Raw genomic sequence first — 230,686 nt, 5'->3', positions numbered from 1 at the left:
CGCAGCGAAGATTGCGAGTAAAGTAGCCAAGAAGGTCGGCAAGGCCGTGCTGAAGCAGGGCGGTGAGAAGGCACTGGTGCTGGCGAAGAGCCAAATGGACAAGGTGCTGACCGCTGCGAAGAGGGTCAAGGGACAAGCGGACAATCTTCAAAAGCAGGTCGAGGGCAAAATCGCAAAAATGCAGGAGCAGCTTGCGGACCGGACAAAGTCGCTGCTTGCGGCAGCCGCGAAAAATACGATGGTGAATAAAGGGCTGACCGCCTTGAATCATAAAGTATTGTCCAAGTTCGGTGGGACGAAGGGGCTGAAGGACAAGTTCTGCAAATGGGGCTTTGAGCCCGTCGATCTGATTACAGGACGGATGATGAGCGAAGCGGAGGATTTTGCTTTTCCAGGACCGCTGCCTCTAAGCTGGGAACGGCGCTGGATCAGCGACAGCCGTCATAACGGCTGGCTCGGGCATGGTGCGCATCACGCTCTGGATATGCGCCTAAGTGTGATGGGGGACGGAATCGGCGTCCTGTTGGGAGATGGGCGCGTCGCTTCGTTCGAGCTGCTGCATCGCGGCAAGATCGAGATGTTTAACCGGTTGGAGCGTCTGACGCTGCGCCGTCTGGGGAAGAATTATACGCTGTACGACCATGAGAGTCGGTTGACGTATTATTTTGAGCCAGCTGTGATCGCTGAAACCATGAGGGATAAGGAACAGGCGCAGCCTAAACGTGGGCTTGGCTCCGCTTCGGGGCTTACGCAACGGACGATAACGGAGCCTGAACAGGAGATTATTGCGGGGAAAGGCTACCGACTGACGAGACCTGTGCCAGCGAAGCCGCCAGTAGGGTTTATGGGCACAACAGCTAAAACACTTGCCGCTGAGGAGCAGAGAGATGGGCAAGAATCGTTGTATCGACTGCACCGTGTGGAAAATGAATTTAGCCATCGTATTGCCCTATATTATGACGAACGTGGATTTATACGACAGGTGATAGACAGCGTAGGGCGGGAGTTGGAAGTGGGGACGGATCAAGCGGGGCGTATGACAGCTGTGACTCATGTATATGGAAAAGGATACAGTCGCAAGTGGGATTTGCTGGTTCGCTACGCGTATAACGAAGCAGGCGATTTGATCGCGATCACGGATGCGCTCGGTCAAACCACGCATATCCGTTATGATCAGCACCTGATGGTGCGCAAGACGGATCGCAACGGCTACAGCTTCCACTGGCATTATGACGGCCCAACGACGGGGGCAAGATGCGTCCATACGTATGGCGATGATGGTTTGCTGGAAGGAAAAATCCGTTATGACAACGGATTTAATGAGGTAGAGAATAGCCAAGGGCACCGGACGGTGTTTGAGTATGATGAGCGTTATTTTTGTACACGGATGGTGAATCCGCTTGGCGGTATCTATTGCTATTCGTACAATGACCAGGCCGATTTATTAAGTGAAACGGATGAAGATGGCATTCAGACTGCTTATGAATACGATGAGCAAGGTCAATTGACGAAGCAGATGGAGATGGATGGCAGTGAATGGCGCTTCGCTTATACGGAGAATGGGCAACTGCTGAAAGTGATCGACCCAGAAGGCGGAATGCAAAGCTGGAAGTATGATGCTGATGGGCATGTGAGGGGAATTTGCGGAGCGGATGGGGCAACAACCACCTTTCAATACGATGAGCAGCATCGCTTAATCGAAGTTAAAAGTCCATTCGGGACGACTGCAAAGTTCGGTTATGACGAGCAACACAATTTAATTGAAGCCACTTCTGCGAATGGAGCGATCAGCCGCTGGACGTATGATCACCGCGGGGTATGTCTGGAAGAAAGCAATGCTGCGGGAGCTAAGCAGATTTTTGCGTATGATGCCTTGGGACGAGTTACGCAGATCAGTTTACCTGATGGCGATGTAATGAACCTGCAATACAATGCCTATGATGATGTCATTCTGGCAGAAAATAACCAGCAGCGCGTGCGATTCGGGTATACACCGCTAGGCAAGCTGCGCTGGCGGGAGGAAAAGAACAGACGCGTCGATCTTCTTTATAATCAGGAAGAGGAACTGGTCGGCGTTGTAAATGAGCGTGAAGAGCGCTATGAGCTAGAGCGTGATGCGAACGGACAGATTGTAAGGGAGATTGGTTTTGACGGACTGGCCAGAAGTTACGCGCACAGCACAGGCGGATTGTTGAAACGGATTACGCGTCCGGGCAACCGCTGGACAGCCTTCCGCCATAATCCGCAAGGTCAGATTACACAAACGGAATATAGCGATGGTTGGATGGAGACGTACGCCTACAACCGGATTGGTCATTTGTTCAAAACGACGAATCCGCATACGACTGTGAAATTCGAGTATAACCAAGCCGGACAGCTGATGAAAGAATGGCGAGACGACTATTGGGTAGCGAGCGAATACGATGAGCAGGGTAACCGGATAGCCATGAGCAGCAGCTTTGGTGCGCAGCTCACGATTGACCGGGATGAGATAGGTCAGGTTAAGCGGATGGAAGCGAGTCAAACGCTTCAGGAGCAGCGAGGGAGTCATTCTTCTGCGAAAGAAAATAGTTCATGGCAAGCCCGAATGAAATATAATGCGTTGGGGCAAGAAATCGAGCGTTTGCTGCCAGGAGGTATGATAAGTAGCTGGCAATATGATGCTGCTGGACACCCCGAGCGCCACAAGGTGAAGGCAGGAGGGAGCGAAAGCCGGAAGAGAACATATGAATGGGGCATCAACAATCGGTTAAAGTCGATTAAGGATGATCTGTTCGGCAAGCGAGCGACGTATAGCTACAATGATTTTGGTGACCTGGTCGCATCGGATAGCAGCGAGAACTTCAGTAGGCTTTTTCGGCATACGGATGAGGTTGGGAATTTGTACGGAGACCGATATGAGCCCGATCGGGAATATGGGTCAGGCGGTCGCTTGCTAAGCATGAAGGGGACGCGCTATCGCTACGACGAAGAAGGGCAATTAGTCGAAAAGATCGACGCGGGAGGAAAGCGTTGGCAATATGATTATTACGGCAATGGGATGATGAGCAGGGTCGTACGCCCGGACGGGCAAGAAGTAACATTTAAGTACGATCCGTTAGGAAGACGGATAGAAAAGCATTTTGGAGGTATGGTAAACTGTTATGTGTGGGATGGGAATAATATCCTGCATGAATGGAAAAAGGAAAAAGTCGAGGAAGCAGAAGTTGCGGACACGATTTCTGATCAATTGATTACGTGGATTTTTGATGAGGGGACGTTCCATCCAGCTGCGAAGATCACGTCTGAGGGCACGTATAGTATTATAACGAATCATCTAGGAACGCCCGTGGAGATGTATGATGAGAGCGGGACGAAAATGTGGTCCTGTGAGCTGGATATCTATGGACAAATTCCTTGGTATAATCTGCAAGGAAAAAGAAAGGATTGTCCATTCCGATACCCGGGACAATATGAGGATGAGGAGACGGGATTGTATTACAACCGCTTCCGTTATTATTCGCCGCAAGAAGGAATGTACACGCAGCAAGACCCGATAAGACTAGCAGGCGGGTTTAGGTTGTATGGGTATGTGTTGGATCCGAATGTTTGGATGGATCCGTTTGGGTTAAGTAGCACGAAGCTTGATAAACAACTGCAAGGCAGGGTTGGAGATAAAATGCAGGCTCATCATGTAATACCTGAGGAGATTTGGAAGAAATATATATTGTTTTTCAATGATGTAGGATTAGGGGGCAGAATGGATGAAGCATTTAATGGTATCCATCTTCCTGATAGTTCAAAAACAGCTAAAGTAAAGGGAATGAAAGTGTTCCATAATGGATCACACCCACTATATAGTGCTATTGTAGAAGGAAGAATTGAAGTTATTCTAAGCTTATTTGAAGAAGAAGATGGTATAAATAAACAAGAGGCAAGAAAGATGGTAAGGAAATTGCAAATGGAAATGAAAAATAAAATTTGGAACGGGGATGTTCCGATTAATCCTAATAATCCAATAATAAAGAGGTGTAAAAAGTTATCATGATCACCAAAAAACTTTATGTAATAGAACAGAAAAGCGATAAAGGTATTCCCATTCTCTTAAATGGAGTATTGGCAGAAGGATTCAATGTAAAGAATCCAATGCCTGAGATGGATTATGATTGGTGTAGAAAAGCTGTTAAAGAGGCTGAAATTGATTTTCCGGAGAAATTATTTTTAATATGCAAAGAAAAATGGCTAATTTTTGATTATATTGTTTTTTTTCGAGGATTTATCATTTCTGAAGAGTTTTTAAAACTGTTTCGTACGTATTCTTCTATGGAAGGTTTTCAACTAGTCCCACTAGAGACAAAGTCGTGGAAAGGTGAGAAAAATACAGACAAGCAGTACTATTATTTGTTTCCTTATAAGAAAGAAAAATGGGTAGATTATGAAGAATCTAAATATCTCGTAATGCATGGAAAAACAAAAGAAGATGTGATAAGCAAAAATGGGTTATTTGTTCAAAAATTTGAGACCATTATATTAAAAGATAGTGAAGTGAACAAAGAAGTTTTCACATTAAAAGGATCGCGACTGGAACGTTGCTTATTCTGTAGCGATGATTTTAAAGAAGGGGTTGAAAAAGAGAATTTAGTAGGTATTGAGTTCATATCAATAGAGGATTTTCCTGCACATTATAATAAAAAGAACTTATTATAAAAATTGTCTCTAGGCCCTTGAATGACATGAAGTCATTCAAGGGTCTATTTTCAAAGAAGGAACTGACTGATTACCTTGGAACGCTCGTGGAGATGTATGATGAAAACGAGACGAAAACGTGGTCGTGTGAGTTGGATATCTATGGGGAAATTGCTTGGTATAATCTGCAAGGAAAAAGAAACGCTTATCCATTCCGTTACCCAGGGCAATATGAGGATGAGGAAACGGGATTGTATTACAACCGCTTCCGTTATTACTCGCCGCAAGAGGGAATTTATACGCAGCAAGATCCGATAGGACTAGCTGGCGGCATAAGGTTGTATGGGTATGTGTTGAACTCCAATACCTATGTAGATGTATTTGGGTTGGACAGTGAAAGTATACAGAAAGTAATTAAAATTATTAAAGGAATAAATCCTAGCTATAAAAAAGTATTTAAGTGTATGGAATTTGCGGATGAATTAAAAGCTAAGCTTATTGAAAATAAGATCAAAGGAGAGTTGCTTGTATTAACTACAGAAATAAATGGTAACATATGGAGCGATAAGGCTAATCAACTTATTTCTGAGAATGGTAAACATCATGCAGTTAGAGTTGATGATACAGTTTTTGATAATATGACAACAAAAGGGTTGAAATACGCAGAATGGAGAGAGGATCTATTTACTCCTGGGAAGTTTAAACCTGAAAAGAAATGCCCATTTTAACTAAAGTGAGCGTGGAAAAATGAAAACTTTAGAAGACTTAGTTCATAACATTGAGTATGAAACTTCTTTATTTTTAGATAAGCGATCGATCCATTGTTTAAAAGCGTTTATAGATGGGTGGTCTGTCACATTTGAAGATAGTTACAAGCTTGTACATTTTCAAAAGTATATCGAAAAATTGTACAAGTTAGAGCGAAGCCATTCATGGGCTGCAATTCTTAGTTTCATTGCTCGTGATGAATGTGAAGCACTCCAATTATTTTTTATTGAGTTTAAAAAAATCCAATCATATAGCTTGGAGCATATTGAGGTTGAAAATGTATATAATGATTCGTTCATAGAAATGTTGCAAAAAATAAAAAAAAGACCTGCTATGTATATCAGCAAAAATTCAATTTATTGCTTGAAAGCTTTTTTAGATGGTTTTATGCTATCACGTCCTAATGATATAGAAAGCAAAATATTAATGAAAGAATTCGAAATATATATAGGAAAGTCGAATAACCTGCTAGCATATTCTAAATCGTGGGCGAAAATGATTGACTTTTATTCTGGTGATGAATTTCTAGCCTTGGAGCATTTTTTTAAGTGGTTTAGTGAATTTCAAGAACAGAGATGTGTGTAAATAAGGATGATCTAAGTTGAGAAAACTTGAAGAAAAGCTATGGTATGGTGTATTTGTACACAATTCATATAATGTTATAGCACAAGAATTAGAGAGCTGTGAAAACAATTATAGGAGATTTGCTGCAGTTTATATAATGGAGAAAAATTTAGAAAGAGAAGATTTATTAGAATTAATTAAGGACGGAGTGGGAAGTAAATATCTAGTGATGATAATTGATATATCAAATGAGTATATAGAAGTCTTTAATAACTCTTGGGATTCTGATCTATATGAAAGAGATATAAAGATAGTCTTCTCAAGACCGATAGAGAATGAACTATCTTTATATGAAAGCTGTGAAGAAATGAATGTGGATCCGGGAGAATTTGTAACACCATGGAAATGTGATTATATTTTTGATTAGTACCAGTATTTGTTTCATAAAAAAATTATGAACATGAGTGATTTTAATGAAAATGGCAGATGCAGTGAATACTTATAATTATGCTTTAAACATAATCAAAGAATTAGGTTTTTCAATTTCTATTTTAGATCATGAAGAATCGTTTGATTGGGAAGCGAAAAAAGAGAGTAATACATTTATAGCTTCTGATCCATTGAGATTGCTGGGTTTAATTTTGATTGGAACAGAATACGGAGAAGAATGGAATGGTATGAACATTCCTAATCATTATGATTTGATCTTGAAGGAGCACTACAATGATAATACTTAAATCGACAAGGTTTTTAGTTTCGAATCTACAGGTATCAAATTTAATCAATGAGGTCAGAATAATGTTGCCTATTTTGTATTGAGGTTTTCAAAAAAGAGGTTGAAAAAGAGAATTTAGTAGGTATTGAGTTCATATCATTAGAGGATTTTCCTGCACATTATAATAATAAAAACTTATTATCAGAATAGTCTGTAGGCCCTTGAATGGCATGAAGTCATTCAAGGGCCTATTTTCAAAGAAGGAACATACAGCGTACTAACTGATTACCTTGGAACGTTCATGAAGATGTATGATGAGAACGGGACGAAAACGTGGTCGTGTGAGCTGGATATCTACGGGCAAATCCCTTGGTATAATCTGCAAGGAAAAAGAAATGATTAATTCCGTTCCCCAGGGCAATATGAGGATGAGAAAACGGGGAAGTGAGCGAAAATGCAAATGGACTACTTCACGAGTTTTTCCCAAAGGGTTATGACTTCACCGAGGCGCTGGAGGGGATTATGAATGCGCTGTATCTGATTCATAATCGCCCTCGCAAATGTCTCGATTGGAAAACGGCACATGAAGCTTTCATGGAGTCACTTGAAAAACAGGAAGCTCGTTGGCAGCTTGCGGAGCTGGCGATCGGAAGGACTATTAATGACGCTGCCGTTCCAGATCAGCGACGAGGAACCGCCGCCATCGAGATTAAAGCCATTAATGGCGCCGTAGCGCTTAAGTAAAATTTGCAATTCCTCCAGCGTTGCGCCGGAGCTGCCATTCTCGTTATAGCCATCTGCGACCAGAAGGAGCAGCTGATTGTCCTTGTAGCTCGCGATGACGGTGCGCGGTGCGCGCTTCGGGCTATTTTGCCACTTGTCGGGAATCGGCATGGCGGCACCATTTTGCAGCAGGACAGGCACGAAAGAAGCGCCAAACTTCATATGCTGGCTGTCGAGCTGCGCCTTGCTTGTGAACTTTCCGCCGACCAGCTCGTTATCCTCATTCAATCCGACAAAAAATAAATCGGCAAACGACGGCTCAAAGCCATTCACATATTCGCCGTCAATCATCGTCGTGCTTAGCGGATAGCGAACGCCCTGAGCGTCTGCGAAGCCTCCGGCATTGATGCCGATATAGGCGCCGAGGCGTTTCACCGCTGCGAGCGTCGTCTCAGCGCCGCCATATTTGTCTCCGCCGAGCGACATTTTCATCGCATCGTCTGATTTCAGCTCGATTTTCACCGCGTAGCTTTGAAAGTTTTGCGTCTTGATTCGGAAGAGCTGGGCGCGCAGCTTGTCCGTATTAACGGTAGCCGACGGCGCTCCAAGCTTGCTCGTAATGAGCTGGTCGTAAATTTCAAGCGGTATGCGGGCTTGGGCAGCTGCGGTGCTGGCGATTTGCTTCATCTCCGCATTTGTCCGATTATACAGCGTAATTTCCTTCTTAATCAATTTTCCCGTCTGCTCGGCTGTTGTACGGGCCTGCTCCAGTCCCGCCGCTGTCTTCGAGGTGAAGGCTGCGGGCTCTTGCCGCTGCGCTTCGGCCTCGTGAACGGGAAAAGCGGAGGTTGATAGCTCAACGGCAACCTCCGACAGCAGCAGCCAAAGCAGCATGCCGAGAAAAGGGGTACAAGCGAGCAGCATCGTCCTGTTTAGTGCTTTTACGGATACATTCATTTCAACACATCCAGATTTTTTTGCAGTTCGTTCAGCTTCTTCTTCACTTCATTAAGCTGGGTATACAGCTTGTTGCTGTTGTCGGTCTTGGAATCGGCATTGTCCTTCGTAAAGGTCAGCAGCTCATTCAAGGCATCCACCTTCGCATCGAGCTGAGCCAGCTCTTCCTTATAGGCGGCTTCCAGCTTGTCCATCCGCTGTGTGTAGTCCTGCTGCATCGCTGCGATTTGCGCGGATGTCTGGCGCTCCAGATCAGCAGCGACGTCGCGCTGGATCTTGTCGCTGTACCACTTGGCACCCATGACGCCGCCGGAAATCAGAATGATCCAGATGATGACGAATACGAAAAAAGCGCGATTGCTCCGTTTGCGCCGCCGCAGCGGCTCATGATGGCTGGAAAGCTCAGCTTCTTGCAAGTTGCTCATATTTTAACGTTCACCTCATTTTGAAAGTCATATTGTGTGCTGCAACGAGGCTGAACGAACTGCGATCGTAACCTGACTTATAAGTTGAACAAAATGATATGTTTTCTTATTTCATCCTCCAAGATGAATAACGATCCAAGAAATAAGAACACAACAGCGACCGGAAGTCCAATCTTTCTCCCAGTAGCGACCATTGCTCCGATGCCACTCGTTTGTTCAACTTATATTGCTATAACATTGGACGGGAAAAAAGCCATTTTGTTGCGCGTGTCACTACATTGTAACAAAGAATAGGGCGCAGGTCTTGTTGTCCTTTTGCGGAGGCTGGCAGTTGAGGTATAATAAGGGTCAGGTGATTGTATAGCAGCAGCGGCTGCGGCAAGCCTGTAAAGGAGGCTGTATAGACATGTCAGTTGAGTTGAACGAAACCCAGAATGAGTCACCATCATATGAAAAGGCGATATTCGCCGGAGGCTGTTTCTGGTGCATGGTTTCTCCATTCGAGGAGATGCCCGGCATTATCGAGGTAGTATCGGGCTATACAGGCGGCCATGTGCCGAATCCGACCTATGAACAAGTCTGCTCGGAGACGACAGGCCATACCGAAGCGGTGCAAATTACTTTTGATCCGGCGATATTCCCTTATGAGAAGCTGCTTGATATTTTTTGGCAGCAGATCGACCCGACTGATCTGGCTGGCCAGTTCGCGGATCGCGGCAACTCGTACCGTCCCGGCATCTTTTATTATAGCGAGGATCAACGGGAGAAGGCGGAAGCATCGAAGAAGGCGCTTGATGCAAGCGGCCGGTTCGATAAGCCCGTCGTAACGCCGATTGAACCGGCGCAGCCTTTTTACTTGGCGGAAGAATACCACCAGGGCTTCTACCGTTCAAATCCGCAGCGCTACAAATCTTATCGCAAAGGCTCTGGACGCGAAGATTTTCTCGCAAACCATTGGCAATATAAGAAGAGTCTGGGAGAGCTGAAGTCGCGACTGACGCCGATTCAGTTTGAAGTGACGCAAAACAGCGGAACGGAGCGGGCATTTACCGGCGAATATTGGGATCATAAGGAAGAAGGCATCTACGTGGATATCGTATCGGGCGAGCCGCTGTTCAGTTCGCGTGACAAGTTCGATTCAAGCTGCGGCTGGCCCAGCTTTACCAAGCCGATTCAGGAATCGAAGGTCACGGAGCATCGCGATATTAGCCATTTTATGATCCGCACGGAAGTTCGCAGCAAGTCGGCTGATTCGCATCTGGGGCATGTTTTTAATGATGGCCCTGGACCAAACGGTCTGCGCTACTGCATTAACTCCGCAGCTCTGCGCTTTATTCCAAAGGATCAACTTGAAGCAGAGGGCTACGGCGAGTACGCGGCCTGGTTGAAAGCTTAATTTGAGGAATGGGGGAATGAACATGCAAGTGGAAGAGGCTATACGGGGAAGACGTACAATCGGAAGGGTCAAGCAGGACCCGATTGATCGCCGTCTCATCGAAAAGCTGCTGGAGGCGGCCACTTGGGCGCCCAGTCATCATAATACACAGCCATGGAAATTTATCGTCATGACAGGAGAGGGCCGTGCCAAGCTGGGCGAAGGTTATGCGCGTGTTGCACTCGCTTCGCTTGAGACCGGCATAGGTACCGCTCTTGAGGATCGTTTGGCGAAGGAGCGCTCTAAAGCCTACCGTGCGCCTGTCGTCATTGGCGTCGTATGTTCGCCGTCAGAGGACCCGCGTGCTGTGCATGCGGAAGAGCTGGCGGCGGCGCAAGCCGCTGTGCAAAACCTGCTGCTCGCTGCCCATGCGAATGGACTGGGAGCCATCTGGCGCTCAGGCGAGCCGATGTACCATCCGCTCATGAAGGATACGTTTGGCCTTGATGCGGAGGAGCAGTTTGTTGCCCTTATTTATGTTGGATATCCGGATATGCAGCCATTGGAAGCGAAACGGACCTCCGTTTCTGACAAAACGGTATGGCTGGAAGGCTGAGTGCCAGGCTTGCCTGATTGCCTAAGGTAAAAGCTTTCAGCTTGAAAAGAATAGTTATTCGTTAGGCCAATAACAAAAGTCTTCCTGAACCGCATGTCATGCGGGGAGGGGAGGCTTTTTTTTGTGGAAAATAGCGGCTTGCCAGCTTCCTCCCATGAAAAAAGTCGTTAAACTGCTAGCATAAGGTCAAGCAAGCGGTGGCTGAAATTAGGAATACGCTATTACAATGGTGAAAAAGCATGCGAAGTGTGGGGAAGAGGGTTATTCAGTGATTTTAACGATACTTCTAGAGGAGGAAATGATATGCGTTTTACTAACCCTGTTTTAAGCGGATTTTATCCCGATCCGAGTGTGTGCCGTGTAGGTGGCGATTTTTATTTGGTGACCAGCTCGTTTGAATATTTTCCGGGCGTCCCGATTTTTCATAGCACGGACATGGTCAACTGGCGGCAGCTTGGACACTGCCTGACCAGGGAAAATCAGCTGCCGCTGCATGGCAGCCCAAGCTCCAGAGGGATTTTTGCGCCGACCATTAGATATAACAATGGGCGCTTCTATATGATCACAACTAATGTAACCGTATTCAAAAATTTTTATGTTTGGGCGGACAGCCCAGAGGGGCCTTGGTCTGATCCGGTATGGCTGGACGAATGGCCGGGCATTGACCCGTCGCTCATGTTCGACGAAGATGGAAAAGTTTACATTACCGGAACAAGCGTCCCTTTCAGCAGCGAGCCGCTCGGCATTTATCAGTCGGAGCTGGATATCGAGTCGGGGCGTTTAATCGGCAAACGGAAATTCATCTGGCAAGGGACAGGCGGCTCTTTCCCCGAAGGACCGCATCTTTACCGCATCGGTGACTGGTATTACCTCATCATAGCTGAGGGCGGCACCGAATATGGGCATATGGTGACGGCTGCAAGGAGCAAAGCTCCTTTTGGCCCGTTTGAGAGCTGTCCGCACAATCCGATCTTGACGCAGCGCAGCACGGACAGCCCGATTCAAGCGACGGGACATGCCGAGCTTGTCCAAATTTCCGAGAGGGAATGGTGGGCTGTATTTCTCGGCATTCGTCCTGTTGGCTATCCGGCAGCCCATCACCTGGGACGCGAAACGTTTGGTGCGCCGGTAACGTGGACGGAGGACGGCTGGCCGATCATCGGGCATAACGGGCGCGCAGCTGTGGAGCTGGATGCCCCGGCACTCCCGCCAAGCGGGCAGATAGAGTGGCGGGAGCAGGATGATTTTAATGAGCCGGAGCTGGCGCTTTATTGGAATTTTTTACGCAATCCCGGTGCGGAGAGCTGGTCGCTGGCGGAGCGTCCGGGCTGGCTGACGCTGCATGGCAGCGCCCATGCGCTGGATGATACGCAGTCGCCCGCTTTTGTCGGGCGGAGGCAGCAGCATTTTCAGGCTAAATGGTCGACACTATTGGAGTTTCAGCCGCAGCACGATGGGGAGGAAGCGGGACTGACGGTGCTCATGAATGAGCGCTATCATTATGAAATTGCGCTGACGAGGCTGGAGGGCACCAAGCAGGTGATTTTGCGCCGCCGAATCGGAAGCCTGTGGAAAATAGAACAGGCAGCAGCATATAACGACGCTCAGATTGAGCTAAGCATTGAAGCCGATGCTGCGCAATATACGTTTGCTTTTTCGGCTCCGGGCGGACAGCCGCATGTATTGGGAACGGGAGAATGTGCCATGTTATCCAAAGAGGTGGCCGGCGGTTTTACGGGTGTGTATACCGGGCTTTATGCGACGGGAAATGGGAAAAATAGTACGGTACCAGCGTATTTCGACTGGTTCAAATATGAGGTTAAAGCTTAGCAGTCTAGGCAGCGTACGGTAGCCGAGGCGATTTTTGTAAGAAATTTCGACAAATTTCTCGTGAATGATTGATCTTTCTTCTCCGCCCGTGCTAAGTTTCATTGTAATGGCGGTATACCCTTGCATTTATTAGCCGCGGGGAACGGGGGGCATGTTCAGATGTACAAACGATTGCAAATTTTATCGTGGAGCTCGATTCGAACGAGACTGCTCACCAGCGTTCTGCTGTTTACACTGCCGCTCATTGTATTGCTGCTGTATAACAGCTTTTATTCGATTGATGTCGTACGCAATCAGGTGGCAAACTCGAACCGGAATATGATGACCTTGTATATGGATCAGATCGACCAGAGCTTGGAGGATGTTGATCAATATGTGAATAGTATCGCCGCTGTAGATCCGGATTTGCTAGTAATGGGCACCACAAGCCAGCCGGACGAATATTATATGGCGAAAATCAGCTTGTCCAACAAGCTTTCGCAGGGGCTGTCGATTTATAAAAGTATGGATGGTTTTTTCACCTACTCCGATCAGCAGAAGGAATTAATGCTTATTCCACAAATGGGAAGGCCGTTTGTCGAGCGGGAGAAGATGCGGATTTTTTTATCCAGGCTCGTGGTGGACAAGGATAATAACGGGGCATTGCTCCATTCCGCCGATTGGAAAATTACGGAGCTCGACAAGCAATATTATATTTACCATATTGTTCAATCGGGCGGCAGCTACATTGGCGCTTGGGTCAATGCCAATCGTCTAATTGGCGCACTCGGTCTCATTGATTTGGGTGAAAAAGGGCAGTCGCTGCTGACGACAAGCGGCGGTATTCCGCTCACGGGGTCGACGCTGCAGCAGGATTATGGCATTGATCTTAATCAAAGCCTGGAGCATTATTACATGACCGGAGACAAAACCCGGTTTCTTGTCGTAGGTTCGCCGTCAACCCGGGGAGATTTTAATCTCGTTGCCGTCATACCGGATGAGAAAATATTGGAAAATCTCCCTTACCTGAGGAGATTGGTCACATTTGTTGCGCTTGGCTCGCTCATTATTGTGCCGCTAGGGCTGTTCATGCTGCGTCGGGAAATTTTGCTGCCGCTCAACCGCATCCTGGCAGCGATGAAGCGCATTCGCGAAGGCAATCTAGATGTTCGAATCAAGGCAGCACCAAGCGCCGAGGAATTTCAGCTGGTGACGGAAACGTTCAATACGATGATGGCAGATATTCAGCAGCTGCGCATTGATGTGTATGAGGAGCAGCTTAGCAAGCAAAAGGCGGAATTGCAGCATTTGCAGCTGCAAATTAATCCCCATTTTTTCATGAATTCCTTAAATATGATGTACAGCTTGGCGCAGGTGAAAAATTATGAGCTGATTCAAGAGCTGACGATGTGTTTGGTCGGTTATTTCCGCTATATGTTCCGCAGCAACCTCAGCTTTGTTTCACTGAAGCAGGAGCTGGATCATGTGAGCAATTATATCCGCATTCAGGAGCTTCGTTATCCAAGCAGCCTGACGAGCAGCATAGAAGTGCCAGATTATATGCTGCAGGCCAGCTTGCCGCCGCTAGTCATTCAATCCTTCGTTGAAAATGCGGTGAAATACGCGGTTACGCTGGATGAAGCTGTACACATCCAAATTCGCATCGAGCTGCTCGATACGACGGATGAGCCTAAAATGCGCATTGTCGTGCAGGACACCGGGAAAGGCTTTGATGAAGAGGTGCTGTTGGAGCTTCAGGAAGGCAGGAATTTAGTCAGGGAGCAGGGAGGACAGGTCGGCATATGGAACGTACGCGAACGGCTGCGGCTGCTTTATGAAGGGCGGGCGCAGCTTTCATTCGCCAACGCGCATGGCGGAGGAGCCTTCGTCGAAATCATCCTGCCCATGAATACGGGAACGGAACATAGCTAGCATGCAAAGGAGGATTTTATATGTATTCTGTGCTCATTGTAGATGATGAAGTACATGCGGTGAAGGCGATTGAATCGGCGATCGATTGGGACAAGCTGCAGGTAAGTGTTGTGTACACCGCCTATAATATCCGCCAAGCGAAGGAAATATTCGACCAGCAGGCCGTAGACCTGATGCTGTGCGACATCGAAATGCCGCAGGGCAGCGGGCTGGAGCTGCTGGAGTGGGTACGCGAGAAATATCCGAAAACCGAATCGGTGTTTCTGACCTGCCACGCGGATTTTGAATTTGCGAAGCAGGCGATGAAGCTCGGCAGCCTCGATTATATTTTGAAGCCTATTCCGTATGCGGAGCTGGAGAAGGTCATTGTCAAAGCGACCGACAAAATCAACAAGGACAGCGAGCTCGCCCAGTTCAGCGAATACGGGCAATATTGGTTTAAGCAGCAGCCGATTATGACGGAGCGGTTTTGGCTGGATATTTTGAACCAGACGATTCCAGCTTATGAAAGCTCGATTAAAGAGGCGGCGGCGGAACGGTATTTGCCTTATATGGAGCATTTGCGCCATATGCCGATTCTTATTTCTATCCAGCGCTGGCGCAAGAAGCTGTCCGTGCGCGATGAGAAAATTATGGAGATTGCCCTGCGCAATGCGGCGGAGGAGACGATTTTGAACCACGGCTCCTATGGGCATCTGGTGCAGTGGGACAAAGATAAGCTTGTAGCGCTGCTGCCTTTGGAGCAAAATGACGAGCCTGGGCTCGCAGCTCTGCGAGAACGCTGCTCCTTGTTTATCGCGGCCTGCAATGCATATTTTTATTGCGACCTTTCCTGCTACATTGGCGAGCCTGTGCCAAGCAATCAGCTGTCGGCTATGACAAGGCGGCTCGCGAGCCTTGATCAGGACAATGTAACGCTCAGCAACATCGTGCTGCACACAAGCGGCAAGTCCAGCCTGACGCCGGAGATGAAGCTGCCGGATTTAAGCCTGTGGGCGGTGCTGCTGAAGGAAGGCTCCAAGGACAAGCTGCTCGCGGCAATCGATGCCCATCTCAAGGAGTGCACGAAGCTGGGAACGCTTGATGCGAAGCGGCTGCATACGTTTCATCAGGATTTTCTGCAAATGATGTATTATATGCTTCAGCTCAAGGGCATCCAGGCGAATCAGCTGTTTGGCGATGACGAATCGATTGAGCTATCCAGTCGGGCCAGCCGCTCGGTAACCGATATTTATGCATGGATCGAGCATATTGTCACCAAAGCCGCCGATTATGCCAAGTCCGTAGAAGAGACACAGACGGTCGTGGAGCGAATTATTGCCTATATTAAGCTGCATCAAAACAAGGAAATTACGCGTGAGGAGCTGGCGAATCATGTGTTCCTGAATCCAGACTATTTAACCCGTATTTTCAAAAAGAAGACCGGGCTGTCGATTTCGGATTATTTGCTCCAGGAACGGCTTCAAGTAGCCAAGGAGCTGCTCATGAAGACGGATATGCCGGTAAGCGCGATTGCGGTGCATGTCGGCTATGCGAATTTCTCGCATTTTTCGAGGATGTTCAAGAAGTATGCGGGACTTAATCCGCTTGAGTTTAGGCAAAATTATGAGCTGGAGCAGCAGAGGAAATGAAATGGTCGGAAAACGCTTACCGAAAAGTCGTTTGCGGGGCAGTAGCGGGCATAGAGATTCTCTACAATGAGTATAGATTCACTCGCTACAGACGAGCAGAATCTCGATACTAAAGAGCATCGGGGGAATTACGAATGAGAAGGATAACAACGATGATTAGCTTGGTCCTCATCCTTGGCTTGGTGCTGAGCGCATGCGGCGGCAGCAACACGGGCAGCAATGGAGAGGCGGGCACGGCAGGTGCTACCAATTCCGGAGGCAAAACAGATGCGGCGGCAGAGCTTACCGTTGCGTATGTGACGTTTGGCAACACGCCTACTGACCTGCAAGCGGTACAGGATGAACTGAACAAGCTGACTAAAGAGAAAATTAATGCAACAGTGAAGCTTCTCCCAATCGGAATCGGCGCTTGGAATCAGCAAATGAACCTCATGCTTACGAGCAATGAGAAGCTGGATCTGATTGTAACGGGCAGCAGCGCAACGTTTGGATATGCACCGCAAGTGGCGAAGGGCCAGTTGCTTCCGCTCGATGATCTGCTTGAGCAGCATGGACAAGGCATTAAATCGGCAGTAGGCGAAGATTTTATTAAAGCAAGCAGCATTGGCGGCAAAATATATGCCGTGCCTTCGATTCGCGATTTGGCGGTCAATTATGGCGTGCTGATCCGTAAGGATCTGGCTGATAAATACGGCATCGACGCTGCCAAAATCAACTCGCTTGACGCTTTGGAAGGCATGATGAAAACGCTGAAGGAGAAAGAGCCGAACATGGCGGCTATCTCTCCGGGAGCGGCTGGGCAATCGATTGCTGACTACCTGCTTAAGCTTGATAAATTAGGTGACGGCTTCGGCGTGCTGATTAACAATGGGCAGGATGATTTAAAAGTAGTCAACTACTTTGAAACGCCAGAATATGCGGAGCTGCTCAAGCGTATTCGCGGCTGGTACCAAGCGGGTTATATTTTGAAGGATGCAGCGACGAACAAAGAAGGCATCGCGGATTTGATTAAAGCGGGCCGTACAGCTGCTTATGTAGCGAACCTTAAACCGGGCATCGAGATGCAGGAATCGCGTATTGTAGGTACGCCAATTGTGAAAGGTGAAATTACGGCCCCAGTTTCCAAAACAGAAACGGTAACCAACATTATGTGGGGTATTCCGCGCAATGCGACGAATCCTGAAGCATCCATGAAGTTTCTGAACCTGATGTACAGCGACAAAGATGTAATCAACATGATGGACTGGGGCATTGAAGGCAAGCATTATGTAAAAACCGATCAAGAAAACGTCATTAAATACGCAGATGGCGTAGATGCCAACAATAGTGGCTACAACCCGAATACAGGCTGGTTGTTCGGCAACCAGTTCATGTCCTACTCTTTTGAAGGGGACAACCCGAATATTTGGAAAGAAACAGATGAATTTAACAAAAACGCAACAAAATCCAAAGCACTAGGCTTTACTTTCGATTCCGCGTCAGTGAAGACCGAGTTTGCTTCGGTAACGAATGTACTGAATCAATACAAGCTTGGCTTGGAAACGGGTACGCTTGATCCTGAAAAAGCACTGCCAGACTTTATCTCCAAGCTGAAAGCAGCAGGCATCGATAAAATCATTGCTGAGAAACAGAAGCAGCTTGATGCATGGGCGGCAGCGAAATAAAATAGGCAAAGCAGGCTGACGTTAACGCAGCAACCGCCGATCCTCCTCGTGAGGGTCGGCGGTTGCTTGTATTTACCCGATTAATTTCCGATTTCCAGTCCAATTCCGAGCTCCCTTGCCTTCCGCACCCAGTAGCTGGCTGTTGCAATATCAAAGACGGCCATTCCCATGGGGCAAAATAGAACAGGCTCAGCCGGATCGTATCCGGCAAGCACGCCGCGACATACGACATCGGCAAGCGAGCGGGTATCGGCTTTCGTCAGCCCCCGCTCCTTATGCAGCAGCTCGATATCGGTATTTTCTCGGCACACCTCATCCCAGTCATCGACGATGATGGCGGATATGCTGCTCAACGCGGAGGAGGTATAGTCGCGCAGCGAAACGTCCAGCAGCAGGCTGCCTGGAAGCGGCGGAAGATCGATGTAGCGCCTGTCGCTCACCGTACAAGTAATAATCACGTTGCAGCGGCTGTATAGCTGCTGCCAGCTGTCTGCCACCTTGGTTCGTTGCCGTAGACCGCGTTCCCTTCCATCGACGGCAGCAGTAGCGGCGGGGGTGATATCATCCAGCTCCGCCCCGCGAATGTCATAAACATAAGCTTCATCGATGCAATCGCCGAACAGCTTCCCGCACATGTCGTAATGCAGCTGGCCGACTGGGCCGAAGCCAATAATACCAAGCTTTATGCGATGCGGTTCGCTGGGATGCTGCTTGCTGCGCGCATGCAAATAATGGCGAAGCAGCAAGGCGCTAACGGCTGCTGTCCGTGCTGCGCTCGGCAGCGATGCATTTAAAATCGCATACGGCTTGCCCGTATTTGCATCATTCAGCACCAGCAGGCTGTGCGCTCTCGGCATTCCGGTATTCAGATTGCCAGGGAAGCTGGCAATCCATTTAATTCCAGCTGCATGGATGCTGCCGCCTACATAGGCGGGCATGGCAATGATTCGGTTTGCAGCATTGCCGCCGTAGCGCAAATAAGGCTTTACTGGCTGGGCATAATCGCCGTTATCCATCACATGCACAGCATCTTCAATGCTATTCGCGAGCTCATGCCAATGGAGTCCAACGGCACGGATTTGTTCATCTCCAAGATAAATCACACTCGTTCTCCTTCCCCATGATTGAATTGCTGTGCAACCCAATCATCATTGTAAACTGTATCCATGTAACGTTCGCCGCGGTCATGCAAAATAACGGCGCAAACGGCGCTATCCGGCAGTTCATGCATCATCGATTGAAGGGCATAAATAACGGCGCCGGAGGATGGCCCGGCCAAAATCGCCTCCTGCTTCACCAGCATTCGGCAGCCAGTGACCATATCGGCATCGTTAACCTTTATCGCATAATCCATAAACCGGCTTTGCCCGAACGGAGGAACGATGCCAGCCCCGAGGCCCGGAAACAGCCTGCTTCCGCTGACACCGCCAAAAATAACGCTTCCCGCCGCATCGACCGCCACGATTTTCGTATCCAGCTTATGGTCGCGGGCATATTGCGCGCAACCGAGCATCGTGCCGCAGGTGCTGACGCCGCCAACGACGTAATCGACGCTGCCCAGCGCCTTCACGATTTCCTGCATGGTACCTTCGTAATGCGACATATAATTATGCTCATTGTTGTATTGATTCGGCCAATAGCTGCCCGGAATCTCGACAAGTAGCTGCTGAACCCGGTTCAACCGGGCAGGGAGGAACTCGCCCGTGCTTGGATCTGGCTCCTCAACGAGCTCAATGTCGGCACCGTAAGCGCGCATAATGCGAATGTTTTGCTGCGTCGTTCTAGGGTCTACGACGCTAATAAACCGCATGCCGAGATAGGAGCAGATCGCGGCGAGGCTGATCGCCATATTGCCGGAGCTGGATTCGATGATGACAGAGCCGGGCCCGATGCGTCCCTGCTCCAAGGCCGCAGAGATGATGCGAACGGCGGAGCGGTCCTTCGCGCTGCCATTCGGGTTAAGCATTTCCAGCTTGGCATGCACGGTAATGCCGCGATCATTCGTGAACAGCTTTGACAGCTGTATGAGCGGCGTCTGACCGATACAAGAAAGCCAATCTTTTCTCATGTGCGATAATCGCCTCCTAATAATAAAGTTTTTTCGACTTGACCGTTCCCCGCTCCAGCGTCTCATCTTCCGCTGCCCGCGTCACCACGATGCCGGACAGCATGCGACCCCGAATCATTTGACCAATCGCTTCAATTTTTTGCTCAATAGCCTGCTGTATAACGACAAGCATGCCATCGTCCAGCGTTTTGCTGCGAATATGGACTGACAGCTTATTGTCGCGCAGCCGGACGCGCAGCTCTGCATCCTTGACGAATTGCTGGACGACGCTTTCGATGTCGTAGAGGCTTATTTTTTCCCCGTGCTTCAGGTCGGTTCCGATCCGTTTCGAGATACAGCTGAACGTTTGCCTTAAATGTCCATCGATTGTGACAGTGCCGAAATCCCTAACCACATCGTAGGTGACATAACGGACGGCGGGAAACAAGGTACGCTTGTATGACGTAAGCACAAGCACCGCTTCATTGTCCTCCAGCGTTTCAAAGCGCGGATCTACTTCATCAGCACGGAGTGCTTCAGCATGGATGCCAGCATCTAATACATAAACTCCATGCTCATGGGAGTAGGAAGCAATGGCGCCGATCTCGATGGAGCCGTAGGTGTCGAGAATATCGTGAGCGCCGATGCCGAACCGCGCAGCCATATTGGCCTGCCAGGCTGGCGGCGCAATTTCGCCGACAATAATTATTTTCTGTATGCCGAAGGCTTGCGGATCTGGCGCGGCGGCAGCAATGGCATCGAGAATGGAAGGCATCGTATACAGCAGCTCCGGGCGAAAATCCTCTAGACGCTTAATATGCTCTTCTATTGGAAGGGCGAAGGAAAGCGAGTCCGCTTGGAAGCCAAGCTGCTGAAAGATCGTAATGGCGGTGCTAGCGGCATGCCCGGTTCCCATATCGGCCAGCGCTCTTGTGACAACAGCTGGACTCCTTGCCAGCCACTCCCGGAAGCAGGCTGCTTTGCTGGCGTTGTATTGCTCGTCATCCTCCGGAGAATAGTAAATCGCTTTGCGTATGCCCGAGGACGTTCCCGACGTTCGGTATACGGAAAGTCCTGCTTCCGACCGCTGCTCCTGCGTGAAATAATGCATCTCCAACCTTTCCGCTGTCATGAGCGGCAGTTCTGACAATGCGGCTGCATTCGAATCAATGCCGCGCTCTTCAAGCAGCTCCCTATACCAAGGATGAAAATGGCAAATATGAGCAAGATGCTGCTGAAGCTTCTGTATGGGCTCCATCTTTGCATAAGCCTCCTAACTAATGTAAAGGTAACGTATTGGGGATTGGAAAAGCATCCTGAGAGGTCGCCTCTGACAGGTCCCCTAAATAAGCATATGATGCCTCTGCTTGATGGTTCGTTCTATGCCGACAGCGGCCTACAACCATTTTCGAAAAGGTTCGTATGCTAATAAGGGAATAGAATGGAGGGGTAAAGTGAAGAAGAACAGGAAGACATCGACGGGCTTGCGTGCAAGGAGCAGCAGCAAAGGAAGCAGTAGCAAAGGAAGCAAAAGCGTAAGTATCAAAAGCCGGACTATTGCGGATAAGTGGAGCAAAACGATTGTGATGCGGAAGGATTTTACGCTGAAGAGGCATATCCCGCGGACGAAGCTGGCGACGAAGGACGGCTTGCGCAGCATGCTGACGCAATACGGAATGGTCTATGTGAAGCCGACACGGGGCTCACAGGGGCGCGGGGTCATGAAGATGGAGAAGCTGGGGGCGAAGTATACGTATCAATTAGGTTCGAAAAAATCGACCTTCACCACTTACGCAGCAGCTTACCGTTCGATTCACAAGGAAATGAAGGGGGAGCGATATTTGGTGCAGAAGGGCATTCGCCTGCTAAAGCATAAAGGACGCCGCTTCGATATTCGGCTTATGGTGCAGCGCGCACCGCAGGGCGGCTGGGCAGCGACCGGGTCGTTTAGCAGAGCGGCCCACCCGGGCAAAATTGTAACAAATGGCAGTCAAGGCGGATCGATCTATTCGACCGTGCATGTTCTGAAACGACATGCTGGGCCAGCAGGACGCAGGAAATTGCTGAAAAGCATGGATCGGCTTGGCCTTCGTACAGCGAGGCTGCTGCGCGTCGGTTCTCCCGGCATCAAGGAACTGGGCCTCGATTTTGCAATCGATGCGAGGCTTAAACCATGGATTCTTGAGGTGAATACCGCGCCGGCCGTTTGTCCGTTCTCGCTGCTTGCCGATCAGTCCATGCTGCGCCGTATCGTCCGGTATGGCAAAGCATACGGAAAAACCTACCAGCTGAAATGCACCAAGGCGAAGCGCGGAAGATAAGCGGCAAGCGCTGCCTATGAAGCGAAGCTAAGGCCTTGTGCCCGGCAAGAGAAGGCACAAGGCCAGCTTTTGAGTTGTTTTTCGCATGTATAAAAGCGATCTACTTGAACGTATATTCGTGCTCAAAACGGTTGATAAAATAATCCATTACCGGAGCATTTGGACGGTTTTTCGCACGAACCCAGCCAAAGTGGACATGCCTACCATCATATTTTCCCTGAAGTCATCGCAATGGTTGCTTCGGGCCGCCTTGATGTTAAAAAGGTCATCACGAAAAAAATCCAGCTGGACAACATGGTTGAAGAAGGTCTGGAGCTGCTCATCAAAGACAAAGCGCAGGCTAAAATTCTTATTCAAACGCAGTCATAGTTCTATCATTGAAAATAAATAGGCTGTTCCAAAGGTCATGAAAATAGACCTTGGAACAGCCTATTTGTATTTTCAGCTAGTATGAGGCTTTCAATGGTGGAGCAGGAGCGTCGTAATAGTGCAAATGAGAAGTCGTCTGAGCGGTAGAGGGCGCAAGGGCGCATGCACTATCATCAAAGTATAAGAGAGCGACAAGCTCATGCTGAAGAAAGAAGGGGTTCACCTATGGAACAAACGACGGGAAATAAAGGGAAAGTGGCAGCGGCAGCTCCCCAGCAGGCAAAGCAGGTTGCCAAATCAAACGTGAAAAAGAAACAGTTCAAGCGCTATTTGCCTTTGTTTCTGATGATGCTTCCGGGGCTGGCGTATTTGATCATTAACAATTATGCACCGATGTTTGGCCTCATTATTGCCTTCAAAAACATCAATTTTGCACAAGGAATTTGGGGCAGTGAATGGATCGGGCTGCAAAACTTTGAATATTTGTTCAAAACGACAGATGCCTACATCATTACGCGGAACACGATATTGTATAACGGCGGCTTTATTATTTTGAATTTGGTCATTGCGGTAGGAATAGCCATTTTGCTCAATGAGATTCGCAGTAAAATTATGGCCCGCTTTTATCAAAGCGTCGTGCTGCTGCCTTTTCTCATTTCCATGGTTATTGTCAGCTATTTGGTATACGCGGTGCTTAGCATTGAAACGGGCTTTATGAATAAGACGGTGCTTCCACTTCTGGGACTCGACGCTATTTCCTGGTACAGCGAGGCGCAATACTGGCCGTATATATTGACAATCGTGCATGTGTGGAAAAGCGTTGGCTTCTACTGCGTCGTTTATTTGGCAGCTATTATCGGAATCGATCAGGAATATTATGAAGCGGCAACGCTAGATGGGGCATCCAAATGGCAGCAAATTAAATCGATTACGCTGCCGCTCATTTCGCCGGTCATTACGATGATGACGCTGCTTGCGATCGGCCGGATTTTTTACTCCGACTTCGGCTTGTTTTATCAGGTTCCGATGGACGCAGGTGCGCTCAGTGATACGACAAACGTTATTGACACTTACGTGTATCGCGGCTTGATGCAGCTCGGTGATATCGGGATGTCCTCTGCGGCAGGCTTGTATCAATCCTTGGTCGGATTCATTCTGGTTCTGCTAGCTAATTATATTGTACGCAAAATCAACAAAGACAACGCATTATTCTAAGGAGTGAATGACATGACGCATGAAAATAAATTATGGCAGTGGGCGGCAAATGTATTTATGATGGCCGTTTCGCTTGCTTGCCTGCTGCCCTTCGCCCTGCTGGTTATATCCTCTTTCACCGATGAACAGGCGATTATCAGCAATGGCTATTCCTTTTTTCCAAAACAGTTCAGCTTGACGGCCTACGGTTATTTGCTTGATCAATCGCAGGAATTGCTGCGGGCTTATGGCATTACGATATTGGTTACCGTTCTTGGAACGTCGGTCAGCTTGGTGATTACGTCCATGCTTGCTTATCCGCTGTCGAGAAGAGATATTCCGCTGCGCAACCCACTGGCGTTTTTCGTCTTTTTCACGATGCTGTTCAACGGTGGGCTTGTGCCAACCTACTTAATTTACACCCAATATCTCGATATTAAAAATACGATCTGGGCGCTCATTATTCCGGGCCTCCTGATGAACGGCTTTAACGTTATGCTCATGCGCACGTTCTTCATTACATCCATTCCTGTCCCGATTTTGGAATCGGCTTACATCGACGGGGCGACTGAATTCAAAACGTTCCGTTCGATCGTGCTGCCGCTGTCGCTGCCGATTTTGGCAACGATTGGCTTGTTCCAGACGATTGGCTATTGGAATGACTGGTTTAACGGGCTCGTTTATTTAACAGATCCGAAGCTGTTCAGCATCCAGAACATTTTGAACCGGATACTGACAGACATTCAATTTCTGTCGAACAGCGGCCTTGGCTCCAATGCGGGCCAAAGCATGGCCAAAATGCCGAGTGGTACCGTTCGGATGGCGATTGCAGTAGTCGGCGTCATTCCCATTCTTATCGCCTATCCATTTTTCCAAAAATATTTTGTTAAAGGCATTACAATTGGCGCGGTAAAAGGATAGGAGGACAGCGATAATGGCTGAACGCTTACGTCATGTTCTGGCAGGCGAAGAAGAAAATTATATTATGCCGCTGCTGTGGCAGCGTGGCGAGGAAGAAGGACAGATCCGCGAGGAGATGGAGCGAATTGCTGCGTCAGGCATCAAGGCGGTCATTGTGGAATCGCGTCCCCATCCGGATATGCTTGGTCCCGGCTGGTGGCGGGATATCGATATCATTATGGACGAGGCGCGCAGCCGCGGCATGAAGGTGTGGTTTTTCGATGACGACCATTTTCCGACGGGACATGCGGCGGGCAAGCTGAAGGAAGCTCCGGCTGAGCTGCGCAGAACGTATTTGGCGGAGCGGCATATCGATGCTGTTGGTCCAGCACCGCAAGCCTCCTTCCTGCTGAATACGCTGCTCCAGCCAGGCGATAAGCTCGTCACGGTTGTAGCGGTCAAGCGTGAAGGGAAGCCGGGCGTTACAGCTGCTGAGCAGCTTAGCGGATTTATCGAGCTGACGTCCAGCGTGCAAAATAACGTGCTTTACTGGGATATTCCTGAGGGCTTCTGGCGCATTTTCGTTCTGATTGAGACAGCGGAAGGCGCAGAGGAAGCGAAACGGAACTATATTAATCCGATTGTGCCGGAGTCTACGCAGGTGTTAATCGATGCGATTTATGAGGGCTACTACGAGCGGTATCGGGATGATTTTGGCAAGACGCTGGCCGGGTTTTTCTCCGATGAGCCGGGCTTCTACAACGATAAAACGACGTTTGACTTCAACTCCCGATTAGGCAAAAAGGGCATCGTCCTGCCTTGGTGTCATGACATGCTGGAGCTGCTGTCCGCCGAGTTCGGACAGCCTGTTGCGGCAATGCTGCCGCTGCTGTGGTACGAGGGCGGCGAGCAGACGGAAGCGCTGCGCTATACGTTCATGAATACGGTCAGCAAGCTGTATGCCGAGCATTTCAGCGGCAAGCTGGGCGACTGGTGCCGCGAGCGCGGCGTCGAATATATCGGACATATTATTGAAGACAACAATGTGCATGCGCGGCTCGGCTGCGGGCCGGGACATTTCTTCCGCTCGATGTGGGGCCAGGATATGGCAGGCATTGATGTTGTGCTGCATCAAATTATGCCGGGCTTTGACGAGGTGCCGTTCACGTGGATTGCCGGGGAAACGGACAGCGAGTTTTTCCATTATGCCCTCGCCAAGCTTGGCTCGTCACTGGCGCATATCGATCCGAAGAAAAAGGGCCGGGCGATGTGCGAAGTATTCGGTGCCTACGGCTGGAGCGAAGGCCTCAAGCTGATGAAATGGCTGACCGACCATATGCTCGTTCGCGGCATTAACTATTTCGTGCCCCATGCCTTTTCTCAAAAAGAGTTCCCCGATGCCGACTGCCCGCCGCATCTATATGCACACGGCGAAAATCCGCAATATCGGTATTATCGCCAGCTGAATGATTATACGAACCGCATCAGCCATCTGCTGAACGGGGGACGCCATTATGCGACGGCGGCGGTATTATACCATGCGGATGCGGAGTGGTCGGGCGCTGAGGCCATGCTGATCCAGAAGCCGATCAAGGCGCTGATGCAGGCACAAATCGATTGCGATGTTATTCCGTTTGATCTTCTGGCAGCTGGGGCTGCCACGGTGAGCAGCGGCGAGCTGCTTGTGGCCAATGAGGAGTATCAATGCCTCATCGTGCCTTATGCTGAAGCGCTGCCGGCAGTGGTCGTAGAGGAATTGGCCAAGCTTGCGGAAGCAGGGCTGAAGGTGCTGTTTGTAGATGGGCTGCCTGCCCGGACGATTGAGGGCGGTAGAGAAGCAGCGGAGCTTAAGCGCCTGAAAGCGCTGGCTCACGCAGCGATTGTTCCGCTTGCTGAGCTTGCGGCGAAGCTCCGCCATGAAGGCATGTATGATATCGAGACGGCGAATGCCGCGCCGTACTTGCGCTATTATCATTATGGGCATCAGGACTGCGATGTATATTTCTTTTTCAATGAGCATCCTTATGAGACGGTGGATACGGTCGTCAGCTTTAAGGCCTCCGCTCGGATGATGATTTATAACGCCTTTGACAATCAGCTGAGCGAAGCAAACGTAGAGCAAGCTGATGGCGTGAGCCGACTGAGAGTAAGGCTGAGCGCTTATGAGACTTTGATCGTGCTGTCTGGCGAAGAGCTGCCGCACGCGACGGCGCAGACGCTGCCCGATTGTACAGCATGCGTGCCGGTAGAGCTGTCTGGAGAATGGAAGGTTTCGACCTCCGGTTCGCTGCAATATCCGGTATTTGAAAGCTACGGCAAGCTGAGCGAGCTGGAAAATATCAACGCTCCGCACCTTCTGCCGGATTTCACCGGAACGATTCGTTATGAGCTTGCCTTCGATTGGGATGGCGAGGGCCAGCCGCTGTATGTTGATTTGGGTGCCGCGTTTGAGACGGCGGTGGCAACGGTGAATGGCGTGAAGCTGGGTACGGCGATTGCTCCGCCTTATCGCTTTGCAGCGGGCACGGCCATTCAGCCGGGAACGAACCAGCTTGTCATTGAAGTGACCAATACGCTGGGCAAGCAGCAAAAGGATTTCTTCTCGCGTTTTATGCAGCAGGAGCCAGGTGGTCTAATTGGGCCCGTGCAGCTGCTTGTAAAGCCGAAGGCTTAAGGACTGAGAACTAAAGCAGCAGTTGAATTTGTAAAGCCTTTAAATGGAAGCGTGGTGAAAACGATGGAGTACAGCTCCTTTTTCACCGCGCTTCTATACGTAGACTATTGGAACGGAAGGGGTTAGACACAATGAAGCATATCCCTCATTTGGTGAGCGGGAATGGAACATCCACCTTGTACGTAAATGGCGAGCCTTACCTTGCGCTTGGCGGGGAAATTCACAATTCGAGCGCTTCAAATCTTGCATACATGCAGGAGAAAGTGTGGCCGGAAGTCCGCAAGCTGAATTTAAATACGATTATTGCCCCGGTTTATTGGGAATTAATAGAGCCAGAGCAGGGAACGTTTGATTTTTCACTGGTTGAAGGCTTAATTGAGCAGGCTCGTGCGGAAAATATTCGCTTAGTGCTGCTTTGGTTCGGCTTATGGAAAAACGGCAAGTCCAGCTATGTGCCAAGCTGGGTGAAGCGGGATTATGTGACGTATTTCCGTGCCTGCTATGCCGATGGCTCGCCCTCGGATACGATTTCTCCGCTGTGCGAAGCGGCGGTAACGGCTGATGCGGCAGCCTTCAAGCGTCTGATGGCGTTTCTTAAAGCGTTTGATGAGGGAACCCACACCGTTATTATGCTGCAGGTGGAAAACGAAATCGGCTTTTTAGGCAGTGAGCGAGATCATTCGGCAACAGCGAATGCCGTGTTTGAAGCGGAGGTTCCGAAGCAGGCAGCTGAGGCATATGGCGTGCAGGGAAGCTGGCAGCAAGCTTTTGGAACGAATGCAGGCGAATGGTTTATGGCGTACCATTATGCGCATGCGGTTGAACGCATCGCGAGTGCGGGCAGTGAGCAATATCCGCTGCCGATGTTCGTCAATGCATGGCTGGAGCAATATCCATGGCGCCCAGGCACGTATCCGAGCGGCGGGCCAGTCGCCAAGGTGATGAAAATGTGGAAGCTTGCGGCACCAACCCTTTGCCTGTACGCGCCGGATATTTATTTGTCCAGCTTCGCGGACGTATGTCAGGAATACACGCAGGATGGCAACCCGCTGTTCATCCCTGAGGCGCGGCGTGACGTTTCATCGGCGGCCAATGTGTTTTACGCGATCGGCAAGCATGATGCACTAGGCTTTGCGCCGTTCGGCATAGAAGGCTTTTTTCCCGAGGAAGCTGCAAGCGGCGGGCCAGATTTCAGCATAATGATGGCGCTGAATATTGATTTTTCCGGGTTTATCGTGAATGGAACAGGCCCGTACCTTGCGGCAAGCTATAAGCTGCTGGGAGGAATGCTTGGGCTGATCCAGCAAAATAGAGGCACGGGAAAAATGACCGGTTTTATCCAGCAAAACGATAGCGGCTGTATACTATCCTTTTCCCGCTACGATGTAAAGCTGTCCTACAAACGGGCAGTAGAAGGAACACCTCCGGCGGGCGGGCTCGTCATTGAGCTGTCCGACGAGCGGTTTATTTTCGCCGGGATCGGCTTTTCGGTGGAGCTGCTGCCCAAACAGGGCGACCGCGCGAAGGTCGGCTTGATCCGCGTGGATGAAGGAACGTTCGAGCAAGATGAGTGGGTGCGGGGCAGAGTGCTGAACGGCGACGAGTCTGCGTATCGCATTGCGGTAGGCGATTACGCTTCGGCTCTTTATATTGAGGCATATTCGTACAAATAAAAGGCGCAGCTGTGCCTAGGGCGTGTATGCAAACGTAAGCGAGCCAGATGCTGATCGAATTTAGCGTCAAACATAATCCCGCTACTACCGGGAATGTCACCCCTCATTAAGGTGAGCATACGTAGCGAAAGGCAGCTCCGTGCTCTTCGTTTAAGGGGTTAACCCGTTACACCCTGAACAAGGATAGACATGGTGGACACAGAAGCCGCTATTTCAACGGGATCACGGGTTATGGCACAGCTTGCGGACTCAGGAGCCGCTAATGCGCTGCAAATGGCCATTTTGCCGGGATGAGGAGGGCGATAACAGATTTCCTGTCCGCTTAAGGCTTGAATTCGGATCAAAAGCCAGAATAGCGGAACCTCAGTCCTTCAAAAAAAGAAGTGAGCGTCCCGAGCAGCGTGGCCTCAGCAACAATCGCAGGCTGCGGTTCCCCGGCCTTGAAGCGTCAGATGAGATTGGCCTCAGTAAGCGCTAAGCAAGGAGCAGTAGGTCGACTCAGTTTTGCATACACACCCTAGTTGATCTAAACAAGCTGCTTAATCATGCAAATGCAAAATAGGTTGAAAAAATAGCCCTCCTGGCTCTCGCTCTACGCGTTCCTGGAAGGGCTATTCGTCATAGATCGACATAGATAGGCTGCTGAACCGGCACTGTTTTGTGAAAGCTTACATGGTTGGTTTGGACAAAACCGCAGCAGTGGATGGCGCGCTGGACGAGTGGCGTACGATAAACTGCGTGTCGACGGCAATTTTGGTTTTGACCGCATGGTCCTGTTCAATGGCTTCAATCGCCAAATCGACGGCCAAATGGGCCATGCGCTCTTTTTCAACATGAACGGTCGTGAGCTCCGGCGAAACAATTCGCGCCTCGGAAATGTTGTCGAAGCCAACGACAGATGTGTCCTCTGGAACGCGGAATCCAAGGTCGGTCAGCGTCTTAATGGCGCTGATCGCGATATAGTCGCACTCGCAGAAAAATGCGGTCGGGAGCAGGCGGCCGGCAGCTTGATAGGCGGCGAGCTGATTTTTCAGCTCCTCCTGAAATGAGGTTATCGTCGGGGCAACGGAGAAAATATCGTTCTCGTCGATCGACAATCCCCGCTCCTCTAAAGCGGACAAAAACCCTTTGCGCCGATCATCAAAATTGCTAATCCGCACATTGGAAGCCAAATAGCCGATATGCTCGTGGCCAAGCTGGCATAGATGCTCACCCGCCTGGTAACCGCCCATCACATTGTTAATCGCAATGAAATGGACGGGAAGCGTTTCAAAGCAGGTATCAAGCACAACCAGCTGCGCGGGCAAGCGGTCAGCCAAGCTTGCAATTTGCCCCCTATCGAGGTTCGTGCCGAGCAAAATGACGCCTTCGCTGCGGATATCCTCCGCCAAGGCATGGCTGTCACTGGAAAAAGCGTTGACGTCAATCGACGTAAACAGCAGCGAATAGCCCTTGGCACGGCACCGCACCTCTATGTAGTGAATGAGCTCGCGGAAAAAAGGCTGCTGATAATATTGCTCCAGTACAATGCCGGAGTTGGCTAAAACGAGAAAGGTCAGCGATTTGCTGGAGGCTTCCGGCTGCGCGGCTCGCGTTTTAGGCAAGTAGCCATTTTCCTTGGCAACCTGCAAAATACGCTCGCGGGTTTCCTGTCCGATTCCCGGCTTGCCGCTGAAAGCAAGCGAAACTGCTGATTTCGATACGCCTGCAAGGGCGGCGATGTCTTCCATTTTCACAATAGGTTAATCTCCCTTCAAGCCTCAAGCCGTTAGTTTAGTAAGTTTAGTGTATATCCAGCGCGCATTAATTGCAATGCGCAATCGTGGTTTAGCTAAATTATTTAGTTAATATACTAAATTAAAGCGTTTTATTTATATAAACTTATTGACTGGACGTCGTTTTGCTGCTAAATTGGGGATATGAATGCAGGAAAAGTCCATCAATCGTTTAGCGTTTAGTTTAGTTTCTTTAACTAAACTTATAATAGGCTAAAAGCAGCAGCCAATAGGAGGATGCGATGATGATTTTTAGTGAGGAAACCAAGATCGGATATATTTGGGCGAGCCCGGAGGGGCGGAAGGTTTTGCTGAAGCATGCTCCTGAATTGGAGCATTCACCTTATCTTTCTTTTATCAAAATGCGCACTTTGCCAATCTTTGCAACCTCAAACCAAGCCTTAATGCGCTCACCGGAATGGGTGGCGAAGGTGCTGGGTGAGCTTGCAGGCGTTGAATACGTAACCGAGGATGATGCAGCACAGGAGGCTGCCTCTGCTTTAGGCAATGAAAGCCAGGAAGCATTAGCAGCACAGTCCGCGGCGGGGGCACCGTTAGAGGCTGAGGGATCGGCAAAGCTGCTTGCGCCTGATGAAGCGGCGCGCTGGAGCGTATATGAGCTGGAGCTTCATGGCCCGGCCCATGGCAATCCTTTCACGGACGCGGCGATCAGCGCCGTGTTCAGCCAAGGCGATAGAAGCCTGACTGCCCAAGGCTTCTATGACGGCGACGGCATCTATCGCGTGCGCTTTATGCCAGATGCCGAGGGCGAGTGGCGCTACCGCACAAGCAGCAGCATCCGCGCCATGAACGGCATAGCCGGCAGCTTTGTCTGCGGCAGCGCCGAAGCGGGGAACCACGGTCCGGTGCGGGTAGCGGACACATATCATTTTGCCTACGAGGATGGCAGCCGTTATTTGCCTGTAGGAACAACCTGTTATGCGTGGACGCATCAGGGGCAGGAGCTGGAGGAGCAGACGCTCGCTACGCTCGCGCAGACGCCTTTCAACAAGCTGCGGATGTGCGTATTTCCCAAAGCTTACCTCTTTAATGATAATGAACCCCCGCTTTATCCGTTTGAGCGCTTGGCAGATGGACAATGGGACTTCACGCGCTTTAATCCGGCGTATTTCCGCCATTTGGAGCAGCGGATTGCGGATTTAGGCAAGCTGGGCATTGAAGCGGATTTGATTTTATTCCATGCGTATGACCGTTGGGGCTTTTCAGAAATGCCGAAGGCGGCGGATGACCGCTACTTGCGCTATATTACGGCGCGTCTGGCGGCTTACCGCAACGTCTGGTGGTCGCTCGCGAATGAATACGACCTGATGTGGGCGAAGGAGGAGTCGGATTGGGAGCGTTTTGCCCAGATCGTGACCGGCGATGACCCATATGGGCACCTCATCTCGATTCACAACTGCTTTGGCTTTTATGACTATACCCGTCCTTGGGTGACGCATTGCAGCGTCCAGCGGGTGGATGTTTACCGGACAGCGGAAAACACCGACCAGTGGCGCAAGGAATGGAACAAGCCGATCGTCATTGACGAATGTGGTTATGAAGGCGACATCGATATGGGCTGGGGCAATATTTCGGGCGAGGAGATGGTGCGCCGTTTCTGGGAAGGTGCGGTTCGCGGCGGCTATGTCGGTCATGGGGAGACGTATTTGCACCCGGAGGACATTTTGTGGTGGTCGAAGGGCGGCAAGCTGCATGGCACGAGTCCGGAGCGGATTGCTTTTCTGAAAAAGGTGCTGGAGGAAGGGCCGGAGCAGGGCTTGAATCCGCTGCTGTCGGAGTGGGATGCCCCATCGGCGGGCATTGCCGACACTTATTATTTGTTTTATTACGGCTTTAATCAGCCGCGCTACCGGAATTTTACGATGAAGCCGGGCATCGCGTATGAGGTAGAGGTGCTGGATACGTGGAGCATGACGGTGACCAAGCAGGCTGGTACCTATGAAGGAACGTTCCGCATTGAGCTGCCGGGCAAGCCTTACATGGCGATCCAAATGCGGCGCGCAGATATGAACGGAGAATAGCTTGGCCTAATCGAACATTACGAGTCAACAAGGGGGAGTCAGCAGTGAAAAAGTTGAAGCTTGGCTACGCGCCAACAAGACGGTTTGTGTTTAGTGCAGAGGATGCGTTTCGGTATAAGGTGCTCATTAAGGAAAAAATCGAAAGCTTCGGCATGGATATAGACATTGTCGACCTGGAGGGTCTCAACAGCGAGGGGCTGCTCTATGATGATCATATTAACGCAGATGAGATTGCGGAGCATTTCCGGCGTGAAAATGTCGATGCGGTGTTTTTCCCGCATTGCAACTTCGGCACCGAAGATACCGTTGCCCGTGTAGGCAAGGCGCTTGGCAAGCCGGTGCTGCTGTGGGGCCCTCGCGATGAGTCGCCGCTTGAGGACGGCATGCGGCTGCGCGACACCCAGTGCGGGCTGTTCGCTTCCGGCAAGGTGCTGCGCCGCTTCAATGTTCCGTTCACCTATGTGACGAACACCCGAGTCGATGATCCGGTGTTTGAGCGCGGCTTCACAAACTTTATTGCGGCGGCGAATGTCGTTCGCAAATTTCGCTCCTTAAGAATTTTGCAAATCGGGCCGCGCCCATCCTCCTTTTGGACGATGATGTGCAATGAAGGCGAGCTGCTGGAACGGTTCGGCATCGAGATTCATCCGATTACGCTCGTCGACATTCAGCGCGCCTCGCAGCGCATTGAGAAGGGCAGCAGCTCGGAGCTTGCGGAAGCGATAGACTACATTAAAGCAAAGCTTGACTGGTCGGAGGTTACGGAGGCTGATGTGCGCCGTATTGCGGCGCTGAAGGTTGCGATGAAGCAATATGCGCTGCAAACCGGCAGCACGGCAATCGCGATCCAATGCTGGTCCTCCTTGCAGGATGCAATGGGCATCATGCCTTGCCTTGCGAATGCGATCCTCACCGATGAGCAAATTCCAGTGACCTGCGAAACGGACATTCATGGCGCTATTACGTCGGTCATGGTACAGGCGGCAACGATGAATCAGCATCCGACCTTCTTTGCAGATTTGACCGTACGCCATCCGGAAAATGCAAACGGCGAGCTGCTGTTTCATTGCGGCAACTTCCCGGTTTCCTTGTCTGTCGAGAACAAGCCAAAGCTGCGCAAGCACTTTCTGTTTGACGATCATTCGCCGGGAACGCATGAGGGCGAAATTAAAGGCGGCGGCATGACGCTGGCCCGCTTCGATGGCGACCATGGCGAATACCAGCTGTTTTTGGGCAAAGCCCGTGGCATTCAAGGACCTTATACGCGCGGCTCGTATGTATGGGTTGAGGTCAATGATTGGCCGCTATGGGAAGAAAAATTGGTCAAAGGCCCTTATGTACACCACTCCGTCGGCATTCATGCCAATGCGATTCCAGCGCTGTATGAAGCGTGTCAATATATTCCTGGCTTGAAGCCAGATGCCGTTGATCCGACAGAGCGGGAAATTCAGGCATGGCTGCGCGGCGCGGGCTTGTAACGGCAACGAGAGCGGGAACAAGGTAGAGGACAAGGACGAGGAGGGGCTTTCAATGGGGAGCAACAAAGCGATCAGCATAAATGAGCTCAAAGGCAAGGCAGCACAAATCCGGATGGATTTGCTGCGCATGATTCACGGTGCAAAAACGGGGCATACAGGCGGCTCATTGAGCAATACGGATATTTTGACGGCCTTATATTATAAAATTATGAACATTGATCCAGCCCGGCCAAAATGGCAGGAGCGCGACCGCTTTATTGCAAGCAAAGGCCATTCCGTTGAATCATTGTGGTGCATTTTGGCCGACCGCGGCTTTTTCCCGAAGGAGGAGCTTGCGACGTTTAGTCAGTTTGGAACGAGGCTCATCGGCCACCCGAACAACAAGGTGCCGGGCATTGAGATGAACACGGGTGCGCTAGGGCACGGACTGGCGATATCGGTAGGCATGGCGCTTGCGGCGAAGAAGGATGCGAGAGCGAGCCGTGTATTTTGCTTAATGGGCGACGGCGAGCAGGCGGAGGGCTCCGTCTGGGAAGCAGCGATGGCTGGCGCACATTATAAGCTCGACAATTTGGTTGGCATTATCGACCGCAATCGGCTGCAAATTAGCGGTACAACGGAAGAGGTCATGGGACTGGAGCCGCTAGAGGAAAAATGGGCCGCTTTCGGCTGGCATGTCGTCTCGATCGATGGCAATGACATGGGTGCGCTTGTAGAGGCATTCGAGGCTGCTCCAGCTGCGGCGGGCAAACCGACGCTTGTCATGGCGAATACGGTGAAGGGCAAAGGAGTTTCTTTTGCTGAAAATGTGCCGCATTGGCATCATCATGTACCTAATGATGCGGAGCTGGCGCAGGCGCTTGCCGAGCTTGAAGCCGTCATCAGCAGCTACACACAGGAAGGGCAGGTGCAATAAGCGATGGCGAATAAAATACCGAATCGGCAAGTCATTTGCGAGACGCTGTTAACGCTGGCGCAGGAGGATAAAGATATTATGGTGCTGGCGAGCGATTCGCGCGGCTCGGCGGCAATGGCACCTTTCGCGAATGCTTATCCCGAGCAGTTTGTAGAGGTCGGCATCGCGGAGCAAAATATTGTCGGCATCTCAGCAGGTCTTGCCCACAGCGGCAAAAAGCCCTTCGTGACGTCACCGGCCTGCTTCCTGAGCATGCGCAGCATTGAACAAATAAAAGTCGATGTCGCTTATTCCGGCACGAATGTGAAGCTGGTTGGCATTAGTGGCGGCGTTAGCTACGGCGCACTCGGCATGTCGCACCATTCGGTGCAGGATATTGCCGTAGCGCGGGCGATTCCAGGGCTGGCGATTATTTTGCCGGCGGATCGCCATGAGACGAAGCGGATGACCGAAGCGCTTGCCGTGCATGAAGGCGGCGTGTACGTCCGTATTGGGCGTAATCCTGTCGAAGACAGCTACGAGTCGGATGACTATGAGTTTGTCATCGGCAAGGCAGTGACGATGCGTGAAGGCACGGATATTACGATTATCGCGACGGGAGAAACGGTAAGAATCGCTCTGGACGCGCAGGCGGAGCTGGCGGAAGCGGGCGTGTCGGCACGCGTGCTGAATATGCATACGATCAAGCCGCTTGACGAGGAAGCGATTGTGCGGGCTGCACGGGAAACGGGCGGCATCATTACCGTTGAGGAGCACAGCATCCATGGCGGTCTCGGCGCGGCGGTCGCTGAGGTGGTTGTGCAGCAGCATCCGGTGCCAATGCGGATTTTGGGCATTCCCGATGAGCCGGCGATTGCGGGCAAAACGTCCGAGGTGTTTGAGCATTATGGCATCAGCAGCAGCAATATAAAGGCGATTGCGCTAGGCATGCTGGGAAAGTAGAGGGCAGCGGCCATGGACAAAAGCTATCTGCTGACGATTGATCAAAGCACCTCCGGCACGAAGGCGCTCGTCATTAATCGTGCGGGCGAGGTTGTGTCCCGCAGCGCTGCGGAGCATAAGCAGTATTATCCGCAAGCAGGCTGGGTGGAGCATGATCCGCTGGAAATTTATGAGCAGGTGAAGCGGACAGCGAAGGAAGCACTGCGAGCGGCAGGCATAGTGGCGAGCGAGCTTGCGGCACTTACCATTACGAATCAGCGGGAGACCGCTGTGATGTGGGATAAGGAAACGGGGCAGCCCGTTTATCGCGCCATCGTCTGGCAGTGTCAGCGTACTGCGGAGCGCTGCGATGCACTGAAGGCGGATGGCTTTGAGCCGTTAGTGCAGGCAAAGACAGGCTTGCTGCTTGATCCTTATTTCTCAGCGGCAAAATGGGGCTGGCTGCTGGAGCATGCCGCTGGCGCCAAGGAGCTGCTCGCAGCAGGGAGGCTGCTCGTCGGTACGATCGACAGCTGGCTGCTGTGGAAGCTGACGGACGGGGAAGTGCATGCGACCGACTATACGAATGCGAGTAGGACTTCACTATTTAATATCCACACGCTGCAATGGGATGTGGAATTATGCGAGCTGTTCGGGATTCCGCCTGCTGTGCTGCCCGAGGTGAAATGCTCGGATGAGCGGTTCGGTTATACGAACGACTCGGATTTATTCGCTGAGCGCATCCCGATTGCGGGCGTCGTAGGTGATTCACAGGCTGCGCTTTACGGGCAGCTGTGCCTGGAGCCCGGCATGGCGAAAGCGACCTATGGCACCGGAACGTCGGTGCTGATGAACGTGGGCAGCAAGCCAGTCGCTTCAAGCAATGGGCTGGTGCTCGCCATTGCTTGGGGGCTCAGCGGCAAAATCACCTATGCGCTGGAAGCAGTCATTCGCACCTCCGGCGACAGCATGCGCTGGGTGCGGGATAATCTGGGGCTGTTCAGCTCGTTTAGCGAGCTGGAGCAGCTGCTTGAGGAGACGCCAAGCAATGACGGCGTCTATCTTGTTCCAGCCTTCGTCGGGCTGGGAGCGCCCTATTGGAAGCCGCATGCCCGGGCGGCGATTACCGGCATGAGCCGGGGAACGGGCAAGGCGCATATTGTGCGCGCCGCCCTGGAAAGCATCGCGTATCAGGTGCGCGATGCTGCCGAACTGATGCAGGCGGAGACCGGCATCGCCCTGAAAGGGCTGCGGGCCGATGGCGGAGCATCGGACAATGCCGTGCTCATGCAGTTCCAGGCGGATATGCTCGGACAAACCGTCGCTAAATCCAGCGTAGCAGAGCTTTCCGCTATGGGCTCCGCCTATATGGGCGGCGTAGGCACAGGCTTCTGGGAGAGCGAGCTGCAACTGCTTGAGCAATTAAGCAGCGCAGCTAGTGCAAGTCGCAGAGCTTACTCGCCTGTGATGGAGCAAGCCCAGAGCGATCGCCTGTACAAAGGCTGGAGGCAAGCGGTTGCTTCCGTATTGCATGAAAGCTAACGGTGTAATAAACACTTTAGATTGCTTTATAAATGATTCTGTATGACATCTGTCGACGGTGCGTGTTATAATGAACGTAGATTATGCGTACAATGCAAAGAGAGCCGTGCTGGTAACACGACTCTCTGCGCAATAGCCGCTTTTAAGGGCGGTAGGCTCCGCAATGAATGAGATTACAAATAGACCGCATTCCTTTGCGAGGGTGGCGGTCTATTTGCGTTTATGGGACAGTAGCATCACGATAAGCGTACCGAAGGTAAGCATTAGCATTATTGCTTCGAAAACTGTCACAGGGCATCCCTCCCTTCGTAGAGAGGTAGCCGACCGACCCTTTTAGACTATTCTATTGCTTTGTGATTATATCATGGCAAAGGCTTGAATGGATAGATATGTATATTTAGAATAAGCTTTAGCAGCGCAAAATATCGAACATTGACGCTGGCGCAAGCTTTAAGGTATAAAAAGAATGTAAACGTTTTTATGCTCACATCGAGAGGGGAATTACTTTTATGTCATTGGAAATAGGATTGCAGTTGTTTTCTGCTAAAACCGAATTTGCGCGTGATCGCGCAGGCACTTTGAATAAAATTGCGGAAATTGGCTACAAAAATATCGAAATTCCACTCGATTTTACAGGTCAGGACCTGTTCAAGCTGGGCGATTTAAAGGCTTCCGATTTGAAGCAGCTGGTAGATCAAGCGGGCTTGAACGTGATCGCCACGCATATTTTCGTCTCGGACGATGCGCAAATCGCTGATGTCATTGCCTTCAATAAAGAGCTGGGCTGTACGAAAACGATTATTCCGATTTCTTTTTTCACCAATTACGAGGACGTCCTTGCATTCAGCGAGAAGCTGAACCGCTACGGAAGCCAAATGCGCGAGCAGGGCATCAGCCTGCTTTATCATAACCATTTCCATGAGTTCCAGAAGTTCAATGGAAGCTATGCGCTCGATATTATTTTGGAGCATACTTCTCCTGAAAATGTCGGCTTCGAGCTTGATACCTATTGGGCGCTGCGCGGCGGTGTTGATGTTATAAGCTATATCGAGAAGCTGGGCAGCCGCTGCGAATTTATTCATCAGAAGGATTTGCCGGCGAGCGTTAATCCCGTTAACCTTTTTGAAACGCTTGATGAGAACGAGCCAGTGACGATGGGAACGTTTATGTCGATTGGAAGCCCGGATGTGTTCACCGAAATAGGAGAAGGCTCGATTGATATTGCGGGCATTTTGCAGGCGACCCAAAAGCACACAAGCACTAAATACATTATTGTAGAGCAGGATGCAACAAACAAAGGCGAGCTGGAAAGCATTGAGATCAGCTATAAAGCTTTGACTAAACTGTTGGCTGAGCTTTAGAACGCACCCATCATAAACGACAATTATTATAGTTAGAATAGTAAGAGCCGAGATCTGTTTTTGCAGATTTCGGCTCTTTCTGATTTTGCAGGAGTGATGCTCCAGCTGTCCCAAAATCAAATAGGCTAAAGCATTGACTAATTTCACGAAAAGATTTATAGTGATAAATAGTTTAGTAATGAAATATTTATTAATTGCGCTTTATTGGGAAGCGCTGGGATGATTGTACGATGAAAACAAACAAGGAAGGAGTGAATACATGCCAAGCAAGGAAGACGTTGTCGAGCTCTCCACCATGTTTAAATCGATCATGAGAAATGCGAATACAGAGTGGAACAAGCGGATGCAAGGGAATATGTCGTTGTCCCAATTCAAGCTGCTTTATTGGCTCAAGCAGGGGGGACAGCAAAGAGTGTCCGATCTGGCAGAGAAGATGTGCATTTCCGCTGCTGCTATAACGGGATTGGCTGATAAGCTTTCTGCAGAGGGCAATATTGATCGGGTTAGGGATGAGGAAGACCGCCGCGTCGTATACATCGATATTACTGATAAAGGGAAAGCTACACTGGACCAAATATCGGATGATCAAAAAGAGACGCTGAGCATGATGTTGGACTGTTTGGCTCCAGAGGACATCGCACATTTAAAACGGATTTTCAGAAAGCTAAACGATCATATTCATACTTAATTCATACCGGATGAGGGGAAGAGATTTAACTTATGGAACATTTATCACAAAAAAGAAAGCTGACCATTATGGTTGCGATTATGTTCGCCATGTTTTTTGCAGCGATCAACCAAACCATCGTCAGTACGGCGATGCCAAGAATTATTGCGGAGCTGCACGGGATGGAGCTGTATACATGGTCGATTTCGATCTACATGCTGACTTCAACCATCGCAACCGTTCTTGTCGGCAAGCTGTCGGATATTTACGGACGTAAGCCATTTATATTAGCCGGTATTTTATTTTTCATTATCGGCGCCTTTCTTGCAGGAACGTCGACTGACGTTTACCAAATGATTTTCTACCGTGCGATTCAAGGTGTGGGCGCAGGTATTATAATGGCAACGGCTTTTACCGCAGTAGGCGACTTATTCCCGCCAAGGGAACGCGGCAAATGGACTGGAATTATGACAGCCGTTTTTGGTTTTTCCAGCGTTCTTGGCCCAACCTTCGGCGGTTATATCGTTGACCACATGGCGTGGCACTGGGTGTTCTGGATTTTCCTGCCGATCGGCATTATCGCCTTCATTATGATTTTGATGCTGTTTCCGAAGACGGAGCGCAAGCAATCCGAGTCGATTGACTACTTGGGCTCGCTGTTTCTGACAACAACGCTCGTGCCATTGCTGCTTGCTTTTACATGGGCAGGTACGAAATATGCTTGGGGCTCTGCCCAAACCATTGGTTTATTCGCGGTAACGATCGTATCAGCGATCATTTTTGTAGCTGTTGAAGCAAAGGCGAAAAGCCCAGTGCTGCCGCTTCATTTTTTCAAAAATGGTATCGTTACACTATCTAATGTGATTGGCTTCCTGATGAACTTTGGGATGATGGGCGCATTGATTTACCTCAGCTTCTTCGTGCAAGGCGTGCTGGCGATTTCACCAACCTATGCCGGATATGTAACGATGCCTATGTCGATTGGTATGGTCATTACGAGCGCTATTGGCGGTCAAATGATCAGCAAATCGGGCAAATATAAACGCTTCGCCTTAATCGGCATGCCGCTTATGGTGGCGGGTATGGTGATGATGGTGTTCATGAACAGCGTATGGATGGCGGTTCTGGCGATGACTGTTTTTGGCCTTGGTCTTGGCCTTGGGATGCCGGTATTCTCGCTCGCGATTCAAAATGCGGTTCCATTCAAGGAGCTTGGCGCCGTTACCGCTGCGATGCAGCTGTTCCGTAATATGGGCGGCACGATCGGGATTGCCGTAATGGGCACCGTGCTTTCAACCAGCTTGAAAAACAACCTGACGGAGCTTGCCCAGTCTGGGGAAGCGGTTGATCTAAGCAAGCTTGATCCGAAAGTAGCTCAAGAATTCGCCGTATTTGCCAACCCGCAAATGCTGACGAATCAGCCTGAGCTGGAGAAGCTGCATCAGAGCTTGCCAGCCGACCTTCAACCGTTATTTACAAAAATGGTTGAAATGCTTCGCGAGGCGCTTGCTTCGTCGCTTTCTACCGTATTTCTTGCAGGTACGCTCATTTTGGTTGGCGCGGTTATTCTGACTTTCTTCCTGAAAGAAATTCCGCTTCGCACCACGAATGCAGCGCCGCAGCCGGCATCCCCGGAAGTGGCGCCTGAAACGGATGCAAGCACCAAGCTGCGCGGCAAGCTTGTCGGTCAGCCGACTGAATAAGCAAATTTAAATCTGTACGCTTCTACATCAAAATGAATGCCATTAATTAAAAAGCTCTCCTGCATGAGGTCCGGCTTCACGAATGCCGACTACAAGCAGGAGAGCTTTTTTTTTATAGCGGAAAAGCAGAAGTGGTTGATGCAAAATCAGGCATCTCTTGCGCAGCGGAATCCCATATTGCCGGAAGCGCTGTCGGGCGTATTGGAGCTGCGGGCGGCAACCCGATAACGATTGCAGTAGGAGCGATGGCACAGGTAGGAGCCGCCCTTCATCACCTTGCTTTGTCCTCCCGGAGGTCCTTGGGGGTTTAGAGGCGAAGCTGATTGATGATAATCAACACTAAACCAGTCCGCACAGAATTCCCATACATTCCCGACGACATTGTACAAGCCATATCCATTCGGCAAATAGGCATCTACAGGCGCAGTCCCTGCATACCCATCCATGTTAGTATTCATTGTCGGAAATTTTCCCTGCCAGATGTTGCATCGATATTGTCCGTCGGGCTTCAATTCATCTCCCCAAGGATAACGCTTTTGATCCAGTCCACCACGAGCAGCATACTCCCACTCAGCCTCTGTTGGGAGCCGATTCCCTGACCATTTGCAATAGGCTAAGGCATCGTTAAAGGAAACCTGTACGACAGGATGATCCATCCGGTCTTCAATGCTGGAATCCGGCCCATCCGGATGCTTCCAGTCGGCGCCATCCACGACCCACCACCATGGTGTGCGTTGAACAGATCGGGTAACCGTCCGCGCACATGCCTCTGAAACAAAAAGATGGAATACGTAGGACCAGCCATATTGCTCGGATTCGGTTACGTAGCCAGTATCATCAACAAATTGTTTGAATGCTTGGTTGCTGACCGCATGGGCATCTATATAAAACGGAGATAGCTCAACCTCGCGAACCGGTCCTTCCCCGTCGCTGGGAAACCCTTCTAAATCGTCGGTTCCCATCCGAAAAGTGCCGCCCGATAATAATATCATATGGGTTTGTGGCGGATTTTCGGAAGGCTTGCCTTCTTTCATCGTTTTATGGAAGGTCATAGATGAAGATAGGGGAACTATGCTGTTGTCTTGGCGTCTTGCTGCACAACAAGACTTGTCAGGCTGACGATCCATTTCATCACTCATCAATTGATATCCCTCTTTTTATATGATTTTATATCCACAGATACACAAGCTTACTCATGCTTGATCCCTTGCAGCAGACGGCGTCTATACGCCATCGGCGACATGCCCTCTGATTGCTGAAAGGCCCGGGAGAAATGGTGCTGATCTTCAAAGCCTATTTGACTTGCAATATCTTTAATCGGATAGGAGGTCAGCATAAGCAAATCTCTGGCCCGCTGGAGACGGGCATGTCGAACATATTTCATGGGGGACAACCCGTAAGTCGTTTGAAACAGCGTTCGCAGCTGCTCCTTGCTGAGTGATACATAGGCGGCAAGATCGTCAAGTGATGGCGGCTTATCCAAGCGTTTTTCTACATAATCACAAATCTCGAATACACGGTCATCATAAGGGACGGGTTGATCAGGAAGCCGGTAACGGATCGTTTGAAACAGCTGCTGTACCCACAACATGCCCTTTGCGCGAATTTTTAAATGCTGAATCGTTTGGTCTGTACTTAATTTAAATAAAGGAAATTCTTTGTCGTAGCCCTTCTCGCTCGATTTAATGTCCTTTTCGTCAAATGGCTGCAGAAAAGCGTTATAATCGTCTGCCAGCCTTCTCCATTCTTCAATTAAAGCGTGTACTTCTTCGGAAGGGGCATCAGAGACGACGTGGGGAAAACGGTAGGAATGAATAAAATCCATCGCTCCAACTTTGGCTTCGCAAGCCAATGATAAATAATGAAAAGGCTGGTCGGTACTTAGTCCTTTCCAAGATTGAGTCGTTTTGGGAGCGATGGAAACAATGTCTCCTTTCTTAAGGGAATAGCGGATGTGATTGAGCTCAATGACAGCTGTCCCGGACAAGACAATCCAGAAGGTCGTGTAGGGAAAAATAAACAAATGCTCATGCGCCTTCGTTATTTTCCACTCCTTTAACCAGCGGATATTAATGTTCAAGTGATCCAATGAGCTTTGATTGCTAAACTCAATAAGATTTTTCATGGGGAACGACCTTTCCTAGCAGCAGTCTGCATTTTTGAAACATATTAGCTTACTTGTGATAAATACGAGCGATAGGCATGATGCTATAATTGTAAGCATTAACGAGCTTTAATACAAGTAAGTTAATAGGAATAATGAGTTTGTGTTTCAGACCAGATAACTGGATGACATACTGCTTGTATACTCGATCTGAAAGAATCCAGGGGGAAATGGTATGAAGAAGATTACGGCTCTATCACTCGCAATTGTGCTGACATTAACAGCCCTTTTAACCGCATGCTCGTCGGGCCAGCCCCATAAAGAGGGGGCGTCCGCAGCTGGCTCTTCTAATGAAGAGGTGACATTGAAATTATGGTATCCGGGAACGGATGAGACCGTAACGGAAACGGTTGAAGCGATTATCCAAAAATTTGAGACGAAAAATCCTGGCATTAAGGTAGAGGCTACCTTTATTCCATGGGCTGAATATTTTCAAAAGCTGACGGTTGCTTATTCCGGGGGAATGCAGCCGGACGTGCAGGGCCTGGGATTCGGGCAGTTGATTTCTACGGTAAGCCAAGGAAAATATTTGAATCTGACACCATTTATTGAAGCCGATAAGTGGGAAGGCCAGAAGGATTTTTTTCCTGACATTTTAACAGCCGGTCAATATGAGGGCGGTCAATATGGGCTGCTGCTGCCAGAAATCCGCCCGCTGGCATGGCGCAAGGACTACTTCAAGGAAGCGGGCTTGGATGCAGACAGTCCGCCGAAGACGTTTGATGAAATATTTGAATATGCAGACAAGCTCAAAGTCGTCGAGGGAGGCAAAACGGTTCGCGGCGGTATCGACATCCAGACAAGCAATGGGGAGCAATCTTATTTATCGCTGCTTCTGCTGCTCGGCGAAGATTTTTATGATGCGGAGGGGGACCCGACGTTTGACTCCCCCGTTTCCGTGCAACCTGTGCAGAAGCAGGTTGATTTGTACAAGGCGGGAGCGATTATTCCGTCCAATCAGCAGCAAGCCTCGGGAACGCCGTTTCAAAACAGTCAGGCAGCGATGGCATTTACTTCAACGCAAGCCGCGGCGTCGCTGCAAAAGTCGATCGGCTCTGACAAAATTGGCTGGGTGCTGCCGCCAGCAGGCCCGGACGGCAGGCAGACTGCTCTAATGTTAGGCACGTTTCTGTCCGCTGCAGGGCAGACGAAGCATCCGAAGGAAGCTTGGGCCTTTATAAAGTATTGGTTTGAGAAGGACAATGTGCTGGAGTTTACTTCCAAGTCGGGGGCGATTCCGCCGCTTCAATCGCTTCGAGATGAATATGTGAAGCTCGGAGAGGGTAACGAGATTGCTTTCGAGGCGCTTAAAGATGCTAAGGGATACGGTGCCTCCGGCAGCTGGTCGATTAACGTTAAGTATTTGCGTATTGCGCTCGAAGAAGCTTTTAACGGAATTAGACCTGTCGAGGAAGCTTTAAAGGAAAATGCCAAAATGGCTAGGGAGGAAATTGCAAACGCCAAATAAATTTGCAATTGAGGACAGGGACGGATCACAGTCCGTCCCAGCGATCTCAGGAGGGTATTATGCAAAAAGGCTGGAACCGGTTTATTCCCTATTTTTTAATTTTACCGAATGTCTTGTTGTTTACAGTGTTTATTTTGGTGCCGCTTCTCTGGATATTTTATTTAAGCTTAAACGACTATACGATGCTAAATGCACCGAAATGGGTCGGCTTGAAAAATTATTCCCTTTTGCTGAACGATAGCATTTTTCATCAAGCCGTTAAAAATACAGCCTTGTATTGGATTGGCACTGTCGTCCCTAGCATGCTGCTTGGCTTGGTGCTTGCTAACTTGCTTTCGATGCGGCTGAAGGCTTTAGCCGCATTCCGTGCACTCATCTATTTGCCGGGAGTTATTTCATCGGTAGCGGTTGCGATGACATGGCTCTGGATGCTCGACCCGCTGCAGGGACCTGTTAATAGCCTACTTGGGCTTATCGGAATCGATGGCCGGAACTGGTTGCAAGATCCCGCTACCTCGCTGCCGACTGTCATCGTCATTGGTATTTGGACCGGAATAGGCTACGCCATGATTATTTTTTTGGCAGGCATTCAAAGTATTTCTGAAAGTCTTTATGAGGCGGCCAGCTTGGATGGAGCTTCTGTACTGAAAAAATTCTGGTACATTACTGTACCGCTGCTAAAGCCGATGACGTTATTTCTTTTCGTTACTTCAACGATTCGATCATTTCAGGTGTTTGATTTGGTATTTGTATTAACGGGCGGCGGCCCTGCGAATTCAAGCACTACGATCGTTACGCAAATCGTGGGTGCCAGTTTCCAGGAGTATCGGATGGGGTATGCCTCTGCAATGGCCGTATTCCTTCTTGCATTAACGCTGTTTATCACCTTGATTCAGTATGCCATAGGCAGCCGGAATCAGGCAGGCGAGTAGAGGTGAACGATGAGATTATCTAAAGTAGAACAAGGATTGGCTTACGCGGCATTACTTTTATTTTCGCTCGTAACGATATTGCCATTATTGCTGGCTTTCTTTACCTCCATGAAAGGAGACGATGAATTTTCACTTCAAGCGATACGGCTGCTGCCATTAGAGTGGCATCCCGGCAATTATGTGAGAGCGCTTGAAATGGGGGATTGGCTAACCTATCTGAAAAATTCCGTGTGGGTAACGTCGATTGCGCTGACGGGGAGCCTCTTGTTTAACTCCATTGCCGGATTTGCTTTTGCGCGTATAGCATTTAGAGGCAATTTGCCGATCTTTCTGACGCTGCTTGCCGGAATGATGGTGCCTGCCCAGGTCATTATTATTCCGCAATTTCTGATTATGAAGTCGATCCCTTTATTTGGGGGAAATGATTGGCTTGGAGCGGGTGGAAGCGGATGGCTGGACAGTTATTATGCTTTAATCGTTCCGGAGCTTGCAGGAGCGTTTGGCGTATTTATGGCACGTCAATTTTATTTGCAATTTCCTAAGGCGCTGGATGAGGCTGCTTATATCGATGGAGCCGGATATCTTCGCTTATTCCTTGGTATTTATGTGCCGCTGAGCGGCCCGTTGTTTGCGACGCTCGGCATTTTTAAATTCGTAGGCGTATGGAACGATTTTTTCCATCCGCTCATTTATACGAATAGTGCTTCTATGCGCACGCTCCAGCTGGGTCTGCAAACTTTTCGCGGCGAGCACCAGGTTCAATACAATTTATTGATGGCAGCATCACTTCTTATATCTGTGCCCATTATTGCAATGTTTTTCATATTCCAAAAGCAATTTATTCGCAGTATGGTCGCATCAAGCGTGAAAGGTTGATTAATATTGAAAGCTATTATGATTATGTTCGATACGCTGAATCGTCATATGCTCTCCGCCTATGGGGGGCCTGATTGGATTAAAACGCCTAATTTCAAACGGCTTGCCGAGCGGACAGCTGTGTTCGACAACAGCTATGTTGGAAGCATGCCCTGCATGCCTGCCCGAAGAGAGCTGCATACCGGCAGATACAACTTCTTGCACCGAAGCTGGGGACCATTGGAACCATTCGATGATTCTGCAATCGAGAGGCTTGGAGAAGCTGGCATATACACGCATCTTATTACCGATCATCAGCATTATTGGGAGGATGGCGGGGGGACGTATCATACCCGCTATCAATCCTTTGAATTGATTCGCGGACAGGAAGGCGATCCTTGGAAGGCGGAAGTGAATAGCGCTGATATTAATCTTAGCGAGGACCTTCATCCTCAGGTAAGAAGAATGCTGCTGCAGGATCGCACGAACAGAAAGTATATTAAGGAGCAGGAGCAATTTCCGCAGGCGCAAACGTTTGCGAGCGGGCTTGAGTTTATCGAACGAAATCATGAGGAGAGCCATTGGTTTTTGCAAATTGAAACGTTTGATCCGCATGAGCCTTTTTATAGTCCTGAGCAATTCAAGCAAATGTACGCCCATGAGTACGAAGGCGGACTTGGCGATTGGCCAACGTACGGACCGGTGACCGAAGCGCCGGAGGACGTTCAGCATATGAGGTACGAATATGCCGCATTATTAACGATGTGCGACCACTACTTGGGGAAAGTGCTTGATATGATGGACAAGCACGGCTTATGGGAAAGCACGCTGCTGATCGTCAACACCGATCACGGCTTCCTGCTGGGCGAGCATGACCAGTGGGCAAAATGTGTGCAGCCTTTTTATAACGAGGTCGCGCATACGCCGCTTTTTATTTGGGATCCTCGAACGGGTGTGCAGGGGGAGCGCAGGCAAAGCCTTGTACAATCCATTGATATACCGGCCACGCTTTTGGAATTTTTCCAAGTGCAGCAGCCGCCTGACATGCAGGGGGTTCCGCTGCGACAGACGGTTGAGTCAGATAAGCCAGTCCGCAAAGCGGCATTGTTTGGCATTCATGGCGGGCATGTGAATGTCACCGATGGACAGTATGTATATATGAGGGCATCATTCTCTGAGGATAACCAACCTCTGTATAACTATACGTTAATGCCAACGCATATGCGCAGCCGGTTTCATCCTTCTGAATTGCAAAAGCTGGAGCTTGCCGAGCCATTTTCTTTTACGAAAAATGTTAAGACGCTTCGCATTCCAGCGGAGACGAGAGGCAACCTCCATGCATTCGGAACGCTATTGTATGATGTAACGGCAGACCCTGAGCAGGCCCATCCGTTAAAGGATCCAGAGGTAGAGTCAAAAATGGTCGAGCTGATGACGAAGCTGATGCGGGATAACGATGCTCCTCCAGAGCAATTTGAACGAATGGGGCTGAACAGCCCGCCGGTTGACCGATGAGAGCGCGTGGATGCTTCTTTATGGTAAAATAGCTGTATTTCCTGCCTATTTATAAAGGGTTGAATGGAGGACAGCTCATGGAACAGAAAAGAGAGGCGGAGGTCGTAGCATTGCCGCTTTTTCATGTCGTAGGTTATAAAGTGGAAGCGAGCGTTCAAGAGTTTGAGTCGGGACTTGGGAAGAAGACCTATCTTTCTTTAATTGAAAGAAAAGCAGAAATTCAGCACAGGAAAAACGACCATATTCTTTTAATTCAAATTTATCCGATGGCTGCTGATTTTAATCCCCAGACAGATCGGTTCACAAATATCGTTTGCTGCGAAGTAAGCGAGCTGGGCAATGTGCCCTTGCATATGGCAAGCCATACGGTTGCTGAAAGCAAGTATGCCGCCTACACACATATTGGGCCCGAATCGGAGCTTAGCCAGTCGTATAACTATCTTTATGGCGAGTGGATGGAAGAAACGGGACATGTGCCGCAGCATTATGATTTCGAAGTTTGGGATGAACGATATAAACCCGAAAGCACAGAAAATGAGATTGATATATTTGTCGCGCTGAAGGGATAGCCAAGGTATAAAGAACGAATGTTATAACGAACGATGGACATAACAAAAAGCGAAAGCCCTCCCGCAGCGGAGGGCTTTTTTGGCAAGGCAGCCATAGTGCTGCTACACCAGCTTGCGGACGGTAAAATTTTGCTGCAAAACGTACCAGTTTTGGGGAAAAGGCACGCCGAGCACCCAATAGCTGACTCCTCTGAGCTTATAGGCTTTTACAATATTGAATTTGGCTTGTACGCTGCGGGCGTCCTCATACCAGACCGCATGCTGCGCGCCTTGTTCATCATAATAAGTATAATGAGGCGATTCGGCTATCGGATCATATTGAATCGTTGCGCCATATTTGGCGGCACGAGCGACGGCTTGCGGCGGATTAACCGTCGGCGCCCATTTGCCGCCCTTCACGTAGGGCAGCGTCCAGTCATAGCCGTAGAGCGGCATGCCCATGACGATTTTGGAGGAGGGGATGACGGATAGCGCATAATTTAGCACCTTAACGACTTCGTTGAGTGGAGCGACAGCGAGCGGAGGTCCGCCAGACCAGCCCCATTCATACGTCATCAAAATAACAAAATCGACAATCCGTCCATGGGCAGCATAATCATGCCCCTCGTATAACGTGCCTTTCTGCTCCGCACTTTGTTTTGGGGCAAGACAAGTAGATACGAGCAGGTGATAGGGATGCAGCGTATCAACCAGCTTTTGCAAAAAAGCATTATAAGCTTCACGATCCGCTGGCCGCACATATTCAAAATCCACATTCAGCGCCATGTAGCGCTTCTGCTGCATCACGGATAAGACGCTTGCAATGACCGCGCTTTGAATTGCAGCATCGGTCAGCACAGCATGCGCAATATCGCTGCTGAAGGTGCCGTTCTCGAAGTTGGTCAGCACCATCATGGATGCTGCTTTCTCTTGAAAGGCTGCTTCAATAATAGCGCTGTCGTCGAGTGGCACAAGTGTACCGTCCAGCTGGACACGATAACTGAATGGGCTGAGATAAGTAAGGTTGGCGCCAATTTCATGTACGAGCGCTACGCCGTTTGCGCCGAATTTTTCCGTATAACCGTTCACTTCAATAATAGGCTTCTCCTTCTGCGGAATAACGAGCACCTGACCTGCCTTAATGAGGGCGGGGTTTTTGAGTTCATTGGCGCGCATGAGCTGCTCAATCGTTACGCCGTATTTTAGGCCAATCGACCATAGGCTTTCTCCGGGAAGCACCTTATGATTGCCGGCCTCAGTAGGAATAATGATCGCTTGGCCTATGACGAGCGGAACATCAGCGGATATGCCATTTGCCGAAGCGATCGCATCCGTGCTGACGCTAAAGCGCTGTCCGAGCTGCCACAGCGTATCGCCTTTTTTAACCGTATGGATATGCATGTCGTGTCCAACCTCCCTCAAGCATAAGTTCTTTATCTACTTATATTCGAGCCTTCTATGAAAAAGGACTTCGCTTTCGCCTTTCCCTCTTGTTGGGTAGAGGGTTGCTGTTCTTCGCCTGTAAATAAAAAAGGCCCCCAAAATAAAAATGGGGGCCTTAACTGAGGCATTGTAGCTTTTATGATTAGGTTTGTTTTAAAAGCGTGGTGAAGAGGGCGCAGCGGAATGAAAAGCTTGAACTGGAGAAGCGTAGCGTTCGCTTTTACCCTTGAATTTCCCCATATAGTGGGTTAGTTATAGAAATTCAAGGGTAATGGCGATCGGAAGTCAAGCTTTTCATGCAGCGCAGCCAATTTTCACCACTCTTTTACGACGATAACCGAATCGAAAAGCGGAAATCGATAGGAGCCACAGGATTGACGATGACGCTTTGACAGCCAGCTGGGTGGCTATCGTCGCGAACGGAAGGCATCCAGTGCTCGAATGCGCCGGAGGTCAGCTCAATAGCTGAGCCATCAGCGGTTTCATAGCGGCAGGAGCCCTGCTTCAAGAAGTAGTTGCTGCTGGGCCAGCGCCTCAACCGTCTCGCTGCTTTCAAGCAGCTGCGTGCACACATGGGTCAGTCTAACCTGTTCTACGTAGCTGCTGAACGTTTGAGACGAATGCGTTTTGAAAATGCGCTGCAGCTGGCGCGCTAATCTGAATGCGGTCCACGACAAGCTCCAGCGTGAACGGGGAGGCACGGTTGACGAAACCGGCCTCGACAAGGCCAAGCGCCCACAAGCGCTAATTCGCCAAGCGAGCCATCGCCAACCAACTGCTGCGCTGCTTGGATGAAGGACATATTCAGACGGGGCAGCGATACGGTCAGCGCAACATCGGCTTGCCGTATGCTTTCCCAAATGTCGTCACATTCAGCAAGCGTCAAGGAGATGACATTTTCAGTGAAAATATGCCCGCCAGCCATCGCCGCCGCCTTCATGATTTCCGGATGCATATGCCAAAAGCTTATACGGCTGTGCGAATGCATTTCTTGAATATGCTGAATGCATCCTAACAAAACAGGGCTTTCTCCCGCTTGTCAAAGACTAATGGGAGAAAGCCCTGCGTTTTTAATGGAAATTATTTTAGTAAACCGAAATATCGACGAGGCTTCCGTTATTAAATAGTGTTTGCAACGATTCATTATTGAGGGTCGCAAGCGTTAGAAGCTCTGATGGAGTCGAAGCAGATTGAAGAGGGACGCTTTCTCCCAATTTCGTTAAGTACCATGAACCTTGGTTTTGTGTAATATAATATTTAACATTCACAAAGGTAAAGGATACTTCATGCCCCGTATTCAAATCCTCTACTAATTGGCTATAACTATAATGTAAGTCTGTTTCTACAATGTACCAAGGACCTCTCTGCGGCTTGTTGTTATAATTCCAGTCATGCCTGTGTGGAACATTTGGATTAATTTGCGCATTACCGTGGTTGGTATAGTCAATATCCAGCTCGGCCTTGCCATCGGAGCCGTAATATCTTCTTTGTTCCAGTTGCCCTTGTTTAATATTGTCCTTTGAGCTATATGGTATTCCGGTAGCAGGTAGGCTTCGTACATCTTCTACTATAGAATGATATGGAGCGGGGCTGCCGTTGCGCTTCGCATTGTCGTAAGAGAGAATAGTATAATTACTGGCATTTGCATTTGTTAAAGCAGCGAAATTGCCCGTCACACTCGGAAAGCCGATGACGATTTGTCCGGTTATTACGCCACCCGCGCGTCCAATTGTTGGTGTTTTATACTGTTTAACGGTGTAATCGGCATTCAAGACACCCTGTGGAGCTGGCATAACTACCTTCGTACCCGGTAGTTGTTCCCCGATCGGTTATTATAGTCGCTCCTCCAGCTATATCAACATTAAAAATCCGTTTTAGCGGTTCCTCGCTAGGATGATGAATCATTTGATAAATGATGGCTTGAATTTGCGGGGAAATAGAACGATTAATGATGTGGTAGTCACTATTCCCAACAATTGCATCAAAACGAAGGGACTTGCCGCTAACTGCATCCTGCATATAGCCATGATGGGGCTAGTTTGAGACAGCAAGAGCCACGTCCATCTCTGAACGTGGCCTGTAAGGTTAATGTGAGCTAAAGCTCAAACTGCCCGTCATACTCCATAGCTCTAGCTGTATTTCTTGCTGCCTGAATGCCTAAAATCCGTCCAACCATATGAAGCGACATCTCGATGCCTGCGGAGATACCAGCGGAGGTGACGATATCCCCTTCATCCACAAACTTCACATTTTCGACGACCGTCGTCTGCGGGAACTGCGTCCGCATGCGTTCGATGCTTGCCCAGTGCGTCGTAGCCCGCTTGCCATCCAGTAAACCGATTTCTGCAAGCAGAAACGCTCCCGTACAGACGGAGGTCATCCACTTCACCTGTCCGCTTTGCTGTTTAATCCACGCAAGCAGTGCCTTATTATGAATCTCGTGCCGTGTGCCCATGCCGCCAGGAATAACGAGTACATCAAATACAGGAGCATCAGCGAAGCTGTAATCCGGAGTCACCTTAAGGCCATTTCTCGCCGTAATGAGCGCTCCATTTTCAGAAATCGTCGATACTTGGAACGGGTGATAGGCATTCTCCTGCCCCCAGTTCAGCGCAGTTACTGCAAAAACCTCGAAAGGACCGGCAAAATCAAGCACCTCTACATCATTAAATAAAAGAATGCCTACTTTGTAATTTTCCATAGCTGTGTTTCCTCCGCTTCTTCCTATATTATTGCAGCAGCTCATCTGGAGCATCAATTACTCTAATTTCATTTCCGTTTGGCTGTGCGACAGTCGAGTAGACGATTTGATTTTGCATAGGCGACCATGACATATCAGAAGCGTTGCCTGGCAATGGCATGACGGGATCGGCGTTGCTATCTATTTTATAAATGTACAGATTAGGAAGCTGCTCAGGATATTGTGCGGCAAATGCAAGAATTATAGGATAGGACTGTTTCATTTGCTGGCACATCTGCGATTTCGCTCACTTCCTTTTTCGTAAATTAACAAAATTTACATTCATATATGTGTTATTCTGCGAACTCTATGAAAACCCTCTCGACAAGAAAGCTGGGGCACTGCGAATATTCCTCCCATAAATCCCCTTCCCTTATAGCTGTCTGTGCATAATCCCGAGTAAATTCCTGTCATATTATGATATTTTACCTGCCAAAAACGAACTTTAATAAAAGCTCCTCTTTTCAACGTTCGTATTTTGTTGACAGTCCCGTGGGGATTAGATAAACTGGAAGAGGTCAGAAACGGAGCAATCCGTTCATTATAGTGTTGGTCTCGTATAATCTCGGGGATTGGCCCGAAAGTTTCTACCCGAAAACCACAATTTTCGGACTACGAGCAAGCTTGAAGCTGGTTACGCTTGAGCTGCCTTTTTTGAACCAGAAGCAAGTATAAGTTTTACACTTATATTCGGCTTCTAGTTCTCCGAGAAACGAAGCTTTGCCGTTCAAGGACGGCGTCAGCCGTTTACGCTTGAAATATAGGAAAGTATAGGATGATTCCATCCCTTCTCTATATTTCTCGGACTGAAACGCGCCGCGCCGCCATAGGACGGCGACAGCCGTTTCACCTTAGGGCGGCCTTGTGCTGTTTTGTGCCTTTTATTTTGCAAGGGTGCGGAAGGGGCAGCTTACTTCAGGCATAAAGAGCGCCATGCGGCTCCCGGAAGACGGGGCGCCATGCTGTGCGTTCGGCTCGGGTCCCGCAGCATACGTATGATTAATACTCTTACGGTAGCTGTCGGGATTTTTCTGTTGGAATCGGGCAGTTTAGAGGATAAGGAAAGCAACAAGTTACGGTTTTATATGGTTTTCATATTATATAGATGAAAGAAGGTTTGAACGCATGTCTGCGAAGGTAGGCGTCATCATGGGCAGCAAGTCGGATTGGGACACAATGAAACTGGCTTGCGATGTGCTGGAAGAGCTTCAAATTCCTTATGAGAAAAAGGTTGTATCGGCGCACAGAACGCCCGATTTAATGTTTGAATATGCGGAAACGGCGGCGGAGCGCGGACTTAAGGTCATTATCGCGGGGGCTGGCGGAGCTGCACATCTTCCCGGCATGGTCGCCGCCAAAACGGTGCTGCCGGTTATTGGCGTTCCTGTTAAATCGTCGAATCTCAGCGGTCTCGACTCGCTGCTCTCCATCGTGCAAATGCCAGGCGGCATTCCAGTTGCGACTGTTGCGATCGGCAATGCAGGCGGCACGAATGCTGGACTGCTGGCGGCACAGATGCTTGGCGCTTTCGATCCGGACATTCAGGCACGCGTGATCGCAAGACGTGAACGGGTCAAGCAGGAAGTGCTGGAAAGCAGTGAGACGCTATGATGGCTGAGGCGGACAAGCGGCGGCCGGATAACATCCGCACGCTGCTGCCAGGAAGCACAATCGGCGTACTCGGCGGCGGGCAATTGGGCCGGATGATGGCGCTCGCAGGCAGCGCAATGGGCTACAAATTCGTCGCCCTTGATCCTGCGGTGGATTCGCCTTGCGGACAAGTCGCAGATCAAGTGGTCGGCGCTTATGACAATCATGAGGCAGCGCGCGAGCTGGCGCAGCGTTCGGATGTCATTACGTATGAATTTGAAAATGTGAATGCGGAAGTTGCCGCGATGCTGATGAAGGAATCTTACGTGCCGCAAGGCAGTGAGCTGCTTTATACGACGCAGCATCGGCTGCGGGAGAAGCTGGCGATTGAGGCAGCAGGCGTGAAGGTTGCCCCTTACAGTGAAATTCGCAGCAGCGCGGAGCTTCATATAGAAGCTGAACGTTTAGGCCTGCCATGCGTATTAAAAACAGCGACTGGCGGCTATGATGGCAAAGGGCAATGGGTCATCCGCAGCACGGAGGAGATCGACGAGGCATACGAAACGCTGAGCCGGGCTGGAACCGAGCTGGTACTGGAGAAATTCATAGCCTTTGAAAAAGAGCTGTCGGTTATTGCGGCGCGCAGCCCGCAGGGCGAGGTCAAAGCATTCCCGGCGGCGGAAAATATACACATCGACAATATTCTGCATTTGTCGATTGTACCTGCCCGGATCGATGAGGGCATTCAGCGCAGAGCGGAGCAGCTGGCGATGCAAATCGCCGAAGGGCTGGGCGCTGTCGGATTGATCGCCGTTGAGCTGTTTTTGACGGCTGACGGTGAGCTGTATGTGAATGAGCTGGCGCCAAGGCCGCATAACAGCGGGCATTACACGATGGAAGCGGCGCATACGTCGCAGTTCGAGCAGCATGTGCGGGCGGTATGCAATTTGCCGCTTGGCCGTACGGAGCTGTTGACACCAGTCGTGATGGTGAATGTGCTCGGTCAGCATGTAGAGCCGGTCATTCAGCGTTTTGGCGCCCAGGATGAAGCGGCAGAGCGCCTCGGTGTAACACCGAAGCTGCATCTGTACGGCAAGAAGGACGCCGTTCACAAGAGAAAAATGGGCCATATTAACGTGCTTGCTCCAGATGTGGAAGCAGCGCTGCAATGGATAGATGAAACAACAATTTGGAAGGTGGAATAGCTAAATGTTAGAGCGTTACAGCAGACCGGAAATGAGAGCGATTTGGACCGAGGAGAACAAGTTCCAAGCATGGCTGGAGGTTGAGCTTTGCGCATGCGAGGCTTGGTCGGAGCTGGGTATTATTCCGAAGGAAGACGTTGAAGAGCTTCGTAAAAACGCCAGCTTCAACATCGACCGTATTTATGAAATCGAGCAGGATACCCGCCATGACGTCATCGCCTTTACGCGCGCTGTATCCGAAACGGTTGGTCCTGAGCGCAAATGGGTGCACTACGGCCTGACATCGACGGATGTCGTGGATACGGCAATGGGCTACCTGTTGCTGCAAGCCAATGCGATTTTGCAAAAGGATATTGAGCGTTTTATCTCGATTTTGCGCGAGAAAGCGATCCAGTACAAAGATACGCCGATGATGGGACGTACGCATGGCGTTCATGCTGAGCCAACTACCTTCGGCCTCAAAATGGCATTGTGGCACGAAGAGATGAAGCGCAACCTGGAGCGTTTCCTGCATGCAGCTGATGGCGTGCAATACGGCAAAATTTCCGGTGCTGTCGGCACTTACGCGAACATCGATCCATTCGTTGAAGAATTCGTCTGCAACAAGCTCGGCACGAAAGCTGCTCCTATCTCAACGCAAACGCTGCAGCGTGATCGCCATGCTGAGTACATGGGCACACTGGCACTCGTTGCTTCGTCGCTGGACAAGTTTGCTACGGAAATCCGCGCTTTGCAGAAGAGCGAATTCCGCGAGGTGGAAGAGCCTTTCGCTAAAGGTCAAAAAGGTTCATCAGCTATGCCGCACAAACGCAACCCAATCGGCTGCGAGAACATTTCCGGCTTGTCCAGAGTCATTCGTGGACATATGCTGACTGCTTACGAGAACATTCCGCTGTGGCATGAGCGCGATATTAGCCACTCGTCCGCAGAGCGCGTCATTTTGCCAGATGCAACGATGCTGCTGAACTACATGCTGAACCGTCTGGGCAACATTATCAACAACCTGCAGGTGTTCCCTGAAAATATGAAGCGCAATATGCAGCGTACGTTCGGCGTGCCGTTCTCCGGCCGTGTCATGACGAAGCTGATCGACAAAGGCTTCAGCCGCGAGCAGGCTTATGATACTGTTCAGCCGCGCGCGATGCAGGCATGGGAAGAGCAGCGCCAATTCCGCGACATTATTGAATCGACGAAGGAAATTACCGAGCTTCTGTCAACGGAAGACATTGACGATTGCTTTAACCCAACATGGCATTTGAAGCATGTGGATACGATTTTCACCCGTCTTGGATTGAACTAAGGAGGCTTACTGGCGAATGACTGCATTATCTCAAAGCTTGTCTACTGCTGCTCCATATGTAAAAGCGCCCCTTCTGTACAAGGGGAAGGTTAGAGAGCTTTATGATCTGGGCGAGCATTTTCTGATCGTTGTAACGGATCGCATCTCGGCGTTCGATTATGTGCTTGATCCGGCTGTGCCGGAGAAGGGCAATGTGCTCAACCGTCTGTCGGCGTTCTGGTTTGAGCAGACGGCTTCGATCCAGACAAACCATGTCGTGCATACCGATGTGGACAAGCTGGGCGAGCTCATTACCGAGCCTGAGCTGCTGCGCAACCGGATTATGGTGACTCTTAAAGCAGAGCGTATCGACATTGAATGCGTCGTGCGCGGCTATATCACAGGCGGCGGTTGGAGACAATATCAGCAAACGTCTGCGATCAATGGCATTGAGCTTCCGGCCGGCATGCGCAAAAATGAACGTTTCCCGCAGCCGATCTTTACGCCAGCGGCGAAAAACGATGTCGGCCATGACGAGGATATCCCGTTCGAGCGGATGCAGGAGCTGGTTGGCGCCGAGCTTTCCGAAGAGCTGCGCGACCGCAGCATCAAGCTTTATGAGTTCGCTCATGCTTATTGCGCCGAGCGCGGCATCATTCTCGCCGATTGCAAATTCGAATTTGGTCTGATTGACGGAAAAGTTATTCTCATTGACGAGATTTTCACGCCGGATTCCTCGCGTTTCTGGGCAGAGGGCAATTTCGCCTATGACATTGAGATCGACAGCATGGACAAGGAGCCGGTGCGCACCTATTTGCTCGGCTCGGATTGGGACAAGAACAGCAAGCCAGATCCGCTGCCGGAAGCAGTAGTCGAAGAGACGACGAAGCGGTATCAGGATATTTACCGCCGCTTGACAGGTGCGGAAAGCTACTAGCTTTTCCGCGCAGGCAGCAGCGTTGAAGCCAGCAAGAGCAAGCTAAAGAGATTGATCAACAGCGATACAAGCAAAACGATAAAAGCAAAGCGATTTTGCTGGAGGGAGCCTGTGGGGTGCTCGCCTAAAGCAGAAGAAAAGCGGAGCAGCGTTAGCGTTACATTATTATTTTCATTATCAGGAGGCCAACAATGAAAGCAACCGTCTACGTAACAATCAAGGAAAATGTACTTGATCCGCAAGGAACAGCTGTACAAGGAGCATTGCACTCGATGGGCTTTGCCGAAGTGGAAAAGGTTCGGATCGGCAAATATTTGGAGCTTGAGCTGGGCGATATTGACCGCAGCGAGGCAGAGAAGCGCATCAAGGAAATGTGCGAGAAGCTGCTAGCGAACACGGTCGTAGAAGATTACCGTTTTGAGCTGGAGGGATAAGGCGATGAAGTTTGCGGTTCTGGTTTTTCCAGGTTCCAACTGTGATATTGATTGTTACAAGGCGGTAGAGGAAGCGATTGGCCAAAAGGTAGAGTATGTATGGCATACATCGACGGATCTCTCCGGCTATGACGCGATTTTGGTGCCAGGGGGCTTCTCCTACGGCGATTACCTGCGCTGCGGCGCGATTTCCCGTTTCGCTCCTGTTATGAACGAAGTGAAGAAAGCGGCGGAGGAAGGCAAGTTCATCCTCGGCATCTGTAACGGGTTCCAAATCCTTACGGAAGCAGGCCTGCTGCCAGGCGCTTTAATTCGCAACAGCGGCCTCAAATTCCGCTGCCATCAGACGCCGCTGGAAGTCGTGAACAACGGCAACCCGTTCACGAACCAGTATGCGGAAGGCGACATCATCAACATTCCAATCGCTCACGGCGAAGGAAACTACTATTGCGACGACGCGACGCTGGCACAGCTTGAAGCGAACAAGCAAATTATTTTCCGCTATGCAGGCGACACCAATCCGAACGGATCGGTATCGAACATTGCGGGCGTGAGCAACGAGCGCGGCAACGTAGTCGGCATGATGCCGCATCCAGAGCGGGCAATCAACCAATTGTTCGGCTCAGAGGACGGCAAAAAAATGTTTACATCGATTTTGAATGCATGGAGGGAACAGCATGGCGCAGCAGTTAACAGCTAAGGAACCGACAGCGGAGCAAATCGCGGATCAGCGGATTTATACGCAGTTCGGCGTAACGGATTATGAATATGAGCTGATTTGCGGATTTCTTGGCCGTCAGCCAAACTACACGGAGATTGGCGTATTCAGCGTCATGTGGTCGGAGCATTGCTCTTACAAAAACTCCAAGCCGATTTTGAAAAAATTCCCGATTACAGGCCCTCGCGTCCTGATGGGACCAGGCGAAGGCGCGGGTATCGTTGATATTGGCGATAATCAAGCGGTCGTATTCAAAATCGAATCGCATAACCATCCATCCGCGGTTGAGCCTTACCAAGGCGCAGCTACGGGCGTAGGCGGCATTATCCGCGACATTTTCTCGATGGGCGCACGTCCTGTTGCTTTGATGAACAGCTTGCGTTTTGGCCGTCTTGAAAATGAGCGCGTTAAATATTTGTTCGAAAATGTCGTTAGCGGTATCGCTGGCTACGGCAACTGTATCGGCATCCCGACTGTCGGCGGTGAAGTGATGTTCGACGAGAGCTACGAGGGCAATCCGCTCGTTAACGCTATGTGCGTGGGCCTCATCGATCATGATAAAATCCAACGCGGCGTCGCTAAAGGTGTAGGCAATCCGGTATTTTACGTCGGTCCGGCAACTGGCCGCGACGGCATCCACGGCGCAACCTTCGCTTCGGTCGAGCTGTCCGAGGAATCGGAAGAGAAGCGTACGGCGGTTCAAGTCGGCGATCCATTCATGGAGAAGCTGGTTATGGAAGCGACGCTTGAGCTGATCGATTCCGGCATCGTGCTTGGCATTCAAGATATGGGCGCAGCTGGCCTAACTTGCTCCAGCGCCGAGATGGCATCCAAAGCAGGAAACGGTCTTGAGCTGTACCTCGATGAAGTGCCGCAGCGCGAAACAGGCATGACGCCTTACGAAATGATGCTGTCTGAATCGCAAGAGCGCATGCTCTTCGTTGTAGAGCCGCAGCATGAAGCGCAGGCGAAAGAAATTTTCGAGCGTTGGGGCATCATTTGCGCCAAAGTCGGCAAAGTAACCGATGACGGCCGTCTCCGCTTGTTCCACCAAGGCGAGCAAGTGGCCGATATGCCGGTAACAGCACTCGTTGACGAGTGTCCGGTTTATGACAAGCCTTCGCAGGAGCCTGCTTATTACAGCGCGAATGCGGCAATCGACACAACGGCTTATCCGGAAGTGACGGATTTGACGGCTGCGCTTGAGAAAGTGCTCGCTTCGCCAACAGTGGCAAGCAAAGAGTGGGTTTACAATCAATATGACTATATGGTGCGTACGTCGACAGCGGTGGAGCCGGGTTCGGACGCAGCAGTCGTTACTATTAACGGTACTCGCAAGGCACTCGCGATGACAACGGACTGCAACAGCCGTTATGTCTATCTGGATCCAGAAGTGGGCGGACGCATTGCTGTAGCGGAAGCTGCGCGCAACATCGTTTGCTCCGGCGCAGAGCCGCTGGCGATTACGGACAACCTGAACTTCGGCAGCCCAGAGAAGCCGGATGTATTCTGGCAAATCGAGAAATCGGCAGACGGCATGTCCGAAGCTTGCCGCGTCCTTGATACGCCAGTTATCGGCGGCAACGTCAGCTTGTACAATGAAAATGCAAAAGGCGCGATTTACCCGACGCCGGTTATCGGCATGGTAGGTCTCGTTCATGATATCGATCATATTACGACTCAAGGCTTCAAAAACGAAGGCGACGTTATCATTCTCGTCGGCGAGACGAAGGCCGAAATGGGCGGAAGCGAGCTTCAATACGTGCTGCAAGGCGTGAACGAAGGCCGTCCTCCGGTTATTGATCTGGCTGTTGAGAAAAAGATGCTCGGCGCTGTGCTGAGCGCGATTCAAGGCGGTTTGGTCGCTTCGGCGCATGACTTGTCCGAAGGCGGAATTGCGACTGCACTGGCAGAATCCTGCATAAGCGGCAAGCTTGGTGCAGAAGTTAATGTTCATACAGAGCTGCGCGCTGATCATGCGCTGTTCAGCGAATCGCAATCGCGTATTTTGCTGTCGGCGAAGCCGGAGCAGGCAGCAGCGCTGCAAGCATTGCTGGCGGAGCAAGGCGTTGCCCATGCGGCAATCGGTTCGGTTAAAGGAGCTGCTCTTTCGATCAGCATCAATGGCAAATCCGGCATTCTGGCGCCGGTACAACAACTGGAGAAGGTCTGGAAGGATGCGATTCCATGTCTGATGAAATAAAGCAGCCTAAGCTTTGGTCAGGCGATTATTATAATCAAGGCGGCGGTCGGGAAGATTTCTTCGACAAGCTGCGCGAGGAATGCGGCGTCTTCGGCGTCTTTAACCATTCTGACGCAGCCTCGCTGTCCTACTATGGGCTTCATGCTTTGCAGCATCGCGGCGAGGAGTCGGCAGGCATTTGCACCGTCGATACGACGGACCGCAATCGTTTCAGCTATCACCGCGGCATGGGACTCGTCAAGGAAGTATTCGACAAGGAGCGCCTAGCGGGGCTCCCTGGCGATCGCTCTATCGGCCACGTGCGCTATTCGACGGCGGGAGAGAGCAAGCTCGCGAATGCGCAGCCGCTGATCTTCCGCTATCGCGATGGCGATCTTGCAGTAGCGACGAACGGCAATATCGTAAATGCGCCGGAAATCCGCAAGGAGCTGGAGAACCTGGGTTCTATTTTCCAGACGACGAGCGATACCGAGGTTATTGCGCATTTGATCGCCCGTTCGCCGAAGGATTTTGTGACGGCAGCGAAAGAAGCGCTTCAGCGTATCGTTGGAGGCTTCGCTTTCCTGATTATGACAAACGACAAGCTGCTGGTCGCTTCTGATCCGAATGGACTTCGTCCGCTCGTGGTGGGCCGCATCGGCGAGGGCTATGTGTTTTCTTCCGAGTCGTGCGCGTTTGAATCGATTGGTGCCGAATATTTGCGTGACGTTCAGCCAGGCGAGCTGCTTATTTTTGATCAGGATGGCATGAAAGAGGATCGTTATGCGGAAGTGACGCGCAGAGCGACCTGCGCGATGGAATATATTTATTTTGCCCGTCCCGACAGCGACATTCATGAAATCAATATTCATTCCGCACGCAAGCGGATGGGCAAGCAGCTCGCGATGGAATCGTTCGTCGATGCTGATATCGTAACGGGTGTGCCGGACTCCAGTATTTCTGCAGCAATCGGTTATGCGGAGCAGACGGGCATTCCTTATGAGCTTGGACTTATCAAAAATAAATACACCGGCCGTACGTTCATCCAGCCTTCGCAGGAGCTGCGCGAGCAGGGCGTGAAGATGAAGCTGTCCGCCGTTCGCAAAGTCGTAGAAGGCAAACGCGTCGTCATGATTGACGACTCGATCGTTCGCGGCACAACGTCGCGCCGGATCGTCAATATGCTGCGTGAAGCGGGAGCAACGGAAGTGCACGTGCGGATTACATCGCCGCCTTTCAAAAATCCTTGCTACTACGGCATTGATACACCGAGCCGCGATGAGCTTATTGCATCTTCCCGCACCGTGCAGGAAATTTGCGAGCTGATCAATGCGGATTCACTGTCCTTCCTTAGCGACAGCGGCTTTATTGATTCGGTTGGCGGCAATGATGGCGCTTATAACCGCGGCATGTGCCTCGGCTGCTTTGATAATGATTACCCGACGCCTGTTGATGAGGAATCGGACAAAAGCTGCAGCTGCTAGACTTAAGGCAGTCTGGCTGCAGCATGAAGCTTTGCTTGTGCAATTAGGAATAATAGTGCTGCCTGTCATTTGTGCGCGCCTGATTCAGGCGTGCCGATCTGGCAGCTACGATAAAGGGGTTGAACGGTGTGGCAGAAGCGTATAAAAAAGCTGGCGTCGATATAGCGGCTGGCAACGAAGCGGTCGAAAGAATGAAGAAGCATGTCAAGAAGACGTTCCGTCCTGAGGTGCTGACGGATCTTGGCGGCTTTGGCGGCCTGTTCGGCCTAAACAAGGATAAATATGATGAGCCGGTGCTCGTATCGGGGACAGATGGCGTTGGCACAAAGCTGAAGCTGGCTTTTGCAATGGACAAGCATGACACGATCGGTATCGATGCGGTTGCCATGTGCGTCAACGACATCATTGTACAAGGCGCTGAGCCGTTGTTCTTCCTCGATTACCTCGCTTGCGGCAAAGTCGTGCCTGAGAAAATCGAAGCGGTAGTCAAAGGCATCGCAGACGGCTGCGTACAGGCAGGCTGCGCGCTGATTGGCGGCGAGACTGCGGAAATGCCGGGCATGTACCAAGGCGACGAATACGATATCGCGGGCTTTACGGTCGGCGTTGTCGATAAGAAAAAAATCATCGACGGCACGACCATTGCGCCCGGAGACGCAGTGATTGGTCTTGCGTCAAGCGGCATTCACAGCAATGGCTATTCGCTCGTTCGCAGATTGCTTCTGGAAGAGAGCGGTTATGCGCTTGATCAGGAGCTGGCAGAGCTTGATGGCGCGAAGCTTGGCGATGTATTGATCGAGCCAACGCGTATTTATGTGAAATCGGCGCTTAAGCTGATTGAGCAAGTGAAGGTGAAAGGCATGGCGCATATTACGGGCGGCGGCTTCATCGAGAACATTCCGCGCGTATTGCCGGAAGGCGTGAACGTGAATGTGGAATACGGCTCTTGGCCAATCCACAACATTTTTGGCTTAATGCAGGAAAAAGGTTCGATTACGAATCGTGACATGTTCACGACGTTTAATATGGGTATTGGCCTCGTAGTTGTTGTACCGGCTGATGAAGCGGAAGAAGCGCTTCGAGTAGCAAATGAGCTTGGCGAGAAAGCTTACCGCATTGGAACAGTAACGGAAGGCAGCCGCATCGTCACGTTTACAGGAGCGACGGTGTAATGGCAGCGAAGCGTATAGCCGTATTTGCATCAGGTCAAGGCACAAATTTTCAAGCCTTGGCCGATGCGGCATGGCAGGGGGAGCTCGATGCAACTATCGAGCTTCTTGTTTGTGATAAGCCGTCTGCTCCGGTTATCGAGCGGGCGCGCAAGGCGGGCGTAGAAACGTTTATTTTTAAGCCGAAGGACTATCCGTCCCGCGAAGCGCATGACAGCGTTATTTTGGCGGAGCTTGAGCGCCGTGGCATTGAGCTGATTGTGCTGGCGGGCTATATGCGCATCATAACGCCGGTGCTGGTGGAGCCTTTCTATGGGCGGATGATCAATATCCATCCTTCACTGCTGCCAGCTTTTCCCGGCATTAATGCGATTCGCCAAGCGCTTGCTTACGGCGTGAAGCTGACGGGCGTCACCGTGCATTATGTGGACGGCGGCCTCGATAGCGGCCCGATTATTGCCCAGCAGGCTGTCGGGATTGCGAACGGCGAGACGGAGGACGAGCTTGCAGCACGCATCCATGCGGCGGAGCAGCAGCTGCTTCCGCAGGTTGTGCGGCAAATTGCTGGCGGACGGGTGCAACTGGATGGACGTCTGGTACGGATTGATGTGAACAAACAAGCTGAGTGATTGAGTGGTAATAACGATAAAGCGGTTAGTGCGCAACAGGGTTAAGATAAAAAGGAGGGCTTTGTGGAATGGCTATTCGTAGAGCATTAATCAGCGTATCCGACAAGACGGGTATTGTGGAGTTTTCGCGTGAGCTGGCAAGCCAAGGCGTAGAAATTATTTCGACAGGCGGAACATTCAGCTTATTGGAAAAAGAGGGCATTCCGGTCATCGGCATTTCCGATGTGACGGGCTTCCCGGAAATTTTGGATGGACGCGTCAAAACGCTGCACCCTGCTGTACATAGCGGCCTGCTCGCTGTGCGCGACGATGCGGAGCACCAGAAGGTGATGGAAGAGCTGGGTCTCAGCTACATCGACCTCGTTGTCGTAAATCTGTATCCGTTCAAGCAGACGATTGCGAAGCCGGATGTCGAATATGCGGATGCGATTGAAAACATCGATATCGGCGGTCCGACTATGCTGCGCTCTGCTGCGAAAAACCATGCATTCGTGACCGTTGTTGTAGACGCTGCGGATTACGCGGCTGTGCTGGAAGAAGTAAAAGCAGGCGGCGACACGACGCTTGAAACGCGCAAACGCTTGACGGCGAAAGTATTCCGCCATACGGCTGCTTACGATACGCTGATTGCTGAATATTTGTCCAAGCAGACAGGCGAAGAGCTTCCAGAAAGCTATACCGTTACTTACGAAAAAGTACAGGATCTTCGCTACGGCGAGAACCCGCATCAGAAGGCTGCTTTCTACAGCAAGCCGCTCGCTTCGGCAGGCAACATTACGACAGCTGAGCAATTGCACGGCAAAGAGCTGTCCTATAATAACATCAATGATGCAAACGCAGCACTTGCGATTGTTAAGGAATTTGATGAGCCGGCCGTTGTTGCCGTTAAGCATATGAATCCTTGCGGCGTAGGCACTGGCGCTGACATTCATGAAGCGTATCAAAAAGCGTATGCGGCTGATCCGACTTCAATTTTCGGCGGCATCGTTGCGGCGAACCGCGTAATCGGCGCAGACACAGCTGAGCTGCTGGGCCAAATTTTCCTTGAAATCATTATTGCGCCGGACTTTACGCCGGAAGCTCTTGATATTTTGACGAAAAAGAAAAACATTCGCCTCATGAAGCTCGGCGAGCTTTCCGTTGCTGCGGCTGACCGCAAGCCTGAGCTGCTCGTGACGACGGTTGACGGCGGCATGCTCGTACAGGAAAGCGATGTACGCAGCCTGACGGAAGCAGACCTGCAATTCGTAACCGACCGCAAACCGACTGAGGAAGAGCTGAAGCAATTGCTGTTCGGCTGGAAAGTCGTGAAGCATGTGAAATCGAATGCGATTTTGCTGGCGAAAAATAATATGACGATTGGCGTAGGCGCAGGCCAAATGAACCGCGTAGGCGCTGCTCGCATCGCAATCGAGCAGGCTGGTGCAGAATCCGCTGGCGCTGTACTTGCATCGGATGCCTTTTTCCCAATGGGCGATACGGTTGAGCTGGCAGCAAAAGCTGGCATTACGGCGATTATCCAAACGGGCGGCTCCATTAAAGATGCCGAATCGATTGCCGCAGCAAATGCCAACAACATTGCCATGGTATTGACTGGCGTTCGTCATTTCAAGCATTAAGAGGGAGCTGACAAGATGCGAATTTTAGTAGTAGGCGGCGGCGGCCGCGAGCATGCGATCGTATGGGCGCTGAAAAAAAGCGAGAAGGTCCGGAACATCTATTGTGCGCCGGGCAATGCAGGCATCGCGCAGCTGGCAGAATGCGTGCCGCTGGCTGTCAATCAATTTGACGAGCTGGTGGAGTTTGCGAAAGATGCGGCCATCGATCTCGTATTCATCGGCCCGGATGATCCGCTGGCGGACGGCATCGTAGATGCGTTCGAAGCGCATCAAATTCCGGTATATGGACCGAATAAAGCGGCAGCGGAAATTGAAGGCAGCAAAATTTTCATGAAAAATTTGCTCAAGAAATACAATATTCCGACGGCTAAATATGAGACGTTTACCGATTATGAGGCGGCTTCCGCTTATTTGCAGGAACAGCAGACGCCAATCGTCATTAAGGCGGATGGACTTGCGGCAGGCAAGGGCGTAACAGTGGCATTTACGATGGAAGAAGCGCAGCAGGCGCTGAAAGAAGCGATGCTGGATAAAGTGTTTGGCGATGCGGGCAACCAAATCGTGATTGAGGAATTTTTGGAAGGACAGGAAATGTCCATCCTTGCTTTCGTAGATGGCGAGACGGTGCGGGCGATGGTGCCGGCACAGGATCACAAGCCGATTTTCGACGGCGATAAAGGTCCGAACACGGGCGGAATGGGCACGTATACGCCGCTGCCACATATTGATCAGTCGATTATCGACGAGTCGATTGCAAACATTATCATTCCAACGGCGAAAGCGATGGTCAGCGAAGGCCGTCCGTTCCGCGGCGTATTGTTTGCCGGGCTGATGATTACGAAGGAGGGCCCGAAAACGATTGAGTTTAATGCACGTATGGGCGATCCGGAAACGCAGGTTGTGCTTCCGCGTCTGGAAACCGATCTTGTCGACATCGTATTGGCTTCGCTGAACGGCAGGCTGGAGCAGCTGGATATTACTTGGAGCGATGAAGCAGCGGTATGCGTCATTATGGCATCCGAAGGTTATCCGGCTTCGTATCCGAAGGGCCGCGTCATTGAAGGGCTGGCGAAAGCCGAAGCGCAAGGCGCGCTTGTGTTCCATGCTGGAACAGCTGAGAAGGACGGCCAATTCGTAACAAGTGGCGGACGTGTGCTAGGCGTTGTCGGCCGTGGCCGTGACATCGCGGAAGCGCGTGCGCGTGCTTATGATGCGGTAGGCGTTATCCATTTCGATGGCATGCAGAGCCGTTCGGATATTGCAGCGAAGGCACTGGTTTAATGATCGTTTTCAAATGAAGTCATTCATATATGAGTAAAGTCTACAAAGCTTGAAGCCGCCTACGTGCGGCTTTTTTTTATTCAATCATGGTTCTATTTGTAACACGAGAGCCGAAGGCGTTTCATTTTCTACTTGTATGGTGCTGCTTGTTGTTAGTTCTAGCGTTCCAAAAGGTCTGAAGGCAAATTCTCTAATATTATAAATGTAATCAAATACAAACTCCCCTTGATGGACAAAAACAATTCTGCGTTTCATTTCCGTTTCGATCCTGTTCAAATGAGTAGTTGCCCCAACAATCTCATCTATCGTTTCCCCGTTATAGTAAGGGTCCTCAAGTATAAAGGCTTTATCCCAAATAAACGGAGTAATAGCAGAAAATGCTGTAGGATGCGTTTCATTTTTTAACTTGATTATATTCTGATTCATAATGTCTGTGGTGTTCGGAGCTTGATTGATCGCAACAAGCAAGAACATTAAAACTACGATAGCAACGGGGACCGCTAATATAAGCTTGTTTGATAGTCTTATTTTCATAGGAGCATCCTATCCATATTCTAGTAGTTTATTATAGCATGCCATGGAGAGGTTTTTTCGCTGTCAAATGCAGGCGAATGGTGTAACTAATTTGTAACGCACTCCGTCTATGAATGCTATAAGATAAATCTATCAGCAGGAAATAGAAGGGTGAATCGGATGAAGTACAACACACGAACTAGAGTTAGCAGCATGAAGACGCGCAAAAAAACAAAACGAAAACTAGCAGTAGCAGGCTTTCTACTTGTAGCACTAGCCTTATGGCTTGGTGGCTGCGGGACTAAGGCTTCATCGAGCCTGGAGGTGCTTTTGCCAGGCCAAGAGGGAAGCGCAAACATACAGCAGGGAGCTTCATCCGAGGACACTATCCATATTAACCATCCGACGTTGTCGGAAGGGACAAACAGCGGTACGGACACGGCAAGTCATCCAGCGAGCACCGACGATTCCCATTCCCCTCAGAAAGGAACTAATGCAGCATCCGGTGCTGCGAGTGGTTCTGGTGCAACCGTCGGATCTGGCGGAAAAACGCAAAGCGGGGGTTCCAAATCGGGAACGAGCGTAACGTCCAGTACATATACAATTAAGCCTTCAAGCACACCTGCAAGCTCGCCTACGCCATCGAGCAAGCCGGCTCCCACAGCAACGCCAACGGCTTCGGCGTCTCCGCAAGGAGAGAAGGGATCGAGCAAGCCGGATAAGGAGCAGAAGCTTGTCGCCTTAACATTTGATGATGGACCGGATAACCGTTATACACCAGCGATTTTGGATATCCTGAAAAAGAAGGGCATTAAAGCGACATTCTTCGTAGTCGGCGTTCAAGTGAAGAAGGATCCAGATGTGCTTCAGCGCATAGTGGACGAAGGCCATGAGATTGGCAATCATACGACTCATCATAAAGATTTGACGAAGCTGACCAAGAACCAGATATGGGACGAAATCAGCACAACGGATAAGCTGATCAAAGATGTAGTCGGCTTTACTCCAAACCTGGTGCGCGCACCGTATGGAGCTGTGAATAGTACAGTTAAGCAGCTAATGAAGGAAAAAGGAAGAGAATTGGTAAGCTGGAATGTAGATACCCGTGACTGGGCGGGAACGTCTGTATCTGTAATGAAGAAGAACATTAGCGAGCATACGAAGCCGGGTGGTATAATATTAATGCATTCTTTTGGAGGCAAAGGTATTAAAAACACGGTAGACATGCTGCCAGACGTCATTGATAGCTTGCAGAAGAAGGGTTATACGTTCGTCACCATTGACGAAATGCCTTGATTCCGGTCTGCTTTCGAACCGTAAGTTTAAGGGGGCTTAAGCGATTGTTTATATCCAAAATAAGCGGGGCGCTGCTTGCAGCCGCCTTGCTTTGTTTATTAGCAACCGGCTGCCGATATACGGCGGCTCCTGCGGATTTACTTGAAAAACCTACTATCGCCTCGGACAAGCAGGCGCTCGTTCAGGCTGTGCAGAAAGCTTTGCCGCCTCATGCACAGCTAGCGCTTCCGATGCGCGATGACAAGCTTGGCGCCGTGCGCCTGCTCGATGTAGATGGCGATGGCGTAGACGAGGCGCTCGTTTCTTTTAACAATGAATACAGCTCTCCTGAGCTGATGCTGCTCCGGTATCGGGGCAACACCTGGAAGCCCTATTATACGATTCAGCAGCCTTTATCGATGCGAATGGACTGGATGAAAGTCAGCGATTATGACAAAGATGGCAAGCTCGATCTGGCAGTCGGCTGGATTGGCTCCTATGATGGCTCCAATATGGTCGAGCTGTATTCGCTTAGCAAAACGCCAGTGCGCAATGAGGAAGGCAAGCTTGTGCTTGAGTCGGAGGATTCCCTGCCTTATTTGTATGCGGAAGCAGGCGATCTGAATGGGGATGGCAAGCTGGAGCTGGCAGTCGTCACGGGGGATTGGCCGAACCAGGAGGTTCAGCTGCCAAACTATAAGCTGACGGTATATGAATGGACAAAGGGCAAGTTTCATGCGCTGCAGCAGCTCGATCTTAGCAATGATGTCATCAACTATGACCGACTATTAATTGGCAAAATATCGGAGCGGCATACAGGTGTCGTCTTGGAGGCTGCGGTAGGCGCCCATTCGATGTATACGTTTATGTATGTGTGGGAGAAAGGCAAGCTGCGGCCAGTTGCGTTATCCGAGCAGGGCGAATTTGGACATGCGCTTATTTCGGGAACGCCGACGCAAAATGAGGATATTAACGGCGATGGCATAATCGAGCTATCCCGTCCAAAAGAGCCGGCAGGGTATCCAGATCTCCCTTATGCCGGGATGCTATGGGTGAATGAGTGGCTGCAATGGGATGGCGATAAGACGTTTAAGTCGATCAAGGAAGAGTTTACGAATAAGAGCTACCAGATCAGCTTTACGATTCCGAATCAGTGGAAGGGCCACTATACGCTAAGAAGCCCAGGCGTCCATCCGGAATATGGCATCGTCACCTTTGAATATTGGAATGAAGAAACCGGCTACAAGTCCGAGCTTGGCACGTTATATGCTGTTCCATTAACCAAGTGGAGCAGCATTCAGGAAGAGTGGAATGAAACAGACCGCGCTTACAATGTCGTGTCCAATTATGCGGGCTTGGTATACATTTATGCACAGCAGCTTGGTCCTCCAGGAACGATGGATATCAGTGATCGCCAGCCGTTTTATGCGATGCAGCTGAATAAGGATCAACTGCCGGAATTGCTGGTACCGAGGCCGGACTAAAGGAAAAAGTGGGTGGACCTATGCGTATTTTGCTGCTGGAAGATGAAGAAGCGATTCGCGGCTTTGTCCGCATTAATCTAAAACGCAACGAGATGGAAGTGACGGAAGCAGGCGACGGAGAAACGGCGCTCGCTTTGGCTGATTCGGAGGGGCCGTTCGATATTGCGCTGCTTGATGTGATGCTGCCGACAATTAGCGGCTTTGAAGTATGCGAGCAGCTGCGCAGCAAATTTCCGAGTATGGGCATTATTATGCTGACTGCGAAATCGCAGGAAGAGGATAAAATTCACGGGCTGGAGCTTGGTGCCGACGATTATGTGCAGAAGCCGTTCAGCCCAGGCGAGCTGATTGCCCGAATCAAGTCGCTCTATCGGAGAATGCAGCCGAGTGCTGCGCTGCTTCAGGCGGCGGCAGCCCAAGAGGTAACGGCTGGCCTTATGACGCAGGCAGCACAAGTGGATGATGAGCTAAAAATTGGGCCGTTCCGCCTGTCGGTATCTGCACGCAAGCTATGGAAAAACGATGAGGAAATTATTTTGACCCCAACCGAATGGACGCTGGTGCGGCTATTAATGGAGCGGGAAGGCAAAAGCGTCAGCCGCGATGATATTTTGAGCGAGGTTTGGGGCCGTTATTATGTGGGCGACCTTAAGGTCGTTGACGTAAACATTAGGCGGGTGCGCCAAAAAATCGAAGAAAATTCCTCTGAGCCTGCTTTCATTGAAACGGTGTGGGGCTTCGGCTACCGCTGGAGAAGGGGCAGCAGCGGATGAACAGTCTCAAGACGAGAATCGTGTGGAGCTATTTGCTGCTGATTGCGCTCGTTGTCGTCGTGCTCGGTGGACTTTTTGCCACGCTGATTACCAATTATTATTATGGCAGTGCGCAAAGCTCGGTTAAACAGCGGGCTGTATCTGCTCTTGCCACGCATAACCGGACGATGGCTTCCCTGAAAATGCATGATCAAGCCGATTACATGCTGCAATATATGGTGGAAGGCGATACGCGGCTCCAACTGCTTGATGTGTACGGAAAGGTTCGCATGGACTCAGATGGGCTGGTGGAAAATATACAGTACACCACGCTGGACGTACAGGCAGCAATGAACGGACAGACCGATATTTGGCAGGGCAATGATCCTTATTACAAGGAGCGGGTCACGTCGATTACGATACCGGTCTGGAATGATACGCATGTTGTATCCCTGCTGCGTTATTCGGCCTCCATCAGCGCCGTGGACGATATGGTGAGCCAACTGCTGCGCATGACGGCATTTGTCGGGCTGGCGGTTATTTTGCTGTTCCTTGGGTTAAGCCTATGGCTGGCGCAGCGTATTGTACGTCCTATTCGCGAGCTGACGCGTGCAGCGAGGTATATGGCTGATGGTGATTGGACGAGGCGGGCGACGAAACGAAGCAATGATGAAATTGGACAGCTGGCGGAAACGTTCAATACGATGGTCGTAGAGCTGAATCATCGCGAGAAGCTCAAAAATGATTTTATCTCCTCCATTTCCCATGAGCTGCGAACGCCGCTTACGTCCATAAGAGGCTGGAGCGAGACGCTGAAGGAAGGCGATCCGGCCGACAATGAGGAAATGAAGCTGGGGCTGCAAATTATTAGCCATGAAACGCTGCGCTTGTCGGGGCTTGTTGAGGATTTGCTCGATTTCTCCAAGCTGTCGGCAGGAAGCATGGAGCTTCATGCCGAGCTGCTGGATCTCAACAGCCCGGTGAAAGAGACGGTCGCCCAGCTAGGTGTCCGGCAGGATCAGACAGGCGTGAAGCTGCTCGTATCCCTTGGCAAATCGCCGGTGATGGTATATGCGGATGCGAACCGCTTGAAGCAGGTCATCATTAATTTAATTGACAATGCGTTCAAGTTCACGCCAGCAGGCGGCACCATTCGAGTGTCGATCTCCATTACGCTTGACGAAGACTATGCGCTGCTGACGGTTGCCGATACCGGCTGCGGAATCGAAGCCGAGGACATTCCCCATGTGACGGAGAAGTTCTATAAGGCGAATACAGGGCAGGGCGGAAGCGGGCTAGGGCTCGCGATCTGCAAGGAAATTACCGAGCTGCATGCTGGCGAGATGAAAATAGACAGCGAGCGTGGAGCTGGAACGGTAATCACGATCAAGCTGCCGATCAGCCATCAGGATAAATCAGCAACATAGCCCGTATGTATTACGGCACAAGCATGTACGGCATATGCGCAGTTATACGGAATCAGCCGCCCGGATGGGCGGCTAATTTTTGTTGAACAGCATATTGCGGTTAAACAATACGTATGCGACAGCGACGACGACACCGCATGTAATCATAACGGAAAGCCAGTGATCGGTAAGCCATACAATCCATGCAGGCATATAAGCTCCACTCCTTTCTTGGCGGCTTCATAAGCACGTTAAGGGAATCAATATTTGCAGCTTTAAATTAATATGTCCGAAGCACAGCCAGGCCATCAAAAAAAGCAATTCCTAATTGTGGTACAATAATAGGTGATGGTCATTTCATACTGGGAGGGATTTATAATGTCTTTCACTGTTCAGATTGGTCAGCAAGCACCAGATTTTACGCTTCCGGCGACGGATGGCAAGAGCTATGCCTTGCAGGATTTTGCCGAAGCCGATACGCTGGTTGTATTTTTCACCTGTAATCATTGTCCTTATGTGGTTGGATCGGACGAGCTCACGCGCAAGACGGCAATCAAGTTCAAGGAGAAGGGCGTTGCTTTCGTCGGCATTAATGCAAACAGTATTAATACGAAGCCGGATGATTCCTTTGAGCATATGGTGGAGCGAATGAATGAGCTGAAGTTCCCTTGGACGTATTTGCGCGATGATACGCAAGAGGTCGCCAAAGCTTATGGGGCGCTGCGTACGCCGCATTTTTATGTTTTTGATAAAGAGCGCAAGCTGGTTTATACGGGCCGGGGAGTTGATCAGCCTAGGGATTCAGGCAAAGTGACGGTTTATGATCTGGAGCGTGCGCTTACCGAGCATACGCTGGGCAAGGAGGTTTCGGTGCCGTACACCAATCCGATTGGCTGCAACGTCAAATGGGACGGACAGGATGAGCACTGGATGCCGGTTGAAGCTTGCGATCTTGTATAAAATAACGGATTGACAGCTGCACCTGCGGGGTGCTATTATGATTTCAATGAATTCAAAGTATTCGGGTAGGAATTAATATAATTAAGACGCTGTATGGAAACGGCAGGAGGTTTTGGACATGGAGAAGCATCTGGTATTGCGCCATGAAGGATTGGAGCTGGCAGCTACGCTGCATTATCCGACGGATGAGAAGAAGAACGACGACTGCAAGCGGCAGGCCATCATTATTTGCCACGGATTTATTGGCAGCCGCATCGGTGTGGACCGCTTGTTTGTGAAAGCAGCCCGCGCCCTTGCTGCCCAAGGCTCGTATGTGCTGCGCTTCGATTATGGCGGCTGCGGCGAGAGCAATGGCGATTACGGTTCGCTTGGCTTCGACAGCATGGTCGATCAGACGCGTACAGCGCTTGACTACATCACGAGCATGGAATGCGTAGATCCGCGCCGGATTGTATTGCTCGGGCATAGTCTGGGCGGAGCGGTCTCGATTATGACCGCCGTCAAGGATAAACGGGTCAAGCGCCTCCTTCTATGGTCGCCAGTTGCTTATCCCTTCAACGATATTGTCCGAATTGTCGGCAGGAAGGGCTATGATGAAGCGGTTCAATCCGGCACGGTTGATTATTCCGGCTTTACGCTGAAGCCCGTCTTCTTCGACTCGCTGCTTGAGCATCAGCCGTTCCAGGCAGCAACGCGCTTCTCCGGCGATGTTCTGCTCGTCCATGGCACGAGCGATGAGCTCATTCCGGTCGATTACAGCTTCCTCTATCAGAAGGTGTTCTGGACTCGCAGCGAGGGGCTGTGCGACAAGGAAATTATTTTTCAGGCATCGCATACGTATTCCAACCGCCAGCATCAGGAGGAAGCGATTCGCATTAGCTCGGAATGGCTGGAGGGGCTCGATAAGAAGCAGCAGGAATGGCATCACTGGAGCATTTAAATTGGAAAAAAAAGTAGTGCCGCTTACGGCGGCATCCGGCTTTATGGCAGGACCTGTTACGCGGGACTAACGCGTGAGCAGGTCCTGTTTTTGCTTAATCTGTTACTCCTTCTATCATCCTGTGGTATAGTAGAAAGGTAGAAAAGGCAGGTAAGCTGCTTTTGCGGGCTTTATGCTGTGTAAATTGTCATATTATCTATCACGCTAGAGGATAGATTTGAAATAATAAGATTATTCGAATAAAGGCGGGTATCATTTATGAAATTGGGAAAAAGTATCGGTTTTTCATCCAGCATCCTACTGCTGCTTGTACTGCTTGCGGCATGTGCGGGAGGCAATAAAGGGGAAGCGCTTCCTTCCGCTTCGCCGGAGCCAAGCGCTTTGCCAAGCCCTAGCGTTTCACCGGCGGCATTGCCATATCAAGCACCATTAACGGGAGTTGCTCGGCAGACAGAAGCATTGGAGCGGCCGATTGCCGTCATGATCAACAACTTGAAGCCGGCTCGTCCGCAATCGGGCTTGTCGAATGCCGACGTCGTGTGGGAGGTGCTTGCAGAAGGCGGTATTACGAGGCTCGTTGCGCTGTTCCAAAGCACAGACGCCTTAACCGATTCGATTGGCCCGATTCGCAGCATTCGGCCTTATTTGATTAATATTGGCGAAAGCTACGGCGCTGTACTTGCCCATGCAGGCGGCAGCAACGACGCTTATGCGATTTTGCAGCAGCAGAAGAAGCCGTATTTGGATGAAATATCGAACGCGGGCGCGTATTTCTGGCGCAGCAAGGAGCGCAAGGCGCCGCATAATCTGTATTCGGATTTGGAAAAGCTGCGTTCCGGCGCGGAGAAGAAAAATTACAAGCAGGATACAGCGGTGCCTGCCTATGTGTTTGCGGAGAACGGTGCTGCAGAGGCAACGACGCCTGCGACGGCGGTAACGATTCATTTTACACTGAAGGATTACAAGGTTTCTTACGCCTATGATGAGGCGAGCAAGCTATATAAGCGTTCCATCAACGATGAAGCGCATATTGACCTGAATAATAATGAGCAGCTTGCGGCTTCGAATCTGGTAGTGTTGGCTGCAAGCCACAAGACGCTGGACAATGAAGGACGGCTCGCGGTCGATTTGCAAGCGGGCGGAGATGCGATGCTGTTCCAGCAAGGTCGCATGACAGAGGCATCATGGGTACGGGCGCCGGACAATATGATCCGGATCGTGAAGGATGGCAAGGAGCTTGCTCTGGTGCCGGGCAAAACCTTTTTCCACATTGTCCCGAATACAAAATCGATTGCTGATCATGTGATGTATGGGTAAAATAAGCGCGGTTCGGAAACACTTTTAGCAGGTGAAGAGTGCTTCTGTGCCCGTGGCAATAATAAGCTTAGGCGCTGTCTCTTTACGAGGCGGCGCCTTTGTTTTGGAAGCGGAGGAAATGAACGTTATGTCTGCATAGAGTGAAAAAAAGAAATTTTTTTCATAAACGTTAATATTCCGTTAACATTTTTAAAGTAAACTGTGTTAAGATATTCTGGGCTTATCCACCAAAGGTCACCAAAGGTCGACAAAATGCCCAAACAAAACATCCAGCCGGTAAAGGGGATTACGATGTTCAAGAAAAAAGATATTTTCTTTAAAACGTTTGAAGAAATGGCCGATGCACTCGTTGTCGCTGTTGAGTATTTCTCAAACGGATTGTCGGATTTGTCCGATGTCTCTGCTTTCGCCAAGACGATGAAGGAATACGAAAGCCAGTGCGACAAGTATGTGCACACGATTTTGAAGGAATTGAACAAAACGTTCATCACTCCGATTGAACGAGAAGATATTATGGCGCTGACAAGTTCGCTTGACGATGTGCTGGATGGAATCGAGGCATGCGCTTCGCGTTTCGAAATGTACAACATCAAGGAGAAGGATGAGTACATCCAGCTGTTTGGCGACATTTTGCTGCGCTGCGCGCATCAGATCAAGAAAGCTATTTATTTGCTGACGCAGAAGAAGCTGCTGGCTATTCGTGAGCCGAACATTGCGCTCAATGAGCTGGAAAATCAAGCGGATGATCTGCTTCGCGTATGTATTACAAGCTTGTTCGCGAACGTAAGCGATCCGATTGAGCTGATGAAACGCAAGGAAATTTATGAAATGCTGGAGCAAACGACCGACTATTGCGAGGATGTTGCCAATACGCTGGAATCGATCATTATGCGCAATAGCTAACGCGGAAAGTGGGAGTCAACTCTAATGGATTCATATATTTTATGGACGGTTGTCATTCTGGCACTCGGTTTTGATTTTATTAACGGCTTCCATGATACCGCAAATGCGATTGCGACGTCGGTATCGACCCGTGCGCTCAAGCCGCGTGTAGCGATATTGATGGCTGCGGTGATGAACTTCCTCGGTGCGATTATGTTTACCGGGGTAGCCAAAACGATCGGAAGCGGCGTGGCGAATCCTGCTGATTTGCCGAATGGTGTCGAAGTGGTTATCGCTGCGCTCATATCGGCTATTATCTGGAACCTGGTTACGTGGTGGTTCGGTATTCCGTCCTCCTCGTCCCATGCACTCATCGGCTCGCTGGCTGGTGCGGTTATTGCAGGTTCAGGAATTGGCACGATTAATGCTTCGGGCTTTACGGACATTGTTAAAGCTCTCATTTTATCGCCGCTTATTGCTTTCTCGGCTGGTTTCATCATTATGTGGCTGCTCAAGCGGATTTTCGCCAAATCGAGCCCGCATCAGGTGAACAAAGGCTTCCGTTTCAGCCAAATCGTAACGGCGGCATTCCAATCGTTCTCCCATGGTACGAATGATGCGCAGAAGGCGATGGGGATTATCACGTTTGCACTTGTTGCTGCGGGAGTTCAGGATAATTTGGATGTGCCGCTATGGGTTAAGCTGTCCGCTGCTCTGGCGATGGCGCTTGGTACGTCCGTCGGCGGCTACAAAATCATTAAAACGATGGGTACGAAGATTTTCAAAATCGAACCGATCAATGGCTTTGCTGCCGATGTAGGCTCGGCTGTCGTTATTTTGACGGCTACAGTGCTGCATTTGCCAGTTAGTACGACACATGTTATCACGTCTTCGATTCTCGGTGTAGGCAGCGCGAAGCGCTTCTCCAGCGTGAAATGGTCGATGGCGGGCCGTATTTTGGTCGCTTGGGTCATTACGATTCCGATCACTGTCCTGATGGCCATGGCTGTCTACTGGGCAATGGATTGGTTGTTCATTTAAGCTCGCATAGCGTTTTGAGGCCCGGTCCGTTAATGGATGCGGGCTTTTTTAATGGGCGGGGAATGTTGGACGGTGAAAAAGAAAGCTTTTGCCAGCAGCGGTTGCTGCTGCTGGCAGGAGGAGCGCCACGCTGGGCTGTTCGCATGGCGGTGGAGGAGTGCCGCCTGCTGTTCGTGTTGGCGGAGGTGGGGACGTGCCGTCTAACGCGGTTCGCGCTAGCGGCAGAGGAGACGTGCAGCCTAATGCTGTAGTGTTGGCGACAGAGGAGAGGCGCCGCCTAACGCTGTTCGCGCGCTGGCGGCGGAGGGAAGCGCTCCGACGAGCGCTCTTTACGGAGGTCGGCAGAGTTGCGGCGTTGTTCTCCGCTGCCCAGGACTTAGCGCCGACGTTTTCTTCTGCGTCTGCGGCTAGCGGGACCTGTGGCGGAGCCGCTGCCGGACTTGCGGCGCTTGCGCTTGTTCGGGATGAACTCTTCCAAGTCATCGGTGGTGGCGTCGTCCGCGGCCCCTTTTTTCCCAAAGGAGCCCATGATCACCTTCACGAGCGGAGCCATTTGGGATACGCTGCTCATCACCTTCTGAACCTTCGTCACCGTGGTCAAAATGCCGTCAAGGCCGCCCAGGCGGTCAACGAAGCCTTTAATCTCTCCCAAATTGGCGAGCGAGAATGCGCCGCCTTTGGCAGGGGCTACGGATTCAGCAAGCTCGGCTGCTGTAGCTGGGACGATAGTCTGGGACTCCGGCTGCACGGCTTGAACCGCTTGCAGCGGCGGCTGAAACTCTGGAATCGCATTTTCATGGAGAAAGCCGGATATGCTGGCCTTATGGTTAACGGCGGGGCTGAGCTTGCTTTGCCCCTGGCGGCTGCTGCGATGCTGGAACTGCTGCGGCTGCTGAGCATGCGGGTAGCGGGGATATTGAGGATAGCCGCCGGGATTATTGCGATAGTTCACGCTGATCACCCTTTTATTTTTTATAGTCGAATCGCCGTGCTTTATGGGGGAGTGCTCTGCCAGCGAGGGATGAAGGGAGATATACAGAGCCGGCCCCTCGTGAAGCGCGGGCTCCTCCGCCAGAGCGGCGGTGAAGCGGTGTACACTTGATATTAGTCTATGGCATAGGCAAACGTAAGGATTGGACGAATGTCACGGGTATTGCAGAAAATTAACGGCAGATGCCCCACGTTTACTCTTCTGTTCTGTAAAGCGTGAATACGGTAATGCTTGAAAAAAACGGGTAAAAAAGCTACAATGTGAGCATTGGAAGTCCGGTTTGAAGACTAGAGGAGTGAAGAATATGCAGCTCAAAAAGCTGAACGATAAAGCGGTAGATCAATTATTTGAGGCCATTTTAACTTTAAAATCCGTTGAGGAATGTTATGTGTTTTTTGATGATTTGTGCACGGTCAATGAAATTCAGTCGCTGTCGCAGCGTTTGGAAGTGGCACGCATGCTCGGCAAGGGCAGCACGTACAATCAGATTGAAGCGGAGACAGGGGCGAGCACGGCTACAATCTCGCGGGTGAAGCGCTGTTTGAATTATGGCAACGACGGTTATAAAATGGCTTTAGAACGTTTAGGACGGTAGGTGCACAAAGCCATGAAAAAACCCGGTATTCTCGTTATAAGCCACGGCTCGCGCGATGCGCAGTGGGTGCAGCTTGTAGATGAAGCAGTAGAGCGGGCAACAAAGACGATGCAGCGGGCCGATGTGCCCGTGTATTCGTCTTTTCTTGAAATTGTAGAGGGCCGCTTGATTCAGGACGGCATTGATGAGCTGGAGGCACAGGGCGTAACGGAGCTCTATGTGCTGCCGCTGTTTATTTCATCAGGCAGTACGCATATCGATGAGATTGGACAGGCTTTTGGCTTTGCTCCGATATCGGATTTTGAGGGCGATCTGGGCATTTTTCGGGTGAACGCGAGCGTTCATATGGGCGTGCCGATTAATGATGATCCAGAAATTGCTGAGCTGCTGCTGCAAAATATGAAGCCGCTCAGCGCGGATCCGAGCAGCGAAGCGCTGCTATTAATTGGCCACGGCAGCAAGGAGCCGGTGTTTCATGAGCGCTGGCAGCAAGGATTGGATGCGCTAGCTGGACGTATATGCGAGCTGGGCGGTTTCGCGCGCGCGGAAACGGCTATGCTGCTGCCTGATCAGGCCGCTGAGCGCCTGCAAGGCATGCTTGCGGCGAGACCGGAGGAAGCGGTTATCGTGGTGCCGTTATTTTTGAGCAATGGCTATTTCACGAATGAGGTCATACCGGAGCGGTTGTCGGGACTAGATTATCGCTATAATGGCAGGCCGATGCTGCCTGATCCGGCGATTGAGCGCTGGCTGGTGCGGAATATGACGGAATGGCTGGCGGGAATAGAGTAGCATGGCACGGGACGAAGAGAAGTGTAATGCAGAGAAATTAAATTAAATAATATAAAATGTAGAGAGTGAAATGAACACCCGGTAGGCGGGTAATCGTATAATAGTGGAAAGTGAAAGCAAGACACGAATTACGCATGCGCGAAGGCGATAGGTAGGCCTGCCGACACATGGGAAAATGGAAAAGGGCTGGAGGTCACGCTGATGTCAGCATATAAAAGAGCAAGATTGATCTATAATCCTTCTTCCGGCAGGGAAGAAATGAAGCGTAGGCTTCCAGATATTTTGCAGCGGCTGGAGCGCTGCGGCATCGAGACGAGCTGCCACGCCACGATTGGCGAGGGCGATGCGACGCTTGCGGCGGCCGAAGCCGCGGAGCGCGGCTACGATCTGATTATTGCGGCGGGCGGCGACGGAACGCTGTATGAGGTCATTAATGGGCTGGCGGAAAAGCCGAACTTGCCGCCGCTGGGCATTTTGCCGCTCGGGACGACGAATGATTTCGCTAGGGCGCTTGGCATTCCGAAGCATTGGGAATATGCGGTCGATCTGATCATTCAGCAGTATACGCGTCCGATTGATGTCGGCAAGGCGAATGAGCGTTATTTTATTAATATTGCCGGTGGCGGCTCGATGACGGAGCTGACGTATGATGTGCCGAGCAAGCTCAAGACGATGATTGGGCAGCTGGCGTATTATATGAAGGGCATGGAGAAAATGACGCGTCTCAGCCCGACTGAGCTGAAAATCCAGGCCGCAGGCGTTGGCGATTTTCATGAGGAATTTATGCTTTTTCTCATCTGCAATAGCAACTCGGTTGGCGGGTTTGAGAAGCTGGCGCCAGACTCGAAGCTGGACGATGGATTGTTTGACGTCATTTTGCTGCGAAAATGCAATTTGCCGGAGTTTATCCGCCTCGTGTCGCTCGCGCTGCGCGGGGAGCATATGAATGATCCGCATATTATTCATTTCCGCACGAATGAGATGAAGGTAACGACGCCAGACTACGTGCAGATTAATCTCGACGGCGAGTACGGCGGCAAGCTGCCGTTTACTTTCTCGGTGCTGCCTTCGCATTTGCGAATTTTTGCCGATGAGATGGGCGAGTCGACCTATCGGTAGTATAATGGATTTATGTGAGCGGAAGAGTGAAGCAAGTTTAGTGCTGGTTGCGTTGAACTGGATAGGATAGATCAGGGATTCGTGTATGATGGCGAGTTATTTTGTGAAAAAGAATAAGAGCAGAAAGTTGGCCGCTTAGCGGCCTGCTTGCGTTAATGGCGATATAGAGCGGAGCGGGTAGAGCAATGAACAGAAGGAATAACAGAGGTGGCGGCGGACGTGGGCGCAGCAATTCCCAGTCGAAGCCGCCGGAAAATGTGCCGGTAAGCAAAAATGAAGAGGTCGTCCTCGATATTATCGGACTGACGCATGATGGGGAAGGGGTAGGCCGCGCTGAGGGCTATACCCTTTTTGTGCAGGGCGCACTCCCTGGTGAGCGCGTGCGCGCGAAGGTCATGAAGACGAAAAAGCAGTACGGCTATGCGCGCTTGCAGGAGCTGCTGGTCGCGAGCGACGACCGCGTTGAGCCGCCATGCGATATTTACAAGCAATGCGGCGGCTGCCAGCTTCAGCACATGGGCTATGAAGCCCAGCTGAGCTGGAAACGCCAGCATGTGGTGGACAATCTGGTGCGGATCGGCAAGCTGAGTGTGGCTGGGGAAGTGGAGAAGGCACAGGCAGGTGGATCGGCGAAAAATAAAGCGGCGGAAGCTGCTGTTATTGTGCATCCCACCATTGGGATGGACGAGCCTTGGCGCTACCGGAACAAGGCGCAGGTGCCGATTGGCATGATGACAGGCGGTCATGCTAATGACGGTGATGGTGCGGCGAGTAAGTTGATTGCTGGTTTTTATGCGCGTGGCAGCCATCGGATTATTGATATGGATGATTGCATGATTCAGCATGACCGCAATGATGAAATCGTGCGGGCAGTGAAGGCGATTGGCCGCGAGCTAGGCGTAACTGGCTATGATGAGGAGAGCGGACGCGGCGTGCTGCGCCATGTGATGGCGCGTACGGGCTTTGTAACGGGCGAAATGATGGTCGTGCTTGTGACGAACGGACGCAAGCTGCCGCAGGCTGAGCGCTGGGTGGAGCGCATCCGTGAGGAGCTGCCAGGTGTGACGAGCATCGTTCAAAATGTGAATGAGCGGAACACGAATGTGATTTTTGGCGATGAGACGAAGGTGCTGTGGGGCAGCGACGTTATTTATGATGAGCTTGATGGTATTCGCTTTGCGATATCGGCGAGATCGTTTTATCAGGTGAACCCGCTGCAAACGGTGGCCTTGTACCGCAAAGCGGTGGAGTATGCGGCGCTGACCGGGACGGAGTCCGTTATTGACGCTTATTGCGGAATCGGGACGATATCGCTGTTTCTGGCGCGGCAGGCTGGGCGCGTGTACGGCGTAGAAATCGTACCGGAGGCGATTAAGGATGCGAAGCGCAATGCGGAGCTGAACGGGATTGGGAATGCGACGTTCGAGGCAGGGCCTGCCGAGGTCGTCATTCCGCGCTGGCGCGAGGAGGGCGGAATTGTGCCCGACGTCATCGTCGTCGATCCGCCGCGCAAAGGCTGCGATAATGAGCTGCTGGAGACGATTCTGGCTATGCAGCCAGAGAGAGTCGTGTATGTGAGCTGTAATCCGTCGACATTGGCGAGGGATTTGCGGGTGCTTGAGGATGGCGGGTATCGGACGGTTGAGGTGCAGCCGGTGGATATGTTTCCGTGGACGACGCATGTGGAGTGCTGTGTGTCGCTAGTGAGAACGCAGTGATTTAGAGCCACATTTACCTAATCTAAAAAACTCAAGCGCATTGCCGCTTGAGTTTTTTATTTTTTGTGCCGAGCATTTTCTGCTTGGCTCTTTGTATTTTTTGATAGGTCTATATTACTGATATGGAAGAAGGACACGGGTCGTATTTTGGCGAATATTTACATGTAGAAAGTAATCCGGTTGTAACAATTGTTGCAGTGATTTCTTTGCAGTCTCGGAAGTGGAACTCGAAATCATTATGGATGAAATTCATAATACGTGGACTGAGCATAAAATTATTAACCTATACAAAAAAGTGATGGACAAAGTCAGGGCGTTTCAAATTCACAAGAGATTGATGGACGAAAGATAACACAATAAATTGATGGGGGAACTTTAGATGAAGATCAAGAAGGTGAAAATTAAAAACTTTAAGTGCTACTATGGTGAGTTTGTCTTAGAACTTAGTGATGGAATGAACATCTTGGTAGGCAATAACGAAGCGGGGAAAAGCACTATACTGGAAGCAATTCATTTAGCTTTGACTGGACTATTGAATGGTAGACAAATCAAGAACGAGTTAACTCAGTATTTATTTAATAATACTGCCGTAACTGAATACTTGACTAATTTGGAACAAGGAAGAAATCCAGAGTTACCATATATATTGATTGAAATCTATTTAAGCGGTGGTGATATAGAATTATTTGAAGGTAATGGTAATAGCGAACGAGCCAAGGAAAGTGGTGTATCATTAAAAATTGCCTTTGATGAAAAATTTCAAAGGGAATATGAGCAACTAGTAAGTAAGGATGGCGTCAAGACGCTACCAATTGAATATTACGATCTAGTGTGGTCTAGTTTTGCCAGAGAGACAATAACGCCTAGAAGTATTCCACTTAATTCAGCCATGATTGATTCATCAAGCAACCGATATCAGAATGGGTCTGATATATACATATCTCGAATAGTACGAGAAAATTTAGAACCAGAAGATATAGTAGATATTTCTCAAGCGCATAGAAAAATGCGAGATAATTTCATGAGTTCTGAGTCAATTAAGTCCATTAACGAGAAAATCCAACAAAGTGCAGTATTGACAGGTAAGAAAGTTGAACTTTCTGTTGAGCTCCTTTCAAAAAATGCTTGGGAAAATAGTCTTGTGACTTATCTTGACGCTGTGCCATTTCATTTTGTAGGAAAAGGCGAGCAATGTATTGTAAAAACTGAACTGGCATTAAGCCATAAGAAGACAAAAGAAGCGGCAGTGATTTTAGTGGAGGAACCTGAAAACCACTTGTCACATACCAAGCTAAATCAGTTTATAAGTAAAATTGCTGAGAACCAACAAGATAAACAGATCATTATTTCTACACATAGTAGCTTTGTAGCAAACAAGCTAGGTTTGAGCAACCTGATATTGCTAAATGATAAGAAGGCAATACGGCTTAATGATCTTGAAGATGACACAAAAAGCTTCTTTCAAAAGATAGCAGGCTACGACACTTTACGCCTAATTTTATGTAAGAAAGCAATATTGGTCGAGGGAGATTCCGACGAACTAGTAGTTCAGAAAGCATATATGTTGGAAAATGATGGAAAACTCCCAATACAAAATGAAATCGATGTTATTTCGGTTGGCACTTCCTTTTTAAGATTTCTTGAAATTGCTGAATTGCTTAATAAACCAGTGGTTGTTGTTACAGATAATGATGGAGATATAGATGCGGTTAACAGAAAGTATAGTGAATATTTAGGTAAAAACGATAAAGCTAATATTAAGATTTGTTTTGATAACGCAGTGGATGAAGGCTCATTAATGATTGGTAAAAATCCCTTTAACTACAATACATTAGAGCCTAAATTGCTCAAAGCTAATAAGCTTGATAAGTTAAACGCCATTTTTGGAAGTACTTATGTTAACGATAACGAAATGCATAAGTTTATGAAGTCCAATAAAACTGAATGTGCCCTTAAAATTTTTGAAACGGAAAATCCTATCGTCTTTCCTGAATATATTTTAGAGGCTATAAAATGCTGGATATAAAATCCAACAAGCTAGTTATTGCCGCAGCAGGCTCTGGGAAGACAACATTCCTTGTGAATGAGGCGCTAAGACAACGCGAAGGAAAAGTTCTGATTACAACGTTCACACAAGGCAATGAAGCCGAAATTCGTAAGAAGTTTGTTGAACTAAATGGATGTGTGCCTTCCCATGTCACAATACAAACGTGGTTTTCTACTTTACTCCAACATGGTATTAGACCTTATCAGGGAGGACTATATGACGAAACAATTCGAGGAATGCTTTTGGTTAATGAGCCTTCAGCTTTAAGGTATATAATTAAGAAGACAGGTTTTAAAGTCTATTATGGGGAAGCGGATTACTTCTCAAAACACTACTTCACAGATGATTCTAAAGTATATTCCGATAAAATATCAAAGCTTGTTGTCAGATGCAACGAAAGAAGTAATGGTGCAGTTATAGAAAGATTGAATAAAATTTTTACACATATTTTTATTGACGAGATTCAAGATCTTGCAGGGTATGACTTAGAAATTTTAAAGCTCCTCTTGAAAAGCAAATCAAATATACTTTTTGTTGGTGATCCGCGACAGGTAACCTATCTTACCCATATTGAGAGAAAGTATGATCGATATAAAGAGGGTCGTATAAAAGAGTTTATTCAGACTGAGTGTCGAAGGGTTAGTTGTGAAATAGATGAAGATACGTTAAATGTATCACATAGAAATAATGCAATGATCTGTGATTATTCTTCAAAATTATATTCTCAGTACAAGCCATGCCAGTCCAATCAACATGAAGTGACTGGGCATGATGGCATTTATTTAGTCAGAAAACAAGATGTGGATTTGTATTTGCAAAGATATAACCCTGTTCAGTTAAGAGACAGTATCAGAGAAACGATTAATAAAAATTACAAGAGTATTAACTTTGGTGAGTCAAAAGGTCTCACTTTCGATAGAGTTCTAATCTATCCTACACAGCCATTCATCAGATGGATTAATAATAACAACTTTGAATTACCTCCTACGAGTTGTTCGAAATTGTACGTTGCTTTAACAAGGGCTAAGTATAGTGTTGGTATTATCTATGATTACGATGAAGCGACTAACCTAGAAGGGCTTCAAAAATTTTTTGTTTGACTAATGTGCACATAAACGTTTTGAAATACTGCTGTATTTGAAAAAAGGAGAAAACATGGCTGATAAATACTATGTTGTTTGGATTGGACGAAAATCTGGAATATATTCATCATGGCAGGAGTGTCAGAGACAAACAAGCGGTTTCCCGAATGCAAAATTCAAGTCATATACAAATAAGCAAGATGCTGAAAAGGCATATAACGACGATACTAAGCAAAAGGCAAATAAAACAGCTAAGGGAGCTAATAAAAGAAATAAGACGCAATTAAAGCAAGAAGAATCTAAAAAAAAATTTGAATTCGAATATGCTGAAGAACGTGTTGGGCAGAAATGGCCAGTAATTTGTTCTACAGGTGAAACTGCACATAACTATAACGCGTATTTGAAAACTGAACATTGGGAAAAAATAAAGACTTTTTACTTTGTTTTTAACTCAAAAAGTTGTCGACTTTGCAGATCAAAACGTATTTTGAATCTGCATCACAAAACTTATGAGCGGATCGGAAATGAAAAAATTAGGGATCTAGTGTGTTTATGTCAACAATGTCATCATAAGCTGCATGAAATCAATGACTTGCGTGTAAATGATTTTATTGGCAGGCAAATCTCTGGTGGTCCAAAAGAGTTTGATAAGAACATAACATCTGTGATACCTGATCGATCGTTAGAGTTTTATATGCAAAAGGACCACGCAAAAAGAAAAACTCTTGATAAGAAGAGTGACTGGATAGCAACCCGTGACGGAATAGTTATTCCGAATCAAAATGAACATGAGTAACCAACCCAGTAATGACAAACGGGTCTATGATGGTTAATTGTAAAATGACAATCGCAGCTGGCACTCATCGCACGTTAAGTCCTTTGTGTTGGAAGTGAGAGAGAGTATTGATTTAAAGCCACCTTTACTAAATAACTAAAAATTGTCGTTGAGGTTCAAGTAGGACACTGCTTGAACTTTTTGCTTTATAATAGAACAGAGTATGTCTATATTATTATTGAAACTTGTGGGGTGAGAAAATTGTCGTCGATGTATGTTACTAATGATGATCACACAGAGAAAGTCTATGATAGTTTCGTGGAAATGTTTGAAGATAATCATTTTTTTATTGATAATCGTCATGATTTTTTTCTGTATTTTCTTTCAGAGTATGAGAAAAGCTCTTTTAAGATTACAAGTGGAAATGTATTTTTAAGAGGCAGAATTAATGAGAAAGAGCCTTTTCAAGATGCGCTTTTGAAAGCTCCACCAAAAGGTAAGGCAAGTGCTGGAAGACTTAATTCACGAGGCATTTCGTATCTATATGCGGCTGAACATGAAGATACCATTGTTTCAGAACTGCGTCCTTGGATAGGGGCGGGAATAACAATTGCTACATGTGAGACAATGCGGGAACTCAATGTTATTAATTTAGTACCAGATAAATCCGAAACTAAACAATTAAATAGTTATAGAAGAGTTATTAGTTCTAAATTTTCTAAGCCAGTTGTTCCAAGTGAAAAAGAGCTAAGCTATTTACCCACGCAGTATATTGCTGAGTATTTTAAGCAGCAAGGATTTGATGGATTAAGGTATTCCAGTTCAGTTCATGGTGGCGGAATAAATTATGCTTTCTTTTATCCAGATGATTTCAAAGTAAAAATAAGAAACCAGGTGACTATAACAGCGATTAAATATGATAGTCATTGATTTTACAACGATGAAATTAATAGATTCAGCGTCTTTGGCAATTGTAATGTAAAAAACAATTGGGAGTAGATGAGTCCGCTCTTAAATGAAGTCACCCATTAGCCAGAATTGCCCTTGACGATGCTTCATCGGCAAATAGCAAGACGTCACGGAAAGCTAGCTCATGAGCATGACAGAGCGTATACGACAACGGATCGGCGGCAGAAAATTATCGAAGAAATTCAGAGTTTACAATCTGCAAGGCATGGTCTTATCGAGTATTTAAGAGTATTGCAAAATATCGAGCTTATTTCGTAAACATACGGATGAAATGAAATGGGCTATTGAAAACCATCTCCTACTACGGTAAGTTCAACGAACTTTTACCTTGGGAGGGGATTTTATTTTGGAGCAACAGCCTTTACCAGAATGGATCAAGCCAGTGTTTGACGCACGCTTTATTGAACAGGCTAGAATTGCAGGGTAAACACCCGAAATTAAACTACTGCGGCTAAGGCAAGTTGAACTGGAGAGCCAGTTAAAGCAGGAACTAGCTCCACGACTGTATCAGCTTCTTCTTGAATGGGAGAAGGCGTTGAATTATCAAAATGCCCTTGAAAAAGAATGGATGTATCAAGCCGGATTGAAAAACGAGATGCAGATGATATGAATTTTTCAAGACCCATAATTCGTTGTTAACTATAAGGGCGGGACGAAGGCTGCTAAAGCTTCCGTCCCGCCCTTATTTGTGTTCTCAGCCCTGCTCACGCAGCTTCTCGAATTCCCCCTCTACTAGCTTGAAAAAGTCGGATGGCTTGACTCTAAGCCCTGTGCAGAGGTCAAATATTTTCGTTACCGAAGGTTCGTTCCTGCCGACTTCTATCATGGAAATATAGGAGCGATCGACGTTGCATTCGTGCGCCAAATCTTCTTGACTTAAGCCTTTTTTGATGCGTATTGCTTTAACGGTTTTCCCGATGATTTGTTTTATTACGGATTTTTCGCTCAAGGAAAATTACTCCTTTTAAATCTATTATCAATCTGTTATACTAATCCATACAGATAAAGTATTCAACAATAAGTAATAAAATAGAAATTTAATTCTGCCTGTCAGAGCATTCTTCCTATAAGCTTGAAAAGCATTTCCACATAAATTTATCAAACGTTTTCGGATTTTTTTTCGAAAAAGAGCAAATAGTTTGTAATGGGAGCAAACTGATAGCTTTGTTAAGCTCCCTTTTTGGGGTAACTTTCGCTTCTGGTATATTGAGCAACATAAATATTGTACAAGTCAGAATCAGAATATTTTTGGAGAAAAGCTCGTTATTACAACACACTACAGCGGTAAAACTATAGAGATGTTTGTTTAAGGGGGTATAACCTATCCACGCTAAGAGCTTTGTCATATGAGTTAATCAACTTTGAGAAGTCTGTGAAGTGGGTTAACGATTTATCATCCTTTTATTATTAATAAGTTCCACAAGCTGCTTGAACAGTCACTTCGAATCTTGAAACTCGGTAGAAAAAATGTTTCTTCAGAATATCATGCAAAAAACTGATAGTTTCCTTCTAGTTAATTATAGTGTCGCTATGATAAAATTTTGCAGCATAACTCCTGATCTATAACTCTGGCAGGAATCAATGAATTATATTTTAGCAATCCGAGGGACGTTTAGAATAAGTTTCATGCTATCAAATGGCAGAAGTTTCTCTGGCCATGTGGGAAATCGTATGTTATAATTACTTTTGTCCTCTAGAAAGATTCTTCAAGATTTAGTAGAATAAGAACATACGATCTTATTCTTGAAAGGTTGAACAGAATGTTAAAAGTTGCCTCTTTCTTTAGCGGTATTGGCGGTTTCGATCTTGGTCTTGAACGTGCAGGTATGGAAGTGGTTTTTCAGTGTGAGTGGAATTCATATTGTCAAAAGGTTCTACGGAAGCATTGGCCAAATGTTAAATTAATGGGGGATATTAATGATGTCACAATCGAAGAAATCCCTGAAGCAGAAGTCTGGTGTGGAGGATTCCCTTGCCAAGATGTATCCCTTGCCAACCAAGGGAAAAGAAAAGGCCTTGAAGGAGACCGAAGCGGACATTTCTATAAATACGCAGAACTCATTGAACAACGAAGACCTAATTGGGTTCTTGTCGAGAATGTTCCCGGGTTACTTAACAGTAATCAGGGAAATGATTTCAAAGTCGTCGTCGGAACATTGGCTGAACTCGGGTATGGTGTGGCATGGAGAGTATTGGATGCAAAATACTTTGGAACACCCCAACGTCGTAGAAGAGTCTATATTGTCGCAAGTTATGGAAACCAGCGTGCCTCTGAAGTACTTTTTGAACAGGGCACAATTGCAGTCGCTTCTAGACAGGGCTTGGGAAAGAAACAAGCCTCTTCCGCCGGATTTGGCGAGAGCAATTTGTCTTCAACTCTCTACTCTATACAGCATGCCGGAATTGGAAGAAAAGCTTCAGCTGGACCTCAAGCAAAAGGATACAGAAATGATGGAGAAACCTATACACTTGACTCCAGAGGCAGCTCAGACGCTGTCTGTAAGACGAATGGTTCCTTCGGAATACGAGAGGCTACAGGGGTTTCCAGTGGGCTGGACGGAAGTAGATTCAGAACACTAGGAAATGCAGTAGCTGTTCCAGTTATAGAGTGGATTGGTGAAAGATTAGTAGCTGTCTCACAGAACTAAAAAATGGCTTAAAAGGTTGAGCCATTGGACTCGACCTTTTAACGCCCTTCTTTTGGAATATTAACTACTGTACCATCTAAACGATCAAAATCGCCTGCAAATGTATCAGGGCTTGGTTCACCTTGATTAATAAGAGCATGGACAAAAGTATGATAATTAGTAAAAAGTCTTCTTCCTACTTTTAAAGGCAGTGGGCCAGGCATGACTGGGCTATCATAATCTTCTGATATCTCCAAAAAAGCCAAGGTCCAGTTATGTTCTTTTAGAGGAGGCAAAATTGATTTATTTTCTATTTTTCTCCAAATATAATCGTAAAGCAGTTCCCCAACACAAAAGATAATACCGTAGCCTTTCCATGTCATTAAGGCAACGTTCCCCTTTACTATAAACTGCTCTTGTTGTCTACGCCAAGCATTTGTTTCAATTGTCCCTACTTTAGGGATTTCTTTTCTTAAAATTTCATTAGTCCGAAGGGGATTTTCTTTCCAAGCGGAAATATGCCGGGTGATTTCTCCAGTATTAGATGTCTCTCCTCCACCCTGCATTTCTAAAACAACCCTATCTGGTCCTGGCAAATGGCTTCTTCCGTCATTGAGTGTCATTACAAAATCTGCACTGTAATCACTTTGATCATTAGCTTTTAAAGGGACTTCGCGTTTTACTGAAACGTCACTGTAATCCAGATCTTCTGAAAATGATGCTTTTGCAATATTTAAGAGTACATCTTTTTGATAACTTGAGAGGTTTAGCTTTACCTTTTTCTTAGGATTGACTGGGTCAGGCACTGTTTTCTTAGAACTGCATAATCGGTTTTCACAAACTATCCACAGTTTTCCCTTATTGCGAATAGAACATACAGGTACTTTTTTATGGCAAAATCTCCCATCCATAAAAGGGCACAATTCGCGTTCTCCTGCTGGTTCAATTTTTATATGATCTACATCTGTTCTTTGCCCTAAGTACTCTGCAACTAATACACCCGCCATAACTTATCACCTGTTTCTATTAAGTTCCAGTACTATTATAGCAAATCTTTGATAATATCAAAGAGTAATGTTATTAATGGATATAAACTTTAGGGGAGGTAAACGAAGGAATGGCTGATATTGTTTCTCCTGAGACCAGAAGCAAGATGATGAAATCAATACGATCTGTATCTAAACTAGAGTCACTTGTCAGCAAAGAATTATGGAAACAGAATATAAGATTTAGAAAAAATTCAAAAAAATTATTTGGAAAGCCTGATATTTCGATTAAAAAGTATAAAATCGTTATCTTTATTGATTCGTGTTTTTGGCATTATTGCGATCTTCATGGCAGATACCCAAAGAGTAATTTAGAATATTGGGAAAAGAAGATTACGAGAAATAAGCTTAGGGATGAAAAAGTAACACTTTATTATTCTTCAAACGGTTGGAATATTTTGCGTATCTGGGAACATCAATTAAAGGATGATTTTGACCAAACACTTGGACAGATTTATTCTTTTATAGAACACTGTAAATACAATGTGAACAATAATATATCCCAAAGATAAAAATATGCCTTGCTTTTTATACAGTTCCATGTTATTTCGTTCCCATTCTTAATATCTTGTGATCACTTTGCGAACTCTGCAATAATAGTGAAGTATTTTGATGGAATTAGCAAAGAGGGGGAGTTGCAAACCTTCGAAGCTTGATGGTAGAAGCAGATCTACTCGACCCTTTCAAATTTGAGCAGGAAGATTATTTAGTCAAACGATTGCCTGCCTTGCTAAGCCTTAACTCACGTAGGTTATTAAAATTTCTCATTGCTTATCTATCTGGTGAAAAAATCGTGGAAACAGACGAAGAGCAGCTTATGCTGAATCTGTTCTACTACACGTTCTACTCATCAGAGCCGAGCAAGCAAGGCTTTACGAGTATGGAACAGGGTATTCAATTTATTATTTCCTGCCAAGCCTTCCGGGAAGAAATCATTGATATTTTATCCTATAATGAGAAGCATATAAATTTCGTTGACGAGTCCAATGCTTTTCCATACGCGTGTCCATTGGATTTGCATTGCAGGTATTCGACCAATCAAATATTAGCGGCTTTTGGGGTTTGGAACGAGCATAAGGCGCCAAGCTTCCGTGAAGGTGTGAAGTATTTGGAGGACAAGGGGACGGATATTTTCTTTATTACGCTCAATAAGTCAGATAAGGATTTCTCGCCGTCCACCCTGTACGAAGACTATGCGATCAACGAGCGGCTGTTCCATTGGCAGACACAAAGCCGCATCTCGGAGGAGACGAAGACCGCTCAAAGATATATTCATCATAAGCAGCTTGGTCATCGGATTGCCTTATTTGTTCGTGAATACAAGGAAGAGCACAACTTCACGTCGCCGTTTATGTTTCTAGGAGAAGTGGAGTATGTTAGACATGAAGGAAATAAGCCGATGAGCTTTGTGTGGCGCTTGAAGAAGGAGATGCCTCCTGCCTTAGTGCCGGCAGCGAATAAAGCGATTGTTTAGGAGGAGGGGATTGGAATGCTCGAGGTGGCTGCGGCTATTATAAGCAATGAACAGAATCAGCTTTTAATCGCTCGGCGCAAAAAAGGAAAGTCTCAGGAAGGATTATGGGAGTTTCCTGGCGGGAAAATCGAGCAGGGAGAATCGGCGCAGTCCTGTCTCCGCAGAGAGCTGTTGGAAGAGATGCAGATTGAGATCCTTCCTCAGGAATGGTTTGGTGTGAACGACCATTATTATGGCGCTACTCATATCCGGCTAGTCGCGTATAAAGCGACATACGTAAGCGGTGAAATTATTTTAGTCGATCATGATGACTATCGTTGGGCTCATCGTGAGGAGCTGAAAGGGTATAGCTTCGCGCCAGCCGATATTAAGTTTGTTGAGATGCTGGAGAAAGAGATGAATGGAATGGCTTAATGTTGATTCTTGAACAAAAATATGACCGCCATTTAGGTATAGGCGGTCATATGATTATTAATCCATAAAAATTAAGGCTACAAGCTTGAAGGTAAACCATGAAGATACATGGTAGTACAATCTGTATTTTGAAGTAATGAGTTGATTGTTTTTATGTTTGGTTTCGTATAAATTACCGGATAATCGCTTTCATCGTATACTTCACGTATTGGAAAAGCCAATTTCTCTTCTTCTAGTGAGAACTGAGCATCCACCCCCGATTTATTCCCACGCGCATCTAAACGAATCCATTTTCCAATTGAATTAAGATAAACAGCATTTAACGCATGGATAACGTGACCTGTATCAGGGGTATCTCCCAAAGTTAGACGTTGGTAACAGAACCCAGCTGGAATTCCTTGGCACCTTAATAATGCACACAAAAGGTTCGATTTTGCATAACAAATTCCTTCTTTGAAGAAAAGGACTTCAGATGCTCTGCACGTAATGCGAGAACTTTGAATATCCCAAGAATGCGATATGTGATCACGAACAAATTCAAAGGTCGTTTTAACATAATCCATTTCATTTAATGATTGACTATATAATTCCGCCGCTAAATCTTTTATCGTAAAATGACCAGAATCAACCTCTGTAGTTTCTTCTAAATAATCATCTAGATTACTGGATTCACATGTAAATGTCATTCTTTTTCTCCTCAAATGTTTATTTGCATTGCAATTTCATCACACGAATCAAAATCCAATAGATGCACGAGTACGATATAATAGTTGTCCCTGAATTGCGGACTGTTCGATTAATTTATATATTGCCTCTGAGTCGCTCATTACTGCCTTTCTTATAAGCATGTAAAACCCCCTATTCAATAGGAAACGATTTGAAACTGATTTTATAATTATGTAATATGTTGAATATTTATTCAACATAAATTTTGGTTTGAAGTTATATCATAAGTGTCATTAATCTTAGGTTTTTTTGCCCCTACGAGGTGGTTATTTACATCCGTCGAATATTCAATAAAATTTCAGGCGCAACTACACGTTCTATCCGTCTGAGCCCAGTGACGCTTACAACGATATGTTGAAGCGCTGGAGAGCGAACCTATCTTAGTCATGAAACAAGCGGCATACCAGCAAGAGGTAAATAGATGGAAAAGGACGACTTCCCAACACCCGGAAGTCGTCTTTTTCTATGTCACAACCTCCAAATTCGGGAAACGGTCAATCCGTTTCAAATTGTAAATCGCCATTTTGCCGTAATTGCGCATCATTTTCGGTTATTGAACATTGATGATCGGGGGCGATTTCGATAAATTGATGGAGTGACGGAACGGGTGGTTCCCGAGCTCATGATGTTAGATGTTAGGTGGAGGTAGCGAGCTGCAAGATATACTCGCCATCCATTATTGCTCCAATTAGTGAAAGCGGTTACGGAGTTGAAAAGATAATTCGGACAGTTCACTGAATAACGTTTCGGGAGTTGGCGTTTTAGGGAGGGAGGAACGAAGAACTCACAACGAAAGAGATCATAACGAAAGAACAAGCTTCAATAGCATGTACGGAAATTCTGGAAACGCTGGATACGATGGCTTCGTCCCCTTGGAATTATTCCCGAGGAAATGGTAAGCAGCTCAAGCAGTCCAGCCATGATTCATGAAATTGACGATTTGCTTCAAGCTGTATAAAGCCTCATTTTCGTAACACGTAAAATGTAAATTTTCATAAGGAAGTGATGACGCAATGGCAGCTCATGCACGAGCCAAGTCTGTAGATACAACTCCGCTTTGGAAACATGTTAAAAAGGAATGGAAGCTGTATTCGTTCCTTATTATACCGGTAATCTACTTCCTCATTTTCAAGTATGCGCCCATGCTGGGGAACATTATTGCTTTCCGAAAGTATAGGGGCGGACCGAATATTTTGGGATCGGAATGGGTGGGGTTCACTTATTTCGAGATGTTTATGAAGGACCCGACGTTCTGGAGAGCCTTCTTCAATGATCTGAACTTGAGCGTGAGTTATTTGGTGGTCAAATTTCCGATTACTTTAATATTCGCGCTGCTGCTGAACGAGTTGCGGAGGGTCAAGTGGAAGAAGTTTGTACAGACGGTATCGTATCTTCCCCATTTTATATCCATGGTCATCGTGGCGGGGATGGTGAAGGAGATCGTTTCCTTAACGGGACCGATCAACAGTGTACTCGCTTCAATCGGCTTGGAGAAAATTTCGTTTATCTCCTTGCCGGAATGGTTTCCGGCGATCTATGTCACCTCCGGCGTCTGGCAAAGCTTAGGCTGGGGAACGATTCTGTATTTGGCGGCGATGACCGGCATTAATCCGGCACTTTACGAAGCGGCGAAAATCGATGGCGCTAGCCGATTAAGACTGGCGATGCACGTCACGATACCGGGCATTTTGCCGACGATCATGGTGCTCTTGATTTTGGATATCGGCAGCATTTTAGGCTCGAATTTCGAGAAAATCTTGCTTTTGTACAATCCGCTAACCTATGAAACGGCGGACGTCATTTCCACCTATGTTTACCGAATGGGCATCACTGGCGGCAACTTTAGTTATGCGACGGCGGTAGGGCTGTTCGAAGGCATCATTGGTTTAATTCTAGTGACGACCGCAAACGCAGTATCGAAGCGGACGACGAAATCCAGCTTGTGGTAGAAAGGAGCCGTTCAAGTGAAACGAACCTCAACCTTTAGCACTTTTAATATTTTAAACGGACTATTTATGATTCTGGTTGTCATCTTCACCTTATATCCGTTCGTCTATCTCGTAGCCCAGTCCTTCAGCTCGGAAGCCGCCATTTATGCGGGCAAGGTGACGATCTTTCCAGTGGAGTTTACGACCAAAACCTATGAGGTCATATTGAGCAAGCCTGACTTCTTCCGTTACTACTGGAATACGATTGTTTATTCGGTCATTGGTACGTTTATCGCGGTGGCTGCGACGGCAGTTATGTCGTATCCCCTTTCAAAAGAAAAGCTGCGCCTCAATAAATTTTTTATACCGTTCGTGCTGTTCACGATGTATTTCGGCGGCGGCCTTATCCCTAACTACATTCTGATTGCGAAAACCTTGGACATGAGAGATACGATCTGGGCGATTGTCATTCCGGGGGCGATCAGCGCCTTCAATGTTATTTTGATGAAGACATTTTTCGCTGGCTTGCCGAACGAATTGGAAGAAGCGGGGCGCGTCGATGGCTTAGGCGTATTTGGGATTTTTACGAGAATTATTCTTCCATTATCCAAGCCGATTCTAGTTACGATTATGTTGTTCGTTATCGTCGGGATGTGGAACAACTGGTTCGGACCATCGCTCTATTTGCAGTCGAAGGAAAAATGGCCGATTGCCTTGTATTTGAAGCAAATTATCGACAACGCGGTTAGTCCGACTGAAATTGGAGCTACATCCGAACAGACGAGCCAAATTGCGGCAAGCGTCAAATCAACCGCTATGGTTCTTACCTCGCTGCCTATTATTTGCATCTATCCGTTCGTGCAGCGGTATTTTGTGCAGGGGATGATGATCGGCGCTGTCAAAGGTTAAGCGATATAATGGGGAGCGCTTTAGACGTTTCCGTTATATATAAAAAAAGCTCGAACCAAAAAGGGGAGGCAAAACGATGAGATTTGGTAAATCATTTGTAATGGGATTGCTGGCGCTGCTGCTCGTGTTTATGACGGCATGCACGTCTGGAAGCGAGGGGACTTCGGGAGGCAATAACAAGCCCGCTGCATCGAACGCGGCAGGCACGAACGGGTCAGCAGCGGGCGAGGCTAAGGATTACACCTTTGGGGAAGACCAGACGTTCCACTCCAATGAAGCCGTATCCTACTCCATGATGTACAGCGACCATGAGAATTACCCTTATAAAAAGGACTGGAGACTGTGGAGCGCGATTCAGGAAAAAACGAATGTGACCTTCGATTTGTCGATTACAGCTAGAACCGAATATGAAAATCAGAAGTCTTTACTGGTAAATAGTGGAGATGCACCTTATATTATTCCTAAGACGTATGATGAATCCGCTTTCGTGGCAACGGGCCAAATCGTCCCCGTCAGCGATTGGGTGCAATACATGCCGAATTATATGAAAGCCGTGAAAGATTGGGGAATGGAAGAGGATCTGAAGGCCAAGCTGAAGGAAGATGGGAAATATTATGTCCTTCCAGGCATGTGGGAAATTGCTGGCGGCGGTTATTCCTATATCATACGTAAAGATGTGTTTGAAGCGGCGGGAGTAGACGTCGAGGGCCAGCAAGGAAATTGGACGTACGAGGATTTCTATGCAGCGATGAAGAAGGTTAAAGCGCATACGGGTGCAAAATACGTCATCTCCGATCAATTCAAGGGCGAATCGGCCTTGAACATTGCCGGTGTGCAATATGGCGTCACAGGAGGATGGGGCTTGTCCAACGGCGTGGATTTTGACCATGATAAGCAGCAGTTCGTATTTGCCGATGACTCGGATGACTTCAAAAACTATCTTGGTTATTTCAATAAGCTGGTTACTGAAGGCATTATGGACCCTGAAACCTTTACACAAGAAGATGATGTGGCAAAAGCTAAATTTTTCAAAGGCGACACTTACGTGATAAGCGGTATTTATCAGGTATTGGCTGATTTCAAGAGCAAAATGCAAGACCCGAACAGCGAATTATATATGATTACCCAACCCGGCGGGCCAAAAGGAAAGCTTCAGGTCGAGACCTCCCGTTTGGAGAACGGCATTATGATCAGCCAGAACGCGCTCGATGATTTGGGCGAAGAAGGTTTTATTAAAATGCTTCGTTTCATAGACTGGTTCTGGTACTCCAATGAAGGTCAAATGCTCAGCCTGTGGGGCGTAGAAGGCGAGACGTATACACTTGATGCGGAAGGAAATGTCGTGCTTAATCCAGAAATTTATTACAACGGAATGAATGAAGGCGCGGCAAAACAGCTGAACGTCGATTACGGCTTTGCCGGAGGGATGTTCGCCTATGGCGGCTCTGAGAAGCTGAGAATGTCCAAGATGACCGAAGGTGAGCGAGACTTCGTAAGCCGCGTTCAAGCGACACGGGAGGTGCGCAAGCTGGTACCGCCGATCATGGCCACAACGGAGGAAAATGAGCAGATGAAATTGATTTCGACGCCGCTTATGGATTTCGTCAAAACGATGACATTAAAGTTTATTATTGGCCAAGAAAGCTTCGACAAGTGGGACAATTATAAGGCTCAGGTTGAAGCGAATGGCAGCATGCGTTATACGGATATGGCAAACGATATTTTTCAGAAGACGAAAAGCGTATTAGGCTATTAATTTCTAAAAACAAAGGGCTTGGTGTGCAGTCTCCATAAGGAGGCTGCACCTAGCCCTTTTTGAAAATATAAGCTTTTATAAGTTTCACTCTTATAATGGGCTTATATTTCAACGCGAAACGGTAGCTTTGCTGCCAGAGGACGGCGAAAGCCGTTTACGCTTGAGCTATTGTCTTGTCTATCTCAAAACCTATGAAAGTGAGCTGTTCGACCATGAATACGAAATTACTTTTCAACGATGGATGGGAATTTGCCAAAAGCGGTCTGGATGTTGCGGACCATGCCGGACTCGACTTCGAATCGGTGGATCTTCCTCACGATTGGTTGATTTATAATACATTGGCGCTATACGAGAACAGTATTGGCTGGTACCGCAAGAAATTCAGTGGGACTCGGAGTGATCGAGAGCTCCTGATCTGCTTCGATGGTGTGTACATGGATTCTACCGTATACGTAAATGGTCAGCCTGTAGGCGAATGGAAAAACGGGTATGCATCCTTCGAGCACGAAATAACGGATGCGATTATCGAAGGCGAAAATGAAATCGTCGTGAAAGTGGTGCACCAGAGCCCGAACAGCCGCTGGTACTCGGGAGCAGGCATCTATCGTAACGTCTGGCTCAAGGAGCGGGACAAAAATCACATTGTCACCGACGGCGTGTATGTTACAACCAAGCAGAAAGATGGCGGCAAGTGGCTGGTGGAAATAGACACGGATGTGCATATTGAAGAAGATGTGCTTCTGTCGCATGATATCCTCTTCCAAGGGCAGACGGTCGTATCTACTTCGGAGCGGGTAAAAGCAGAACACGGCTTGGTTACGAAAAACAGTCAAACGTTAACTGTAGATGATCCCTTCTTATGGAACGCGGACGAACCAACTTTGTATCAGATCATTACGCGAATGAAGCGAGTATTGCCGGAATCGGGCGGGGGAAGCGAAGACGAAGAATTGGAGATGCTCACGCTGCCTCTGGGCTTCCGGAGCATCGTTCTTGATCCGCAGCTGGGACTTCAGGTAAACGGGAAAAAGCTGAAATTGAATGGTGTTTGCGAGCATCATGATTTTGGTGCTTTAGGAGCAGCGTTCAACATCTATGCGCTGCGAAGAAGATTTGAGCTGCTGAAAGAAATGGGCGTTAACGCCATTCGCACAGCGCATAATATGCCAGCTCCTGAGCTGATGGATTTGGCGGATGAGATGGGACTATTCGTCGTCACGGAAGCGTTTGATATGTGGGAGCGATCCAAAACGGCTTACGATAACGCAAGGTTTTTCAAGGATTGGGCGTATGCTGACGTGAAAAGCTGGGTGCTCCGGGATCGGAATCATCCAAGCCTGCTCATGTGGAGCATCGGGAATGAGATTTACGATACGCATGCGGATGAGCGGGGGCAGGAAATCACTAGAATGCTCATGGATTATGTATTGGAATTCGATCCGAAGCAGAATGCCCGGGTTACGATTGGCTCGAATTATATGCCATGGGAAAATGCGCAGAAATGCGCCGATATCGTGAAGGTTGCTGGCTACAATTACGCGGAAAAATATTATCTCAAGCATCATGAGGAGCACCGGGATTGGATCATCTACGGCAGCGAGACCGCTTCGGTCGTCCAGAGTAGAGGGATTTATCATTTCCCATTCGAAAAATCAATCCTTGCCGACGATGACGAGCAATGCTCGGCCCTCGGTAACAGCTCGACAAGCTGGGGAGCCAAGTCGGCAGAGGCTTGTATTTTGGCGGAGCGGGATACGCCGTTTTCGCTGGGACAATTTTTATGGACTGGATTCGACTATATCGGGGAGCCGACACCGTATCATACGAAAAATTCTTATTTCGGCCAGATCGATACGGCTACGTTCACGAAGGACTCCTATTACATCTACCAGGCTGCTTGGACGGATTATAAAACGAAGCCGATGGTTCACCTCTTCCCATATTGGGATTTCAACGTTGGACAAATGATTGATGTTCGGGTCTGCTCGAATGCCCCTAAGATTGAGCTGCAGTTTAATGGGGATACGATTGGAACCTACGAAATTGATCACGAGCATGGAACGGAGCTTGTCGGCTGGTGGAAGGTGCCTTATGCGGAAGGGGAAATGAAGGCCATCGCTTATGACGAGCATGGCAATGTGATCGCAACCGATGTTCGAACCTCGTTCGGGGATGCGACAAAGCTTCGTCTCCAAGCCGATAAAGAGGCGCTGACGGCGAACGGTACGGATTTGATTTTTGTAGAAATCGGTATGCTGGATGATCAGGGGCATTCGGTAGACAACGCGAACAATCGTGTTCAAGTCGAGGTGACGGGTGCAGGCCGATTGCTCGGGCTTGATAATGGGGACAGCACAGATTTTGATCCATATAAGGGAAAAAGCAGAAGATTGTTTAGCGGCAAGCTGATGGCGATTATCGGCGCGACGCTGGAGTCGGGGAAAATCCGAATCGAGGTATCCTCCCAGGGGATGCAAGCTGTGGTCGCGGAATTCGAGTCACACCCTGCAAACGATGCAAGCTTGGTAGGCATTTCAGCCAACACGAGAAATCAAGAGCTGGCGTGCGTGACGGGAGATGATAAAGAAACGCCGCTTCGTAAAATCGAAATCATCAGCGAGTCTGGGCAAATTATAGATGAATCCACCAAGGAGATTGTTGTTCGAGCTAAGCTATGGCCGGAAAATACCTCGTATCGAGACGTGGAGTGGCGTGCCGTAACGGACGAAGGAATCGACTCGAATATTGCCAAGGTCGAAGCGTATGGACTTGAGGCGAGGATATCCGCCATCGGCGACGGTGCTTTCCGTCTGCGTTGTACGAGTAAGAATGGCACGGACAAGACGAAGCTGATTTCCCAGTTGGAGTTTAAGGCAACGGGGCTCGGAACCGCCTACAAGGATCCGTATGGCTTCATCTCGGCGGGGCTTTACGATTACAGCAGGGGCGATGTTGGGAACGGAAACGAAAGAGGTGTAGCAACGAGCCGAGATGGCGAAACGCAAGTAGGCTTCCACGATATCGACTTCGGTCCTTATGGCTCTGACACCATTACGATGCCGATCTTCGCCTTGTCCAGCGAGGAGTATCCGCTGCAGATTTGGGAAGGGATACCTGGCGAAGAGGGGAGCAGCTTAGTTGCCGACGTCATTTATCAGAAGCCGTCCAAGTGGAACGTCTATCAGGAAGAAACATATCGTCTGACCAAGAGACTTCGCGGCATTACGTCGATTTGCTTCGTGCTTCGCCAGAAGGTGCACATCAAAGGATTTTCTTTTGAACGCCAAAATCGGGCTTTCGAACAAAATACGGCAGCTTCCTGCGATCGAGTTTATGGAGATACCTTTACCTTCGCAGATGAGCGTGTGGAAGGCATCGGCAATAATGTCTCGCTCGAATTCGCGCATATGGATTTTTCCGGCGAAGGCGCATCGAAGCTAGTCATAAATGGGAGCTCGCCGATCGATAAAAATACGATCCATATTCGATTTGCTGGCGAGAACGGCGAAAGCAATCAGCTCGTAGAGTTCGAGAAATCCGATGGCTACGAAGAACGGGTATTTGAATTGGAGCAGATAACAGGGCTGCAGAAGGTGACCTTCATTTTCCTGCCGGGCAGCAACTTCGACTTTGGCTGGTTCCGCTTTTTGCATCTATAATAGGGGAAGCACGAATAACGCTTCATTTCAGTCATCGGACAAGCTGCTTACCATATTAAAGCAGGTGTATAGCGGGGATGCTGAATAGGAAGAGACGATAGCGGAGCAAACTTTACTATAGAGCAGAAGGTAGGGATTCGGATGAATGTCGAAGAGGTTATGCAGGAGCTTGAAGCGCTCGGCAAGGAGCGCACCAAAAAAATATATGTTTCCAATGGAGCTCATGAGCCATTGTTTGGCGTGGCGACAGGCGTGATGAAGCCGATTGCCCGGAAAACGAAAAAAAATCAGCCGCTGGCCGAGCAGCTTTACGCGACTGGAAATTACGACGCGATGTATTTTGCCGGCGTTATTGCGGAGCCTGAGGCGATGTCGGAGGCTGACTTTGACCGCTGGCTGGACGCTGCCTATTTCTTTATGCTGTCTGATTACGTCGTAGCGGTAACGCTGGCGGAAACCAATATTGCGCAGGAGGTGGCCGATAAATGGATTTCAAGCGGCGAGGAGCTGCGCATGTCCGCAGGCTGGAGCTGCTATTGCTGGCTGCTTGGCAGCCGCCCGGACAGTAAATTCTCCGAGAGCAAGCTGGCCGGGATGCTGGCGACAGTCCGCGATACGATTCACGATGCTCCTGAACGCGCCAAATATGCAATGAATAATTTCGTCTATACTACAGCGGTTTCCTATGTGCCGCTACATGCCAAGGCGGTCGAAACTGCCGCAGCTATCGGACCGGTGGAGGTGACGGACGCGAAGTCCAAGAGCAAGCATCTTGACGCCGCGGGCAATATTCAGAAGGCTGTCGATAAAGGGCAGATCGGCTTCAAGCGCAAATACGTAAGGTGCTGACAAAGCTTGACCCGGCTCAGGTCTTAATTGAGTATGGAAACGTCCGTGCAGCATATCAAGTAAGCTCTTCACGAGGGGCTGTCCAGAAAGTGAATTGCACCCCGTCAAGTAGACAGTACAAAAAATAAAATCCGTTAAGCGGCCTTGGTCCTGAATTTCATCGGACTGAGGCCGTTTAGTTTCGCCTGTAATCGTTCGTAATTGTAAAAGTGGAACTAGTCATCAATGTCCTTTTTGAGGTTGCTCCAATACCGCTAATTTCCCAAACAAGCTTTTCCGAGAAGCATCCGGAATTAGTAGTCGCGTATCTGAAGGCTTATAAAAAGAAGACGACAGATTGGATCAAGGAGAATTCCGAAGAAACGGCCCAATTTTACGCCAACAAGAAAAAGGTACCATTGGAGGTCGTCAAAAGCGTCTTTTCCAATTTCTCCTGGAAGAAGTAAGGGTTACCGGAAGGCGGTTGATCAACCGCCTTCCGGTAACCCTTGTTTTTATTTACTTTAGACGTTAGGCCTTTCCGAAAAGTCTGCTCCTTTTGCCGGCCGCTAGCGCCGGGTAGGATTTTTTTACAAGCGATGATTCTTGATGCGAAACGATAGGCGAGGCAGGAAATCGCGCATCGAATGTCAAATGAAAGGAGGATGCACACGTAAGGACGGAGGCGTAACAACATGATTGCCCAATCGAAAATTCGCATCCCCCAAGTACGAAAATCCTTGGTGTCTCGGCCAAAGCTGATGCGCAAGCTCGATATGGGGTTGAAAACGAAGCTGACACTGGTGTCGGCGCAGGCAGGTTACGGCAAAACGACGGGGATTAGCGAATGGGCGAAGCAGCAGCGCGTCGCTCATGTCGCTTGGGTCTCGCTGGACAAGCTTGATAGCGATTGGAGCCAGTTCTGGAGCTGCGTGATCGCGGCCATTCGGGAGCCCTTTCCGGGCTTTGGCGAATCAATCGCATTTCTTCTGGAAAAAGAGTCTGAATCTCTATTCGAAACGGCAATGACGGCGTTCGCAAATGAATGGATTAAAATTCCAGAAGAGTTGATTCTTGTTCTGGATGATTTTCATTTCATCGATCTTCCCGCGATTCACCAGTCGCTTAGTTACCTGCTTGGGATTCTGCCCTCCCATTTTCATCTCTTTATCGCCAGCCGCACCGACTTGCCGATTCCTACCGCAAGATTGCTGGCCAAAGGCGAGATCAATGTAATCCGCATGCAGGATTTGCGTTTTGAGCTGGAAGAGGGAATGGTCTTCTTCAGGGACACGACTGATTTGAAGCTGACGAAGGAACAGGTCACAGCGTTGCACCACCAGACGGAGGGATGGGTAAGCGGCTTGCAGCTGGCGGCGATTACGCTGAATGGCAGCGGCAATATTACAGCATCCATCAGCCAGTTTAACGGCCAACAGCGTCACATTTCCGATTATTTGCTAGAAGAAGTATACCAGCATCTGAACGAATCGTTGCGCCGGTTTTTACTGGAAACGTCCCTATTAAGCCGCATGAATGCTTCGCTTTGTGAGGCAGCAACGGGGCAAGTGGACAGCCAAGAGCAATTGGAGAGGCTGGAACGCCTGAACTTATTTATCATTCCTTTGGACGAGGGACGGCATTGGTACCGGTATCATCATTTATTATCGGATTTCTTGCGGCGAATCGCAGCCGGAGAGGATCCAGACCGATGGAAGATGCTCCATACCCGCGTTGCCAACTGGTTCGAAAAGCAGGGGATGGCTGAAGAGGCGGTGGAGCACTATATTCAAGGAGGACAGTCGGAGGACGCTGTTCGGATCATCGAGCACATATTTCCCGAATACCTGCAATTAAAAAGCACCGTGATGATGAGATGGATTGTAGCGCTGCCGGAAAGCAGCTACCGGGACAAGCCGATGCTCGAAATGTTCTATATTACCAAGCTGGTAGGGGACGGGAAATGGGAGTCGGCTATTCCAAGAGTTGAACAGGCGGAAATCCGATTCGAAGCTCTCCGGATGGTTATGCCCGAGTCTGCTTGGAAACAAGTGATGGGCAATCTCTACTATTTTTGCGGCATCCTCTCTTATCTTCAGCAGAACTTGACCAGAGCATCGCATTATTTCGAGCTCGTAGAAAGCTATTTGCCGGAAGGCAGCAGCTTTCAGCACATGGGAAGCAAAAGATATCAAGGCTACGATCAGTTTACCGATCTTTTGTCGCTCAACAACGATTTTGTCGTCGTGGAGCAATTTTTGCAGAAATGGATTCAGACTTGGAGGAGTAAAGAAGACTACCCTTTCGTTGGGTACCAATACGTAACGTATTGTGCGCTCCTGTACGAATGGAATCGGCTGGAAGAGGCGGAGGCTTATCTCGGTGAGGCTCTTGGTCGCGTAGGTCTTCGGTCCAATATGTGGCTATGGATTCAGCTGAACCTTGCGTTTGCACAGCTTCGGCAAGCTACTGGTCAAGAAAGCGGGCCCTCCGAATGGTTGCTTCGGCTGAAATCGAACATCGATTCGCCGGATTACGAGTTGATTGTTCGCCGAATCGAGGCGGAGCAAGCGCTTTTCTCCTTGCGTCAAGGTTTGCTTCAACATGCTCTGGACTGGTCGGAAACAAGCGGACTGTCTCCAGAAGACGAAGTTTCTCTGCACCACCTGGCCGAGCATCTAATTTTGGCTAGAGTGCTTATAGCATCCGATTGTACGGAAGAAGCGCTGAATCTGCTCGAAAGGCTGTACCTTCTAATCAACCAGGACAATCGCCTTCGGGATCGAATTCACATTCGGCTGCTCCAGAGCATGGGCTATCGGATATCTGGCCTGACGGAAGCATCTCTGGAGAAGCTTACGCTAGCGCTTACTCTTGCGGAACCTGTCGGATATATTCGAAGCTTCGTGGACGAAGGGGAGATTATGCTCGGGATGCTGGACGATTTCATGAAGGCAAGGCAAGAGGAGAGTGTAACTTCGGTATCGCCGGATTATGTCGAGCGGCTTCTGAAAGCGCTGAAAGAGGCGCCGAGCCATAAGCCGTCCCCGAAAAAAATCTTGACCAAGCAGGAAATGAAAATACTCATTCTGCTTGCAGACGGACTGTTGAACAAGGAGATTGCTGATAGGCTGCAAATTACGAGTGGTACCGTGAAGTTCCATCTGAAAAATGTGTATCGCAAGCTTGAGGCGCACAATCGCATACAAGCCTTGCAGCAGGCCAAACAATTGGGGCTTTTTATCTGAGGAAATCTGGGCGGCATAATGATATTGAAGGGAGAAATGAAGATGACAACGAGTCCAAACAGCCCTACAAAGGAGCTGTCTACGGAGCAGCGTGAGGAATTACTTAAAGCCTTGAAAGCCCGTTTTGATAAAAATATAGATCGGCATAAAGATCTTGAATGGGCTAACGTACAAGCAAAGCTTGAAGCTCAAACCGAAAAGCTATGGTCGCTTCATGAAATGGAGAGGACCGGAGGTGAACCGGATGTTGTTGATTATGACAATGAGACGGGCGAGTTCATTTTTTATGATTGTTCGGCGGAAAGTCCTAAAGGTCGCAGAAGCATTTGCTACGACCGTGAAGCGCTGGAATCACGCAAAGAGCATAAGCCGCAAAATAGTGCGATGGAAATGGCAGCAGCCATGGGGATAGAGCTTTTAACAGAAGAACAGTATCGGGAGCTGCAGGAGCTTGGAAAATTCGATTTGAAAACGTCCAGTTGGGTGAAAACACCCGCTACTATTAGAGAGCTCGGCGGTGCTATTTTTTGTGATCGTCGCTATAACACGATCTTCATGTATCACAATGGAGCAGAATCCTATTATGGTGCTAGAGGGTTTCGGGGCTGGTTAAGAGTCTAGCATTTCAGGTGAAGGCCGATTTTTAGATAGCAAGGAATAAGTTGACCTCTCCCCGCAGCGGCAGAGGTTTTTTTATGCTTAAAAAAGGCTGGCGGGGAATGCGTATACTTCATTTGACTTATATGAGCTACGACGTTTAAGCTTATTTAGAAGTAAATGGTGAAACACAAGGCCAATGGTAATTTATGATAAGATATAGAACATAGGAGGAGTACATGTCCTGGAGCAAAATGAAACAAAATCTGGAGAGTTTTCTCTGTCCAGCGTTATATGGAAGGGTCGAATACCGTGCAACCAGCTACCGTTATTTACCCGATAAAGCAGGGCTTTGTTATATTGCGGTAGATAAAAAGAACGTACTCAATATGAGTGATGCAACTCACTCAATCAGATGGTATCAGACAGAGTTGGAAATTAAGAATGATTCAAATATCCAAATCCCTATCAGCAATGAAGAAATTGAAGCAGTCAGAAAAGATACCAAAGGTGCAGTTCCGGAGGATCGTCTAATAGTAATTGCGAGAAGTAGAAAAATATCAGAATATGCAAAGGAGCTTATGTCGGCACAGTCATCATTAAGTAAATCAAATTTTATCGTTGTAGCTACTAAGTTTTTATCCATTTCTATAGACGAAAGCATAGAGAGCAATGATATCTTATTGAATATTCTAGCTTTGGTGGACAGACGAGTTGGAAAAAAACGAATTTTAAACATGGCCGAGAAGATGAAGTTAAAGCATCCAAGTGTGCAGTTTTTTTATGAACTACGTCTTAGTACGTTGTGAAAATAAATACCTGAAGATCACTTATTGCAAAAAAAATAATGAGGGTTCATGCTATGCCAAAAAACGATAATATGCTGGCCATTCTCTGGATGCTGAATTCGGGCATGAAAATGACTGCAAAACAAATATCCGAAAAGCTAGAAATAAATATAAGGACCGTTTATCGGTATATAGATGCACTATGTGCCAGTGGGGTGCCTATCATCTCCGACACAGGTCACAATGGCGGGTATCGCTTGCTGAATCATTTTATCAGAGCACCTCTGCTATTTGATATGGAAGAAAAAAAGGCACTCCTTCATGCTGCTGTTTTTGCGAAAGAAGCCGGATACCCTTTGAGTGAGGCATTAGGCAATGCCACATCCAAATTGAAAATGTATTCAAATCAGGAGCAGGAAAGTATGCTTAGCCGTCATTTAGCCGGTTTTGAAGTGATAAACCGCAGTGGCTACCCTTCGGTTCAGCCGGTATTGGCGGAATTGGAGCAGGCTGTAGCAAACGAATTTTCTGTAGAAATGGATTACCGCACAAGCCATGAAGAACAATCCAAGAACAGGGTGATAGACCCCTATGGAATGGTTAACTGGAACAATAAATGGTATACGGTTGGATTTTGCCACCTAAGGAAGGAGATCCGCAGCTTCCGGGCAGAACGGATTTTACAAATCAAGCGAACTCCAATGCTATTTAAGCGTCCTGAAGCATTTTCGGCCCGTGAATTTTTTATGCAAAATCTGTTGCCTGATTTAGTGGGCAAGGATGGGTTAATTTCTTTAATGATCGAAGGCAGATCAGAGGCATTGGATGACTTATGCTTGCATTGGTTTTTAGGGCATCATCTGCAGGAGCGGACAGCCAATCAAGCCATCTTTTTACTTGAGGAAACATCGATTCAGACACATGTCCCTTATTTTCTGCTATCCTATGCGAAATCCATTCAAGTCATCGAACCACAGAGTTTGAAGGAAAAACTGGTTGCTGTTGCATCGGAGCTAATGGAATATTATCGGCTTTAATAGCTTCACTGACAGCAGATGTCAGTGAAGCTATTTTATAATGAGGATAATCATGGATTGCCGATGCATGGATGTATGGTTGGTATCCCTTGATGACTTGTAAAATAAGGGGAACTTGCAAATGACGAATACGGTCTATCTTTATGTGTTTGACACCATGTCAGACTGGGAAATCGGTTACTTAACTGCCGAACTGAACTCGGGAAGGTATTATAAAAAGGGGCTGGCCCCATCCAAAATAGTTACTGTGGGAATAGAAAAGACGCCTGTAACGACAATGGGCGGATTGAAAATACTGCCTGACATCAGACTGGATGAGTGCAGCATTGAAAGCACAGATACATTGATTTTACCCGGTGGAGATACATGGACAGAAACCTTTCACCAACCCATTTTAAAAATGGCGGAGAGGTGTTTAAAGGAAGGGATACTAGTTGCAGCGATTTGTGGTGCGACAATGGCACTTGCCCAGACCGGGTTGCTGAATTCACGTCGGCATACAAGCAATGATCTGGAGTACCTTAAAATGATCTGTCCCACTTACACGGGCGAAAAATATTACAATATGGAGTCTGCTGTAACGGATGGAAAACTGATCACTGCAACTGGTATAGCTCCATTGGAGTTTGCTGTACATGTCTTGAGGGCGCTGGATGTGTTTTCTTCAAAAACATTAGATGCCTGGTATAGTCTAAATAAGACGCAGGAATCCAAGTATTTCTACGAATTGATGAATGCCATTCTGTGAAGATATTTTTTTAGAAAAGAGTGATTATATGGAAACAGCCATTTTTACTGTAACAAAATGGGAGGAACAACCCGTTGAAAATAATCTTAGCAACTTCCCCATTAATACTGCAAAAGTTGAATACGAAATTAAAGGTATTTTGGAAGGGAAAGCAACTTTAGAATATTTGCTGTATTACTTAGATAGTAATATTGAAGATGCTGAAAAGGCAAAATCCAAAATTGCGGGGTTCCTACACTTTGAAGGTCATTACGATGGACAATATGGAACGTTTACAGCTTGTGAAAACGGTATGTTTGATAACGGTACTCTTGATAGCCCTGCTCAAATCATTAACGGTACAGGAGAGTTGAAAAAATTAATCGGAAGCTATAACTATCATTTTCTCGGTCACACGAGTGAATTGGTATTAGATTTCGAATTGACAAAATAGTTTTTCTTTAAAATAAGTATAGGCATATTTGCAATTTCACCTACCCTATTTAGTTGTCGACCTACCCTGTCTGGGTAGGTCATTTTTTATTTTCCAAACATTATAATAAATAGGGATTTGTTTTAAGGAAGGTAAGTACATCGACCTAATGAAAAATGGGAGGGTAAATCCCAAGGGTGAACGCTGATTTCCACAGTGCGATCTAATCAACCTCTACGTTTTTGGTAACATAAAGCTCCGCAGCTCTTCTCCCCCTAGGCACCTAAAGTCATGTGCAGACTTGAGACTAATTTGCGCTTCAATTTAAGTTAAGCGATCCAGATACGGATAGAGGCCAGCGTCAAACATATTCCTGATCGATTTGGTGGACAGAAGTGTAACTCAAAGTTGGAATATAAACCATTAAGAATACATTAATATTAGCCAACAGGATGTTTGATAAAATACGGCTAAATGCCTTTTCGGATCGCAAAAGTTCTTAATCCAAATTTAAAAGTCTGTTATTTTATGTGGATTTTAAGAAATTTTTTTATATCAGGAGGTAGAAAAATGAAAAAAAAGCGCAATTTTATTTCTCTGTTAATTGCAATACTTATTCTATTGGAAGTGATTCACCCTGTATCTACTTTTGCTGCATGGAGTAAACCTGATTACCAGGCGAGTTCATTACTGTATGGCGTTGTACGTGGGCCTGACAGGTTTATGGCTGTAGGAACTAATGGAACCCTTCTATATTCCCTAGACGGTAGTGACGGTCAATTTACAGGAAGTATTTTTACTGGCACTACAGTTAGTCTCAATGATATTGTCTATGACGGTAGCAAGTATGTGATAGTAGGTGGAAATGGAACAATATTAACCTGGGGTCCTGGAAATGTACTTGGGACTTCGAACTCAAATACCTCGAATATTTTAGGAAGTGTTGTTTATGGAGGCGGCAAGTATGTAGCAACAGGGCAATTTTCAACGGTAACGACTTCGTCTGATGGGGTGAATTGGACTAGTCAGATGCTTACTAATACGGGTGGAGCGTATATTTATAGCGTTACCTATGGCAACAAGTTTGTAGCGGTCGGCCAATATGGTAAAATATGGACTTCCATTGACGGGGTAGCTTGGACGGAGCAAGTGTCGAACGTAGGCTATTCTCTGCAGGATGTTACTTATAGCAATGGACAGTATGTGGCGGTAGGAGGCGCTGGAACGATTTTGACCTCTTCTGACGGGGTGACCTGGACGGCGCAAGCATCGGGCACAACTCAAGGGTTATCAGGTATTACTTATGGAAATGGCCGATTTGTGGCTGTAGGGTCTGGTGGAACGGTTTTGAACTCTAGTAATGGTGTGAATTGGAATGTAATTCCTTCAGGTTCTACAGATTATCTTACTGATATTGAGTATGGTAACAATACTTTCATCATTGTGGGGGACAATGCGAATTTGGTATTCGAAAATTCAACGGTCACTTATGACGGTAATGCTCATACGGGAGGAACCGTGCCTTCGGATAGCAGTACATATGGGATAGGCGCATCGGCAACGGTGTTGGGAAAGGGAAGCCTGGTGAGAGCAGGCTATACGTTCGCAGGCTGGAACACGGCAGCGAATGGAAGCGGAACGAGCTATACGGCAGGCGCAACGCTCACCATGGACATGGCGAATGTAACGCTATATGCGCAATGGACGGCGAGCCCTACTTACACGGTTGCCTATAACGGAAATGGCAGCACGGGAGGGACGGTGTCTGTAGACAGCTCAGCTTACGAGAACGGCACAGCGGTAACGGTGTCGGCTAAGGGAAGTCTGGTGCGAACGGGCTACACGTTCACAGGCTGGAACACGGCAGCGAATGGAAGCGGAACGAGCTATGCGGCAGGTGCAACGCTCACGATGGGCGGCGCAAATGTAACGCTATATGCGCAGTGGACGTTGACGCCGACATACACGGTTACATATAACGGAAATGGTAGCACCGGAGGAGCGGTGCCTACGGACGGTGGAGCGTATGAGAGCGGAGCAACGACCACGGTACGAGCAAACACAGGAAGTTTGGTAAGAACGGGTTATACGTTTGCTGGCTGGAATACGGCAGCGAATGGAAGCGGAACGAATTATGCGGCAGGTGCAACACTCACGATGGGTGCCGCGAACGTAACGCTGTATGCGCGTTGGACGTTGAATCCGACCTACACGGTGACATATAACGGAAACGGCAGCACGGGCGGAGCGGTGCCTACGGACGGTGGAGCGTATGAGAGCGGAGCAACGACCACGGTACGAGCGAACACAGGAAGTTTGGTGAGAACGGGCTACACATTTGCAGGCTGGAATACGGCAGCGAATGGAAGCGGAACGAGCTATGCGGCAGGTGCAACACTTACGATGGGTGCCGCGAACGTAACGCTGTATGCGCGTTGGACGTTGACCCCGACCTACACGGTAACATATAACGGAAACGGCACCACGGGAGGAACGGTGCCTGTTGACAGCTCAGCGTACGAGAACGGCACAGCGGTAACGGTGCTAGGTAAGGGCACCTTGGTCAGGACCAGCTACACGTTTGCAGGCTGGAACACGGCAGCGAATGGGAGCGGAACGAATTATGCAGCAGGTGCAACGCTCACGATGGGCGCCGCAAATGTAACGCTGTATGCCCAGTGGACGTTGACCCCAACTTACACAGTTACGTATAACGGCAACAGCAGCACCGGAGGAACGGTGCCTGTTGATAGCTCAACGTACGAGAACGGCACAGCGGTAACGGTGCTAGGTAAGGGCACCTTGGTGCGAACGAGCTACACGTTTGCAGGCTGGAATACGGCAGCGAATGGGAGCGGAACGAATTATGCGGCAGGCGCAACGCTCACGATGGGTGCCGCGAATGTAACGCTGTATGCCCAGTGGACGTTGACCCCAACCTACACGGTTACGTATAACGGAAACAGTAGCACGGGAGGCACGGTGCCTGTTGATAGCTCAGCGTACGAGAACGGCGCATCGGCAACGGTGTTAGGTAAGGGCACCTTGGTGAGAGCGGGCTACACATTTGCAGGATGGAACACGGCAGCGAATGGAAGCGGAACAAGCTATGCGGCAGGTGCAACGTACACAATGGGTGCCGCAAATGTAACGCTGTATGCCCAGTGGACGTTGACCCCAACCTACACGGTTACGTATAACGGAAACAGTAGCACGGGAGGCACGGTGCCTGTTGATAGCTCAGCGTACGAGAACGGCGCATCGGCAACGGTGTTAGGTAAGGGCACCTTGGTGAGAGCGGGCTACACGTTCGCAGGCTGGAACACAGCAGCGAATGGAAGCGGAACGAGCTATGCGGCAGGTGCGACGCTCACGATGGGTACCGCGAATGTAACGCTGTATGCCCAGTGGACGTTGACCCCGACCTACACGGTTACGTATAGCGGAAATAGCAGCACGGGAGGTACAGTGCCTGTTGACAGCTCAGCGTACGAGAACGGCACAGTGGTAACGGTGCTAGGTAAGGGCACCTTGGTCAGGACCAGCTACACGTTCGCAGGATGGAACACAGCAGCGAATGGAAGTGGAACGAGCTATGCGGCAGGTGCGACGCTCACGATGGGTGCCGCAAATGAAACGCTGTATGCGCAGTGGATTCTGAATCCGACCTACACGGTGACATATAACGGAAACGGCAGCACGGGAGGCGTGGTACCTGTTGACAGTTCAGCATACGAGAACGGCACAGCGGTAACGGTGTTAGGTAAGGGGACTTTGGTGCGAACCAGCTACACGTTTGCAGGCTGGAACACGGCAGCGAATGGAAGCGGAACGAGCTATCCGGCAGGTGTAACGCTCACAATGGGTGCTGCTAATGTAACATTGTATGCGCAGTGGACGCTGACCCCAACCTACACGGTTACATATAACGGAAACGGCAGCACGGGAGGCGTGGTGCTTGTCGACAGCTCGGCATATGAGAACGGCACAGCGGTAACGGTATTGGGTAAGGGCACCTTGGTAAGAACGGGCTATACGTTTGCAGGTTGGAATACCGCAGCGAATGGAAGCGGAACGAATTATGCGGCAGGTGCGACGCTCACGATGGGTGCCGCAAATGTAACGTTGTATGCGCAGTGGACGCTGACCCCAACCTACACGGTTACGTATAACGGAAACAGCAGTACGGGAGGCACGGCACCTACGGACGGTGGAGCATATGAGAGTGGACAAACGGCCACGGTACGAGCGAACATAGGAAGTTTGGTAAAAGCGGGCTACACGTTTGTAGGCTGGAACACGGCAGCGAATGGAAGTGGAACGAATTATGCGACAGGTGCAACACTTACGATGGGGGCGGCGAACGTAACGTTGTATGCACAGTGGACGTTAACGCCAACCTACACGGTTACGTATAACGGAAACAGCAGCACGGGAGGGACGGTGCCTGTCGACAGCTCAGCATACGAGAACGGTACAGCCGTAACGGTGCTGGGTAAAGGCACCTTGGTGCGAACCAGCTACACATTCACAGGCTGGAACACGGTAGCGAATGGAAGCGGAACGAATTATGCAGCAGGCGCGGCGCTCACGATGGGTGCTGCGAACGTAACGTTGTATGCGCAGTGGACGTTGACCCCAACCTACACGGTTACGTATAACGGTAACAGCAGTACGGGAGGGACGGTGCCTGTCGACAGCTCAGTATACGAGAACAGCGCAGCGGTAACGGTATTGGGTAAGGGCACTTTGGTGAGAACGGGTTATACGTTCGCAGGGTGGAACACGGCAGCGAATGGAAGCGGAACGAATTATGCGGCAGGTGCGACGCTCACGATGGGTGCCGCGAATGTAATGTTATATTCGCAGTGGACGTTGGCACCAACCTACACGGTTACGTATAACGGTAACAGCAGTTCGGGAGGCATGGTGCCTGTTGATAACTCAGCGTACGAGAACGGAACAGGGGCAACAGTGCTGGGGAACACGGGAAGTTTAGTGCGAACCAGCTACACATTCGCAGGGTGGAACACGTCAGCGAATGGAAGCGGAACGAGCTACGCGGCAGGTGCAACACTCACGATGGGCGCCGCGAACGTAACGCTGTATGCGCAGTGGACGTTAACCCCGACCTACACCGTTACGTATAACGAAAACAGCAGCACGGGAGGGACGGTGCCTGTTGACGGTTCAGCATATGAGAACGGCACAGCGGCAACGGCGCTGGGGAACACAGGAAATTTAGTGAGAGCGGGCTACACGTTCGCAGGCTGGAACACAGCAGCGAATGGAAGTGGAACGAGCTACGCGGCAGGTGCAACACTCACGATGGGCGCCGCGAACGTAACGCTGTATGCGCAGTGGACGTTAACCTCGACCTACACCGTTACGTATAACGAAAACAGCAGCACGGGAGGGACGGTGCCTGTTGATAGCTCAGCGTACGAGAACGGCACAGCAGTAACCGTGTTAGGTAAGGGCACCTTGGTGCGAACCGGCTACACGTTCGCAGGCTGGAACACAGCAGGGAACGGAAGCGGAACGAGCTATGCGACAGGTGCAACGCTCACGATGGGTGCCGCGAATGTAACGTTGTATGCGCAGTGGACGTTGAATCCGACCTACACGATTACGTATAACGGAAACAGCAGCACGGGAGGAGCGGTGCCTGTTGACAGCTCAGCATATGAGAACGGCACAGGGGCAACGGTGCTGGGGAACACAGGAAATTTAGTGCGAACCAGCTACACGTTTGCAGGCTGGAACAGTGAAGCGAATGGAAGCGGAACGAGCTATGCGGCAGGAGCAACGCTCACGATGGGTACCACTAATGTAACGCTGTATGCGCAGTGGCACGTAAGTGGAGGCTCTGGCGGATCAAGCTATATTGAACCAGTATCAACGGATGGAAGGTTAACACTCCCTGCTGGAGCAAGAGGCGAGGTAAGCTCTGAAGATGTTGTGAGAATTTATATTCCGTCAGGAGCTACAGACAAGGAATTAAAAGTAACCATTGAAAGAGACATTGAAGCTGGAAAGCTTCTATCAAAAGAAAAACATCCAGTTAGCGGAGTTTTTAATATTTTAAAAAATATCCCAGATAACTTTAAAAAGTTGGTGACGATATCCTTTGCGTTTGAGCGCTCGAAATTGACAAAGGGGCAGCAACCAGCGGTATTCTATTATGACGAAACGAAGAAGACGTGGACAGAAGTTGCTGGTGGTAAAGTCGATGGCAATTGGATTTCGATAGAAGTAAATTACTTTGCGAAATTTACAGTACTTTGTGTTGGGACAGTGAATGGCCAGCGAGTACCTTGTAGGCCGGCAAATTCAGCGCCTGAATTTAGCGATATTATTGGGCACTGGGCAGCCTCCAATATCCAACTAGCAGTAAGCAAAGGCATCGTTAGCGGTTATCCAAACGGCACGTTTAGGCCGAATGCTGCAGTGACTAGAGCAGAGTTTGTTGTGATGTTAATGAATACGTTGAAGCTGAAGCCGCAAGTGGAAAAGGCCGAGATTTCTTTTACCGATGCAGCAAAAATTGAAGCTTGGGCGAAGGAATCAGTGGCGCAGGCGGTGCAGGCTGGTATTATTGGTGGCTTCGAGGATGGCAGTTTTCGCCCGGATAAAGGGATAACTAGATCAGAGATGGTGGTAATGATTGCTAGAGCACTCAACTTGAGTGTGGATGCTAATACAGCAACTGACTTCGAGGATGACCATCATATTCCGGCATGGGCGAAGGGGGCAGTAAAAGCGATGAAGAATTTAGGTCTTGTAAACGGCAGAAGCACGAATGAATTTGGACCTAATGATAAGACAACACGAGCTGAGGCTGCAACCATTCTATTGAGAATACTGGAACAACAGAGCATGTAAAGAATGAATCATTGTTTGTTTTCAAATGGTTCTACAATTTGTAAGCAACAAGCGATCTTCGAGAAGATAGTTAAATCTTATCTCGAAGATCGCTTGTTTTCCGAGTACTCATTTGCTAATTTAGAGGGAATGATAATGCTTATTTTAAAGCTTGACTTAATTAAAAATAATGCCTCACATACGTTCTTAAGGGAAGTCGGCTATGGAACGGTTAATCGTAACTATTTTAATTTTTATAGCGGTTTGGTTGATGTAGACGAAATTTTAGGTCATCTTTATGACGAGGACACGCATCCAGAAAGAGGAGAATACCTTCGAGGAATTTGTCATCAACATATTTTTAAAAACAGGAGAGATATGAAATCGGCATATATTGGACGCTCCAAAGAGAAGAAATTTGGAACATATTTGAGAATCAAGGGTATTTAGAAGGTTCTGAAAAACAGTATTTGGCTATGGGTAAAGAAGCCGGATATGCGTTCGTCAGGTCATTTTGGAAGCTGCACCTCTTGTGTAAGAATTCGTTTAGAATTGGATGATAAAGAGGTATTAATTTCTGATTTTGATGATTGGCATTTTGTTCTAAATGATAGTTTCTATGCTGATAACGAAAAAGAGTGGGATGACTATTATTTAGGAAAGCTGTCTATGAGCAAGGAAGAGAGTTGGAATCGAATATTCGATTTCAATAGACTGCGTGATCCTGAGTGGCATGGAACTGACAGCAGATGTTTTCAGGGAGTTGCTGGTAGGATCAATATAAGTAGAGTCAATAAGGTTGAGCATTTTGTGACAAGGAAGCAACGTGAAATATAGTGAGGTGATAGATAAGGTGAGCAAGATCGAGTTGGTATTGACCAAACGGGGAAAGACGTTTAAAGATTATCGGCATTTAACGATTACGGAAGGAACAGAGGTTTATATCCTTAATATCATCAAGGGCCGGCTGTATCCTGACAAGAAGACGATGAACCCGACATACGAGCCCTATCCCGTCAAGCAGGAAGCGATCGATCGGTTGCAGCAACTGGCTGATGAACTGAGAAATAAAGGTTTTGTGGAAGAACCGCGAGATATTTTATTTCAGATCGCAGAAAAAGAAAAATACGTCTACGATAAAGCGAAATGGCATTACGATGGCGATTTTCCACAACAACTGGAGCACCACCAAGCTTACGTTCCGTCAGGCATGTTCATAGCTTGGGTGGTCAAAAATGATCTGCTCAGCAAATGGAGCCGCAAAGAAGATGCAGCGGAAATTGAGCTTGTCAAAAGGGACGAGATGACCGGAGCTCAATTTTATCGTAAAAACTGGGATGGCGTGTTGAGCTCGAACGAATTGTCGGATGAGGCAGATGCGTTTGCCCGCGAATATCTCAATATCCAAAACGACATCTATACGGCCGTTGATTTCACGAACGTATTGGCGGCCGGCTTGCCTACGATCTACCATGTAGAAGATTCGATTGAAAACTATCACATCATCGAGCCGATAATTACGGAGCGTTACCAGGACTGGAAACGTCGCAAGAAATCGGGAGCCTAGAGTAGTTTGAAATGTAAATGATCGATTAACGCAGTGAGGGGCAACTAGACCTGGAGCAACTGAGAATCTCAGAAGATAACGATACAAAAGGAGGGCATAAAAGTGCCGACTCCTTTTTTTTGTATACAAAACGCATATAGCCATGACGACCGAGAAAAGCAAGGCAACGAGCATGGAAGTCAGATCCGTAATCGGCGACAAGGCTACTCAGTTAAAAATAATCTTAGAAAATTTAGGGAAAACCTATAATTTACAATGTTTTAATGTATGCGCTTACTTGCTATAATTTACCTGAAGAAGGAGGTGATAGTAAGATGGTGGTGAGACATGACACAGGATAAGTGTTGTGCTGCAAAGAGAAGAAACCATACCATATAGGCAAATAACGACAAAAAATTAGGAGGTATCTTATGTTCAAATTAAAGCTTAATAAGAAAATTTTGTCGGTATGCATTGCAGCTTCAATGAGTTTGGGCTTGTTTTCAGCAACCTCAAGTGCAGCGACAGACTATTGGCAAAATTGGACCGATGGCGGCGGAACAGTAAATGCTGTCAATGGATCCGGCGGCAATTATAGTGTTACATGGTCAAATGTCGGGAATTTCGTTGTTGGAAAAGGCTGGATTAACGGATCGCCAAACCGGACAGTTTACTACAATGCCGGCGTCTGGGCGCCGTCTGGCAATGGATATTTGACTCTCTACGGGTGGACAAGAAACTCGCTTATCGAATATTACGTCGTTGACAGTTGGGGCACGTATCGTCCTACCGGAACGTATAAAGGAACAGTGTCCAGCGACGGAGGCACATATGACATTTATACGACTATGCGATACAACGCGCCATCCATTGACGGGACACAAACTTTCCCTCAGTATTGGAGTGTCCGCCAGTCGAAGAGAGCAACTGGGGTCAACTCCGCGATCACGTTCAGCAACCACGTTAATGCATGGCAAAGTAAAGGAATGTATCTGGGGAGTAGCTGGACTTACCAGGTGTTTGCGACAGAGGGGTATCAAAGCAGCGGCAGCTCTAACGTAACGGTGTGGTAACAGGCCAACTGCAAGTAAGGTAGCAGACGGGGGCCAGACCGTTTTCGGAATAATGAGAAAGTCATTTAATTATGAATATTGCTTGCTAAGGCCTGCCGGTCTCACAGCCGGCGGCCTTATATATTTCAACAAAAGATAGTTGCCTGCCTACTTTTCCTATCCGTTTAAAGGAGAAATATTAATGAGAAAACGATTTATTTTCCTTTTACCAGCAATAATATTGGTTGTCATTGCTTGCTCGCAAGAAATGCCTGAAAAGACCGAGAAGGCTGAAAAGACCGAAAAGACCGAAAATAATAAAAATAATGATAGCCTTATATTTGTAAAAGGTGGGACTTTTGTGAACACAAAGTCCAACTTTTATGGAAAAAGTGTAACCATATCGAGCTTTTATATCGACAAATATGAGGTAACTCAAAAAGAGTGGGTTGAGGTTATGGGAAGCAACCCCTCCGGATTCAAGGGCGACAATTTACCGGTAGAAATGGTAAGCTGGTATGATGTTGTTGAATATTGTAATAAACGAAGTGTAAAAGAGGGCCTGAAACCGTATTACGAGATAGACAAAAATAAAAAAGACCCGAGTAATAAGAGTGATTACGATAATCTAAAATGGACAGTAACGATCAATGAGGGAGCGAGTGGTTACCGATTGCCGACGGAAGCGGAGTGGGAATACGCTGCAGGTGGAGGTCAGGTGAGTAACAGTTACACCTACAGCGGGAGCAATAATGTAGATGAAGTAGCCTGGTATTGGAAAAACGCTGGAGACAAATACTTATCAGGAGAATGGAACTGGACTATAATAGAAAGCAACAAAAATAAAACAAAATCTGTCGGTGCCCATAAACCCAATGAGCTAGGACTATACGATATGTCAGGTAATGTAAGGGAATGGTGCTGGAACTGGTACGGAGACGGGGACTTGGATAGCGATAGTGGTTCTTTCCGGGTTGTAAAGGGCGGCGGTTGGATCGGCGACGTCAGAAACAACGAGTTATCTTATCGGGGCAAGTTTGAGGCGAATGGCATTGGCCCGGATCAAGGTTTTCGTGTGAGCCGCGCCGAGTAAACGGGAACAACAGTGAATATAAAAAAGAATACGGAATTCAATATACCCGAAGCATTTCAACATAAATTCGATGAAATCCTCTCCAGCACAGGCACGGGAATGATGTGGCGACATTCTCGGGTCTTTCTGGTATGCAAATGCAAGGGGCGATGGCTATATTTGCGGTCAATTTGAAGTGAGTCTTGGAATTGGTGGACTGAGGATCCCCTTCGCTCCCCTATGTAAAGCAACTGCTGCAGGCTTTGCATGTCACACTGGATAAAGAGAGGCCGCCCAAAAAGAGACTGACCGAGCAGGAATTTAAAATTTTGCTGTTGATAGCGGATGGATTGTTGAACAAGGAAATCGCACATAGCTTGAATATCAAGGATGATACGGTAAAGTTTCATATTAAAAACGTGTACAGAAAGCTTGGAGCAGATAATCGCATACAAGCTCTGCAGCAGGCTAAACAATTACAGATACTCGTTTGAGAGACATCCCTACCCCATTTTGTTGTCGGACCTATCCTACAGGGTAGGTCTTTTTTTGTTTGCATAAATTTATAATGGATTCATATGGTCATTTTATAAAGGGATATATTTGAAATTTAGAAAAGATTCGAACTTTAGAAAAGGTGAGTGAAAAAATCTATGATCAGACGTTATATTTCTTTATTTACGGCATTATTTATTTTAGTAGGAATGATCCCTAGTTTTGCTTCTGCGGCTTCATTAGACAATTGGAGCAAGCGTAGTCCGTTAATGATGATGGACGTTATTTATGGCAACGGCACGTATATGGCAGTGGGGGAAGGTGGAACGATATTGACCTCCAGTGACGGAACGAACTGGACATTTCACGGGTCGGGGACTGGGAAGTATCTTTTGGCCGTCACCTACGGCAGCGACAAGTATGTGGCAGTGGGGGAAGGTGGAACGATACTGGCCTCCAGTGACGGGGTGAGCTGGACAAACCATACGTCGGGCACCGCCGATACTCTTCGTGGGGTCACATACGGAGATGGCAAATATGTGGCGGTTGGGGATAATGGGACGATATTGACCTCCAGTGACGGAGCGAGCTGGACGAATAGTACGTCGGGCATCACGAATTTTCTTTATAGCGTCACATACGGAGATGGCAAATATGTGGCGGTTGGGACTAATGGAACGATATTGACCTCCAGTGACGGAGCGAGCTGGACGAGTAGCACCTCAGACACCGCAAATATTCTTCATGGGGTCACACACGGAGACGGCACATATGTAGCGGTTGGGGATAATGGGACGATACTGACCTCTAGTGACGGAGCGAGCTGGATGGGCACCACGTCGGGCACCACGAATTTACTTTCTGACGTCACCTATGGCAACGGCATGTATGTGGCGGTTGGGGCTGATGGAACCATATTGACCTCCAGTGACGGAGCGAACTGGACGAGCAGCACATCAGGTATTACGAATGATCTTTATGGTGTCACTTACGGCAACGGCAAGTATGTGGCAGTAGGGTTAGGCGGAGCGAAATTGACCTCCAGTGATGGGGTAAACTGGACCAATCAATCGTGGGACACATTGTCTCAGCTTCATAGTATCACCTACGGCAACGGCAAGTATGTGGCAGTAGGGGCAATGGAACGATACTAACCTCCAGTGACGGAGCGAGCTGGACAAGCAGCACATCGGGCACCACGGTTCGACTTTCCGGCGTCACCTTCGGCGACGGCATGTATGTGGCAGTGGGGGCAGACTTTCCGGGCACTGGGAATATATTGACGTCCAGTGACGGTGCGAGTTGGACGAGCCACACGTTGAGCGGATATTTTCCTGAAGGTGTCGTCTATGGCGATGGTACGTATGTAGCGGTGGGGCTGAGTGGAACGATCGTAACCTCCAATGACGGAACAAACTGGACGACTCCCGCATCTCCCACTATTGTTCACCTTAATGGTGTCACTTACGGCGATGGCATGTTTGTGGCGGTGGGGGACTATGGAGCCGTTGATCTTTCCACTGATGGGGTGAACTGGACGCATCGCTTACTGGACATCACTCTTGATTTTCATAGCGTCACCTACGGAAACGGTATTTATGTGGCGGTCGGGGTGAGTGAAACAGGAACAGGAATAATGATGACCTCTAGTAATGGGGCGGATTGGACAAGCAGAACGTTGGACCATACGAATTCTCTTCATGGCGTCACCTATGGCAATGGCACCTTCGTGGCGGTCGGGGAATATGGATTGACTCTGACCTCCAGTGACGGTGTGAGTTGGACGAGTCATTCCATGGAAACCTTTAGTCATTTTAATAGTGTCGCTTACGGTAATGGCACCTTCGTGGCTGTGGGGAATGATGGAGCGATTTGGCAATACGGCAACCCTTCGCCGCAGACTTATACCGTAACGTATAACGGCAACGGAAGTACGGGAGGAACTGTGCCGACGGACAGCGGTGTGTATGAGCAAAATGCAATGGCAACCGTTCTTGGGAACGCGGGAAGCTTGGTGAAAACAGGCCATACATTCACAGGTTGGAATACAGCGGCGGATGGAAGCGGAACGAGCTATGCGGCAAACGCAACGTTTGCTATGGGAGCGTCGAATGTGACGCTGTACGCGCAGTGGACTGAAATTCCAGCAGTCCCGACGTTCACAGTCACGTATAACGGCAACGGAAGCACGGGAGGAAGGGTGCCGACGGACAGAGGCGCGTATGAGCAAAATGCAACGGTAGCTATTTTCGGGAACACGGGAAGCTTGGTGAAAACAGGCCATACATTCACAGGCTGGAACACAGCGGCTGATGGAAGCGAAGCGAGCTATGCATCGGGCGCAGCGCTCACGATAGGAGCGGCGAATGTAACGTTGTACGCACAGTGGACAGTGATCCCGAGTGGCGGTAGTGGAGGGAGTAGCGGCAGTAGCGGCAGTAGCGGTAGCGGTGGAGGTGGCATTCCAACACCAGATAACAGCAAAGTGATCGCAGAGAACGGCAAACTAGTGCTGCCCGTAGGCAGATCGGGCGAAGTTCGTTTGGACGAGGGGATCAAGATCGATATTCCGGCAAATGCAACGGAAAAAGAATTAATTCTAACGATTGAGAGAGTACTCAACACACAAAGTCTTTTGACGAAAAACGAGGTACTGGCAAGTCCAGTATATGAGGTTTTGAAAAACTTCACCGAAAATTTCAAGAAACCAGTCACGCTAACTCTTACTTTCGATCCGGCAAAATTAAAGGACAACCAAAGGGCAGCTATTTTCTATTATGACGAAGGGAAGAAAGGATGGGTAGAAATCGGCGGTATCGTAAAAGGGAATCAGATCTCCGTCGAGGTGGATCATTTTACGAAATATGCCGTATTGGCTGTTGATAAACCTTCCAATGAGGAAGTGAAATTAAGTGATATCTCTGGACACTGGGCAGAAGCCAATATCATCCAAGCAGTAAAAGATGGAGTAGCCCGCGGTTATCCAGACGGAACGTTTAAGCCGAATCATACCGTAATGCGTGCGGAATTTGCAGTGATGCTGATGAATGCGCTGAAGCTGGAAGGAGAGGCAGGAGCACTTACGTTCAAGGACAATACGAAGATTGCGGTCTGGGCCCAGCAGGCTATCGCGCAAGCGGTAGAGGCGGGTATTATTAAAGGTTATGCGGACGATACGTTCCGTCCAGAAGCAGCAATCACACGCGCAGAGATGGCGGCGATGATTGCGAATGCGCTGAAGCTGACGCTTGAAGAGAATGCGGCGACGGGCTTCGCAGACGAACAAAGCATTCCGACATGGGCGAGAGGCGCAGCAGCGGCCATGAAGGAGCTTGGCATTATGGAAGGGACGGGAGCAAATGCCTTCCATTCCGCTGCCCAATCGACAAGAGCAGAAGCGGTAACGGTGCTGCTCAGAATGCTGGCGAAGTAAAAGAACAAGTAGAGCAATAAACAGTGGGTTACTCTGAAGGCGGTTGAGCAGACGGCTTGAGGGTAACCCTTGCTTTATTTTAATGAGGAGCCATCCATATTTGTCCTCTATCTAGTTAAAGAATAGGTGAGTGATCGAATTGATGTTCAAACGTTTTATTTCAGTTTTAACGGTGTTTTGTATTTTAGCAGCGATGCTGCCTTCTTTGGCTTCTGCCGATCCTCTGGACAGCTGGAGCATACGCAGTCCGTTACCTACAGATAAAATTTTGAAGGGCGTTATCTACGGAGACGGCATGTATGTGGCGGTTGGAGATAGAGGGACGATCGTTACCTCCAGTGACGGGATTAGCTGGACGAACCAAACATCGAACAACAATGCATCTCTTTATGATATTACCTACGGAAACGGCATGTATGTGGCGGTTGGTCTGGTTGGAATGATATTGTTCTCCAGTGATGGAGTGAACTGGACGAGAGGATCGATAAACACGATAGGCATCCCGACAACCTTTAATGGTGTAAGTTACGGAAACGGTATGTATGTGGCGGCAGGAAGCAGTGGGGAGATATACACCTCCAATGACGGAGCAAGCTGGACGAGCCGCCTGTCAGGCACTACGAATGCACTTCATGACGTCACCTACGACAACGGTATGTATGTGGCGGTTGGACAAAGTGGAACGGTAATAACCTCCAGCGACGGAGTAAACTGGACGAGCCGAGCGTCAGGAGTCGCGGATTCTCTTCATGATGTCAGTTACGGCAACGGTATGTTTATCGCGGTGGGGAGCGGTGGGGTGATCGTTACCTCCAGTGATGGAGAAAGCTGGACAAGCCACACGTCGGGAACCACGTTTAGTCTTCACAGTATCAGTTATGGTAATGGCAAGTATATGGCAGTGGGGGATTACGGAACGTTCGTGACCTCCAGTGATGGAACGAACTGGACGGTTGATATATTTTCCCAAGGAAATAATCTGACTAGTGTAATCTACCACAACGGGACCTATTTAGCGGTAGGCTATTTTGGGACAATTTTGTCCTCCAATGACGGAGCAAACTGGACAATCCGAACGGTAGTCACATTGAATAATCTTAAGGGCGTCGCTTATGGAAACGGCCTATATATGGCGGTGGGTGATGGAGGAACAATCGTCGCCTCCAATGATGGGGTGAGCTGGACGAATCAAACATCGAACAACAATGCACCTCTTTATGACAATACCTACGGAAACGGCATGCATGTGGCGGTGGGTCTGGTTGGAACGATACTGTTCTCCAGTGATGGGGTGAATTGGACGAGAGGATCGATAAACACGATAGGCATCCCGACAGCTTTTAATGGTGTAAGTTACGGAAACGGTATGTATGTGGCGGTAGGAAGCAGTGGGGAGATATACACCTCCCATGACGGAGCAAGCTGGACAAGTCGCCTGTCAGGCACCACGAATGCACTTCATGATGTCACCTACGGCAACGGTATATATGTAGCGGTGGGGCAAGGTGGAGCTGTCCTGACCTCCAGTGACGGGGTGAGCTGGGCAGGCCGGAATTCGGGCACTATGAATAGTCTGTACGGTATCGGTTACGGTAATGGCACATTTATAGCGGTGGGGGAGTATGGGACGATCGTAACCTCGAGTGACGGAGAGAACTGGACGAGCCGGATATCAGGAACTGAGACAACGCTTAGCGGAGTCAGTTACGGTAATGGCAATTTTGTGGTGGTAGGGGACAATGGCACGATTTTACAAGCTATTGACCAGGCCACATATACGGTGACTTATAATGGCAACGGAAGCACAGGAGGAACCGTGCCAGCGGATAATGATGTGTATATTCAAAATGAATGGGTAACTGTATTAGGAAGTACGGGAAGCTTGGCGAAAATAGGCCATAACTTTGCAGGCTGGAACACAGCGGCGGATGGAAGCGGAACGGACTATGCGGGAGGCTCGACGTTTAGCATGGGGTCAGAGAACGTGACGCTGTATGCAAGGTGGACGACGGCACAGGTGAATACGTCCTCTGTGCCTGCGCCGAAAACTTATAAGGTATCGTATAACGGCAACGGCAGCACGGGAGGAGCTGTGCCTACGGACAGCCATGCGTATATGCAGAACACATCGGTTATAGTGGCAGGGAACAGCGGGAATTTGGAGAAAACCGGTCATACGTTTGCGGGCTGGAATACAGCGGCAGACGGAAGCGGAATAAGTTATAAGGCAAGCGAAACATTCAAAATAAGCTTGGAAAATGTGACGCTATACGCGCAGTGGAAGGCTGTTGGCTCTACTAGTGTTACGAGCTTTACTGATATTGCCGGACATTGGGCGGAAGCGGCTATTCATCAAGCGGATAGCGATGGAATGGCCAGCGGTTATCCAGATGGTTCGTTTAAGCCAAATCAATCGGTGACTCGTGCGGAGTTCGTGGTCATGCTAATGAATGCGTTGAAGCTAGAAGGAGAAGGGACGGCCTTAGCGTTCTCAGATGAGGAGAAGATCCCAGCTTGGGCTCTGAAAGCTGTCGCGCAGGCGATTCAAGCAGGCATTATTAATGGTTATGTCGATGGTACCTTCCGATCGGATGCCAAAATTACGCGAGCAGAGATGACTTCGATGATCGCTAAAGCACTTAAGCTGACAATTGAAGAAAATGCGGCAACCGGCTTTGCAGATGACAGAGCATCCCGGCATGGGCGAAAGGAGCCGCGGCTGCCTTAAAGAAGCTTGAGCTTATGGAAGGAACGGGTGCGAACCAATTTCATGCCGATGGCGAGGCAACTAGAGCAGAAGTGGTAACCGTATTATTGAGAATGCTGAAGCAAGAGAACAAGTAGTTCGATGATAAGCGAGGAATTGATCCAGCAACTGTAAGCACTATGAAAAATAACCACTCCCCCTGAGCTGTTTCATGGGGAGTGGTTATTCAATGTCCGATCCTATTATTTGAAGGTAATGCTATAGGATACGGACGGGTAGGCTGTTGTCGATCCTGGAACGCGCTCTACTACTGTGATCAGAGTGCCAGGGTTATAGTAGGCCGAACCGCTGTTGTAATAGGTGCTGTTAACGATGGTCGTTCCTAGATCGAGCGTCGTATTATTGTAGCTCCAGTAGTAATGCAGTTGAAGTGCATTAGGAACGGCTGTAGTGACGGTGACACTTGTACCTGTAGTTTTAGCATTAGGGAGGATGTAGGCATAGGATTGAGTAGCAGCAAGTGTATTATAATAGAGACCGCCGTAGCCGACGATAGCAGGATTAGCCGATGCCGTCATGCTGAACATAAGAGACATTGCCAAAACAAGTACGAATAATTTTGCGCTTAGTTTTTTCATAAATGGTCCGCCCTCTCAAAAATGGAATATTTTAAATCGCAACTTGATACAAACTAAAAACCTTTCGAAGCGGTCCGCATCAATCCCTTCTCACTAAATGTTAGCGCTAACATTTCTAACCATTCCAATATATCCTATTAAAATACCGTTGTAAATGGTAGAGAAGAAGGAGCAAATGACGGGTTTTGTCGAGTTTTGGGAATGGAAATATCCAAATTTATGCTATGATAGATTTAGTCTGTCTATTGGAGATTTGGCAGCCACTAATCGTCTACATTCACTAGGAACTTGCACCAAGGAGGAGCGCTATGAATATTACAGAAGATTTTAGAGATGAACGATTCAAAACATATATTTTAGAAAATTATTGTGAAAATCGCGAATGGATTCAGACGAGCGATGTGGAGCAAATCGTATCGCTGCAGCTCGCAAGCCAAAAATATTCAAGTCTGAAAGGAATTGAACATTTTACGTCGCTTGAAGAGCTGGATTGCTCATACAATAACCTGATGGAGCTAGATATAAGCCGCAATATAAACCTGAGAAAGCTTAACTGCAACAAAAACGAGATTCATGCCTTGAATTTGACGAGCAATAGGAAGCTGGAAGTTCTGGATTGCGGGTTCAACCGAATTCGGAAGTTGGATATTAGCCGCAACGCCATGCTCGTCAAGCTGGACTGTTATTGGAACATTCTTTCGGAATTGCAAGTGGATCACAACCCGAATTTAGAGGAGCTAAGCTGTGGCTACAATGCTCTTTTTAATATAGATTTGGATCAAAATGCACGGCTTTCACGTCTTGATTGCGGAAACAATTATTTAATAAGCTTGAATGTAAAGGAATGTCCGAGCCTGCTTGAAATTCGCTGCAACAACAATCATCTTACGGAATTGGATGTATCCCTCAATCCAGCGCTGCAAAGCTTAAGATGCTTCAATAATCATATTAAAGGCTTGGATATTAGCCACAATGTGCTTTTAGCCGAGCTTTATTGCTCGGAAAATAAAATCTCGAAGCTGGATACGAGCCGTAATCCAAAGCTTGCGCGACTAGATTATTCGAACAATCTCATTGCCGAGCCCGATCATACGATCAAAGGGGTTGGAACCTTTGTATACGACGTCTCGCTTTCTTCGTATTCAGCCACGCTTTCATATAAGGAAAAAGAGCTTGCCATAAGTGTGGCTGTCGCCACCAAAGCGGGCATGAAACGGCTGTCGCCCACTATCAAAAAAGCGTGGGAGCACTTTGACCAGTTATGTGATAGCGCGCTGGCCCTGATTGCCAGCATGCATCCTGACGAGGATGCGAGCGAGCTGATTTTGTCCGGGCTGGAGTTTGCCGGAGACCGCACCTTTCGATTAGGCTACGATGCTGGCGACAGTCCGGCGGGGCAGCTATACATTTACGCGCCTTTTAATCATAAGCTTGAAATGGACAGCGAGCTCATCTATGAAGTTTATTAATAACGATTATTCGAATTCGATACACAAATCAAATTCCATAAACCTGCCAAACAAGACGCTCGGGAGCTTGCCCCTGGAGCGTCTTTATTTCGCCTATTCATGAGATTTTCAGATTAGGGACTTATAATGCTTCTATATTAATGCTGTAAAGGAGGTTGTCCATGGTTAAGGGCATTCAAAAAATATTGTATGTGTTGCTTGCTAGCTTTATAGGGCTTTTCATCACGTCGTCGTTTTTTGTGAGAGCGGAATATCATTTTTACGAATACGGCGATACGCCACACTTGGGAAAACAGCAGCTGGTTTTATTTATTTTGATCATCGGGACAGTCCTCGCGTTAAGCATCTTTCTATACAAACTTTGCTTAAAGCTGAACAAGTACAGCTGGAAAATCGTTATTCCTGCCACGCTGCTGCTTTCGTGTGCGCTCCAAATCGCGATCATTTTCCTGTTTCCCCGCCTGCCTACGGATGATTCCGAAACGGTGCTTTCACTGGCCATGAATATGCTGTATCAAAATGATTATTCCACCTTTCAGACCGGCGGATATCTGTATATGTTTCCGTTTAACTTTTCCATCGTCCTATACTTAAAAACACTGCTGCAGCTATTTCCGGATAATTATTTGGTGATCAAAATCTTCAACATTATGTTTACGCTCGTTACTACATTAATGATTTACTTGCTCTATAGAGAGCTGAATAGCAAGTCCAAGGAAAATGACTATGGCGTTCTAGTGTTTGGCGCGACCTATATTCCGGCACTGTTTATGAGCAATTTTATTTATAACGATGTGATCGCTACGGCTTTTCTGACCAGCTCCTTATATTTCTCGGTGAGGTTTATCCGAACAAGATCGATTAAGACGATCATCCTCGCGGCCATTTTGCTGGCCATTGGCAACTATTTCAGAAGTATCGGCGTCATTTTTCTGATTGCTGTGCTGCTCAGCATTATTTTCAATATAAGGAAAATTGGAGTGAAAAAGGCTATAGCCTCTTTGTTCATCATGGCGGCGTTGTTTAATGTTCCGGCCTGGACGCAGAACGCGGTTCTGCAGGCCACGAATGTCGTAGATGAATCGGTCAATGATAATGCTGCGCCTGTCTACATGTGGCTGAATATGGGCATCAACATGAATACGTTTGGGTTTTGGGACAGCCGGCAAAGCTACAATATTTATCAAAGAGACGCGGGCTATAATAAGGCAGACAGTGTAGAGTTGTTTAAGGAGTCGATCAGCAATAAGCTGTCCGAGGCGAGTATAGGCGATTTAACAGAAATGTATTTTAAAAAGATCGTCTGGACGTGGACGGAAGGAACGTACCAGATGGAAAGGTACGGCATGGGCAACGATGGCTCGTCCGATACAGGGGGAAGAAGGAGCTTTAATCTGGAGCGCTACAGCTATACGACATGGACGACGGACTTGTTTAAAGCTGATTCAAATTATAGAACGGCGCTGCTTTGGATGCTGTATGTGATGAGCTTCCTGATGTATGGCGGAATTTTCATCCGATTGATTGGTGGAATTAAAGGCAAGCGATTCGAAGAAACCTCTTTAATTCTCGTCATTTTAGGATTTATCGGGTTTTATCTGTTATGGGAAATCAAGTCCCGATATATCTACCCAGTGTATCCATTGCTGATTGTGTTATCCTACATGGGCTTTAAGGACTTTTATGAGTATGGGTGGAAAAAATATTTCCTCCGATAACGATTATACGCTGGAAGAGGTGAGCTAAAGATGTGCAGTAAAAGATATGGCTTTGCTTTAATTATCGTTATGCTCAGCTGCTCCTTGGTGCTTGCCTCATGCGAGGCCATTACCGCTCAAGCGATAACCCAATCGGACGCAAGCTCAAGGGGAAATGGCGGGCCAGATATGAACAGAGGGCCTATTAGTAGAAGATGAGTAGATTGGATATTGAAGTAGAAGCATCATTTGAGATAGCTTATTATAAAGAAAGAGAGAAGGGGTGAATGATATGAAAACGTTGGATGGTCTCTAGCTTCCCAGAAGGAGGTTAGAGAGATTGAGCAGAAGCTATAAAAAATCACCCGTCATTACCGATCATAGCACTCCAGGAACGCGTTGGGCAAAACGGCAAGCTGCTAAAGCTGTACGTCGTTATGCAGGTTGTATGAATAATGGTAAATGGTACAGAAAAGTGTATTGTTCTTGGAACATATGCGATTACAAATTTTATCAAACAAGAAAACAAGCGATTAGGGAATGGGAAAAAGATGAACGATTCCAGTCGAAATTTTCACTCGTAGAAATCATTTACAATTGGGAAAAGTTCTATAGAAGAAAATAATGGGGGGATTTGGCCTGGGAAGCGCCAATAATAAAATATCCCTCATTAAACAAAAACTGCGAAAGCCCAGTGCTCCGCGGTTTTTCGCTTTTTATCCCTAAATTCTTTTATTATTCTTTTATTGGCTCTTAGTATAATCATATTGATACGCTAAGGCGTCGCTATTAAGATGCTAATTCCTTGGTGTTCTTTAATAAGCGGAAGAAAGCAAGCAATCGGGAGGCCAGAATAATGGATAAAAGAGTGTGGAGAAGAGCGACAGCTATGCTTATAGTCATCAGTATGATTGCAAGCATTTTCGCTGTGGGGATGCCCCAAGCGGTGTATGCGGCTGAAGATACGGTGAATTTCTCAGGGGGAGACGGCACGCTTGCGAATCCCTATAAAGTGTCAAGCGCGGCGGAATTAAGCAACGTCAATATTCCGGGAGCGGGAGCTTATTTTCAGCAGACAGGGGATATTCACTTGACGGGCAATTGGACGCCGCTCGGGACCTTTCGCGGTATTTATGACGGCAATGGTTTTGGCATTTATAATATGAATATGAATTCAGCTGATGTCATGGTAGGCTTGTTTTCAGAATTAAGTGGCGGGGCTGTACTGAAAAATATGACGCTGGCCGATTTCAATATTACGGCTACAGGAAATAATGCGCATGTCGGAGGTTTAGTCGGCTACACTGCATCGAGTGCAACCGTTACTGATAGCAAGAGCAACGGTCTCATTTCTTTCACCGATCCTACCTCGGTAGGGGGGCTGGTTGGTAATAACGCGGGGACGATCAGCAATAGCTCAAGCAACAGCGTGATTACTAGTGGCGCCGATGTCTTTAGTGCGGGCGGCCTGGTCGGTGTGAATGCTGGATCAATCATGGGCAGCAGCGCCAGCGGCTCTGTAAATGCAAATCATCTTCAGGCTTATGCTGGCGGTCTCGCTGGCATGAACGCGGGAACCGTTAGCGATAGCGAAAGCAGCAGCACGGTAACAACGGGAGATGCATCTTCAGCGGGCGGTCTGATTGGCTCCAATACATCAAGCGGAACCATTAATAACAGCTTCGGTTCCGGTAATGCCAGCGGCAAAAATAGCTCGGTTGTCGGGGGGCTAGTCGGCAGAAATGCAGGCAATATCAACGGCAGCTACAGTACAGGCAATACAGACGCCGATACAGATGGAATGGCCGGTGGTTTGGTTGGCTATAAGTCAGGTGGATCGATTAACAATAGCTACAGCACAGGAAGTGCCAGCGGCGATAACTCTGTCTTTGTAGGCGGCCTCATCGGGATGAATATGGGAGATGTCAGCAACAGCTACAGCGCGGGTATTGCAAGTGGCGGAAGGGATGCCAATGGCGGTCTGATTGGCTACAATCCTAGCGGCAATGTTACAAACAGTTATTACTATAATATGAGCGCAGCCACATCGGCTGGAGGCTCAGCTAAAAGCGATGGAGAGCTCATGCAGCAGGCGACCTACTCCACTTGGGACTTCAACAATGTATGGAGAGTAGTGGAAGGGTACACTTATCCTTCTCTCCAGTGGCAGTCCTATACGCCCAAAGAATCCACAGCTTTGGACTATGTGAATTTAACCTGGGATTCGATCAAGGGAACCAATAGCTCGGAAAATAATGTGACGGCGGATCTAAATCTTCCGACAAATGGCGCCGCGGGTTCAACTATCATATGGAGCGCATCGGCGAGCGGACTCATTAATCCAAGCACAGGCCAAGTGACAAGGGCAACCGATGATGATCATGCCATTACTTTGACAGCTACAATCAGCAAATCCGGAGGGCAAACCCGGATAAAGCCATTCAACTTGACCGTTATAGAGGCGCCTAACAATAAGCCTAATCGCAAGGCAGCTGTAAATGCGACGGACAATGCCAAAGTAACGCTAAACACACCTTATACGATCGATCTCTCGACGATCTTTGAAGATACGGACAGCGAACCGCTAAGCTATAACGTAGCGGTGAACGGCGCAGCAGCGGTAGCAGCGAACACAGCCTACTCCTACACGCCAAATACGGCAGCTCCAGTAACGCTTGTTTTCACGGCTAGTGATGGGGAAGACTTATCGGACGATACGTACACGATCCAGTTGGCGGTGAATCAAGCACCTGTTCGGCAGGCGGCTGTAGCTGCAGCGACAACTGCGACTGTATCGCTAAACGCAGCGTATACGCTTGATCTAGCCGCTATTTTTGAAGATGCAGACGCGGATGCATTAACCTACGACGTATCCATAGATGGCGCTGCCGCAGTAATAGCAGCAGAGAATTATACGTATACGCCGGCAGCGGCAGGTCAATTTACGCTCGTTTTTACCGCTAACGATGGCATGAGCGATTCATCGGACACGTATACGGTAGAGCTGACGGTGAACACGCTGCCTGTCCGCCAGCCGGATAAGGATGCGACGGCAGAAGTAACGGTGACAGTAAATACGCCGTTTACACTCGATCTTGCCACTATTTTTGCAGATGCCGACGGAAATGGATTGACGTACAAGGTATCGGTGGATGGTTCGGCGGCGGTAGCAGCGGCTGAAAATTACACGTACACGCCGACAACAGCAGGCCAAGTAACGCTTCTTTTTACAGCGAACGATGGAACGATCGATTCGGCGGACACCTATACGGTGAAGCTCACGGCTAATACGGTGCCTGTCCGCCAAGCAGATGTAGATGCAACGACAGCAGCCATTGTGACGGTGAGTACACCGTATACAATTGATCTTGCCAGCATTTTTGAAGATGCGGATGGTGATGGCTTAACCTACAAGGTGTCGGTGGATGGTGCAGTGGCAGTAGCTGCGACCGAGAATTACATGTACACGCCGACAGCGGGAGGCGAATACACGCTTGTTTTTACGGCGAACGACGGAGTGATAGATTCTGTAGATACCTATACGGTGGAGCTTACAGCTAATACGATGCCAGTACGTCAGTCGAACGTTGGAGCAACGTCTAATGCCGTTATAACGCTGAACGGGACTTATACGCTCGATCTAGGCACTATTTTTGAAGATGCAGACGGCGATGGACTAACGTACAAGGTTTCCGTAGATGGGGCAGCCGCTGCTGCTGCTTCGGAAAATTATACAATCAGTCCGATAACGGCAGGCCAAGTAACGTTGGTTTTTTCAGCTAATGATGGAACAATCGATTCAACAGACATTTATACGGTGGAGCTGACGGTCAACACGTTACCTGTCCGCCAGACGGATGTGGATGCGACAGGAACAGCAGCTGTGACGGTGAATACGCCATACTTGCTTGACCTCGCACAAATTTTTGAAGATGCGGATAATCACCCGCTAACGTACAAAGTATCGGTGGACGGTGCAGCGGCGGTGGCGGCAGCTGAGAGCTACACGTACACACCAACATTGGCAGGGACTGTGACGCTGCTTTTCACCGCCAACGATGGATTTACAGATTCAACTGACACTTATACCGTGACGCTAACGGTAAACCAACCAAGCAATGGTAATGGTAGTGGCAATGGCGGCAATGGTAACAGTGGAGGAAATGGAAGCAGTAGTGGAGGCAGCGTTGTGACACCTGACTACAAAGTAACCGTTACAGGAAGTGTGGGAGCGACGCTTCCAACGCTGCCGGTTAAGATTGATAGCGCTGCAGGGCGCGCAGTCATATCCATTGGCGAGCTGGCTGGGAAAATATTTGCCAGCAGTGAGACGACGGTTATGACTGTGCCAAATATCCCTGCTATCAAATCTTACACGCTCGAAGTGCCAGCGGATTCACTGTCCATGGCGCAAGCCGCTGGTGAACTGGTTTTCATAACTCGTGCAGGCAGTATAGCCATTCCAGCTAACATGCTGCATGGCATGGCAGAAACGAATGGAAAAATCGCAAGCCTTACGATTGGCGTTGGCGATAAGAAGGGGTTGTCCGCTAAAGTGGCTGAAGCGGTAGGCGACCGCCCGCTGATTGAGCTTACATTGGAGCTGAATGGCGTAACGGTGCCGTGGAACAATCCAACTGCGCCAGTTGAAATCACCATCCCTTACGTGCCGACTGCTGAGGAATTGAAAAATCCAGAGCATATCGTCATTTGGTATATTGACGGCAGCGGCAACGCCATCTCTGTTCCAAGCGGACGCTACGATGCGGTGAGCGGAACGGTGACCTTTGAAACGTCGCACTTTAGCTCCTACGCAGTGGCCTATGTGCATAAAACCTTCGCAGACCTGGGCAGCGTAGAATGGGCTAGGCCCGCGATTGAAATGATGGCCTCCAAGGGAATTATCGGCGGCACATCGGTGGAGTCGTTTTCGCCGACAGCGCCAATTACACGTGCCGATTACCTTGTCCTGCTGGTGAAGACATTAGGACTGACAACCGAGTTTAAAGAAAACTTCGCTGATGCAGAGCCGAATGCCTACTATTACGAAGCACTGGGAATAGCGAAGCAGCTAGGTCTGGCAACAGGTACCGGCAGCAATGAATTTCATCCTAAGGAACGCATCTCGCGGCAGGAAATGATGGTATTGACGGCCCGTACGCTGGAAAAATTCAAAGGAATTGGAGCTGCACAAAATCTCACCGTGCTGGAATCCTATAGTGACAAAGAGGATATTGCCGCTTATGCGGAATCGAGCCTAATGCTTCTTGTGGAGGAAGGACTAATCTCCGGTTCTGGAGATAAGCTTAATCCTCGGGCGCTAACAACACGAGCGGAAGCAGCCGTATTCCTACACCGGATATATAGCCAGTACTAATCTGCTTTGAAGCCCATACAACTGCGTTACCTCCATCCAAACAGTCCGATCACAAGTGACGGGCTGTTTGGATTTTTATATTTTGATTCATCATGTGTAAAAGGGTAGTTAATTTAATGGAAATCACTGCTCAGACCTTCCTCACATTGCTTGTTGAAATTCCTTGAAGCTTGCCGTACAATTTGTTGGGGCAATACTGCATTGCGTTAATGTAAGGCATAGCTTCTAAATGGGTGCGACAGATGAAAAGGGGAATATCGTTTGGAATCGAAGCAATTGACAAGAGGGCTAAAGCCTAGGCACGTAGAACTGATCGCTTTAGGTGGAACGATCGGCGTTGGATTGTTTATGGGATCGGCAAGCACGATTAAATGGGCAGGGCCCTCCGTGCTGTTGGCCTATTTATTGGCCGGGATCATCATCTTTTTTGTAATGCGCATTATGGGGGAAATGTTGATTCAAGAGCCTGTAACCGGTTCATTTGCTACATTTGCTCACAAATATATTAGCCCACTTGCCGGGTTTGTGACCGCCTGGAGCTACTGGTTTTTATGGGTCACGGTAGGTATGGCCGAGGTTACGCAATCGGAATTTATGTGAGCTATTGGTTCCCGGATATTCCGCAATGGCTGCCTGCTCTAGCTGGAGTGTTAATTATTGCAGCGGCGAACCTGGCAGCGGTCAAGCTTTATGGCGAGTTTGAATTTTGGTTTGCGATGATTAAAGTTACGGCTATTGTAGTGATGGTCGTCATTGGAACAGGCATGATCTTTTTTGGCCTCGGCAATGGGGGACAGCCAATCGGGCTGGCTAATCTCTACAGCCATGGCGGGTTTTTCCCTGGCGGACTGAAGGGCTTTCTATTCGCCCTTTGTATTGTAACGGCGGCATATCAGGGCGTTGAAATGGTCGGGATTACGGCAGGTGAAGCTGAAAATCCAAAATTCACATTGAAAAAAGCGATTAAAAATATTGTCTGGCGTATTCTGATTTTTTACGTAGGGGCGATCTTTGTCATCGTGACCCTCTATCCTTGGAACGAGGCCTCGGAGACAGGAAGTCCATTTGTGCTGACCTTCGCCAAAGTAGGGATTGTCGCCGCGGGTATTATCAACTTCGTCGTTCTTACAGCGGCTATGTCGGGATGCAACAGCGGGATTTATAGTGCTGGACGAATGCTGTATACGTTGTCTCAAAACGGACAAGCGCCTAAGTTTCTCGGCAAAGTATCCAAGGGCGGTGCGCCTAGAAACAGCATTGTAATAACAATCTCCTTGCTATTGATCGGTGTATTATTGAACTATTTGCTGCCAGATTCCAAAATGTTTTTGTATATTTACAGTGCAAGCGTTCTTCCAGGAATGGTACCGTGGTTTGCATTGGCATTCAGTCAGTTTAAATTCAGAAAGCGCTGGAAAAATGAAATGGATGACCATACGTTCAAATCGAAATGGTTTCCGGTCAGCAACTACATCATTATCATTTTCCTGCTGCTTGTCATTATCGGAATGTGGTTCAACCCGGATACGCGGACATCATTGATTGTAGGAGCCTCATTCATTGGGATTGTCATTGTTGGATATTATGTGTTTGGGATAGGAAAGCGGCAAAGCGTTGAGGAAGTAGAAAGAAGCGACAACCGTTTATAAAACACGCTGTTAAACGTATGAAAAACCCCTCTTAGACATGCGAAATGCAAGGCTAAGAGGGGACTTTTTTGTAACGAAGCCGTTATTTTGCTGATAGGTATCGATAGATAAGCTGCTATCTATGACTGTACCAAACCTTTATTGCTTCTTCAAATGAATGGTAAAGCTATCTCCGGCTTGGCCTCCGAAAACGATCAGCCCGTCTTTCGGCAGCTTCACCGAATTTTCGTTGCTGGCTATTGAAAAGTTTACGATCATTCCTGCTGCATCATACACGGCAAAGCCGCCGCTTGCTGGCACATCAACGGTCATCATTTTATCTGCTGATTTTTTATCTATTTTAAACCATACAGCATGACCGCTCGATGGTATCGTGCTAACCGACGATTTTCCGCTGAAAATAGGTTCGACCGCATCTTCACGGATATAGGAGGAGCCATCGATCATTAAATACTCTTTATTTTTCAAGGTGTAAAAATTCAAGTCAAAGGCATCTCTTCCGTCCATAACCGGAATTTCAGCAACATTGACTGCTGTATTTTCATCCACAATTTTAGTGCCGGATGCATATCCATATTCGGTATTCACAGATACCGTCTTTACGAAATACGACTGCAATAAATAAAAAATAGAAGTTATTTTTTCATTCAAAGGGTAGTAGCTTTTGCCGTTTCTATTTTCCCAAGCCTGTTTCGTTGCCTGCGTTAGAGGATTAGGGTCCAGCTTCTGATAGCTATAAACGACCATGAGCGTTTGGCCGACTCCCGGGAAATTCAAATAGGAGTTAAGCTTTAAATAGGTTTTGCCATTGGTTTGCTGCTCGAAGCTTAAGGTTATGTTGCCTTCCTGGTTTTTGAATTGTCCATTGCCTGTGTATACGTATTTTTGCGCAGGTATAAATCCCCCCAATAAAGCGGGTAAATCAATCTCTCCGTCCTCAATTGCAATATTCATCGTTGACCCCACTGTACCGTAAAATCCAGAATAAGCAAGCTGCTCTGCCGGCATATCCACTTTCACGGAAGGCTCGAAGCTTTTATCGGGTAGGATATCCGGAATAATGTCTTCCGCTTTTAAATATTCTAGCAAAACATTGGTTGCAAAAACGCTATTGTAAAGGGAGCTTCCTCCCGAAGAAAGCACGGCGATGGAAATGTTGTGCTCAGGGAGCGAAATCAGAGCAGCATGATACATCATGGTATCTCCGCCTTTAGAAAGGGCTGTTATTCCATAATCATCAAACGGTGCCAAGCTGACGGCATCCCAGCCAAGACCATAGTTAAAGGTATTGGACTCATCCGAAACCCAGATGCCCTTTTTATACTCATGGCTTTGCATCGCTTTGGCAGATTGTGCGGATAAAATATCGGTACGATTGCCGATTAATACTTCAGCGAATTGATTTAATTCTTCCGCCGTTGAGTAAACGCCTCCTGTCCCAATGACATTGGCGTTTTCGACGGGCATAGCTTGATTCATCGTGGGAAAATACGTTTTTGCCAGCCGCGTCCTATCGAAGGAGTCGAGTGGTGTTTTCGTAGAGCTTAAATTCAGAGGCTTGGCTATACGCTGCTCAATGAATTCGGTATAGCTTAAACCGCTCACTCGTTCGACCAACTGCTCCAGCAGCTGGAAACCATCGTTGCTATATACTGAATATTCGCCGGGAGCTGATTTTAAGCGTTCGGTTTGCAATCTTAACAATAATTTATCATGATTACTTGTGTCATTGTCACCAAACAGCATGCCATTTTCATAGTGAGAACCGTACAGTCCTGCTGAATGATTCATGAGCATACGAGGCGTTATTTGTTTGTAGCGATCATCGGCCATTTTAAAATCCTTGATATACGTCGTCAGCGGTTTATCGATATCGATTTGCTTAGAATCAGCGAGCATCATCGCTGCCGCCGTAACGTACATCTTGCTTACCGAGCCTATTCCAAGCATCGTGTCCTTCGTAATTGGCGCCTTGGTCGCTTTATCATATACCCCCGCGTTATCGGACAGGGTAACGGCCCCCTCATCCAAAATCGCATATTGCAGCCCGCTGACACCGTAATTGGACACGATCTCCGAAGCGAGCTGCTGCGCCTTTTCCTTAACCGTATCCTTAACCGCATCCTTGTTAGCCTGAGCAAAAGTCTGAGTTACAGGGATAATGAACAGCGTAGCAGCCATTAATCCAGCAATCATTTTCTTCATTTTAAAAAACCTCCCCTTAAGTTCTTTACCAAATTTTACTTCCTGCATCTATCTTACTAGGAGGGAGAAGCTTATGGAGCCAATGACCCTGAAACGAAAAAAACAATCCCTAAACAACAAGGTTGTTTAAGGACTGTTCGTTCAAAATGGCAGCATCACCATATTATGAAATCGTTTCGGCTTCGTTTCGATCGTCATATGACCACCATATTTGTCGCATATTCTAGCGATGTTGGTTAATCCAATGCCATGGTATTCCGGGTTTGGCTTCTGGCTATGCAGCGGGGCGGCTTCTGTTTCCATATGATTAAGGATATGGATGAACAGCGCAGACTCATTGGCATGTATATGAATTAGAATGGAGCGATCCTCGGCGATTCTGACCTGTTTAGAAGCTTCGATTGCATTATCCAGCATATTTCCAAGGACGACACATAGGTCATACCGGTCAATCGTTACTTCCTGGGCGTGCAGGTTAAGCTTCGTATCGATTCGTATGCCATTCGCCTGGCCAATCGTAAGCGTATTAGTAACAAGGGCATCGATAACCAAGTTGCCCGTATTTACCCTTTGATAGGCGCCTTCGACTTTGTTTAGCGTTGTCTTAATATGCTCCATGGCTGCCGCCAGCTCATTTCGTTTAATACATTCCTCAATGTACAAAAACTGCTGGTTCGTATCGTGAATAATTCTTTTAATCGATTTGAAGCTATGAACGGTTTTTTCGTAATTGGCATCCTGATAATCCATCTGCTGCTGCAGTTGGGCATTCTCATGCGTAATTTGAAATTTTTCAATGATCGTATCGAAAATATAAATGATCATCACATTGATGAAAAGAAATCCAATGACCGATATGAAATAGTGAATGTTCTTTTCACTATAACTCGTCAGCACATTAAGCTGGTATAGGCTGATTGCAGGGATAATCATAATGAGTAAATAGTAGCGATAATGCAAAGAGAAGCTTCGGTGTTTGGCAATCAGCCGGATCATTTGAATGACTGCAAACATGATGATGCAGGTGAGCAAAGTAGCCTTCGTATATGCGAGCTGATCCTGAGCATTGATAGAATTAAAGTTGCTGAAGTCAACGGAATCCAGTTTATAAAAAATATAAAGCGAGATTAGATTAACGATGGACATTAACACGCCATAAAGGATCGTAAAAATGATTTTGGCTTTTAACTCGACCTTGTAAGACTGAGCCAAGCTAAATATGACAAGCAGCGCTAAAATCGAGGATACTATAGGAGAGATATAAAAAAGTAAATACAGACAATCGAGCACGATAAAAACAATGAAATAAAGGAATCGATAAGGCTTTCTAGTCGGCTTGCCAAAAACCGAATTGAAGAAAAAAGAGATCTGGACGCCCATCACAAGAGCAATGCTTAATACAATAAACAGGTTATCTTGAATCATATTCATTAACCCTCATAATCATAAATTTGGTATAAAAATCTTTCACTTCTTTGATTTTCGAACGGCCGATCGGCAGCTCCAGGCCACTAGACATGAGAACAACCCCGCTCGCAAACTTCTTCACATGGAGCAGATTAATAATAATAGATCGATGGATTTGCAAGAAGTTGCTATCCTTTAAGGCTGCAGCATAGTCGGCAAGGATGCCTTTGCTTTCATAAGTTCCATGTGAGGTTATAAAATTCAGCTTGCTCTTTATCGTCAAGCTTTTGGCCGCTTCAATGCCAATGATGTCATCATATTTTAAAACGACCTCTTCATAGGCCGACTTGATGACCAAAAATTTTTTGTGAAGCGCTTGGAAGTATTGGCATAGCTTCATTATTTTTTCCTCGAGAATCGAAGGGGCTACCGGCTTTAATAAATATTGAAAGGTCATGACGTCAAAGCTTTCGACCATATATTCAGGGTAGCTTGTCAAAAAAACAATTTGCTCATCGAGGCGATTTAACCCTCTTATTTTTCGAGCGGTTTGAATTCCGTTTAGTCCATTCATTTCAACATCCAATATTAAAATATGGAAGGGCGTCTCTTCCCGCTCATAATGAGACAGGAGCTGCTCTCCCGAGCTGAATAATTCGATTTCAAACTCGATATTGGACTTGATCGACAAAGCAATCAGCATGCTTCTAACGAGCTCTCTTTGCTGCTGCTCATCCTCACAAATCGCCACTCTGTACATAAAGGCTACCTCCTTCAGTTCCACTTGTGTCATTCTACGACGGTATTTAAACATCATACAATCTTTTGGCCTTGAATAAACAGCCTTTGGATGAAATGCACATTTGAATCCTTCAAATGGCGTGAATAGGTAATATCCGTTAAATGGGGACAGCATATAAGAGAGATGTCTGCACATCGTTAAGAAAAAGTTAAACCATTCATAAGCAATGGGGCCCTTGTAGTTAAACTGTTTCCTTCATAATAGAAGGAAGGTTAAACTGCAATCAACGAGGCAAGGGTGCTTTGGAGGAAAGGGGAAACGCAATGGCTGCTGCAACGATATTAATGGTTGATGATGAAAAGGAAATATTGAAGCTGATTGAGATTTATTTGCTGAATGAAGGATATAATCTGCTGCAGGCGTCGAATGGATTGGAGGCGCTTGAGCTGCTAAGCAAAAATAGCGTTGATCTCATCATTCTTGATGTGATGATGCCGAAGATGGACGGACTGGAAGCGTGTATGAAAATTCGAGAGGATCACAACATCCCGATTATTATGTTGTCAGCGAAGACGCAAGATATTGATAAAATCGCGGGGCTCAGCATCGGGGCCGATGAATATGTGTCCAAGCCGTTTAGTCCGCTTGTGCTTGTCGCGCGCATTAAGTCCCATTTGCGCCGTTATAATCGGATTAGTACACGGAGGTCGGAGCCCAGCAACGACCAACAAATCGTAATCGATGATCTGGTCATTAATAATGCGACCCATACCGTTACTGTCGATCGGCAAGAGGTGAAGCTAACGCCGCGTGAATTCGCCGTGCTGGAGCTGTTGGCCATTAATCGGGGAATCGTTCTTAGTACGGAACGAATTTACGAGGTAGCATGGAATGAGCCGTTCATGGAATCGAAAAATACGGTCATGGTTCATATCCGTAAAATCCGCGAGAAAATCGAGAAAGATCCACAGCATCCGAAGTTTATTAAAACGGTATGGGGCATCGGCTATAAAATGGAGGCGCTATGAGCAGTGAGCAAATGAGACGCCTCATCTTTTCTACGCTGGGAAGCATCGTAATTACCATAATCGGATTGTTTTTCGCCTATGGTCTCTCAGCTAATTTTCTAATGAATATCGGGCCTTTCCGGCAAACCGTAAGAGGGCTGCAAAATATGGTAGGGACCATAACGCTTGTCATTTTTGCGGCTTTGCTTTTATTTAGCATCTGTTTAATATTTTTTTACAGTCGGGAAACGAAAGCAGCAAATGCCAGTTATCGTCGAAGCTTTGCATCATTTGGAACGGGAAGCTGGCTGTTTCGAACGATTCGCTGGAAGCTCGTATTCGGGTTTTTAGTAAGCCTCGTCATCAGCTTTATTTTATTTGTTTTACTTTATTTTATGGTCGTATTGCTTGCAGAAATAGCGCCGTTAGGAGAGCTCATACGCGGCATTATTGAAACGGCAGGGCGTTTGCCGCTTATCATCGCCACTTGCTTTTTTCTCTTCTTGGTCGTATTTTTCCTGATCAGCAATCAAACCATTCATTATTTAAGGGAAATTACATTCGGTCTCCAACAGATTGCAAATGGGAATCTTAACTATGAGATCGCGGTGAAATCCTCGGATGAATTGGGGGAAGTCGCTTATAACATCAATCAAATGGGCCACAAGCTGAACACGTTAATTGAAGAGGAGCGCAAGGCGGAGAAGACGAAAAATGATTTAATTACAGGGGTTTCACATGATCTGCGCACGCCTTTGACATCGATTCTCGGTTTTTTGGAGCTGATCGAAAATGATCGTTATAAAGATGAGGTGGAGCTTCGTTATTACATTGGAATTGCCTACGAAAAGTCATTAAGCTTGAAAAAATTGATTGATGATTTATTCGAATTTACGCGAGTGAATAACGGCATGCCCTTGGAAAAGCTCGAATTGGACTTAAACGGTTTTATCCAGCAGCTATTAGAGGAGTTCGTTCCGAATCTGGAAGCAGCAGGAATGAAGGGGCGGGCATACCCGGACCCTGCTCCGCTCAAAATTAAGGCCGACGGCGACCGGCTGGTCAGAGCCTTTGAAAATCTGATCATGAATGCGATTCAATACGGGCAGGAAGGCGGTTATGTCGATGTCCGTTTGCGGCAGGAGCATGGTTATGCTGTAGTGGAGGTCGTCAATTACGGCGAGCCAATTCCAGAGAAATATTTGCCTTATTTATTTGAACGCTTCTATCGTGGAGACCAATCCAGGTCTCAGCAGACTGGCGGGACGGGGCTCGGACTTTCGATTGCGAAGAGCATCGTGGAGCTGCATGATGGAACGATTGCGGTAAAAAGCAGGCGAGGCGAGACGGTATTTGAAACGCGATTCCCCTTATATTAATAACGAAAACACAATTGCCTTGTACACGAGGAATTGTGATTTTTGTTTTTGCTAAACAAATGTTAAGAAAGGTTAAGAAATGATAAGCAAATGTTTCGATACTACTAAGCTTATGTTTATGGGCTCATAAGAGAAGCTCTCTATGATAGATTCATACACCTGATAGGGGGATGAATAAGAAGATGAATAAAATACGAGTGGGCGTATTGTTCGGCGGTTGTTCTACGGAATATGAGGTGTCGTTATCCTCAGCCGCCGCTGTCCTGGAGCATTTGAATCGAGATAAATATGAGGTCGTCATGATCGGTATTACGAGAGACGGACGTTGGTATAGATATAACGGTGACATAGCAGATATTCGTGAGGATTGCTGGAGCGGCCAGCCAGATAAATGTATGCCGGCCCTTCTATCACCGAGTAAAGAAACGAGAGGGCTGATTGAGCTTGTTCATACGGAATTCCACATCACCACATTAGATGTCGTATTCCCGGTTTTGCATGGTAAAAATGGTGAAGACGGCACCGTGCAGGGGCTGCTTGAGCTGTCGGGCTTGCCATTCGTAGGCTGTGGCACATTGTCCTCTGCTATTTGTATGGATAAGGCGGTGGCCAAAAATGTAGTCCAAGCTGCCGGGCTGGAAGTGCCGCCTTCGATTACCGTCCTGGCTGGCGATTCCATTGCCGAAGCAGTAAAGGCAGCGGCGAAGCTGGGCTTCCCGCTTTATGTGAAGCCTTCCAGATCAGGCTCCTCCATCGGCATAACGAAAGCCTATACGGAGCAAGAGCTGATTAGCGGCATCGAAGAAGCTTTTACCCATGATGGGAAAATCGTAATCGAGCAGCATGTGATTGGCTTTGAGGTTGGCTGCGCCGTACTTGGCGATGCCTCGCAGCCTATAATCGGCGAAATCGATGAAATTGCGCTGACGGGCGAGTTTTTCGACCATGAAGAGAAATATTCGCTAGGCACAGCAGCCATTCATCTGCCTGCCCGCATCCATAAGGAAATCGCGGACAAAGTGAAGGATATGGCGCTGCGGATTTACAGCGTGCTGGGCTGCAGCGGGCTAGCAAGAGTTGATTTATTTTATGCGAGCGATGGGCGGCTCTTATTTAATGAAGTAAACACGCTGCCCGGTTTCACGGCGCACAGCAGATATCCGAATATGATGAAGCATGCGGGCATTGCCTTTCCTGAGCTGCTGGAGCGTCTCATTGATCTAGAGACAGCAAAGGCCCCATTGTGATGGAGCTACAAATAAGCATAAGCCGCAAGCCCAGCGAGAGGCAGCACGAAAGGCAGCATGAAAGCAATATACAGGTAGGCAGAGACGATGTGCATAAAGGCTGCTTAATCCTTGTGAATCAGGAAAATCCGGTGAGACAGCTTGAGCCAAACCTCGGGGCGTTGTCTTCGCGTATTCGGCAGGCCAGCCATGTGGAGGAGCAGCGCATAACACTGGAGAAAATATGTATCCAGCAATTGTCTGCCCTCCTGGAGGCATGCCAGGCGGAGGATGATATTGCCGCGGTAAGCGGTTATCGCTCAAGAGAAGCACAAGCAAGGATATTTGCCGCTTCGCTAGAGGAGAATGGGGCTGCTTTCACAGCGAGATATGTGGCCATTCCGGGAGCGAGCGAGCACCAAACGGGACTTGCTGTAGATGTAGGTCTGTACAGGGGCGATATCGATTATATACGTCCATCGTTTCCGGATGATGGAGCGAGCGGCAGATTCAAAGCGCTTGCGGCAGAGTACGGTTTTATCCAAAGATATCAGGAAAGCAAGGAAGGGAAAACGGGCATTGCTTGCGAGCCGTGGCATTACCGTTACGTGGGCTATCCGCATTCCATGCTTATGAAGCAGCAAGATTTGTGCCTGGAAGAGTACACGGCATATATCAAGCAATTCGCCTTTAACAACAAGCATCTTTATGTGGAGGGGCGTTCTGCCTTTGCCCAAATCTATTATGTTAAAGCGGAGGAACATATAACTACTGTGCCAATCGTGAGCGGAGATCGCTATCAATTATCCGGCAATAATCAGGATGGCTTTGTTGTGACTGTATTTCATCGGAAAGGCGATGGGAGCTGTGAGTAAATTTGGCTATGGCGGTGTGGACTATTTCAAGCTAGCTGCCGCGCTACTGGTCATTGCCATTCATACGGGGCCCTTAAGCTCCTACAGTCCCAATGCCGATTTTATCGTGACAAGCATCGTGGCACGCCTTGCTGTCCCTTTCTTTTTTATGGCGTCCGGGTATTTCTTCTTCATTAAGCTTACGGGAGATCAAAGAAATGATTGGGCAGCCTTAGGCCGTTTTTCTGGCCATATAGGAAAGCTGTATCTCCTTGCTATTCTTTTATATGTCCCTTTGAATATTTATATGGGCTATTTTACAGAGTCGTTTGGAATCGCGTCCTTGTGGAAGGACATCGTATTTAACGGCACGTTTTACCACCTGTGGTATTTGCCAGCGCTTCTGCTCGGCATGTGGATTGTGTATGTGTTCCATGCCAGGTTGGCACTATGGATCGTGTTAGCGGTGACCGTTATTTTATATGCGATCGCTTTGCTAGAGGACAGCTATGCTGGACTTGCTGAGCAAAACAGCCTGCTGAGTGCCCTGTATACGAAGCTGTTCGACTATACGAGAAACGGGATTGGCTTTGCACCGCTTTATATTGCCCTTGGAGCATGGTCCGCTCAAAAAACGAACAAGCTTGCATGGAAATGGTATGCGGCAGGCTTTCTCGGATCGGTCTGCTTGCTAGTGGCCGAGGGCATAGCCTTAAAAAATGCGGGCTGGCCGCGCCATGACAGCATGTATATCGCTTTGGTTCCTGCTGTGTACAGCTTTTTTCAGCTAGCGCTCCTGCTTAAATGGAAGGCAAGTCCGTTTATTCGGGAATGGAGCATGTGGATTTATATTTTGTATCCCCTGTTCATAGTAGCGGTGCGTGGCATCGCAAAGTTAACGGGAACGGCCGAGCTTTTCATAGGAGACAGTCTTCTGCATTTCCTTGCGGTTACGTTATTATCTATGCTAGTGGCAGCGGGTTTGGTGCTGATTAAGCAAAGGAACAAACCTCGGAAACCCGCTATGCATCGAGCATGGGCAGAAATAAATTTGGATCATTTAGAGCATAATCTCAGGCAATTTAAAAAGATTACCCGAGCAGGCACCCAAATGATGGCGGTTGTCAAAGCGGATGCATACGGTCATGGGAGCATCCCCATTTCAAGGAAGCTTAATGAAGCGGGCGTTCGTTCCTTCGCCGTCGCGGAGATTGATGAAGGCATAGCCTTGCGTAAAAAAGGAATCAAAGGCGATATCCTCATTTTAGGCTATACGCCTTTAAATCGACTTCAAGAGCTGCGCCGCTACAAGCTTGCACAGACCGTTATTAGTGCAGATGATGCGGAGAGGCTTCAAGCTTTTGGGAAGAAAATAAAGGTGCATATTAAAATCAATACGGGCATGAATCGGCTTGGTGAGCATTACAACGACATGGAGCGTATACGGTCGATGTATCAGCATAAAAATTTGCAGGTCATGGGCACATTCAGCCACCTCACGTCAGCGGAAAGCCACCGCAAGGAAGATGTGGACTTTACGAGGCTTCAGTTAGAGCGATTTGACAGCGTGGTCGACCAGCTTACAGCAGACGGCTTCGATTCGGGGATAACCCATATTCAGAGCAGCTATGGCATTTTAAATTATCCTGAACGAGGTTACGGAATTGTAAGGCCGGGTATTGCCCTGTATGGCATACTGAGCCAGGATAACGACCGCGTGCATGCTAACGTCGAGCTGCGTCCGGTTTTGTCTCTGAAGGCGACGGTTACGTTGGTAAAGAGCATTCAAGCAGGCGAGCCCGTCGGATACAATGGCTGCTACACGCCTTCACGAGATAGCAAAATCGCAACGGTATCGATTGGCTATGCAGACGGTATTCCGCGCGAGCTGTCCCAAAAAGGAGGCTGCGTGCTCATACATGGCCAGCGGGCTTTAATAGTAGGGAAAATCTGTATGGATCAGATGATGGTCGATGTTACGGCTATAGCTGACGTTCGTCAGGGAGATACGGCAACACTGATCGGACAAGATGGCGAAGAGAGCATTACAGCCGGCGAAATCGCCAAGCGAGTAGGAACGATAACGAATGAAGTGGTTAGTGCACTCGGCAGCCGAGTGGAGAATGTGTATATTTCTAATGCTGCGGAAGCGGAGAGGGTTAGAGCGGATGCACAAATAAAGGGAAAAACGAAGCTGCTTTATTAATGGTTTGTGGACTGTTCAAAATGAACGGTCTTTTTTATATTGACGAAGGTTACTTCTCTGGGTAAATACATGGCAAGCAGTACTTTTTAAAATGCGATAAGAACGGGCACGGGGATCGACTTTACATAGTGCCTTATCCGTATGAGAGCGCTGTATTGTTAAGGTTTTATATGGCTTGTGCCCATTCTATGGACATGTGTGGGGTCATCCTATAGATTAATACTTGCTTGTTGACTGTTATCACCTCAAGGGGGAGGCCTGCACAGGAGTGTAAAAAGGTATACATGCAGACGGCATAACCTAATTTTCAAGCTCATTTTTTGCATATTTCACTTATCTGGAGGTTTATCACTTGCTAGCTCACACATCAAAGAAATGGTTTCGTTTAGCCTCGATTTTTCCGCTTGCCCTCAGTCTGTTAGGTCAAAGCTTCCCTGCCGCAACCGTTTATGGAGCAGCTGATACGCAAGCGAATGCTAACGGCACGGCAAGTACAGGGAAATGGATGGCAGGTGAATATCACGCACATACTTATCAATCCGACGATGCGCAGCAATCCTTGAAGGACGTGCTTGATTATGCATTTAACAATTATGGCATGGACTGGATGGCCCTTTCCGACCATTTGAGAACATCGAGCCGGGATGACGAGGGAAATACGATATCGGGAGGTCCGATTCCGTTTTCCCAAGGCATTATTCAATATCAGGCGCCGAAAATCAAGCAGCTTCAGGATGCGGGCAATTATCAAAATAAAATTATTTTCTCAGGGTTTGAGTGGGATATGCCAACCTACGATCATGTCGGGGTCGGCATTTTGACGGACGATTCGGGATCGGCTGAAGGCTTGAAAGTGGCGAATCAGTTCGAGTACTTGTTTACGAACCGGGCCGCAAGTATGTTTGATCCGGCGGATGTTGCCGCATGGGACGCGAAAGATAGCCGGGCTTACTCGACATCGAGCGATGCCAGAAAGGCTATTAGCTGGCTGGAAACGAATTATGCGAACACCAGCTACGCCATTTTAAATCATCCATCAAGAAAAACGAATTCCAGCGGCAAAACGATTTACTCGGCTTCGGATATTCGCGATTTCAACAACGCAGCTCCTGACGTCTTTTTCGGAATGGAAGGCATGCCGGGCAACCAGATGGAACCCGATAGAGGTGGTTTGAATCTGACGAATCCGAAGAACAGAACGTATGGCGGCGCAGACTATATGGTTGCCAAACTCGGGGGCGTGTGGGATGCGCTGCTGGGAGAAGGGCGTCGGTTCTGGAATTTTTCCAATTCGGATTCTCATTTCGAAATCAGCGGGAACCGCCAATACTCCAGCGGGTATTGGCCGGGACAATACTCCAAGAACTATACTTGGGTCAATGGCTCCAATATGCAGGCCGTCCTGGATGGCATGCGGTCAGGCAAATCGTTCTCTGTATTCGGCGACTTGATTAACGCGCTGGATTTTCATGTCGACGGCGCCGGAAGCAAGGCAGAAATGGGCGGAAACCTGCAAGTGAAGCAGGGGGACGATATGACGCTTACTATCCGTTTCAAAAGCCCTGACAAAAACAACAACGGAGATGCCGTGCAGGTGGATCACGTGGACCTGATTTCCGGGGATGTAACCGGTAAGGCGCAGCCTGGGACGGATGCTTACAGCAAGGAAACGAACGATTCGGCCCAAGTCGTAGCTACTTTTACCAGCAGTGACTGGACGACGGATGCGGACGGATACAATGTCATTACTTATCATTTGGGTGCTGCGAGCAAGAGCCAATATTTCAGACTACGGGGCACCAATCTTGGCATGAACGTTGATGGGGAAACAAGCAATGGGGAGCCGTTGATCGACCCGAAAACGGACATTGCAGATAACGAAACCAGGTTCACAGAAATCAACAAACGGAACTATAAGGACCTGTGGTTTTATTCAAACCCTATCTTTGTTACCGCCGAGCCTTACAGCGATCTTCAAGCGGTTAATGATACCGCCGCAGCTATTGACTTGGGCGACATAACCGCAGTAGCGTCGGACATCTCCTTGCCGCAATCGGGAGAACACGGAACGTCCATCACATGGTCCAGCTCCAACCATTTGCTGATCGGTGATGACGGTAAGCTGGTTTTCCGTCCTAAAAACGACACGGTGCTCAATTTAACCGCTACAGTCAAGCGCGGTGATTCCAGCGTAGCCAAAACCTTTTATGCGACGGTGAAAGGTGCCGACAATTCGGGTGCATTGCAGCTTCAAGGTACGATGAGTACGGCGGACGGCCAGTCTTATACGAGCGGTGCATGGACGAATCAAAGCGTGACCGCCAGTGTCTATGCCAGCGTATTTTCCCCGCTAATTACTGTTTCAATGCAGCTGTCGACCGATGGCGGGGTGAATTATGAGTCCTACACTGACGGCAGCAAGGTTGCAGTATCGGAAGAAGGTATGCATACGTTATTATTCAAGGCGACGGATAACTTAGGTAATGAGGCTGTCCTTCCGCTCGCAGCCAAAATTGACCGGACGAAGCCGGTTATTACCCTTAAGGGAGAGAGCACCGTTACTTTGACGGCAGGCAATGAGTACAACGAGCAGGGAGCAAGCGCATCGGACAATTTTGGTGTTACAGAGGCGGTAACTGTAACGGGATCGGTGAATTCATCCGTTCCGGGAACCTACACGCTTCATTACAACGCGAAGGATCTAGCAGGGAACGCAGCGGACGAAGTCAATCGTACGGTGTACGTTAATTCCCGACAAAATGATAGCTCCAACGGCAATGGAAATGCGACTCCAGGCACTCCTTCGACCGAATCTCATGCCCTTCCTTCTGTGGAAGTAAAGCTGGATGCCAAGCAGGGCGCGGAAGGCAGCCTTAAAGATGTAGCTGCATTCAAAATTCCTTCCGGAGCTGTTTCTGCGGACGGTAAAGTAAGCGTAGCTGTCGTTGCAGAACAAGAAGTGCAATCGGCCGGAAAGCTGCAAGCTTTGAGTCAAACGGTGGAATTCACCAGCTCTACGGGTCATACTTTCAACAAGCCGGTGGAGATTACCCTTAATTACAAAGCGGATGAGCTGCAGCCAGGATATACCGCCGCAGTCTATTACTACAATGAGCTGCAGAAGCGTTGGATTTATTTGGGCGGAACCGTAAAATCAGATGGAACCGTCCAGGTAAGCGTCAGCCATTTTACGAAATTTGCCGTCTACGGCTACCAACCGGTAGAGTATAAAGATTTGAGAAACCATTGGGCGGCTCAGTACACGGATCGGTTAATCGGGATGAATGTCATTCAAGGGTTCGAGGATCAATCCTTCCGTCCGGAAGATACCGTAACCAGAGCACAATTCGCCAAAATGGTCGCAGCAGCTTTGGGGCTTCAGACTTCCGCGGAAACTACGGAGTTTGCAGATGACAAAGAAATTCCGGCTTGGGCTAAAGCAAGTGTGGCCGCAGCGGTAAAAGCAGGCCTCATTCACGGCTACAAGGAAAATGGCGCCGTGTTGTTTAAAGCGGATCAAACGATCACCAGAGCTGAAATGTCGACGATCATAGCCGGCGCGCTGAGTATGGTGGAGCAGAATACGGCAAACAGCGCCGGACAGGTGCAGTTCCAGGACGCTTCTTCTATCCCAGCTTGGGCTCAACCGTCGGTGAATACAGCGGTGACGGCCGGTATTTTGAACGGATATGAGGATCATACGTTCCGTTCGGGCCAAGCGGCAAGCAGAGCGGAAGCTGCGGCGATGATCTACAAGCTGTTGCAAGCTCTGAATATTTAATTATATCGTGCTAGATTGAAAATACTTACTTTATAAAAGTGGCTTCCGATGTTTCCCCTTCTGGGGGAAGACCGGAAGTCTTTTATTATTTCGATCCATACCTTACGCAGAAAAGGGGATGTACCTCCGTCGATTATGCGAAGCTCTTAATGGCGAGAGGGGCAGATCTAACCGGTACTAGAGATGAACACGATTTTTTAATAAAGGCTGTATTCGTAAAATTTGTCTATTGAAAATGAGCTTGGTATAATTTGCCTATAAATAGAAGCAAAGGGGTGGGGTAGATGAATGCAGCTGATTTAATCATTTTCAATTTTGAAGAAGTTAGACGTAGAAGTATAAAAGTATGGAAGGCTATACCTGAAGACAGGTTAAATTGGAAGCCTGATGAAGAAGCTCTTACTTGTGCTGGAGTGATTAGACATTTATTACAAGGTGAGTTTCTTTTTCACCAGGTTCTTATAGGGAGAGGCGGAAAAGCACTAACTAATTTGTTTAATCCCTTTGAAGCAAAAGAATTCATATCAGTAGATGATGACCTTGAATTTGCACAGCCTTATCGTGAGGAATTCTTGAAATACATCAAAACAATTCATATAAACGACTTAGAAAATATAGAAATAGACCTTTATGATGCAGGTGGCTATATTAGACCACTTGGGGATATGTTATTACGCATTGCTTACCACGAAGCTGTTCACACAGGTCAGTTGTTAGACTATATGAGAACAATGGGAATTGAACGCCCTAAGATATGGGATTGATCGTTTGTGGATTTATTCGTGACTATAGAGGCTCCAATGTTATAATAATAGAAGATGTTAACAATTTTCTAATAGGCATTCTTTTTTATTTCAGCTATTGAAAGAGAGGTTCAGTAATGATTAGAGCAACGGAAAATAATGAATATTATGAGTTGACCAGCCCGACGAGCCTGCCCAAGGCTTCCGGATTTCTCTGGAACGAAAAAATGATGATTCATATGAATTGCCGTGGCTACGCTGTAGCGCAATTTATGCAGCCCGAGCCGGCGAAATATTCGTATGCCCCGAATTTGGAAGCGAAAACGTTTATGCAGCCGGAGCAGCCGTATTATGCTCATCACCCTGGACGTTTTGTTTATATTAAAGATGAAGAGAGTGGAGATATTTTCTCTGCTCCTTATGAACCGGTACGGAAATTGGCGGATAGCTATACGTTTGCCGTGGGCAAGCACGATATTCGCTGGACGATTGAAAGCGATGATATTTCCATTGAGATGAGCCTGCGTTTGCCTAAAGCCGATGCGATGGAGCTATGGCGCATTAAGGTGACCAATCGGTCGCAGAAGCAACGCAAAATCAGCGTCTATCCTTATTTTACGGTAGGCTATATGTCGTGGATGAATCAATCCGGTGCTTACGTAGAGGACTTGCAAGGCATTGTCTGCTCAGCGGTCACACCGTACCAGAAATATCAGGATTACAGTAAAATTAAAACTTACAGAGACAAGACGTTTTTGCTTGCTGATCACAAGCCTGCTGCTTGGGAAGTGAATCATGAAAGCTTCGAAGGCGAAGGCGGTCTTCACTCGCCATCGGCGCTTCAAGGGGAAACATTGTCGGGCGGAGATGCGCGGTATGAAACGCCAGTATGCGCGCTTCAATACAGACTGGAGCTGGAAGCAGGGGCTGAGCAGGAATACCGGTTTATTTTTGGCCCGGCTTTTGATGAAGCGGAGATTGAACAATTCCGCCAGCATTATTTTGTAAAGCGCAATGCCGCCGGACAGGATGGATTCGCCGCAGCCGAGCAGGAATATGCAGCCTATGTCGCGGAAGGACAAGGCAACATTCAAATTCAGACGCCGGACGCCGGACTGGATAACTTCGTCAATCACTGGCTGCCGCGCCAAATGTATTATCACGGCAAAACGAACCGTCTGACAACAGATCCACAGACGCGCAACTATTTGCAGGATAATATGGGCATGAGCTATATTCAGCCGCAAATTGCCAGAGACGCCTTCTTGACGGCGCTGTCGCAGCAGCATGCAAGCGGAGCGATGCCAGACGGCATTATTTTGCACCCGGACGCTGAACTTAAATATATTAACCAGGTGCCGCATACTGACCACTGCGTGTGGCTGCCGGTATGTATGAGCACTTACCTGGATGAAACGAATGACTACAGCATTTTGGAGGAGCAGGTTGCTTTCTCAGACGATGCGAAGACGGCATCTGTGCTGGAGCATATGAACCGCGCGATGAAGTGGCTCATGCATGATCGGGATGAACGCGGGCTGAATTACATCAATCAAGGAGATTGGTGTGACCCGATGAACATGGTGGGCTACAAAGGAAAAGGCGTGTCAGGGTGGCTTACGATTGCGACAGCCTATGCGTTCAAAGTATGGGCCGACATTTGTGAGCAGGGCGGACACGCGGCCATTGCCGCAGAGTTCAGGCAAGCAGCTGACACGACCAACGCTGTAGCGAATGAGTATTTATGGGATGGCGATTGGTACGCACGCGGTATAACAGATGACAATGTAGTATTTGGGATCAGCAAAGATCAGGAAGGCCGGATTTTTATTAATCCTCAAGGCTGGGCACTGATGAGCGGAGCTGCTGATGCAGACAAGCAAGAGCGATTGATTCAGTCGGTTCAGGAACAGCTGGAGACGCCTTACGGCGTGGAGAAGCTGGCGCCGTCTTTTACCGCTATGCGGGAAGATGTAGGCCGGGTCACACAGAAGCATCCGGGCAGTGCCGAGAACGGTGCGGTGTACAATCATGCCGCTGCTTTTTACATCTACGCTTTATACCTGGTGGGGGAGAAAGAGAATGCATACCGGCTGCTGCGAAAAATGATTCCTGGACCCGATTCCGAGGACATCCTCAGACGGGGCCAGCTGCCTGTATTCATTCCGAATTATTATCGCGGTGCGTATAAACAGTTTCCGCGGACGGCTGGACGCTCCAGCCATCTGTTCAATACAGGAACGGTTCCGTGGGTATATCGCTGCTTGATTGACGGGCTGTTCGGCTTGCAAGGCCACGCGCAAGGGCTTCAGGTGCGTCCACAATTGCCTGCTGATTGGAACGAAGCGTCTGTTACGAGGTTATTCCGCGGAGCGGAGCTGCATGTGAATATGAAGCGGGATGCATCAGTTAATGGTGTAAAGGTATATGTAAATGGCGACCTGATTGAAGGCGACATCATTAAGGATGTGCAAGCCGGAGCGAAATACGAAGTGCTGGTGAAGCTGCCTTAGCTGCCGTAGCTGCCTTAGCTTAATGTCCTTTGTTCAGGGGGTTACTCCCAACGAAGATAGACTTGGTGGACACAGCAGCCGCTATTTCAACAGGATCACGGGTTAAGGCGCAGGCTGCGGACTCAGAGGCCGCTAATGCGCTGCAAATGGTCATTTTGACGGGAGGATGAGGGCGATAACGGATTTCCTGTCTGCGTACGGCCTGAAATCGGATCAAAAGCCAGAATAGCGGAACCTCAGTCCTTCAAAAAAAGGAGTGAGCGTCCCGAGCTGCGTGGTCTCAGCAAATCGTCTGCTGCGGGTCCCTAGCCTTGAAGCGTCAGATGAGATTGGCCTCGAATAAGCGCTAAGCAAGTAGCAGCAGCGACGAATGATCGGGCATTGCCTGAATCAACCATAAAATCTGGCATCTTTAACAGCGCATCGGCGTTGTTGAAGATGCTTTTTTTGCTTTCTTTATCATGCTTTTGCCATGAAGAGCTATCAATTATAATGGCTAGCTCTGGCAAATCAAGCATTTCATTGTTATACTGAGTCTGCATCTGTCTATTCCATTGGTTGCACAGCAGGACGGTCAACTAATACAGGCGTAGGAGATGCTTTCTCATTTTTAGCTGGATATATACATCAAGCAACGGTCTCGATTTTGAGCCAACCATAAAGGAGTGATTTTTTGAGCAAGGCGAAGGGCAAGGGCGGAACAGGCAGGGGAACGGACAAGAAGGGCTGGAATCGGTGGCAGGCTAGTGCCAACAAAGCCAAAAACGCGCCTAAGCCTTATAAAAGCAAAGGGACTAAAAATCAGGATGGAGCCGCTGCTTCAAGTACTCAAAAAGGCGAGAAACCCAGTGTTTAGCCCAAAAATAAAAAACATAAACGTTCTATATATTAACGCATAGCATGAATGATGATATTATAGAAGTAACTGAAATCTTGGTCAGCAAGAAGCAGCGCTTTCCAGAAGGTTTTTTTTGAAAATATAAGACTTTATAAGTTTCACACTTATACTGAACTTATATTTCATCGCGAAACGGAAGCTTTGCCGCCAAAGGACGGCTTCAGCCGTTTACGCTTGAATGTTTAAAAGGTTTTTAAAAAGATCAGACTCCATGTATAGGGATTTTGCATGGGCTTGGAGTCGATCGCACAAATTGAAGGAGTGGTAATCTGAGAAAGCAAAAACCAATGTCATTTGACGACCTGCTGAAGGAACTGCAGGGACAGAAAACAAACCAGGAAGATCCGAACGAAGTTTCATTAAACGAGCTGTTTAATGATGCATTTATGAGCAAGCATTCCAGCAGCAGCAGCTTTGGGCAGTTTTTGGAGAAAGGCAACTTTCAAGCAGAGACGCATGAGGAGATCGACAACATTCCTGACGAGCTGTTTGATCGCCATGTTGCACGCGAGACCGAGTTTGCAGATTGGAAATCCATGCTCGATACAGCCACGAAAACTTACAAAGGCAAAGCGTAAACGTCAACATGAAATAGGCTGTTAATGGATAGATGAGATGAACCCACACGCCATGCTTGGTGAGTTCGTCTCATTAATTTGGCCTATTCTATTGCACAGAGCGGGCGAGGCGAAAGCCAAGGTCGTCGATGCAAAAGGATGGATGACTGCGACGCCTGCACGTAGCCCCACAGCCCCGGGCCTCTTCAGCCCAACTGCCACCGCGGAAAATACGGTACGGTCCATATACTTCCGCATCATATAAATCCCAGCACCATTCCCACGTATTCCCGAGCATATCGTAAAGTCCCCATGCGTTAGGTTCCTTCTGCCTCACCTCGTGAGTGACGCCCTCTGAATTTTCATTAAACCAAGCAATTTGATCGAGCTCTCCGTATCTATAGCCTGAAGTATCTGCTTTACAAGCGTATTGCCACTCTGCTTCTGAAGGCAGGCGATAACCATTGGCATTCCAGTCACAGCTTACCTCTTCCCCATCGTCCCTTAAATCGATTTCACCCGCTTGTATTTTGACCATGGGATAATCCATAGAACGCTTTATTTTCTCGGGCATACTCCATTCCTTTCCTCTGTATCATTTGTATTTTCAATCCATCAAGACATTGTGACCTTTCTGTAGGCACGAGGCGTACAGCCAACTTCCCGTTTAAACATGCTGCAAAATTGCGCGTCATTAGCAAAGCCTGCATCGGCGGCAATTTCAGAAATATGCATCTGGGTATCTGTAAGCAGCGATTTTGCATATTCCAGACGCTTTAGCAAAATGTATTGGAGAGGCGCGATGTTGTAGCGTTCCTTAAAAAGATGGCGGAAGCGGTCATAGCTGTAACCGGACATGTCAGCTAGCAGCTCAACGGTGAGCTTCTGCTTATAATGATCATCCATATATTGCAGGACATATTTGACCCGGTCTTCTGACGGATGGGGTGTTTTGCGGTTACCAAATATTTGCTGAAGCGGTGGAAGCAGCTCATTGAGGAGAGCATTCAGTGATTCGCTGTCGGTTCTCGGGCGGATGAAAAATTCCTCTTTGATACGCCATAAATGCTTTAAAATCGTATGGCTTACATCGTCGTCATAAACGCCGCTTAATCCTTTTAATTCCGCATCAGGAGCGTTAAAACCGATGAACAGCACCTCGCCCTCGAGCTCATGAATCTCGCTATGAATATGCCGGGGAGCGATGAGGGCAATCGTATGCTCTTTAAAGCGATATTTCCGGCCTGCAATTACGGTAGGACCGGTCCCGCGAATATAATAAACAAGCTCGTAGCATTCATGCTGATGAGGAGGGATGTTAGTATTTCTCTCATGTATGTCATTTGCTAAATACAATAATCGATTCATAACAGCCCTCCTTCGCGTTATATAGCCGAATCGTATAAAAAGTTGACCGAATCGAGATAATTATTTGATTTCGAATTTGTTATGATCGTATCATCCCGAACAAGCTATTCAGAAAGCGTACCTTTATTATAACCTATTTATTTTCTACATTACACTTGGGGTAAGCATTCTTTTCAGGACAGCAAGCGCGGGCGGCTGGTTTCAAAGTGAACACGACTTTTAATCGACAGAGAGTGGGGGAACAGAGAATGAAGAAAAATGTGATGGCATTACTCATGGTTTCGGTTCTATTGGTGCTGGCAGCTTGTGGTGGAGGAAATACAGGGACAAGCAGCGGCAATTCAGCAGGCTCAGGCAATACAAGCGGGGACAAGAAGCTGAAGGTTGTTCTGCTCGTACCGGGCACACTTGGCGATAAATCCTTCTTTGATGCAGCGAACAAGGGATTGACACTTGTTAAATCCGAACTGGGCGCCGACACGAAAGTTATTGAAATGGGAACAGACAAAACGAAGTGGGAACCTACTTATCAAGATATAGCAGCGCAGGACTGGGATATTATCATCTCCGGCGGATCTGAAATTACCGAGATGTTTAATGCAACCGCAGAAACGTATCCTGACAAAAAATTCATCAACTACGACACGGATATTGAAGAGACACCGGCTAACGTATATGCGATGTCTTACGCAACGAACGAGGTTTCCTTCCTTGCTGGCGCAGTAGCTGCGATTGCGACGAAATCCGATATTCCAAATGCGAACAAGGATAATGTGATTGGCTTTGTCGGCGGAATGGACATTCCCGGCATTAATGCGTTCCTGGTTGGTTATATCCAAGGCGCGCAATACGTCGATCCTGCCATTAAAGTAGCCGTTTCCTATGCGGGCGATTTCGTTAACCCGGCGAAAGGCAAGGAGCTGTCGCTGATCCAGTACAACTCCGGTGTTGACGTTATTTTCAACGTGGCTGGCGCAACGGGCCTAGGCATCTTCGATGCAGCGAAAGACAAGAAGCGTTACGCGATTGGTGTTGACTCCGACCAAGGCTCCCTGCTTCAGGAAACGGATAAAGAAAAAGCGGATCTGATCATGACGTCTGCTATCAAAAAAATCGACACCTCTATTCTTGGCGCAGTGAAGAAAACGCAAGAGGGCACGCTCGAATATGGACAACGCCAAGTGCTCAGCTTTGATCAAGAGGGAGTAGGCATTGCTGAAAATGACATTTACAAATCGATCTTCACGGCAGACATGCAGAAGCAAGTGGAAGACATCAAGCAAAAGCTGGCTAAACAAGAAATTAAAGTAGACAACGCGATGGGCATGGAAACTTCGCAAATCGAGGCCATCCGCAACGCCGTTAAACCATAATAACGATCCGCAAGGTTTAGTGCAGTTGGTCATTCTTCTTTTCCAATCGGAAGAAGGCCAGCTGCCTCTTTATAATGACCTCCGAAAGGTAAAGGGGTTTTACGATGATGCCGAATCAGCTGCTCGAAATGAAAAATATTACGAAGGTTTACCCGAACGGGGTTGTCGCCAACCAGAACGTGCAGTTTTCGCTGGCTGAGGGCGAGATTCACGCGATTGTCGGTGAAAATGGTGCTGGCAAATCCACGCTGATGAAAATGATGTTCGGCATGGAAGAGCCGAGCGAAGGCGAAATCATTCTTCGGGGCAAGCAGGTGTTGCTGGCTTCGCCACAGGATGCGATAGACCATGGCATCGGAATGGTCCATCAGCATTTTATGCTGGTGCCGTCATTCACCGTCGCGGAAAATATGGTGCTGGGCATGGAGCCGAAGAAAGGCGTCAGCATTAATTACAACGAAGCGGTACGGATGACAGAGGAGATGAGCAAAAAGTACAATCTGCTCGTTAATCCGAAGGCGAAGGTCGAGGATCTCAGTGTCGGCATGAAGCAGAAGGTCGAAATTTTGAAAGCGCTGCTGCGTGGCGCCGAAATTCTTATTCTCGATGAGCCGACAGCCGTATTGACGCCGCAGGAAACCGAGGAGCTGTTCCGCGAGCTGACGCAGCTTAAGCAGCAGGGCCATACAATTGTATTTATTTCCCATAAGCTGAAGGAAGTTAAAGCGATTTGCGACCGGATCACGATTATGCGCGCGGGCAAAAGCGAAGGCGTTTTTTGGACCAAGGATGTCACCGAGCAGGAAATTTCCAAGTTGATGGTCGGCCGTGACGTCGTGCTGAGGTATGACAAGGAGAAGAAGCCTTACGGCGCGCCAATCCTTTCCGTCACTGATTTTTCATTGGCGGATGAGACGGGCAAGGCGCTGCTCGATAAGGTAGCCTTCAAGGTGCGCGGCGGCGAAATCGTTGGCATTGCAGGAGTCGAGGGCAATGGGCAAACCCAGCTCGTTGAAGCGTTAACGGGAAGTTTAGCCGTGCGCGGGGGAAATGTGGCCATTAAAGGCACAGACATTCAAGGCTATGATATCCGCAAAATTCGCTCGCTCGGCGTTTCCTATATTCCGGAGGATCGCATGCGCCAAGGTGCAGCCAAAGATGCGAGCATTTCCGATAATTTGATTTCTACGCAATACAATACGAAAGCGATGAACAATGGCCCCTTTTTGAAAAGTAAAAAAATAGCTAAGCTTGCGACTACCCTCATTGAGGAATTCCGCGTGCGATGCTCGGGCCCGAATCAGCCGATAGGCATGCTTTCAGGCGGTAATATGCAGAAGGTCGTCGTCGCTCGTGAATGCTCGACAGCTCCGGATTTGCTCATTGCCGAGCAGCCGACACGCGGCGTCGATATCGGGGCAGCCCAATTTATTCATCAGAAGCTGATTGAGCTTCGGGATGGAGGCAGCGGCGTGCTGCTCATTTCGGCAGATTTGAATGAAATATTGGAGCTGAGTGACAGCCTGCTCGTCATGTATGAAGGACAAATTGTCGCATATTTGGAAGAGCCGTGGGCGGTAAGCGAGGAAGAGCTCGGACTGTACATGCTGGGCATTAACCGGCAGGACGAGCAGCAAATCAGGAGGGCCGTGGAAGCATGAAGGTAAAATATTTTGAAGTCATCCGTACGACAGCGGTCATTCTGATTGCGCTTGTTCTCGCATTTATTATTATTTCCATTGTCAGCGAGCAGCCGCTGGAGAGCATTCGCATCTTCCTATGGGAGCCGTTGAATACGAAGGGGCATATCGGCAACGTCATTGAAATGGCGATTCCGCTCATGTTCACAGGTCTTGCGGTATCGCTGCTGTTTAAAGCGAATTTGTTCAATCTCGGAGCGGAAGGGCTGTTTTATTTTTCCGGGGTCGTGGCAGCAACGCTTGCGATTCATTTGAGCCTGAATAGCTTCGTCCATCCGATTGTGGCGATACTGGCAGGGTCGCTCGTCGGCGCGGTGTTATCCGCGATTCCGGGCATTCTCAAAGCGAAATGGAATGTAAATGAGCTCGTCAGCTCGCTGATGTTCAACAATATTTTGTTCGGCATTGGGCTTTATATTTTGAATTATAAGCTGCGCGATGCTCAGGCATTTGCAGCTGTATCCTTCAAGTTCGAGAAAACTGCAGTGCTCACCAAGCTGATCCCAGGTACACGTATTCATACGGGACTGATCATCGTGCTGGTGCTGATCGTGGCTGCCCATTATTTTCTGTACAAAACCAAATGGGGCTATGAGCTGAGGATGACGGGGGCCAATCGCGAATTTGCGGGCTACTCCGGCATGAAGACGGCCAAGGTCATCATTATCGTGCATTTAATTGCTGGATTTATTGCGGGCATGGGCGGTTCGGTCGAGGTGCTGGGCATGTACAATCGCTTTCAGTGGTCGTCGCTGCCGGGCTACGGTCTGGATGGCGCGCTTGTAGCGATGCTGGCGAAAAATAATCCGTTTTCGGTCATCGGCGCAGCGCTCTTCCTCGCCTATATCCGAATCGGAGCCGACCAGATGGCGCGTTTCTCCGATGTGCCTGCGGAAATGATTTCGATTGTGCAGGCGATTATTATTTTGCTGATTTCGGCAGAACAGTTTTTGAAGTTCTGGAAAAATCGGATGCTGCTCAAGGAGGCACAGCGTAATGTCTAGTTTGTTTAATGTCATTTTCACGACTGAATTTGCGTTTTCTGTCCTCCGGGTAACGACTCCGATTTTGTTCGCAGCATTAGGGGCTCTTATTTCCAACCGTGCGGGTATTATCAATATCGGGCTTGAGGGCATTATGCTGGTGGCGGCCCTTTCAGGCGTCGTGGTCAGCGCTTATACAGGCAGCTCATGGGTTGGGCTGATGGGTGCAGTACTGGCGGGCACGCTCATTTCCGGCATATTGGCTTTTTTTACTCTGCACTTCAAGACGCATATTATTCTCGGCGGGGTAGCAATCAATATGTTCGCCTCCGGGGGAACCGTATTTATTTTGTATTTGCTGAGCGGAGACAAAGGCTCCTCGACCTCGCTTCCGAGCAAGGTGCTCCCTAGCGTGGACATTCCGCTGCTTAAGGATATTCCAGTGCTGGGCCCGATTTTCTCCGGCCATAATGTATTGACCTATATGTCGATCATAGCGGTTTTTGTTGTGTATTACATGCTGAAAAGAACACCGCTCGGCCTGCGCATTCGCTCAGTAGGCGAAAATCCGCAGGCTGCCCAGTCGGTTGGGGTCAGCGTGGTGAAGGTGCAATATACGGCGCTGCTGCTGAGCGGCTTTTTCGCAGGACTTGGCGGCGCTTATATGTCGATGGGCTACCTATCGCTGTTCACGCGGGATATGACCGCTGGCCGGGGCTGGATTGCGATTGCCGCGGAATCGATGGGACGCAGCACGACGGTCGGCACGACGCTGACGTCGCTTCTGTTCGGAGCGGCGGATGCACTAGCCAATGCGCTTCAAGTGCTTAAAATTCCGGCAGAGCTGATCGGCACACTCCCTTACGTCACGACCGTTATCGGTCTCATCGTATACGCGGTCAGCGAATCCCGTAAAAGAAATAGGAAGCTTAAAAGATTGGAGAAAAAGTCGTAACGTAGACTCTTTTTCACCAAGATTTTAAAGCGAAAGTGAAAGGATGATTAACACGATGGCTAGACCGATTATTATCGATTGTGATCCCGGGCATGATGATGCGATCGCCATTTTGCTCGCACTTGCCAATCCACAGCAGTTGGAGGTAAAAGCGATTACAACGGTTGGCGGCAATCAGGTGCTGGAGAAAATTACGAACAACGCACTGAAGCTGCTCAGCTTTGTAGATAAAGATATTCCGGTTGCGAAAGGCGCACCCGGACCACTGCTCGGCAAGCTCGTAACCGGAGAAGAGGCGCATGGCGATTCGGGCATGGACGGCCCAGATTTGCCGGCTTCCCGGTTCAAGCCGGTCGATAAACATGCGATTGAGCTGATGGTCGAGGTGATCCGTTCCTCGGAGCAGAAGGTAACGCTCGTGCCGATCGGCCCGCTGACGAATATTGCACTGCTGCTCAAAGGTTTCCCCGATGTAAAGGAGAAAATCGAGCAGATTTCCCTAATGGGCGGAGGCATCAGCTACGGTAATGTTACGTCAACGGCAGAGTTCAACATTTACGTTGACCCGGAGGCTGCACGAATCGTGTTCGAATCGGGCATCCCGATTACGATGAGCGGCCTGGATGTGACCGATAAAGCGGCTATTTATCAGGAGGATATTGAAGCGTTGAAGCAGCGTGGAGAGGTTTCGCATATGGTGGGCGAGCTGCTGGACTTCTATTCCATTTACAGCCGCAAGCTTGGCTTTGAAGGCAGCTCGCTGCATGATCCGTGCGCGATTGCTTGGTTGCTAGCCCCTGAGCTGTTCCAAAGTGAAAGCTATTACGTCACGATTGAGACAGACGGCAGGGTGACGAGAGGCATGACTGTGGCAGACCGCCGCAAAAAAACGGATGAAACGGCGAATGTTCAGGTGCTGATGGATGTGGACCGTGAAGCTTTTATTAAGCTGATTTTTGACGCTCTTGCTGTGCATGATGAGAACGCCAAAGCTCGGAAAGGGCAGGCTTAATTATGGCAGGCTGGGATAAGCTACAAGAAATTGTCCGGTTCGAGATTATTCAGCGCGGGGAAGAAGGCTGCAACGTAGACGGCTTCGCGGAAAAGCTGGCCGCGGCGGGCGAAAGCCATGAAGCGCTTATGGAGATTTATAACGAGCTGTCTGCATTGGAAGTGCGTGCGGATTTCCCTTATGAGGAGCCATCCGATTTGGAGTCGATCCGCAGGCTGCGCCCGGAGGGCCCAAGAACGCTGGCAGTAAATTTGACTGATGAGCAGTGGATGGACAAGTTTTACGGCGCTTGGCTTGGACGCAGTGTTGGCTGTGCACTCGGCAAGCCAGTGGAATATTGGGATTATTTGTATGGCAAAGACGGACGCCCTGGCTGGGAAAATATTGAGCTATGGTTCCGCGGCGCTGACGCTTGGCCGATTAAAGGATATACGCCGGGCGAATCGACGGCAAGAGAGCAGTATGGACTGGGGCTGAATGATTGGTCGCCCATGAGCACAAGCGAGACAATTCAGTACATGGAGAGCGATGATGATATCCGCTATACGGTGCTGGGACTTTTACTGCTTGAGCAAAAAGGGCTCGCTTTCGACTCTTGGGACATCGGCAAGCTTTGGCACAAAAACTTGACCTACAGCCAAGTTTGTACAGCAGAGACGCAGTCTTATTTGAATTTTGCTCATGAGACCTCTCATCTGAATGGAGACAAGCCTGACGATTGGGCCGTTCGCCAGGAGCGGGTGCGGATGCATATGAACCCTTACAGAGAATGGATCGGCGCGCAAATCCGTGCGGACGGGCTCGCTTACGGAGCAGCAGGTAAGCCGGAGCTAGCGGCCGAGCTTGGCTGGCGCGATGCGTCGTTCTCGCATGTGAAGAACGGCATCTATGGCGAAATGTTCGTCGCGGCGATGATTGCGGCTGCTTTCGTGGAGAAGGACAGCAAGCGTATTGTCGAGATTGGCCTCAGCGAAATTCCGGCAACGAGCAGACTCGCTGATGATGTGCGCAAGGCGGTGGCTATTGCGGAGGAAGCAAGCAGCGACCGCGAACTGGTGAGCCGTATCTGGGAAGCGTTCAGCCATTATGATGCTGTGCATACGAATAATAATGCAGCGCTGGTAGCTGCGGTGCTCGTGTATGCAGGCGATGATTTCGAGAAGGCTGTAACGACGGCCGTTTATGGCGGCATGGACACCGACTGCAACGGTGCGACGGTCGGCTCGATTATGGGCGCAAAGCATGGCGCAGCAGCGCTGCCGAAGTCATGGATTGAGCCGCTGAATGATACGCTGTATGCGGAGCTGAGCGGCTTTCATCCGATTGCGATCTCCAAGGTTGCGCGGCGGAGCTATGAGGTTTTTCGGAAAATTGAGGCGGAAATAATTCATTCCTAATATGGAAAAAAGCATTGGAGTAAGCGTCAAAAAGCCCTCACCTTAAAACCAAGATGAGGGCTTTTTGATGATTAGTTTATCTACTCCTCCAGCAGTTTTAAAATAATTGTCACGGCTTCCGCTCTATTTGCCATGGAGGATGCATTGAACTGATTTGCTCCAGTCCCTTTCATGATTCCATGCTTTTCTAATGCAGCTACCGCTCCTTTCGCCCATACCGGTATGCTATTGTCGTCCGCAAAGCTGGTTGTGGCATTCTCTTCAGTCTCTATTTTAAGTGCTCTGGCGATAATCAATGCCATCTCAGCTCGAGTAATAGGGCCATTTGGAAGGAACGTTCCGTCTGCGTAGCCTGAAATGATTCCAGTTTGAACCGCTTGTGCGACAGCTTGCTGTCCCCATGCCGGGATATTTTCAGCATCCGTGAATGTTAAGTCTGCTCCTTCACTTGCTGGCTTTAGAGCATTCATCAGCATAACCAAGAACTCTGTACGGGTTACTATACGACTCGGATCAAAAGTTCCATTCGGATAGCCGCTGACGATTCCAGCTTTAACTGCTTTAAGGATCGATTCATTCGCCCAGTGGCCGACAATGTCGCTGAAATTTGTTTCTTCGGAAATTTCAGCCCATTTCGCATAAAGGGTAAGGTTCTTCGTCACTTTATTGGAATGAAAATCCCAGAGCGTGACATAAGCCGCTTCGGTATACCAGCCTTCAAAGCTGTATCCAGCCCTCTCCGGTTCTTTTGGCTCGTTAATCGTTGATTGTGCTTTGACAGCGGATATTCCTGAAATAACACTTCCTCCCCTAGAATCAAAGCTAACGGTATAAGTTATTTGTAACTCACTGGTAGAAGGGGCAGCAGGGGAAGAAATAGCAATAGCCGTCCACTTCGCAAACAAGGTGAGATTTTGGTTCACCGAATCCATGTTGAAGTTCCAAGCCGTTGCATAGCTTCCATCTGTATACCAGCCCGCAAAGGTATAGCCGCTGCGTGTCGGTGCATTAGGTTCGGTTATCGTTAATCCATCCACAATGCCAGTCATACTGTCAACTGCACTGCCGCCTTGCGAATGAAAGGATACCGTAAAAGTAGGGATAGCCGTCCACTTCGCAAACAAGGTGAGATCCTGGTTCACTGGATCAGTGGTGAAATTCCAAGCCGTTGCATAGCTTCCATCTGTATACCAACCCGCAAAGGTATAGCCGCTGCGGGTCGGTGCATTAGGTTCTGTAATCGTTGAGCCCTCCACAATGCCAGTCATGCTGTCAACTGCACTGCCGCCTTGGGAATGAAAGGATACCGTAAAAGTAGGGATAGCCGTCCACTTCGCAAACAAGGTGAGATCCTGGTTCACTGGATCAGTGGTGAAATTCCAAGCCGTTGCATAGCTTCCATCTGTATACCAACCCGCAAAGGTATAGCCGCTGCGGGTCGGTGCATTAGGTTCTGTTATCGTTAATCCATCCACAATGCCAGTCACGCTGTCAACTGCACTGCCGCCTTGGGAATGAAAGGATACCGTAAAAGTAGGGATAGCCGTCCACTTCGCAAACAAGGTGAAATCCTGGTTCACTGGATCAGTGGTGAAGTTCCACGCTGTTGCATAGCTTCCATCTGTATACCAACCCGCAAAGGTATAGCCGCTGCGGGTCGGTGCATCAGGTTCTGTAATCGTTGAGCCCTCCACAATGCCAGTCATGCTGTCAACTGCACTGCCGCCTTGGGAATTGAATGCAACGGTATGTGTTATTTTCTCTTGAAACATAGCAGAACGAGCAAAACCAGCATTATGCGTCCCGTCATCGACCCGAACATGCAGGTACCACGGACCATCTGAACCCGGTACGGGAATGGGAGCGCCGCTCACGAACGTTGTCCAGCTTGATTCTTCACCAGTCCAAGTTGGCTGTACTTCGGAAGAGGACCATCTGTAGTCTACCGTTATTGGAAGTCCCAAAGGTATTGGCGATCCTATTGTAACAACTGTGTCCGAGGTGCTGCCAAACATCGAACCGTTAGGAGTGAAAACGACTCCCTCTGCTAACAGGTTTAGGAAAGGCTGACTGCTGACACCTGCATAAATTTTTGCAGGAGAAGGATCAAATGCGATTATGGAAGTGTCCAATAATTCACCAAATGCTGAACTATTGACGAGTGTTGAATCACCTGCAACAATCGCTTTTGCCAATGGGTTATGATAAAAAGCGAGTGAATGTATATGTGTTACACTTGATGGAATGTAAACATTTGTCAATTGATTCTCTTCAAATGCAAATGAGCCTATGCTTCCAACTCCATCGGAAAGAGTGATGTCGGACAGCTGATTTGTGCTAAATGCACGATTTCCTATGCTGGACACACTAGACGGAATCGTGATATTTCCCAGCTGATTTTGTTGGAATGCATCATTCCCTATGGAAATCAAGCTGTTTGGAAAAGAAACAGCCGTTATTTTATTTTTAGCAAAAGCTGCATGATCGATAATGGTCAAACTGGAAGGAAGACTTATGCTGGTCAGTTGATTAGATTCAAATGCATTTTGGCCAACATAGTTTACACCGCTAGGAATAGTCAGTTCGGTTAATTGATTATTTTGAAAGGTGCTGTTCTCGATACGAGTTACACTTGACGAAAGATGTACGCTAGTAAGCATATTTGCCTGAAATGCATTTGAACCAATAGTGTTTACATTGTTTGGGATCGACAGGTCAGTCAATTTATTGTCATAAAAGGCTGAATTACCTATATTGGTTAAGCTGGATGGGAGGTTAATATTCGTCAGCAGATTACGCTCAAATGCATTGTCGAAAATGAATAATAATCCTTCCGGCAGGCTTAGGCTTGTCAATTTATTGTTCTTAAACGTATACATATTTATGACGCTCAAGCTCTCGGGGATAGACAATACTTGCAGCTCATTGTTCTCAAATGCAGATACTCCTATGCTAGATACGTTTTCCGATAGGGTCAAGACTGACAAATCATTGTTTGAAAAAGCATAACTGCCAATAAAAGTCACACTATCCGGAATGGTCAACATCGTAAGTTGGTTATTCTCAAAAGCAGAGTTTTCGATATCGGTAACCGTGTTAGGAATGGACACGGATGTTAGATTGCGAGCTTTAAATGCTTGGATCCCAATCTTGTTCACCGTAAACCCATCTATAGTGGCAGGAATGATAACATTCTGATCCGAACCATTATAGCTAGTTATTGTCGCCTTACCGGACGATATACTGTACGTGAAATCTCCGCTCACAGCTGCGCTTGCTTTTTGAAGCATGGCCGCTGGCCATAGACTTATTAGTAGGGTAAAACAGATTAACCATTTCAGGACATTTAACTGTTTTCCTTTTACCGGCATGAAGTACTCTCCCCTTTACTTTAAAGACATGCATCCGCGTTAGAGCGCTGCCCACCTATTCTAAACGGTTACTGCACATAAAAAAACTACCCAAAAGGATAGGTTCTCTGAAAAATAGGGGAGGGATATAAATTTTAGATGTACGGAGGCAGTTCAATTTAACGATGAGCCTCTCTCAGAAGCCAATTGACAGCACTAAATAGGAATGGGATAATATCTTCGACTCTACCAATATTGGATGTTTTATACAATATGATTAAGGGAGATATGTTCCGGTGAAAATTCATCTGCCGCTAGCTGATTCACCTATTTATGGCTATTTGCACCACGCGTATTTATTCGGTATTATTGGACATTCCGAGAGCTTCCAACCGTGGATGCACAGCTATTACACCCAATTATTTTGCGCAAAAGATTTCGTAGAGCTAGCTTGTCCAGTGAATTTTTACCAATTGGATAATTGCCCGCTTCGGGAGACACAGGCGATATCCCGTTCACTCGTCATTTCCTTAACGGACATCCACCGCTTCATTCAAACGAGTCTTGAACAAGGCTATCATGTTCTATCTTTCATCAACGAGTATTATATGCCCTACAGTGACTTTTTTGGGGTGAGAAATTTCACACATGATTTGTTAATCAGCGGGTACGATAGCGAGCAGCAGAGCTATCTGGTGACCAATTTCGTGGACGGCAAATATCAGACCTTCTCCGTTTCCTATGATGATTATGAAAACGCATTCAATAATGCGGCCTTTTTTGACGAATACGGCAATTACGAAGAATATAAGACACGAATTTGCTTATACCGCGCTACCGACCACAAGTATGTGTTCACGGCGGATTCCGTTCTTTATTTTCTCGAGGACTACCTTAGCGCCACGAATCGTCTGAAAACCATTTTCCACACCGAGAGCAATCTGGCCTTCGGCATGGATGTGTACCGGTACATAACGGAGGAGCTAGTGAAAGTAACCGATGGAACCCGAGCGCCCGACGGCCGGCCGCTGCATATTTTGTGGGAGCACAAGAAGTGCATGCGGGCGAAAATCGAATATATGCTGGCCCAAGGCTACATCAAGGACGAAACGCTGCTATCCGGTTATGAACCGATCGAGCGGGACGTCAACCTGCAACGGGTGACCCTCATGAAATATAGACAGACCAATAACAATGACATCCTTCATTCGATTAACAATAATCTGAACCGGATTAAAGACCGGGAACAAGAAGTTCTTAACCGCCTGCATGACGAAATGCTAGCTTGCAAGAGCTATTTTCCGATAACGGATTGGGTGCGAGTTTAGAACGGATTCGGAACGGACATAAAATATTTTTCATAAGGAGCGTTAATAATGGCTAATGTACAAACGTTTAAGGCAACGGCGCATTTACAGGATGGGGTTAAAGTCAAAGCAACAGCGAGACAGTTCGAATTGACAATTGATGAGCCGAAGAGTCTCGGAGGGACAGATACGGGGATGAATCCTGTGGAAGCTCTGCTTGCCTCATTAGGCGCATGCCAGTCTATTGTTGCCCGGGTGTATGCTCCCAAGTTTGATGTAAAGCTGGACGATTTCCAAGTTGAGGTTGAAGGCGACCTTGATCTGGATGGATTTTTCAATAAAAGCGAGGTTCGTCCAGGCTATTCCGACATCCGTTATACGTTCAAAATCAAAACGGATTCGCCCAAGGAGAAGGTGGATGCCTTCGTTCAATTTTTGGAGAGCAAATGCCCAGTGGGGGATAGCATTGCCAACCCGGTTAATGTGAAATTAGAGCGGATTATTATCGAAAATACAGAGTCAGCCGCGTTGTAAGCTGTTTGCGCTATATTTGTAAGAAGCATAAGGCCCGTGGTCTCTTAGGAGATGACGGGCCTTGTCTAGGTTGTGTGTGCAAGCCGGAGCCAGCCCGCTGTTACTTGCCTAGCGCTTATTCCAGACCAATCCCGTCTGATGATTCAAGCTTTGAGAAACGCAGCATGCGATAGCGGCTGGAAACACTGTGGCTGGCAATACTGTTGCTGAGAGTACTGTTTCTGGGAGTACTGTATCTGAGAGCACGCAGATCTGGAAGCACCCTCCTTTTTTTGAAGGACACAGATTCCGCTATTCTGGCTTTTGCTCGGATTTCTGGCCGCACGCGGACAGGAAATCCGCTATTGTCCTCCTCAACCCGTCAAAATGGCTAATAGCAGCGCATTAGCGGCTCCTGAGTCCGCAGCCTGTGCCTTAACCCGTAATTCTGTCGAAATAACGGCTGCTGTGTCCACCAATTCTATGTTTGTACAGGGAGTAAACTCCTGAAACGAAGAGCATGAATCTACCTTATGTGCTAGATTAAGATCTAATTGCTGATGAAAAAAATGACTATAATAGTATAATCAATTGTATACGTATATCCATCGAAACAACAAATTTGCCCTTCAATGCTTTCCATGTAATTGGAAAGGATGTGAGTACAATTGCTTTTTTCGTTGTCTATATTACACCTACAATAGCTATCATCTTTTTTATGAACGCCGTAGCCCTAGCCAAGAAGATTAAAGAAGGAAATGAGAACACCATCAATCATACAGTCTGGGGCGCTATCATGTTAATTTATTGAACTGATTTTTTAAATAATGAACGGAAAGGAGCTTAATTATGGACGGCAACCAAACGACGTTTGAAACGATCGACGAATATATCGCCGGCTTCCCGCAAGAAATCCAAGAGCTGCTGCAGGCGATACGAAAGGTCATCAAAGAGGCGGCGCCGGAAGCGACGGAGAAGATCAGCTACCAAATGCCGACATTTGAGCTGCATGGCAACTTGGTACATTTTGCAGCGTTTAAAAAGCATATTGGATTTTATCCCGCTCCAAGAGGCATTGAAGCCTTCAAAGAGGAATTGTCCGTTTATAAAGGGGCAAAGGGCTCGGTTCAGTTTCCGCTGGACAAGCCGCTGCCTTATGAATTAATCGGCAGAATTGTCGCATTTAGAGTGGCTGAGAATACGACAAAAGCACAAGAAAAGTTGAACAAGAAAAAATAAAAGGCGGAACGCCGATAAGGAGTGAGCATATAAAGAGATGGATATTTCGCAGCAGCTATCGGACATTCATGACATTGAACAATCGCTACAGCTTGCTTTTCCAGCCACGTATAAGGCATTTATGACAACGGATGAGTTGCAGTCCGCTAATCCTAATACGGAATACAACCTCGTCGATTTTAACGGCTACACTGCTTGGGGCATTCGATTTATTAAGCTGGATGCTTCCTATCCTGCAAATCTCGAAGCGATAGCCGAGGTTGTCCTTCAGCCGCGCAAATTAATTCCATTCGCTTGGAGCATCAGCAGCGGAGACTGGCTTGTTTTTGATTATCGCGAGTCCGATGAGAATCCTGGCCTTTTATATATCGATCATGAAATGGCTCTCTGTTTAGAGGATGCGGAGTCGGAGGCGCAAAGCGAGAACATAACGGTCGAAGAAATGATGGAAGGTAATCTATCCGTCTTGTGCGAAAATTTTGAGTCGTTTCATGCTGCGTTGAAGCTTGAGACAGACGAGACAGATGAAACAGATGAAACAGATGAAACAGACGATGAAGACGAGGAGGGTGCCGATGTACGCATCACTGAAAAATAAACTCGAACATCCCTCTGCTATCAAATGGTTTGCAGGCCGCCAGGTCGAAGAAGCATGGATTGCCGAGGCGGAGGCCGAGCTTGGCCAGCAGCTGCCAGCGTCCTATAAATGGTGGCTGCGTGAATATGGCAACGCCCAGTTAAGCGGCTCCGTCATTTTTACGCTTGTACCGCCGGAGTTTAAAGATATATCCGATAGTGATCTCCTTTATAACCACCGGTTAAATCGAGAACATGATTGGATTCCACAGGGCAGGCTCTATATTTATGTGCCGGATGCGGATGAAGCTTATTTTTTTGATATGAAGGCTTGGGACGGACAGAATGAAGGCGAGGTCATGCGCGAGGACTACCTCGGTGGGGATGTCGAAGTATATGCGCAATCGTTCGCCCAGTTTCTTGAAAAGCTAATAGACGAGCATTCATAAACCTTCTGTAAGAGCTACGAATATTTTTTATTCAGCGAAGGATTGTCCGTTGGCAGCGAGCGCTTCCCGGATGATCCTTATTGCTTTAGGCCCTACCCCGTGCAGCTTCAGCACCTCCGCCTCGGTAAGTTTTGTGAATTGCTCCAGCTGTACGTATCCTGCTGCGGTGAGTGCGCGTGTTGCGGGCTTTCCGACATTGGGCATATCGCTTGCCTTCTCACGATCAGGCAACAGATTGGATGGTTCCACGTTCATCACTCCTTATAAATGTAGGCTTTCCTTGATGCTTATCATTCGGGAAAGCCTTTATTATTTCCTTCCTTCCCGATAGGCACTTCGCACGATTTCACAATCAACCATTGTATGTGAGAATTATTATCACTTATAATAGGAGGACAAGAACAATCGATGTAGATTGACATGGGTGCATACTAGCAGCATGGGGAAAGGAAGGATAGGGCACGTTGAATCAGAGTGAGCATATTTTGCTGTGGAACCAGGCCTCCATTCGTGTGATGGACGTGCGGCATACGATGATGGAGCGAGGAGAGGAGCTGCGTTCTTATCGTCTGCCGGCGAGCGCTTTTTTGTATACGACTCGTGGAAATGCTGAGGTGCGGCTGGATGGCAAGACGGTGCTGGTGGAGCGTTTTCATGTGCTGCATGGCGGGAAAGGCATGTGCCTGGACATTGTGCCGGAGCCATTTTTGGAATATTACATAATTTTGTACAAAGCGGTTTTGCCGCTGCAGAGCCGTCGGGAGCTGGTTCAGTTGATGGAGCAGCACGATCCTTTTCAACTGCAATATAGCTTTGCCTCCCGTCAGCCGATTGCTTTGCTCGATAAAATACAGCACATGGAGCGGGAATGGCAGCATCCGAACGTGCTTGATCAACTATATATTAAGACGATGTTTTACCAATTCATACATGAATTATTTCAGCAGCTTTCCAATCAAGACAAACATGCGCGAAAAGCGGACTACGTCACGCAAGCCATTCGCTACATGCAGGAGCATTACGCGAAGCGCATAGCGCTCGACGAGCTTGCGGAGCTGCTGGATTGCAGCGTCAGCTATTTGTCCCGCAAGTTCAAGCAGGCGATTGGACAAAGTCCGATCGACTATTTAATTGCGCTGCGCATCGGCAAGGCGAAGGAACTGCTGCTTGAAACGGAGGCAACGCTGCAGGAAATTGCCGAAAGCGTCGGCTTTCCAGATGACAGCTATTTTAATCGCATTTTCAAAAAGCATACCGGCATGTCGCTTGGGCAATACAAAGCGAAGGTTCAAAATAATCCTGTACCCGGTTCAAGATATGCCCTTGTCCCGCGAAGGCTCAAACGGTATAGTGAGTATGGTTATGAAAATCATTCTCACTACAAGGAAGAGGGGCCTTTATTTATGTACAGAGAATCAAAAATATCAATGATGGCAGCCGTCATTATTTGCTTTACATTGCTGCTTAGCGCCTGCGGAGCAGGTACATCCAGCACGAACGCGACGACAAATACGAGCTCGGCTTCGCCAAGCAGCAATGCGGCAGCTTCGACGCCAGCCGCTACCGATACGGCTACAGCGGATGCTTCCCGCGTCATTAAGCATGCGATGGGCGAAGTGACTTTGACAGGGACGCCGGAGCGCGTCGTCATTTTGACGAATGAAGGAACAGAGGCACTGCTTGCGGTAGGCATCAAGCCGGTTGGCGCGGTTCAATCGTGGGTCGGCGATCCGTGGTACGAGCATATTAAAAATGAAATGGAGGATGTGACGGTTGTAGGCGATGAATTGCAGCCGAACATCGAGCTGATTGCCAGCCTGAAGCCGGATTTAATTATTGGCAACAAGGTGCGGCAAGAGAAAATTTATGAGCAGCTGAACCAGATTGCACCTACTGTATTTGCAGAGGATCTGGCTGGCGATTGGAAAATTAACTTCAAGCTGTATATTCAAGCGGTGAATAAACAGGATGAAGGCGACAAAGCGATGGCGGATTTCGATAAACGCGTCGCTGAGGTGAAAGCGAAAATTGGCGATAAAGCGGCAACGAAAGTATCCGTGGCCCGCTTCTCAGCTTCCCAAGTGCGCATTTATCAAAAGCAAACGTTCTCTGGTGTGCTTTTTGAACAGCTCGGCTTTGCCCGTCCAGAATCCCAGGATGTGGATTCCTTTATTGAAGTGATGTCCAAAGAAAGCATTCCTAAGATGGACGGGGACGTATTGTTCTACTTCGTAACAGAAGCGCCAGGACAGACGGAGGCGGCTAAAGTAGTAGAAGAGTGGATGAATGATCCACTGTTCAAAAACCTTGATGTGGCAAAAAATAACAAAGTTGTTCAAGTAGATGAGGCGATTTGGAATACAGCCGGAGGCTACAAGGCGGCCAATCTGCTGCTGGACGAAATCGTAGACTATTTCGACATTCAATAAAGAGACTGAAACAACGGAGCAGGCTGACGTCATTTTTATTGGCGTCGGCTTCTTTTAAAATATAGGAAAGTATATGATTTTTCATCCTTTCTCTATATTTCTCGGAATGAAACGTGCTGCGCCGCCAAAGGACGGCTTTCGGCCGTTTCACCTTATTGAGGAAAGAGAGGGGGAGAGATGATGTCTAAGTGGATGGAGAGCCGAGGCAGCAAGCTTGCTGTTCTCGCAGCGGGAGTTGTTATTCTGCTTATTTGCATGCTTGCCAGCGTGCTGTTCGGACTCCAACAATTTGGGTTAAAAGATTTGTGGCTCGCCTACAGCCAGTTCGATGGCTCGAATGAGCATCTGATTTTGACCCATACCCGCATGCCTCGCACGCTCATTGCGGCGGTAGTGGGAGCGAGCCTTGCGGTGGCAGGCGCCATTATGCAGGTGCTGACGCGCAATCCGCTTGCGTCGCCGTCGATTTTCGGCATAAATTCTGGTGCGGTGCTGTTTATTGTCGTTGGGCTGGCCTTGTTCGGCTCGTCGCTGACGATGAGCACGATGATCGGGCTTGCTTTTGCGGGAGCAGCGGTCACAGCTGTGTTCGTCTATGCGCTCGGCATGCAGGGAGGAGGAGGCTTTGAGCCGATCCGGCTCACCTTGGCGGGAGCTTGCGTCGCCGCATTTGCGAGCTCGGTTACCTCGGGCCTTATTTTAATCAATAAGCAGTCGCTTGAATCGGCATTGTTCTGGATGGTCGGCTCCGTGTCAGGGAGGGAGCTGAACCATCTCGTGATGGTGCTGCCATACATAATCGCCGGGCTGCTGCTCGCGTTCCTGCTTTCGGGCTCCTTGAATGTGATGGCTTTGGGAGACGAAAATGCGAAGGGGCTTGGGCAGCGCCTGATGCTGATCCGCCTTCTGTGCACGGCAGCTGTCGTGCTGCTTGCGGGAAGTGCCGTTTCTGCTGCGGGGCCGATTGCTTTCATCGGGCTGGTTATTCCCCATTTATGCCGGGCGCTGGTCGGAAATGATCACCGCTGGCTAATTCCCTACTGTGCAGTGGCAGGAGCTTTGCTGCTGGTGACGGCCGATCTGTTGTCCCGGTTCGTGCTCTTGCCGAAGGAGGTTCCAGTAGGCGTTGCAACGGCGCTTATTGGCGTGCCGTTCCTGATTCATGTGGCGAGGAGGAAGAAATATGCCTAAGCATCGAATAGGGAAAAATATTTCGCTCCTGCTTACGTTAAGCATCGTGCTCGTTGGTTTAAGTATTTTATGCTTATCCATGGGCAGCATCGCCATTCCGATTAAAGAAGTACTGCTGTCGCTGCTGGGTCGCAATACAGAGGACAGTGATTTAATTATTATGCAGTTCCGTTTGCCACGCATCTTAGCCGCCTTGCTCATTGGCGCAGCGTTAGCGGTAGCAGGCTCCTTGCTTCAAGGCGTCATCCGCAATTCGCTGGCATCGCCGGATTTGCTTGGCGTGACGGGCGGCGCGTCTGTTGCGGTCGTTGGTTTTATGACCTTGTTCACCGGCTATAGCATCCACTTCGTTCCGGTTATTGCGATTTTGGGCGCTTTTGTGGCGGCGGCGCTCAATTACGGTTTGGCCTGGAAAAAAGGCGTCTCCACGCTGCGGCTCGTGCTGATCGGCATCGGCATTTCGACGGCGATGAGCGCCCTTACGATGTTTCTGCTCATTAGCGGACCCGCTTATCTGGCAGCGCAGGTGCTGAACTGGATGACGGGCAGCATTTACGGCACGAACTGGTCGTATATTAAAGCGCTGTGGCCGTGGGTCGTTGTGTTTATTCCGTTGGCGCTGCTTTTTGCCAAGGAATTGAATGTGCAAGCCTTAGGCGAGGACGTCGCGCGCGGCTTGGGAAGTCGGCTTCAGCTAAGCCGCTTGCTGCTGCTGTTCTTTAGTGTTGCCCTTGCCGGAGCGGCTGTCGGCATTGCGGGAACGATTTCTTTTATCGGACTGCTTGCGCCTCATATGGCTAGAAGGCTCGCGGGCCATTCGTATGCGATGGTCATCCCGGTGTCTGCACTGCTGGGCGCTATTGTTCTGCTGCTTGCCGATTTGGCAGGGCGAATGCTGTTTATGCCGCTCGACATTCCCGCTGGGGTGTTTACGGCAGGGGTTGGGGCTCCGTTTTTTATGTATTTGCTGTTTAAACGCAAGGCTAGTGTATAGGGTTGTGAATGATAGCTAATCATTTTGCGGACGCAGAATCCGCTAATCTAGTAAAGCGTCAAATGCCTCTCTGCTATTACAATAGTGGGCGTTTGGCGTTTTTTATATCAGCTTAACCAGCTATTGACAATGCAAGGGTTTATCTGTACCATTTTGATTGACATGAATGTCAATTGAAAAAGAGGAGTTCGTGATGTCGCCACGTACGAAAGAACAAAATGAAGAAATTCGCAAGCAGCGGTCGCAAGAAATTTTGCAGGCTGCCATAGTTGTGTATGCGGAGAAAGGCTATGCCGCTTCCGAAATCGGTGAAATTGCTGAACGGGCTGGCTTGGCGCGCGGGCTGGTGTACCATTATTTTAAAAACAAGCAAGCCTTGTTTCAACAGCTTTACACGTACATGATGGACAGGACGGAGCAGTTTGCGAAATCTCATTTCGGGCAAGCGGGTTCAGCGTTTGATCTATTTAACGGGTACGCTCGAATGGTGTGCAAGCAAGTTTTGGAAGAGCCTGCTGTCTCGCATTTTTATATGCGTATTAGTATGGATGTGCCTTATCTATTTCCGGCTGAATCCTTTTCCCCGTTCGAATGGGTGAAAAGCTTCATGCAGCCTATGGAGCTGGCCATTGTGAGGGGCATCAGTGAACAGACCATTCGTCCAGGCAATGCCAGCCTTATGGCGATGCAATTTTGGGGCGCGGTGTCGCAGGGAATGAACTATTTAGAAAAGCGGCAGCAGGAGCTCGTAGCGCAAGAGGCTTTGGAGTCGGAAGTACTAGAGCAGCTAGAAATGATCCTTGAGCAAGTTATTGAATCGGCATTGGCGGTCATTAAACCAAGCTGATTTTTTTTGCTTTTTTTATTGATATTGGTGATAGTCTAAAAAGGAGTGGTATATGAATGGGGTTAGCCGTAATGAGCAAACAGGATTTTGATACCTTGAATGATGAAAGGCTCGGCTGGGCTTGCAGCAAGCACATTCTTCTGCAAATTCGCGGTAAAGATAGACAGGTGAAAACCGAGGCGATGGCCGGGCTTAATGAGAGCCAGCGGGCATTATGCATGTTCAGAGTGTTTTACGATCATGCCAAAAACTCGGTAAGCGAATATTATGGATGGGTCTCTCAACTGCTAGCGGAACCGGGCTATTGGTCAGGTGTGACCAGTGGGCTGCAATTTTTTGGCGACAGCTCTATGCTGCGCTTGCTTGAGGAGACGAAGGAGATCTTCGAGGAAAGAAGAATGAGGCTTGGCTTGCAGTGGAGCGATGCGGCTTTGAAAGATTTGGAGCAGGATCATGAGCTTATGGCTGCGGCAAGCCGATTATTTTCACATTTCAATGAAATTGCACCACAGAGCCTGAAGCTCATCAGTACGTACATTCGGGCGAATCCGCAGCAGTTTGTACAATTGGAGAGCAGTGAGCTTTAGGCAGTTCTGTGGTGATGGGGAATATTCGTCCCAATCATGCTGGTGAACGCGTGAGCAGATCGCGCTTCCCTCCAACGGAAAAACTTGATAGGATTATTTTAAAGCTCTAATGGTGAGGGAGACTAGCTTCAGACGGTAGGAGATGAGCAGATATGTTTACTTTACAATGTACGAAAAAGCTTGAAAGCGAGCTTGGGATGATGGATTTTGTGGCAGTGCCGACGGCGGGAGATCGGCTATATGGCTGGCATGCCCACCTATTTTTGCTGAATCGCCGGAAATGCGTGTTGGTTATGAATAATGAGACCCGATACAATTTTGTGCTGAATGGCTTGAAAAAGCAGGATTTTAAACGATTCCATGAGCTTGTAATCGAGAGCATTGCTGAAAATTTGCTTGCTGATAAAGCGGACAAGCAGGTGATAGAAAGCTATATGCAAAGCACTGATTCGCTCAGCTTTACGAAAACGAGTGACCGCAGCATCATTAGTCAAATAAATGACATGATCCTAATCATCAAGCATATGCACCAGTATGAATTGGAGGAAAAGGGAGAGATACATGCCCAGTGGTTCAACAAATTGAACCGCAGAATTAACAAAGTGCCTATGTTGAAATTGCCCTTGGCTTATTCGGGTGAAACGATGCTGGCGGCGTTGGGCAACAGGCAGTTTTAATTGGCTAGTCTAGTTTTATTTTTTTAGTGTGGTAGACCACTCCTCTTCAAGGGGTGGTTTTTTTTGTGTTTTATACGACAAAACAATCTATTTATTGTGAATTTTATCTGGAAACGAAGGAATATGTTGGATGTTGTCGAATGTATGTTCTATGACTTTGTACCCCGTTTTGGGTGATGAATGGGTATTCGAATATAGTTCAGGAGGCGCTATGGAGTATATTGCACATATTCGTAAAAAAGATGAAAAAATTCAGACGGTAAAAGTGCATTTGGAAGAAGTGAAGGATGGTTGTGAGCAATTGGGAGAGAAGATCGGTGTACGTCATCTAGCTGGTTTGGCTGGTTGGCTCCATGATCTTGGGAAAAACACCACTCTTTTTATGGAATATATTCAGCGAGCGGTTGCGGCACAGAAAACTGGTGACGCTAGCCAGCGTCCGCGAAAAGGCTCTGTTGATCATTCCACCGCAGGTGGCAGGCTAGTCTATCGCAGGTACCACCGAAAAGGTGCTAAGGATGCCGAAAAAATGGCTGCTGAATGGATTGCCAATTGTATTATCTCACATCATCAAGGGTTAAGAGACTTTATTGATTCGAATAAAACTTCTCCTTTTCTAAAGAGAGTGGATGAGAATAAGGAAGAGGTTATTGAGAGGGGCTACGAGCAGGCAAAATCTACATTCTTCATGTGGCACTCGGAGAAGGAACTGGATGCTTATTTTGCCAAGGCAGTAGAAGAATTAGAATGGCTTGTTGCTATTATCGTTAAAAATGAGCTATCTATGATTACTTGTTCCTTACTGATTAAGTACCTATTTAGTTGTCTCATAGATGCGGATCGCACCAACTCACGGCAATTTGAAGAAGAAGAGGAGGCGAAACCAACAGAAAACTTTCACTCTTTTTTTAATAGAAGTTACAATGCTTTAATGAGGAAGTTTGGGGAGTTGGAACAATCGAAGGATGCTGCTAAACCAATTAATCGTTTGAGGAGGGAAATGTCGCTGCAATGCGATGAGTTCGCGATTCGCCCGTCGGGCATATACACATTGTCCATTCCTACGGGTGGGGGAAAGACGCTTGCAAGTTTGCGATATGCATTAAAGCATGCGTTGGAAAGAGATAAGCAGCGGATTATTTACATTGTGCCTTATACGACAATTATTGAGCAAAATGCTCAGGAAATTCGAGATATTTTAAATGAAAACGATATGATTCTGGAGCATCATTCCAATGTCATTGAAGAAGAGGATGCCCCAGAAAATGTCGCTGATGCTGAAGCTTATGACTTACACAAAAAGAAAATTAGGCTTGCTAAAGATACATGGGATCGCCCGATTATTTTTACAACAATGGTACAGTTTTTAAATACGTTTTATGCAAAGGGAACTCGTAACGTACGTAGGTTACACCAGTTATCAAATGCCGTCATTATTTTTGACGAGGTTCAATCCGTTCCAGTGAAATGTATTTCGCTGTTTAATGCGGCGCTGAATTTTTTGCATATATTCGGACGTTCTAGTTTACTGCTTTGTACGGCAACTCAGCCTTCGTTGGAGAAAGTAAAGCATCGATTACATTTGTCCAATGAAAATGAAATCATTAGTAATCTGGATAAGGTAGGGAAGTACTTTAAACGGCTTGAAATAAAGGATCGCATTACCTCAGCAGGCTGGAAGGCGAAAGAACTGGCGGATTTTGTACTGGATAGAATGGATAAGGTTGATAATATTCTCGTAATAATGAATACAAAATCTGCGGTGCGCAAGCTTTATAAAGAGCTAAAAGGACGTCAAAAATCGAGTGAATGTGATGCTAAGATTTTTCATCTCAGTACTAATATGTGCGCGGCCCATCGAAAAGAAGTATTGGATAATTTAATTGAAGACCTTAAACCAGAAAGAAAGGAGCGGGTCATATGTATTAGTACGCAACTGATTGAAGCAGGAGTTAATATCAGCTTTCAGTGTGTTGTTCGTTCTCTTGCAGGGCTTGATTCTATCGCACAAGCGGCGGGAAGATGCAATCGTCATGGTGAGGTAGCGATTAGGCAAGTTTATATTATTAAATCGGCAGATGAATCGCTTAAAAAATTGAAAGAAATTGGAATAGGTGCTAAGCAGACGCAGCGTGTATTGGATGATATGAAAGAAGATCCAAAGCTCTATGGTGGAGAACTGTTATCCAAGGCGGCAATGCAAGCTTATTTTAAATACTACTACGCTCATTTTGAAGAAGATATGAATTACCGTATTGAGAAATTGGGTGGAAATAAACAGATGTTTGATTTACTAGATAGTAATTTGGAGTACGCTGAAGGATATTTTGATAAATCAGATGAAATATCTGAACTAATTAACTATGCGGCCCTGGGAACGGCAGAACAGCATTTCGAGGCGATAAGTAATTCGGGGAGGGCAGTACTTGTCCCATATGGCGAAGGCAAAAAGCTGATTAAGGATCTTAATGGTGATCTTCAGGCAGGAAAACTTGGAGATTTACTACGTAAACTCCAACCATATGTCGTAAATATTCAAATGGAAGTGCTTGAGACATTAGACAAGCAAGGGGATATTTCTCCTTTGTTAAATGGGGAAATACTTGCATTGACGGAGAGGGCATATTCAAAAATTTTTGGAGTTGAGCTTGATGGTGAGAACGTATAAGATCCGATGTTTGGCTAATAGAGAAAAACCCACCTGTGGGCGGGTTATTCAATCCATTCCTATTACTTTCAATCCACACTTTGCAGTGACAATAAGGATTGTATCATATTTAATCATTCTAAACCATACGGTTTGACTAGCTATAAATAAGGGACTGGTGTAAATGGATGACTAGGATAAACAATGGTCTTCCATAAATCAGATTCTAATAGGACTGTTTCCTGAAATCTACTGGGGGGATCAAAAGTTTTAAAGCAAATAATTTTTACTTGAAGACTCTTGTAATTTATTGGATCTTATATTATCATACGAGTAACCATTTATACATTCTTATTAGAAGGTGAAGTGTGAAAATGAAATTTGATGCAAGAGATTTTCAAGAGAAATTGATAGCTGTTATAGAAACTGCTTATTTTGATGAAAAAGAACTTTTTGGCTATTGTTTTGCTAAGGGTTACAGCATTAGCGAGATCAGAACATGGCGAGATGTTTACTTGCAAGCACATGGGGAGCAAACTCGGCATTAATTGAGTTTTTGGAGAGTGTTTCTCAGGCAATTAATTTTTAAAATAGTAGTTAAATAAGATAACTATAAACAACAATACAATTATAGCTGTATGAAAATTAAGAGCGTTGTAAGATTAATCTTTCATACAGCGAGTTTTTCAACATACTGAGTACACATTTTTTAAAGAAGGGTAAGGAGGAAGGGTAATGCGAAATCAAATAGAGTTCGAAGTATATGGAAACTATGCGCTGTTTACAGATCCTCTAACGAAAATTGGAGGAGAAAAGTTTAGTTATCAGGTTCCCACTTATCAGGCCCTGAAAGGAATTGTTGAATCTATATACTGGAAGCCGACGTTGATTTGGTATATCGACGAGGTTCGAATCATGAACGTGATTCAGACGGAGTCCAAGGGAATACGCCCCATAGAATACAATGGCGGGAATACGCTTGCCTATTATACCTACTTGAAGAATGTGAAATATCAGATTCGTGCTCATTTTGAATTTAACCATTATAGGGATGATCTCGTTTATGACCGTAACGAAAATAAGCATCACAATATTGCCAAACGGTCGGTTCGAGCAGGGGGACGCAGGGATATTTTTCTCGGGACGCGTGAATGCCAGGGCTATGTGGAGCCTTGTACCTTTAATGAAGGGACAGGCTTTTATGACGAGGAGCAGGAATTGGACTTCGGACATATGGTACATGGCATCAGTTACCCTGATGAAACAGGAAAACCTGATAGAGAGACTCGGTTATGGGAAGTGAAGATGCAGCATGGTATCATCACTTTCATTCGTCCAGAGGAATGCTTGCTGACACGTAAAACCGGAGAAGGCGTTGTAAAAGCATTCGGTCCTGAAAATATGGAGCCTGTGGATTTGCTGCATGGGCAACTATTTGCAGAGGAGGATAGAGCATGAGTTGGCTCGCAAATTTGAGCAAGACATATGACAATCATACAGATTATATCGGAAAAATTGAGATGAAAAAGAATGGCCGCGAATACTCGCTTATACCGATTTCACATACGACACAGAGTGCACATATTGAAGTTATTTTGAATGGAAAAGGTGAGTTTAAAAGGGCTGTAACGATTCAAAAGGAAGATTCAAGCACGATAATTCCTTGTACAGAGGCAGCTGCTAGCCGGACAAGTGCACCCGTTCCATATCCGCTATTCGATAAACTTATGTATGTCGCTGGTGATTATACACGATATGTCGGTGAGGTAAAGGGTACACCTTATGCAGACTATATGGAGCAGTTGCGTACATGGTGCAAATCGCCTTTTGCTCATCAAAAGGTAGAGAGTATCTATCAATATTTGAAGAAGGGCACGCTGATTGAGGATTTAATTGAAGAAGGGGTGCTATGTACCGATACTCAGGGAAAACTACTAGATAAATGGATCTCTGAAGAGGGAATAGAGAGCAAGGAGAAACCGGAGATTTTCAAAGTCATTGTCTCGGAGCAAAGTTCAGCTTTTGTACGATTTGCAGTGGAAATTCCAGAGGATACCGAGTCAAGGGTATGGCGAGACCGAGAGGTTCAGCAGTCTTTTATTCAGTTTTATGACATGCAGTTGACGGAGACTGATTTGTGCTATGTGACAGGTGGGCGGCTTCCTTATGCGGATAAGCACGCATCAAAAATTAGAAATTCAGGGGATAAAACGAAGCTGATTTCAGCAAACGATACAAGCGGTTTTACGTTTCGAGGACGATTCCGAACAAGTCGCGATGCGGCGTCTGTTAGCTATGCGGTTTCGCAGAAAGCGCATAACGCATTGAAATGGCTAATCGATCGGCAGGCCTATTATTTGGATGGAAAAGTGTTCCTCGTCTGGGGAGTTGATAGGCTTGATGTTCCTGATCCAGGCGGGGATTTGTTTCCCCATTTGAAAAAGGCCAAAGCAAAACGACGTGTCGGAAATGCAGCTCATAAGGAGTACGCTAATGAGGTGCGAAAGGCATTGAGCGGTTACCGTTATAATAATGAACATAAATCTAATGTTGTTATTATGATTTTGGATGCAGCAACGCCAGGGCGACTTTCGATTGTATATTACCGGGATATGAACCGGGAACTGTTTATGGACAAATTACAGCGATGGCATGAATCTTGCTTCTGGCAGCATCAATATAAATTGGACGAGGAGCAAAAGAAATATATTGCTTTTACAGGAGCGCCGGCTACGCGGGATATTGCTTTTGCAGTATACGGACCAAATGCGAAAGAAAAAGTGGTAAAAGGGTTGCTGGAGCGTATGCTCCCTTGCATCGTTGATGAGCGTCCTATCCCGTTAGATATTGTTCGCAGCGCTATTAGCCGTGCATCAAATCCTATTGGGATGGATATGTGGGAGTGGGAAAAGACTTTCAGTATTGCCTGTGCGCTAGTCAATAAAACCTATCAGAAGGAGGGCTTCCAAGTGAGCCTGAATAAAGATTTCGACGATCGGAGCTATTTGTTTGGGAGATTGCTTGCAATTGCTGATGTTCTGGAAAATTCAGAGCTTGAACGAGAGAGGAAGGCATCTGGTAAGGAGAGCAAGCGAGCTACAAATGCAATTCGCTACATGAACGCTTTTTCCCAACGTCCTGAACGGACATGGAAAATTATTCAATCAAGTATACAACCGTACTTCGAGAAAATGGGAGGTAATTCCTACCGTTTTCATCGTCTGTTTGATGAAGTTAGTTCAAAGATGAAGCCAGAGCAGTATACAAATGTTCCGCTTAGCGGCTTGTATTTGCTAGGTTTTTACAGTCAACGCCATGATTTATATACAAGTAAGAAAAGCAAAAGCGACGGCGCCGGACAAGGACAGGATGGCGAGCAGTCGAACGATGAAGAATACGAGAATGACAATGAAAACTAACCAAAAGGGAGAAATTTAAATGAGCATACTTGATCATAAAATTGATTTTGCCGTTGTTTTATCTGTTCGCAATGCCAACCCAAACGGTGATCCGCTGAACGGCAATCGCCCGAGACAAAATTATGAAGGCAAAGGCGAGATTTCCGATGTGTGCCTGAAACGCAAAATCCGTAACAGACTGCAAGACATGGGTGAATCCATTCTTGTTCAGTCTGATGAGCGTCGCGATGACGGTTATCGCAGTATCAAGGATCGGGTAGATGCGAATGCGGACATTCAAGAATATGCTAAGGGAAAAAAACAAAATAATGAGCTTTATGCACAGGCAGCTTGCAATGCATGGATTGATGTTCGGAGCTTTGGACAGGTATTTGCTTTTAGCGGAACGGATGTATCTGTTGGTATTCGCGGGCCAGTATCCATTCATACAGCAGTTAGTGTTGATCCCATTTCGATTTCTAGCATGCAAATTACAAAGAGTGTCAATGCGGTCACACAGAAGGACCCGAGCAAGAAAAGCTCGGACACGATGGGAATGAAGCATAGAGTCGATTTTGGCGTATATGTGTTCTATGGCAGCATTAATACGCAATTGGCGGAGAAAACGGGCTTTACGAGGGACGATGCGGAGAAGATTAAGCAAGCTCTTATTTCTCTTTTTGAAAATGATACTTCCTCTGCGCGCCCAGACGGCAGCATGGAGGTTCATCAACTTTACTGGTGGGAGCATCAGTCTAAGTTGGGGCAATATTCCTCGGCGAAGGTGCATCGCTCCTTACAGATTGGTTTGAAAGAAGGGGTAGCGGAAGCGGCATCAATAGCCGATTACACATGGGGCATTCAGCCGCTTGAAAGGCTGGAAGTCCGCGAGTATGAAGGACTATAGGGACTTATCAAGATTGAGTAATAAAAGGTTTTTTATGGATTTTATTGGTATTATATTTATTGGAAAATGGGATGGTTGATGCCGTGATGGGATCAATTACTTATGCTGTCGTACTCCGTATGGAGTGCGCGGATTGAAACGAGTGTATTGTAGATGCTACGAAATTCCGTCAAGTCGCACTCCGTATGGAGTGCGTGGATTGAAACGTCCATTATGGTTAACTCATTTGATCGGGAGTCACGAATCAGCAAATTCGTACTCCCCACAGACCACCTAAATCGAAACATTAATTATCTATTTTCCGTTTATTCCTATACAACTGGGTATTCCATACAGAGTACATAAATCGAAAAATTTTGAAACCAGGAGGTTGTGATGTTTAAAAAGCTGACATTAACACTACTGGCAACTGCACTACTAATTTTACCTTCATTGCCTGCTTCGAGTTCTGCTGCCGTGCAAGAGGTGGCGGTTACTAGCGGTCAATTGTTGAACAATCGGGTGCTCGTTCCTTTGCGTGTCGTATTTCAAAACTTGGGAGTGGCAATGAACTGGTCGAACGGGAGCAAATCAGTATGGTTCAAAAAAAGGGGATTCCAGAATCGTGCTGCCCGTCAACTTTAAAAGAGCGGTAGCTTTCAGTCCATCGCTTGATCCGAGTATCGAACAGAATGAATATATGGATCTCGATTCCCCAGCGCAGATTATCGAAGGCTCGACCTATGTTCCGCTGCGGTTTATCAGCCAATCGCTGGGAGCGAGCATCACATGGGATCATTTGTCCAAGCAAGCGACCATTACACTCAATGACAAGCGGGTCAAAGTGAGTATGGAGCAGCCAGCCTTCGAAATTCCGTCCTCTCAGAAGCTTACTGTTGCAAGCTTGAAGCTTCTATCCGACAAATTAAACGAAGTAGATACTATCTCTTCCATCAAAAATATCAATACGCATTTCAAGCCTTATTTTACGAATAGTCTCATTCAATCGATTATCAAAAATAAAGGATTGCAGGATACTGGGCAGTTTGAAGCTCCGATAGCAGCGGTTTACTATACAAGCAAGCCGAAGGCTAGTGTTATGCAATCCCTTCTGCTAGGCAATGGAATGACTGGAGAGGACACTTACGTGACGGACCGAATATCCCATTTTGTATATACCGATGGGGTTTGGAAGGTTGATAAGGTAAGCTTTGCTTCTCGATCGATTCCTAATTTGGGTTACTAAGAGAGCCTTCATTTAGATTGAAAAAATAGGCTGTTTCCGCGTCTTATCATCAACGCGGAAGCAGCCTATTTCCAAATGACATCCTCTACTTATTCCACTGTCATCGTTTTCTTCAAAAGCTCCTTCATCATCTGTGCAGCTTTCACCTTGACGCTGAGGCAAGGGGAGATTTCCGCGGAGTAGCGCCCGCTTTGCAGCTCTTCGCGCAGCTCGGCGGCGGTGCGGCATTCCCGCTCCAGCACATTCCATACGCTGCCGAACTGGAGCGGCTGATGGGAGTCGCTGCCTGCGCAGGCGGGCAAGCCGATTTCAGCGGCAAGCTGGCGAACCTGATCGGCCATGCCGGGGCCATATTGATACAAATCCTTCGCATTAATGTCTAAGGCATGAAGGCGCAGGAGCTGCTCAGCCGCATACTGCGTCAGAGGGTTGCTTTCCCGCATCGGATGTGCGCCAATCCGCAGCACGGGAGCATCCTCCGTACGATCCATCAGCTCGGAAAATGGGATAAAGCTTCCTTTTTCCGAATAAGGCTCCAATTGCTGGCGCAAATCGCGCAGGTACAAGCGATTCCCGATAATTAAAATATGCCCGCGCTCCGCGACATCTACCTCCATCCCCGTGAACACCTTCAAGCCATCCACGTCATAATAATCGTCCTGATAGGCGAAGGCTGCGTCAAGCTGGTCCAGCATATCCGTATAATTCAGCGTGTTAAAATGCTCGGTCAACGCAATGGCGTTTAGACCATTTTCAATCGCTTCAGCCGTCATCGCGGCGAAATAGTCGAGCGAAAAATGTGTTTTTTTCGATAGCTTGCCGTGGGTGTGCAAATCAAGATTCATCATATAGCTGAGGTCTCCATTTCAATAGTCGATATTATAAAGAAAAATGCTGCCCTGCTACCGCTAGTGCAATCATATAGCAGAGGGAGCAGCCGAGAAATACAAAGTCCAGCGGACGAATGCGCAAATAGGCGAGCTTCAGCTTCTTAGCATCAGGGCTGACTAGAGAATAAGTAAAGCCGCGCACCTCCAGCGCTTCAACCGTTGTGCGGGTGCGCTTCGCCGTATTCAGTATCAGGGGATAAAAGGCCCGGACGCTAATCGCCGCCAAGTAGACGAGGGAGCGCCAGCCGAAAATCCCTTTTCGCTGCGGCGAGCGTCCGCGGAGGCGGAAGGAATGAATAATGTTGTGATATTCCTCGATCAGAATCGGCAGCATTCGGTAGCCATAGGATACGCCGAAGCTGAACTGCGCCGGCATGCCCAGGCTGAGCAGCGCGTCGCTCAGCTTCTCGGGGTCCATGCTGGAGAATACAGCAATGCTGGCGAGTGAAATGAGCAATATTTTCAGCGTAAGTGTCATTAGGGGCCAGAAGCTGGCGAGACTTCCGCCGAACAGAAGCGAACCGAGCAAAATGTAGCTTATTTCACTGACGAGCCCGACGCCCATAATGATAAGGACGAGCGGACTGACCTTGGAGGATAAGGTGAGCACGATAATCGGCACGAGCAGGCCCAGCAATATGATTTTGTTATGAATGAACCAGGGCGCTATAGCGAAAAAAGAATACCAGATAATGAGAATCCGCGGATCGAAGCGCGATAAAAAAGTAGATTGGCGGCCGAAGGCGGTGCGCATCAGCTCGATTTTGATTTGCTCGACGCTGAGCTTGTCGATCAAATTTTGTTTAATGGCTTCCACTCGTGATGACCTCCTCTCTAGGCAGTTGCTCCGCTGTGTCCACAAAAGCGGCTCCAGTCAGGCGGCTTTGCAATTCGTCAACGGATAGGCACGGCGGCTCTAGGCCAAGCCGATCGCTGAGCAGCGTAATTTGCGGCGGAATCAGTCCGGCCTGCTCCAATACGTGAAGCTCGCGGAACAAGGAACGCGTATCCGTATCCAGCAGCACCCGGCCGTTGTGCATCACGATGACGCGATTCGCCCATTCGGCAACGAGCTGCATATCATGGGTGGCGATCAGTGTCGCTTTGACCTGATCCTGAAGCTCGGCCAGCATCGCCGTCATTTCGCGCCGGCTTGATGCATCGAGACTTGCCGTCGGCTCATCGAGCAGCATCACCGTAGGACGCATCGCGAGGCCAATCGCAAGGGTAGCCCGCCTTTGCTGCCCACCGCTTAACAATCTGCCATCACGGTCCTGAAGCTTGGTGAGCCGCAGCCGTTCCAGCACTTCATCGACAAAAGCAGAATATCCCTCTTTCTTTCGGGCTTTCGGGAAAAACTCCACATCCTTGCGCACCGAATCCTCAATAAACATTTCCTCCGGATGCTGATAGATGAAGGAGACGAATTCAGACAGCTGCTCGGGCGAATGGCGCTTCGTTAAGCGGCCGCAAACGGTAAGCTCACCCTTGTTCGGACGGCGAATGCCGGAAATAAGCTTGAGCAGTGTCGATTTGCCCGCGCCATTGTTGCCGACGAGCGCAATTCGCTCCCCCTCGTAGATCGAAAGATTCAGATCGCGAATAACAGGATGCAGCGCTCGCGTTATCGTTTTGTAGCCGTAGGACACATTCGCGAAGCGAATCAACTCTTGCGGTGACGCCGCATCCGAAGCCTTTGCCAGCGCTGGAACCGGATTGGCGAAAAGGCTGAGCGCTTGCGATTCCCGCCCTGATATAGTCTCGGCCTGCTCAGTGGACGGTAAAGCGGCTTGCGGCTGATAACCCTTTTGGCGAGCATCAACTGCTTCCATATCCTTTTGAAAATAAACCGCAGCCTCCGCCAGCGTAATCGGATATAGCTGTCTTGCTGTCGCTGCAGCCAGTTGCCCGCGCCGTGCTTCCCAATTTCGCACAGCCAAGGTAACCTGTGGCGGCAAAATATTCAGCGCTGCCAATTCATCGACGCAGGACAGCGCCTCCTGTACAGGCTTGATCCAGCGGATGGTGCCGCTATCCATCAAAACCACTTTATCGCAATAATCAGCAATAAATTCGGTATGATGCTCAATGACGATAATGGTTTTGCCGTATTGCTTGTTGAGCATGGCGAGCTTGTCGTAAATAAGCTTGGCGTGATAAGGGTCAAGTTGGGCGACAGGCTCGTCCACGATAATCACATCGGGATCAAGGGCGAGCGCGCCTGCCAGCGCAGTCATATGCTTCTGCCCGCCGCTAAGCTGCCAAATCCACTGATCGCGCAAAGGCTCAAGACCGAGCATGGCGAGCGCTCTTTCGCCGCGCTGGCGATAGTCCGCATAGCCATAATTAAGCGGAGCGAAGCAGGCTTCATCGTACACAGTCGGACGCACGAGCTGATTTTCAAAATCCTGAAATACGTAAGTCACCTTGCGCGAAAGGGAGGAAACCGTTTCATTTGATGCGTCCATGCCAGCTACCTGTATCGAACCGCTTAAATCGCCAACATAATAATTAGGAATAAGACCGTTCAAACATTTGCAGAGCGTCGATTTGCCACTCCCATTCGTCCCTGCGATAGCGATAAATTCGCCAGGCTGAACCGTCAGCCTTATTTCCTGCAAAGCCATTCCCTCGGCACCTGGATATTGAAAGCTAACGTCGTTCATTTCTATGATAGGAGTTGGAGCCGACGAGTCAGCAGCTCGTGAGGTCATCGTTGCGGCGGCAGCATGCTGTAGGCTGCTCAAAGCTTCATATCCCCCGGCTTCTGAGCGGCTTTCGCTTTGGATCGCATCGCGAATGCAACGGTGACGAGCAGCACAAGCGTTGCGGCGCCGATACTCACCCACATATAGCCGCTGCCATATTGCTCAATAAATTCCGGCTCCCAGACGGCGAAGTTAATATCCGACTCGGCCAGAAATTCGGCGACGACCGCAAGGAAGAAAAAGCAGATGCCCGTAATGAGCAAGCGCGGCGTCATCAGCTGTCCAAGAGAGAGCGGAACCCGGCTGTCGCGCGGCTTCATGCCAAGCAGGGGCTCGATTTTGCCATAGAGCCTTGGGACGAGAAACAGTGTCGGCAGCAGGGACAAGAAGATGCCGGTAATGACCATAGCGTTCAGGAAGCTGAGGCCCTCAATGAGCAAAATGCTTTCCGGAAGTCCCGGCACCGCTTCAAATTCCTCAATTCCAAGCCACACTTTGCCGACATCGACAATCGTACCAAGCATCTGGTCAATGCCTACTGCAACGAAGGATGCTAGAGCAAGCTGCTTGCGATTGCGGGGATCACTCACGAGTAGTCCGGCAATATACATAGCAAGCGAGAACTCAATGAATTTCTCCAGCTCGCCGAGTCCGCCAAATTGCCCGAGCAGCAGCTCTCCGAAAATAATCTCGCCGAAGGACGCGCCAAGCGCGGCGTATAGCGGGTTGAACAGAATACATAAAGTGAGCGGAATAAATGCAAAATATTCGACCTTGATTTCAATCGGCCCAAGCTTGAGCTCGGGGATAAGCTCGGAGAACATATTGGAAATGCCGTATAGCGACATAGCCAGTATGAACACCATAAGCTTCTGGGATTGCGTCAATTCGTAACGGCGTTTAAGCGCGGATGTCACGTTAAATTCCTCCTAAGCAAAATGGGATTGAGGCGAAATTCGCATCAGCAGCCTCCGTGCAGCAGCGAATTCTTTTTCAATATATAGAGGAACTGTTAACGCATCATCATCGAATTATTTCGTTTGTGTAAAATAATTTTCATATCATATTTTATGATAAAAAACTTTCATAAAATTGCAGCAAATGCTATACTGCTGATGAAAGGCTGCTTTTGAGGCACATGCACAAGCACAGGAGCGTACAGGCATAGGGAGGACACATCATGGTACCGATTAATATAAAAATGGATCTGGATAAAATGTCAAAAAGCCAGCAGGCGATAGCCAATTATGTAGCGGGCGCGCTTGCGCAAATTCCCTATTGCACCGAGGAGGACATTGCGCAGGCGGTTGGGGTCAGTACGGCGACAGTGTCGCGATTTTGGGCTACGATTGGTTTTGCAAATTTGAAAGCCTTTAAGAAGCATTTGCTGCAAAATGAACATGCTACCCCTGCTCATAAAATGAAGCAGATTTTAAATAAGGTCGATTCGGAAGCGGCCGATGTTGTAGGTGAAATATTGGACATAGCCGCAAATAATGTAGCGGTCACGAAGCAGCGGGTGGAGCGGGAAGCGTTTCATCAGACGGTGGAGGCGATTCACGCTGCGCGTAAAGTCTATATTTTTGGCTCAGGGGCGGCGGTCTGTCTCGTCGCGCTTCTGCAATTCCGCCTGAATCGGATCGGCGTACAGGTGGTGGCGATGGAGGTGAGCGGCAGCGAGCTGTTTGAAACGTTGTCCCATGCCGGGGAAGAGGATGTCGTGCTGATGTTTGGTTTTGTCCGGCGGTCGCCGGAGCTGACGGTTATTTTGGAGCAGGGCAAGACGGCGGGCTACCGGACGGTGCTGGTCACGGATTTGCTCGTCTCGGATATGCTGGAGCAAAGTGATATCGTGCTGCAATTGGATCGGGGAGCGCTGGAGGGCTTTCATTCAATGGCTGCTCCGGTGGCGTTGGTGGATGCTTTGACGGTAGCCGTTACGAAGCGGCGCGGCCAGCAGGCGCTTAATCAGCTGGATCGGCTCCATGCGCTGCGCAAGCGCTATGCTGCGCAGCTTCCAAAGTAGGGGGACAAGCAAGCTGCTCGTCTATAAAGGAACATTTTTCTACGAGGAGTTTTTATCTGTATTCTCTGGATTATCTTTGTTCTTATAAGTGGCCTTTCTGAGGCGATAGACGATATGGGCTAGATTCAGAATACCCGTCACGATAGCTAGAATAGAGGGGAGTAATTGAAGTAAGGTTGGCAAGGTGGTTCCGTTTCCAACAGGGCCTGTTCTCGGCTGCAAAGCTTCCCAATAGCCAAAAAGAATGGCGGCTGAACCGACAAAAATTAAAAACAGCGACAGCACAATGACTAATTTTTCGTTTCTTATTGTAATTTCCCCCGATACAAGGATTAGCTTGCCCGAGCGTGCAGCAGCATTTTATATACTCTTTATTACGAAAACGCCCCCTAAAATGTTACAATTTACAAAGAAGCTGTCTTTTAGACACTTATGCACACATGGGTTAATGTGGATTTTTAAGGAAAGGCTGAATCATAATGAATCAAATTGACTACGAGGCTTTTTATAATGAGGTTGGAGCAAGCAATGGCTGGGATTTCAGCAGGCTGAAGTGTACTTCTGAGGAAGCGAAGTGGGACTTGTATCAGGAGGTCGTCAAGCTTAGCCGAAAATCCGATCTTATGCTCGATATTGGCACGGGCGGCGGGGAGGCTATTTTATCGATTGCAGACTGTGCCCTGCTGCTGGTGGGCATTGATTTATCTACAGGCATGGTCGATACCGCAATGAAAAATATAACGAAAGCCGGGCGGAGCAACGTTCGCGTGCTGCAAATGAATGCGGACAAGCTGGATTTTCCAGGCCGCTTCTTTCAAATCGTTACCTGCAGGCATTCGGCCTTCAATGCGCAGGAGGCAGCCCGTGTGCTGGAGCATGGCGGCTTATTCCTGACGCAGCAAGTGAGCGAGAATGATAAGCTTAATCTCAAGCAGGCGTTTGGAAGAGGGCAAGCCTACGGGGAGAAGCCAGGCTCACTCAAGGAGCGGTATATAGCGGAGCTAACGGAAGCTGGCTTTACGCAGATTGAGGCGATGGAGTGGAACGTCACGGAATTTTATGAGACGGCGGAGGATTTAATTTTTCTGCTCAAGCATACGCCGATTATTCCGAATTTTGGGCAGCAGCCGGAAGATTTTGGGCGATTAGAAGCCTTCATCAAGGACCATAAGTCGGAAAGAGGCATCGCGACGAATGCAGAGCGGTTTATGATCAAGGCACAAAGGTAGAAGCAGGGGGAACAAATGTGAGAGAACAGCAGTTGATTAACAGTCAGAAAAGGCCGATTACGATAAATAACATCGTTCAGGATTTGCGAAGATTAGGCGTTCGAGAGGGCGATTCCGTGCTGGTGCACGCCTCCTTGTCGCGCTTGGGCTGGGTATGCGGCGGGCCGCAGGCTATGGTGCAGGCGCTCATGCAGGCAGTCGGGGACGAAGGCACGTTAATTATGCCTGCGCAAAGCGGAGATTGGAGCGACCCCGCCGAATGGGGGAATCCTCCGGTTCCAGAGGAATGGTATGAGACGATTTATCGGGAGCTTCCGGCTTTCGATCCGGCTTTGTCGCCTACGCGGGGAATGGGGCGTATTGCCGAACTGTTCCGCACGTTTCCGGCGACGGTGCGCTCAGCGCATCCTCAGGTTTCTTTTTGCGCAAATGGGAAGTATGCGGAGCTTATTACGTCCGAGCATATGCTAAGCCCGCAATTCGGCATGGCGTCGCCACTCGGGAAGCTGTACGGCTTGGGCGCCAAGGTGCTGATGCTGGGGACGGGTTATGAATCCTGTACAAGCTTTCATCTCGCTGAAGCGATGAGTGAGCGTCTGCCGACTAAACAGCTGGGAACAGCTATTTATGAAGGGGACGAGCGAGTATGGAAATGGTTCACGGATTTCGCTTATGACTCGGAAGATTTTGCCCGGATTGGGCAGTGCTACGACCATGAAGGCTCTGTGCAAAAAGGTGCGGTAGGCAGCGCCGAGTCCCGGCTTTTTGATTTGAAAGAGGCGGTCGATTTTGCCAAGCAGTGGCTGATGATCCATCGTTCGATGGAGTGAAAAATTTTATGCCGATACAGGTGCGAATGTGAAGCTCACATAAAAACCCTAGGGGATTCGCACCTCAAAATTTGTCGAATCATGACGAAAATCAAGGGCTTGGGGAAAAGTCAATATTTTATTTAGACTTTGTTCGTATGGATGATCTTGAAAATATATGCAATTGATGCCATGATGGAATCAATTGCATATATTTTCGCTGTCGCACTCCGTATGGAGTGCGTGGATTGAAACAACTTTGCTGCCACTCGATTTTTAAACTCTGCCCGTCGCACTCCGTATGGAGTGCGTGGATTGAAACGCGCCTGCCTTGAATATTGACGACGCAGCCTTAACGTCGCACTCCGTATGGAGTGCGTGGATTGAAACTTGTAGTCCGAGACCGCCCGCAGTTGCGAGATTGTCGCACTCCGTATGGAGTGCGTGGATTGAAACCAGTAATCCGGAGGTGCCGTTATGCTGGTCGACGTCGCACTCCGTATGGAGTGCGTGGATTGAAACCCTTTGTAATAATCTCCACTCAAAGCCTTTAACCGTCGCACTCCGTATGGAGTGCGTGGATTGAAACATCGGCCTCTCTCCTAGTCTAGTTATCTTGCTAGTCGCACTCCGTATGGAGTGCGTGGATTGAAACACCTTTTACGCGGTACCACCTATTCCTTTTTGAGTCGCACTCCGTATGGAGTGCGTGGATTGAAACAACGAGTCGATGGGTCACCCGTGCGTCTCCCGTGGTCGCACTCCGTATGGAGTGCGTGGATTGAAACCTCTCTACCGATATGACATTGTTCCAAGCATGTGAGTCGCACTCCGTATGGAGTGCGTGGATTGAAACGTCTCATGTGCGAAATCTATAAGAATAGCTACTACGTCGCACTCCGTATGGAGTGCGTGGATTGAAACCTCTGTGTAACCCTCCGCATCTATTAACTTATTGTCGCACTCCGTATGGAGTGCGTGGATTGAAACGAATGAGCGAACAAAAAGAAACCACCGCTGGAACGTCGCACTCCGTATGGAGTGCGTGGATTGAAACGATAGACAAGGCCAAAGCGATTGACGAGCTTTAGTCGCACTCCGTATGGAGTGCGTGGATTGAAACACATAAGCGACTATGCGGTCTGTGGCGCCCGCGCGTCGCACTCCGTATGGAGTGCGTGGATTGAAACCGCCAGACTGGATGCTGATGAAAGCGCCGTTCTGGTCGCACTCCGTATGGAGTGCGTGGATTGAAACGCTGTTGGCTATATGATTACTACCAAAAGGAGGGGGTCGCACTCCGTATGGAGTGCGTGGATTGAAACTTACGACGGCTTGGGGATAAGGCAAAACAGGGGCGTCGCACTCCGTATGGAGTGCGTGGATTGAAACCCGTCACGACTCAGTTGCGCCAGCATGATAAAGGGGTCGCACTCCGTATGGAGTGCGTGGATTGAAACAAAATAAAAAGCCGCTCATTTGAGCGACCTATAGTCGCACTCCGTATGGAGTGCGTGGATTGAAACACAGCGTCCAGTAGCGCGACAAGTCGTTCGGGAGCGTCGCACTCCGTATGGAGTGCGTGGATTGAAACTGCTTTTGCTGCTGCTCCTGACTAAAAAGTTGTGTGCTAATGGTATTAAAGCTGTGTATTAAGTAATAAAAAGGTTGCCGTAGTAATTAGCACTATACTCAACTAGAAAAGTCCCGATGGATTAAATCGGGACTTTTCTGTATTCAGGGGGCAACTGTTGATCTCAACAATTGGGAACGTATTCGTACAATCAGAAAATCAAACAAACTCAGTCAAGTTGAGTTTGCTAACATGGTTGGTATATCCCAAGGCACATTAAGTTAGTTGGAGCAAGATAAGTATAAACTTAGAGTAGTTATTGCCGGTTTGCTACTACTTTAAATAGCTGATCCATTTTTTGTTTGTTTGAGATATATTTCCCGATAAATTCCTTTAAATCATCTGTAGATTCAAATTCCTCAAGAACGTGACCATCGTACCATTCCTGGAGAAACTCACGGTGGATAACATATGTCTTTTCCTCCACAGTAAACGTGATTCGGTCTACATTTGGAATCAGGGCGAAAATAAAAGAGGCATTATAGACAATCGTATGCTCCAAATCGTCAAGGGAGAGTGAATTATTGACATTTTTATAATTTAAGGAAAGGCCATACGGCTCTTGGTCAGTTTCAAGCATCATCTTGTTTAATTTATCGTTTGCAGGCAACTGATGAACAATTTGTCCGACAGCACTGTTACTGCCAATAAGTGTATTCTTAAACTTAAATAAATCCTCACCAGAATCCGGAATCTTGTTAGTTGAATTGCATGCGACCAACGTAAGCGTCATTAACATCATAATCACAAGGAATTTACAATCCTTCCAAAAAAACTTCATGATTCACCTCGCTATTTCGATTGGTTTCCACATTTTAACGAATTAACCATACCATAGGTTTTAAGAAAAGTTCAAGTTGGTTCCCCATAATCTTTTTAACTTGAGAACGTTTGAAAAAAGTATTATGACTTAAAAGCAAGCATGGGTTTTATGAAAGCTGACCGCTTAGCGCTGAAGTTAAGGAGGACAGCACAGACCGCTGTTGTTTTATAAGCGTGGAAATGATACTTTTTCATCCTGCAAAGAATTTGGGACGGACATCGTGCGAAAGGATCAAGAGAGTTTTTGTTTCATTTTAACCATGCAAAGACGCGTTCTGCCTGATTATTATCAAACAGAATATAGTCATCCTCAAGAAACTGGAGGGTGGCTTTTTTATGTAACGTCATACGCGCCCCCAGATTTGCTGTCTTACTCTTCTTTCTTTTTTCTACCTCTTCCTGTACTAGATGCAGGGTAGAGTCATTTTCCCAATCGAGTTGCCCTTCTACCAGAATATCATCATAAAGGTCGCAACTGGCCTCGAGGACATCCCTTAGGATAGCTAATTTCTCTTCCCTAGAGGCTCTTGCAAGGCGCCAAACTCTCTTGCAGTAAGTTCTAGGATTTGAGAGGACCATGTATGCCCCTGACACTCACGCAACAAGTGAGTGTTTCATAGCACGTGAGAGTAGTGGTAGTACGACTTACAATAGGCGAGTAAGCAGTCGTGAACGACATTGCCCAGATCGTCTGGCTGCCGCGGTGATCGTGGACGTTAAGAGTGTCTCACTGAAACCCTTATTTACAAACAGAAAATCTCCCTCGTCAATGAGAAAACCTAAATAGTGACAATATTTTGATAAACTTGTAAGGTATATTATCAAAATGGAATTTATATGCTAGTATTCTATGTGTTAGATAAATATGGAAGATATGGGCGAATAGTGTTTTGAAAAGCTGGCCAGCTTTCAAATAAAAACTTATTTTCATATGGAGGTTAAGCAATGACATTTAATCTTAAGAAAACCTGTGCAACTCTTTTATCTGTTCCTATTTTAAGTCTTTCTTTGTTTGCCGGAATTTCATTTGCCAGTGCCCAAGCAAAAGAACTGACCATCCCATCCAATCAAGGCACTTTAACCTCTAATGTTTGGAGAGCTACGACCGCGACATCCTCCGGAAATACGCTTCAATGGGACTGGCAGGTGTCTGCTGTTTATAGCGGTACCAAAACTGTATCGTCCATTAGGACTTCCTGGAGTAGCACAGCCTCGTTGAGAAACTCTGCACAAATTTCCATGGGCGTTTCCGCTGACGGCGCAAGCGCTGGGGGAGGTTCCTCATGGGCGAGTACGACAACGGTTCTGAAGTACTGGGAGAATTCCAATGGAACCAAATCGTCGGATTGGCGTTCAAACATCGTTATCGGACCGAGCGTCGACTATAGAAGTGGAACGATTGTTACGACAAATACCGCTAAAGTAAAACTTTCGAGCGACCCTAAGTATTACGAAATTAGCGCAGGCGTTTAATTCGCAAAACTGAAGAAGGTAACAGGTAAAGAATCGACCGTTTATGCGGCTGATTCTTTACCTGTCGTTTACTATCTTTCATGATCGATGTGGGGGGCAAATGAAGAAATTCGTCTTGATGTTGCTTATTGTTCAGCTCGCGATAGCAGGTTGTAGTCGTCATAGTGACGTACAGCCAGGCGGTGGGGCGGTGAATGATGTTGAACTGCCTAAATGCAGTGAAGAGGGTCAATGTATTTATCTAATCAATCGATATTCTCAGAAGTTACTGACTTATAATGAGAAGACAAAGTCCATCGAAGAGCAACAGGATATTCCAAATTATATTTACTATGAATTTAATACGGTCAGTCCATACTTTACGGTTGGCAACAGCATTACAAATGGTTTCTCGATATTAAGAATCGACAAGGATAACGTTAAGGAAAGCGTACTGCTGAAAGATAGAAAAAACGAAGCCATTTTTCCTTTGGCAACAAATGGTGAGTGTTATTTTTTTATTCATTCCTATTATGATGACAGTGGGAAGGAAACGAAACGTACTATTGCAGAATTAATTCAAGATAGCACGAAAGATATCCCTAATGTATCGGGACTGGTGTCATACGGGACGATAGTTAAAGATAAACTTTACTATACGGTATATGACGAAACTTCAAATTCTTTCATTTTACATTCCTTGTTATTGAACAATTTAGAAGCAGCACCACGGATTGAAGCGGATAATCTCGAAACTGGGGAGTTATATAGTACAAATGGAGAATTGCTAACTTCTAGCAATGAATTGATATTTAATGATAGAATACAATTCGAGAAAAAAACGTTGAACTATATAGACGATGAACATGAAATTCTTATCCAAATCTATCCTAACCAACAAGCAGATCTTGTGCTGGATGTTATTGATATTGCGTCTAAGAAACAAATAGGAAGTGCTTCAGGCGTCATTGATTTTTCAGTCGATGATCAAGTGATTACTGTTTATTGCGAAGAACACATTAAGCAAATCAATATTCCATAACTGTAGATAAGAGGGGACAATGAAGACATTAAAATTGGTGGGTTTAACCAAACGGTTCGGTGATAAGGATATTCTTAATCGTATCGATTTTGAATTTCATAGTCCAAACCGTTATATCATTCATGGGCAAAGCGGATCCGGGAAGACTACGTTGCTCAATTTAATAGCAGGTTACGATAACCCGGATCGCGGCCATGTAGAAGGGGAGGGCTCTTCAAATGTAGGATATTTATTCCAAGATGAAATGCTCTTCTCAAATTTAACGGTCAGAGAGAATTTATTCATTAAGTACGCTTCTTTCTCGCCTAATCACCATGCTGATTCACATTTCGAATCGCTAATCGGGCAAACGTTGCGCAACTTTAATATTCTCGATCTAAAAGAAAGAAAAGTATCGATGCTTTCCGGCGGAGAGAAACAACGTGTCCAGTTAGCGTCCATTCTTATTTCGGAACCGGATATCGTTCTGATGGACGAGCCGACCTCGAAGCTTGACAAAAAAAACAAAGAACAGATTATCAAGACCATCGAAAATGTATTTAAAAACAAGTTGATTATTGTGGTTAGTCATGAAAGCAACCTGCTATTAGAGGGTGGGATGGACCTGAGGCTGGAGAACGGGAGATTATATCATGAATAAAGCTAAAAACACGCCCATTATATCTCGTTTAATCCTTAAGAAATCAAATTCGTATCTACGCATTTCAATTTTGCTCTTCATCTTCTCTCTAGTATTGATTGCGAGCTCAGCCGTGTATTTTATTAATCAATATCTCCAAGTAGATAAAGATTTTCTCTCCAATGATAATACGCATATCATTGAAATTACGACCTCGCGAGGCAATGCGATGCATGCTCAACCTTTGAAATACGAGGATGAAACGACCATTCGTGAAGAGATTGAAAAAAAGCACCCCGATACAAGTTATAAGGTCTTTAAGGAGTATCAGTTTAACTTCGGGATTCAAGATGCAAAGGGAGGTACCCATTTTATTTACGGCCTCGATGAGGCGGGTGGCGAATTTTTAGGAAGCTGTGACTTGGAAATAAGAAAAGCTTGCGGAAAGATGGAATTAGATCAGGTGCTGACCTTGAATCTCCCAATTGTCAAAATCCATGAAGACGGGCTGAGCAGCAGCGAGATCGTCGAATATCCGATTTACTATCAGTTAGGCGTAGCAGATAAAAACCCTTTTTCCCTTTATAACGATGAACAATTAGAAAATATTTATATAGGCAGCAGAACGTATAAAGAAATGATCGAAAAAACATATTTGATTCAATGGGACCAATTCGTCAAGGAATATGATAGTCATAATCCGTTCGGTATCCAATCCTTGAGGAAGATATATGTCTACGTCGACGCATTATCTCAAGTGGAAGGAATTGCAGAACTGGTCAATGATAAAGGATATAATACAAATTATACGTTTAAAGCATTTGATAATTTTGATGTGTCCATGAAAAATACGGTCGTATTGTCATTGGCCTTAGGGTTTCTAATTCTGATGATAACGGCCTCGCATGTGATATTGTCGTTTAATTCTTATCTCAAAGTACAGCAAAAGGATATGGGGATTTTAAAACAACTGGGGTACAACCCAACAACAATTAATCAGATATACTCACGGAATATTAACGCTATCTTCTTATTCACTGCCGTGGGGATAACGCTTTACATCGTGGTAGTAAGTGCTATTTTCATTGGTGAAAATGTGTATCTATTCATGTTCTCCATTATAGTACTGATAATCTTAATCCTTCTCGCAATTAATCGTATAATTGTTTTATGGATCCTACGGCAATATTCAAAGAAGAATATACTCACGCTCCTTAAGATAAACAAAGAATTCGAATAAGTACAAATTTCTGGAGGCCCTTAGCATGCAACGTAAAGTTAAGAACATGGTAAGTGCAGTTATTATGATAATTGTATTCATGATAACCTTAATAGGTTGTACTTCTAGTCCATCCGAAAACGATGATACGAACAGCGTCTTGCTGCGGATCGCAACTACATACGGTGAGTCTGAAAACAATTGGCTTAGACAACAGTACGCCGAGATTTTTGAGTTTACTCATCCGAACGTCACGATAGAATTTATCCCTGTTATGACGGATGGTGAGCAGGAGCAGAGTCCATTGGAGCAATTAAAGACAACATTATTGGATTCAAGTAAAGCTGATCTTGTTCTGGTTGACTACCAAAGCTTGTGGAGACTGATTGATGAGAATCTGTTGATTAATCTAGATCCCTTAATAGAAGAAAGTCAGATTGAAACGGGTGAACTAGCCGCGCCAGTTAATAATACGTTGTCCATGATAGGCAATGGCAATACATATGGTCTCTCACCAACTTTTTCAACCACAGCACTCTTTTATAATAAAACGATCTTTGAGAGACAGGGAGTTCCATTGCCTCGCGATGGAATGACATGGGATGATTTAATTCAGTTGGCAGGGCGCCTTCATCTGGGAGAAGGGAAATTATCGCATGGATTTACTTTCAACAGTTTCTCTTCGGATGCGTTTTACGATATGTTGAGTTATGCGTCGCCGCTTCAAACCATGATTTTTAACGAAAAGGAACGTAAAATGACGGTTGATACGGACAGTTGGGAACGGATCTGGACGGACTTTATTAATTTGGCTCGCCATACAAAGCTTCCACTGCCTGATGTCGAGAACAAAAATGCTTCCGAAGCAAGCAATGACAGTATGAATCCCTATTCTAACGATTACTTTCTATCGGGACAATCGGCTATGACAATTGCTTCGTACAATTACGTCAATCAGATAATGGACGCGAATCTGAATGCGCCACAAATTCAGGGAATGGAACAGATTGAATGGGATGTGGTTACCCTGCCTATCCATGCTGATCAGCCCGGCATAGGCGGGAACATTACAATTAGCAATGCAATGGGTATAGCTGCAAATGCGCAGAACAAAAAGGAGGCTTGGGAATTTATTAAGTTTATCAATAGCAAGGAATGGGCAAATACGAAATCGCGCAGCAATAACAATGATTTGTTCACCTATGTTAAATCAAACAAGCCCCAGAGCAATTTGAATTACAACCTAGAGGCCTTCTTCAATCTAGTACCTGCCCCCTATCAGATTAAGCTCGGACGCATGTTAGATGAGAAGCCAGACCTGTATCAAGTGTTGGACATCGGGCGTAATAAATTAAATGAAGTTCTTATCGGGGATAAAGAGGTTCGTCAGGCTCTGAGAGAGTGGGAGATAGAAGGGAATATTAAACTTCAGAAAATTCTTTAACAACACCTGGGATTCTTGCTTTATAACTTGACAGTTGCAAGATTAATAATCTGAGGTTAATCCAGACAGACTGGTAGCGTTAGTGATTTCAGGGGTGTTATGAAATCATATTTAGATCTCCACTCGGTGGGTGGTGGATTCCTTCTTACATGACGATTGTCTAGAATAAGAAAGACAATCCGCCGACCACGATTTGTGGGGTGATTCCGGATCGTTTCCATGAATCGTCCCATCCGTCGTTTTTGCATCCGATCCACGGACCAAGGGGACTCGTAGAAAAAACGCTTCTTTAAATAGGTGTTAAATAAACAAATTAAGCTTACTCAATGCTTATCACTATGATTACTTAAATGAGAGTACAGTATTGTGGAGTTTACTAAAAGAATAGTAAAACAGACGCCTCAAGTTATATTGAAAACTTGAGGCGTCTGTTAAATTTAACCGTTAGTTGTCAGAATTCACCCATCTTCTAAAGTGGGAGATGAATGGCAACGGTCTGATCTACATGGACTCTTACAACCTAAGATACTATAATAATAGTATTCAGTCCTATATGATAAAAGGTTGTGTAATCAATGAAATTAGACTCAAATAACCATTCAGTGTTCTTGCTCCATTATCACCTGATTCTAGTCATCAAATATCGTAGGGAAGTCATTACCGATGAAATATCCGAACGTCTGAAAGAGATATTCGAATACATTCAGCCTACTTACCATGTGACTTTGCAGGAATGGAATCATGACAAGGATCATGTTCACGTTCTCATGAAGACGCATCCTAATACCGACATTTCCAAATTTCTCAACGCTTATAAGAGTGCATCCTCTAGGCTTATCAAGAAGGAATTTCCTATCCTCCGAAAATCACTTTGGAAAGAGCATTTTTGGTCACGTTCCTATTGCTTGCTTACAACGGGTGGAGCGCCAATAGATGTAATCAACACATACATCGAAAACCAAGGCATGAAAGGATGATCGGAATTGCTGAAAGCCTACAAATACCGTATCTACCCAAGCCATGAGCAACAATCCTATTTAGCTAAAGTATTCGGCTCTGTTCGCTTCATCTACAACAGAATGCTTGCAGATAAGATTGAACATTACAAGCAAACGGAAACGATGCTCAAAAATACACCAGCACCATACAAAAAGGAATTCGACTGGCTGAAAGAAGTGGATAGCCTAGCATTAGCTAATGTACAAATGAATCTTGAAAAAGACTATAAGCATTTCTTTCGTGATAAGAAAGTGGGATTTCCTAAATTCAAGAGCAAGAAGACGAATCACCATAGCTTCACAACCAATAACCAAAATGGAACCGTTACCATTGAAGATGGAACTATCAAGATTCCAAAGCTAAAAACGAGAATCAAATCAAGTTGCATCGTCCATTCGTAGGACTTATCAAATCATGTACGATTTCCAAAACACCAACGGGAAACTATTATGCTTCCGTATTGGTTGAAACGGATATAGGCCAGTTGCCCAAATTGGATACTAAGATGGGCGTTGATCTTGGACTGAAAGACTTTGCTATTACTTCACAAGGCGAAATCATAGCCAATCCTACATACTTGCGTAAATCTGAAAAGCGATTAGCTAAGTTGCAAAAGGACTTATCGCGCAAGAAGAAGGGAAGCCATAACCGTCATAAGGCGAGGCTGAAAGTGGCCAAGCTACATGAAAAGATTAGCCATCAGCGTAAAGACTTCTTGCACAAAACGTCTGCCAAAATGATAAACGATAACCAAGTAATCGTTATGGAAGACTTGCGTGTAAAGAACATGATGCAGAATCACAAGCTTGCAAAAGCGATTAGTGAAGGATCTTGGAGCATGTTCCGTTCGATGCTTGAATACAAGTCTGCATGGTATGGCAGAGAATTGATAATTGCACCGAAGAACTATGCAAGCAGTCAGTTGTGTTCATGTTGCGGTTACAAACATGCAGAGGTGAAGAATCTTGCCTTGCGTGAATGGACATGCCCAAACTGTCATTCGCATCATGATAGAGACGTAAACGCTGCTCAAAACCTTCTGAAACTAGCCATGTAAATGGCATCTATTGGGTTAGGAATCTAGCCTGTAAGCTTGGGTAAACTTGGAGCAGTAGCTTCATTGACCAAGAAGCCACCACCTCTTAGGTGGTTGGTAGTTCACTACGCATTAACTCAATTTTAACTGTTTCTGCACCACTAGGTTTACCATTACTAGCCCATGCCGATATCTTAGCTCTACACCTTTGTTTGGTAAGCGTCAAATAGCCCACACCTCAAAAAGAGATGCAGGCTTCACTTATTAAGACCTTAAAGCTTGGCGACGCGATAAGACTCTGGTAAGGATGAGGACCAAGGCAGCAGCTTGTCGAATGCTTCCGAATCTAACCGGTCTGTTAATTGCGGGAGCTGCTCCAACACATAGGTCAGGTAGGCAAACGGATTTAAGCCATTTTCTTTGGCTGTTTCGATTACGCTGTAGATCATTGCACTAGCCTTCGCGCCGCGTGGCGTGTTAGCAAATAGCCAGTTTTTGCGTCCAATGACAAAAGGCTTGATCGCACGCTCATTTCGGTTGTTGTCGATCGTTATGCGCCGGATTGCAGAACACAAAAAGACACGGTGAAAAAGGATCGAGGCCGAAGCCCTCCTGAACAAGAGCGGCCAGTCCGTCGATGGATCGGCGCAAGTCGGTTGCTCCCGCAGCCAGATAAACAGAGGTGTGACTGGAGAGCGTCAACATGGCAGCCCCTGTAAGGCCTCGACGGCTTCACGAAGCAGATTAGCATCAAAGCCAGGTGCCAGTTCGATGCAGACGGGACCTACACGAACGACCAGCGAGGCGGACGGTGAGGGGGACATCGTTGGTTCAGGGGCAAGGGGGATAAAGCGCGGTAGAGATGGCGGTTGTACGTCCGCAGCGGATTTAAGTCGGCGTTTCCAATATTTTAGTTGTTCGATCGTCACGTCATGAGACTGGCACCAGAGGGACATCGTCAGCCCGCTCGCAGAATAGTCTGCAAGGCGAGCCGTCTACTCCCGACGGCGCTGTTCTTTTTTATTCATGAGACACCTCCTGATTTGTGGTGCCCTCATTGTTTCATGCTCTGTCTACACTTTTGTAGGTGGTCTTTATTTGACGCTCACGGATAATCAACACGCCTGACCTCAAATAACAAAAAAGGGATGGTCGCACTCCGGATGGAGTGCGTGGATTGAAACCACAACATTCACGAGCAGCCAAGGAGGAAATCCATGAAATTTTGCACAAAAGAATGGTATGAAGAAATGCAGATTGCCGGGATAATGTGCATATATGAGACAGAAGAGGAATGGGAGGAATACCTCGCCTATTTTCGCTCAGAAGGCATAGACTATCTACAATCGCAGCGCGAATTGTTAGAAGAAAAGAAAGAACACCTGCTAACATACCTCCCTGAAGCCTTTCATCCCTACATACACGATGGCACGTTGAATGCGATCTACCCGCCTCCTGAATTGAAGGAAATGGCGAAGCAGTGGAAGCAAGACTATGATGATCGCATGCGTAAAGTGGCCGAGACGTATAACGGCTATTATAAATCGATTCAAAACGAGCTTCCGCCAAATGCGGTCAAGCTATTCGAAAATACCCTTCACGATGCCAAATTCACCTCCTATGATCGGCCTGATGAAGCAACGTTTATTCTATATTTGGACTGTCGCGGCTCTTATCATTATTTTACGGATATTAAAATCACGTTTCACGGAGTCAAGCATTTGGAGCTTCCGGATCTTCCTGAAAATACGTGGTGGCTGTACGATGAAATTTATACGATTGACGGTGGCTTTGAGCTCAGAGTGCTGCTGGATTCGCTAGAAGCGTTCATTATTTCCGCTGTCGATGTAGAGATTGAAGCATTAGGCGAGCTGCCAAGCCGATAGCCAAGAGAGCTATTTAATATTCTAAAAAGGATCGTGAGCGCATGAACACGATATATTTAGTGCGTCATTGCCAAGCAAAAGGCCAAGAGCCTGACGCTCCATTAACTGTAGCGGGGATAGAGCAGTCGCAGCAATTAGCTGTTTTTTTAGCGAACAAGCAGATAGAGGGAATCATTTCGAGTCCGTATGAGCGGGCTTACCGGACCATCTCTCCTTTGGCTGACGCAATCGGCCTGCCCATAATGAAGATATGGTGAAGCAGTTTGCCGATTTAATTGCCGATAAGGACTACCCGTGGAAGCTTAAAGATATTTTACCTAAAGTTTTTACTGCAGGTGAACATGCTGGATATCTCAATGAAGCTGGTGCCCGACTATTAGATCCATCAGGCAGCCTGCAAGCAGGTATTCCGCTATGTCCTCCAGAAGGCGATGCCGGAACAGGCATGGTCGCTACGAATAGTGTCAAAAAACGTACCGGCAACATTTCCGTAGGTACGTCGATTTTTGCCATGATTGTACTGGAGAAAGATTTATCCACGGTGTACCCTGAGATTGACATATGGCTCGGCTTGTTCCGTGAATTTTATGAAGCAATGGGGCTGAAGCCCGATATGAACCAGTTATTCAGCGTCCTGTTCAACAAAGCGCTGGAAGCAGACGCTGATGGCGGCGGCTTGCTGAGCTTCGGTTACTATTCAGGCGAGAACATTACCGGGCTTGCAAAAGGTCGTCCGTTGTTCGTTCGTTCTCCAGAAAGCCGCTTCAATCTGGCTAACTTTATGAGAGTACATCTGTTTACCGCGTTTGCTGCACTAAGGCTGGGGATGGATATTTTGACACAGAAGGAGCATATAACGATTGACCGTATTTTGGCGCATGGCGCATGGCGGATTGTTCAAAACGCCGCTAGTCAGTCAAAAAAATGTGTGCCGCAGCACTGAATGTTCCTGTTTCGGTCATGTCTACGGCTGGTGAGGGCGGCGCATGGGGGATGGCAATTTTGGCATCCTATATGGTTAATAAGGAGCAGCGCGAGGGCTTGGCTGATTACCTTACCACTAAAGTGTTCAAGGATGCAGAAGGACAAGAGGTTTATCCTGACAGTGCAGATGTGAATGGCTTTGCCTTGTTTATGGAGCGTTACACGGAAGGGCTGGCAATTGAGCAGGCAGCGGTAGATCATTTTGTAGAAAATTGGAAGAAATGAGAAGCGTGAAAAATGTAGGGATTATTTTCCGCGAGGCAGAATCTGAAGTTGGCGTACCCGAACCATCCGCTCAGGCACGTCCAATCCCCGCCACTGGCGCAACTCGCAGGTCATGCCCGCTCCTCACTGTAATCGCTTTCAGTTAACATATAAAGCTGAAGCGATTGGATTTCGTACGCGGAGAATTCGATCGCGACGGGAGAAGAGTAAGAGCCGGGAGGCCGCGTCGGACGCGGGTTTGAGGGCTGGTGAGCGTCAATAACCCTCACTGATAGGTGTGGGCTATTTGACGCTCAACTCCGTACGGAGTGCGTGGATTAAAACAGCCGAAATTACCTGCGACACAACAATTGAATCAATCCCAAAATGAGCTAAAACAATATTGTGATATAATAATGCCCAGTAATACGAAATGGAATAACGGGCGGGGATATATATGAAATTGGAGCGTTTGATCTCCATGATCTACAAGCTGCTTAACCACGAGGTTTTGTCTGCCTCCATGCTAGCTGAAGAGTTCCAAGTTTCTCAAAGAACGATCTATCGGGATATCGATGTCCTATGTGCTGCGGGCTTCCCGGTCATATCGCATCAGGGGAGCAAAGGTGGATATGGCATCATGGACGGGTACAAAATGGATAAAAGTTTGCTCGGTTCTTACGATGTCAATTCCCTGATCACCGTGCTCAGCAGCTTCTCCACCGTGTTTAAAGACGAGCGTGTCCAGGGAACCATTGAACGGCTGCAAACGGTCGCACCCGAGCATCAGACCCCAAGTCTGTCTGTGGACTTTGAAACGCTCCGGACGGAGCCAGACGCCCTTTGTCAATTACGCACGGGCATTACGAAGCGAAAGATCATCCGCTTTGATTATATCAATGCCAATAATGAACGTACGACCCGTGATATAGAACCGATGTGGCTTCATTTCAAATATAGCAATTGGTACGTTTATGGGTTTTGCCGAACAAGGCGGGATTATCGGGAGTTTCGCCTATCGCGGATGATGAATTTGTTCTTGACACAGGAAGACTTTCAGCCGCATCATGGGGCGCCGAAAGAGGCTGCTTTCTCATACAAGGAAGGTTACGATCAGTTGAAGGATGTGGTGATCCGAGTAGGGCCGAAGGCTTTGGCGGAAGCGATGGATCAGTTTCACCAGGCTGATAAGCAATTTCATGACGATGGAAGTATGACGATGCGAATTCCAGTCTATAAGCCATTAGAAGCACGATGGCTTTGGTCCATTCTGCTGAGTTTTGGCAGCGGCGCCGAAGTCCTCGAGCCTATTGCACTGCGAGGGCTCTTAAAAGAACAGCTTCAAAATACTCTCCAGCTTTATGAAGAAGTATGACAGACTTTTGTCATACTTCTTTTTTTATTATAACAACAGAAACAAAATCAAATTCATGATAAGTCAAAAGGAGACGTTACAAATGTCAAAACATCCGGTACAAATGTTTGAATACCACACATGGGCGAGCCAAACTATCCTAGGGAGAATCAAGGGACTCCCGTCCTCTGTGCTGAGTCAAGAAGTGAACAGCTCGTTTCCCACCATCGCCCATGCCCTTACTCATATCTATGCGGTTGATAAGATGTGGTATCTGGTTTTGACAGGCACGGGTATGCCAGAGGCGCTGCAAGCATGCATAACGCTAAATGAGAGCATCCTGAATTCTGTGGATGAATACGCCAATCTCTTTGCCCAGTTATCGGAACAATACAGAGAATGGTTCCAAAGCCAGGCTGATTTGGAGCAGACCATTCTGCTTGACAATCCATATGCCGGAATCCGCCAAACAAGCTTATCGGAAATTGTGCTGCATCTGGTCAATCACGGGACTTATCACAGGGGCAATATTTCTACAATGTTGCGTCAGCTCGGCCACGCATCCACCATGAACGATTATGCACTTTTTTGGTATCAGGAAGCCACAAAGTAAAACGAAAAGCCAGCTCCCATTTTTATTGTTGGCTTCAACGAACGTTAATACGTCAATAAACCCAAACATAGCTCGCCCGCTTTTATACGTACTTATTAGCGGGAGCTATTTTTTACTTTTAGGTGTAAGTTAGTAGTGTAATTCTTGTAGCTATGAAATAATTGGTTGTACATCGACTAGGGACATAGGCTCTACAATGACTCTCCATAATTAGAAAGGAGATTGTATTTGATCTATGGAAATTGAAAATCTAATTACAGTAAAATCGAGAGAAGATTTGAGAATTTGGCTTCAGGAAAATGGTACGACTAAAAAATCTTGTTGGGTAGTAGTTAGTATGACGCCAAACCCAGATATGCTGCTATATTTGGACGCGGTCGAAGAATCCTTGTGCTTTGGATGGATTGATGGAGTCAAAAAGAAAATATCTGAAACGGAGCTGGCGCAGAGACTGTCTCCTAGAAGCAAAAGAAGTTCATGGACTGAATTGAATAAAGAGCGTGTCCGCCGCCTCGAAAAGCTGGGGTTAATGAGAGACGAAGGAAGAAAGGTACTTCCTGATATGGATCACGATTCTTTTAAAATAGATAGGGTTATAGAGCAAAGGCTGCAAGAGGAAAAGCAAGTATATGAGAATTTCATAGCATTTCCAAATCTTTATAGAAAAGTTCGCATTGACACGATCCAAAGCAATAAAAATCAGCCAGAATTATTTAAGAGCAGATTAGACAAATTTATAACAAACACGAAAGAAAATAAAATGTACGGTCAATGGCATGATAATGGACGCCTTCTAAATTATTAATAAACCTAAGGAGTAACAATATGAATGCTATTTATTTGGTTCGTCATTGCCAAGCAGAAGGTCAGGAGCCTGACGCTTCGTTAACCGCAGCGGGAATAGAGCAAGCGCAGCAATTAGCTTCTTTTTTAGCGAACAAGCAGATAGAAGGAATCATTTCGAGCCCGTATGAGCGGGCTTACCGGACCATCTCTCCATTGGCTGATGCAATCGGCCTGCCCATAAAGATGGATGAGCGGTTAACCGAGCGCATTTTATCGGGTCAAAATCATCCAGACTGGCGCGAAATGCTTCGCCGAACCTATGAGGACATGGATTTATGCTACGAGGGCGGGGAATCCAGCCGCACCGCTACAAGCCGGGCCGTTCAAGTCGTTAATGAGGCACTGAATAGTGGCTGGAAAAATGCCGTAATCGTCTCACATGGCAATCTCATTTCGCTGCTTCTCAAGCATCTGGATCGGGCAGTCGGCTTTCAAGAATGGGAAGCCTTATCCAATCCCGACGTTTACGAGCTTTCCTTCACCGATGAAGCTTCCAGCTTCAAGCGAATTTGGAAGCCATGACGGGGCTTATCCTTAGAAGCCAAAAATCCCCTGAGCACACAAGTGCTCAAGGGATTTTCTCATTTAAAGCGGGCTACACCCGCTATGCTAAGTGCAGCATGCAGCCGTCCTTATTTTTTCGCGTAAAAGCTTACCGTTCCTGTACTCTCATCCGCGCTGACGAACAAGCTGCGTCCTTGTACGCGGTGAATGCCTTCTGGTGAATTTCCAGCCGTTGGAATCAAGCCAAGGTAGACGGGGTTCGCAGCATTAGCGACATCGAAAAATAAAATTGCATCCGCGCGTTCCGACGCTACTGCGGCAAGAGCTGTTCCGTCGACTGTCGCGACGGTCAGATTTTCCACCTCGCTGCCTTTGTTCGGGCTGCGGTCATCGGGATACAAGCCGACTTTAGCTGTCGCCTCGTCAATCAGGTTCGCGCTGTCGTATACTCGCTTGCCCTCCAAATCCCAGACCGCGATGTTGCGGCCGCCGGCCTTCACGCCGTCTTTAAATTCATTTTTGCCCAAATCGCCTTCATTGGCGGTCAGCACATATTTGCCATCTGGCGAGAACGCAATGCCATCCGGCTCATAACGAGCGGTCAAATCCTCCGTAAACCGCACATTCCCATCGTCCTCCAGATCGGCTTTATGCTGCGAAGTGCCGAGCGAGAAAATCTGAATGAGCTTTTTCGTCTTCAAATCGACAAGCGCGATTGCGTTGTTTTCCTGCATCGTTACGGCTGCGGTTGCACTGTCTGGGCTAATTGCCACATATTCCGGCTGCGGATCATGCGGATAAATGGCTCCCTCTACATCGTCCAAGGGAGTTGCAATGTCCACAACCTCGCCCTTCAGCGGGTCACCGCCTGCAAAAGAAACGATCATAATGCTGCCAGGACGCTTCGCGTTCGCATAATCGATTTCATCAGCCGCTTTATCTAGCTCCTCATCCTCAATCGCGATCACGGCATTCAGCCCGTCCGGCGAAAGCGCAATGGAGTCAGGGCCGATGCCAAGCTCATATGTTTTTACAGTTTTGTAGGTAGCCAAATCAACTACGGCCAGCAGTCCTTTGTTTGCTTTGTTCACATCATCGCCCGTGCGGATGACCGCAAGTCCATAGCTGCCGTCCTTGGATACGGTGACGCTCGTCACTTCCGCCTCGGTGGAAAGGTCGTGAAAGCTGACGGTTTTCAGCACGCTCACTTTGTTAATGTCGGCAATGTCCAATACGGAAATGCTGCCATTGTCGGCTTCGGTAACGAGCAGGCGCTTGCCGTCTGGCGTGGAAGCGGCGATTTCAGCTTTTTCGCTCGGCATTTGGAAGGAAGCGGCAAGCTCAAAGCCGGTTTTATTTTGCTGCTGGACGAGCTGCGCTTTTAGGCTGTCCAACGCTTTTTTGGAAACATAGGTCGTGCTTTTCGTCAAAAGAGAAGGGCTTCCAATTTCGGTTGCGGCACCGTTAATCGTAGCGGAAGAAGAGCCGATCGGGAAGGATGCTTTTAAACCGCTTACCGTAATTTCAGCGCTGCGGATATTAGCGTCCCATGTTACTTCGCCTTGCATATTTTCGATAGCTTGGCGCAGCTTCACATAATCACCAGCAGGCGCATCAGCAGCGAGAGCGGCAGGGGCGAAAGCGCCTGTTCCTGCAGCGAGCATCGTCGCGACTGACATCATTTGAACAAGTTGCTTTACCGTTTTCATAAGCTTACAAATCCCCTTTATCCTTTTTTAAGATCGTATGTAGAATCGTTCTAAGTATATAAATAGATTGTTAAAGCCAGATCAAGGGACGGAGCTAGTTTTGTAAAAACGATGAAAGATCGGCTTTTAAATAAGGGAAGGGACGCTATAATAGAAAGACTTAAAGGGCGAAGGGACGCGGTCAGCACGATGGAAAAAGGGTTGTCGAATAAGCATAAAATAAGAGGCTGGAAGCGCAGAGTCCGGGAAATAGAGAAGTGGAAGCAGCGCTATATGCAGCTGGATATGGAGTATCTCGCTCATCATCAAAGGGATTATGTGAAGCTTTGGATAGACCCTTTCTATAGATTGGTTCGCCGTAATCCGCCTGTATGGTTTTCGCGGCTGCTGCTGGCCGCGCTGCTTGATATTTATGAAGCGTGGCATCAGCAATTGAAGCAGCGAAACGAAGCTTTTTATTTGAAAATATGGCTGTTTGAGCCGGATTTCATATCCTCACAGGTGGTTGCGGCTATTGGCGAGCAGCTTCATGCTTATGATCATGCTTTTGAGCAAAATACGATGATGCAGGTTAAAGCAGACGAACGTCTCGCTAAGCTTCCTCTGCTGCAAAAAATCAAAGGCGTGGAGCTTTTTGCCTGGCAGCTCCATATAGATGCCGAGTTTTATTATGAGTCCGAGCTAGAGGATGATCTGGCATCAGGATTTCGAACGGAGCGGGAAGTTAAGTGTATCAAGAGCAAGGCTTATGATGTGGAGAAGCAGCAATGGAGTGGGCAACCAGACAGCGTATACAAGCTGCAAGCTGGTGACGTATGGGTAGGAGAAAGGCGGGAACGGACAAGCGATGAATCCAAAGGATAATCAGGAACAACGTCCTAAACAAAAGGCGAACGAGGCGATTCTATTAGCTGCCGAGCAGTTCGTCAGGCAGACGCTGGAGCGAGAGTATACCGGTCATGATTGGCAGCATATCCGCCGTGTTACGCAGACGGCGAAAGCGATTGCCCGCGAGGAGCAGGCGAATTTGTTCGTGTGCGAGCTAGCGGCGCTGCTGCATGATATCGCGGATGCCAAGCTGAATGCTAGCGAAGCCGCAGGCTTGCAGAAGGTGCGGAGCTGGCTGGAGCACAATAACGTTAATCCGCAGGACACTGTCCATGTGATGGAAATCATTTCGACGATGTCCTTCAAGGGCGGCGGAGGCAAGGCGATGAGCACGCTGGAGGGCCAGATTGTGCAGGACGCCGACCGGCTCGATGCGATTGGCGCCATTGGCATTGCGCGAACGTTTGCTTATGCGGGCGCGAAGGGGCATCTGCTGCATGATCCGAATGTGCGGCCCCGCACGGAAATGACGGAGGCGGAATACCGGAGCGGCGAAGCGACGGCGGTGCACCATTTTTACGAGAAACTGCTTAAGCTGAAGGATTTGATGAATACGGCCTATGGGAAAAAGCTTGCGGACACGCGGCATCAGTTCATGCTAGCCTATTTGGAGCAGTTTTATGCCGAATGGGATAGTCAGTGCTAACCATAAGTTGACATTACAAATTCATATATGGTATATAAAAATTAGGATTAGCACTCAGGCGTGAAGAGTGCTAAACTAGACTTAGCCTTACGCAGCCTTATAATGATGATTATTGAAGGGAGATTTATTCGTGGCCAAGAAACAGTTTAAAGCGGAATCGAAGAGATTGCTGGAAATGATGATTAACTCCATCTATACGCAGAAGGAAATCTTTTTGCGCGAGCTGATCTCCAATGCTAGTGATGCAATTGATAAAATCTACTACAAAGCATTATCCGATGATCAATTGGTATTCAATCAGGCGGATTATTATATTAAAGTAACGGCGGATCAAGAGGCGCGCACGCTGACGATTGCCGATACAGGTATCGGAATGACCAAGGAGGACCTGGAGAACAATCTCGGCATTATTGCGAAGAGCGGCTCGCTGGCCTTCAAGAACGAGAATGAAGCGAAGGACGGCCATAACATTATCGGCCAGTTCGGCGTTGGCTTTTATGCGGCGTTTATGGTGGCGGATGTTGTAACGGTAACGAGCCGTGCCCTCGGCAGTGAGGAAGCGTTCAAATGGAAATCCGAAGGCGCAGACGGCTACACGATTGTACCGGCTACGAAGGATACCGTCGGAACCGAAATCGTGCTGAAAATTAAAGACAATGCGGAAGAAGTCAGCTACGACGAGTTTTTGGAGCAATATCGCCTGCGTGCGATCATTAAGAAATATTCCGATTTCATTCGCTACCCGATCAAGATGGATGTTGCAGGACAACGTCCGAAAGAGGACAGCGAAGGCGAATTCGAAGAGTATTCCGAAGAGCAGACGATTAACAGCATGGTGCCGATTTGGCGCAAAAATAAAAACGAGTTGACGCAGGAAGACTACGACAACTTCTATATGGAGAAGCGCTATGGCTTCGACAAGCCGCTTAAGCATATCCACATCAGTGCAGACGGCGCGGTTGTATATAACGCTATTCTGTACATTCCAGAGCATACGCCATTCGATTATTACACGAAGGAATTTGAGAAAGGCCTTGAGCTGTACTCCAATGGCGTGCTTATTATGGACAAGTGCTCCGACCTGCTGCCGGATTATTTTGGCTTCGTAAAAGGGATGGTCGATTCCGAGGATCTGTCGCTGAACATTTCCCGCGAGCTGCTCCAGCATGACCGCCAGCTGAGCCTCATTGCCAAAAACATCAAAAACAAAATTAAAAGCCAGCTGATCAGCCTGCTCAAAGACGAGCGCGACAGCTATGAGAAGTTCTACAAAGCTTTCGGCAGACAGCTGAAATTTGGCGTCTACAACGATTACGGCGCAAACAAGGATACGCTGCAGGATTTGCTGCTGTTCAGCTCCTCCAAGGAGAAAACGCTCGTATCGCTCGATGAGTACGTAGAGCGCATGCCGGAAGATCAGAAGTACATTTATTATGCTTCGGGCGCATCGATTGACCGCATTGAGAAGCTGCCGCAAACGGAAATGGTATTGGACAAAGGGTATGAAATTTTGTACTTCACGGACGATATCGACGAATTTGCGATTAAAGTGATTTTGAAATACAAGGATAAAGAATTTAAATCCGTATCCAGCGGCGATCTTGGCATTGAAGCAGATCCAAGCGAGGAAACGACAGAGGCGGAAGCGACCGACAACAAGGAGCTGTTCGAGAAGATGCAAGGCATCCTCGCGGGCAAAGTATCCGGTGTTCGCGCTTCGAAGCGCTTGAAATCGCATCCGGTATGTTTGACTTCGGAGGGCGAAGTGTCCATTGAGATGGAGAAAATCCTTCAAGCCATGCCGGACAGCCAAAATGTGAAAGCGGACAAGGTGCTCGAAATCAACGTCAACCACGAGATTTTGCAGTCGCTCAAAACCGCTTTTGCCAGCGATGAAGAGAAGCTCGGCCTGTACACGAACCTGCTGTACAACCAAGCGCTGCTCATTGAAGGGCTGCCGATTCAAGATCCGGTTGAATTTACGAACGCGATGTGCAAAATCATGGTGTAACAGCCACAAGCATGCAGAGAGGGCTTTCCCTAGAGCAGCGTTAAGCTGCTTTAGAGAAAGCCCTCTTTTTTATAGATGCGTTCGGTATATTTAGTGATAGCTTCATCGTAATCGGGATACACATACCCAAAGCTTGCTGCTACGGTTTTAGAGTATTTTCGAAACAGCTCATAGCAGGTGAATAGAGACTGCCACATGTTGGGGTAGCTATTTTCAGCATAAGTAGAAAGCAGCGCTTCCCAATCCTCTTCTGGAAGGTAACGGTTTATAAATTTATAATTTTTCCCCACACTAAAGGAATAGCCTTGCTCTGCACCAATTTGCCAAGCCATCATTCGGAGTAAATTAGGGCGGGCAATCCCGCTTAAATGATCAATTGCGAACAAAATTTCTTCCCTCGCGAGTCCCTTTACCACGTAAGTAGTAACCATCCAAAATTCATTGCAGCAATCGTCAAATTCTCTTGCGGTCGGCTGCTTCGTCCAATATTGACGGTCAGTTGGGAGCACTTCATTTTGGACAAGCGACTGTTTATCAAGCAGCACTTCGACTAAACCGTCGCTATTCGTAAAATAATCATCTACCTCGTCGATTGGAATCAACGTCAGGTCGAGCTTATGCCCATCTTCAAAAATGATGAGATAGGAAAACCAATTGCCTAATTCGGCGGGGAAAAGCTTCATATCCTCAGGCTTCTGCATCATAATCCGCTTTCCGAAGCTGCTCAACCACTCCTCATTTTCCTTGAAAGCATCCATATCGGTCACAAAATAGGAAACATCAAAATCCTGAAATAGATCAGGGGTGATGTTTTTGTTGGTGCGTGAGCCTTCGAGCGTGGCAAGTACAATTCTAGAATCATGGGCAGCAAAGTCTATAAGCAGCTTCATCATTTCCTGTTCGCTTCTCATGTGGAAAACCTCCTTTCCCTGATTTCATTATATCTTACAGCTGCTTGGTCTACAGCCCGCAAAAAAGTAATCGCCCGCAATCACAATCGAACCGTTGCCTATTCTCAAGTATTCCGTTATAGTTAAACTAATTTCATACGAAATGCGGGTGCTGGATGAAGTCTGGCTGAGATAGGGAACTTGTTTTCCTGACCGTTAATCTGATCCAGGTAATGCTGGCGTAGAGAACATAACGAAACGTAGCCATTCGTGTATTCTCGAATGGTTTTTTTGTATTTCTCCGCTGAATAAAAGCGGGTTTGTCTGAGACAGGGTTTTGGATGAACTGCGAGCATTGCTTTCCTTCAGGAAAGGGGAGAAAGTAGATGACAGAAGCATGGATTGGGGCGCTGCAGCAGCAGGTGGATGAGCGGCAGGATGAGCTGTTCGCGCTGCTAGCCGAGCTGGTGGCGTATCCAACCGTCAGCCCTCCAGCACGCAATACGCTGGAAGCCCAGCAGTTTTTGGAGAAGCAGCTGCAAGCGAGCGGTTTTGCGACTGAGCTGTGGGAGGTTTATCCAGGCGATCCGAACGTGACGGCGGTAAAACGGGGCACCAATCGCGAGCGTTATCGCAGCCTGCTGCTCAATGGGCATATGGATGTCGCTGAGGTGGGCGACAGCGGAGGCTGGAAGCGTGATCCGTTCAAGCTGGTGCTGGAGGATGGACGCGCTTATGGACGTGGAACAGCCGATATGAAAGGCGGGCTTGCGGCATTGCTGTTTGCAAGCAAGCTGCTGACCGAAGCGGGTGTGGAGCTGAAAGGAGACTTGCTGTTCCAAGCCGTTATTGGCGAGGAAGCGGGCGAGGCTGGCACTCGCGCTTGTATGGAGCGTGGCTGCGAAGCGGATTTCGCGATCGTTGCCGATACGAGCGGACTGGCAATTCAAGGGCAGGGCGGCGTTATAACCGGCTGGGTCACTTTGCAAAGCCCGGAGACGTTCCATGATGGCATGCGTTCGCGCATGATCCATGCCGGAGGCGGCGTTCAAGGCGCCAGCACGATTGAGAAAATGGCTAAGCTGATCGCCGGGCTTCAAGATTTAGAGCGCCACTGGGCAGTGAGCAAATCTTATGAAGGTTTTCCTCCCGGCTCCAATACGATCAACCCTGCGGTCATTGAAGGGGGGCGTCATGCCGCCTTTATCGCGGACCGCTGTTCGTTATGGATCACGGTTCATTTTTACCCGAATGAAGATTATGAAGCGATTGCTTCCGAAATTGAAGCGCACTTGCTTGGCGTAGCGCAGGGCGATCCATGGATGCGCAAGCATCCGCCAACCTTCCGCTGGGGAGGGCGCTCGATGATTGAGGATCGCGGCGAAATTTTCCCTTCGCAGGAGCTGAATCCGCAGTGGTCGGGGCTGAAGGCGCTGGAGCAAAGCCATCAGCAAGTGCTTGGCGTGCTGCCAGCTGTTGGCATGAGCCCAAGTGTAACCGATGCGGGCTGGATCGGCAGGGAAGGCATTCCGACGGTCATTTATGGTCCAGGGCAGCTGGAGCATGCCCATGCGGTGGACGAGAGCGTCGACATCAACGAGCTGATTTATTATACAAAAGTTATACTCGGCTTCATTGCCGATTGGTGCAACCGTCCGAAAGAGGAAGCAGGGAGCAGCGTATAGTTGTTGAGCGGACAGAGAAGCCGTTAATTTGTGAAAATCAACGATTTTGCCTTGTTCGAGGACTCAGATGCAGTTATTGGCTGCAAAAAACCTATAAAGTCCCCGTTAATTACGGAATAGCGGATTTCCTGTCCGCGGTCACGACTAAATCGGCCAAATCGCTGAAATAGCGGAACGTCAGTCCTCGAACACAAGTGGGATTAATGAGTGTGAATAATAAGAGTCAGCGAATCACCAGCTGTTAAATAAAAAGCCGGATGAAAAAGGGCGGAGCGGAGTGAAAGGTTTGAGCTGGAGAAGTGTAGCGCTCGCATCTACTCCTTGATTTCGACTATTGATGGTCATATTCAGGAAATCAAGGAGTAACAGCGATCGGAAGCCAAACCTTTCACGCAGCGCAGCATCCTTTTTCATCCGGCGCCCGGAGGACATGATGAGCAAATTTAGCGATAGATTATATCAAGCAAGCCGTGAAGTATGGCAGAAAAGCCACGAGCATCCGTTTCTCGTGGAAATGCGGGAAGGCACGCTGGATCCGCAGCGCTTCATCTATTACCTCAAGCAGGACTACGTCTATTTAATCGACTATGCGAAGCTGTTCGCCTACGGCAGTATAAAAGCTGGCGATATGGAAACAATGGTCAAATTCGCTGGGCTGTATCATTCCACGCTGCATGTGGAAATGGAGCTGCACCGCCAGTATGCCGACCGTTTCGGTGTTACGCGCGAGCAGCTCGAAGGCACGCAGCCTGCGCCAAGCAATATCGCGTATACAAAATATATGCTCGACGTCGCGGCGAACGGCTCGCTCGCAGAGGTAGTAGCAGCGCTGCTGCCGTGCATGTGGAGCTACCGTGAAATTGGCGTAACCTTCGCCGAATATCCGGGCGCGCTGGATCATCCGCTTTATAAGGACTGGATTCTTATGTACAGCTCGGAGGAGTTCGGCGAGCTGACCCATTGGTGCATTGGCCTAATGGACCAATTGGCAGAAGGGCTTCCGGAGCGGGAGCTTGCGAAGCTGGAGAAGCATTTTGTTACAACATCTAAGATGGAATATTTATTTTGGGATATGGCATATCGCGGGGAGGAGTGGCCAGTGTGAGCATAAAGAAAGGCCAGCCGGGAGAGCAGGGGCTTGAGAGGGTGGCGGGAGCAAGCGGGACAGCAGCAGAAGCAGCGGCAACTAACGCTTTTGCGCATAGTGAAAACAACGAGCCAGCAGGCCTTAGTGTAAGCGGACTAACGTATGCTTTTCCCGGCGGGCCGCCGCTGATTGAAGGGCTTGACCTGCATATTGGGCAGGGCGAGTTCGTCAGCGTGCTTGCGGCGAGCGGCATGGGCAAGACGACGCTGTTCCGGCTGCTGGCCGGACTGCTGGAGCCGCAAGCCGGCGCGATTACGATCGGCGGCATGAATCGCAAGGAGCAGGCGGCAAAGATCGGCTATATGCCGCAGAAGGATTGCCTCATGCCGTGGCGGACGGTGCTCGACAATGCCGCGCTCGGCATGGAGCTGTCGGGAACGCCGAAGAAGGAAGCGCGCCAGCGGGTGCGGGAGCTGCTGCCGGATTTCGGCCTCGCCGGAACCGAGGCGAAATACCCGCATGAGCTGTCGGGCGGCATGCGCCAGCGGGTATCATTTCTTCGCTCGCTGCTGGGCGGCGGCGAGCTGTTTTTGCTGGATGAGCCGTTCAGTGCTCTTGATGCGATGACGAGAGTCAGCATGCAGGAGTGGCTGCTGCAAATATGGGAGCAGCATCGCAAAACGATTGTTTTTATTACCCATGACATAGATGAAGCGCTGCTTCTGTCCGACCGGGTGCTGGTGGCGGCGAAGGCGCCGGTTGCCGAGCTGGTGGAATATCCGGTGGCACTGACGCGTCCGCGCACCTACGAGACGATGCTGAGCGAGCCGTTTGTGGCGTTAAAGCGCCAGCTGCTGGGGCATTTCGGCCATGCGCACACAGCGGCCAGCCTAGAGGGGGGAAGCCGATGAAGCGCTTTTTCAAGAAGCATATGCCAGTCGTGCTGTTCATCCTGCTGCTCGCCGTTTTGTGGGAAGTTGGAACGCGAATATTCCAAATTCCCCATTATATTATCCCGCGGCTGTCTGATGTGCTCGTCTCCATGGTGGAGAACAGTGGGCTGCTGGCGCGGCATTTCGTAATCACGCTAGGCGAGGCGCTGCTTGGGCTGGCGATTTCAATCGTGCTTGGGACGTTATCGGCGATCTGGATCGACAGCTCGTCGCTGGCGCGCAAAACGCTGTATCCGCTCGTTGTTGCCTCGCAGACGATTCCGATTATTGCGCTGTCGCCGATCATGGTCATGTGGTTTGGCTATGAAATCGGCAGCAAAATCGCCGTTGTCATGCTGTTTACCTTTTTCCCCATTGCGATGAATACGGCGGATGGCTTCCGCTCGGCGGACCCGGATATCGGGGAGCTGCTGCGGACGATGGGAGCAGGCAAGCGCGAGTTGTTTCTCAAGTGGAAAATCCCTTCGGCGCTGCCGGAGTTTTTCACGGGGCTGAAAATGGCTGCGGCGATCAGCGTCGGCGGCGCTACGCTTGGCGAATGGCTGGGCGGCGAAGCGGGCCTGGGCATGTACACGAAGCGGGCGGCGAATATGCTGCGCGGTGAAAGTGTTTTTTCCGGCGTGCTGCTGCTGTCAGCGATGGGCATTATGTTATTTTTAGCCGTATTGGCGCTTGAGCGAATCTGTCTTTCCTATCGGAAAGAATCGAAGGTAGGCCAGTAGGTGATCAGAGCGTAGTGCCGATCAAGCCTTATGGCATTTTTTATACTATAATAGAAACAGAAAGAGGTTGCTTGTCTATGCGTAAGGAGAATGAAGGAAATCTTAATTTTTCGAAAAATAAAGCTTCCAAATGGAAACGCAGCTCATGGATCGCAGCATGTCTTGCTTTGACGCTAGTCATTATGGCGGGCTGCTCCTCGGATAATAAGAATACAGCAAGCGATGCCGAGGGCGCGCAGGAGCTGACGGTGCTGCTCGACTGGTATCCGAATGCGGTGCACACCTTCTTGTATGCGGCGGAGGAGCAGGGCTACTTCAAGGAAGCGGGCCTGAATGTGAAGCTGCAGGTGCCGGCCGATACGAATGACGCGCTCAAGCTGGTTGCAACAGGCAAAGCGGATCTGGCGATCAGCTATCAAATGCAGGTAGCCGTTGCCCGTGCAGAGGAAATTCCGATTGTATCGGTTGCCTCGCTTGTGCGCCACCCGCTCAATCAGCTGTTCGTGCTGGAATCGTCCGGCGTGAAGACGCCAAAGGATCTGGTCGGCAAAAAAATCGGCTACCCGTCGATTCCGCTGGATGAAGCGTACGTGAACACGATGGTGAAAACCGATGGCGGCGATCCGTCAGCACTGAACTATGTTGATGTGGGCTGGGACCTGATTCCGGCCATGACGACGAAGAAGGTTGATGCGATTATCGGCGGTTATGTGAACCACGAGAAGCTGCTGCTGGAGAAGGAAGGCGAGAAGCTGATTGCGCTGAACCCGGCCGATTATGGCGTGCCGGATTATTACGAGCTTGTGATGACAGCGAGCGAGGATGGCGTTGCGGGCAAAAGCGAAGTGTTTAAAAAGTTTCTCGATGCGGCGGCAAAAGGGCAGGAATATACGGCGAGCCATCCGGATGAGGCTTTGCAGGTGCTGCTCGACAAGCAAAGCGCAGATTACCCGCTCGATGCCGAGATTGAGAAGCAAAGCTTGCAGGTGCTGCTGCCGCTCATGGATGCCGGTTCTGAAGCTTTCGGCAGCCAGTCGGCAGAGTCGTGGAGCAATGTAATTTCATGGTTGAAGGAGCATGGTCAGCTCACAAAAGAGGTCAAGGCTGAGGATGCATTCCGCAACCTATAATGGTGGAGGGAATACGGCGTATGGACGAACGCTATTCAAGACAGATGTTGTTTACGCCAATTGGTGAAGCAGGGCAGCGCAAGCTAAGCGAGAGCGCTGTGCTTATTATAGGAATGGGAGCGCTCGGCACCGTTCTGGCCAATCATATGGTCAGAGCGGGGGTCGGGCTCGTCCGTTTCGTTGATCGTGATTATGTGGAGCGAAGCAATCTCCAGCGGCAGATGCTTTACGACGAAGAGGATGTCGAGAATGGCTATCCGAAGGCGGTTGCCGCCGAGAAGAAGCTGCGCAAAATCAATTCCGATGTCAAAATCGAAGCGATTGTCGCTGACGTCACCGTTCAAAATATCGACGCGCTGCTGATGGATATCGACCTCGTGCTCGATGGGACGGATAATTTTCAGACGCGTTTTCTGCTCAATGATGCTTGCTTCCGCAGCGGCATTCCGTTTACGTATGGCGGGGCGGTCAGCTCGCGGGGCATGAGCGCAATTCTCGTTCCAGGCGCTACGCCGTGTCTGCGCTGCTTTATTCAATCAGCGGATGCGGGCGGACAGACATGCGATATGATCGGTGTTATTTCGCCGGTGGTGGATATTGTCGCTTCCTACCAAGCGGTAGAGGCGCTTAAATATTTAGTTGGAGCTACGGACAAAAGAAGAAACAGCCTGATGACCTTCGACTTATGGCAAAATCACTCGTTCGAGATGAAGCTGGGCGAGCCTGCGAAGCAGTGTCCTTGCTGCCAGTTGAAGCAGTACCCTGCTTTGCAGGTGGCAGAGCAGGATGCGGCAGTCTCGCTGTGCGGGCGCAGCACCGTGCAAATTTCCGGCGGCGCTCCGCTTAATCTGGAGCAGTGGCGTCAAAGGCTGGCGCCGATTGCTGCGGAGCTTACGCACAACGCTTATTTGCTGAAAGCCGAGCTGCCGGAAGGCGAGCGGCTCGTGCTGTTCCCCGATGGGCGTGTGCTTGTGCAGGGAACGGAAGATATGGTCCGTGCCAAAACCTTATATGCCCGTTATATCGGAAACTAATGGCTAAGGAGCTGCGAGGAAATTAGTACCCGCTTTTGTTGACAAAATCTCCACGGTTTTGGGAGTTTTGTCAATAAATTAGCGGTACTTTATTTCGTCGCAGTCTCTAACCGCGAAGGGATTGTGTGAACATGAAGGATTTTCGTTTATATGCGATTACGGGCGAGGAATTTCATCCGGGCCGCGATTTGATCGAAGTGATGGAAGAAGCGATTTACGGCGGCGTTGATATTATTCAGCTGCGCGACAAGTCGGGCGATAAGCCAGCGATTTTGGAAAAAGCACGGGCGCTCCGCGAGCTGACCCGGAAGCATGGCGTAACCTTTATCGTCAATGACTACATTGATATTGCAATGGAAGTGGATGCGGACGGCATTCATTTGGGACAGGGCGATGTGCCGCTGGTGGAAGCACGCAAGCTCGTTGGCGATAAAATCATCGGCATTTCGACGCACGCCATTGAAGAGGCGCTTCTTGCCGAGGCCCAAGGTGCCGACTACATCGGCGTCGGTCCAGTGTTTCCAACAAAGACGAAGGTCGACGTTGTTGATCCGGTAACGGTCGATTATGTGCGCGAGGTAGCAGGCAAGGTGAAAATTCCATTTGTCGCCATCGGCGGCATCAAGCTGCGGAATGTGGATGAAGTGATTGCAGCCGGAGCGACGCGCATTTGTGCGATTAGCGAAATTGTCGGCAGCAGCGATATTTCCGGCACCTGCCGTTCTTTTCTGGACAAGCTGGATAAATGGGGAGAGTCGTAATGGAATTAGTCATTAACGGTGTGAAGCAGGAGCTGGCAGCGAAGACGATTGAAGAGGTCATTGCCCATTTTGGCCTGACGGGCAAGCCGGTTGTCGTTGAAGCTGACGGAGCGGTGCTGACACAGGAGCAATGGACTGCAACCGAGGTTCGCGAAGGCATGAAAATCGAGCTTGTACATTTTGTAGGAGGGGGCTAAAGCGAATGAAACCGGATGTATGGCATATTGGCAACCATGAACTAACGTCCCGATTTTTTATCGGCACCGGACTTTTCCCAAGTCCTTATGTACAGAGGGAGGCGATTGAGGCGTCAGGCGCCGAGGTGCTGACGTTCGCTATTCGCCGCATTAATTTGGAGGCGACCGAGGACGATTCGATTCTTCAGCATTTGCAAGGGAAGTCGTATCAATATTTGCCGAATACTTCAGGGGCAAGCACGGCGGAGGAAGCGGTGCGTATTGCACGTCTTGCGCGGGCTTCGGGTCTCAGCGACTGGATTAAGGTCGAGATTAGCGCCAATGATCGCACGCTGCTGCCTGATCCGATTGAAACGCTGAAGGCGACGGAAATTCTCGTAAAAGAGGGCTTTACCGTCCTTCCGTATACATCGGATGATCCGGTCATTTGCAAGCGGCTGGAGGAAGCGGGCGCTGCGGCTGTTATGCCGGGAGCGGCTCCGATTGGGACGGGACTTGGCATTTTGAACCCTTATAATTTGGGCCTTATTGTAGAGGAGGCGAAGGTTCCGATTATCGTCGATGCCGGGCTTGGCTCGGTCAGCGATGTCACTCAGGCGATGGAGCTCGGCGTGGCGGGTGTGCTGATGAATACACCTGTTGCGAAGGCGAAAGATCCGGCAGGGATGGCGCGGGCGATGCGGCTCGGCATTGAAGCTGGCCGTCTGGCGTATTTGTCAGGCCGCATTTCGAAGAAGCGTTACGCTTCGGCAAGCAGCGGTTACGAGGAATTCAAGCTGAAATAACAGCATTATTCAACAAGGAAAGCTGGTTAGGACATGGGAGAACGGATTGTAATCATGGGCGGCGGCATTATTGGCTTGTCTTGTGCGTTTGAGCTGCGAAGCCGCGGTCATCAGGTGACGGTGCTGGAAATTAGCAGCTGTGGCGGACAAGCTTCCGGAGCAGCTGCGGGCATGCTGGCTCCTTTTTCGGAAAATGTAGAGGGGCCGGATGACTTTTTTCGCTTATGTGCACAGAGCTTGCGGCTTTATCCGGCGTTTACAGATCGCGTGAAGCAGGTTTCCGACCTGCCTTTCGAATATACCGAATCTGGGAGCATGTATATTGCCTACCATGATGCGGATATTTTGGCGCTTGAAGGCAGGCTGCGCTGGCAGCGGGAGCATGGTTCGTCAGGCAGCTTGCTGCAGGGCGAGGAAGTGTTTCGGCTGGAGCCGAAGCTGTCAGGCAAGGTGCGGGCGGCGCTGTATACGCCAGAGGAAAGCCATCTGTATGCCCCGCATTATGTCAAAGCGCTGGAGCATGCCTGCCGCTTGATGGGTGTTCACATTCATGAGCATTTGGAGCAGGTTGCGATTAAGGATTGGCAGAGCTCGGTCGTGCTGGAAGCAGCAGACTTAAGTGTTTTTGAAGGGGATCGGCTCGTTGTATGCTCGGGAGCTTGGGCGCAGCAGCTGGAAGCTGCATTTGGCATTCGCATTCCGGTCTATCCGATTCGCGGACAAATTTGCGCTTATGAGACGGAGGAAAAGCCCGTTCATCATATGGTGTTTTGCAATCAGGGCTACCTCGTAGCGAAGGAAAATAATACGCTCGTATGCGGCGCCTCCGAGGACGTTGCCGGATTCGAGACGACCGTAACGGAAAAGGGCATTGAACGCCTGCGAAAATGGAACAAGCAGGCGTTTCCGTTTCTCGAAACGTGGACGCCGTTCCACAAATGGGCGGGCCTTCGCCCTTCCACACAGGATGGCTTCCCACTGCTTGGTGCGCTCGCGCAATCTGGCCGCGTCGTGATGGGGGTAGGGCATTACCGCAATGGGATTTTGCTCAGCCCAGTTACGGCACAGCTTGTGGCTGATAGCGTAGAAGGCAAGAAGATGCCGGACTTCATGCAGGCGTTTGTCCCTGAGCGGTTCAGCTAGGCACAGTGAGCCGCAGGTGGAAAATGGCAATCAGCGAAAACAAGGATCGGTGAAATGGCCTTTAGTAGATTTAGGTATTTGATGAAGAAAGGGGCATGAGCACATCATGAGCGTACATGGGAATGGGCAGGCGCCACGCAGCGTCCCGGCTGCTTTGACGATAGCTGGCTCGGACAGCGGCGGCGGCGCAGGCATTCAAGCGGACCTGAAAACGTTTCAGGAGCTTGGCGTATTCGGCATGTCCGCGGTGACCGCGATTACGGCGCAAAATACGCTTGGCGTGCAGGGCGTATTTCCGCTTAGCGTGGAGGCCGTTGTGCAGCAAATGCATTCGGTCGGCTCGGATATTGGCGTCGATGCGTTGAAGACGGGCATGCTGTTCAATAGCGAGATCATAACGGCTGTTGCAGCAACGATTGCCGAGCTTGGCTGGAAAAGTGTTGTCGTAGACCCGGTTATGATCGCCAAAGGCGGGGCTTCGCTGCTGCAAGAGGAAGCCATCCGTGCGATGACGGACAAGCTGCTGCCCGTAACGACGGTGATTACGCCGAACATACCGGAAGCGGAGAAGCTGACGGGCATTGTGATCGTAACGGCGGACGATAAGCGGGAAGCGGCGAGACGGCTCGCTGGATATGGAGCAGGCTACGTTATTATTAAGGGCGGCCATGATACGGGCGAGGAAGCTATCGATCTGCTGTATGACGGCAGCGGCTTTACCGAGCTGGCAGGCAAACGAGTTGCAACAGCTCGCACGCATGGCACGGGCTGTACCTTTTCGGCGGCGCTTGCGGCAGGGCTTGCTCAGGGACTGGATATGGAAGCTGCGATGCGCCAAGCGAAAGCGTTTATTCAAGCGGCTATCGAGGACGGCATTCAAATTGGCGGCGGGCATGGACCGACGAACCACTGGGCGTACCAGCGCAGCAAGCGGGCAAGGCAAGCTCCGCTTTAGCTGTCGAGGCCCGAGGTGATACAAGAGCTTTGGCAAGTTCAAGAGTTAGCTTATCGCCTTGAAGCCATATCCCAATTACGTAGAAAAAGCTATGCGGCTTCCGGTTATCCTCTAACCGAAGGTAGCATAGCTTTTTTGGCGTACATGCACGTACTTGCTGTCTAACTAATGTCTACGGGCTAAGTCCAGCCCCAGAAAAAGCCTTCACGGTCCCAGGCTGCTTTGCCGCCATGGCCTTTTTTAAACGCTTTTTTAACTTCCTTGTCGATCGACGTATTTCCCTGCTCGTTCACATAAATGAACTGCTCTCCAAAATGGGCTGTAATATGGGCAACGGCCTTCTCCTGATGAAGAATGCCAGCAAACTTCAGCTCTCCAAGCATCCAATCGGCTACATCCTGTGCGGTATAACTCAACGTATCTCTTCCTCTCTAATTCGCAGCTCTCGCCCACTATTATAATCAACGGCAGCGAATATGCCAAATTTACATCAGGCTTAATTCAAAAGCATCCACATAAACGGCGGTGCCCGTCACTTCGATGAGCTGTTCATCCCGCTGCTTAGTGACTGTTACCTGAACACGGCCATCCCTCCCTATTTCATGGCCCTGTTCGATGCACAGCTCAAGCGAATCAAGCGTATTAAGCGAATGCTG

At 48.1% G+C, this 230,686-nt stretch carries 193 protein-coding genes, 10 pseudogenes, 1 CRISPR repeat array and 1 riboswitch (2 of these 205 only partly in view); of the genes and pseudogenes, 160 read left to right on the top strand and 43 right to left on the bottom strand.

Going from position 1 to position 230,686, the window contains the following annotated elements:
- The 8 genes and pseudogenes from WH37_RS16150 to WH37_RS37645 form a co-directional block, all read left to right on the top strand.
- A protein-coding gene (locus tag WH37_RS16150) for a DUF6531 domain-containing protein (protein WP_052737006.1) crosses the window boundary here: on the top strand, positions 1-4,027 show its 3' portion. It extends 1,718 nt beyond the left edge of the window; 4,027 of the gene's 5,745 nt are visible here — the last part of the coding sequence; its start codon lies off the left edge, out of view; the stop codon is at positions 4,025-4,027.
- Positions 4,024-4,686 (top strand): Imm43 family immunity protein, encoded by a 663-nt coding sequence (locus tag WH37_RS16145; RefSeq protein ID WP_046231617.1) that lies wholly within the window; start codon positions 4,024-4,026, stop codon positions 4,684-4,686. The genes WH37_RS16150 and WH37_RS16145 overlap by 4 nt, the downstream gene beginning before the upstream one ends.
- 92 nt (positions 4,687-4,778) lie before the next feature.
- Complete coding sequence (locus WH37_RS37075) at positions 4,779-5,393, top strand: RHS repeat domain-containing protein (RefSeq protein WP_269431317.1); 615 nt, start codon at positions 4,779-4,781, stop codon at positions 5,391-5,393.
- A gap of 19 nt (positions 5,394-5,412) precedes the next feature.
- Entirely contained in the window at positions 5,413-6,018 is a 606-nt protein-coding gene (locus WH37_RS34765; protein ID WP_052737004.1) for a hypothetical protein, read from the top strand.
- Positions 6,019-6,034: 16 nt separating this feature from the next.
- Positions 6,035-6,424 carry a hypothetical protein gene (locus WH37_RS16130; RefSeq protein ID WP_046231616.1) on the top strand — a complete coding sequence of 130 codons (390 nt, stop codon included), beginning with the start codon at positions 6,035-6,037 and terminating at the stop codon, positions 6,422-6,424.
- A 46-nt stretch (positions 6,425-6,470) separates the two neighbouring features.
- Positions 6,471-6,734, top strand: coding sequence for a hypothetical protein (locus WH37_RS16125; RefSeq protein WP_046231615.1), 264 nt, complete (start codon positions 6,471-6,473; stop codon positions 6,732-6,734).
- Positions 6,735-6,811: 77 nt separating this feature from the next.
- Positions 6,812-6,922 (top strand): Imm43 family immunity protein, encoded by a 111-nt coding sequence (locus WH37_RS37425; protein ID WP_414811848.1) that lies wholly within the window; start codon positions 6,812-6,814, stop codon positions 6,920-6,922.
- A gap of 237 nt (positions 6,923-7,159) precedes the next feature.
- Positions 7,160-7,318: pseudogene (locus WH37_RS37645) on the top strand (IS30 family transposase); the annotation flags it as partial.
- Here the strand turns inward: WH37_RS37645 and WH37_RS16120 are convergent.
- Positions 7,313-8,392, bottom strand: a complete 1,080-nt coding sequence (locus tag WH37_RS16120) for a phosphodiester glycosidase family protein (protein WP_046231614.1) — start codon at positions 8,390-8,392, stop codon at positions 7,313-7,315. The pseudogene WH37_RS37645 and the gene WH37_RS16120 overlap by 6 nt on opposite strands.
- Complete coding sequence (locus WH37_RS16115; protein ID WP_046231613.1) at positions 8,389-8,817, bottom strand: hypothetical protein; 429 nt, start codon at positions 8,815-8,817, stop codon at positions 8,389-8,391. Before WH37_RS16115 ends, WH37_RS16120 begins: the two co-directional genes overlap by 4 nt.
- A gap of 406 nt (positions 8,818-9,223) precedes the next feature.
- Here WH37_RS16115 and msrB point away from each other — a divergent pair, with 406 nt between their 5' ends.
- The 6 genes from msrB (at position 9,224) to WH37_RS16085 (ending at position 17,844) form a co-directional block, all read left to right on the top strand.
- On the top strand, positions 9,224-10,213 hold the full coding sequence (gene msrB, locus WH37_RS16110; protein ID WP_046231612.1) for a peptide-methionine (R)-S-oxide reductase MsrB: 990 nt from the start codon (positions 9,224-9,226) through the stop codon (positions 10,211-10,213).
- A gap of 22 nt (positions 10,214-10,235) precedes the next feature.
- Positions 10,236-10,808, top strand: coding sequence for a nitroreductase family protein (locus WH37_RS16105; protein WP_177217967.1), 573 nt, complete (start codon positions 10,236-10,238; stop codon positions 10,806-10,808).
- A 303-nt stretch (positions 10,809-11,111) separates the two neighbouring features.
- A complete protein-coding gene (locus WH37_RS16100; protein WP_046231610.1) occupies positions 11,112-12,638 on the top strand; it encodes a glycoside hydrolase family 43 protein in 1,527 nt (508 codons plus the stop codon).
- A 159-nt stretch (positions 12,639-12,797) separates the two neighbouring features.
- The gene (locus WH37_RS16095) at positions 12,798-14,549 is read left to right on the top strand and encodes a sensor histidine kinase (RefSeq protein ID WP_046231609.1); all 1,752 of its coding nucleotides are present in this window, start codon (positions 12,798-12,800) and stop codon (positions 14,547-14,549) included.
- Between the two features lie 20 nt (positions 14,550-14,569).
- Positions 14,570-16,180 carry a response regulator transcription factor gene (locus WH37_RS16090; RefSeq protein ID WP_046231608.1) on the top strand — a complete coding sequence of 537 codons (1,611 nt, stop codon included), beginning with the start codon at positions 14,570-14,572 and terminating at the stop codon, positions 16,178-16,180.
- A 152-nt stretch (positions 16,181-16,332) separates the two neighbouring features.
- Positions 16,333-17,844: an ABC transporter substrate-binding protein gene (locus WH37_RS16085; protein WP_231594252.1), complete on the top strand. Its 1,512-nt coding sequence runs from the start codon at positions 16,333-16,335 to the stop codon at positions 17,842-17,844.
- Positions 17,845-17,924: 80 nt separating this feature from the next.
- Here WH37_RS16085 and WH37_RS16080 read toward each other — a convergent pair whose 3' ends face one another.
- From WH37_RS16080 to WH37_RS16070, 3 genes are read right to left on the bottom strand one after another with little or no spacing between them, the layout of a single operon-like run.
- Positions 17,925-18,947 (bottom strand): ornithine cyclodeaminase, encoded by a 1,023-nt coding sequence (locus WH37_RS16080; protein ID WP_046231606.1) that lies wholly within the window; start codon positions 18,945-18,947, stop codon positions 17,925-17,927.
- Positions 18,944-19,912 carry a 2,3-diaminopropionate biosynthesis protein SbnA gene (gene sbnA / locus WH37_RS16075; protein ID WP_046231605.1) on the bottom strand — a complete coding sequence of 323 codons (969 nt, stop codon included), beginning with the start codon at positions 19,910-19,912 and terminating at the stop codon, positions 18,944-18,946. The genes WH37_RS16080 and sbnA overlap by 4 nt, the downstream gene beginning before the upstream one ends.
- Positions 19,913-19,928: 16 nt before the next feature.
- Positions 19,929-21,149, bottom strand: coding sequence for a phenylacetate--CoA ligase family protein (locus WH37_RS16070; protein WP_046231604.1), 1,221 nt, complete (start codon positions 21,147-21,149; stop codon positions 19,929-19,931).
- Positions 21,150-21,345: 196 nt separating this feature from the next.
- On the opposite strand from WH37_RS16070, the gene WH37_RS16065 reads away from it, so the two are divergent.
- The 6 genes from WH37_RS16065 to WH37_RS16045 all read left to right on the top strand — a co-directional run bounded on the left by WH37_RS16065 (position 21,346) and on the right by WH37_RS16045 (position 29,022).
- Positions 21,346-22,212, top strand: coding sequence for a YheC/YheD family protein (locus WH37_RS16065; protein WP_231594251.1), 867 nt, complete (start codon positions 21,346-21,348; stop codon positions 22,210-22,212).
- A 159-nt stretch (positions 22,213-22,371) separates the two neighbouring features.
- On the top strand, positions 22,372-22,581 hold the full coding sequence (locus tag WH37_RS35580) for a hypothetical protein (RefSeq protein WP_143088489.1): 210 nt from the start codon (positions 22,372-22,374) through the stop codon (positions 22,579-22,581).
- Between the two features lie 345 nt (positions 22,582-22,926).
- Positions 22,927-23,796, top strand: a complete 870-nt coding sequence (locus WH37_RS16060; protein WP_414811847.1) for an ABC transporter permease — start codon at positions 22,927-22,929, stop codon at positions 23,794-23,796.
- A gap of 12 nt (positions 23,797-23,808) precedes the next feature.
- Complete coding sequence (locus WH37_RS16055) at positions 23,809-24,696, top strand: carbohydrate ABC transporter permease (RefSeq protein WP_046231602.1); 888 nt, start codon at positions 23,809-23,811, stop codon at positions 24,694-24,696.
- A gap of 13 nt (positions 24,697-24,709) precedes the next feature.
- A complete protein-coding gene (locus WH37_RS16050) occupies positions 24,710-27,349 on the top strand; it encodes a glycosyl hydrolase (protein ID WP_046231601.1) in 2,640 nt (879 codons plus the stop codon).
- A gap of 131 nt (positions 27,350-27,480) precedes the next feature.
- Positions 27,481-29,022 (top strand): GH35 family beta-galactosidase, encoded by a 1,542-nt coding sequence (locus tag WH37_RS16045; RefSeq protein WP_046231600.1) that lies wholly within the window; start codon positions 27,481-27,483, stop codon positions 29,020-29,022.
- Positions 29,023-29,690: 668 nt separating this feature from the next.
- On the opposite strand, the gene WH37_RS16035 is transcribed toward WH37_RS16045, so the two are convergent.
- A complete protein-coding gene (locus WH37_RS16035) occupies positions 29,691-30,758 on the bottom strand; it encodes a LacI family DNA-binding transcriptional regulator (protein ID WP_177217951.1) in 1,068 nt (355 codons plus the stop codon).
- A gap of 284 nt (positions 30,759-31,042) precedes the next feature.
- Between WH37_RS16035 and WH37_RS16030 the strand changes: the two genes are divergently transcribed.
- From WH37_RS16030 to glpK, 5 genes are all read left to right on the top strand, one after another.
- Complete coding sequence (locus WH37_RS16030; protein ID WP_046231598.1) at positions 31,043-32,839, top strand: DUF5605 domain-containing protein; 1,797 nt, start codon at positions 31,043-31,045, stop codon at positions 32,837-32,839.
- A gap of 44 nt (positions 32,840-32,883) precedes the next feature.
- The gene (locus WH37_RS16025; protein WP_046231597.1) at positions 32,884-34,317 is read left to right on the top strand and encodes an L-fucose/L-arabinose isomerase family protein; all 1,434 of its coding nucleotides are present in this window, start codon (positions 32,884-32,886) and stop codon (positions 34,315-34,317) included.
- 70 nt (positions 34,318-34,387) lie between these two features.
- Positions 34,388-35,233, top strand: a complete 846-nt coding sequence (locus WH37_RS16020) for a transketolase (protein WP_177217968.1) — start codon at positions 34,388-34,390, stop codon at positions 35,231-35,233.
- Positions 35,234-35,236: 3 nt separating this feature from the next.
- On the top strand, positions 35,237-36,175 hold the full coding sequence (locus tag WH37_RS16015) for a transketolase family protein (protein WP_046231595.1): 939 nt from the start codon (positions 35,237-35,239) through the stop codon (positions 36,173-36,175).
- 12 nt (positions 36,176-36,187) lie between these two features.
- The gene (gene glpK, locus WH37_RS16010; RefSeq protein ID WP_046231594.1) at positions 36,188-37,696 is read left to right on the top strand and encodes a glycerol kinase GlpK; all 1,509 of its coding nucleotides are present in this window, start codon (positions 36,188-36,190) and stop codon (positions 37,694-37,696) included.
- A gap of 210 nt (positions 37,697-37,906) precedes the next feature.
- Here the strand turns inward: glpK and WH37_RS37420 are convergent, their stop codons facing one another.
- Entirely contained in the window at positions 37,907-37,987 is an 81-nt protein-coding gene (locus WH37_RS37420) for a putative holin-like toxin (protein WP_414811846.1), read from the bottom strand.
- 218 nt (positions 37,988-38,205) lie between these two features.
- Between WH37_RS37420 and WH37_RS16005 the strand changes: the two genes are divergently transcribed.
- The 3 genes from WH37_RS16005 to WH37_RS15995 all read left to right on the top strand — a co-directional run bounded on the left by WH37_RS16005 (position 38,206) and on the right by WH37_RS15995 (position 41,427).
- Positions 38,206-39,057 carry a sugar phosphate isomerase/epimerase family protein gene (locus WH37_RS16005; protein WP_046231593.1) on the top strand — a complete coding sequence of 284 codons (852 nt, stop codon included), beginning with the start codon at positions 38,206-38,208 and terminating at the stop codon, positions 39,055-39,057.
- A 259-nt stretch (positions 39,058-39,316) separates the two neighbouring features.
- Positions 39,317-39,745, top strand: coding sequence for a MarR family winged helix-turn-helix transcriptional regulator (locus WH37_RS16000; protein WP_046231592.1), 429 nt, complete (start codon positions 39,317-39,319; stop codon positions 39,743-39,745).
- A gap of 32 nt (positions 39,746-39,777) precedes the next feature.
- Complete coding sequence (locus WH37_RS15995; protein WP_046231591.1) at positions 39,778-41,427, top strand: MDR family MFS transporter; 1,650 nt, start codon at positions 39,778-39,780, stop codon at positions 41,425-41,427.
- A 146-nt stretch (positions 41,428-41,573) separates the two neighbouring features.
- Here the strand turns inward: WH37_RS15995 and WH37_RS15990 are convergent, their stop codons facing one another.
- Entirely contained in the window at positions 41,574-42,566 is a 993-nt protein-coding gene (locus tag WH37_RS15990) for a formylglycine-generating enzyme family protein (RefSeq protein ID WP_197091373.1), read from the bottom strand.
- A gap of 50 nt (positions 42,567-42,616) precedes the next feature.
- Positions 42,617-43,552 (bottom strand): helix-turn-helix domain-containing protein, encoded by a 936-nt coding sequence (locus WH37_RS33655; RefSeq protein ID WP_052737003.1) that lies wholly within the window; start codon positions 43,550-43,552, stop codon positions 42,617-42,619.
- Between the two features lie 214 nt (positions 43,553-43,766).
- Here WH37_RS33655 and WH37_RS15980 point away from each other — a divergent pair, with 214 nt between their 5' ends.
- From WH37_RS15980 to WH37_RS15960, 5 genes are all read left to right on the top strand, one after another.
- A complete protein-coding gene (locus WH37_RS15980; protein WP_046231590.1) occupies positions 43,767-45,059 on the top strand; it encodes an ABC transporter substrate-binding protein in 1,293 nt (430 codons plus the stop codon).
- 59 nt (positions 45,060-45,118) lie between these two features.
- The gene (locus WH37_RS15975; protein WP_046231589.1) at positions 45,119-45,991 is read left to right on the top strand and encodes a carbohydrate ABC transporter permease; all 873 of its coding nucleotides are present in this window, start codon (positions 45,119-45,121) and stop codon (positions 45,989-45,991) included.
- Between the two features lie 9 nt (positions 45,992-46,000).
- Positions 46,001-46,867, top strand: coding sequence for a carbohydrate ABC transporter permease (locus WH37_RS15970; protein WP_046231588.1), 867 nt, complete (start codon positions 46,001-46,003; stop codon positions 46,865-46,867).
- A 6-nt stretch (positions 46,868-46,873) separates the two neighbouring features.
- Positions 46,874-48,361 carry a sulfatase gene (locus WH37_RS15965; protein WP_046231587.1) on the top strand — a complete coding sequence of 496 codons (1,488 nt, stop codon included), beginning with the start codon at positions 46,874-46,876 and terminating at the stop codon, positions 48,359-48,361.
- Positions 48,362-48,438: 77 nt separating this feature from the next.
- Positions 48,439-48,930, top strand: a complete 492-nt coding sequence (locus WH37_RS15960) for a GyrI-like domain-containing protein (protein WP_046231586.1) — start codon at positions 48,439-48,441, stop codon at positions 48,928-48,930.
- A gap of 102 nt (positions 48,931-49,032) precedes the next feature.
- Here the strand turns inward: WH37_RS15960 and WH37_RS15955 are convergent, their stop codons facing one another.
- From WH37_RS15955 to WH37_RS15930, 6 genes are all read right to left on the bottom strand, one after another.
- Positions 49,033-50,310 (bottom strand): glycoside hydrolase family 18 protein, encoded by a 1,278-nt coding sequence (locus WH37_RS15955; RefSeq protein ID WP_046231585.1) that lies wholly within the window; start codon positions 50,308-50,310, stop codon positions 49,033-49,035.
- Positions 50,311-50,677: 367 nt separating this feature from the next.
- Positions 50,678-50,890, bottom strand: a complete 213-nt coding sequence (locus WH37_RS15950; protein ID WP_197091376.1) for a hypothetical protein — start codon at positions 50,888-50,890, stop codon at positions 50,678-50,680.
- A 114-nt stretch (positions 50,891-51,004) separates the two neighbouring features.
- A complete protein-coding gene (locus tag WH37_RS36020; protein WP_046231583.1) occupies positions 51,005-51,370 on the bottom strand; it encodes a Gfo/Idh/MocA family oxidoreductase in 366 nt (121 codons plus the stop codon).
- A 67-nt stretch (positions 51,371-51,437) separates the two neighbouring features.
- A complete protein-coding gene (locus tag WH37_RS15940; protein ID WP_046231582.1) occupies positions 51,438-52,145 on the bottom strand; it encodes a hypothetical protein in 708 nt (235 codons plus the stop codon).
- Positions 52,146-52,447: 302 nt separating this feature from the next.
- Positions 52,448-53,053 carry a DJ-1/PfpI family protein gene (locus WH37_RS15935; protein WP_046231581.1) on the bottom strand — a complete coding sequence of 202 codons (606 nt, stop codon included), beginning with the start codon at positions 53,051-53,053 and terminating at the stop codon, positions 52,448-52,450.
- 28 nt (positions 53,054-53,081) lie between these two features.
- On the bottom strand, positions 53,082-53,315 hold the full coding sequence (locus tag WH37_RS15930; RefSeq protein WP_143088491.1) for a hypothetical protein: 234 nt from the start codon (positions 53,313-53,315) through the stop codon (positions 53,082-53,084).
- Positions 53,316-53,627: 312 nt separating this feature from the next.
- A riboswitch (purine riboswitch) is annotated at positions 53,628-53,727 on the top strand.
- A gap of 490 nt (positions 53,728-54,217) precedes the next feature.
- On the opposite strand from WH37_RS15930, the gene purE reads away from it, so the two are divergent.
- From purE to purD, 12 genes are all read left to right on the top strand, one after another.
- On the top strand, positions 54,218-54,703 hold the full coding sequence (purE, locus tag WH37_RS15920; RefSeq protein ID WP_046231578.1) for a 5-(carboxyamino)imidazole ribonucleotide mutase: 486 nt from the start codon (positions 54,218-54,220) through the stop codon (positions 54,701-54,703).
- Positions 54,703-55,887, top strand: coding sequence for a 5-(carboxyamino)imidazole ribonucleotide synthase (gene purK, locus WH37_RS15915; protein ID WP_143088501.1), 1,185 nt, complete (start codon positions 54,703-54,705; stop codon positions 55,885-55,887). The genes purE and purK overlap by 1 nt, the downstream gene beginning before the upstream one ends.
- A gap of 4 nt (positions 55,888-55,891) precedes the next feature.
- A complete protein-coding gene (purB, locus tag WH37_RS15910) occupies positions 55,892-57,187 on the top strand; it encodes an adenylosuccinate lyase (protein ID WP_046231576.1) in 1,296 nt (431 codons plus the stop codon).
- A gap of 16 nt (positions 57,188-57,203) precedes the next feature.
- Positions 57,204-58,103 carry a phosphoribosylaminoimidazolesuccinocarboxamide synthase gene (locus WH37_RS15905; RefSeq protein ID WP_046231575.1) on the top strand — a complete coding sequence of 300 codons (900 nt, stop codon included), beginning with the start codon at positions 57,204-57,206 and terminating at the stop codon, positions 58,101-58,103.
- Positions 58,104-58,294: 191 nt separating this feature from the next.
- A complete protein-coding gene (gene purS / locus WH37_RS15900; RefSeq protein WP_046231574.1) occupies positions 58,295-58,537 on the top strand; it encodes a phosphoribosylformylglycinamidine synthase subunit PurS in 243 nt (80 codons plus the stop codon).
- A 4-nt stretch (positions 58,538-58,541) separates the two neighbouring features.
- On the top strand, positions 58,542-59,237 hold the full coding sequence (gene purQ, locus WH37_RS15895) for a phosphoribosylformylglycinamidine synthase subunit PurQ (protein WP_046231573.1): 696 nt from the start codon (positions 58,542-58,544) through the stop codon (positions 59,235-59,237).
- Positions 59,215-61,458 (top strand): phosphoribosylformylglycinamidine synthase subunit PurL, encoded by a 2,244-nt coding sequence (purL, locus tag WH37_RS15890; protein WP_046231572.1) that lies wholly within the window; start codon positions 59,215-59,217, stop codon positions 61,456-61,458. Before purQ ends, purL begins: the two co-directional genes overlap by 23 nt.
- Positions 61,443-62,921, top strand: a complete 1,479-nt coding sequence (gene purF, locus WH37_RS15885) for an amidophosphoribosyltransferase (protein ID WP_046231571.1) — start codon at positions 61,443-61,445, stop codon at positions 62,919-62,921. Before purL ends, purF begins: the two co-directional genes overlap by 16 nt.
- A gap of 128 nt (positions 62,922-63,049) precedes the next feature.
- Entirely contained in the window at positions 63,050-64,093 is a 1,044-nt protein-coding gene (purM, locus tag WH37_RS15880; RefSeq protein ID WP_046231570.1) for a phosphoribosylformylglycinamidine cyclo-ligase, read from the top strand.
- The gene (purN, locus tag WH37_RS15875) at positions 64,093-64,719 is read left to right on the top strand and encodes a phosphoribosylglycinamide formyltransferase (RefSeq protein WP_046231569.1); all 627 of its coding nucleotides are present in this window, start codon (positions 64,093-64,095) and stop codon (positions 64,717-64,719) included. The genes purM and purN overlap by 1 nt, the downstream gene beginning before the upstream one ends.
- 68 nt (positions 64,720-64,787) lie before the next feature.
- Positions 64,788-66,338 (top strand): bifunctional phosphoribosylaminoimidazolecarboxamide formyltransferase/IMP cyclohydrolase, encoded by a 1,551-nt coding sequence (gene purH, locus WH37_RS15870; RefSeq protein ID WP_046231568.1) that lies wholly within the window; start codon positions 64,788-64,790, stop codon positions 66,336-66,338.
- Positions 66,339-66,353: 15 nt separating this feature from the next.
- A complete protein-coding gene (gene purD, locus WH37_RS15865; protein ID WP_046231567.1) occupies positions 66,354-67,619 on the top strand; it encodes a phosphoribosylamine--glycine ligase in 1,266 nt (421 codons plus the stop codon).
- A gap of 84 nt (positions 67,620-67,703) precedes the next feature.
- Here purD and WH37_RS15860 read toward each other — a convergent pair whose 3' ends face one another.
- Entirely contained in the window at positions 67,704-68,153 is a 450-nt protein-coding gene (locus WH37_RS15860) for a hypothetical protein (protein WP_046231566.1), read from the bottom strand.
- A 159-nt stretch (positions 68,154-68,312) separates the two neighbouring features.
- On the opposite strand from WH37_RS15860, the gene WH37_RS34760 reads away from it, so the two are divergent.
- The 10 genes from WH37_RS34760 (at position 68,313) to WH37_RS15810 (ending at position 78,440) form a co-directional block, all read left to right on the top strand.
- On the top strand, positions 68,313-69,428 hold the full coding sequence (locus tag WH37_RS34760; protein WP_231594250.1) for a polysaccharide deacetylase family protein: 1,116 nt from the start codon (positions 68,313-68,315) through the stop codon (positions 69,426-69,428).
- 44 nt (positions 69,429-69,472) lie between these two features.
- Positions 69,473-70,891 carry an FG-GAP repeat domain-containing protein gene (locus WH37_RS15850; RefSeq protein WP_046231565.1) on the top strand — a complete coding sequence of 473 codons (1,419 nt, stop codon included), beginning with the start codon at positions 69,473-69,475 and terminating at the stop codon, positions 70,889-70,891.
- 20 nt (positions 70,892-70,911) lie between these two features.
- Positions 70,912-71,664 carry a response regulator transcription factor gene (locus tag WH37_RS15845; protein ID WP_046231564.1) on the top strand — a complete coding sequence of 251 codons (753 nt, stop codon included), beginning with the start codon at positions 70,912-70,914 and terminating at the stop codon, positions 71,662-71,664.
- The gene (locus tag WH37_RS15840) at positions 71,661-73,070 is read left to right on the top strand and encodes a sensor histidine kinase (RefSeq protein ID WP_046231563.1); all 1,410 of its coding nucleotides are present in this window, start codon (positions 71,661-71,663) and stop codon (positions 73,068-73,070) included. The genes WH37_RS15845 and WH37_RS15840 overlap by 4 nt, the downstream gene beginning before the upstream one ends.
- A gap of 357 nt (positions 73,071-73,427) precedes the next feature.
- Positions 73,428-74,009 carry a thioredoxin family protein gene (locus WH37_RS15835; protein WP_046231562.1) on the top strand — a complete coding sequence of 194 codons (582 nt, stop codon included), beginning with the start codon at positions 73,428-73,430 and terminating at the stop codon, positions 74,007-74,009.
- A 118-nt stretch (positions 74,010-74,127) separates the two neighbouring features.
- A complete protein-coding gene (locus tag WH37_RS15830) occupies positions 74,128-74,949 on the top strand; it encodes an alpha/beta hydrolase (protein WP_046231561.1) in 822 nt (273 codons plus the stop codon).
- A gap of 258 nt (positions 74,950-75,207) precedes the next feature.
- Positions 75,208-76,266 carry a DUF3048 domain-containing protein gene (locus WH37_RS15825; protein WP_046231560.1) on the top strand — a complete coding sequence of 353 codons (1,059 nt, stop codon included), beginning with the start codon at positions 75,208-75,210 and terminating at the stop codon, positions 76,264-76,266.
- A gap of 291 nt (positions 76,267-76,557) precedes the next feature.
- Positions 76,558-77,169 (top strand): DUF47 domain-containing protein, encoded by a 612-nt coding sequence (locus WH37_RS15820; RefSeq protein ID WP_046231559.1) that lies wholly within the window; start codon positions 76,558-76,560, stop codon positions 77,167-77,169.
- A 24-nt stretch (positions 77,170-77,193) separates the two neighbouring features.
- Positions 77,194-78,189: an inorganic phosphate transporter gene (locus WH37_RS15815; RefSeq protein ID WP_046231558.1), complete on the top strand. Its 996-nt coding sequence runs from the start codon at positions 77,194-77,196 to the stop codon at positions 78,187-78,189.
- Between the two features lie 32 nt (positions 78,190-78,221).
- A complete protein-coding gene (locus tag WH37_RS15810) occupies positions 78,222-78,440 on the top strand; it encodes a hypothetical protein (RefSeq protein ID WP_046231557.1) in 219 nt (72 codons plus the stop codon).
- 125 nt (positions 78,441-78,565) lie between these two features.
- Here WH37_RS15810 and WH37_RS15805 read toward each other — a convergent pair whose 3' ends face one another.
- Entirely contained in the window at positions 78,566-79,141 is a 576-nt protein-coding gene (locus WH37_RS15805; protein ID WP_052737002.1) for a hypothetical protein, read from the bottom strand.
- Positions 79,142-79,484: 343 nt separating this feature from the next.
- Here WH37_RS15805 and WH37_RS15800 point away from each other — a divergent pair, with 343 nt between their 5' ends.
- The 8 genes from WH37_RS15800 (at position 79,485) to WH37_RS15760 (ending at position 88,238) form a co-directional block, all read left to right on the top strand.
- Entirely contained in the window at positions 79,485-79,775 is a 291-nt protein-coding gene (locus WH37_RS15800) for a YerC/YecD family TrpR-related protein (RefSeq protein ID WP_046231556.1), read from the top strand.
- Between the two features lie 12 nt (positions 79,776-79,787).
- Complete coding sequence (locus WH37_RS15795) at positions 79,788-80,567, top strand: sirohydrochlorin chelatase (RefSeq protein ID WP_046231555.1); 780 nt, start codon at positions 79,788-79,790, stop codon at positions 80,565-80,567.
- Positions 80,568-80,768: 201 nt separating this feature from the next.
- Positions 80,769-81,686, top strand: coding sequence for a diacylglycerol kinase (locus WH37_RS15790; RefSeq protein WP_046231554.1), 918 nt, complete (start codon positions 80,769-80,771; stop codon positions 81,684-81,686).
- A 185-nt stretch (positions 81,687-81,871) separates the two neighbouring features.
- The gene (rlmD, locus tag WH37_RS15785) at positions 81,872-83,404 is read left to right on the top strand and encodes a 23S rRNA (uracil(1939)-C(5))-methyltransferase RlmD (RefSeq protein WP_046231553.1); all 1,533 of its coding nucleotides are present in this window, start codon (positions 81,872-81,874) and stop codon (positions 83,402-83,404) included.
- Between the two features lie 379 nt (positions 83,405-83,783).
- Positions 83,784-85,430, top strand: coding sequence for an ATP-dependent nuclease (locus WH37_RS15780; protein ID WP_046231552.1), 1,647 nt, complete (start codon positions 83,784-83,786; stop codon positions 85,428-85,430).
- On the top strand, positions 85,418-86,551 hold the full coding sequence (locus WH37_RS15775; protein WP_046231551.1) for a UvrD-helicase domain-containing protein: 1,134 nt from the start codon (positions 85,418-85,420) through the stop codon (positions 86,549-86,551). Before WH37_RS15780 ends, WH37_RS15775 begins: the two co-directional genes overlap by 13 nt.
- Before the next feature lie 55 nt (positions 86,552-86,606).
- Entirely contained in the window at positions 86,607-87,329 is a 723-nt protein-coding gene (locus WH37_RS33650; RefSeq protein ID WP_052737001.1) for an RNase H1/viroplasmin domain-containing protein, read from the top strand.
- Between the two features lie 171 nt (positions 87,330-87,500).
- Entirely contained in the window at positions 87,501-88,238 is a 738-nt protein-coding gene (locus WH37_RS15760) for an RES family NAD+ phosphorylase (RefSeq protein ID WP_156182317.1), read from the top strand.
- A gap of 733 nt (positions 88,239-88,971) precedes the next feature.
- Here WH37_RS15760 and WH37_RS15755 read toward each other — a convergent pair.
- On the bottom strand, positions 88,972-89,226 hold the full coding sequence (locus WH37_RS15755) for a helix-turn-helix domain-containing protein (protein ID WP_046231549.1): 255 nt from the start codon (positions 89,224-89,226) through the stop codon (positions 88,972-88,974).
- Positions 89,227-90,037: 811 nt separating this feature from the next.
- Between WH37_RS15755 and WH37_RS34755 the strand changes: the two genes are divergently transcribed.
- Positions 90,038-90,925: a DNA cytosine methyltransferase gene (locus tag WH37_RS34755; RefSeq protein ID WP_046231548.1), complete on the top strand. Its 888-nt coding sequence runs from the start codon at positions 90,038-90,040 to the stop codon at positions 90,923-90,925.
- Between the two features lie 38 nt (positions 90,926-90,963).
- Here WH37_RS34755 and WH37_RS15745 read toward each other — a convergent pair whose 3' ends face one another.
- Positions 90,964-91,911 carry a hypothetical protein gene (locus WH37_RS15745; protein ID WP_046231547.1) on the bottom strand — a complete coding sequence of 316 codons (948 nt, stop codon included), beginning with the start codon at positions 91,909-91,911 and terminating at the stop codon, positions 90,964-90,966.
- 110 nt (positions 91,912-92,021) lie between these two features.
- On the opposite strand from WH37_RS15745, the gene WH37_RS15740 reads away from it, so the two are divergent.
- From WH37_RS15740 to mutT, 3 genes and pseudogenes are all read left to right on the top strand, one after another.
- Positions 92,022-92,462, top strand: a complete 441-nt coding sequence (locus WH37_RS15740) for a very short patch repair endonuclease (RefSeq protein ID WP_046231546.1) — start codon at positions 92,022-92,024, stop codon at positions 92,460-92,462.
- A gap of 113 nt (positions 92,463-92,575) precedes the next feature.
- Positions 92,576-93,424 (top strand): annotated as a pseudogene (locus WH37_RS15735) (DUF3427 domain-containing protein); the annotation flags it as partial.
- A gap of 15 nt (positions 93,425-93,439) precedes the next feature.
- On the top strand, positions 93,440-93,838 hold the full coding sequence (mutT, locus tag WH37_RS15730) for an 8-oxo-dGTP diphosphatase MutT (RefSeq protein ID WP_046231544.1): 399 nt from the start codon (positions 93,440-93,442) through the stop codon (positions 93,836-93,838).
- Between the two features lie 77 nt (positions 93,839-93,915).
- Here the strand turns inward: mutT and WH37_RS15725 are convergent, their stop codons facing one another.
- On the bottom strand, positions 93,916-94,524 hold the full coding sequence (locus WH37_RS15725; RefSeq protein ID WP_046231543.1) for a transglutaminase-like domain-containing protein: 609 nt from the start codon (positions 94,522-94,524) through the stop codon (positions 93,916-93,918).
- A gap of 1,053 nt (positions 94,525-95,577) precedes the next feature.
- Here WH37_RS15725 and WH37_RS15720 point away from each other — a divergent pair.
- From WH37_RS15720 to WH37_RS15700, 5 genes are all read left to right on the top strand, one after another.
- Positions 95,578-96,513 (top strand): ABC transporter permease, encoded by a 936-nt coding sequence (locus WH37_RS15720; RefSeq protein WP_046231542.1) that lies wholly within the window; start codon positions 95,578-95,580, stop codon positions 96,511-96,513.
- Positions 96,514-96,528: 15 nt separating this feature from the next.
- Positions 96,529-97,401 carry a carbohydrate ABC transporter permease gene (locus WH37_RS15715; RefSeq protein ID WP_046231541.1) on the top strand — a complete coding sequence of 291 codons (873 nt, stop codon included), beginning with the start codon at positions 96,529-96,531 and terminating at the stop codon, positions 97,399-97,401.
- 76 nt (positions 97,402-97,477) lie between these two features.
- On the top strand, positions 97,478-99,157 hold the full coding sequence (locus WH37_RS15710) for an ABC transporter substrate-binding protein (protein WP_046231540.1): 1,680 nt from the start codon (positions 97,478-97,480) through the stop codon (positions 99,155-99,157).
- 212 nt (positions 99,158-99,369) lie between these two features.
- Positions 99,370-102,816: a glycoside hydrolase family 2 TIM barrel-domain containing protein gene (locus tag WH37_RS15705; RefSeq protein ID WP_046231539.1), complete on the top strand. Its 3,447-nt coding sequence runs from the start codon at positions 99,370-99,372 to the stop codon at positions 102,814-102,816.
- A gap of 141 nt (positions 102,817-102,957) precedes the next feature.
- Positions 102,958-103,665, top strand: coding sequence for a DNA alkylation repair protein (locus WH37_RS15700; protein WP_046231538.1), 708 nt, complete (start codon positions 102,958-102,960; stop codon positions 103,663-103,665).
- A gap of 134 nt (positions 103,666-103,799) precedes the next feature.
- Here the strand turns inward: WH37_RS15700 and WH37_RS37415 are convergent.
- A pseudogene (locus WH37_RS37415) lies at positions 103,800-103,871 on the bottom strand (IS3 family transposase); the annotation flags it as partial.
- Positions 103,872-104,339: 468 nt separating this feature from the next.
- Between WH37_RS37415 and WH37_RS15690 the strand changes: the two are divergent.
- From WH37_RS15690 to WH37_RS34695, 17 genes are all read left to right on the top strand, one after another.
- A complete protein-coding gene (locus WH37_RS15690) occupies positions 104,340-106,892 on the top strand; it encodes a winged helix-turn-helix domain-containing protein (protein WP_046231536.1) in 2,553 nt (850 codons plus the stop codon).
- Positions 106,893-106,934: 42 nt separating this feature from the next.
- Positions 106,935-107,513, top strand: a complete 579-nt coding sequence (locus tag WH37_RS15685; protein WP_046231535.1) for a DUF4256 domain-containing protein — start codon at positions 106,935-106,937, stop codon at positions 107,511-107,513.
- Between the two features lie 215 nt (positions 107,514-107,728).
- A complete protein-coding gene (locus WH37_RS15680; RefSeq protein ID WP_046231534.1) occupies positions 107,729-108,298 on the top strand; it encodes an SF0329 family protein in 570 nt (189 codons plus the stop codon).
- Positions 108,299-108,351: 53 nt separating this feature from the next.
- Positions 108,352-109,314 (top strand): helix-turn-helix transcriptional regulator, encoded by a 963-nt coding sequence (locus tag WH37_RS15675; RefSeq protein WP_046231533.1) that lies wholly within the window; start codon positions 108,352-108,354, stop codon positions 109,312-109,314.
- A gap of 121 nt (positions 109,315-109,435) precedes the next feature.
- A complete protein-coding gene (locus WH37_RS15670; protein WP_046231532.1) occupies positions 109,436-110,062 on the top strand; it encodes a type 1 glutamine amidotransferase family protein in 627 nt (208 codons plus the stop codon).
- A 28-nt stretch (positions 110,063-110,090) separates the two neighbouring features.
- Positions 110,091-110,495, top strand: a complete 405-nt coding sequence (locus tag WH37_RS15665) for a DUF3224 domain-containing protein (RefSeq protein ID WP_046231531.1) — start codon at positions 110,091-110,093, stop codon at positions 110,493-110,495.
- A gap of 549 nt (positions 110,496-111,044) precedes the next feature.
- Positions 111,045-117,359 carry an InlB B-repeat-containing protein gene (locus WH37_RS35570; protein ID WP_197091372.1) on the top strand — a complete coding sequence of 2,105 codons (6,315 nt, stop codon included), beginning with the start codon at positions 111,045-111,047 and terminating at the stop codon, positions 117,357-117,359.
- A gap of 135 nt (positions 117,360-117,494) precedes the next feature.
- On the top strand, positions 117,495-117,788 hold the full coding sequence (locus WH37_RS36015) for a hypothetical protein (protein ID WP_197091371.1): 294 nt from the start codon (positions 117,495-117,497) through the stop codon (positions 117,786-117,788).
- A gap of 6 nt (positions 117,789-117,794) precedes the next feature.
- Positions 117,795-118,175 carry a DUF3841 domain-containing protein gene (locus tag WH37_RS15650; RefSeq protein WP_331458054.1) on the top strand — a complete coding sequence of 127 codons (381 nt, stop codon included), beginning with the start codon at positions 117,795-117,797 and terminating at the stop codon, positions 118,173-118,175.
- 16 nt (positions 118,176-118,191) lie between these two features.
- A complete protein-coding gene (locus WH37_RS15645) occupies positions 118,192-118,905 on the top strand; it encodes a DUF7832 domain-containing protein (RefSeq protein ID WP_046231528.1) in 714 nt (237 codons plus the stop codon).
- A 410-nt stretch (positions 118,906-119,315) separates the two neighbouring features.
- Positions 119,316-119,957: a glycoside hydrolase family 11 protein gene (locus WH37_RS15640; protein ID WP_046231527.1), complete on the top strand. Its 642-nt coding sequence runs from the start codon at positions 119,316-119,318 to the stop codon at positions 119,955-119,957.
- A 181-nt stretch (positions 119,958-120,138) separates the two neighbouring features.
- Positions 120,139-121,029: a formylglycine-generating enzyme family protein gene (locus WH37_RS15635; RefSeq protein WP_046231526.1), complete on the top strand. Its 891-nt coding sequence runs from the start codon at positions 120,139-120,141 to the stop codon at positions 121,027-121,029.
- A gap of 242 nt (positions 121,030-121,271) precedes the next feature.
- Complete coding sequence (locus WH37_RS37410) at positions 121,272-121,502, top strand: response regulator transcription factor (RefSeq protein ID WP_052736999.1); 231 nt, start codon at positions 121,272-121,274, stop codon at positions 121,500-121,502.
- A 159-nt stretch (positions 121,503-121,661) separates the two neighbouring features.
- Complete coding sequence (locus tag WH37_RS15625; protein WP_143088494.1) at positions 121,662-122,657, top strand: WD40/YVTN/BNR-like repeat-containing protein; 996 nt, start codon at positions 121,662-121,664, stop codon at positions 122,655-122,657.
- 164 nt (positions 122,658-122,821) lie between these two features.
- Positions 122,822-124,936, top strand: coding sequence for an S-layer homology domain-containing protein (locus WH37_RS33640; protein WP_052736998.1), 2,115 nt, complete (start codon positions 122,822-122,824; stop codon positions 124,934-124,936).
- Between the two features lie 142 nt (positions 124,937-125,078).
- Entirely contained in the window at positions 125,079-127,664 is a 2,586-nt protein-coding gene (locus WH37_RS34205; RefSeq protein ID WP_063838028.1) for a DUF6242 domain-containing protein, read from the top strand.
- Entirely contained in the window at positions 127,628-127,780 is a 153-nt protein-coding gene (locus WH37_RS34695; protein ID WP_082110834.1) for an S-layer homology domain-containing protein, read from the top strand. The genes WH37_RS34205 and WH37_RS34695 overlap by 37 nt, the downstream gene beginning before the upstream one ends.
- Before the next feature lie 105 nt (positions 127,781-127,885).
- Here the strand turns inward: WH37_RS34695 and WH37_RS15610 are convergent, their stop codons facing one another.
- The gene (locus WH37_RS15610) at positions 127,886-128,281 is read right to left on the bottom strand and encodes a hypothetical protein (protein ID WP_046231524.1); all 396 of its coding nucleotides are present in this window, start codon (positions 128,279-128,281) and stop codon (positions 127,886-127,888) included.
- Positions 128,282-128,589: 308 nt separating this feature from the next.
- Here WH37_RS15610 and WH37_RS15605 point away from each other — a divergent pair, with 308 nt between their 5' ends.
- The 5 genes and pseudogenes from WH37_RS15605 to WH37_RS15585 all read left to right on the top strand — a co-directional run bounded on the left by WH37_RS15605 (position 128,590) and on the right by WH37_RS15585 (position 138,473).
- Positions 128,590-129,750 (top strand): leucine-rich repeat domain-containing protein, encoded by a 1,161-nt coding sequence (locus tag WH37_RS15605; protein WP_046231523.1) that lies wholly within the window; start codon positions 128,590-128,592, stop codon positions 129,748-129,750.
- A 161-nt stretch (positions 129,751-129,911) separates the two neighbouring features.
- On the top strand, positions 129,912-131,468 hold the full coding sequence (locus tag WH37_RS15600) for a glycosyltransferase family 39 protein (protein WP_046231522.1): 1,557 nt from the start codon (positions 129,912-129,914) through the stop codon (positions 131,466-131,468).
- A gap of 319 nt (positions 131,469-131,787) precedes the next feature.
- On the top strand, positions 131,788-132,072 hold the full coding sequence (locus WH37_RS15595) for a hypothetical protein (protein WP_046231521.1): 285 nt from the start codon (positions 131,788-131,790) through the stop codon (positions 132,070-132,072).
- Positions 132,073-132,303: 231 nt separating this feature from the next.
- Entirely contained in the window at positions 132,304-136,824 is a 4,521-nt protein-coding gene (locus WH37_RS33630) for an S-layer homology domain-containing protein (protein WP_052736997.1), read from the top strand.
- Positions 136,825-137,085: 261 nt separating this feature from the next.
- Positions 137,086-138,473 (top strand): annotated as a pseudogene (locus WH37_RS15585) (amino acid permease).
- A gap of 138 nt (positions 138,474-138,611) precedes the next feature.
- On the opposite strand, the gene WH37_RS15580 reads toward WH37_RS15585, so the two are convergent.
- The 3 genes from WH37_RS15580 to WH37_RS15570 all read right to left on the bottom strand — a co-directional run bounded on the left by WH37_RS15580 (position 138,612) and on the right by WH37_RS15570 (position 142,845).
- Positions 138,612-140,678 (bottom strand): serine hydrolase domain-containing protein, encoded by a 2,067-nt coding sequence (locus WH37_RS15580; protein WP_046231520.1) that lies wholly within the window; start codon positions 140,676-140,678, stop codon positions 138,612-138,614.
- A 141-nt stretch (positions 140,679-140,819) separates the two neighbouring features.
- The gene (locus tag WH37_RS15575) at positions 140,820-142,103 is read right to left on the bottom strand and encodes an ATP-binding protein (protein WP_046231519.1); all 1,284 of its coding nucleotides are present in this window, start codon (positions 142,101-142,103) and stop codon (positions 140,820-140,822) included.
- Positions 142,090-142,845, bottom strand: coding sequence for a LytR/AlgR family response regulator transcription factor (locus WH37_RS15570; protein WP_046231518.1), 756 nt, complete (start codon positions 142,843-142,845; stop codon positions 142,090-142,092). Before WH37_RS15570 ends, WH37_RS15575 begins: the two co-directional genes overlap by 14 nt.
- A 305-nt stretch (positions 142,846-143,150) precedes the next feature.
- Between WH37_RS15570 and WH37_RS15565 the strand changes: the two genes are divergently transcribed.
- The 8 genes from WH37_RS15565 (at position 143,151) to WH37_RS15530 (ending at position 156,536) form a co-directional block, all read left to right on the top strand.
- On the top strand, positions 143,151-143,855 hold the full coding sequence (locus tag WH37_RS15565; RefSeq protein ID WP_046231517.1) for a response regulator transcription factor: 705 nt from the start codon (positions 143,151-143,153) through the stop codon (positions 143,853-143,855).
- On the top strand, positions 143,852-145,213 hold the full coding sequence (locus WH37_RS15560; RefSeq protein WP_231594247.1) for a sensor histidine kinase: 1,362 nt from the start codon (positions 143,852-143,854) through the stop codon (positions 145,211-145,213). Before WH37_RS15565 ends, WH37_RS15560 begins: the two co-directional genes overlap by 4 nt.
- A gap of 182 nt (positions 145,214-145,395) precedes the next feature.
- Positions 145,396-146,460 carry a D-alanine--D-serine ligase VanG gene (gene vanG, locus WH37_RS15555; RefSeq protein ID WP_046231516.1) on the top strand — a complete coding sequence of 355 codons (1,065 nt, stop codon included), beginning with the start codon at positions 145,396-145,398 and terminating at the stop codon, positions 146,458-146,460.
- A gap of 113 nt (positions 146,461-146,573) precedes the next feature.
- Positions 146,574-147,314, top strand: coding sequence for a D-alanyl-D-alanine carboxypeptidase family protein (locus WH37_RS15550; protein WP_231594246.1), 741 nt, complete (start codon positions 146,574-146,576; stop codon positions 147,312-147,314).
- Positions 147,298-149,499: a serine racemase VanT catalytic subunit gene (gene vanT / locus WH37_RS15545; protein ID WP_063838027.1), complete on the top strand. Its 2,202-nt coding sequence runs from the start codon at positions 147,298-147,300 to the stop codon at positions 149,497-149,499. Before WH37_RS15550 ends, vanT begins: the two co-directional genes overlap by 17 nt.
- Before the next feature lie 352 nt (positions 149,500-149,851).
- Positions 149,852-153,280, top strand: a complete 3,429-nt coding sequence (locus WH37_RS15540; protein ID WP_063838026.1) for an S-layer homology domain-containing protein — start codon at positions 149,852-149,854, stop codon at positions 153,278-153,280.
- A 284-nt stretch (positions 153,281-153,564) separates the two neighbouring features.
- Positions 153,565-154,044 (top strand): DinB family protein, encoded by a 480-nt coding sequence (locus WH37_RS15535; RefSeq protein WP_046231514.1) that lies wholly within the window; start codon positions 153,565-153,567, stop codon positions 154,042-154,044.
- A gap of 116 nt (positions 154,045-154,160) precedes the next feature.
- Positions 154,161-156,536, top strand: a complete 2,376-nt coding sequence (locus tag WH37_RS15530; protein ID WP_046231513.1) for a GH36-type glycosyl hydrolase domain-containing protein — start codon at positions 154,161-154,163, stop codon at positions 156,534-156,536.
- 305 nt (positions 156,537-156,841) lie between these two features.
- Here the strand turns inward: WH37_RS15530 and WH37_RS15525 are convergent, their stop codons facing one another.
- Complete coding sequence (locus WH37_RS15525; RefSeq protein ID WP_046231512.1) at positions 156,842-157,078, bottom strand: hypothetical protein; 237 nt, start codon at positions 157,076-157,078, stop codon at positions 156,842-156,844.
- Between the two features lie 131 nt (positions 157,079-157,209).
- Between WH37_RS15525 and WH37_RS15520 the strand changes: the two genes are divergently transcribed.
- Together WH37_RS15520 and WH37_RS15515 are read left to right on the top strand one after the other, a co-directional pair.
- Positions 157,210-157,392, top strand: coding sequence for a DUF3934 family protein (locus tag WH37_RS15520; RefSeq protein ID WP_046231511.1), 183 nt, complete (start codon positions 157,210-157,212; stop codon positions 157,390-157,392).
- Positions 157,393-157,721: 329 nt separating this feature from the next.
- A complete protein-coding gene (locus tag WH37_RS15515; protein ID WP_046231510.1) occupies positions 157,722-158,012 on the top strand; it encodes a hypothetical protein in 291 nt (96 codons plus the stop codon).
- An 88-nt stretch (positions 158,013-158,100) separates the two neighbouring features.
- On the opposite strand, the pseudogene WH37_RS15510 reads toward WH37_RS15515, so the two are convergent.
- Both WH37_RS15510 and WH37_RS15505 read right to left on the bottom strand, forming a co-directional pair.
- Positions 158,101-158,499 (bottom strand): annotated as a pseudogene (locus WH37_RS15510) (formylglycine-generating enzyme family protein); the annotation flags it as partial.
- Between the two features lie 107 nt (positions 158,500-158,606).
- Positions 158,607-159,359: a helix-turn-helix domain-containing protein gene (locus tag WH37_RS15505; protein ID WP_046231508.1), complete on the bottom strand. Its 753-nt coding sequence runs from the start codon at positions 159,357-159,359 to the stop codon at positions 158,607-158,609.
- 248 nt (positions 159,360-159,607) lie between these two features.
- On the opposite strand from WH37_RS15505, the gene WH37_RS15500 reads away from it, so the two are divergent.
- From WH37_RS15500 to WH37_RS15475, 6 genes are all read left to right on the top strand, one after another.
- Positions 159,608-160,732 (top strand): BMP family ABC transporter substrate-binding protein, encoded by a 1,125-nt coding sequence (locus tag WH37_RS15500; protein ID WP_046231507.1) that lies wholly within the window; start codon positions 159,608-159,610, stop codon positions 160,730-160,732.
- Positions 160,733-160,836: 104 nt separating this feature from the next.
- Positions 160,837-162,393 carry an ABC transporter ATP-binding protein gene (locus tag WH37_RS15495; RefSeq protein ID WP_331458051.1) on the top strand — a complete coding sequence of 519 codons (1,557 nt, stop codon included), beginning with the start codon at positions 160,837-160,839 and terminating at the stop codon, positions 162,391-162,393.
- Positions 162,390-163,436: an ABC transporter permease gene (locus WH37_RS15490; RefSeq protein WP_046231506.1), complete on the top strand. Its 1,047-nt coding sequence runs from the start codon at positions 162,390-162,392 to the stop codon at positions 163,434-163,436. Before WH37_RS15495 ends, WH37_RS15490 begins: the two co-directional genes overlap by 4 nt.
- Entirely contained in the window at positions 163,429-164,370 is a 942-nt protein-coding gene (locus tag WH37_RS15485; RefSeq protein ID WP_046231505.1) for an ABC transporter permease, read from the top strand. Before WH37_RS15490 ends, WH37_RS15485 begins: the two co-directional genes overlap by 8 nt.
- Positions 164,371-164,425: 55 nt before the next feature.
- On the top strand, positions 164,426-165,382 hold the full coding sequence (locus WH37_RS15480) for a nucleoside hydrolase (RefSeq protein ID WP_046231504.1): 957 nt from the start codon (positions 164,426-164,428) through the stop codon (positions 165,380-165,382).
- A 2-nt stretch (positions 165,383-165,384) separates the two neighbouring features.
- The gene (locus WH37_RS15475) at positions 165,385-166,779 is read left to right on the top strand and encodes an ADP-ribosylglycohydrolase family protein (protein ID WP_046231503.1); all 1,395 of its coding nucleotides are present in this window, start codon (positions 165,385-165,387) and stop codon (positions 166,777-166,779) included.
- An 80-nt stretch (positions 166,780-166,859) separates the two neighbouring features.
- Here the strand turns inward: WH37_RS15475 and WH37_RS15470 are convergent, their stop codons facing one another.
- Positions 166,860-170,150: an InlB B-repeat-containing protein gene (locus WH37_RS15470; RefSeq protein WP_046231502.1), complete on the bottom strand. Its 3,291-nt coding sequence runs from the start codon at positions 170,148-170,150 to the stop codon at positions 166,860-166,862.
- Between the two features lie 275 nt (positions 170,151-170,425).
- Between WH37_RS15470 and WH37_RS15465 the strand changes: the two genes are divergently transcribed.
- The 5 genes from WH37_RS15465 to WH37_RS15445 all read left to right on the top strand — a co-directional run bounded on the left by WH37_RS15465 (position 170,426) and on the right by WH37_RS15445 (position 174,213).
- Positions 170,426-171,457, top strand: a complete 1,032-nt coding sequence (locus WH37_RS15465; protein ID WP_046231501.1) for a cysteine peptidase family C39 domain-containing protein — start codon at positions 170,426-170,428, stop codon at positions 171,455-171,457.
- A gap of 48 nt (positions 171,458-171,505) precedes the next feature.
- Positions 171,506-171,970 (top strand): OsmC family protein, encoded by a 465-nt coding sequence (locus WH37_RS15460; RefSeq protein ID WP_046231500.1) that lies wholly within the window; start codon positions 171,506-171,508, stop codon positions 171,968-171,970.
- A gap of 828 nt (positions 171,971-172,798) precedes the next feature.
- Positions 172,799-173,188: an iron chaperone gene (locus WH37_RS15455; protein WP_046231499.1), complete on the top strand. Its 390-nt coding sequence runs from the start codon at positions 172,799-172,801 to the stop codon at positions 173,186-173,188.
- A 37-nt stretch (positions 173,189-173,225) separates the two neighbouring features.
- Entirely contained in the window at positions 173,226-173,786 is a 561-nt protein-coding gene (locus WH37_RS33625; RefSeq protein WP_052736996.1) for an SMI1/KNR4 family protein, read from the top strand.
- Entirely contained in the window at positions 173,764-174,213 is a 450-nt protein-coding gene (locus WH37_RS15445) for an SMI1/KNR4 family protein (protein ID WP_046231498.1), read from the top strand. Before WH37_RS33625 ends, WH37_RS15445 begins: the two co-directional genes overlap by 23 nt.
- 27 nt (positions 174,214-174,240) lie before the next feature.
- Here the strand turns inward: WH37_RS15445 and WH37_RS15440 are convergent, their stop codons facing one another.
- The gene (locus WH37_RS15440) at positions 174,241-174,462 is read right to left on the bottom strand and encodes a helix-hairpin-helix domain-containing protein (protein WP_414811842.1); all 222 of its coding nucleotides are present in this window, start codon (positions 174,460-174,462) and stop codon (positions 174,241-174,243) included.
- A gap of 215 nt (positions 174,463-174,677) precedes the next feature.
- On the opposite strand from WH37_RS15440, the gene WH37_RS15435 reads away from it, so the two are divergent.
- The 13 genes from WH37_RS15435 to WH37_RS15380 all read left to right on the top strand — a co-directional run bounded on the left by WH37_RS15435 (position 174,678) and on the right by WH37_RS15380 (position 189,115).
- Complete coding sequence (locus WH37_RS15435; RefSeq protein ID WP_046231496.1) at positions 174,678-176,642, top strand: AraC family transcriptional regulator; 1,965 nt, start codon at positions 174,678-174,680, stop codon at positions 176,640-176,642.
- Between the two features lie 180 nt (positions 176,643-176,822).
- Positions 176,823-177,833, top strand: a complete 1,011-nt coding sequence (locus WH37_RS15430) for a FecCD family ABC transporter permease (RefSeq protein ID WP_046231495.1) — start codon at positions 176,823-176,825, stop codon at positions 177,831-177,833.
- On the top strand, positions 177,826-178,827 hold the full coding sequence (locus WH37_RS15425; protein ID WP_046231494.1) for a FecCD family ABC transporter permease: 1,002 nt from the start codon (positions 177,826-177,828) through the stop codon (positions 178,825-178,827). Before WH37_RS15430 ends, WH37_RS15425 begins: the two co-directional genes overlap by 8 nt.
- Positions 178,828-179,020: 193 nt before the next feature.
- Positions 179,021-179,674 carry a TetR/AcrR family transcriptional regulator gene (locus tag WH37_RS15420; RefSeq protein WP_082110833.1) on the top strand — a complete coding sequence of 218 codons (654 nt, stop codon included), beginning with the start codon at positions 179,021-179,023 and terminating at the stop codon, positions 179,672-179,674.
- Between the two features lie 56 nt (positions 179,675-179,730).
- On the top strand, positions 179,731-180,261 hold the full coding sequence (locus WH37_RS15415) for a hypothetical protein (protein WP_046231492.1): 531 nt from the start codon (positions 179,731-179,733) through the stop codon (positions 180,259-180,261).
- A gap of 152 nt (positions 180,262-180,413) precedes the next feature.
- The gene (locus WH37_RS15410) at positions 180,414-180,938 is read left to right on the top strand and encodes a DUF6933 domain-containing protein (protein WP_052736995.1); all 525 of its coding nucleotides are present in this window, start codon (positions 180,414-180,416) and stop codon (positions 180,936-180,938) included.
- Positions 180,939-181,149: 211 nt separating this feature from the next.
- Complete coding sequence (locus WH37_RS15405) at positions 181,150-183,606, top strand: CRISPR-associated helicase/endonuclease Cas3 (RefSeq protein WP_046231491.1); 2,457 nt, start codon at positions 181,150-181,152, stop codon at positions 183,604-183,606.
- 353 nt (positions 183,607-183,959) lie between these two features.
- Complete coding sequence (locus WH37_RS35560) at positions 183,960-184,133, top strand: hypothetical protein (protein WP_156182311.1); 174 nt, start codon at positions 183,960-183,962, stop codon at positions 184,131-184,133.
- A 187-nt stretch (positions 184,134-184,320) separates the two neighbouring features.
- Positions 184,321-185,043 (top strand): type I-C CRISPR-associated protein Cas5c, encoded by a 723-nt coding sequence (gene cas5c, locus WH37_RS15400; RefSeq protein WP_046231490.1) that lies wholly within the window; start codon positions 184,321-184,323, stop codon positions 185,041-185,043.
- A complete protein-coding gene (gene cas8c / locus WH37_RS15395) occupies positions 185,040-187,004 on the top strand; it encodes a type I-C CRISPR-associated protein Cas8c/Csd1 (RefSeq protein WP_046231489.1) in 1,965 nt (654 codons plus the stop codon). Before cas5c ends, cas8c begins: the two co-directional genes overlap by 4 nt.
- Before the next feature lie 19 nt (positions 187,005-187,023).
- Positions 187,024-187,890 (top strand): type I-C CRISPR-associated protein Cas7/Csd2, encoded by an 867-nt coding sequence (gene cas7c / locus WH37_RS15390; RefSeq protein WP_046231488.1) that lies wholly within the window; start codon positions 187,024-187,026, stop codon positions 187,888-187,890.
- Positions 187,891-188,265: 375 nt separating this feature from the next.
- A complete protein-coding gene (locus WH37_RS37070; protein WP_046231487.1) occupies positions 188,266-188,514 on the top strand; it encodes a stalk domain-containing protein in 249 nt (82 codons plus the stop codon).
- Entirely contained in the window at positions 188,495-189,115 is a 621-nt protein-coding gene (locus WH37_RS15380) for a copper amine oxidase N-terminal domain-containing protein (protein WP_046231486.1), read from the top strand. Before WH37_RS37070 ends, WH37_RS15380 begins: the two co-directional genes overlap by 20 nt.
- 89 nt (positions 189,116-189,204) lie before the next feature.
- Here WH37_RS15380 and WH37_RS15375 read toward each other — a convergent pair whose 3' ends face one another.
- The 4 genes from WH37_RS15375 to WH37_RS15360 are packed head-to-tail and all read right to left on the bottom strand — an operon-like array spanning position 189,205 to position 193,579.
- Positions 189,205-189,963, bottom strand: a complete 759-nt coding sequence (locus tag WH37_RS15375) for a PHP-associated domain-containing protein (protein WP_231594245.1) — start codon at positions 189,961-189,963, stop codon at positions 189,205-189,207.
- A 31-nt stretch (positions 189,964-189,994) separates the two neighbouring features.
- On the bottom strand, positions 189,995-190,822 hold the full coding sequence (locus WH37_RS15370) for an energy-coupling factor transporter transmembrane component T family protein (protein WP_046231485.1): 828 nt from the start codon (positions 190,820-190,822) through the stop codon (positions 189,995-189,997).
- On the bottom strand, positions 190,809-192,752 hold the full coding sequence (locus WH37_RS15365; protein WP_063838025.1) for an ABC transporter ATP-binding protein: 1,944 nt from the start codon (positions 192,750-192,752) through the stop codon (positions 190,809-190,811). The genes WH37_RS15370 and WH37_RS15365 overlap by 14 nt, the downstream gene beginning before the upstream one ends.
- Entirely contained in the window at positions 192,749-193,579 is an 831-nt protein-coding gene (locus tag WH37_RS15360) for a DUF8171 family membrane protein (RefSeq protein WP_046231645.1), read from the bottom strand. Before WH37_RS15360 ends, WH37_RS15365 begins: the two co-directional genes overlap by 4 nt.
- A gap of 314 nt (positions 193,580-193,893) precedes the next feature.
- On the opposite strand from WH37_RS15360, the gene WH37_RS15355 reads away from it, so the two are divergent.
- The 4 genes from WH37_RS15355 to WH37_RS37260 all read left to right on the top strand — a co-directional run bounded on the left by WH37_RS15355 (position 193,894) and on the right by WH37_RS37260 (position 198,635).
- Entirely contained in the window at positions 193,894-194,739 is an 846-nt protein-coding gene (locus WH37_RS15355; protein WP_046231484.1) for a MurR/RpiR family transcriptional regulator, read from the top strand.
- Between the two features lie 479 nt (positions 194,740-195,218).
- Complete coding sequence (locus tag WH37_RS15350; RefSeq protein ID WP_046231483.1) at positions 195,219-195,968, top strand: class I SAM-dependent methyltransferase; 750 nt, start codon at positions 195,219-195,221, stop codon at positions 195,966-195,968.
- Between the two features lie 17 nt (positions 195,969-195,985).
- On the top strand, positions 195,986-196,798 hold the full coding sequence (locus tag WH37_RS15345; protein ID WP_046231482.1) for an AAC(3) family N-acetyltransferase: 813 nt from the start codon (positions 195,986-195,988) through the stop codon (positions 196,796-196,798).
- 201 nt (positions 196,799-196,999) lie between these two features.
- Positions 197,000-198,371: a CRISPR direct-repeat array (repeat unit 33 nt; unit sequence GTCGCACTCCGTATGGAGTGCGTGGATTGAAAC).
- A gap of 120 nt (positions 198,372-198,491) precedes the next feature.
- Positions 198,492-198,635 carry a helix-turn-helix domain-containing protein gene (locus WH37_RS37260; RefSeq protein WP_331458053.1) on the top strand — a complete coding sequence of 48 codons (144 nt, stop codon included), beginning with the start codon at positions 198,492-198,494 and terminating at the stop codon, positions 198,633-198,635.
- Between the two features lie 31 nt (positions 198,636-198,666).
- On the opposite strand, the gene WH37_RS15340 is transcribed toward WH37_RS37260, so the two are convergent.
- Positions 198,667-199,191 (bottom strand): DUF4825 domain-containing protein, encoded by a 525-nt coding sequence (locus tag WH37_RS15340; RefSeq protein ID WP_046231481.1) that lies wholly within the window; start codon positions 199,189-199,191, stop codon positions 198,667-198,669.
- A 290-nt stretch (positions 199,192-199,481) separates the two neighbouring features.
- The gene (locus WH37_RS15335; protein ID WP_046231480.1) at positions 199,482-199,811 is read right to left on the bottom strand and encodes a transposase; all 330 of its coding nucleotides are present in this window, start codon (positions 199,809-199,811) and stop codon (positions 199,482-199,484) included.
- A gap of 366 nt (positions 199,812-200,177) precedes the next feature.
- Here WH37_RS15335 and WH37_RS15330 point away from each other — a divergent pair, with 366 nt between their 5' ends.
- From WH37_RS15330 to tnpB (WH37_RS15300), 7 genes and pseudogenes are all read left to right on the top strand, one after another.
- Positions 200,178-200,705, top strand: a complete 528-nt coding sequence (locus WH37_RS15330) for a hypothetical protein (RefSeq protein ID WP_046231479.1) — start codon at positions 200,178-200,180, stop codon at positions 200,703-200,705.
- Between the two features lie 100 nt (positions 200,706-200,805).
- Entirely contained in the window at positions 200,806-201,726 is a 921-nt protein-coding gene (locus WH37_RS15325; RefSeq protein WP_046231478.1) for a hypothetical protein, read from the top strand.
- Between the two features lie 19 nt (positions 201,727-201,745).
- On the top strand, positions 201,746-202,366 hold the full coding sequence (locus tag WH37_RS15320) for an ATP-binding cassette domain-containing protein (protein ID WP_046231477.1): 621 nt from the start codon (positions 201,746-201,748) through the stop codon (positions 202,364-202,366).
- Positions 202,359-203,585, top strand: coding sequence for an ABC transporter permease family protein (locus WH37_RS15315; protein WP_046231476.1), 1,227 nt, complete (start codon positions 202,359-202,361; stop codon positions 203,583-203,585). Before WH37_RS15320 ends, WH37_RS15315 begins: the two co-directional genes overlap by 8 nt.
- 25 nt (positions 203,586-203,610) lie before the next feature.
- The gene (locus tag WH37_RS15310) at positions 203,611-205,008 is read left to right on the top strand and encodes an ABC transporter substrate-binding protein (protein ID WP_046231475.1); all 1,398 of its coding nucleotides are present in this window, start codon (positions 203,611-203,613) and stop codon (positions 205,006-205,008) included.
- Positions 205,009-205,583: 575 nt separating this feature from the next.
- Complete coding sequence (gene tnpA / locus WH37_RS15305) at positions 205,584-205,985, top strand: IS200/IS605 family transposase (protein WP_046231474.1); 402 nt, start codon at positions 205,584-205,586, stop codon at positions 205,983-205,985.
- A 6-nt stretch (positions 205,986-205,991) separates the two neighbouring features.
- Positions 205,992-207,064 (top strand): annotated as a pseudogene (gene tnpB / locus WH37_RS15300) (IS200/IS605 family element RNA-guided endonuclease TnpB).
- A 251-nt stretch (positions 207,065-207,315) separates the two neighbouring features.
- On the opposite strand, the pseudogene WH37_RS15295 reads toward tnpB (WH37_RS15300), so the two are convergent.
- The 3 genes and pseudogenes from WH37_RS15295 to tnpA (WH37_RS37400) all read right to left on the bottom strand — a co-directional run.
- Positions 207,316-207,600 (bottom strand): annotated as a pseudogene (locus WH37_RS15295) (transposase domain-containing protein); the annotation flags it as partial.
- Positions 207,572-207,748, bottom strand: a complete 177-nt coding sequence (tnpB, locus tag WH37_RS37405; protein ID WP_074904788.1) for an IS66 family insertion sequence element accessory protein TnpB — start codon at positions 207,746-207,748, stop codon at positions 207,572-207,574. The gene tnpB (WH37_RS37405) and the pseudogene WH37_RS15295, both read right to left, overlap by 29 nt.
- A pseudogene (tnpA, locus tag WH37_RS37400) lies at positions 207,742-208,023 on the bottom strand (IS66 family insertion sequence element accessory protein TnpA); the annotation flags it as partial. The gene tnpB (WH37_RS37405) and the pseudogene tnpA (WH37_RS37400), both read right to left, overlap by 7 nt.
- 237 nt (positions 208,024-208,260) lie before the next feature.
- Here tnpA (WH37_RS37400) and WH37_RS15290 point away from each other — a divergent pair.
- The 7 genes and pseudogenes from WH37_RS15290 to WH37_RS15260 all read left to right on the top strand — a co-directional run bounded on the left by WH37_RS15290 (position 208,261) and on the right by WH37_RS15260 (position 213,452).
- Entirely contained in the window at positions 208,261-208,929 is a 669-nt protein-coding gene (locus WH37_RS15290; RefSeq protein ID WP_046231473.1) for a DUF4085 family protein, read from the top strand.
- 41 nt (positions 208,930-208,970) lie between these two features.
- On the top strand, positions 208,971-209,186 hold the full coding sequence (locus WH37_RS15285) for a histidine phosphatase family protein (protein ID WP_052736994.1): 216 nt from the start codon (positions 208,971-208,973) through the stop codon (positions 209,184-209,186).
- Positions 209,168-210,138, top strand: a pseudogene (locus tag WH37_RS15280) (FGGY-family carbohydrate kinase); the annotation flags it as partial. The gene WH37_RS15285 and the pseudogene WH37_RS15280, both read left to right, overlap by 19 nt.
- 436 nt (positions 210,139-210,574) lie before the next feature.
- On the top strand, positions 210,575-211,492 hold the full coding sequence (locus WH37_RS15275; protein ID WP_046231472.1) for a helix-turn-helix transcriptional regulator: 918 nt from the start codon (positions 210,575-210,577) through the stop codon (positions 211,490-211,492).
- Between the two features lie 82 nt (positions 211,493-211,574).
- Complete coding sequence (locus WH37_RS15270) at positions 211,575-212,084, top strand: DinB family protein (protein WP_046231471.1); 510 nt, start codon at positions 211,575-211,577, stop codon at positions 212,082-212,084.
- Between the two features lie 235 nt (positions 212,085-212,319).
- Complete coding sequence (locus WH37_RS15265; protein ID WP_046231470.1) at positions 212,320-212,889, top strand: YdeI/OmpD-associated family protein; 570 nt, start codon at positions 212,320-212,322, stop codon at positions 212,887-212,889.
- A 20-nt stretch (positions 212,890-212,909) separates the two neighbouring features.
- The gene (locus tag WH37_RS15260) at positions 212,910-213,452 is read left to right on the top strand and encodes a histidine phosphatase family protein (protein ID WP_046231469.1); all 543 of its coding nucleotides are present in this window, start codon (positions 212,910-212,912) and stop codon (positions 213,450-213,452) included.
- Between the two features lie 110 nt (positions 213,453-213,562).
- Here WH37_RS15260 and WH37_RS15255 read toward each other — a convergent pair whose 3' ends face one another.
- Entirely contained in the window at positions 213,563-215,143 is a 1,581-nt protein-coding gene (locus WH37_RS15255) for a stalk domain-containing protein (protein ID WP_046231468.1), read from the bottom strand.
- A 189-nt stretch (positions 215,144-215,332) separates the two neighbouring features.
- Between WH37_RS15255 and WH37_RS15250 the strand changes: the two genes are divergently transcribed.
- From WH37_RS15250 to htpG, 3 genes are all read left to right on the top strand, one after another.
- Positions 215,333-216,007, top strand: a complete 675-nt coding sequence (locus WH37_RS15250; protein ID WP_046231467.1) for a hypothetical protein — start codon at positions 215,333-215,335, stop codon at positions 216,005-216,007.
- Positions 215,991-216,677: an HD domain-containing protein gene (locus WH37_RS15245; RefSeq protein WP_046231466.1), complete on the top strand. Its 687-nt coding sequence runs from the start codon at positions 215,991-215,993 to the stop codon at positions 216,675-216,677. Before WH37_RS15250 ends, WH37_RS15245 begins: the two co-directional genes overlap by 17 nt.
- 130 nt (positions 216,678-216,807) lie before the next feature.
- The gene (gene htpG / locus WH37_RS15240) at positions 216,808-218,688 is read left to right on the top strand and encodes a molecular chaperone HtpG (RefSeq protein ID WP_046231465.1); all 1,881 of its coding nucleotides are present in this window, start codon (positions 216,808-216,810) and stop codon (positions 218,686-218,688) included.
- A gap of 50 nt (positions 218,689-218,738) precedes the next feature.
- On the opposite strand, the gene ant(6) is transcribed toward htpG, so the two are convergent.
- Positions 218,739-219,599, bottom strand: a complete 861-nt coding sequence (gene ant(6) / locus WH37_RS15235; RefSeq protein WP_046231464.1) for an aminoglycoside 6-adenylyltransferase — start codon at positions 219,597-219,599, stop codon at positions 218,739-218,741.
- A gap of 365 nt (positions 219,600-219,964) precedes the next feature.
- Here ant(6) and WH37_RS15230 point away from each other — a divergent pair, with 365 nt between their 5' ends.
- The 11 genes from WH37_RS15230 (at position 219,965) to thiD (ending at position 230,030) form a co-directional block, all read left to right on the top strand.
- Complete coding sequence (locus WH37_RS15230) at positions 219,965-221,263, top strand: acetylornithine deacetylase (protein WP_046231463.1); 1,299 nt, start codon at positions 219,965-219,967, stop codon at positions 221,261-221,263.
- A gap of 433 nt (positions 221,264-221,696) precedes the next feature.
- Positions 221,697-222,368 carry a thiaminase II gene (gene tenA / locus WH37_RS15225; RefSeq protein WP_046231462.1) on the top strand — a complete coding sequence of 224 codons (672 nt, stop codon included), beginning with the start codon at positions 221,697-221,699 and terminating at the stop codon, positions 222,366-222,368.
- Positions 222,365-223,261 carry an ABC transporter ATP-binding protein gene (locus tag WH37_RS15220; RefSeq protein ID WP_231594244.1) on the top strand — a complete coding sequence of 299 codons (897 nt, stop codon included), beginning with the start codon at positions 222,365-222,367 and terminating at the stop codon, positions 223,259-223,261. Before tenA ends, WH37_RS15220 begins: the two co-directional genes overlap by 4 nt.
- Positions 223,258-224,025, top strand: a complete 768-nt coding sequence (locus WH37_RS15215; RefSeq protein ID WP_046231461.1) for an ABC transporter permease — start codon at positions 223,258-223,260, stop codon at positions 224,023-224,025. The genes WH37_RS15220 and WH37_RS15215 overlap by 4 nt, the downstream gene beginning before the upstream one ends.
- Before the next feature lie 77 nt (positions 224,026-224,102).
- Positions 224,103-225,155 carry an ABC transporter substrate-binding protein gene (locus WH37_RS15210; RefSeq protein ID WP_082110832.1) on the top strand — a complete coding sequence of 351 codons (1,053 nt, stop codon included), beginning with the start codon at positions 224,103-224,105 and terminating at the stop codon, positions 225,153-225,155.
- 20 nt (positions 225,156-225,175) lie between these two features.
- Positions 225,176-226,189: a ThiF family adenylyltransferase gene (locus tag WH37_RS15205; protein WP_046231460.1), complete on the top strand. Its 1,014-nt coding sequence runs from the start codon at positions 225,176-225,178 to the stop codon at positions 226,187-226,189.
- A 131-nt stretch (positions 226,190-226,320) separates the two neighbouring features.
- Positions 226,321-226,950, top strand: coding sequence for a thiamine phosphate synthase (thiE, locus tag WH37_RS15200; protein ID WP_046231459.1), 630 nt, complete (start codon positions 226,321-226,323; stop codon positions 226,948-226,950).
- On the top strand, positions 226,950-227,147 hold the full coding sequence (thiS, locus tag WH37_RS15195; protein ID WP_046231458.1) for a sulfur carrier protein ThiS: 198 nt from the start codon (positions 226,950-226,952) through the stop codon (positions 227,145-227,147). Before thiE ends, thiS begins: the two co-directional genes overlap by 1 nt.
- Before the next feature lie 5 nt (positions 227,148-227,152).
- Complete coding sequence (locus WH37_RS15190; RefSeq protein WP_046231457.1) at positions 227,153-227,932, top strand: thiazole synthase; 780 nt, start codon at positions 227,153-227,155, stop codon at positions 227,930-227,932.
- Positions 227,933-227,965: 33 nt separating this feature from the next.
- Positions 227,966-229,075 carry a glycine oxidase ThiO gene (thiO, locus tag WH37_RS15185; protein ID WP_046231456.1) on the top strand — a complete coding sequence of 370 codons (1,110 nt, stop codon included), beginning with the start codon at positions 227,966-227,968 and terminating at the stop codon, positions 229,073-229,075.
- 106 nt (positions 229,076-229,181) lie between these two features.
- Positions 229,182-230,030, top strand: coding sequence for a bifunctional hydroxymethylpyrimidine kinase/phosphomethylpyrimidine kinase (gene thiD, locus WH37_RS15180; RefSeq protein ID WP_046231455.1), 849 nt, complete (start codon positions 229,182-229,184; stop codon positions 230,028-230,030).
- Between the two features lie 179 nt (positions 230,031-230,209).
- Here thiD and WH37_RS15175 read toward each other — a convergent pair whose 3' ends face one another.
- Both WH37_RS15175 and WH37_RS15170 read right to left on the bottom strand, forming a co-directional pair.
- The gene (locus WH37_RS15175; protein ID WP_177217960.1) at positions 230,210-230,446 is read right to left on the bottom strand and encodes a DUF6953 family protein; all 237 of its coding nucleotides are present in this window, start codon (positions 230,444-230,446) and stop codon (positions 230,210-230,212) included.
- Positions 230,447-230,515: 69 nt separating this feature from the next.
- Positions 230,516-230,686 (bottom strand): annotated as a pseudogene (locus WH37_RS15170) (PhzF family phenazine biosynthesis protein) (it continues 743 nt past the right edge of the window).

The sequence above is a fragment of the Paenibacillus algorifonticola genome, from assembly GCF_000971975.1.
Classification (GTDB): Bacteria; Bacillota; Bacilli; order Paenibacillales; family Paenibacillaceae; genus Pristimantibacillus; species Pristimantibacillus algorifonticola.
This window is presented reverse-complemented; position numbering and strand designations above follow the sequence as displayed.

Excerpts from the sequence above, each read along its gene's own strand:
- WH37_RS15355 (WP_046231484.1), top strand. The coding sequence starts at position 193,894 with ATGGTACCGATTAATATAAAAATGGATCTGGATAAAATGTCAAAAAGC.
- WH37_RS16090 (WP_046231608.1), top strand. The coding sequence starts at position 14,570 with ATGTATTCTGTGCTCATTGTAGATGATGAAGTACATGCGGTGAAGGCG.
- WH37_RS33650 (WP_052737001.1), top strand. The coding sequence starts at position 86,607 with ATGGCTGATAAATACTATGTTGTTTGGATTGGACGAAAATCTGGAATA.
- WH37_RS15420 (WP_082110833.1), top strand. The coding sequence starts at position 179,021 with ATGTCGCCACGTACGAAAGAACAAAATGAAGAAATTCGCAAGCAGCGG.
- WH37_RS15720 (WP_046231542.1), top strand. The coding sequence starts at position 95,578 with ATGGCAGCTCATGCACGAGCCAAGTCTGTAGATACAACTCCGCTTTGG.
- WH37_RS15485 (WP_046231505.1), top strand. The coding sequence starts at position 163,429 with ATGTCTAGTTTGTTTAATGTCATTTTCACGACTGAATTTGCGTTTTCT.
- WH37_RS15830 (WP_046231561.1), top strand. The coding sequence starts at position 74,128 with ATGGAGAAGCATCTGGTATTGCGCCATGAAGGATTGGAGCTGGCAGCT.
- WH37_RS15565 (WP_046231517.1), top strand. The coding sequence starts at position 143,151 with ATGGCTGCTGCAACGATATTAATGGTTGATGATGAAAAGGAAATATTG.
- WH37_RS15405 (WP_046231491.1), top strand. The coding sequence starts at position 181,150 with ATGGAGTATATTGCACATATTCGTAAAAAAGATGAAAAAATTCAGACG.
- WH37_RS15290 (WP_046231473.1), top strand. The coding sequence starts at position 208,261 with ATGAAATTTTGCACAAAAGAATGGTATGAAGAAATGCAGATTGCCGGG.
- WH37_RS15470 (WP_046231502.1), bottom strand. The coding sequence starts at position 170,150 with ATGCCGGTAAAAGGAAAACAGTTAAATGTCCTGAAATGGTTAATCTGT.
- WH37_RS15270 (WP_046231471.1), top strand. The coding sequence starts at position 211,575 with ATGTCAAAACATCCGGTACAAATGTTTGAATACCACACATGGGCGAGC.
- WH37_RS15935 (WP_046231581.1), bottom strand. The coding sequence starts at position 53,053 with ATGGAAAATTACAAAGTAGGCATTCTTTTATTTAATGATGTAGAGGTG.
- WH37_RS15845 (WP_046231564.1), top strand. The coding sequence starts at position 70,912 with ATGCGTATTTTGCTGCTGGAAGATGAAGAAGCGATTCGCGGCTTTGTC.
- purS (WP_046231574.1), top strand. The coding sequence starts at position 58,295 with ATGAAAGCAACCGTCTACGTAACAATCAAGGAAAATGTACTTGATCCG.
- WH37_RS15635 (WP_046231526.1), top strand. The coding sequence starts at position 120,139 with ATGAGAAAACGATTTATTTTCCTTTTACCAGCAATAATATTGGTTGTC.
- WH37_RS15825 (WP_046231560.1), top strand. The coding sequence starts at position 75,208 with ATGAAATTGGGAAAAAGTATCGGTTTTTCATCCAGCATCCTACTGCTG.
- WH37_RS15410 (WP_052736995.1), top strand. The coding sequence starts at position 180,414 with ATGTTTACTTTACAATGTACGAAAAAGCTTGAAAGCGAGCTTGGGATG.
- WH37_RS33655 (WP_052737003.1), bottom strand. The coding sequence starts at position 43,552 with ATGAAAAATCTTATTGAGTTTAGCAATCAAAGCTCATTGGATCACTTG.
- WH37_RS15265 (WP_046231470.1), top strand. The coding sequence starts at position 212,320 with ATGGAAATTGAAAATCTAATTACAGTAAAATCGAGAGAAGATTTGAGA.
- WH37_RS15710 (WP_046231540.1), top strand. The coding sequence starts at position 97,478 with ATGAGATTTGGTAAATCATTTGTAATGGGATTGCTGGCGCTGCTGCTC.
- WH37_RS15995 (WP_046231591.1), top strand. The coding sequence starts at position 39,778 with ATGGAACATTTATCACAAAAAAGAAAGCTGACCATTATGGTTGCGATT.
- thiD (WP_046231455.1), top strand. The coding sequence starts at position 229,182 with ATGAGCGTACATGGGAATGGGCAGGCGCCACGCAGCGTCCCGGCTGCT.
- WH37_RS15260 (WP_046231469.1), top strand. The coding sequence starts at position 212,910 with ATGAATGCTATTTATTTGGTTCGTCATTGCCAAGCAGAAGGTCAGGAG.
- WH37_RS33630 (WP_052736997.1), top strand. The coding sequence starts at position 132,304 with ATGGATAAAAGAGTGTGGAGAAGAGCGACAGCTATGCTTATAGTCATC.
- WH37_RS15425 (WP_046231494.1), top strand. The coding sequence starts at position 177,826 with ATGCCTAAGCATCGAATAGGGAAAAATATTTCGCTCCTGCTTACGTTA.
- WH37_RS15495 (WP_331458051.1), top strand. The coding sequence starts at position 160,837 with ATGATGCCGAATCAGCTGCTCGAAATGAAAAATATTACGAAGGTTTAC.
- WH37_RS15580 (WP_046231520.1), bottom strand. The coding sequence starts at position 140,678 with ATGAAGAAAATGATTGCTGGATTAATGGCTGCTACGCTGTTCATTATC.
- cas7c (WP_046231488.1), top strand. The coding sequence starts at position 187,024 with ATGAGCATACTTGATCATAAAATTGATTTTGCCGTTGTTTTATCTGTT.
- WH37_RS35560 (WP_156182311.1), top strand. The coding sequence starts at position 183,960 with ATGAAATTTGATGCAAGAGATTTTCAAGAGAAATTGATAGCTGTTATA.
- WH37_RS15725 (WP_046231543.1), bottom strand. The coding sequence starts at position 94,524 with ATGACATTTACATGTGAATCCAGTAATCTAGATGATTATTTAGAAGAA.
- WH37_RS15780 (WP_046231552.1), top strand. The coding sequence starts at position 83,784 with ATGAAGATCAAGAAGGTGAAAATTAAAAACTTTAAGTGCTACTATGGT.
- WH37_RS15860 (WP_046231566.1), bottom strand. The coding sequence starts at position 68,153 with ATGAAAATAAGACTATCAAACAAGCTTATATTAGCGGTCCCCGTTGCT.
- msrB (WP_046231612.1), top strand. The coding sequence starts at position 9,224 with ATGTCAGTTGAGTTGAACGAAACCCAGAATGAGTCACCATCATATGAA.
- WH37_RS16045 (WP_046231600.1), top strand. The coding sequence starts at position 27,481 with ATGAAGCATATCCCTCATTTGGTGAGCGGGAATGGAACATCCACCTTG.
- WH37_RS35570 (WP_197091372.1), top strand. The coding sequence starts at position 111,045 with ATGAAAAAAAAGCGCAATTTTATTTCTCTGTTAATTGCAATACTTATT.
- WH37_RS15940 (WP_046231582.1), bottom strand. The coding sequence starts at position 52,145 with ATGCCAGCTCCACAGGGTGTCTTGAATGCCGATTACACCGTTAAACAG.
- WH37_RS15340 (WP_046231481.1), bottom strand. The coding sequence starts at position 199,191 with ATGAAGTTTTTTTGGAAGGATTGTAAATTCCTTGTGATTATGATGTTA.
- WH37_RS15505 (WP_046231508.1), bottom strand. The coding sequence starts at position 159,359 with ATGAATCGATTATTGTATTTAGCAAATGACATACATGAGAGAAATACT.
- WH37_RS16085 (WP_231594252.1), top strand. The coding sequence starts at position 16,333 with ATGATTAGCTTGGTCCTCATCCTTGGCTTGGTGCTGAGCGCATGCGGC.
- WH37_RS15605 (WP_046231523.1), top strand. The coding sequence starts at position 128,590 with ATGAATATTACAGAAGATTTTAGAGATGAACGATTCAAAACATATATT.
- WH37_RS34765 (WP_052737004.1), top strand. The coding sequence starts at position 5,413 with ATGAAAACTTTAGAAGACTTAGTTCATAACATTGAGTATGAAACTTCT.
- WH37_RS37075 (WP_269431317.1), top strand. The coding sequence starts at position 4,779 with ATGTATGATGAAAACGAGACGAAAACGTGGTCGTGTGAGTTGGATATC.
- WH37_RS15815 (WP_046231558.1), top strand. The coding sequence starts at position 77,194 with ATGGATTCATATATTTTATGGACGGTTGTCATTCTGGCACTCGGTTTT.
- WH37_RS15790 (WP_046231554.1), top strand. The coding sequence starts at position 80,769 with ATGTCAGCATATAAAAGAGCAAGATTGATCTATAATCCTTCTTCCGGC.
- WH37_RS15960 (WP_046231586.1), top strand. The coding sequence starts at position 48,439 with ATGGAACAGAAAAGAGAGGCGGAGGTCGTAGCATTGCCGCTTTTTCAT.
- WH37_RS15905 (WP_046231575.1), top strand. The coding sequence starts at position 57,204 with ATGACTGCATTATCTCAAAGCTTGTCTACTGCTGCTCCATATGTAAAA.
- WH37_RS15190 (WP_046231457.1), top strand. The coding sequence starts at position 227,153 with ATGAAACCGGATGTATGGCATATTGGCAACCATGAACTAACGTCCCGA.
- WH37_RS15700 (WP_046231538.1), top strand. The coding sequence starts at position 102,958 with ATGAATGTCGAAGAGGTTATGCAGGAGCTTGAAGCGCTCGGCAAGGAG.
- tenA (WP_046231462.1), top strand. The coding sequence starts at position 221,697 with ATGAGCAAATTTAGCGATAGATTATATCAAGCAAGCCGTGAAGTATGG.
- WH37_RS16015 (WP_046231595.1), top strand. The coding sequence starts at position 35,237 with ATGGCGAATAAAATACCGAATCGGCAAGTCATTTGCGAGACGCTGTTA.
- WH37_RS16145 (WP_046231617.1), top strand. The coding sequence starts at position 4,024 with ATGATCACCAAAAAACTTTATGTAATAGAACAGAAAAGCGATAAAGGT.
- WH37_RS15570 (WP_046231518.1), bottom strand. The coding sequence starts at position 142,845 with ATGTACAGAGTGGCGATTTGTGAGGATGAGCAGCAGCAAAGAGAGCTC.
- WH37_RS15665 (WP_046231531.1), top strand. The coding sequence starts at position 110,091 with ATGGAAACAGCCATTTTTACTGTAACAAAATGGGAGGAACAACCCGTT.
- WH37_RS15980 (WP_046231590.1), top strand. The coding sequence starts at position 43,767 with ATGAAGAAGATTACGGCTCTATCACTCGCAATTGTGCTGACATTAACA.
- WH37_RS15955 (WP_046231585.1), bottom strand. The coding sequence starts at position 50,310 with ATGCATATCCATACGGTTAAAAAAGGCGATACGCTGTGGCAGCTCGGA.
- purF (WP_046231571.1), top strand. The coding sequence starts at position 61,443 with ATGTCTGATGAAATAAAGCAGCCTAAGCTTTGGTCAGGCGATTATTAT.
- WH37_RS15500 (WP_046231507.1), top strand. The coding sequence starts at position 159,608 with ATGAAGAAAAATGTGATGGCATTACTCATGGTTTCGGTTCTATTGGTG.
- cas8c (WP_046231489.1), top strand. The coding sequence starts at position 185,040 with ATGAGTTGGCTCGCAAATTTGAGCAAGACATATGACAATCATACAGAT.
- WH37_RS15330 (WP_046231479.1), top strand. The coding sequence starts at position 200,178 with ATGACATTTAATCTTAAGAAAACCTGTGCAACTCTTTTATCTGTTCCT.
- WH37_RS16055 (WP_046231602.1), top strand. The coding sequence starts at position 23,809 with ATGACGCATGAAAATAAATTATGGCAGTGGGCGGCAAATGTATTTATG.
- thiE (WP_046231459.1), top strand. The coding sequence starts at position 226,321 with ATGAAGGATTTTCGTTTATATGCGATTACGGGCGAGGAATTTCATCCG.
- WH37_RS15490 (WP_046231506.1), top strand. The coding sequence starts at position 162,390 with ATGAAGGTAAAATATTTTGAAGTCATCCGTACGACAGCGGTCATTCTG.
- WH37_RS15530 (WP_046231513.1), top strand. The coding sequence starts at position 154,161 with ATGATTAGAGCAACGGAAAATAATGAATATTATGAGTTGACCAGCCCG.
- WH37_RS15740 (WP_046231546.1), top strand. The coding sequence starts at position 92,022 with ATGGCTGATATTGTTTCTCCTGAGACCAGAAGCAAGATGATGAAATCA.
- WH37_RS15970 (WP_046231588.1), top strand. The coding sequence starts at position 46,001 with ATGAGATTATCTAAAGTAGAACAAGGATTGGCTTACGCGGCATTACTT.
- WH37_RS15930 (WP_143088491.1), bottom strand. The coding sequence starts at position 53,315 with ATGAAACAGTCCTATCCTATAATTCTTGCATTTGCCGCACAATATCCT.
- WH37_RS33625 (WP_052736996.1), top strand. The coding sequence starts at position 173,226 with ATGGATATTTCGCAGCAGCTATCGGACATTCATGACATTGAACAATCG.
- WH37_RS15210 (WP_082110832.1), top strand. The coding sequence starts at position 224,103 with ATGCGTAAGGAGAATGAAGGAAATCTTAATTTTTCGAAAAATAAAGCT.
- WH37_RS15250 (WP_046231467.1), top strand. The coding sequence starts at position 215,333 with ATGGAAAAAGGGTTGTCGAATAAGCATAAAATAAGAGGCTGGAAGCGC.
- purK (WP_143088501.1), top strand. The coding sequence starts at position 54,703 with ATGGCTGAGGCGGACAAGCGGCGGCCGGATAACATCCGCACGCTGCTG.
- WH37_RS15795 (WP_046231555.1), top strand. The coding sequence starts at position 79,788 with ATGAAAAAACCCGGTATTCTCGTTATAAGCCACGGCTCGCGCGATGCG.
- WH37_RS15600 (WP_046231522.1), top strand. The coding sequence starts at position 129,912 with ATGGTTAAGGGCATTCAAAAAATATTGTATGTGTTGCTTGCTAGCTTT.
- WH37_RS15230 (WP_046231463.1), top strand. The coding sequence starts at position 219,965 with ATGACAGAAGCATGGATTGGGGCGCTGCAGCAGCAGGTGGATGAGCGG.
- WH37_RS15360 (WP_046231645.1), bottom strand. The coding sequence starts at position 193,579 with ATGGTGTTCATACTGGCTATGTCGCTATACGGCATTTCCAATATGTTC.
- WH37_RS16070 (WP_046231604.1), bottom strand. The coding sequence starts at position 21,149 with ATGGAGCCCATACAGAAGCTTCAGCAGCATCTTGCTCATATTTGCCAT.
- rlmD (WP_046231553.1), top strand. The coding sequence starts at position 81,872 with ATGAACAGAAGGAATAACAGAGGTGGCGGCGGACGTGGGCGCAGCAAT.
- thiS (WP_046231458.1), top strand. The coding sequence starts at position 226,950 with ATGGAATTAGTCATTAACGGTGTGAAGCAGGAGCTGGCAGCGAAGACG.
- WH37_RS15975 (WP_046231589.1), top strand. The coding sequence starts at position 45,119 with ATGCAAAAAGGCTGGAACCGGTTTATTCCCTATTTTTTAATTTTACCG.
- sbnA (WP_046231605.1), bottom strand. The coding sequence starts at position 19,912 with ATGAGAAAAGATTGGCTTTCTTGTATCGGTCAGACGCCGCTCATACAG.
- purH (WP_046231568.1), top strand. The coding sequence starts at position 64,788 with ATGGCTATTCGTAGAGCATTAATCAGCGTATCCGACAAGACGGGTATT.
- WH37_RS16005 (WP_046231593.1), top strand. The coding sequence starts at position 38,206 with ATGTCATTGGAAATAGGATTGCAGTTGTTTTCTGCTAAAACCGAATTT.
- WH37_RS15670 (WP_046231532.1), top strand. The coding sequence starts at position 109,436 with ATGACGAATACGGTCTATCTTTATGTGTTTGACACCATGTCAGACTGG.
- WH37_RS16115 (WP_046231613.1), bottom strand. The coding sequence starts at position 8,817 with ATGAGCAACTTGCAAGAAGCTGAGCTTTCCAGCCATCATGAGCCGCTG.
- WH37_RS15810 (WP_046231557.1), top strand. The coding sequence starts at position 78,222 with ATGGATGCGGGCTTTTTTAATGGGCGGGGAATGTTGGACGGTGAAAAA.
- purB (WP_046231576.1), top strand. The coding sequence starts at position 55,892 with ATGTTAGAGCGTTACAGCAGACCGGAAATGAGAGCGATTTGGACCGAG.
- WH37_RS15320 (WP_046231477.1), top strand. The coding sequence starts at position 201,746 with ATGAAGACATTAAAATTGGTGGGTTTAACCAAACGGTTCGGTGATAAG.
- WH37_RS15350 (WP_046231483.1), top strand. The coding sequence starts at position 195,219 with ATGAATCAAATTGACTACGAGGCTTTTTATAATGAGGTTGGAGCAAGC.
- WH37_RS15480 (WP_046231504.1), top strand. The coding sequence starts at position 164,426 with ATGGCTAGACCGATTATTATCGATTGTGATCCCGGGCATGATGATGCG.
- WH37_RS15705 (WP_046231539.1), top strand. The coding sequence starts at position 99,370 with ATGAATACGAAATTACTTTTCAACGATGGATGGGAATTTGCCAAAAGC.
- WH37_RS15460 (WP_046231500.1), top strand. The coding sequence starts at position 171,506 with ATGGCTAATGTACAAACGTTTAAGGCAACGGCGCATTTACAGGATGGG.
- WH37_RS15745 (WP_046231547.1), bottom strand. The coding sequence starts at position 91,911 with ATGGCGGGTGTATTAGTTGCAGAGTACTTAGGGCAAAGAACAGATGTA.
- WH37_RS15535 (WP_046231514.1), top strand. The coding sequence starts at position 153,565 with ATGAATGCAGCTGATTTAATCATTTTCAATTTTGAAGAAGTTAGACGT.
- WH37_RS16105 (WP_177217967.1), top strand. The coding sequence starts at position 10,236 with ATGCAAGTGGAAGAGGCTATACGGGGAAGACGTACAATCGGAAGGGTC.
- purQ (WP_046231573.1), top strand. The coding sequence starts at position 58,542 with ATGAAGTTTGCGGTTCTGGTTTTTCCAGGTTCCAACTGTGATATTGAT.
- WH37_RS15775 (WP_046231551.1), top strand. The coding sequence starts at position 85,418 with ATGCTGGATATAAAATCCAACAAGCTAGTTATTGCCGCAGCAGGCTCT.
- WH37_RS15820 (WP_046231559.1), top strand. The coding sequence starts at position 76,558 with ATGTTCAAGAAAAAAGATATTTTCTTTAAAACGTTTGAAGAAATGGCC.
- WH37_RS15335 (WP_046231480.1), bottom strand. The coding sequence starts at position 199,811 with ATGGTCCTCTCAAATCCTAGAACTTACTGCAAGAGAGTTTGGCGCCTT.
- WH37_RS16030 (WP_046231598.1), top strand. The coding sequence starts at position 31,043 with ATGATTTTTAGTGAGGAAACCAAGATCGGATATATTTGGGCGAGCCCG.
- vanG (WP_046231516.1), top strand. The coding sequence starts at position 145,396 with ATGAATAAAATACGAGTGGGCGTATTGTTCGGCGGTTGTTCTACGGAA.
- WH37_RS15245 (WP_046231466.1), top strand. The coding sequence starts at position 215,991 with ATGAATCCAAAGGATAATCAGGAACAACGTCCTAAACAAAAGGCGAAC.
- WH37_RS15840 (WP_046231563.1), top strand. The coding sequence starts at position 71,661 with ATGAACAGTCTCAAGACGAGAATCGTGTGGAGCTATTTGCTGCTGATT.
- purL (WP_046231572.1), top strand. The coding sequence starts at position 59,215 with ATGGCGCAGCAGTTAACAGCTAAGGAACCGACAGCGGAGCAAATCGCG.
- WH37_RS15205 (WP_046231460.1), top strand. The coding sequence starts at position 225,176 with ATGGACGAACGCTATTCAAGACAGATGTTGTTTACGCCAATTGGTGAA.
- WH37_RS15525 (WP_046231512.1), bottom strand. The coding sequence starts at position 157,078 with ATGCAGACTCAGTATAACAATGAAATGCTTGATTTGCCAGAGCTAGCC.
- WH37_RS15515 (WP_046231510.1), top strand. The coding sequence starts at position 157,722 with ATGTCATTTGACGACCTGCTGAAGGAACTGCAGGGACAGAAAACAAAC.
- WH37_RS15610 (WP_046231524.1), bottom strand. The coding sequence starts at position 128,281 with ATGAAAAAACTAAGCGCAAAATTATTCGTACTTGTTTTGGCAATGTCT.
- tnpA (WP_046231474.1), top strand. The coding sequence starts at position 205,584 with ATGAAATTAGACTCAAATAACCATTCAGTGTTCTTGCTCCATTATCAC.
- WH37_RS15800 (WP_046231556.1), top strand. The coding sequence starts at position 79,485 with ATGCAGCTCAAAAAGCTGAACGATAAAGCGGTAGATCAATTATTTGAG.
- WH37_RS16100 (WP_046231610.1), top strand. The coding sequence starts at position 11,112 with ATGCGTTTTACTAACCCTGTTTTAAGCGGATTTTATCCCGATCCGAGT.
- mutT (WP_046231544.1), top strand. The coding sequence starts at position 93,440 with ATGCTCGAGGTGGCTGCGGCTATTATAAGCAATGAACAGAATCAGCTT.
- WH37_RS15680 (WP_046231534.1), top strand. The coding sequence starts at position 107,729 with ATGTCCTGGAGCAAAATGAAACAAAATCTGGAGAGTTTTCTCTGTCCA.
- WH37_RS15455 (WP_046231499.1), top strand. The coding sequence starts at position 172,799 with ATGGACGGCAACCAAACGACGTTTGAAACGATCGACGAATATATCGCC.
- WH37_RS15625 (WP_143088494.1), top strand. The coding sequence starts at position 121,662 with ATGATCAGACGTTATATTTCTTTATTTACGGCATTATTTATTTTAGTA.
- WH37_RS15475 (WP_046231503.1), top strand. The coding sequence starts at position 165,385 with ATGGCAGGCTGGGATAAGCTACAAGAAATTGTCCGGTTCGAGATTATT.
- WH37_RS15560 (WP_231594247.1), top strand. The coding sequence starts at position 143,852 with ATGAGCAGTGAGCAAATGAGACGCCTCATCTTTTCTACGCTGGGAAGC.
- vanT (WP_063838027.1), top strand. The coding sequence starts at position 147,298 with ATGGGAGCTGTGAGTAAATTTGGCTATGGCGGTGTGGACTATTTCAAG.
- WH37_RS15415 (WP_046231492.1), top strand. The coding sequence starts at position 179,731 with ATGGGGTTAGCCGTAATGAGCAAACAGGATTTTGATACCTTGAATGAT.
- WH37_RS15325 (WP_046231478.1), top strand. The coding sequence starts at position 200,806 with ATGAAGAAATTCGTCTTGATGTTGCTTATTGTTCAGCTCGCGATAGCA.
- WH37_RS16050 (WP_046231601.1), top strand. The coding sequence starts at position 24,710 with ATGGCTGAACGCTTACGTCATGTTCTGGCAGGCGAAGAAGAAAATTAT.
- WH37_RS15430 (WP_046231495.1), top strand. The coding sequence starts at position 176,823 with ATGTCTAAGTGGATGGAGAGCCGAGGCAGCAAGCTTGCTGTTCTCGCA.
- WH37_RS15310 (WP_046231475.1), top strand. The coding sequence starts at position 203,611 with ATGCAACGTAAAGTTAAGAACATGGTAAGTGCAGTTATTATGATAATT.
- WH37_RS15685 (WP_046231535.1), top strand. The coding sequence starts at position 106,935 with ATGACAACGAGTCCAAACAGCCCTACAAAGGAGCTGTCTACGGAGCAG.
- WH37_RS15285 (WP_052736994.1), top strand. The coding sequence starts at position 208,971 with ATGAACACGATATATTTAGTGCGTCATTGCCAAGCAAAAGGCCAAGAG.
- glpK (WP_046231594.1), top strand. The coding sequence starts at position 36,188 with ATGGACAAAAGCTATCTGCTGACGATTGATCAAAGCACCTCCGGCACG.
- WH37_RS16060 (WP_414811847.1), top strand. The coding sequence starts at position 22,927 with ATGATGCTTCCGGGGCTGGCGTATTTGATCATTAACAATTATGCACCG.
- purN (WP_046231569.1), top strand. The coding sequence starts at position 64,093 with ATGGCAGCGAAGCGTATAGCCGTATTTGCATCAGGTCAAGGCACAAAT.
- cas5c (WP_046231490.1), top strand. The coding sequence starts at position 184,321 with ATGCGAAATCAAATAGAGTTCGAAGTATATGGAAACTATGCGCTGTTT.
- WH37_RS15690 (WP_046231536.1), top strand. The coding sequence starts at position 104,340 with ATGATTGCCCAATCGAAAATTCGCATCCCCCAAGTACGAAAATCCTTG.
- WH37_RS34755 (WP_046231548.1), top strand. The coding sequence starts at position 90,038 with ATGTTAAAAGTTGCCTCTTTCTTTAGCGGTATTGGCGGTTTCGATCTT.
- purD (WP_046231567.1), top strand. The coding sequence starts at position 66,354 with ATGCGAATTTTAGTAGTAGGCGGCGGCGGCCGCGAGCATGCGATCGTA.
- WH37_RS37070 (WP_046231487.1), top strand. The coding sequence starts at position 188,266 with ATGTTTAAAAAGCTGACATTAACACTACTGGCAACTGCACTACTAATT.
- WH37_RS15255 (WP_046231468.1), bottom strand. The coding sequence starts at position 215,143 with ATGAAAACGGTAAAGCAACTTGTTCAAATGATGTCAGTCGCGACGATG.
- WH37_RS15315 (WP_046231476.1), top strand. The coding sequence starts at position 202,359 with ATGAATAAAGCTAAAAACACGCCCATTATATCTCGTTTAATCCTTAAG.
- WH37_RS16120 (WP_046231614.1), bottom strand. The coding sequence starts at position 8,392 with ATGAATGTATCCGTAAAAGCACTAAACAGGACGATGCTGCTCGCTTGT.
- WH37_RS16000 (WP_046231592.1), top strand. The coding sequence starts at position 39,317 with ATGCCAAGCAAGGAAGACGTTGTCGAGCTCTCCACCATGTTTAAATCG.
- WH37_RS16125 (WP_046231615.1), top strand. The coding sequence starts at position 6,471 with ATGAAAATGGCAGATGCAGTGAATACTTATAATTATGCTTTAAACATA.
- WH37_RS15215 (WP_046231461.1), top strand. The coding sequence starts at position 223,258 with ATGAAGCGCTTTTTCAAGAAGCATATGCCAGTCGTGCTGTTCATCCTG.
- WH37_RS15445 (WP_046231498.1), top strand. The coding sequence starts at position 173,764 with ATGTACGCATCACTGAAAAATAAACTCGAACATCCCTCTGCTATCAAA.
- tnpB (WP_074904788.1), bottom strand. The coding sequence starts at position 207,748 with ATGTTGACGCTCTCCAGTCACACCTCTGTTTATCTGGCTGCGGGAGCA.
- WH37_RS15835 (WP_046231562.1), top strand. The coding sequence starts at position 73,428 with ATGTCTTTCACTGTTCAGATTGGTCAGCAAGCACCAGATTTTACGCTT.
- WH37_RS15675 (WP_046231533.1), top strand. The coding sequence starts at position 108,352 with ATGCCAAAAAACGATAATATGCTGGCCATTCTCTGGATGCTGAATTCG.
- purE (WP_046231578.1), top strand. The coding sequence starts at position 54,218 with ATGTCTGCGAAGGTAGGCGTCATCATGGGCAGCAAGTCGGATTGGGAC.
- WH37_RS15990 (WP_197091373.1), bottom strand. The coding sequence starts at position 42,566 with ATGAGTGATGAAATGGATCGTCAGCCTGACAAGTCTTGTTGTGCAGCA.
- WH37_RS16095 (WP_046231609.1), top strand. The coding sequence starts at position 12,798 with ATGTACAAACGATTGCAAATTTTATCGTGGAGCTCGATTCGAACGAGA.
- WH37_RS34205 (WP_063838028.1), top strand. The coding sequence starts at position 125,079 with ATGTTCAAACGTTTTATTTCAGTTTTAACGGTGTTTTGTATTTTAGCA.
- WH37_RS15275 (WP_046231472.1), top strand. The coding sequence starts at position 210,575 with ATGAAATTGGAGCGTTTGATCTCCATGATCTACAAGCTGCTTAACCAC.
- WH37_RS15640 (WP_046231527.1), top strand. The coding sequence starts at position 119,316 with ATGTTCAAATTAAAGCTTAATAAGAAAATTTTGTCGGTATGCATTGCA.
- thiO (WP_046231456.1), top strand. The coding sequence starts at position 227,966 with ATGGGAGAACGGATTGTAATCATGGGCGGCGGCATTATTGGCTTGTCT.
- WH37_RS15575 (WP_046231519.1), bottom strand. The coding sequence starts at position 142,103 with ATGATTCAAGATAACCTGTTTATTGTATTAAGCATTGCTCTTGTGATG.
- WH37_RS36015 (WP_197091371.1), top strand. The coding sequence starts at position 117,495 with ATGCTTATTTTAAAGCTTGACTTAATTAAAAATAATGCCTCACATACG.
- WH37_RS34760 (WP_231594250.1), top strand. The coding sequence starts at position 68,313 with ATGAAGTACAACACACGAACTAGAGTTAGCAGCATGAAGACGCGCAAA.
- WH37_RS15375 (WP_231594245.1), bottom strand. The coding sequence starts at position 189,963 with ATGATGAATCTTGATTTGCACACCCACGGCAAGCTATCGAAAAAAACA.